Genomic DNA, 230,686 nt, shown 5'->3' on the forward strand with positions numbered 1-230,686 from the left:
AAAAAGGATGCCGTCTGAAACTCAGACGGCATCCTTTTTTAATCAAGAGACTTATGAAACAACTTCACCTTGTTTACGCTGTTTCTCAATACTGGTATTGATATACCATTGTTGGAAAATAGTCAAAATATTATTAACTACCCAATACAACACTAAACCTGCTGGGAAAAAGAAGAACATTACCGAGAAAACCAAAGGCATAATCTTCATAATTTTTGCCTGCATAGGATCTGTCGGCGGCGGGTTCAAATAAGTTTGGATAAACATGGTTACTGCCATAACAATCGGCAGAATAAACCAAGGATCTGGACGGCTCAAGTCGGCAATCCAACCGAACCAAGGAGCCTGGCGCAATTCTACTGATGAGAAAATCGCCCAATATAAGCCGATAAATACCGGAATTTGCAACAGCATCGGCAAACAACCGCCCAAAGGATTAATTTTCTCATCCTTATACATCTTCATCATGGCCTGCTGCATTGCCATGCGGTCATCACCATATTTTTCCTTCAATGCCTGCAAGCGGGGAGCCACAGCACGCATCTTTGCCATCGAGCGGTAAGAAGCATTAGTTAACGGATAGAGAATCGCTTTCACAATAATCGTTAGCAAAACAATTGCCCAACCCCAGTTGCCGACCACATCATGCAATTTGTTTAGCAACCAGAACAATGGTGACGCAAAAATATGTACTTTGCCATAGTCTTTCGCCAATTGCAGATTGTCCGCTACTTGGCTGATAACGCTGGTCGTTTGCGGGCCGGCATACAAACCGGCCGCGAAACTTTCAGTTGCACCGGCAGCCACTACTTTCAAAGGCGCACGCACACCCGCCGCATAAAGATTATCGGTACGGCGGATATCCAGCTGGCAGGTACCCTCGGCACAAATACTGGCACCATCTTTAGGCTGCATAATCCAAGTTGCCATAAAATAGTGTTGGACCATACCCACCCAACCTGAAGTACTTCGACGCACATAATCAGCCTGATCCTTACCCGACTTGAAATCATCATCCAAGGTATCAAAAGCCACTTTTTCAAACTTACCCTCGGGCGTATAAACCACAGGGCCAGTGTAAGTATGGTTGAAGTAACCCTCCCCCTCCGGCTTGCTGTTATCACGCAACAAACGATAGGCAGCATCAAGTTTAACCGGCTGACCGCTTTGGTTATTAACATCAAAACGGACATTAATAAGATAGCTACCCTTTGTAAAGGTATAAACCTTGTCAACTTTCAAACCATTGGTTTCCGGAGCACTCAAACGAACTTCCAGCGTATCACCATTGAGCGTATATTGTTTTTGCGGAGCTTGGAAAGATAAATTTTGCAGAACATTTCTACCTGCCGCATCCAAAAGCTCAGACTGAGCTACATAGGTATACGCATTGCTGTCGTTGAATAAAACAAAATCTTTGCTCTCATCACTGCTCGAATTATATTTCAGCAGAGTCAGCTGACGCAGATCCCCACTTTTTTCATCAATCACCGCCTTAACGGTATCCGTAATAACCGTTACCGGCACAGCAGGAGATAAGGCTGCAATTTGCGCAGGTTGCGTACCGGCTGCTTGTTGCTGTGTTCCCGCCTGCTTTTGCGTAACAGGCTGCTTGGGCGTGGGAAACATCTGCTCCCACCCCAGCAAAATCAACAGCGCCACGCTGAAGAAGATCATTAATCTTTTGAAATCCATATTTTTTCCTGGTATTTTTTTTAGATGCCGCCTGAAAGGCCAAAGCACCGTTATAGTAAGCTAAACCGCAACAAAATAACAGATAAATACAAGTTACGAAACCTTAATTAAAGCTTTATCCATATCCTTTTATTCTATGGAAGGGGATCATAACCACAGCCACCGAACGGGTGGCACCGGGCAATACGCTTTAACGCCAACCATCCACCCTTGAAAGCGCCATATTTTTTTACCGCCTCCAACGCATATTGAGAACAAGTCGGCGTATAACGGCAACGGGGAGGAATTAGCGGGCTAATCGCATACTGATAGAAGCGAATCAATCCAAGCAGCAATTTAGCAACCATTCTCAAAGTCTTCGCATCAATTGGCTAAGCTGCAAACGAACTTGTGCAGATTCTGATTGATCAAACCGCTGGCGCACCCGTACAATAAAATCATAACTTTGCAATTCACAGCAATTCAAACGAAACCATTCACGAATCACCCGCTTCATATAATTACGCTCATGCGCGCGCTTGGCTACTTTCTTGCTCACCACCAAACCCAATCTGGCATGTCCCAAGCGGTTGTCTGGAGAATGCAAAACCTGTACAAAACTCAAGCTACTCTGCCTTCTCAATGCAAAAACGGATGAAAAATCATCCGTTTTTAAAAGGCGGTATTGCTTACCGAAATACTGTCCCACATTACACAGCCAAACGTTTACGGCCTTTAGCGCGACGTGCAGCCAAAACAGCACGGCCACCGCGGGTTTTAGAGCGAACCAAGAAACCATGGGTGCGTTTGCGGCGAGTAACTGAAGGTTGATAAGTGCGTTTCATGTTATTTCCTAAAATTATCTGAAAATCAAACCGAGAATTACACCGCAATTTACCAGTTTTGTCAATCAAAATAAGCGGATTACGTTCGGTTACCGATACAGCCCAACGATTCGCCAATCAATAATCCGCTCCAAAGTGCAGATAGTCGTAAAAGATTAAATTCTGTATAATCACCTAATATTTACAGAAAATCTGCAACCCGATCTCCACAGGGCGGCAGAGTATTCCTCATCATATTGATTTAAAAAATATAACGGCTATAGCCGTTAATTTATTTGGAAAATGGCTGCCACACTATGACGCTAGCAGAATTTTGGCCACAATGCCTCCGTCGGCTTCACGAGACATTGTCCCCCCAACAATACGATACTTGGATTTCGCCACTAACTGTAGGCGAAGAGGATGGCGCATGGGTGATATATGGCAAGAGCCAATTTGCTTGCAATATGTTGCGAAACCAATTTGCCAAATATATCGAAGCTGCACGGGCCGAATATGCTCCGCAACAATCTGCCATCACGTTCAAACCGGGTAGGGGGCAAGCATATCCTATGGCAAAAGAGCCCTCCTCCGAACAAGCTGCCGGCACTACAGAAGAAAATATCCCAACCGAACAACCTATAACAAACAGCAGAAGAACAACTCTTTCCGAAAATATAACCGACCTAAATACCGACATCCAAACTAATACCCATATACCGACTCCCCCCCAAAAAAGCGTGGGTAAAAAAAGTGCCCAAGATATTTTGGCCGAGCGCATGAAACAACTTCCGGAAGAATCCAAACGCTCCGCCGGCAGTACCAAAACTGTAAAAAGTCCAGCAACCGATGAAATAGCCGACACTACCGGCAAAGAAGCCTTGCGCTACAACCAAACCAACCTATCTCGAGACTATACTTTCGAAACATTGGTAGAAGGAAAAGGCAACCGTATGGCTGCCACTGCAGCCAAATCCATTGCTGAAAACCCCGGAGGTAACTACAACCCGTTTTTCTTATATGGCAGCACGGGCTTGGGCAAAACCCATCTAGTGCAAGCTATAGGCAATGAATTATTGAAGCAACGCCCAAACGCACGGGTACGTTATATGCATGCCGATGACTATATCCGCAGCTTCATGCATGCCGTACGCAACCAGTCATATGATGTATTCAAACAACAATACAAACAATACGATCTACTGATTATTGATGACGTACAATTTATCAAAGGCAAAGACCGTACCATGGAAGAGTTTTTCTACCTATACAATCACTTCCATAACGAGAAAAAGCAACTGATCCTTACCTGTGATGTGTTACCTGCCAAAATTGAAGACATGGACGAGCGTTTGAAATCGCGCTTTTCCTGGGGCCTCACACTGGAGTTGGAACCGCCCGAATTAGAGATGCGTGTGGCTATTTTGCAGCAAAAAGCAGAATCGGCAAATGTGGAGCTAGACGAACAAGCTGCATTCTTTATTGCAAAACACATCCGCTCCAACGTCAGAGAGCTTGAAGGCGCATTCAAACGTGTAGAAGCCCTTAGCCGCTTTCAGAAAAAACCGATTGATATAGACTTGGCCAGCGAAGCCTTACAGGATATTGTAGCCAGTGCCTATAAAGTTATTACCGCCGAACTAATTATTACCGAAACTGCCAAATATTACCGCATAAAAAACAGTGATATACTCGGCAAAAAACGCACACGTAATATTGCCCGGCCACGTCAGATAGCCATGAGTCTTACCAAAGAGTTAACCAACTTAAGCCTGCCTTCCATAGGTGATGCGTTCGGTGGTCGTGACCACACCACGGTAATGCACGGTGTAAAAGCTGTTGCCAAGCTTCGGGCAGAAGATCCGGAACTTGCCCAAGATTATGAAAAACTACTGCTGATTATTCAAAACTGATTAGCCCGAAGGGAATTTTTTATGTTGATTTTACAAGCAGAACGCGATGCTTTGTTAAAACCCCTGCAAGCCGTTACAGGCATTGTCGAACGCCGCCACACATTACCCATTCTAAGCAACGTATTGCTGGAAAATGTACACGGCCAAACTAACATTTTGGCAACAGATTTAGAAATCCAAGTAAATACCGCAGGCCCGCACAGCGAAGCGGAAGATTTCCGTGTTACAACCAATGCTAAAAAGTTACAAGACATCTTACGCGCTCTCCCCGAGGGTTCCATGGTTGCATTAGATTGGGCGCAAAACCGCCTGACCTTAAAAGCCGGCAAATCACGCTTCAACCTGCAAACCCTGCCTGCAGAAGATTTTCCGCTGATGAGCGTAGGCGAGGAAGTTACCGCCGCCTTTTCACTGCCTCAAGAAGCTTTAAAAAACATGCTGTCACAGGTGCAATACAGTATGGCAGTACAAGATATCCGCTATTACCTAAACGGCTTACTAATGCAAGTAGAGGGTGATCAGCTCCGTTTGGTGGCCACGGATGGTCACCGTCTTGCTTACACCAGCACTACAGTTGATACCAACCTACCCAAAACAGAAGTTATTTTGCCCCGCAAAACGGTATTAGAGCTGTTTAAACTGATCAACCAACCTAGCGAGCCGGTAACGATAGAACTCCTAAACAACCAGGTTCGTTTCCGCTGTAACGATACCGTAATCGTCAGCAAAGTAGTTGATGGCAAATTCCCAGATTTTAATCGAGTTATCCCTTTGGATAACGATAAAATATTCCTTGTAGGACGTACTCATCTACTGGGCGCATTAGAACGGGCCGCCATCTTGGCAAATGAAAAATTCCGCGGTGCACGCCTACATATCAAACCCGGCCTACTCAGTGTAGTATGTAGCAATAACGAACAAGAAGAGGCCCGTGAAGAATTAGAAATTGCCTATCAAGGTGGCGAACTCGAAGTAGGCTTTAATATCGGTTACTTGATGGACGTATTACGTAATGTGCACGCCGAAGATATGCAGTTGGCTTTTGGAGATGCAAACCGCTCTACCTTATTCACCATCCCGAATAACCCCAATTTTAAATATATCGTGATGCCGATGCGCATTTAAACTTTCAATTTAATTTAAAGAACAGGCCGTCTGAAAACATTGTCAGACGGCCTGTTTGAATTTAAAAACTATTTCAAACAACTACTATCACAGCTCAAAAAGAATTAATTAAATATTAAAACCAAATAAATCCAAACACCTTTAATACGATAATCCTCATTTCTTTACTGCTTTTTCTAAAAACTAAAATCCCCCGAATAACCCTATAGATTTCATTCGGAGGACTTTACAACATAAAAAATAAGATATGCCGCTTAATTAGGCTGTAGTGGAAAAAAATATACAATAAATTATTATTTTTTCGCCGCAGCTAATTTAGCAGTAGCAACCTTATCCAGTTTGCAATAACGGGCTACAATTTGTGATACTTGAACTTGTTTGCCATTTACAGTTTGTACCGCTTGCTGAGTCAGCATATTACCATCTACTTGATCTACATTAGCAGCAGTAGCCTGATCTGCAGTCCAAGTAATACCATTACTGCTAAATACATTGCTATTACTATCAGTTTCATCAGCAACACGTGGCAATACCGGAGAAGCTTTGCCTTGGAACAAGGCTTGAGCCACCACTACCTCATTACCACTCATACCATAGGTTACGCGCAGCTTATCGGCACCTTTAGCGCCACACGCATAGGCTACCTCTTTCACCGAATCTACTTTAGTAGCCACAGGAGCAGACTGGGTTTGCGTAGCCGGAGCCTGAACTGTAGCAGTAGGTTGGGCGGCAGAGGCTTTTTCCGCCGATGAACCACCCATGCTACTACAAGCAGACAATAAGGCCACAATCGCAGCAGGTACAACAAATTTTAATTGTTTCATCTTTATCACTCCGTTTCTTACAGATTTAGTAAAAATATCATTTAGTTTAGTAGGCTGCCTGAGTCGCTTCTAATAACAACGTACCGCCTCAATTTTTTCGAGGCATCCGCCAAAAGTAGCAAAACACAAACACTATTTCTTCTCAAAACACCCAGTATTGAATAAGTGATTTGTACTATGAGTTACCATAACAAAGAAAAAGTTCCTTGTCTGTACCAAACTGCGTACTTAATGTCACATCACAAGAAAAACCAACACCAATAAAATCTCAACAGTATGATTTATAAAATATTTAAAAAAAATATACTGATGTAAATTCAGGAAAACTTATGTATATGCTATAAAATACACACATAATAAAAAACACCACCTAGCTCAGGTGGTGTTTTAAAATTTGGCACGCCTACGGGGAATCGAACCCCGGTTACCGCCGTGAAAGGGCGATGTCCTAACCGCTAGACGATAGGCGCGTATTTTTGGCGCACCCGGAGCGATTCGAACGCCCGACCCTCTGGTTCGTAGCCAGATACTCTATCCAACTGAGCTACGGGTGCGAGAAAGATTTGAATTATATGCATCACTTGAAAATCTGTCAACCACTTTATCGAATTTTTTTTGATTTCCATGTAAAATAGCGACTTATTACTTGAATAATCTTAGGATTTATTTATATGCTATCCGCCTGCAAATGGCCGCTATTAGGGGATTTTTCCAAAAAGATTGGGCTGCCTGTTGCCATTATTGACCTAGAGTCTACAGGTGGTGATATGTATCAAGACCGCATCACCGAAATCGCCATCCTCCGTTTCAACAAAGGAAAAATCAGCCGTTACGAGTGGTTGGTAAATCCTCAAAAAAATATTCCTCCCTTTATTACTTCACTTACCGGCATCAGCAATGAAATGGTTGCCGACGCTCCTCATTTTGCCGACTTAGTCCATGATTTACTGCCGTTACTGAGGGGGACTCTGTTGATTGCACACAACAGCCGCTTCGACTATACCTTTCTCCGTCATGAGTTCCAGCGTGCAGGCATCCATTTTGCCTCTCCTGCATTATGCAGTGTGCAACTATCCCGAAAACTTTACCCTCAGTATTTCAAACATAATTTAGATAGTATTATTGAGCGATTCGGTATCCAAACCGAAAGCAGGCACCGCGCTATGACTGACGTAACTGCTTTGGCAGATTTTCTAGAAATCAGCCTCAAAGAAAAAGGCTGTGATGAATGGCTCAAACACGTCCACACTCTTACCAATCCTCACCCGTTACCTCACCTATTCTCCGAACAGCTGGCAAATGAGATTTACAAACTATCGGACAGTCATGGAGTGATTGTCTGGCTAGATGCCGAAAACCGCGCCATTTCCTTATCCGTACATAAAAAAGCATTTTCTGAAGTTTCTGCTTTACTAAGGCGTAACAGTTACCCTTCCGAGATCAGAAATGCCGAAAAGATCATTTTTCATGAAGCACTCGGCAGCCTTCACGCTTTACAAAAAAGAGTAGAGCTTCAGAAACATTACCAACTCCCTGCCTCACAAGCTACCCAAACATTTTTTAGTGTAGAGTTTACCCACGATGAGAAACAGCGTTTAAGGGCACATATCCGAAACTTAGAAAACGGCAGTTACAACAATCCTCCCAATGGATTGTTTCTACATAAAAAAAAGGCCAAGCAAATATTGTCGGAATGGGCACAACAACAACAATTATGCCCCGACTCTTTAGGTTTGCTGCCTACCACCTACCCTGCCGGGCAGCCCTGTCCGAAAATAGTAGCCGGCCAATGCAATGGCAGTTGCCAGCACCAAAACGGCATTGAGCGGCAAAACGAAATTATTACTGCATCCGGCCGCTTATTACCCATTGCCGACTGGGGTAATGCCCACGCATTGGAAATCACCGAAACAGATATGCTATCCAAGCGTTCCGTGACTATACGTTGTATAAACGGAGTCCTTAACTTACCTGATGGCAGCTATTATTTTGATTCGACACTACCGGCAATCGTGAAAGATATTTGGAAGCGGTCAAAGCATAATATACGTATATTGTATTGACATATTATTGGCATCTGCCAAATTCACGTATATTTGAAAATAAAATATGCTCAAAAACCCGCTCCATCTCCAGCTATGATGAGCCCTGTGCCTGCATGCGAACAGTAAAGGCCGTCTGAAAATATTTTCAGACGGCCTTTCATCCTCTTTTAGACATATAGCGACATCTTAAATTAATAAAATTTCACCTCACATGTCTACAACTACTTCATATATCAGTAGATTTTAAATACTAATATTTTGGCTTCAACCCTTATTCCCAATCAAATATTTCACTGTTTTCATCCCAAGCATTTTTCATGGCAGTCTGAATCATATCCATACTAAATCCGCGATAAGCTAAAAAGCGTACCTGTTTTTGCTTCTCTTTCAAATCTAATCCGGGCCGCTTGAATTTTTTATGTAACAGATCGACCGCCGTAGCCAACTCCCCCGCCTTATCCGGCATTAATTCCCGCACGGTTGCCTCATCCACGCCTTTGGCCGATAGTGCCTGCTTTATCCGCAAACTACCATAACGATTGCGCTTACTATGCACATAAGCTTCGGCATAACGTTCGTCAGACTGCCAGCGACGCTCAGCAAATTCGTTTAATACAGCCTCCAATTCTTCCTCACTTTGCGCATACGGCATTAATTTTCGCTTCAACTCAAGGCGGCTGACTTCACGACGAGAAAGAATATCCATCGCACGACTACGTAGTGATTTTTCGGATTTCATATTTGACTACAACAGGGCTGAGATCGTTTAATCAGTATTTTGCGTTTTTTGGGGACGCAGGTTTTCATAAATTTCAGGCAGACTGCCGATTAGCCAGTCCGGTTTGGTTTCAGGGCTTTGTACCAACTCCTGCATATCACCGTAACCGAATGTTACAGCAACAGAAAGGCAACCTGCCGCTTTGGCTGCCAAAATATCGTTTTTAGAGTCGCCCACCATCATCATATTCTCAGGATCGATATTCAACACTTCAGCGGCATGTAGCAACGGTAGCGGACTGGGCTTCTTCTCCGGCAAGCTGTCACCGCCGAGAATCAAGCTGAAATAATCTGCCAATCCGAGCTGCTGCAAAAGCTCTACCGCGAATACCTCATTTTTATTGGTGACCACTATCAGAGGAATACCCAAAGATTTCAAGAGCCCCAAACCCGCTTCTGTTTCAGGATAGGGGCGGGTAAAATCGCTCAGATGCTCACGGTAGTAGCGGACAAAAAACGTAAAACCTTCTTCCCAACGCGATACATCTGCCTCGCCATCCGCATTATCGGTCAAAACACGATGTACCAACTTGGCTATCCCATCCCCCACATAACCGGCCACTACCTCTTGCGGTAGTGGTGCTTGTCCCAAATGTACGCGCATGGCATTAGCAGCTGCCGCCAAATCCGGAATAGAATCACAGAGGGTACCGTCTAAATCAAAAGCAACGGCTTGAACGTGTTCGATAGTGGTTTGCGTAGTCATAATCCCCCGGCCGGAAACAGTTACAAAGGGGCTATTGTAGCACTTTTCAACATGCCAAAAGGCCGTCTGAAAGATTATCCTTTCAGACGGCCTCGGTTATAGCAATAAAATCATGTATAAAGATTATGCCAAATCGAACGCTTTATGCAAAACGCGTGTAGCCAATTCCATATATTTTTCGTTAATCAATACGGAAACTTTGATCTCAGAAGTAGAAATCATCTCGATATTGATATTTTCTTCAGCCAAAGTGCGGAACATTTTTGAAGCCACGCCTACATGCGAACGCATACCCAAACCTACAATCGATACTTTGCATACGGCATCGTCGCCATCAATATCGGTTGCACCCAAGCTATCTTTCAACTGCTCCATCAAAGCCAAAGTCGGCTTGTAATCGGCACGCGGCACAGTGAATGAAAAGTCGGTAGTACCGTTTTCGCCCACGTTTTGGATAATCATATCCACTTCGATATTGGCATCTGCAACGGCACCTAGAATCTGGTAAGCCACGCCCGGCTTGTCGGGCACTCCGCGCACGTTGACACGGGCTTGGTTTTTATCGAATGCGATACCGGAAACGGCTGCTCGTTCCATATTATTGTCCTCTTCAAAGGTAATCAGAGTGCCCTCGCCGCCCTCTTGCAGGCTGCTTAATACGCGTAGGCGCACCTTATATTTGCCGGCGAATTCCACCGAGCGGATTTGCAAAACTTTAGAGCCCAAGCTGGCCAGCTCAAGCATTTCTTCAAATGTAACGGTATCTAGGCGGCGTGCTTCGGGTACGACACGCGGATCGGTTGTATATACGCCGTCTACGTCTGTATAAATTTGGCATTCGTCAGCCTTCAATGCCGCAGCCAGTGCGACGGCCGAAGTATCCGAACCGCCCCGTCCTAGTGTAGAAATATCGCCATTGGGATTGATACCCTGAAAGCCCGCGACAATCACGACACGGCCGGCCTTCAGATCGGCCCGCATAGCTTCGTCATCTATTTCTTCAATACGCGCTTTGGTGTGGGCGGCATCGGTTTTCACAGCTACTTGCCAACCGGTATAGCTTTTCGCATCAACACCGATGTTTTTCAAAGCCATCGCCAACAGGCCGATCGTCACCTGTTCGCCGGTAGCCAATACTACATCGAGTTCACGCGGATCAGGGAACTCTTGCATCTCATGCGCCAATGCCACCAAACGGTTGGTTTCGCCGCTCATGGCGGAAACCACCACCACCACGTCGTGACCTTCGGCGCGGGTTTTGGCAACACGTTTGGCGACGTTTTTAATGCGTTCGGCGGAGCCTACGGAAGTACCGCCGTATTTTTGTACGATTAACGCCATTTGATTCGTGCTTTCTTTAACTTAGCTGGGATGATGAAGTGGATACAACAAGAAAGTTGTTGCTGTCCGTGAAACGCTTGTAAAGCTTGGCATTTTACTATTTTTTTCACTTAAAGACAAAATACCTTCTTTATGTTTGCGCCAAGTTATAACGAGTGTTACGGGCAATATGCCTAATAAGCGGTATTGCCCGCAGTTCGGGAATCTTCATCAAAATGTTTTCAGACGGCCTTTACATACCGGAAATACTCGCCTAAACCCCATTTGGATCAACGACTTGAAAATGCAACTTGTTGATGAGCGATCAAGCTGAAAATACCCTTTTGTGCCAAGCTTATCAGACTGCCTAATTCTTCCACTGAAAAAGGCGCGCCTTCAGCCGTACCCTGTATTTCGATAATTTTCCCCGAAGCAGTCATCACAATGTTTACATCGCTATCGCAACCTGAGTCTTCCGGGTAATCCAAATCCAGCAATGGAACGCCGCCCACTACACCCGCCGATACTGCGGCCACTGCCTCACGGATAGGATTGGCGGTTAGCAATCCTACTTCGGTGAGCTTATTTACGGCAAACTGCAAAGCGACAAATGCACCGGTAATACTTGCGGTACGCGTACCGCCGTCGGCCTGTATGACATCACAATCAATTAAAATCTGACGCTCGCCAAGTTTTTCCAAATCGACCACCGCACGCAACGAACGTCCGATCAGGCGCTGGATTTCTTGAGTACGCCCGCTTTGTTTGCCGGCAGCCGCCTCTCGGCGCATACGACTGGCGGTAGAGGCCGGCAGCATACCGTATTCCGCCGTTACCCAACCTTTGCCCTGCCCGCGTAAAAACGGCGGCACACTCTCTTCAATCGATGCAGTACAAATCACTTTGGTATTACCTGCTTCAATTAAGCACGAACCGTCTGCATGCGGCAAAAAATGGGGCGTGATTTTAATCTCACGCAATTCATCGGGTTGACGGGAGGTACGGATATAGTTGCTCATGATTTTTCCTGCTGAATAAAATAGCGGTAATTATAACATGCCGCATTATGGTATATTGACGGCATAATAACCGCCTGCCCGGTACCGTCTTTACGATACCGGCAATATTACGCGGTCTGACGGTTTTTCATTCTTTATTAATCGGAGTTCTTTTAATTATGAGCATTCACAGCATGACCGGTTTTGCTAACGCCTCAGGCGAATGCGGCAACAAACGTATCAATCTGGAGTTGCGGGCGGTCAATCACCGCTATTTAGACGTACAGTTCAAAATGCCGGATGATCTCCGCCATTTGGAAAGCATTATGCGTGAAGCCGTAGCCGCCAAAGCCGCACGAGGTAAAGTTGAGTGCCGTATCCAAGTGCAAACACTGGAAGCAGGCTCGGTCGGCAAGCTTTCCATCAATCAAGAGCTGGTACACCAGCTGGCCTACCTTAATAAAAAATGGCGCAAACAGCACAGCGATTTAGGCAAACTCTCCGTTGCCGATATACTAAAATTTCCGGGCGTACTGACCACGCAAGGCGAAGATGAAGAGGCTTTTGCACAAACCGTACAAAAATTACTCAGTAAAGCCCTGCAAGATTTTGGGGCCGCCCGTGCGCGCGAAGGCGAGAAGCTGCAACAACACCTGCTTGAACGCTTGGATGCAATGGAAAAAATTATAGCTTCATTGCAAGAAGTGTTTCCTAATCTGGTAGAAGCCCACCTGGAGAAAGTACGCACCCGCCTGAAAGAAGCCGTGGACAATATCGATGACAACCGTTTGCAACAGGAATTTGCACTATTCATGCAAAAAGCCGACGTAGACGAAGAATTCAGCCGCCTACGCACCCATATTACCGAAGTCCGCCGTATCGTACGCGAAAGTAAAAATGCCGCCGGCAAGCGTTTGGATTTCCTGATGCAGGAGCTTAACCGCGAAGCCAACACTTTGGGCAGTAAAGCCATAGCGGCAGAATGTACGCAAGCTTCCGTAGAATTGAAAGTATTAATCGAACAAATGCGCGAACAAGTCCAAAACATCGAATAATCGGTTCTTCGGTTATATTTTTCAGACGGCCTCTATTTACTTGCAGAGGCCGTCTGAATTTTTAACGCCGGCTCTATTTCACATGGAGCATTTGCTTTACTTTAGTTTGGCAAACAAATAAAAAAGCGTGTTACATTCAGCGTTTTACGGCGGATAAATATACCGTTACCAACAAACCGCCGGAAAACTCAAAAGTTTATTTACTATAAACCCAAATAAAGCTGTTAAAACAATAATTCGGGAGAGGAACATGAGAAAGCTGGCCGAACCTTTGGTTCTCAAACACCACACCTTGCGCAACCGCATCATTATGGGCTCGATGCATACGGGCTTTGAAGAACATGCCGAAGGTGCCGAACACCTTGCCGCTTTCTATGTAGAACGCGCCCGTAACGGTGTAGCACTGATCATCACCGGCGGGATCGGCCCGAATGCCGAAGGTGCGGTAACCGAAGGCGGGGCCAAGCTGACCACTGCCGAAGAAATCGCATGGCATCGTACAGTTACCGAAGCCGTTCACCTTCACGATACAAAAATCTGCATGCAGATTCTGCATACCGGCCGCTATGCGATGAGCCGTCAACCGGTTGCCCCCAGCGCAATCCAAGCCCCAATTAATCCCGCAAAACCCCGTGCACTTTCAACCGAAGAGGTGCGTCAAACTATAGCCGACTATATCCGCTGCGCCCGATTGGCCCAAGAAGCAGGTTATGACGGTGTTGAGGTCATGGGCAGCGAAGGCTATCTGATCAACCAGTTTCTGGCTCCCTGCACCAACACCCGTGAAGACGACTATGGCGGCAACGCAAGTAACCGGCGCCGCTTCGCCCGTGAAATCGTCTCCGGTATCCGTGCAGCCTGCGGCGACGACTTTCTGATTATTTTCCGTATTTCCCTACTCGATTTAGTAGAAAACGGCAGTACATGGGAGGAAAACCAAGCTCTGGCTGCCGAAATCGAAGCAGCAGGAGCGGATATGTTCAATACCGGCATAGGCTGGCATGAGGCGCGTATTCCCACCATCGCCACCTCTGTACCGCGTGCCGCCTTTGCCGAATTCACAGGCAAGCTGAAACAAATCAGCAGTATTCCGGTTATCGCAACCAACCGCCTAAATATGCCCGCTATTGCAGAAGCGGTGCTTGAACAAGGGCTTGCCGATGCAGTATGTTTGGCGCGTCCGTTTTTAGCCGATGCGGCCTGGACGTCCAAAGCACTGGCCGGAGACGATCACCGTATTAATACCTGCATCGCCTGCAACCAAGCCTGCCTTGACCATATTTTTGCCGGCAAACTCACCACTTGCCTAGTCAACCCTTTTGCCTGCCACGAACTCCAACTTGAAGTAACCACACCAAAGGTTTTGAAAAATATTGCTGTCGTCGGTGCGGGCCCTGCGGGTATGGCATTTGCCAAAACTGCAGCCAGCCGCGGCCACCAAGTTACCCTATTCGATTCACAAAACCAAATCGGCGGTCAGCTGAATATCGCCAAACAAATTCCCGGCAAACCCGAATTCCGCGAAACCGTGCGCTATTTCGACCAAATTCTCGGCGACTTAGGTGTTACCCGAATCCTTGGACGAACCGTTACTGCCAGCGATTTACAGGAGTTTGACGAGATCGTATTGGCCACTGGTATCACTCCGCGCACAGTCAATATTCCCGGCACCGACCGCCCCGAAGTCTTAAGCTACTTAGACGTGTTGCGCGATAAAAAAGGGGTTGGTCGTCGGGTAGCTATTATCGGTGCGGGCGGTATCGGTTTCGACACCGCCGAATATCTCAGCGAAGAAGGCGGCGACAGTGCTATTTCACCACCGCTTTTCCATAAAGAATGGCAAATCGACACCAGCCTGCAAGCCCGCGGCGCATTATTGTCACCAACACCCCAAATCACGCCCTCACCGCGTGAAATATGGCTGCTTCAGCGTAAAGAAGGCTTAGTCGGTAGAAATCTAGGCAAAACGACGGGCTGGATACACCGCAGCGTACTCAAGCATAAGGGCGTCAATATGTGGAACAATGTGGAGTATGTCAAAATCGATTCAGACGGCCTGCATATCCGCCGTAATGGCGAAGAAATAGTTTTAGAAGTTGATAATGTCGTGATTTGTGCCGGCCAAGAACCTAACCGCAGCCTTGAAGCTGCCTGCCGTGCGCTGGGCAAACCCGTCCATATAATCGGTGGCGCAAGTGAAGCTGCCGAACTGGATGCCAAACGCGCTATCAAAGCCGGCACGGAACTGGGTTTAACCGTATAAGGCGGAGCTAGCCAACTTCAATACAGCCCGTTCATATTTTTCAGACGGCCTGAATCTGCAAATTATACTGATTAAACGAGGCCTAAATAGCACCCCTCTGTAATTTTTGTGAAAGCAAAGAAAATCAGAGGGGCTTATTTTAAAGATTGGTCGGCAATAAAATTTGCGCAATACGCTTAAATCATTATTTATAGTTCCGACAAAGTAACGGATAACAGTTGCCATACTTAATCTCAAAAGGTCACAACAAAATTCTGCCGGCACCCAGGGTTACTTTCATATGCGCTATCTTTTTAAGGTATAGTAAGGCCGTCTGAAAACGGTTTGCGAAAGGAATATAATGTCAAAATGGGATGAGCGCTATCTTACCGAGGAATATGTATTCGGAACCGAACCCAATGCCTTCATTGCAGAAATCCTCCCCCTGCTGCCCAAAGGAGGCCGTGCACTTGATTTAGCCACCGGCGAAGGACGCAACGGTATTTTTCTAGCCGAGAACGGCTTCGAAGCCGAAGGTGTGGATATGTCGGCCGTTGGTCTACAAAAGGCTCAGCGGTTGGCTGAAAGCAAAGGCGTGCCATTCCAAACACGGCAAGCCGATCTTTCTACGATGCCTTGGCCGTCTGAATACTATGCCGTTATTACTAGTGTCTTTTGTCATTTCACCGAACCTCAGCGCACCGAAATCATGCAAAAAATGCTATCTTCATTACAATCAGGCGGCATGTTTGCGGGTGTGTTTTACCATCCAGAACAAATCGCTTTGGGTACCGGCGGTCCCAGCGATCCTGCCATGCTTGGTACATTAGAAGACATGCAAAAAGCCCTCAACGGACTGCAATGGCTTATCGCCAAACACCGCGTACATGATTTAGCTGAAGGCTGCCGCCACCAAGGCAAAAGCTCCGTCATTTACCTTCTTGGGCAGAAGCCGCAAGCATGAAGCTAAAACTGTTTAACGGCTAATTCATCAGCCGACTATGCCGTCTGAACCCGCACACTCAGAATGGTTTCAGACGGCATAACCCGTTTAAATCATCAGGCACATCTACAACGACATTTGAAACACAAAGGAAATATCATGACACAAGAACAACTCAACCCACTGGTCTTACCCGACGCACAAGGCAATTTCGGCAAGCACGGCGGTAAAATCAACCATCCTGATCTTGCCGAGGCATTGGCCGAAATCGAAGCAGGCTTTCGCAGCATTATCGCCGATGCCGAATTTATTGCCGAAATGAAACGCCTGCAAGCCACTTATGTCGGCCGCCCCAGTCCGATTTACCATGCCCGCAGCCTATCCGCACGGGGAGCTCAGATTTACCTGAAACGCGAAGACCTCAACCATACGGGGGCGCATAAAATCAATCACTGTATCGGCGAAGTTTTACTGGCAAAAAAGCTAGGAAAACGCAAAGTCATCGCTGAAACCGGTGCCGGCCAACACGGCGTTGCCTTAGCCACCGCCGCAGCTTTATTAGGTTTGAAATGCGAAATCCACATGGGCGTAGTCGATATTGCCAAAGAACATCCCAATGTATCCCGAATGAAAATCCTCGGTGCCAAGCTGGTACCGGTATCCGAAGGCGCCGGCACTCTGAAAGAAGCAGTAGACAGTGCATTCCGTGCCTATATGGCTGATTTTAAAAATACTATGTTTGCAATCGGTTCGGTAGTCGGCCCGGCACCTTATCCCGAAATGGTCGCCTATTTCCAAAGTATCGTCGGCCATGAAGCACGCGAACAGTTTCACAACGCTTACGGCGGCCTGCCCGACGAAGTGATTGCCTGTGTTGGCGGTGGTTCCAACGCTTTGGGGTTATTCAATGCCTTTTTGGATGACAACAAAGTAGAATTAGTCGGCGTAGAGCCCGCCGGAGAAGGCCTCGACAAGCCTGGTCGTCACGCTGCAACCATGACTTTAGGCACTTACGGCAATATTCAGGGCTTCAACTGTTACTACTTACAAAATGAAGACGGCACGCCTGCTGCCGTACATTCGATTGCTTCGGGTTTAGACTATCCCGGTGTCGGGCCACAGCACTGCCACTTAAAAGATATCCGACGCGCCCGTTACGAAACCGCCACCGATCAAGAGTGTCTGAATGCGTTTCTCACTCTTTCACGGGAAGAAGGCATTATTCCCGCACTCGAATCGGCGCACGCCTTAGCATATGCCCTACGCCGTGCCCAAGAACTACCTGCCGACAAACGCTTATTAGTTAACCTGTCCGGACGCGGTGATAAAGATATTGACTTTGTATTGGAAAAAATCAAGGGGCTGTATTAGATTAGCCTTAAATATCACACCAAATTCGCAAGATTTTAAGTTGCTCTTTTGGTGTACCAAAGTTAAAACGAAATTCGCATTCTTTCAAGAATAAAGGGAAAGATTTTCGGTCAATTCCATTGTACTTTCGTAGAACGCGCTTTGCCTGATTCCAGAAGTTTTCAATACCGTTGATATGGTTTTGACGGTCGACAAAAAGCTCTGAATGATTGATTCTGTGATGCGTAAATTCACTCACATCTAGCACATCATAGCTTTTGTAATAGTCCGTATAAACAATGCTATCAGGCATTATTTTTCGTTTAATAACAGGTAGTAAAGTATCTTGTTTGGTATTTTTAACGACAACAGTATAAACCTTGCCTTGACGTTTCAAAATACCAAATACCGCTACTTTCCCAGCCGCTCCGCGACCGCGTTTGCCTTTTCGTTGTCCACCAAAATAACTCTCATCAAGCTCGATTGAACCATCAAAGATTTCATCAGCTTGAAGCTCTAAATGATAGGCAATGACTTGGCGAATTTTACGGTAAAACAGAGCTGCTGAATTGGGGTTAATATCCAATAAATTGGCAGCAGAACGGGCGGTTACCTCAAGTACAAAAAATTCAAGCAACTTTTTTTGTACTTTTTTAGATAGTTTACAGTATGTTATCTTCATTTTTAAAGGGTAACATAACTGCCAATCTAATACAGCCCCAAAATCAATTTGTAATTGAAACTTCTATTTTCATATATTTGTTTTACTAAACAAAAGGCCGTCTGAAACTTTCAAACGGCCTTTTGAATTATGCAATCCCCATTATTTGTTTGCTATCTCATTAAATTAGCAGTCATTGTTATCCTAATATTTTGATGTTTGGATACTTAAAATACGAAAGCCGCATTTTCTCCATACTTTATGCAACAGGTTCATTTCACTTTTCCAACTAAAACCGTACTAGCACTACACAATAACTGCTACCCTCATTCAATGTAATGATTGCTTAACCCTTTCTTATTAGGCCTTCATACTCATAATCTTGTTTTAGTATTCGAAACAGTACCTAACTCCAATTAACGTTTTTACCAATTTCAAACTGTTTCAGATCAACATGCTCCAATTGTTTAGCCAGTTCCCGTAGTACCAAAATTACTTTTGGAAATAGCGGCATACTCACTAGATGCCGTTACCATGGGCGAAGTGAAAGTAAGACCTTTAAATTTAGGAAATATTATGGTTTCGCCACTACCACGCTACCGTTAGCAGCCATTCTTTATCATGCAGTAAAATTAAACTGCCACGTTCTTCTAGAGAAACTCGGGGAACAATGCCTTTGAAGATAACTTATGATAGAACTGCGAACATTTTCTCTTATGTCGCTTCCATAAAGCAAGTGTTAAAATTCTGTTCCTTAGGTAAACTGCACACCTAAGGCAAGATAGCATATATTCTTTCCCTTAAAAGAAATCAGGCTAGATAAATAGGATACAGCCAATTAATATAGTTATGCATATCACAAACTGAGCGGTTATCATCTTATATAACTATATTAAGTGCGGTACCTTAAAATATAAGTTGTGAAGAATAAAAAACACGCATAACAATTAAAAATAAAAAAGCCTAAACAAATGTTTAGGCTTAGAATATTTGGCTCCCCGACCTGGGCTCGAACCAGGGACCTGCGGATTAACAGTCCGTCGCTCTACCGACTGAGCTATCGGGGAATTAGACGAGAATTATATAAATCTTATTTAAACTTGTCAAGCTTTTTTATAAAATATCTGCAATATGCTTTGCCGAACGCTTGGCATCCAACAAAATCAAACCAAGTTTGCCGCCTTCCTTAGCCATTAAAGCCAACACGGCATTATTACCTGCTTGGCTCAACAAAATATAACCTGTTTTACCCTTCACCATTACTTGATCAAGTTCACCGCAAGCCAACTCTTGTACAGCACGGTTACCCAATGCTAATAAAGTTGCAGACATTGCACCCACGCGATCAGCGTCCAAATGGCTAGGCATTAAGGTGGCAATGGGTAAGCCGTCAGTAGAAATCACGGCAGAAGCCACAATATCAGTTGTAGTGCTATTTAAATCACTTAATACAGAAATTAAAAGTTGTTCACGCATTTTTATTCCAATTCATTTTTTGCAAGCCATTTTATTTGCTTTGCAGATTAATTGCTTCCATAACGGTTATATAGAACTTTTATCAACGTTACAAAAGCCTCTTTATTAAGATCGGGTGCACCACCTATAACTAAGGTTAATTTGGTCTGCCCAATATACAATGGATAAAAAGTTAGTTCACTTTGACCGGTTGGATCACAAATACCCCAAGTATTGTGATGGATATTCAGATTATTTTTTACCAGCAACCGATGCTTTTCTCCCAAAGCAGCGACCTCACTAGACAATACACCTACTTCTTCGGCTGTTTCATGATGAAAGCCTGCATTAGCAAAATATAATCCATTCTCATCTGCTAATAAAGCCTTACCTACACTTGATAATTCGGCCAACAGATCAGGTAATCTATCGTCCGACATATGGATATCATCGCTACCTGGATTTTCATCTCCGTAGATAAATTCCAGACGCTGTAAGCGATAAAGCAAATTTAATGCGGAACCCATATCACTGGTATCTGCCCATGCCAGTAATTTCTCACTGCTAATTGTCTCGGCATTCCCAGCTTTCAGCAAGCCATATAACAAAGTTCTACTGGCGCTCCCTATATCACTAGATACTGCATAATATGCGCCGGCCGGAGTGATTTTAGGATATAGATTTGATTGTAGAGAAAGTGTTGAATCCATTCTTATACCTCTAAGCCCGGGTCTATAGAAAACAACATTGCGCTTATCAATTGTTTTACATCATCTTCCCTACGGGCATCAATTTCAAAGACAGGCACATTAAAATTATGCTGAGCCAAATATTTTTGATATACATCAACTCCCGGAAGTGAACGGATATCCATTTTGGTAATACCCACTACCAAGGGTGCTGTTTTTAATAATTCTTGAAATGCATCCAAAAAAAACTTTAAGTCTTTGAGTGGATTAGTACGGGTATTATCCAGTAACAAAATTAACCCCATACTCCCTTTACTCAAAATTTCCCACATAAAATTAAAGCGCTCCTGACCAGGTGTGCCGTAAAGATGTACTTTAATTTCCTCATCTAAACGAATCACACCATAATCCATAGCAACAGTCGTATAGCCTTTACGAACCAATGTCATATCAGAAGCGCTGGCGTCAGTCTGTACTGGCGGATCATCAGAAAGTGCAGCAATGGCCGTCGTTTTCCCAACACCGACCGGACCTGTAAAGATAATTTTATTTTCTTTCATGTATCGCCCCTTGCTTATTTGCCAAATAACTTACGCATTAAGCGCTGCAGCAACCCGCGTGGTTGCTCTACTGACGGGCTTACCACCCTTTCCGCATCTTGTGACATTTGATTATCGGGCACATTGCTGCTAACGTCTACGCTACCGCCAATATTATTATCAGTAGCTTCTTTACCTGCAATTTGATCATCTGTTACCAAAAATCCGGTTACTGATGTTGCGGCTAAATAATTAAGAATATCAGTCATTTCAACCGGCATTACTTTATAAAGAATATTCAGATTCACCGATGTTTTGGTTAAAAATGCCGATAAACGCATTGATTCGGGAACTGGAGCCAAACGTGTTAAATTCGGCCAACGTTTAAGCGTAAATACCGTACTCGGCGTCATAGGGTAAATCAATCGGCCTTGTGCCGTCCAAATCGCCATTTGCCACAAACACGACATAATAGTCACTTTTGCTTTTTCTTTCCATTGCGGATTATCAGGCACTGCCTTGCACACAACATGTAATTTATCATCTTGGCTAAGTTTTTCCAGATCAGTCGCACTAACGGTTAGTAATACACGCTGAATGCTGGGAAATACAATCAGCACCGGTTTACCCTCATGCAGAATAGCAACATCCTGATGACCTTGGCTTGCTGCTTTCAATGCACCTAAAAGACCTCTTTGTGGATTAAAGCGACGGATAGCCGTCTTACGTACCCCCGCACCTTCAGCAGCAGCCTGCCGATCCCGTGCATGCTGTTCGACATCAAATATGTTCCCACCTTGAGCCAAACTACGTAAGATAGGAAATAATGTTTCAAATTTAATTGGCTTTGGTAAGTAAGGAGCCGTAACTTTCGGCTCTTTTTCAGAGAACATTACTACAGGAATATCGGTATATTCACTGCGAAGAGATTCCCAACGCTGCATACCGTTATCAGTATCAGTATCCACTAGGATCATATCGGGCTTATTCTCAGACTCTGAGCTGACTACTTCATAATTGGTAGTATTATGCATCTTAAACGCCATCCGGAAGACAGCGTCCTGTTGCTCACCCATTTCTTGTAACATTACCCGTATGGTTTTTACTTTTGGTAATTGATTTTCCATTTATTCAGCACTCTTTTATTATTTATTTCTCTGGTTTACACGCTGCAACAGCTGGCTCATAGCCAAAACCACTTCCTCAGGCAGGCTGTCAACCCGCTCTTTGAGAATACGTAAAAACTGCTCCAAGCGCACCCAATCTTCAGAGCGCTCATACAAATCAAACAACATAATATAAAGCTGAGACTCTTGAGAATACTGCAATACCGCCTGCTCCAACATGCCAATCGCTTGATCTAATTGACCATACATCAAAAGCGACTCAACTTCCTTCACGGCTTGTTCCGCTGGCGTTGCATTTTCACTGATCAAAGAAGTATCTTTTTGAACCAAGTCACGATAATGAGCTTTCATTTGTCTGGCTGAAGGCTGTAAATAGCCTTTTGCCAAGCCTATTTCACGTACTTGCTGTTCATTGGGACCTTTTTCCAAATCATCAAATACTTCATGATAACCGAGACTATAACCCCAACCGAGCATACGCTCTTTTACTTGACGACCGTATTGACCCAACGAATAGTACAATCGCCACAAATGTTTGGCGAATTGGCCTACTTCTTCATGCTGGTAATCCAAACGTAATGCATCAATAATGAGGCTGGCAGGCTTCTCAGACTTCTGAATGGCACGGTTGTATTGCTGCAAGGCTGTTTCATAGTCTACTTTATTTTTGAGAATCTTAGCGCTCTTATCTGGGCGGACAAAACCCATTACGGCACCTAACTCTTCTTCACTTACATTGCCCACATCCAAATTACCGGTAACGATCGGTATGCGTTTGCTATACCCCTCAGTCGCCTGCTTATTCACACCTATTGTTAATGCAGGCTGAGTAATCTCCTCCAAACCGGTTTGTTCACCAATCTGACGCGATACCTCCTGCATACCCCAACCTAACTCTCGCTCGGCCAAAACACGCAAAGGTAAGTGGGTAGACTCCGCAATCAAACCCGCTTTGATATATTCGGCCATGCTATCCTGAGACAGAGCATTACGGTGACGGCCTAATGTTTCCGCTAGCAAGTCAAAATTGCCTGCGCGCAAACTCAAGCCAACCAACTCATGCACCAGCTTTTCAGGTGCTTCTTCATCAAGATGGTTAAGATAGCCCGCTAAAGAAGCCGCCGCCTTATCCTCATAGCCGAATTGCTTGTAAACCTGATATTCAGTTAACGGATCTACCTCTTGAGCCGAAACCGATGTTGTTAATCCTTCAGCGCTGCTACCTTCCCATTCCCACTCTTGCTCATTGGTTTCTTCAACCGTTTGATGAATGGTTTCCAGCCACTCGTCCCCCGTTTCTTTTGACTGTGGCTGTATTGATTGACGTTTAGGCGCTGCCCCTTTGGCTGACTTTACTCCTCCATTAGCCGCTTTGTTTTGTTTGTGGCGCACAAACAACAAAACCAGCAATAGAAGTGCCAGCAGAATAATTAAAAGTGAATAATCCAAAAGTATCTCCCGATACAAATTATAGTCATCTAAACATCCTGCGCCGCTTTAAGGCCTCTGTATCACTGCGAATGATTGTTAGAGTTTACACCCCCAATGAGCATATTCCGAAATAAATTTTACAGATAACACACTTTAAAGGCATAAAGCACCAACATATATAAAATACTAAATTTTCCACACCCTTACAAAACTGCCTTAATATGAAATATCCTGCCTAAAAACCAGTGCAATGGCATATAGCTTTTCCAGCTAGCATATTAGCATAGCACAGTCGATCACAAAACCTTCACAACCCAATTACATATAGCTTTATATGGCTTCATACTCAAACAAGGCAACTGCTTCAATATGGGCTGTTTGGGAAAACATATTCATCACCCCCGCAGCCTCAAAACGATACCCCTTTGCAACTAAAATACCCGCATCACGAGCTAAAGTCGAAGGGTTACAAGAAACATAAACAATTCTGCGTGGCAAGTAAGGCTTGCACAAAGCAGATACGACAGCCTGAGCACCACTTCGGGGCGGATCGAGTAAAATTTTATCAAAATATCCCCACCCAGCTAAGCTTGCCGCATTCGTCTTAAACAAATCTTCCGTATAAAATTTAATATTACTTAAAAAACCATTAATTTTAGCATTATACCTTGCCTGACGAACTAAGCAATCCAAGCCTTCAATTCCCACCACCTCTACTCCCGAAGCAGCAATCGGTAATGTAAAATTCCCCATTCCACAAAATAAATCTGCAATGCGCTCGCCGGGGCGGGGATCAAGCAGAGTGATCGCACGCGATACCATCAAAGCATTCATCACCGGATTTACTTGAGTAAAATTTTCAGGATCATAAGGCATAACAACCCCGAAATCCGGCAAGCCGTATGAAAGAGACGGAGCATTTTCGGGATAACATATTTCACCCTCCCTACCCTTTATTCGAATACGGAATTGCCACGGGTAACCGGTTTCAGGTAACTTGTTTAGCCATTGCTCCAAATTCTCCAGTAAAGCCCGTATAGGTTCCCTAAGTGAATAAATAGTAAAAATATTTACCCCTTCGCCTACTGAAAAACCTACTCCCTCCGTTTGAACACCATAAGACATCCAATTCTGCAACAATGCTTGTAACACGGGTAGCGCTTCGGAAATATGTTTAGGCAAGACCAAACACCCATCTATATTAACGATTTGATGCGAACGCCGCGCCTTAAAGCCCAAGATTACTTTACCCTCATCATCCAACCCAACAGATAACCTGCCCCGATGACGGTAATGCCAAGACTGTCCGTATATAGGAGGCAATAGTTTCTTCGGACGAACTTTACCAAGGCGCCATAATTGATCTTCCAACAAACGCTGTTTATAAGCGACCTGGGCATTAAAATCAGCATGCTGCAACACGCATCCGCCACATGTATCAAAATGACGACACTGCGGAACCACTCTTGCCGGTGCAGCTTTTAACACCTTTACTACTCGCGCCTCATCAAATTGCTTTTTGCTGCGAACCACATGAAATGCAACCACCTCATGAGGTAACGCACCTTCTATAAAAACAGCTTTACCGCCAACTTTTGCAACACCTCTTCCCTCATAATCTAAAGCATGAACATGTGCAACCTGAAGCGCACAATCTGTTGATGATTGTTCCATAGTAATAATGATCCGAACTATAAAAATGCCTCAGACATTTAACCTATGCTGCGGCCGAAACTGATATTTTCTCACAAAAAAAATTTTTTTACGGTATGATTTCAAACTGTTTATAACATTAAAACTTAGTTTCGAAACAATGAAAAGATTAGGATTCGGCTTACTTTCCGCCGTACTTGGCGCAAGCGCATTAGCCAATACAGACACCCCACTCCCAGACGTTTCTCCAATTAACCAAGGCCAACATGTAGTCATCAACATACCGCAGCTGCGTCTGTTCCTCTATACAGATGGCAAGCTGACTAAAATCTATCCGATTGCGGTAGGCAAAGCTGCCACACAAACCGTATTAGGCGAACATAAAATCGGCCCCAAAGCATTCAACCCTACTTGGTATATCCCTCAAAGTATCCAAAAAACGCGCAATGACGGTGTTAAAACTATCCCTCCGGGGCCAAATAATCCCCTTGGCCCGGTATTTGTCCGCATGGGAGATCCAAAACTAGGTTTGGGTATCCACGGAACCAATGCCCCCAGCAGCGTTCCCGGGGTGCGCAGCCACGGTTGCGTACGCATGAAATCTCCCGACGCCTTGGAGTTTGCCAAAACCATTACCAGCGGAAGCCCTGCTTCGGTAATCTACCAAATGGCATCGCTCAACAGCGATGATAACAATAATCTTTGGTTAGCCGCTTACCGCGATCCATACAATAAAAAGAATTTAGATAATGCTGCCCTACGCAAGAGTATCAATGCGTGGGCGAAAAAATACGGTAAAACCGTAAATACTAAAAGAGTAGAAGCCGTTCTACGCAACCGCACAGGCATGATCAACTGTTTAACCTGTGTCCCCGGTGCTTCAAAAGTAAAAGGACAATTACGTTCACTAGCATGGACTAGCGGCAGCAATTCGCTCAGCCAACCGAAAGCAGCCCCCAAACCCGCACCGGTAAAAGATGAAGTATTGCCTTCGGGCAGTGCTATTGAAGTAGACGAGGAAGCTACAGTTCCCGAGACACCTGCTTCTACTCCGGCTAATCCTACCCCGGCGGCAACGCCCGTATCCTCTACAGCCAAATCCGCAGAATCCGGCCAGCCTGAATCGGTAACACCCGAAGAATCTCAGGATACCAAGCCTGAAACCTCGCCCCAGCCGGATATCGAACCGACTGAAAATCTGTTTTAATCTGTACCTCCGCAAAATGCCGTCTGAAAATTCAGACGGCATTTTTATTGATAAACCAAGGCATGAATTTCAAAAAATTTATTTTCATTGCCCGCGCATCTGAGCCACAATTAATCATTGTGCTTCTGGATACACCGGTATTAAAAGCAGAGAATAGTTAAAAGTACGATTTTGCACAGCCGCTATTTCAGACGGCCTCAATCACCCGGCCACCCAGCCAAAACAAACCTTGTACTATGTTTCCCTTCCGCGGCTCTACCTCTAATAGCGCCGTATCGGCAACCGCATCAAGCAAACCGTTTTCAACTTCAAGAACCAAATGATAAAACGGCTTTCCACCGAATTCATTCAACCACTTTTCTACCGATTCCACTACGCCCGTAAGCAATATATAGGCTTCACCCCCATTTTGCTCAGCCTGCCGCCAGCTTCCTACAAGGTGGTTAAGCTTCCCTGAAGCGCTTTGATAGGTTTGGTCATCTGCAAATACTCGAACATCTTCGGCAAATGCCGCCAGCAGCACTTGTGCGGCTTTACCGATTTGGTTTTCGTTCAGAGCATCGCCATCAGGCACACTAAAAACTATATTTCCTTGCTGAGCCGTTTCAGACGGCCACGCACTAATCAGAGCCGTACCATTTTCCGCAGGATAAATACTATCAAGATACAAACACCGCTGCATTTTTCCTTGAAAAAACGGTTCGAAGCTCACAATGCCTTTATCATCTGCACCCAACCAAAGCTGCGCCATACTTGAGTCCGTATACACATAATAAGTGAGGCTGCTGCCGTTGACCAAAGTTTGGGCCTCTTCCAACACACGCGGCAGAACTTCTTCGAAATGCACTTGCTCTGCAAGGGGCAAGCCGATACTGGTGTAGTGGTTCATCAATATACCTTTCCTATTGAAAATCTTGGCCTTACATTTCGGCTATCCGCCATATCCATTAATCATATTTTATAAAAAGCTTTGATTTAAAAGGCCGTCTGAAAACTTTCAGACGGCCTTTCATCAGACAAAACGGAATTATGCCCACACCAACAAAGCATGGTTGCGTTTACCGCGACGCACAATCGTATATTTGCCGAAACGTTTGTCGCTATCAACCAAAATATAGCTGTCTTCAGTAACCTTGGCACCATTTACCACTGCAGCACCTTGCGCTACAAAACCGCGAGCCTCGTTGTTGGATTTTGCCAATTCACTTTGTACCAGAGCCTGCACGATACTCAGCTCTCCGCTCACTTCGTAAGCAGGCAAACCGTCCAATGCCAACTGTTCGAAATCAGCTTCGGTCAGATTACTTTGATCTTCGGCAAACAAACTTGCAGAAATACGCTGTGCGGCTTCCAGTGCAGCTTCACCGTGAATCAAACGGGTCATTTCTTCGGCCAAAATACGCTGAGCTTCAGGCTTGGTGCCGCTGGTTTTATCGGCCGCCTCAATGGCATCAATGTCTTCAACACTCAAGAAAGTAAAGTATTTTAAGAATTTATATACATCGGCATCTGCTACTTTCAGCCAAAATTGGTAAAACTGGTAAGGCGAGGTTTTCTTAGCATTGAGCCATACCGCACCGCCTTCGGTTTTACCGAATTTCGTGCCGTCTGATTTGGTTACCAGCGGCAACGTTAAGCCGAATACTTGTTTTTGATTCAGACGGCGTGTGGTATCGATACCCCAAGTAATGTTACCCCATTGGTCTGAGCCGCCGATTTGCAATACCACATCATGGCGTTTGTTCAACTCGGCAAAATCATAGCCTTGCAAAAGGGCATAGGAAAATTCGGTAAACGAAATACCGACATCATCGCGTTCGATACGTTGCTTCACCGACTCTTTCGCCAACATGGCATTCACTGAAAAATGCTTGCCGATATCGCGCAAAAAGTCCAAACAACCCATACCGCCGAACCAATCGTAGTTATTCGCCATAATGGCGGCATTATCGCCCTCAAAACTCAAAAACGGCTTAAGCTGGCTACGGATACTTTCCACCCAGCTTTGAACGGTTTCCAAAGTATTCAAACTGCGCTCCACAGCCTTAAAACTCGGATCGCCGATCATACCGGTGGCACCACCCACCAAAGCTACGGGCGTATGCCCTGCCAATTGAAAGCGGCGCAAAGCCAATACAGGTAATAAATGGCCGATATGCAGGCTGTCGGCCGTCGGGTCAAAACCGCAATAAAGGGAGATTTTTTGTTCGTTCAACAGCGCTTCCAGCGCTTCAATATCGGTAGTTTGCGCGATCAAACCACGCGCTTGGAGATCTTGGATTACAGACATTTTTAATCCTTTTGTATTTTAATCCCTATTTAATTTATATATTATCAATATAGGCGGACCAAAATAAATATTTTGAAAAAATTACTTAATGCCAGTCAGTAATTAATCAATTTACCCTACACATTAAACAAGAAGTGGATTACATCCCCGTCTTGCACCACATATTCCTTGCCCTCGGCACGCATTTTGCCGGCTTCTTTGGCTTTAGCCTCGCCGCCGAGCGATACAAAATCATCGTATGCAATCACTTGGGCACGGATAAAACCGCGTTCGAAATCAGTATGGATAACACCGGCGGCCTGCGGTGCGGTATCGCCTTTACGGATGGTCCAAGCGCGAACTTCTTTTACGCCGGCAGTGAAATAAGTTTGCAAACCGAGCAAATCGTATCCGGCGCGGATCAAGCGGTTCAAACCCGGCTCTTCCAAGCCCATTTCTGCAAGGAATTCGGCTTTTTCTTCGTCTTCCAACTCGGCGATTTCACTTTCCATTGCAGCACACACGGCCACAACAGGGGCGTTTTCTTTGGCAGCCAGCTCTTTGAGGCGATCCAAATGCGGATTGTTTTCAAAACCGTCTTCCGATACATTGCCGACATACATGGCGGGCTTGGCCGTCAGCAAAAACAGCGGGCGCAACATGGCCAGTTCTTCGGCATCCAAACCAAACGAACGAACCGGCTTACCCTCATTGAGATGGGGGAGTAATTTTTCACATAGTGCTACTAGCTTTTGCGCGTCTTTATCGCCCGACTTGGCGCGCTTGCCTTCACGCACGATAGCTTTTTCCACACTGGACAAATCCGCCAATGCCAACTCGGTACCGATGGTTTCGATATCGGCAATCGGATCAACTTTGCCCGACACGTGCACGATGTTGTCATCATCAAAACAGCGTACCACGTTTACGATGGCATCCGTTTCGCGGATATTGGCCAAAAACTGGTTGCCCAAACCTTCGCCTTTACTTGCTCCGGCAACGAGGCCTGCGATATCCACAAACTCTACAATGGCCGGCTGCATTTTCTGCGGATTAACGATTTTCGCCAGCTCGTTCATGCGCGGATCGGGCACTTCGACAATCCCTACATTTGGTTCGATGGTACAAAAAGGATAGTTGGCCGCCTCGATACCTGATTGGGTTAAGGCATTGAATAAGGTAGATTTGCCGACATTAGGCAAGCCGACGATACCGCATTTTAAGCTCATATTGATTCCTGAAATTAGGCAGATAAATTAACTCGCAATTATATCATATTTAGCGTAACTGCTATTTAAGGGCAAATCCCAAGCTATAAAACACTACCTCCTCCATTTATCCGTTTTCTTTCCTCTTGCCACAACCATGGATCGAAAACGTAAAAGAGAGCCGAAGCTCTCTTTTGTAGTCCTAACACCGGTGGAAATATCAATGACGGTGACCGTTATGTCCGTGTTTTCCTGAAAAACGTGCTTTATGATGCCCTTTACCGTTTTTCCATTGTTGCTTGCTATATGCACTGTTACCGCGATTTTTTACTTTTTGGGAACGGTAAGTGCGATATTCCTGATAACGGTCGGCCTCTTTTCCGCTCAACATATCGCGGCGTACCGCCTCGCGATAAGCCTCATAATCTTTACGGTTTTTAAACTCACGGCCTCCGTAGTAGTAGCGGTCATTATAGCGGCCTTCACGGGTATAGTTACTGTTGTTTTTTGCCAGCAGGTTACCCAATAATCCTCCCGCTGCCGCACCGATTAGAGTCGACTGCATATCTCCGCCGATAGTACTGCCTGCCACACCGCCTACGGCCGCACCGACAATCGTTGCTTGGGTACGGTTCATTTCCGCCATGGCCAGCGGAGCAGCAGCCATTGTTGCAGCTGTAAATAAAGCGGTTAACCGGGTATGCAATTTCATGTGTTTCTCCTGTTTGAAAGGTCTTTTTGCACCTTGATCGGCGCCAACGTCGGCATTATGCACACAAAACACACTCATACAAACAATCTTAGCAAAGTTTTAATACCGCTTTACCGAAAAGTATAAACCGAATGTTACAACTTACTATTTTTTAAAAATCTCAGATAACTCGCTCACTGAAAATCACATGAAATTGTTTTCATAAACTTTCCAGCCTCCGTCGACTACCTCTTTTTCTATCTTATTTTTTCCCGTTATTTTCAAAACATAGAAGCTGCACCTCCCTCAAATTGGGTAAATATTTTTATGCTTTGTTTTTCATTACCATTTATACTCAATAGAGTAGTTCACCTAATGAATATTTTTGATTATGCTTAGTTTCACAAGACCAAAATAAAGTCTTGTCTTAAAAGGAGAAGTTATGAAGAAATTAATTATTTTGTCTGCCCTTGTCAGCCCGCTGGCATTTGCCCAAAGCATCGAGGGAAAGTGGCGCACCATCGACGACACTACCGGCAAACCCAAAGCCGTTGTCCAAATCAGCAACAACGGCAACACATTTAACGGCCGCATTGTTTCACTGGCCGACGGGGTAAAGAATGAGTGCCCGGGTTGCAGTAAACCCCAACCGCTCATCGGAATGACTGTATTACGCGGTTTAAAAGCCAGCGGCAACAGCTATGAAGACGGCAAAATTTTCGATCCTAAAAGCGGTAAAACCTATAGCGCGAAAGCCGAATTAACTAATGGCGGGAACTCCCTAAAAGTACGCGGTTATCTGGGTATCTCCGCGCTGGGTCGTACTCAAACTTGGCAGCGGGTGGAATAAAGTTTTTTCATTCAAAATTAAAAGCCGTCTGAAAATTTTCAGACGGCTTTATCATACTTTTAAAGCTTCATAGCTTATCGTTTACCGGCAATACCGATTTCAAATTCCTGCTCTTCGGTTTCCAATTTGGGATCACCTGGGCGAGTTAATGTTGTAACTCCAACAATTTCTTCAGCCTTCGGGCCAAAGAAATATAAGTCGTATGTACCGCTTCCGACTTTTTCCGCTACCGCAACACCATCCTCAACACCCACACCCTTGAAATCCTCCTCTTGATCTTCTACCTGTGTAATTTCAGCAGATTTAAGCGTCACTTTACCAAAAGTAGGCATTCCGGTAATGCTGCCACTACCACGCATCGCATCAAAGTCCGCAGTATAAGTGAGCTTGCCCACTTCATCTTTATGAAAAGCCTCTCCATTATATGTATAGCGGCCTTTAGTAGGCAGCGCCTCTATAGGAGTCTCTTCACCTTGCAATGAATCAATGGTAAACCCTTCTTCTGGTGCTTTTTGATTACCATCAGCTGAGCTTTTATAAACATATTGGTCATCAGCACCCAATATCACTGAATAATTTTGCTTATATAAATAGGCTTTTCCCGTGTGAGATTCCTTGTAGTTTTTTTTACCATTAGAACCTTCGATATTCATGCTAGATTCAAAATCAAATCGATGCAATCCTTTAGAATATCCTGAAATATCAATTACTCTATTTACTTCATTATCAAGATGATAGGTTTTACCATCAATCTTTATATATGCACTACTAGCATCAAATTTCGGTAAAACAATACTTGAAATATAACCTTTACTTGTAGGTGTAGCTTCCGTAGAAACACCTCCGCCATTACCACTACCACCTCCACACGCAGACAACATAAACAGTGTGGCTACCGTTCCCGCAACAAATGACTTTCTCATATATCATCCTTTTTTCATCAAAAAAATAAATCAAACACATATCACTTTGAAAATTATAGCATTGCACATTTAAAATTGCATAACCACAATACATAAAGTCATACTTTCCTCCCCACCGTAACCCTATCCAATCCCGCCAAATCAGATAAAGTCTGTACCTCTTGAAATCCTGCCTGAGAAAAAATTGCCCGGCCTGCTTCCCCTTGGTCGAAGCCGTGTTCTATCAACAACCAACCGCCGGGCTTCAAATAATCCGGTGCACCTTCTGTCAATATGCGGATACAGCTGAGGCCGTCTGAAAAATCGGTTAAGGCATGCTGTGGTTCAAACCGCAAATCACCTTGTTGTAAATGCCGATCACCCGCTTCGATATAAGGCGGGTTAGACACAATCACATCATAACCAAATTTTTCAGACGGCCTATCGGTTTGGAACCACGAACCATGGGCGAACTCGACTTTCGCTCCAAGTGTTGCGGCATTCTGTGCAGCGACTACTAATGCCCTCTCACTAATATCGGATGCGCGTACCGAAACGTCTGAGCGCTCCAAAGCCACCGTAACAGCAATTGCGCCGCTGCCCGTCCCCAAATCCCATACATATCCGTTTTCAGGCAACCGTGCCAAAACGGCCTCAACCAAATGTTCCGTTTCCGGGCGGGGAATCAATACATCGGGGCAAACGGCAAACATTCTGCCGTAAAATTCACGCACCCCTAAAATATAAGCCATCGGCTCACCATTCAAACGACGCTCTACCCATACGGATAAATTTTGCAATACCTGCCCGCCCAACACTTCTTGATCACGGGTAATTAATTGAGCCGGCGTATAACTAGTTTGATGCTGCAACAGCATGCGGGCTTCGAGCTTAGGCAAAGGGCAATTTCGCAGCCATTGGGAGATAGTTATAGAATTTTCTGCCATAAATATACTTTCAGACGGCCTCCATATTCCTCTCAACCGGATACGGGACACTGATTGGTAAAATTGTTTATCCCTCTAAAACGCATGAAAATTCAGATAATTTTCTGAGCAAAGTAAACTATTTTCCATAAACCGCATAACCTTGCGTATAAATGCGATCAGAATACTGATGTTTTCGCATCATCGGGATTAAAGCTTTAAACAATGCCGTCTGAAATAATTTTCAGACGGCATCATAATATTTTAAATACCGAACCTCTCTATTTTGAGATCGTACCAAAATAAAAAACATCATTCAAAGTACGCGGATAAAAGCCTGAATCTCCCGCTTAAAGCATACCTATAATAAAAATATTGTAGCCAATCCTAAGAAGATTAAGAAACCGCCTGAGTCGGTTACCGCCGTAATCAACACCGAGCTGCCTAATGCCGGATCCCTGCCAAATTTATCCATCAATACGGGAATCAACACGCCAACCGTAGCTGCCAACAACAAGTTAAGCGTCATCGCCGATACCATTACAAAACCGATACCCGGGCTGTCATACAGCAACCACGCCACCACGCCCATTACACTTCCCCAAATTAAGCCGTTTACTAATGCCACCCCGACTTCTTTTCTCAACAACCGCCCTGCGCGCATACCTGAAAGCTGTCCCATCGCCATAGCGCGAACAATCATGGTAATGGTTTGGTTACCTGAATTACCACCGATACCGGCTACAATCGGCATCAGTGCAGCTAAGGCAACAATTTTCGAAATCGACCCTTCAAATGCGCCGATCACTCTACTGGCTACAAAGGCAGTACACAAATTAATTGCCAGCCACATCCAGCGGTTGCGCACCGAATCAAGCACGGGCGCGAACAAGTCTTCTTCTTCCTGCAAACCGGCCATGTTTAACATATCGGCTTCGGTTTCTTCGCGGATAACGTCTACCATTTCATCAATGGTGATGCGGCCGATTAGTTTTTTGTTTTCATCTACCACCGGCGCGGTAATCAAGTCGTAACGCTCAAATGCCTGTGCGGCTTCTTCAACATCATCTTCAGGGCGAAAACGTACTACCTCGGTAGCCATAACGTTTTCAACCAATTCTTCCGGATCAGCCACCAATAATTTACGAATCGGCAATACACCTTGCAAAACATCATGATCGTCGACTACGAAAATTTTATCAGTATGATCGGGTAAACTTTCAAACCGGCGCAGATAACGCAATACCACTTCGCACGTTACATCAGCGCGGATGCTGACCAATTCGAAATCCATTAATGCGCCGACTTGGTCATCTTCATACGACATCGCTGCCTGAACTTGCGCCCGCTCTTCTTCGTCACGGGTTTTCAAGGCTTCGTAAACAACCTGGTTGGGCAGATCATCGGCCAACTCAGCCAGCTCATCGGCATCCAAATCTTCAACCGCCGCTAACAACTCTTCCTTATCCATGGTTTCGATAAGGGTTTCGCGCACGGCATCGGATACTTCCAACAATACTTCGCCATCTTCTTCGGGAGCGGCCAAGTGCCACACCAGCATCCGCTCTTTTTGCGGCAGTGATTCAAGCACCGTAGCGACGTCGGCCGGATGCAGCTCGTGCATCAACTCTATCAGCTCTACCAAAGCCTGATTCATAGCCTCATCCGGCAGCGGCAGGTTTTCTTCTATCTGGCTGTAAACGGGCAATAAAGATTCCGCCAGCTCATGGATACGGGCAATATCCAATGGCAAGCGTTCGAGATCGATTTCTGATACAGGTGTGTTTTGCGGCTCGATGCTCATAAATACTCCTCCCGCCAACGCGCTGCGGGGGCGTATTTAGGCGGGGATTTACATGGTTGTTCTGTTAGGTATAGGTAATAAACCAGGAAGGTCCATAGTGAATGCCTGCACCATTATCGCAGGTCTTGGTAATGGAAACGGCGCATATTCTACACCTTTCAGACGGCCTAACCAAGGTTTATCTAAACGTTATACACTCCCAAGTTTAATTTCAATATGACAATTTTAAAAAATACAGTTTAGATACAGGCACCCAGATCAACGTAATCTTTTTTGTTAGACATATCAAATATCCATTTGATACTTAATTTATTTTCTACATTCAAATAATATGAAATCGGATAAGCCGCCTAAATAATTTTTATATTCGATTTTAGAACGCCCGGCTTTTATCAAAAAAGCCTTCCGAAAATGCGGAAGGCTTTTTTTAAAAACTAAAGGCTAAATCAATAACGCCCGGAACCATCTACTTCAACCTCTACTCGGCGGTTAGGTTGCAGACAGCTGACCAATTCTGTACGACCCAAAGCATTACTGCAATTCTCTACCGGACGGCGTTCTCCTTCACCTTGGGCGCTCATAATTCCGGCCGGTACACCACGCTGGATCAGATAGCGGCGTACGGTTTCAGCACGGCGTTCCGACAAAATTTGATTATAGCCTGCATCACCCAAACGATCGGTATGCCCTGTAATACGTATGGCTTTCAAACGGTCAAACTGTTTGATTTTTTCCGCAAGCTCATCCAATCGCGCTTTCCCTTCAGCATTCATATCACCGGCACCGCTTTTATCGAATACAAATAAAGCGTCGGCAGACAAACTGAAGCGCTCGGTATTTTGATTGCCGACACTAGGAGGACAAACGGCATCCACCGGATCTACGGCTTTCCAGAAAAAACTGCGGGCAAATTTTTTGTTGTCATAAATTACTTTAAACTGACAAGTCGTTACATTGTCAGTACCCTGACCGGGCGTATGGAAATGGAACAAATAATCCCACTCCCGCACATCAAACATACCTTCGTCATAGTGCGGACGCCCTAATAGTTTGTATAGCTGGTCTTTAGTCATACCTGCTTTAACGTTGGATAACTCATCTGTAGTAGGGAACGTACCGCGGTCTTTATTGAAAGTGACTGAGTATGGTTTGGGGAACACCGGCTCATCAGTAGTACCATCCGGCTTCACATCACTTTTGGTGGCACATGCCGCCAACATGGCAAGGGTTAACAATACCGCTGTTTTTTTCATCATTTGTTTCATTTTTTGTTTTCCTTATTGTTTTTCAGACGGCCTCTTTATAGATACGAGGCCGTCTGAAAAGCAGTTTTACCACTGATAGCCTACACCGGCGGTTGCGCCGTAATGACCGCGGGAGTTGCCTGAAGCCGTACCTTTAATGATCCAGTTACCGCCGTCGGAAATGCTTGAGAAACCGATTGCATAACCGCTCTCACCACGATAGGTACTGCCTGCCACCGCCATCATGCTCTTACCCGGCAAATAAGCTTGCGGCAAACCGGCAACAGCCATTGCAGAAGCCGTACCGGCTTTAGCATCGGTATCTACATCGTCAATACGCTTGGCCAAGGCATTACCTACACCCAGCAACTGATTTACATTGACCGCATCGGTACCGTTTACCCCGGGAGCCACATTGGTAATAGTGTTATTGCCGTTATCCAATCCGTTGGCTGTCAGCTTCACGGTATCATTGTTACCACCGCTCACGCTCACGCCGTCATTGTTTACGGTAGTGTTACCGGCTTTTAATTCATTGGCGGATACACTGTTAAGGCCGCTCAAATCCTTCGCCAGTTTCACATTTAAAGTACCTTGGCCGTCCGAAACCACACCAATATTGTTATCGGTAAGGCTGCCTGTCGCCCCGCCTTTCACATTCAGGGTATCACCCAATTTACGGTTAATGCTGCTGCCGCTGTCACCTGCAAAGTTCAAACCTTTGTTCAACTCTGCGGTATTGGCCGCAACATTTTGGTTAGTCGCATATAACTGGCTACCATTTACGGCATCTTTGCTTGTTGCGCTCAGATCACCGGCCGCAACATTGCTAACTTTGGTATCCGCCGCGTCAATACCTGCTTTGGTAACACTCGGGCCATTGGCAATGTTTAAACCATTGTTATTAACTGTTGCGTCGCCGGCTTTCAAGCTGTCAACATTCAAATCTTTAGCGGTTGCCACTTCATAAGTGGTACTACCGTCCGCATTTGTCGTTGGCGTCACTTCAATGTTATTTCCGGCTGTTACCTTAGTTGTCGAAGCTGCTTGGGCAGCCTTCAACTGGCTTACATTCACTGCATCAGTATCATTTACACCTGCGGCAACATTGGTAATGGTATTACCGCCGTTATTCAAGCCTTTATCGGTTACGCTAACATCACCTACTTTCAAACCGTCTTTACTTAACGCCACATTATCGCCTACGCTGACACCGTCTTGATTCAAAACGGTATCACCGGCAGTAACGCTATCCACCTTCAAATCTTTAGCGGTTGAAACGGTATAAGTCGTACTTCCATCCGCATTGGTAGCTGGTTGTACTTCAACATTGTCACCGGCAACCACTTTAGTGGTAGAAGCTGCTTGTGCGGCTTTCAGCTGGCTTACATTAACCGCATCAGTGTCATCCGTACCGGCAGCAATGTTGCTAATCTTATTACCGCCGTTATTCAAGCCTTGATCCGTGAGGCTGACGGCTTGGCCGTTAGCAGGTGTAATCGTAACGCCGTTAGCTGCTGTCGTAGTCGTATTGCCCGCAGCATCACTTACGGTTGTACCCGCACCATTGACAACAGTTTTACCGCCCGTGGCATTGTTAAATGTTGCACTGTTTAAATCAGCCAAATCTTTCGCTAATTTAACAGTCAACTTGTCGGTACCGTCTGCCACAACACCAATATTGTTATCGCTCAAGCTACCCGTTGCCCCGCCCACTACATTCACTTTGCTACCCAAAGTACGCGTAAATTCCGTTCCCGTATCTCCGGCAAAAGTCAGCGGGCTATTGGCTTTGTCATTAGCTGTTTTGATCGCATCATTGATGTTATCAGCACCCGTACCGCCGATATCGGTAATAGTGACATTGCCTTTATCATTAGCAGCATTAACGCCTAAAACTTTTACGAAATTGTTTTGAACCTCATTGAGTTGTTCTTCAGTTGCTGCCCGTCCTGCCGTAGCAAAATCAGCTCCACCCAAAGTCGTATTCGATAAGCCGGCTACAGTATTGGTTGCTTTATCCAACACAACATTGCCCACCGTTACCTTGTCAAATGCTACTTCTTTAGCAGTTGCTACGGTATAGATGGTTTGTCCATCAGCGCCGATTTCACTGGTCACTTCGATATTGTCGCCTTGAACTACTTCAGTTTTCGCTGCTGAGGCAGCTTTCTTAACATCACCGACATTAGCGGCGTTGGTTTCAACGTCACCACCGCTGGCTACATTAATGATTTGGTTGCCGCCGTTATCCAAACCGGATGCAGTCAGGCTTACCGGAGTACCTTGTGCACCATTACTGATGGTAACACCATTATCATTTACTTTAGTATTACCGGCAGTTAAGCTGCCATCAGAACCCAAATTAATGTCTTTGGCCAATTTAACTGTCAACTTATCAGCCCCATTCGCAACAACACCGATATTATTGTCGGTCAAACTTGCCTCATTGGTGATTCCGCCAACAACATTAACCGTTTCACCCAATTCACGAGACACATTAGCACCCGTATCTCCGGCAAAAGTCAGCGGGCTATTGGCTTTGTCATTAGCTGCTTTGATGGCATCGTTGATGTTATTCGCACCCGTACCGCCAATATCTGTCATAGTGACATTGCCTTTATCATTAGCAGCATTGCCGCCCAAAATAGTTGCTAAATTATTTTGAGTAGTATTTAGCTGTTCTTCAGTTGCTGCTCGTCCTTCCGTAGCAAAATCAGCTCCGCCTAAAGTCGTATTCGATAAGCCGGCTACAGTATTGGTCGTTTTATCCAACACAACATTGCCCACCGTTACCTTGTCAAATGCCACTTCTTTAGCAGTTGCTACGGTATAGATGGTTTGTCCATCAGAACCGGTTTTACTGGTCACTTCGATATTGTCGCCTTGAACTACTTCGGTTTTCGCTGCCGCTGCGGCTTTCTTAACATCACCGACATTAGCGGCGTTGGTTTCAACGTCACCACCGCTGGCTACATTAGTGATTTGGTTACCGCCGTTATCCAAACCGGACGAAGTCAGGCTAACGGGATTACCAGCCGTTGGGGTAATATTAATGCCATCACCGCTCACATTGGTTACATTGCCTGCCGCATCGGTAAATTGCGCTGAAGTCAAACCGGTTAATTCTTTAGCCAGTTTTACATCCAAAGTACCACTGCCGTTCGACACCACACCAATATTGTTATCAGCTAACTTAGCAGTATCCGCACCACCTTTAACCGTAACGGTAGAACCCAATTTTTGTACTGAGTTGGAGCCACTGTCACCCGCAAAGGTAAGCGGTTGGTTTACTGCTGTATTTAAGCCATCAAGCGCATCTCCTACATTGTTATAAACAGTAGTTGCACCATTTGCCGGATTACCGGAAGTTAGCGTGTAAGTAGGAGCAGTAACATTACCCGAACCATCCACTGTACTACCACCACCAAGATATTGTGCTGTGTTAGCTGCAGTTTGGTACAACTGGCTGCCGTTTACCGCATCTGTAGAAGACGCACTAACCACACCACTGGTAACATTGGTAATTTTTTGATTAGCCGCATCAATACCGCCTTTAGTCACGCTCGGACCGCCTGTGATGGTTAGACCATTCGTATCCAAAACGCTATCACCCGTAGTGACACTATCTACGTTCAGTGCTTTAGCCAAATCGTAAGTTACATCGTTACTATCTGCGGTTTTACTAATCACGATATTACCGTCTGCATTCTTCATATCAACGGTTTCACCGGGATTCACCACGCTACCATTACTACCCGATGCAGTGAGTGTAAAGCCGGTGTTGCTGATAGCATTTGCCAAACTACCTGCTGTTACCAAACCATCGGGGTTGGTTGGGGCCGTAATCTTACCGTCGGCACCAACTACCGGTTCAGCTGTTACTACGCCCACCGTATAAGTTTTGCTTCCATCCTGATTATCAGTAGGTGTAACAGTAATTTGATTGCTATTGCCACTCTCTACCTTACCAGAAGCCGCATTTTGCGCAGCCTGCAATTGGCTGAAGTTCACCGCATCACCTGCTTCAGTACCAGCTGCAATGTTAGTAATCTTATTACCACCGTTATCCAAACCTGTACTGGTTAGGCTCACCGTTTTACCGCCTTGAGGTGTAATCGTGAGTCCGTTGGCAGTTGTGGCCGTTGAGTTACCCGATGCATCAGTAACAGTCGTACCTGCAGCATTCACTACAGTCTGACTACCGTCTGCATTAGTAAAGGTCGCACTATTCAGACCTACCAAGTCTTTAGCCAGCTTGGCAGTCAATGTGCTGCTGCCATCCGCCACAATACCGATATTACCGTCGGATAATTTTGCAGTATCAGTGACCCCACCAACAACATTAATGGTTTCACCCAATTTTCGTGTTACCGTATTACCAGTATCTCCGGCAAATGTCAGGGGATTATTTGCTACAGAAGCCAATTGGTCTTCAGTTGCAGCTCTGCCGCTAGTAAAACTATTTGGATCAAATGTAGACGTATTTGACAAACCATCAATAATGCCTGTCGCACCATTAATGGTAATAGGCGAGCCTGTATTCTGGCTACCAACCATAATGCTATTGGCTAACCCAAAAGTGATATTGTTATCATTTTTTGTCAAAACAATATTGCCGTCTTGATTATTCAAATCTACTATTCCGCCCGGAGCAACATTACTGCTGTTATTCCCGTTTGCCGTCAGATTCCAACCTTTATTGGCCGTTTCTGAAACAGCATACAGCTGACTGCCGTTCACAGCATCAGTGCTATTCTCAGCTACCTCACCAGCCTGAACATTGGTAATTTTATTTCCACCATTATTCAAGCCATTTTGCGTTAGGCTCACCGGATTAGTTCCATTAGTGATCTGAATACCATCGTTATTCAATAATGTATTACCTGCTGTAACACTACCGGTAGCGCCAAGATTAATGTCTTTCGCTAATTTCACTGTTAATTTATCAGTGCCGTCAGCTACTACGCCGATATTATTTTCCGTTAACTTAGTTTCATCAGAAGCGCCGCCGACCACTTTTACAGTTTCACCCAGTTTACGTTGAACATCTGTACCAGTATCACCTGAGAATGTTAAAGGTGTGAACGCTTGCTTTCCTGCTGCATTAATAGCATCACTGACATTGGTATAAGATTGGCCGTTAACATTGATTGCCGTACCATCTAAAACATTTCCACCAGCCGTAACGCTATCAACAGTGATCTTTTTAGCTAACGAGAAATCTATGTTGTTATCAGATACAGTGGTAACAATATTCTTATCTGCACTTGCATAAGTAACGGTATCACCAAGCTGTACATTATCTGCCATACCATTATCAGCAGCGATATTGAAACCTTTGGCAATATTTTGATTAGTTGTATAAAGTTGGCCGGCATTTACCGCATCCGTACCACCTTCCACCAAATTACCCGCAGCAAGATTAGTAATGGTATTACCACCATTATTTAAACCGCTTTGGGTAAGAGTAACAGGGTTTGCCGCATTACCATTTGTGATAGTAATGCCGTCTGAATTCATAGTGGTATTACCAGTAGTCACATTTTGTGCAGTAACACTATTTACCGAGATATCATCCTTCAAAGCAATGGCGATATTACTACCTGAAGCTGTAGTAGTAATGTTTTTATCACCCGTTACACTAATAGTGCTGCCAAGCAATTGTTCAGTAGTAGTTGTACCGCTATCACCTGTAAAGGTTAAACCTTTAGTCGCTACCGTAGTATTGGCATCAACACCTTTCTGAATATCAGCTTTTGTATCCGATGAAAGATCAATAGCATAATCAGTTACATTGCTGCTATCTTTAGCACCCGGAGTTACGGTTAACGCTGTTGAAGCTGTGCTGACTTTTGCACCATCAGCATTAACGGTATATACGGTTTGGCCTTTATCACCAATAGTACTACTTACCTCTGCAATATTAGTACCTGCTTTTACCTCGGTTTTGGCTGCTGCAGCTGCTTGATTAATAGCCGTGGCAGTATCACCTGCAGTTACAAAAGCATTTGGAGTTCCAGGAGTTTCAACAACACCATCGGTTACCGTTAGAGAGGTTGTAGGAATACTGAGATCATAAGTTGTCGCTAATCCATTAGTGCTTGCACTTACATTTATAGATTTATCAGCAGAAGTCACAACTGTTGCCGCATTTTTCACATCAGCAATATTAGCCGCATTCGTTTCCGTAGTTCCGCCACTACCGACATTAGTAATCGCCAAATTACCGGCATTAATACCTGTGCTGGTAATACTTGGACCATTACTAACAGCAATGCCATCTGATGTAATAGATGTATTTCCAACCGTAACCGTATCCGCTGATAAGCTTGTTACTGCAATAGTATCGTTCAACTTCACCGAAATAGTATTACCATCAGCTGATGTTGTAATATTTTTACTGTCACCTTTTACAGCAACTGTATTACCGAGCAACTGTGTATCAGTCGTACCACTATCGCCTGTAAAAGTTAACCCTTTTGTAGTAACCGCGGTATTAGCTTCCACACCTTTTTGGATATCCGCTTTAGTGGTATCTGCTAAATCAATAACATAATCGGTGGTAACAGCCTTATTGCCATCAGTAGAACTCTGCTCGGTTTTAGTTAAAGCAGTACCCACACTAACTGTTGTTTTATCTGCGCTAACAGTATATTGAGCATTATTACCTTGCTCTTCCAAAGCAACGTGAGTATTACTACCTTGTACAACAGTGGTTGTCTTTTCCGTAGCCGTAGCAGCCTTATTAATAGCAGCCGCTACTTGATCTGCAGTGGCAAAACTATCGCCTGATGTATTGGCAGTTACATTGCCGGCTGTATCAGTTGTTAAATCAGACTGTTTAACAGAATAAGAAATATTTCCATTACTTCCAGATGCGGTTGTACCTGAGCCATTAACAAAATTAATTGTATTGTTAGTTTGATCAATTGTTTGTGCAAACGCACCATTAACATTTGCCGTCCAGCTTTGTAGTGCCGTATCAGCCTTAGCTAATGACTGCACAGCAGCATCACTTAAATCAACAGTGTAAGTTGTGTCATTAGTTGTATTATCAGTAGCGTTAGAAACAACAAGCTTTCCACTATTTCCTTGAGCAACAACCGTACCTTCCGCATTCACAGTGTAAATTGCCTGTCCATTACCACCAGTACTTTTCTCAATGCTAGCAATATTGGTACCTTTGGTAACTTCGGTTTTTGCTGCTTTAATAGCTTCATCTACTGTATTTTTTCCAGTATCACCAATATTAGTCATGGTAATTGAACCATTTGAACCAACAGCAGCAGTGCCTCCTAGAACTGTTTTAACAGAATCTGCAACATTGCCAATAACATTATTTGTCGCATATAGCTGGCTACCATTAATAGCATCAGTTGAGGAGGAAGAAATTTGTCCGGCAGCAACATTTTTGATTTGACGCTCTAACCCTACCTTACCAACAGAAACTATTTGTCCATCCGTTAACGTACCACTCCCTGCAAAAGTACCATACGTTATATTATTCACAGTCGCTTGCGTTGTTGGTACATAAGGGGCTGCGCCACTAGAAGACGCACCTAATATGACGGAATTACTTAAAGTAGCATCAGCAACACCACTTCCTAACACCATAATATTCTTGCCACTAACCGTATTACCATTACCCAAAGTAACATTATCACTTCCGGAAATATTATTCCCAGAGCCCATAACCATATTACCGGTAGCATTGGTATTCACAGTATTACTGTTACCAACAATACGGCTTTCATTACCTTGCAAAGTATTATTGTTACCAAAAACACCTGCATTATTCGCACTAATCGTACCGTTATTATTACCCACGCTATAAGTACCGGCACCTGTAATATTAGTCGGATCACCAATGGCACCTGAACCTTCGCCGCTTACCACATTACCCGTGCCAATAGAAATCGTCTTATCAGCCGTGGCCTGCGCACCTTCGCCAATAGCAATAGCACTCACTCCATCTGTTTTTGCATTTAAGCCGATGGCAACTGCATTATTCTTTTTAGAAACCGCACTATCACCGATATTCACAGTATGTGATGCGACAATACGAGTAACACTACTACCTGAACCCGCATTCACACCGATATTGACATTCTTATCACCATCCTGATAAGCACCGGCAAAATATCCACCGTTATAATTGAAATTACCATGCTGACCAACACCAGAAAACGATCCTAAATGGGTATTACTGCTACCTTGCTGCCAACGACCAGCGCGCAAACCTACTGCTGTATTATTTTCCCCCCAACTGGCATTGGCACTACTGGCAGAAGCATCACCCTGCAAGGTATCCATACCGATACCGATATTTTGACCTCTTAAGAAAGGGGAACCAATATTAGCAGTTTGGCTATCTTGACGAATATACTGACCCGCACGCTGCCCCAAATAAATACTGTTACTGCCTTCAGAGCCTTGACCAGCAGCCTGCCCCATTAAAATATTGGTATACCCTTTCACACCGGTACCAGCTCCACGCCCCACAGCAATCGTGTCATTACCCAGTGCCTTTGCTTGCTCCCCGATTGCAATCGCATACTGGCCTACCGTTACTGCAGTCGTATCCGTAGCAAGCGGGGTATTCATATTTGCTGCTTGGTTTGCTCCGGCAGTAGCACCAGATCCAATTGCTACAGAATTAGCTGCTCCGGCTTCTGTAGACGTACTCGGACCAAGTGCTACTGATTCAGCACCTTGCGCTCCATCATTATCCCTGTTTCCCAAAACAGTTGACTTCACACTCGTATAGTTTTGCGATGCAGCACGCAATTGTGCAACGTTTACAGCATCAGTATCTCTCGCCCCAGCTGCTACGCCTGTAATTTGGCGTGTAACCTTGGCGGTGCCTGTCGTAATACCGGTTGCTTCGTCAAACGCCGTTCCCGTATCATCACCGATTGCCAAAGCAGCGTGTGTTGACTTCCATGTAGATATCGTTTTATCCACACTTGAGCTACTTGCTTTACCGTTTGGCACATAGCCTGTAGAACCAAGAGGGCGTGTAGTTAAAGCATCACTACCCAAAGCAACACTCTTATCACGTGTCGCTTGCGCACCGGAACCAATCGCTACCGACTCACTGGATGATGCCAGCGTCTTAACATTGGTTGCCGATGCTCCGCCGATTGCAATAGAGCGAGCACCTGTTACATCAACATCTATACCTACAGCAACCGAATTAGTTGCAATCGATGACGTGCTTGAGTTCACGCCAATCACAACCGACTTATCACCTTGTGAAGTAGCACTACCACCAACAGCCAAACTATTTGCAGCACTAGCAGTTGAATTAGAACCAATCGCCAATGCGTTAGTATTCGATGCCAAAGATTTATAACCCAGCGCTGTAGACTGAGAACCAACAGCTGTCGCCAGCGCACCAACAGCCGTACCTTCAATAATAGTAGTTGAGGGTGTCCAAGCATACAACGCGATGCCAGCTTCCGTGGAAGTTACAGCACCTAAAGTACCTCCACCCGCAGTAGCCCCTACACCGATAGCTGTAGAACCTTTTGATAAAGCTTGCGCATGGGGGGCAATTGCAGTCGAACCATCACCACCGCTGAATGTTTTTCGATAGGGAGCGCTGACTGAAGTATTGTATCCAACAATGGGATATGTAGCACTACTATAACCAGTTGTTCCTGAATCATCGCCACCAATAGACACCGCCCCCGCTCCGATCGCACGCGTATCATTACCAATCGCAATAGATTGCCCTATTTCTGCTCTTGCTCTGGAACCTACAGCTACCGCTTGAGCCCCCTTGGCATACGAATACCCACCCAATGCAGTAGCAGAACTTGTCACACTATTAATGCCTTCAGCATATGAAGAGAAGCCAAATGCAGCATCTGCCGCATTTTTTGCTGTTGCTTTGGCACCAACGGCAACCGAGTTGCTTCCTGACGCTGTTGCATCCTGCCCGCAGGCAAGGGCATCTGTGCCCGTAGCGGCTTGGTTTGTTGCTCCTACACAAGTAGCCACTGCTGCTGCCACCGGATTAGGCATAAATAGTGCTCCTGCCACTAAAGCAGATACAGCAACACCATAAACATATGCTGAATGCTTGGCGCCTTCACCGGAAGATGTCGTGCTCTTACCATGTGCTTTAGTAATTTCAGAGGCCACTACCCATGCGTTACGGGCATGGCTCCAAATAATTCTATAAATTGCGTTCATTATTTAATTTCCTTTTGCAATAATATTTATACAAATATTACTGAAGCTGATTGATATACAAATAAAATGTAATTATCGTCACGAAATGACAAAATTTGTCACAAGTAAATTCGTTTTTATTTTTCGGCTTGCGCCAAGTTTTCAAGAGTTGAAATAATTTCAATTAAAATCATGCGGTTAATAAAATAGACTTTACAACCTAGTTGTAACTCTTCTGAAAAATAAAATAGTTCCTTTTATTCAAGCAAAAACCGAACCAAATTCCATTAATACTTGTAAAGATATTTTCAATATTCTTAATAAGAATTAATAATTTAAGTTATATTTAGCTTGTGAAATTAAATAAGTAATGCCAATTTCAAGAAAAACCCTTAATAAAACCGTATTTTATCTATAAAAACCAGTGAATTCTAAAAATAAATATTTGATAATTTTTATTTATTTAAGCAATAAGTCATTGCTGGCAACTATTTTAATAATATAAAAAATTAATCTGACTAACTAAAATTAAAAGAACCAAACCAAATATTCTGACCGGCTTCCAATTAGGCCAAGCCTTATAAACAGCATATTTTGATATGCATTTGATATATAAAGGATATAAATCCAACTCACTATATTTTGTAATATGAAACAGCCAAAATAAAATGCCGTCTGAAAAACAGAACGGCATCTTTAACATTTCAACACAATCAAAATACAGTGAATCTTTCAGACGGCATCAAGTCATCTGAACAAACGGCAAGCAAGCGTACCTGCCACCACATACCCCCCAATTGCTATTTAAAAACCAAAATTAACACTAATGCAATTGCCATGACAGCCAGCCAAAAACTTTGGCGCTGCTGGATTTTAACAAGATGCACATAAGCATCCCGCATCTCTTTCTGGCGGGTTTCATCAACCAGCATATTCAGTTTGCGCGGCAGACTGGGGAGAATCTGCGCCCAATCAGGCGCTTCATCTTTAATATTGCGCCACAACGCCTGAGGGCCTACTTGCTCTTTCATCCAACTGACTAAAAAAGGCTTGGCAGTTGCCCATAAATCAAGATCAGGATCCAGCTGGCGGCCTAAGCCTTCAATATTGAGAAGTGTTTTTTGTAACAAAACCAATTGCGGCTGTATTTCGACATTAAAGCGGCGACTGGTTTCAAAGAGCCTCATCAGTACGACACCAAAAGATATTTGCGACAAAGGTTTGTTGAAAATCGGTTCACACACGGCACGCACTGCGGCTTCCAACTCTTCCGCACGGGTATCCACAGGCACCCAACCTGACTCTATATGGGCGGTAGCGACACGGTGATAATCGCGGTTGAAAAAAGCCAAAAAGTTGATAGCGAGATAACGCTTATCATATTCTGTTAAACTGCCAACAATACCGAAATCTAAGGCAATATAGCGGTTGTCGTCGGCTACCAGAATATTTCCCGGATGCATATCGGCATGGAAAAAACCATTTTTGAATACTTGGGTAAAGAAAATCTCTACCCCGTATCGAGCCAGTTTCTTCAAATCAATGCCTTTTACTTTCAAAGTGGCAATATCGGAAATCGGCGTTCCTTCCATCCACTCGATGGTTAATACGTCTTGGCTGCAATAATCAAAATAAACCTGAGGCACAATCAACATATCACTATCGGCAAAATGTCTGCGCAACTGGCTGGCATTAGCGGCTTCGCGCATTAGATCTAATTCGTCATGCAGATATTTGTCGAATTCGGCCACCACTTCCTGAGGTTTTAGACGCTTGCCATCCGCAAACAAACGTTCAATCCATTTTGCCCCAAAGCGCATTAAAGCCAAATCCTGCTCAATTACCGGTTTCAGTCCCGGCCGCAAAATTTTTACCGCCACCTGCTCGCCACTGTATAGCCGTGCCTTATGCACTTGGGCAATTGATGCGCTGGCTACCGGTTCAATATCAAATTCCGCGTAAAGCTCAAAAATAGGCTTGCCTAAAGCACGTTCAATGCGCTCTTGTGCCAAATGCCCCGGGAAAGGCGGTACCTTGTCCTGTAATTTTGCCAATTCGGCAGCATAATCATCAGGTAACAAATCAGGCCGCGTAGACAATACCTGCCCGAGTTTGACAAAAATTGGACCTAAACTTTCCAATGCCAAACGCAAGCGTACAGGTGCTGCTTCTTGATCAAAACTGCTATTTTTCGGCAATCTATCCAATAAAGCCCGCAGCCAAAGCGGGTGGATTCGGTCGACAAAGATATCACTCAGATTGTAGTGGTAAATTGTTTTTGAAATTACAACAAAGCGTTTGAGCCATTTCATGAGCAGGTCTTTTTGCAAAAGGCCGTCTGAAACTTTCAGACGGCAACAAAATAATTAATCATTATAAAACATCCATCCGATACCGAAAATAAAACAGTCGGCAGTAACCCACATTACAACATGATTTGATTTATTTCAAAAAATAACCAACACAAATTTTATTCATAACCAGCCGAATATTTTTCAGGCAAAAATCTGTATAAAAGCATTGATTTAACAAGATTTAGATACTAACCTAAAACCATCCTAACAGATTAGACATAGACATTACGACATGACCTCAAACCAAAAAAAGCTAAGTTTTGAATTTTTCCCCACCCGTACACCTGAAGGCCGTGCCAAACAGGTTATCACCCGTAAGCAACTGAGCCAGTACAACCCTGAATTCTTCTCTTGTACCTCAGGTGCCGGAGGTTCGACCAAAGAGGGAACGATGCAGGCAATTAAAGACATCTTAAGCGAAGGCGTTCCCGCTGCTCCACACCTGCCCTGTGTAGGTATGCAACCCGGCGAAGTCATCAACCTGCTCAATGAATATAAAGATTTGGGCGTACGCCATGTGGTCGCATTGCGCGGCGATATCCCATCGGGTGTCGGTGCGGGCATGAGCGGTTTACGCTATGCCAATGAATTGGTCGAGTTGGTCAAAAACGAATTCGGCAACCATTTTCATATCGAAGTCGCGGCTTATCCCGAATACCATCCGCAAGCACGCAGTGCCGAAGACGACATCAATAATTTCGTCCGCAAGGCTAAAGCAGGAGCCGATTCCGCCATTACCCAATATTTCTATAATGCCGATGCCTATTTCCGTTTCGTGGACGATGTACATGGGCGCGGTGTGGATATTCCGATCATCCCGGGCATTATGCCGATTGCAAGTTTTTCCAAGCTGGCGCGCTTTTCCGATACCTGCGGTGCAGAAATCCCCCGCTGGCTGCGCCTGAAACTGCAATCGTATGCCGATGATACCGCCGCAATCAAAGCACTGGCATTAGACGTGGTAACGGAAATGTGCGAACGGTTGCTGCGGGAAGGTGCACCCAGCCTGCATTTTTATACATTAAATCAAGCAGGTTTGGTTTCGACTATTTGCCAACGTTTGGGCTATTAAACAAAAAAATGTAATATCTCAAGCAATTTTTTTTATGACGTGGTAATATAACGATTATGCAAATATACTTTTCTTTTATTTTCCTTCTTTTCTTGTCAAAAGGCAGGAAAATTCGGCGGGCTACATAGCCCGCTTTTTTTCAAGCAGTAAAAAACCGCCTAAACATACTATTTATCCTTACCCTAATTTAATATAGGCTTTTTCCAACCCTCAAAAAAGGCCGTCTGAAAGTTTGCAGACGGCCTTTTCGAATTGCTAAACAATCTTGCCTGATTACAAGTTCCCTAATTACGGCAAGACCTGATAAAACAATTACGCACCTTACTGAACAATCTCAGCCAAAGGCCAGCGCGGTTTGACGGTAAACGCGCCCGCTTCACGGCAGTTTTGCAAACGCATAGCACCGGCAAAAGCAATCATCGCCCCATTATCCGTACAATAGACCAAAGGAGGAAAAAATACGGCCACTTTTTCAGACGGCATAGGCTTACCGCCTTTATCTTTCCGCGGGCGTACACTCAACTTACCCAACTCTTCACGCAGTTTCCAGTTAGCACCCACACCGCCGGCAACCACCAGCGTACGGAAGCCGGTATCCAGTAAAGCCTGTTTGGACTTTGCCACCAACACATCCACTACGGCATCTTGAAATGCTCTGCAAATATCGTTGCGCGTCTGCTCGGGCAAACTACCACCGTTTTCTTCGCGCACTTTTTGCACCGTAGTCAATACCGATGTTTTCAATCCGGAAAAACTCATTTGCAAATCATGCGAATGCAGCATAGGGCGCGGGAAGGTAAAGGCATCGGCATTGCCTAACTTCGCCAGTTCGGAAAGTTTGGCACCGCCCGGATAAGGCAAATCCAACAGTTTGGCGGTTTTATCAAACGCCTCGCCGGCCGCATCATCAACACTCTCTCCCAACAGCGTATAGTCGCCGATACCGCGTACCGCCATAAATTGTGTATGTCCGCCCGACACCAACAAGGCTACAAATGGGAATTGCGGCTTTTCATTCGCTAATAAAGGCGAGAGCAGATGCCCTTCCAGATGGTGAACCGGAATCACGGGTTTGCCTAAGGCAAACGCCAGAGCATTGGCATAGCCCGAACCTGCCAGCAAAGCGCCGCCCAACCCCGGTCCCTGAGTAAATGCCACCGCATCAATATCGGTATAATCTTTGCCTGCCGCTTTCAAACAGGCTTCGGTCAAAGGCACAAGGCGGCGAATATGGTCGCGGCTGGCCAACTCGGGTACCACGCCGCCGTATTCGGCGTGCATCGCCATTTGCGTATGCAATTCATGCGCCAACAGGCCTTCCCGGGTGTCGTACAGCGCGACTCCGGTCTCATCGCAAGAAGATTCGATTCCCAATACCAACATGGTTAGGCAGACTCCTGCACAATGCTGAAACATCATGCGTATTCAATAATCGGGCTTTCAAACGGCATTTATGCCGTCTGAAAGGTAAAACGCGATATTTTAACGGATTTTCCGATTGATTTGGCTTATAATCGCGTTTCGATTTTTGCCGCGGTTCGCAACCATCCCGCGAAGAACAATGTTCTAAACCAAAACTAGGAAACCGTTATGACAACTGAAAAAGCCTTGGTCATCTTTTCAGGCGGCCAAGATTCCACTACCTGCCTGATTCAGGCTATCCGACAATACGGTCGGGAAAATGTCGAAGCCATTACTTTCCAATACGGCCAACGCCACAACATCGAACTGGAAAAAGCGCGCAGTATCGCAGCCGATTTGGGTATCCCCCAAACACTGCTTGACCTGACTCTGATGCAACAGGTTACCCGCAATGCGCTGATGGACGAAACCGCCGCGATTCAAACAGGCGAAAACGGCCTGCCCAATACCTTTGTAGACGGACGCAACGCCCTATTCCTACTCTATGCCGCTATCTATGCCAAAAGCCGCGGTATCCGCCATATTATCACCGGCGTATGTGAAACCGACTTTTCAGGCTATCCCGACTGCCGCGACGTTTTCATCAAATCGATGAACGTTACCCTCAATCTCGCTATGGACTACGCCTTTCAAATCCATACTCCGCTGATGTATCTCACCAAAGCGCAAACTTGGGCATTGGCCGATGAAATGGGCGTGCTCGATTATATCCGCACCCACACCCACACCTGCTATCTCGGCACAGAGGGCGGCTGCGGCGAATGCCCAAGCTGCGTATTACGCGAGCGCGGTCTAGCCGAGTATTTGGCCGGAAAATCCAGATAAACCCTATTTGATACAGCTGTTTCCGCCACACAGCCCAACATCTGCAATACGGTATAAAGAATCGTATTGCACGGCGTTTCCGGCCGTCTGAACGCGGCAACAGCAAACCTTGATGATGATGAAAATTACCAAAACCTTTTCGTTCGACATGGCCCACATGCTCGATAACCACGACGGCAAATGCAAAAACCTGCACGGCCACACCTACAAACTCGAAGTCGAAGTATGCGGCAACCTGATTGAAGGCGGAGCCAAAGACGGCATGGTGATTGATTTTTCCGATCTGAAACAATCCGTTAAAGCTTTAGTGGTCGAACCTTTCGACCATGCCTTCATCTACCACACCGGCAGCGAGCGCGAACGGCAAATCGCCCGTATGCTCGAGGGTTGGGGCTTGAAAACATTGGCTATGGACAAACGCACCACTGCCGAAAACATGGCGCAATATATGTTCGACCTGCTCCGGCGCAAAGGCCGTCTGAACATCTCGACCCTGCGACTATGGGAAACCCCTACGTCTTATTGCGAATGCAGCCTGTGAGGTCGTCTGAAATGCAAACAATCCAACCTGCCGATCCCATATTCCGTATTGTTGAAATTTTCGAAAGTCTGCAAGGCGAAGGCTACAATACCGGTATGCCTGCGGTTTTTATCCGCTTGGGCAAATGCAACCTAGCCTGCCGGTGGTGCGATACCGACTACCTTACATTCCAACAAATGCCGCTCAGCGAAATCTTAGGCCGTCTGAAAAACTATACCGCCCGCAACATCATCATTACCGGCGGCGAACCAACCATTCAACCACACCTCGAAACCTTATTGAACGCCTTAAAAAAAGAAGGTTATTACCTGTGTATCGAAACCAACGGGCTTAACCCCGTTCCGCCGCAGATTGATTACATTGCCACCAGCCCCAAAGCCTGCTATGCCGAAAAATACCAAACGCAATATATCAAGCGTGCCGATGAAGTGCGTATCGTTGTCGACGGCGATATCATCGCATTCTGCACCGCCATCGAACAAAAAATCCGCGCCCGACACTATTATCTTTCTCCGTGCGAGCAAAACGGCGTTATGAATATTTACGAAACCATCCGCCAAATCGGGCTGCTCAACAGCCGTCCCGATGCCGCCGTGCATTGGCAGTTGAGCGTACAAACACACAAATGGGCAGGTATCGAATAATAAAACCACCATTTTTCAGTATAGTTACCCGCCCGAAATTAAAAGGCCGTCTGAAAACTTTTTCAGACGGCCTTTTATGTGCCGATAAAGCCAACCTGCCTTCACCCGCACGCACCCAATATTCCGACTATTTTAGATAAACAAAGCAAATAAAACCTTCACCAAATCCGACAACGAATACGCGCTTTAGAATAACAACCTACATTTTCAGCATTTTTTTTAAATCTATTTCATCACAATACCACCCATATAAAAACAAGCCGTCTGAAAATTTCAGACGGCTTCTGCATACTACCTCTATCCGCTTTAGTGGCGGAAATGGCGTACGCCGGTTAATACCATAGCGATACCGTGTTCGTCTGCCGCATCGAATACTTCCTGATCACGCACAGAACCGCCCGGGTGGATAATCGCCTTAATGCCTTGCTCAGCAATCACATCCACGCCGTCGCGGAAGGGGAAAAACGCATCCGAAGCCGCGCAAGCGCCGTTGAGATCGAATCCGCCGTCTTGCGCTTTACGGGCGGCAATACGGGTAGAATCCACACGGCTCATCTGCCCGGCACCGATACCGAACGTTTGCCCGCCTTTGCCGAATACAATCGCATTCGACTTCACGTATTTGGCCACATTCCACACAAACATCAGATCTTTCCATTCCTGCTCGGTAGGCTCGCGCTTGCTTACCACAGTCAAATCCGCACGACGGATACGGTGGAGATCAGGCGTTTGCACCAACAGGCCGCCGCCGACACGTTTTAATTCGAAACGGTTCGCACCGGCCATTAAAGGCACTTCCAATACACGAACGTTTTTCTTAGCTGCAATCACTTCTTTGGCTTTGTCGGTAAACTTCGGCGCCATCAATACTTCGAGGAATTGCCCGGTCACCGCTTCTACGGTTTCCGCATCCACTTCGCGGTTAAAGGCAATAATCCCACCAAATGCGCTGGTGGTATCGGTAGCAAATGCCAAACGGTAAGCCGTCAGCGTATCCGCAGCGACCGCCACACCGCACGGGTTGGCATGCTTCACGATAACGCAAGTAGGCTCGTCAAACGCCTTAACGGCTTCCCAAGCAGCATCTGCATCGGCAATATTGTTGTACGACAACTCTTTGCCCTGCAACTGTGTATAACCAGAAAGACTGCCCGCCGCCGGATAAACATCACGGTAAAACGCAGCTTGTTGGTGCGGATTCTCACCATAGCGCAAATCCTGAACTTTCAACCAATTACCGTTAATTTGTTCCGGAAACTCATTAACTTCAGGTTCACCGCCTAATTTTTCATCATTAATGCTGGTGAGATAATTGGAAATCATACCGTCATATTGGGCTGTATGGCTGAAGGCTTTGCGTGATAAATTGAAGCGGGTTTTATCGCACAGCGTACCGCCGTTAGCGCGCAACTCCTCTACAACCTTATCGAAATCGGTATTATCCGTAATGATAGCAACGTGCTTCCAGTTTTTCGCTGCCGAACGCACCATAGTTGGGCCGCCGATATCAATATTTTCGATTGCATCTTCCAGCGTGCAACCGGGTTTGGCAATAGTAGCGGCAAAAGGATACAGGTTCACGCATACTAAATCGATATTACCGATATCGTGTTCGGCCATTTTAGCCACATGCTCGCTCAAATCGCGACGCCCCAAAATACCGCCGTGAATTTTCGGATGCAGGGTTTTCACACGCCCGTCCAGCATTTCGGGAAAACCGGTGTAATCGGCTACTTCGATCACTGGGATTTCCGCATCAGCCAGTAATTTCGCCGTACCGCCGGTAGAAAGGATTTCCACCCCCAAATCGTGTAAAGCACGGGCAAACTCAACCGCACCTTGTTTATCGGACAAACTGATTAACGCTCGTTTCACTGCTGCCATTATCGTTCCTTATACAGATAGGTTTTAACTGCTCAAGCCAAACAAATTACGCGATCAAATCATATTGCAAAAGTTTCTTACGTAGGGTATTACGATTCAGCCCCAATACAGCGGCAGCCTTCGACTGGTTACCTCCGCATTCGGCCATAACGGTGGCCAGCAACGGCTTTTCAACCTGCTGTAATACCATATCGTATACCGCACAAGGGGTTTCGCCGTCCAAATCACGGAAATATTGTTTTAAGTTATGCTCCACACAGTGGGCGATATCAGGGATTTTATTCGGCATAATATATTCTTTTTAATAAAAAAACAGAAAATCGGCTCTATTCTCAAATAGCCGTCTGAAACATTAGGGTTGTAAAGCCGCAGCCAATTCGGGAGCCATTTTATATACCAAAACCTCCGCCCCTGCTTTCGACAGATGGTCCGCATCTATATAGGCCATTTTCTCCCGACTGCCATCTAACGACAACAAACATTTGCGGTACTCATATCCGCCCAACTCGCAAAGATACGCCGAAGGTGCGATAAAAATAGCCTGGTTAGCCTCGGCAGTATGTTTCAAAGTCTTTTCAAGCTGTGGCAACACGATTGCCCTTGCCAGTAACCGCTCACTGCCGACATGCTCGGAAGCACTCCCCAACACTTGGGTATAAGCACGTTCGGCGGATATGTACCAACGCGGTACATTACCAATAACTACCACTTTGGTTTTTGGAGAAACCTTTCTGATGGCTTGGATGGTTTCTGCCAAATGGGTGCTGATTTCCTGATTATCCGCAGGTGCTTTTTCAAAAAACCAAATACTGTGCAAAATAACCGCATTGTAACGGTAACGGCCTATATCCGCGATAATTCTACGGTTAATTTTTCCACAGTTTGTCCGATTAGCATCCGCCTGAGGCAAACCCAGCAGAGGCGGGCAAGCCGATTGGTTTAACTGTGTCAATGCAATATCGTGCCTACGCGCAAAACCTGATAACCCTTGGTAAAGCGAAGCAGCATGGCTGTCCCCCCAAAGCAAGACATTATTCTTACCCTGCTCATAACATTCGGATTGTTGCTGATCCTGATGATAATCCTGAATCAAACAAATGTTCTGGCGGGTATTTTTACTCCATTCGTAATCTATTTTCGGCTCTTTGGCATGAAAATAAAAATGCCCTACCAAACCTGCCGCCAACAGTATAAAACTACCTGCAAAACTCATCTCGAAAATTCGACGCCGACTAAAATGATCACGCCGCCGGAAAGGCGCTTCGACATAACGCCACGTCAGATAAGCCAAAATCAACGACAAAACCGACAAACCGAGCATGATTGGCACGGATTCCAAGTGAAACTCCGACCTTACCCGCGCAAAAGCAAACAAAGGATTATGCCAAAGGTAAGCGCTATAACTGATCAAACCGATTTGTACCATCGGTTTGCTGCACAACAACCGTCCGGCCCAAGTTTTCGGTGTGGTAAAAATAATAACCAAAGCGCTGCCCAATACGGGCAATAATGCGCTGAATCCCGGGAAAGGCATATTGCGGTGATAACCAAAAATAGCCGCCAATATCAGCAGTAAACCCAACAAGCTACCCCATTGGTTTAATGCTTCGCTTTGTCGGCTACGGTCATACCTTGCAAAATAAAAAGCGATAAAACTACCAGCCAGCAGCTCCCATGCACGAAAAGGCAGCAGGTAAAAAGCTGCCGAAGGGTATTTCTGAACAGCCCATTGTGCAGAAATCAGGCTGGCTGCGGCAACCGCTACCAGCAAGGGTAACAACCAACGCTGCCCCCGCTTCCATAATAATAACAATAAGATAGGAAAAAACAGATAGAACTGCTCTTCCACCCCCAAGCTCCAAGTGTGCAGAAGGGGTTTTAACTCTGCGGCGGTTTCAAAATAACCGCTGGTAAACCAAAATAAAATATTAGAAGAAAAAAGCGATACCGCCGCCCAACTTTGCGCATATGCTTTCAATTCAGACGGCATAAGCCACATCAATGCGAGAGGCAAGGTTGCCAACATCACAAAAAATAAAGCGGGCAAAATACGGCGGAAGCGGCGTTCGTAAAAGTCCACCAGGGAAAAACGCCCTGCCCGAACATCTTCAAGCAAAATAGTGGTAATCAAATAACCACTGATAACAAAAAATATATCCACCCCGACAAAGCCGCCTTGAAAGGCGGAAAAGCCTGCGTGAAAAAGAATCACCGGTAATACTGCCAGAGCTCTCAAACCGTCGATTTCACTACGATATTTCATTTTTTTCCTTCTTATCCGTCTAACTTTTACACATTTTCCCAATACAAACAGATATTTAAATGAAACCGTATTGAAGCTTCCCTGAAAATTATTCAAGTCGGAACCGGCCATGAACCGACATTCCTTCAATCAAACAAATTTGAAGAGCAACAATATTATTTTTTACTTTTCTAAATATTCTGCCGATAAACAGCGGTTACCGTCTTAAATATAATCTGCTTTTCCGTTAATTTTCGTGCTGTTCTTCGCAATTTTATACCAATATCATGATCGGTAAAATATTTATCCACACCACGACATAGCTAAAATTTTTTAAATACAAAAGGTTGATATATATCAACGATAACTGCATACCCAAATATCAGTTTCATTCGGCAGATTATCTAAGAATGCTGCAACCGCATCATATTGTGCGGCCGCGCTTTCCAAACCATTGATTTCACGCCGAACAACCTCACCCCCGGGGAGAGAAGCGATATACCAGCCTATATGTTTGCGCGCAATACGCAAACCGGCCTGCTCACCGTAAAAAGCATACATGGCTTGTAAGTGGCTCAATACGGTTTGGCTGCACTGTGCCAAAGTTAACGGCGGCGGCAGTCTACCTGTTTCGGCGTAATGTTTCAAATCTCGGAAGATCCAAGGCTGGCCTTGTGCGCCACGGCCTATCATCACACCGTCGGCAGCAGTCTGACGCAAAACCGAAGCGGCTTTCTGATGATCGGTAATATCACCGTTCGCCCATACCGGTATACGGCTGCGGCTTTTCACTTCGGCAATCAATTCGTAACTGGCTTGTCCTTTATACATTTGCGTGCGTGTACGTCCATGAATAGCGAGAGCGGCAATACCTGCATCTTCGGCAATACGGGCAATGGTAAGAATATTTTTATGTTCGTCATGCCAGCCCAAACGGGTTTTCAAAGTAACTGGAACATCAACGGCACGCACAACTTCATTTAAGATTTCAGCTACTAAAGGTTCGTTTTGCAGAAGGGCGCTACCTGCCAAAACATTGCATACTTTTTTGGCCGGGCATCCCATATTGATATCAATTACTTCCGCGCCCATCTCAACGTTATAGCGTGCGGCTTCAGCCAATTGCTGCGGATTACTGCCCGCAATTTGAACAACCCGAACACCCTCCTCACCTCTGTAATCGCTGCGGCGTAGTGTTTTTCGGGTATTTCTGAGAGAGGGGTCGCTGGTAAGCATCTCTCCGACCACCCAACCTGCACCGAACCCCCGACACAATTGTCGGAAAGGCTTGTCGGTAATTCCGGCCATCGGCGCCAATGCAATAGGGGTATTAAAGGTATAAGCACCAATCCGCATATTGAAATTCGGGTCAAATAAATCGCTCATTGTACATTTTTTAAGCAATCATTCCAATAACGATTTTATTTATTAAAATAAAACAATAAACTAACAAATTCCCCCACTGTATTCCGTGTAAAACCGACTACGGTTTATTCAACCTATATCCTTACCCGCAAAGAAAAAAAGCAGATTGTCTGAAAACAACCTGCTGAAATTTAAAATCCCACTGATAAAAAACGGAAGTTCAAATAAATTGACTATAAACTCATTTGCCTTGTTTGATGCCGCCTGAAACGTTGTTCCAGGAAGGTTGGCCGCGTAAATACAAACTTCATTACTTTAAATGACTTTTTATATCAACTTAAACGACTTTTCTTATTTTGCCATCCTAGAATATTTCAGTTATCAAGGCCAGCCTATATCCGACAATAGTTAATGGTGGTGGTGTTCGCCGCCGTGCGGAGCTGCCGTACCAACAGGTAAGTAAGGTGCCGGATAGGCGCCGCTTGGCATATCCCATTTGATTTCTTTATCACCACAAATTTGAGTTACCGGAAAAACAAGTTTACCGTTTTGTTTTGGTGCCGCCTCCGACAAATAAGCACTGAACGTAAAAGTATCGAATTCATCATCTGCCAAGCTGCCGCCATGCCAAACCAATGTCTTGATACCGCTGCTATGCGTCTTTCCACGATAATCGTAACTATGCGTATAAGCACCGTGCTCTTTATCAATACGCCATCCCGCTTTGGCTTGAGGCTTAACAGCCAACACACCTTCAGGCATACTGATACGGATTGCGGTTGTTGCCGCACCACCGCATCCATGAGGCACTTTAAATACGGCAGTAAAATTTTGCTTTGGATCGGCCTGCTTAGGTTCGGTAAAACTAATATGTGCAGATGCAAACTGCACGCAGAACCCCGTACAAGCGGCAAAGAAAAATTTCTTCATTATCGCTCCCTTATTGCATTGAAAATAATCATAAAAACATCTTTATATTTTAAACAATCCATCTACAAAGAAAATGCGGCAAATTGCCGCACCGGAAAACAGGCCGTCTGAAAATAAGTTTTCAGACGGCCTTATATACCATATTTGGTTTTAATAACATCAAATACCAAACACTTTTACCCGCTCATTTACCGGTGTGAAACTCTTTTCAGCGGCAGGAGCAGCAATACCGCCAAATACCATCTGTGCCACCAGTTTCCAATCTTTTGGGATTTCCCACTCTCTCGCCACGGCATCGTCAATCAGCGGATTGTAATGCTGCAGATTGGCACCAATATCGGCGGAAGCCAAAGTCGTCCATACGGCATATTGGTTCATTGCATTTGCATGTTCGCCCCACACCGGGAAATTATCGGCATATGAAGGGAACTGCTCTTGTAAACCGCGGATAACCTTTTGGTCTTCAAAAAACAAAACCGTACCTGCAGCTGCTTTGAACATTGCCATTTTTTGTGCGGTCGGCTCAAAACGTTCGGCCGGTACAACCTCACGCAAAGCGCCTTCGGTCAATTCCCATAACTTTTCATGCTCCGCACCGAACAACACCACCATACGGGTAGATTGCGAATTAAACGAAGAAGGCGTATGCAATACCGCATGCTCCACAATATCCGTTACCCCTTGATTGGTTAACGGTAGATTTTTATTCAAAGCATAAACCGAACGGCGGCTTTCAGCAGCCTGTTGCAAATCTTTGTAAGTCATTTTCCATTTCCTTTATTCCGGTATCGCCCATCGGCAACAATTAACCACCGAAAAGCAGTTGTACTGCAAACAATATGATTCAAAACTTAGCCAAACGACAACAAGTACGACAAGTATAAACATCTAAAATACAACGGTATTATTACTATTCGGCTTTACTCAATCACACTTTGCCTTCTTGCCGGCGGAATTTATTATCCACTGCCCAAGCGCCACCACCCGCTGCGGCGATATAGATAAAGATAAAACTGAATAAAGCAGCAGCCTCACCACCGTTAAGCAGTGGCAGTAAAGCATTTCCTCCCGCAGCATGCGCCATAAAATAAGCTACCGCCATCTGGCCGGACAACACGAATGCAACCGGACGGGTAAATAAACCGATCAGCAATAATACCCCGCCCACCAGCTCCAAAATGCCCGCAAAGCCGTATAAGGAAAAAATCTGCAAACCGTCAAACATTTCCACATGCGGCAAGGCAAAAAGTTTGGCCGTGCCGTGCAGCATAAACATATATGCGGCACTAATGCGTAAAATCGACAGTAATACGGGTTGGAAGCGGTTTAAAAAATTCATAATTTATACCCTGATTTAAATAAAAATAGTTATCGAATGCCTGCAGTATAGGCATATACCAGCAATCAATATATACTGCTTTTATTGAAACATTTTTTCCTAATGAGAAATCATGGATACATTATTCAGCCTGAAAGTTTTCCGGGAAGTGGTACAAAGCGGCAGCTTTACCCGTGCCGCCGACAAATTAGATATTTCCATCGCCATGGCCAGCAAACATGTCAGCCATTTGGAAAATACCATTCAAGCCAAACTGCTTCACCGCAACAGCCGCAATCTGCACCTCACCGAAGCCGGCGAAGAATATTACCGCCAATGCAGTTATGCGCTTGAAACCTTGCAATCTGCCGCCGATAAAGCTGCGGGCGGGGCTGATAAACCGCAGGGATTACTACGCATGACCATGCCGCTTTGGTTTGCTACATCTTATGTAAGCCAGTGGTTTGCCGAATACCGCCGTCTCTATCCTGAAGTATCACTCGACCTTCATCTGGATAACCGCCGTGTCGATTTGATTGCAGACGGCGTCGATTTAGCCTTGCGCGTATCCAACGAACCGCATCCCTCGCTAATCGTCAAACCTTTGGCAAAAATAGAGTTTTTCCTGGTAGCATCACCCGCCTACCTAGATTTGCACGGCACCCCCGAAACACCTGCCGAAGTACAACGGCACGAAGCCGTATTGCCCAGCTATGTCGATTTGAGCGATGTTGCCATTACCGCCAAAGATGGTAGCCAGGAAACCTTGACACTGAAATCATCTATCCTCAGCGACAATACGCTGATGTGCCGCAAACTGATTCAGGCCGGCTGCGGTATCGGTTATCTACCCTTATGGGCCATTGCCGAAGATTTGCAGCAAGGTTCACTGGTACGCCTGCTGCCTGATTACAGCATGCTGACCACCCAACTTTATGCCGCATACGTTGATAGGGCGTTTCTCAGTGCCAAAGTCAGAAGTATGATTGACTTTCTCAGCAACAAAATCAATCACTGCCCGATTTCGTTATTACCTTAACAATGGATAAAAAGTAACGAGGCCGTCTGAAAATATTCAGACGGCCTCGTATCATGCCAAATACAAACGGCAGCTTAATCAGCTCTCAACCGGAATAATACCGATTTTGGCCTGCCACTCTTTCGGCGCGATGGCATGCACGGATTTACCGCTGCTGTCTACGGCTACGGTAACCGGCATATCTTTTACTTCAAATTCATAAATCGCCTCCATACCCAACTCGGGGAACGCCACCACTTTGGCTTCTTTAATGGCTTTCGCTACCAGATAAGCCGCACCGCCGGTCGCCATCAGGTAAACCGCTTTGTTGTCTGCAATCGCTTCGCAAGCCGCAGCACCGCGCTCTGATTTGCCAATCATACCCAACAGACCGGTTTGTTCCAGCATTTGACGGGTGAATTTGTCCATGCGGGTAGCGGTCGTTGGCCCGGCCGGGCCAACCACTTCATCGCGCACGGGATCCACTGGGCCGACGTAGTAAATCAGTTTGTCGGTAAAATCAACCGGCAGTTTTTCGCCTTTGTTGAGCATATCGACCATACGTTTATGTGCGGCATCGCGGCCCGTGTAAATTTTACCGTTCAACAGCAGCACATCACCGGTTTTCCATTGGGCGACATCGGCTTTGGTGAGCTCGTCCACATTCACGCGGATACCGTTATCGGGGCTGTAAGTCAGATCCGGCCAGTCTTCGAGTGAAGGCGGCACCAGCTTGGCCGGACCGGAACCGTCGAGCTCAAATTCGACATGACGGGTAGCCGCACAGTTCGGAATCATGGCAACCGGCTTAGACGCGGCATGAGTCGGATAATCAAGGATTTTCACATCCAAAACAGTTGTAAGACCACCCAAACCTTGGGCACCGATACCCAACGCATTTACTTTTTCATACAGCTCCAAACGCAAAGCTTCCACAGTGCTCAGTTCCGCACCGGAAGCAGCCTTTTCCTGCAACTCCTGAATATCAATATGGCTCATCAGGGATTCTTTGGCCAACAATGCTGCTTTTTCGGGCGTACCACCGATACCGATACCCAAAATACCGGGCGGACACCAGCCCGCACCCATAGTCGGTACAGTTTTCAGTACCCAATCGACAATCGAATCCGAGGGGTTGAGCATAGCCAGTTTGGATTTGTTTTCAGAGCCGCCGCCTTTGGCCGCACACGTTACTTCGATTTTATCCCCCGCTACGATTTCCATGTGTACGACTGCGGGCGTATTGTCTTTAGTGTTTTGACGCTTGCCTGCTGGATCGGCCAATACCGAAGCGCGCAATATGTTATCGGGGTTGGTATAGGCGCGGCGCACACCCTCATTCACCATTTCCTGAACGCTCATTTGGGCATCCCACTGCACGTTCATACCGACTTTTAGGAAAACGGTAGCAATACCGGTATCTTGGCAAATAGGACGGTGGCCTTCGGCACACATGCGGCTGTTTACCAGAATTTGCGCCATAGCATCTTTGGCGGCAGGATTGGCTTCTTTTTCCCAAGCCTTTGTTAAGGCTTTAATATAATCGGCGGGATGATAATAGCTGATAAACTGAAATGCATCAGCGATACTTTGGATAAAATCTTCTTGTTTGATGACGGTCATGTTTGGCTCCTTTGGGTCATGATTGCGGCACGTTCAGACGGCCTTTATTGCTATAAACAGGGTGTCTGATATTACAACATGTTATTGGAAAGGTGTAGACAAAAGAAATAGTTTTTCCCGATTGGCCTGATGCAGCATAGATAAACTTGTCAAAAGTTTGATTTCGGCACGGCTGGCATTACAATAAACCATTCTTTTTTGCATGATTGTTTAGATATTATGAAAATCCTGATTCTCGGCAGCGGCCAAGTCGGCTCGACTATCGCTCAGAATTTGTCGGCGATGCCGGATAACGATGTCACCATTATTGATATCGACGAAACCGCATTGCATACCCTAGGCAGCCGCTTGGATGTCCAAACCATGTTGGGTAATGCCGCTTCACCCAAAGTACTGGAACAAGCCGGAGCTGCCGATACTGACTTACTATTGGCCGTAACCCGCAGCGACGAAACCAACTTAGTCGCCTGCAAAATCGCCGCAGATTTGTTTAATATTCCAAACCGCATCGCCCGCGTGCGCTCCAGCGAATATTTGGAATACCGCCCGGATAACGAAGAAATAGAAAACAGCTTATCGCTGTTTGAAGTGACCGACTCCATCAGCCCAGAGCAATTAGTAACCGAGAGGCTTGCATCATTATTGAGCTACACCAGCACCTTACAAGTACTGAAGTTTGCCGAAGATAAAGCCAAGATGGTTATCGTACAAGCTCATAAAGGCGGCCTGCTGGTCAATAAGGAAATCGCCCAAATCAACAGCCACCTGCCCGACGGCGTGGATTGCCAGATTTGCGCCATCTACCGCAACAACCAATTAATCGTCCCTTCCGCCCGCACTGTGATTATCGAAGGAGACGAAGTTTGCTTCGTAGCCGCATCGTCAGACGTCAAAGCAATTATGCGCGAACTCAGGCCACTGGAACAAAGCACCCGCCGCGTGATGATTGCTGGCGGCGGCAATATCGGCTTCCGCTTGGCCAAGCAGCTGGAAAGCAAGTTGGATATCAAAATTATCGAATATAACCATTCCCGCGCCCTGTGGCTGGCGGAAAACCTCGACCAAACCTTGGTCTTGCACGGCAGCGCAACCGATGAAAGCCTGCTTACCGAAGAATATATCGACGAAGTGGATATATTCTGTGCCGTCACCAATGACGATGAAAATAATATTATGTCGGGCTTGCTGGCGAAAAACTTCGGAGCCAAACGGGTTATTGCGATTGTAAACCGTTCCAGTTATGTGGATTTGCTGGAGGGTAACAAAATCGATATCGTGGTTTCACCGCATTTGGTTACCATCGGTTCGATTCTGGCGCACATCCGCCGCGGCGATGTAGTAGCGGTACACCCGTTACGTCGCGGCACGGCGGAAGCAATCGAAGTAGTGGTACACGGTGATGAAAAAACATCTGCCTTGGTAGGCCGCCGCGTTTCGGAAGTGAAATGGCCCCAAGGTTGCCACTTTGCCGCTTTGGTTCGTGAAGACCAAGTCATTATGGGGCACAAAGAAGATGCGGTAATGGCCGAGGGCGACCATCTGATTTTCTTCGTTTCCCGCCGCCGCGTATTGCGCGAATTGGAAAAACTGATTCAGGTTAAAATGGGCTTTTTCGGTTAAATCTCAAAAGGCCGTCTGAAAAACATATTTCAGACGGCCTTTTACCAATGAAACCAAATACAACCTTGAATATGCAGAGCAGCTGTTTTCAATGTGATTTCAGGGTTGTCAATATTTTGTCATGAAACTGTTTTATCATGCGGCATAAAACTATTTTTAGGGAGAGCAAACAGCATGGCAGAACGTATTTCGTCTCACTTCAACCAAGAGCTTGAAAGTGTACGCAGCGAAGTAATGCGTATGGGCGGCTTGATTGAAGAACAGCTAAAAGCCGTATTAACCGCATTATCCAGCACCAATGCTTCGGGGCTGACTGCCGTGATTGACGGCGACAGCATCATCAACGAACTCGAAGTCGGTATTGATGACGCTTGTCAAAACATTATCGCCCGCCGCCAACCGGCCGCCAGCGATTTACGATTTGTGCTTACCGTCAGCAGAATTATTGTTGACTTGGAACGCATGGGCGATGAACTGAAAAAAATCGCTTTATCCGCCCATGAATTGTTCATGCACAACAAAGTTACTTCCACCCAACTTTACGATACCCACCGTTTGGCAGCCATGACCGCACCCATGATACGCCGCAGCTTGGATGCTTTTGCCCGCTTGGATTCGAAAGCCATCTTGGATTTGAACGAAGCCGACAACAAACTCGACACCGACTACCGCAACCAGTCGCGCATGTTGATCAGCTTTATGATCGAAGATCCGCGCAATATCACCACCTGCATGGAAGTAATGATGATGAATAAGGCCATCGAGCGTATCGGCGACCATGCCAAGAATATTGCCGAGCATGTGGTTTACTTGGTACGCGGTGTTGATGTGCGTCATACGCCGCTGGAAAAAGTAAAGGCCGATTTGGAAGATTAAATCAACGGATGCAGCAAATTCACGGCAGCCTACGGGCTGCTTTTTTTATACCTTCGCACACCTTGTCGGTTATTCAAATAAAAAATTTCCCAATCATCTTGTGCAACCTTATTGGTACAAACCCGTATTTACCGTGCGGTTCAGGCAATGCCGTCTGAAACAAACGCTGCTAAAAACCCCACTCCAATGTTACAAAACCACCCACACCATCAGATCCGAATCAGCACCAACCTTACCCCATCAAAAAAGTTCTAATTAAAATCAAAAGGTTAATAAACAAGCTGTCAAGTATGTAAGCTTTTGTAACCTCTGTCACACATCTGAAACAATGCTTGCTTAAACTTAGCAGCGTTTCCAAACACCCTTGATACAAGAGAGAAAACACCATGAAAATCCGCACTCTTACCGCTGCTCTTATCGCCACTTTTGCTTTGGCTGCTTGCGGCGGCTCAGAAAACACTGCTCCGGCAGCCAAACCTGAAGCAGGCGCATCTACCGCTCCGGCAGGCAATGCTGAAAAAGTTACCTTGGATGTCACCGGTGCAGGCGCATCATTCCCACAACCGATTTATGTCCAATGGGCGCAAGCTTACCAAACTGCTGTTGGTGGCCGCATCAACTACCAATCTATCGGCTCTTCGGGCGGTGTCAAACAAATTACAGCCAAAACCGTGGATTTCGGCGCATCTGATTCTCCTCTAAAAGCTGAAGATTTGGAAAAAGAAGGCCTGATCCAATTCCCGACCGTTATCGGCGGCGTTGTACCGGTAGTCAACGTGGAAGGTATCAAACCGGGCGAATTGAAACTAAGCGGCGAAGTATTAGCCGAAATCTACTTGGGCAAAATCACCAAGTGGAACGATCCGAAAATCACAGCCCTCAACGAAGGCTTGGCGTTGCCCGACGCACCGATTACCACCGTATTCCGTTCCGACGGTTCTGGCACCAGCTTCATCTTTACCACTTACCTGAGCCAAGTTTCCAACGAATGGAAAGACAGCGTAGGCGCAGCCAATACTGTTAAATGGCCGACTTCAAGTTCCGGTGCGGCAGGCAAAGGCAACGAAGGCGTATCAACTTATGTTAACCGCGTGAAAAACTCTATTGGTTACGTTGAATACGCTTACGCCAAGCAAAACAATATGTCGCACGTTCAAATGCAGAACAAAGCGGGCAACTATGTACAACCCTCTCAAGAAACCTTCGCCGCTGCCGCCGATGTTGATTGGAAGAGCGTTCCCGGCTTCAGCCTGGTGCTGACTAACCAACCTGCCGAAAAAGCTTGGCCGCTGGCTGCCGCTACTTTCATTTTGGTACACAAAAAAGCGGATGATGCCGCCAAAGCCAAGGCTGTCTTGAGCTTCTTCGACTGGGCTTACCAAAACGGTGACGAAGCTTCTGCAAAACTTGATTATGTACCGCTGCCTGCCTCTGTAAAAGACTTGGTACGCGAAGAATGGAAAAAAATTACCGATGCTAACGGTACGGCGGTTTATTAATCCGCTTTAATAACCAAAGGCCGTCTGAAAGCCCTAAAGGCGGTATTTCAGACGGCCTTTGGTTATATCTGATCCGTTCGGTTAACTCAAAAGAAAAATCCTCATGAGCACACTTCAACAAAAACTCAAACGAGAACGGTTGCTTGACATGTTATTCGTCGGCACTACCCGTATGTTTGCCTTTCTGCTACTAGCCAGCTTGGTCGGCATCATGCTTTCTTTGGTGATTGGTGCCTTACCGAGCATGCGAGAATTCGGTTTAGGTTTCTTCACTTCTGCCAACTGGGATACGGTACAAGGACAATACGGCGCACTGGCACCAATTTACGGCACACTGGTTACCTCGGTAATCGCTCTGCTGATTGCCGTACCGGTGAGTTTCGGTATTGCTATTTTCCTGACCGAGCTATGTCCGACAACTCTGCGCCGCCCACTTGGCATCTGTATCGAACTACTGGCGGGTATTCCTTCGATTATTTACGGTATGTGGGGCTTATTCGTATTCGCACCTGTATTTTCAGAATATATCCAACCTTTTTTTATTGAATATCTCGGCCCGATACCTTTTATCGGTTCACTATTTCACGGCGCACCGATGGGTATCGGCCTCTTTGCCGCCGGCCTCATTCTGGCGATTATGATTATTCCATTTATCGCTTCAGTAATGCGCGATGTGTTTGAAGTTACCCCACCGATGTTGAAAGAATCCGCCTACGGTTTGGGTTCGACTACTTGGGAAGTCGTACGTTATGTGGTATTACCCTACACCAAAACCGGCGTGGTGGGTGGCATCATTTTGGGCTTGGGGCGTGCCTTGGGCGAAACTATGGCCGTTACTTTCGTTATCGGCAATACCTTCAATATTAGTGCCAGCCTCTATAACTCGGGCGTATCAATTACCTCTGCATTGGCTAACGAATTTGCCGAAGCAGTCGACCCGTTACACCTATCGTCATTGCTCTATCTGGGCTTGATCCTGTTTGTGATTACCTTCGTGGTCCTGTGTATTTCCAAACTGATGCTGTTGCGCATGCAGCGTAACGAAGGCCGCGCGCATTAAGGAATCTTGTTTATGCAAACCAATATGAATAATTCTGTTTACCGCCGCCGACGCTTAATCAGCCGTTTCAATCTGGCTATGTCATGGCTAACCATGGCTTTCGGCCTCTTTTGGCTGGGTTGGATTTTCTATACGCTGTTTTATGAAGGATTCAACGGTTTGGGTACCCATATTTTCACTATGGATACCCCTCCCCCAGGTATGGAAGGCGGTTTGCGCAACGCCATACTCGGCAGTCTGCTGATTACTTTTTTCGGCTTACTGGTAGGTACCCCGGTAGGTATTTTGTGCGGTATTTTTTTGGCCGAATTCGGACAACGCAGCAAACTGGCTGCCGCTACCCGTTTTATGAACGATATTTTGCTCTCCGCACCATCTATCGTTATCGGTCTGTTTATTTACGAACTGGTTGTGGTGCAGCAAGGACATTTCTCGGGCTGGGCCGGTGCGCTGGCTTTATCACTGCTGGTTATCCCTGTAGTAGTGCGCACCACTGAAAACATGCTGAAGCTGGTACCAAACAGCCTGCGCGAAGCCGCCTATGCACTGGGTACACCCAAATGGAAACTGGTCAGCATGGTAACTTTACGCGCCGCTAAAACAGGCGTTTTAACCGGCGTACTACTGGCTTTTGCCCGTATTTCAGGCGAAACTGCTCCGCTGCTGTTTACTGCGCTGAACAATCAGTTCTTCAGCACCAACATGAACCAACCAATTGCCAACCTGCCCAACGTGATCTACCAGTTTGCCATGAGCCCTTACGGTGATTGGCATGAATTGGCATGGGCAGCAGCTTTGCTGATTGCGCTGACGGTTTTAGCCGCCAATATCGGCGCCCGCATTCTTAGCAGCAAAAAACACTGATTCAGGCCGTCTGAACACACATAAAAAAGTAACGACAAATATTCAAAGGAAACCTCTAATGGAAACCAAAATCGCGGTACGCAATTTCAACTTTTATTACGGCTCGTTCCACGCCTTGAAAAATATCAATCTGGACATTCCGGCCAACAAAGTTACCGCTTTCATCGGCCCTTCCGGCTGCGGCAAATCAACCCTGCTGCGTACCTTCAACCGTATGTACGATCTTTATCCCGGTATGAAAGCAGAAGGCGAACTGCTTTTAGACGATAAAAATATCCTAAGCAAAGATATCGACTTAAACCTGCTGCGCGCCAAAGTGGGGATGGTGTTCCAAAAACCGACACCTTTTCCCATGTCGATTTACGACAACGTTACTTTCGGCGTAAAGCTGTATGAAAAGCTGAGTAAAAGCGATATGGATGATCGTGTCGAGTGGGCGTTACGCAAAGCAGCACTGTGGGGCGAAGTAAAAGACAAATTGAAACAAAGCGGCAATTCACTTTCAGGCGGCCAGCAGCAACGCTTATGCATCGCCCGTGCCGTTGCCAGCAAACCCGAAGTGGTACTGTTGGACGAACCGACCTCCGCCCTAGATCCGATCTCAACCGCCCATATCGAAGAACTGGTTACCGAACTGAAAAACGATTACACCATCGCCATTGTTACCCACAATATGCAGCAGGCAGCACGGGTATCGGATTTCACCGCCTATATGTATCTGGGCGAGCTGATCGAAGTCGGCGACACCAAACAAGTATTCACCAAGCCGCAACGCAAAGAAACCGAAGACTACATTACGGGCAAATTCGGTTGATATTACTATTTTGACACCGCATATCGTCTATGCCGTCTGAAAATTTCAGACGGCATTTTTTGATTGTGCCTATTGCCAAAATCAAACATATCAAGCTTATAAACTCCCACCTTCTTTTTATTTTCGGCTGTGGCATATTAAAATGCTAAAATCACCGTTTTGCCCGAAATACCAACTGTGACCGGCATCTTTGCATACACCCGCGATCACAAAACACAACCAGCCAATCTTTCAGACGGCATACTTACCGGTATTTTTAGGGTTGCTTGTCTCATACCATGAAAATATGAGGCCGTGCAAATTAAAACTTTGCGATACCGTACCCGTATTGCTTGATATTGTTTTATCTGTGAAATAGACACATGCCGTCTGAAAAAACTATCCGATATGTATAAAATCATTCCCATCATCCATATACTTTCCAAGCTCGGCGTTTTGTTTTCTTTTATGTTGCTGATACCGACATTCGTATCCTATCTGTATCTGGATGATGCCTTGTCTTCTTTCGGTTATACCGCCCTAGTAACCATCACCGTTTCCACTACCATCTGGCTGCTGACTTTGCAACATAACCGCGAATTGCGTCCGCGCGACGGCTTTACTTTGGTCTTTATGCTGTGGGTAGGGTTTGCAATGATTGCGGCCATGCCCTTTTATCTTTATTTCCCGCACCTGAGTTTCACCGACTCTTTTTTTGAAGCCATGTCGGGGCTGACAACCACAGGTGCGACGGTAATGACCAGCTTGGATACGCTGGCCCCTTCCATCAACTTTTGGCGGCATATGCTCAATTGGCTGGGCGGCATGGGCATTATCGTATTAGCCGTTGCCATTCTGCCTATGCTCGGCGTCGGTGGTACGCAACTTTTCAAAGCGGAAATTCCGGGTATCGACAAAGACAGCAAAATGGCACCGAGAATCTCCCAAACCGCCAAAAAACTATGGATGCTGTATGCCGTGTTTACAATTGCCGCGTTATTAGGGTTGCACTGGGCCGGCATGAGCTGGTTCGATGCGGTGTGCCATGCGATGGCGGCCGTTTCCCTCGGCGGTTTTTCCACCCACGACAACAGTATCGCCTATTTCAATTCTGTAGCCGTAGAAGCCGTATTAGTCGCCGCCACCATATTCGGTGCCATCAGTTTCGCTAGCCATTTCACCGTATTGCGCGAACGCTCACCTCTTCCTTATTGGCGGGACGAAGAATGCCGCACCATGCTCGGTGTTTTACTGGTCAGTATTATCGTGATGAGCGTCTACCTATGGCAAAACCAATTTTATTCTTCTTTTGAAGAAGCATTGCGCTTTGTCGGCTTCAATTTTGTTTCCATCGGGTTGGCCAGCGGTTTTACCAATACCGATTTCAACCAGTGGCCGCTACTGGTTTCATTATGGATGTTTTTCTTAGCCAACGTACTGGCCAGTTCCGGCTCGACCGGTGGCGGTATCAAAAACGTACGGGCTCTGGTGTTGGCAAAGTTCAGCTTGCGCGAAATCACTTTCCTGCTGCATCCGCGCGCAGTATCCAACGTTAAAGTAAACGGGCGCAGTATCCCCGAACGCACCGCCCTGACCATTTTGGCCTTCATTTTCATTTACTTCATGACCATCGTTTTATTCACCTTTCTAATGATGGCTTCAGGCTTGGATTTTATGTCCGCTTTTACGGCTATGGTCGCGTGCATTACCAACGCCGGCCCAGGTTTGGGCAGTATCGGCCCGGCTTCCAACTATGCCGGCTTAAACGATATACAAAAATGGTTGTGCGCCGTCGTGATGATGCTAGGACGATTAGAAATTTTCACCGTCCTGATTCTTTTCACGCCCGCTTATTGGAAAAAATAAAAAGATACCGCCTGGGCGGCTGCATAATGTAAATCTTTGTAGCAGACGGCAAAACCGCCCGGCAAATCGCTTAGAATCGGGGCTTGGGTCTTCTTCGATGCGGCCGGCCCTCTCAGCCCGTTTACAAACGGCCTCCTGTTTTTTATAAGCTGCCGGCCGCACCATATCCCTCAATTCCAAAACACAATACAAAAACGACAAAGGCCATAAAATGACCGTATCACGCCATTTCAAACTCACGCTAATGACTTCTGCCGTGTTGGTTCTGGCAGCCTGCTCTTCACCGGAACAACCGCTGGAGCCGATTAACCGCGGCGAACATGCAAGCGGCGGCGTTTCCCTTCCGCGCACCCAAGCTACCGAATCACCCTCAAAAATATTGAGTGATTACAACCTTTACCGTAGCACGCTTGACGCTATCAAGCGCGATGACGATATTCTGCCCGCACAGTTTTTAAGCCAAATAGGCGATAGTGCCATGGCTGAAAACGTACGCAACGAATGGCTGAAAAGTTTGGTCAAACGCGGCCAGTGGTCGCAGTTTGACCAACAATACGCCCGATTGGAAGCAGACGGCCGCTCTCAAGAAGTAGAATGCTATGCCGCCTACCGCAGCGGCCAATATGGCAAGTTGGCTGCCGATTTGGTGAAGGAGTTGGGCCGTTTGCCGCAAGGCTGTACCACATTAATAGAAACCGCAGCAGCATCCGGGAACCTAAACCAAGCAGACGCTTGGCGTCGCGTACGCGGTTTAATCAGCAACAACCAGCTTACTGATGCGCGTAATCTTGCCGCTGCTCTAGGCAGCCCCGTTGATGCCGGCGGCGTAGGCGCTCAAGAATACAGTCTTAATACCATCATCGGCCGCAACGCAAAATCCACACCCGATGCAGCCAACCGCCTGCAAACGCAAAGCGGCGCCTACACCCGCGAACAATCAGGATTCGCTTGGGGTGTGTTAGGGCATGCCCAAGCACTCAGCCAAAACATGGAAACTGCACTGAGCTACTATAGCCAAGCCGACCGCTCACAACTTTCCGAAGACCAGTTCGAGTGGTATGCCCGTGCCGCTCTGCGTTTGCAACGTTGGAACGAATTGGCCGATATTATCCAAAGCATGCCGGCTTCTTTAAAAAACAAGCCCGACTGGCAATATTGGCTAGGACGCGCTTATGCTGCCCGCGGCGATCAAAACCGTGCCCGCAACCTGTATGAGCAAGCAGCAAAAAGCGGCCGTAATTTCTATGCGGTACTGGCTACCGAAGAACTCGGCCGCCGCATCAATACCCGCAACAATGTCGGCGAAGCATCCAAGCGCGATATCGATACCTTGGCACGCAACGGCACTGTCGACCGCGCACTCACCCTGTTCCGCGCCAGCCAAAATAGCGGTGATTGGACCATGCGCCGCCAAGCACAAGCGGAATGGCGTTATGCTACCCGCGGAGTAAATGAAGATACCTTATTAGCCGCTGCCCAATTGGCACACGATAATGAGTTTTACGAAATGGCGATTAATAGCGCCGAACGCACTGACCACAAGCTGAATTACAACTTGCGCTACATTTCTCCCTTCCGCAGCATCACCGAACCTTACGCTTTGCAGGCCGGCGTTGACCCGGCATGGGTATATGGCTTAATCCGCCAAGAAAGCCGCTTTATGATCGGAGCGCGTTCCAATGTGGGCGCAACCGGCCTAATGCAGGTGATGCCTGCCACCGCGCGTGACATCGCCTCAAAAATCGGTATCAGCGCCGATGAGCTACACACTATGGACGGTAATATCCGCATGGGCACTTGGTATCTCGGCGATGCCAAACGCCGCCTCAGCAATGATGAAGTGATGGCTACCGCAGGTTACAACGCCGGCCCGGCACGCGCGCGCCGCTGGCAGGCTTCCGTACCGTTGGAAGGTGCCATTTATGCCGAAACGATTCCTTTCAACGAAACCCGCGACTATGTGAAAAAAGTCATGACCAACGCCACTTATTATGCTTCGTTGTTCAATGAACCCCAAACTTCACTAAAGCAACGCATGGGTACGGTACCAGCCCGTTAATCAACAAAAAAGCTTTTTCCGATTATTGTTGATAACCCTCACACCTTTTGATAAAGGCCGTCTGAAACTTTCAGACGGCCTTTGGCATTACATTAGGTACGATACTGTATATGGTTCGCTTATTTCATCTGGCGCGGTTTTTTAGGGCTATCGTTTCTGATACGCACATATGTGGCGAAACGCGGCGTGCCTGTTTTGGTAAACCCCCGATAACGGTAAGTAACCAAACTGCCGACAGGAGGCGGATTCTGGCGGTCTGCATCTGTAAAGCCGCTACCGATTCTAAATTCGCCAAGATGGTTTTTACAGCCAAGGGCACCCAGCATCCCCGCATATTTGCCTCGGCCTTCATGGTGACGGGTAACGGTACATTCCGCATCATGTGCGGATTTTAGTTTGAGTAGGTTACTACTGCGTCCGCCTTGGTAAGGCAGATTGGGATTTCGCAACATCACACCTTCACCGCCAAGCGATTCGACTTCTTTTAAATAGGCTTGGGCATGAGCGTTATTGCGAACAGGAATTTGACGAATCACTACAATCGGTGCCTTCGGGTTTCGATCAAGCCAACGTTGCAGCACTGCCAACCGCTGATAAAGATTACCCTCCGCTTTGGGTACATCAAATACATGAAGTTTGATATCGTGCCAATCTGCATGTGCGGAGCGCACGGTCGCCGAAATCTGCTCAAAACGCTCGCGGCCGCTGTAAAGTTCGCCATCCAGCGGGTAAGGAGGAAAATGACGGGTAAAACCTGTCGGCGGAGAAAAAGAATAACCTCCCCTGCTGATAAGACGTTTGCCATCCCAATAAGCACGCACGCCGTCAAGCTTTTCACTCATTGCCCAACCTTGTACATTCTGCCCTTTGAATTCTTGTGCCAACAGCAAATTGGGGGAAGGTCCCAAGGGAAAACAGATGAAAGCCAAAGCATAAGCAGGTAAGATATAACGCACTATTTATCCCCTTAAATAATAATATAAGTAATTATTCTAATATAAACCAATTGAAAATGTAATATGCATAATCGATTGGAATTATCTCATCGGTCTAAAACACAAAAGGCTGTCTGAAAATATAAGAATTTAAAGGAATCAACACTATGTCGTTACAGATAGAAATCATGCCGGTTACCCCATTCAGGCAAAATTGCTGTTTGATTTGGGATGATGAAACCAAAGAGGCGGTATTAACCGACGTTGGCGGAGACGTACCGTTCATACGGGAAAAAATTGCCAAACGCGGATTGGATTTACGTGCGATTTGGCTAACCCACGGACATCTTGACCATGCGGGCGGTGTAGTGGCTTTTTTGCAAGAACATGAAGTACCGGTACTGGGGCCGCATCAAGACGATTTGTTTTTGTTGGAACAACTGCCCCAACGCACGGCCGAATTCGGCTTTCCTGTTTCGCCTTCATTCACTCCGACTCGCTGGTTGAGCGAAGGCGAAATATTAAAAGTAGGTGCATATTGTTTCACCGTACTGCATGTTCCCGGCCATACACCCGGTCATGTTGTTTTTTACTGCGAGCAAGCCGGCCTGCTGATAGCCGGAGACGTGTTGTTTTATGAAAGCATAGGCAGAACCGATTTTCCTCGCGGCAACCATACGGATCTCATTACCAATATCCGTGAAAAACTATTTGTCTTACCGGAAAACACCAACGTCATCCCCGGACACGGAAGAACAACTACTATCGGACATGAAAAACGACACAATCCGTATTTATAAGTATGCAAACTGTAAAAAAAAATTAAGTTTACCTTTCATCTACTATACAACCGATGCGCTGATATAGTATGCAAGTTGTACATGTGTGTACAAAGCCTGCCAAAGCAGGCTGTTTGAAAATAGTAAAAAAAATAATTTAAGGAGCAAGTATGTCTCTCGATTTGGGTAATTTGTTGCAAAGCCAATTAGGTAATGTATTAAGTCAATTTTTAGGCAACAACGGCGAAGCCGCCGACAGCAGCAGCAAAGCCGCAAGCTTAGCGATTCCCGCCATCGTAGCCGGTTTGATTAAAAATATCAGCGGCAACCCTTCCAATGCCTCCGGCTTGTTCGACCTGATTAAAGGCGATGCTGGCAAACAACTCACCGGAGCGGTTTCCCAAGCAGCCGAAGGTAGTAATCTCGGCTCACTGATTGACTTGGGCAAAAGCCTGCTGCCCAACCTTTTAGGCGGCAATGCTGCCGATGTGGCAGATCAGATTTCTCAAGAAAGCGGCGTATCAAAAGCCTCTGCAGGCTCGCTTCTTTCTTTGGCACTACCTTTGGTATTATCCGCACTACGCGGCCACGTTCAAACCAACGGTTTAAATTCAAACCAAATTTTAGGCTTACTCGGCCAACAGCAAGGCTGGTTGTCTCAAGCATTAAGCAGCAACATGCTGTCTGCTTTGGGAATCAGCAGCCTGAGCGGTTTGTTCGGCGGCTTATCCAATATGGCCGGAAGCTTGGGCGGCATCAGTGCTGCTGCAACCGCAACCACTGCGGCGGCAGCTAAAAGTTCCGGTATCGGCAAATGGATTATCTTGGGCATAGCAGCAGTTTTAGCCGCATTTGCCCTGAAAAATTGCAGTGCCAATAACGAACAGCCCTCTGCGCCGACAACTCTGCCGGCAGCCTCTGAAGCAGCTGCTTCAAGCGCATCAGAAGCTCCTGCCGCTTCTGAGCCGGCTGTTGCATCAGAGCCCGTTACCGCTGCTCCTATTGCAGACCATGCACGCGTTACTTATGAAGAAGGCGTAGCTAAGTTCTTCTTTGCTACCGGCAAAACTGATATCGCAGAAGGGGCCGAAACCATCGTAGCTGATGTTATCAATGCCGGTAAAGAAGGCAAAAAACTGGTTATTAGTGGCTTTGCCGATAGCACTGGTGATGCCGCCGCTAATGAAGAATTGTCGAAAAACCGTGCCGCTGCAGTCAAAGCTTTCTTTGAAGCCCAAGGTGTAAGTGCCGATAAGATTGAGCTGCGTAAACCTGAAAATACAACCGGTGCGATTGGCAATGATGTAGAAGGCCGTCGCGTAGAAGTAACGGTAGAAGGTTAATAAAAAAGTCTGAAAAACCGACTGCATATATGCAGTCGGTTTTTTTTATTTATTTTTGATAAGGTTTTTTAAACAACAGACTAGGGCGGCTGACGTAAAAAATGAATTCGATATCTCGGCTGTTAACCTCATCAAAAAACCACATCATCCGCCAAATCCGGTTTTCAAACTTATTTTTAATTTTAGCTTGAACAACTCACACAAATTCCACCGGCCCAATCCGGCGGCAACTCGGCAAAATCGGCAAATTCTTTTTGCTCAGTGAACGGATGGCGCATGCAACGGTATAACCGTTCGATTTCACGAAAATCACCATTTTTTGCCTGCACTATCGCCTGCTCCAATAAATAATTCCGCAATACATACAATGGATTCACAGCATCCATTTGCACTTTACGCACTTTCGGCTCACTGTTTTCCGCACGCAACCGCCCCCGATAACGCCCTATCCAAGCAATAAACGATTCGGTCGAGCCGTGAAACAACTCCATTAACCCGGCCGGCAACGGCTCTCCATGCACATTGCCTACATCTGCCAAACGGCGGAAATAAAGTGTGAAATCAACTTTACGGCTCTGTAAGGCATTAAACATATCCGATACCAGCTCTTCATCACCTTTTTGCTCTGTTTGCAAGCCGAGTTTAGCGCGCATTCTTTTCAAATAAGCGGCACGGTATATATCGGGGAAATGTTCCAATTCGTCTATCAATGCACTTTCCGACACCAACGGTAACAGGCATGAAGCCAAACGCGACAAGTTCCAATGTACTACATAAGGCTGCTCGTTGTAGGCGTAACGCCCGCTATGATCGGAATGGTTGCAGATATGACGACGGTCATAAGCATCTAAAAAGCCAAACGGCCCGTAATCAATAGTCAACCCTAAAGCCGACATATTATCGGTATTCAATACGCCATGACAAAACCCCACACTTTGCCAAGCTGCTACCAATTCAGCGGTTCGACGGCTGATTATTTGGAACAAGGCGAAATAAGGATTATCTGCTTCACGGCATTCCGGGAAGTGGTTATCAATCAGAAAATCAGCCAAAGGTTGCAGGTTTTCATGGCGGCCGCTGTGATACATATATTCGAAATGACCAAAGCGGATAAAACTGGGAGCCACACGCGTCACCACGGCTGCGGTTTCCTCCTCTTCACGGTACACGGGGTCGGGGCTGCCAATGAGTGCAAGAGCGCGCGTTGTGGGAATACCCAAACCGTGCATGGCTTCAGAACACAAATATTCACGGATTGACGACCGTAAAACCGCCCTACCGTCTGCAAAGCGGGAATATGGTGTTCTCCCGGCGCCTTTGAGCTGCCACTCCCAACGTTTGCCGCTCCCATCTATCCAGTCGCCCAGCAACATGGCGCGGCCGTCTCCCAATTGACGCACATAAACACCAAACTGGTGGCCGCTGTATACAGAAGCCAAAGGAACTGGCCGGTAAACATCCGCACTACCGCTTAAATATGCCAACATGCCGTCTGAAAACATTTCAGACGGCATGTTGATTTCCTCTGCCAAGCCCTCATTACGGGCAATCCAATAGGGCGAGGTCAACAGTTCGGAGCGGACACGGGTATAGAAACCCGAAGGCAAGCGGGCAAACTCAGGTTCTTGTAAAAACGGCATATGGGAAAGCATATGGTTTCCTGTGCGCAAATATCACCGGTAAAAGACAGCAAAATGCAGCCCCAATCCAAGCGAAGTGATCATAAATAGGTATGCTCATCAGCTTAGCACAACTTACTGCCGCCTACCGAAAAAACAGACAAATTATCCGAACCACTAAAACAAGAGTTTGATGCAAATATAGCGAACTCTTTTATGCCCTCCCCAACACCATGGCATCACCGTAGCTGAAAAAGCGGTACTCCTGCTCAATCGCATGGCGATACACATTACGGATATGCTCCGTTCCTGAAAATGCGCTCACCAACATCAATAAGGTCGACTTAGGAAGATGAAAATTGGTTACCAAACAATCTACGACATTAAAACGGTAACCGGGCGTGATAAAAATATCGGTATCGCCCCGCCCGGCCTGTAAACAGCCTGTCGCTCTGGCGGCAGATTCAAGGGCACGCATAGAAGTCGTTCCTACCGCCCACACCCTCTTTCCTGCCGCTTTGGCAGCCTCTATCGCAGCCACCGTTTCAGACGGCACTTCAAACCACTCGCTGTGCATTTTATGTTCAGCTATGTTTTCGACCCGAACCGGCTGAAATGTACCCGCCCCTACATGCAGCGTAACTTCTCCAATATTCACGCCTTTGTTCTTCAATCCATCTAATAAAGCCTCAGTAAAATGCAGGCCTGCAGTCGGTGCGGCAACCGCACCCTGATATTTGGCATAAACCGTTTGATAACGGCTGTCGTCATTATCATCGGCTGCCCGCTCAATATAGGGAGGTAGCGGCAAACGGCCGTTTTTCTCCAAAAGCTCGTAAATATCTGCATCACCATCAAAGCGCAAACAAAACAATTCTCCCTCTCGAGCCAGCATAGTGGCGGTAATTCCACCTTCAAACTGCAACTCCGTACCCGGCTTAGGCGATTTTGAAGAGCGGATATGGGCCAAAGCCGTGTGCCCGTCTATCACCCGCTCAACCAGAGCCTCGATTTTACCGCCGCTGGCTTTTTGCCCGAACAGACGCGCTTTCATCACCTTGGTGTTATTAAATACCAAAACATCCCCAGCCGATACCAAAGATGCCAGATCTGCAAAACGCAAGTCTCTCAGAGGTTGCCCGGGAAAAGCCTCCAACAAGCGGCTGCTGCCGCGCACCTCCGGCGGATGCTGGGCAATCAGGGCATCGGGCAAATCGAAGTCGAAATCATTGATATGCATGGATGAACCGTTTTATCAGAAAATAAATTAGATAATTATAGCGGAATTTAAACAATACACCGAATCACTACATTTATCCCAACCGACAACCGGATAGCCGCCAAAAGCCTTTAGAATAAAAGCTCTTAACGTTTCCGTCATATTTTACACACTCTCGACAACCGTCATTTTATCGACCAAAACTCCCTTTTTTTGACAATTTACTGGACATTTAACGGTAAGTTAGCGAAAATGCCGCATCAGAATACACATAAAAACTCATCTGCTACTCAGAGGATTTCTTAAAAGCACTCCGCTCGGACAGCCAAGCTGCCGCCCACGGACCTGCTATATATCACGACCCAAGCGCCCAGACGCTTCCGTCTTTTTCAAAGGATCACAACATGGACTTACGCAAACTGAAAAAACTGATCGATTTGGTGGAAGAATCAGGTATTGCCGAAATCGAAGTTACCGAAGGTGAAGAAAAAGTACGCATCACCCGCTCTTTAGCCGCCCAACAGCCCGTTTACGCTGCTCCTGCGCCCGTACAGGCCGCCCCGGTAGCCGTTTCTGTACCTGCCGTACCCGCCGCGACTGCCTCATCAGCTGCTCCTGCCGCCGATTTGAGTGCAGCACAAAAATCACCGATGGTCGGCACTTTCTATCGCGCTCCAAGCCCAACGTCACCCGCTTTTGTTGAAGTAGGACAAAGCGTGAAAGCCGGCGACACCTTGTGCATCATCGAAGCCATGAAACTGATGAACGAAATCGAAGCCGAAAAATCCGGCGTTATCAAAGAAATTTTGGTGGAAAACGGTCAACCCGTGGAATACGGCGAACCGCTGTTCATCATCGAATAACCACCTTTCAGACGGCCTATGCCCGGAATAATCCGTACATTGAAAGGCCGTCTGAAAAACTGTTCGGAACCTTTTCTGAAAAGAAACCGCTATGTTGAAAAAAGTTTTGATTGCCAACCGTGGCGAAATCGCCTTACGCGTATTGCGTGCGTGCCGCGAGATGGGCATCGCCACCGTGGCCGTGCATTCCGAAGCCGATAAAGACAGCCTGCATGTCAAACTGGCCGATGAATCAGTATGTATCGGCCCTGCACCCTCACCGCAAAGCTATCTGAATATTCCCGCTCTGATTTCCGCCGCAGAAGTTACCGGCGCGGATGCCATCCACCCGGGTTATGGCTTTTTGGCTGAGAATGCCAGCTTTGCCGAACAAGTTGAAGAATCCGGCTTTGTCTTCATCGGCCCCCGTGCCGACACCATTCGTTTGATGGGCGATAAAGTTTCGGCCAAACATGCCATGATTGAAGCCGGCGTGCCTTGCGTCCCCGGTTCGGATGGTGCTTTGCCCGACAACGATGCAGAAATCCTAAAAATCGCTGATAAAGTCGGCTTTCCCGTCATTATCAAAGCCTCGGGCGGCGGTGGCGGCCGCGGTATGCGTGTTGTCGAAAAGAAAGAAGATCTGCTCAAATCGGTTGAGATGACAAAAACCGAAGCTGGCGCTGCCTTTGGCAACCCCATGGTTTATATGGAACGCTACCTGCAAAAGCCCCGCCACGTTGAAATTCAAGTGCTGGCCGACGAACACGGCAATGCCATCTATTTGGGTGAGCGTGACTGCTCAATGCAACGCCGCCACCAAAAAGTAATCGAAGAAGCTCCTGCTCCGGGTATCACCCAAGCAGAACGCGAAAAAATCGGCGAAGCCTGCGTAGCCGCTTGTAAGCGCATCGGCTACCGCGGTGCGGGTACTTTCGAATTTCTGTATGAAGACGGCGAGTTTTTCTTTATCGAGATGAACACCCGCGTACAGGTAGAGCATCCGGTAACCGAGCTAATCAGCGGCGTAGACATTGTGCAAGAGCAAATCCGCGTTGCCAGCGGCCTGCCCCTACAATACACACAAAGCGACATCGTATTGGAAGGTCATGCTTTCGAATGCCGTATTAATGCCGAAGATCCCTATAACTTCATCCCGAGTCCTGGCTTAATCGAAAGCTGCCATCTGCCCGGCGGCCTTGGTGTCCGTGTTGACAGTCATATCTATCAAGGCTACCGTATCCCGCCGAATTATGACAGCCTAATTGGAAAGATCTGTGTACATGGCAAAACCCGTGAGCAAGCAATGGCTAAAATGCGTGTTGCTATGGCGGAACTGGCCATTACGGGCATTAAAACCAATGCTGCCTTACATCGTGATCTTTTTGCCGATCCCGGCTTTCAAAAAGGCGGTGTAAGCATCCACTATTTGGAAAAATGGTTGGAAGCGCGTGCAGCGAAACTTGCTGAAAAAGCATAAGCTTTTTTAACATCGATAATAAATACCGTCTGAATTTTATTTCAGACGGTATTTCCATATACAGAAGTAGGTTCGTCAAGCGGCAGCCCACAAAGCAAGCAGCAGGATAAAATCAACACGAATCAAACCTGCACCAATTCAATCAAACCTTCAAGATATTGGAACTATATCCGGCGACTCTTCCACCATGCACCCCATACCAGCAGCAACACAAAAGCAAAATACAATATGCTCCATACCGGTAACGGAACACCTAAAAAGTAATCAGGTACGGCACAATCTCCAAAACCACGTACAACCGGTTCCCAAATATCGAATAAAGGCCAATCACGTAAACGGAACGTCCACGGTGCACCGCAAGCAGGAGCAGTACCCGGCGGGAGGCTTTGCAGCCACATCTGATAAACAGCTACACCAGCCCCATATACCGCCGGAATACTTACAAATAATGCACTCAATGTACGCGCCATCGGTTTGCGTTGTGCAGAACAGGCCGCCAATAAAGTAACTATGCCGACAGCCAGCACAGATACGCGCTGCAAAATGCATAGTACACACGGATTCAAGCCGAGTACATATTGGGAAAAAAATGATCCTACAGCCGTTAACAACGAAAGTAAAACGATCCCCCAAAGGGTTTTACGAAATATATTCATAGGAACTCAAAGCAAAATAGATAATATCTGATCAAACAAAAGCCATCTGAAATGATACGAATAAGAATTCTTTCCAGTATAAATCGGTTAACGATATCCAAGCTAGCGATTTTACAGCAACATACAACTACCTTGCCTACTGCCAACCACCCCACTTTTACCCGAGCGATATAAAACAGAAAAACCACACATTATCAAATCCCTATAGAAATTGTTGACACTTCTCGGAAAACTCGGCATAAAACCGCTATAATAGCGCGGCTCATTTACTTAACTTCACGAATGTTATCATGGAAAACCCAAATACCAGTCTTCTTGAGAAATGGTTCAAGATAAAGGCAAACGGCAGCACCGTACGCACGGAACTGCTTGCCGGTTTAACCACATTCTTGACCATGTGCTACATCATCATCATCAACCCTCTAATTTTATCGGATGCGGGTATGGATATGGGTGCGGTATTCGTTGCCACCTGTATTGCCTCTGCCATCGGCTGTTTTGTGATGGGCGGCCTGGCCAACTATCCGATTGCATTGGCACCCGGCATGGGCTTGAATGCTTATTTCACCTACGCCGTCGTAAAAGGTATGGGAGTACCTTGGCAAATCGCCCTAGGAGCTGTTTTCGTATCCGGTATCATTTTTATTTTCTTCAGTCTGTTTAAGATCCGCGAAGCCTTGGTAAATGCTTTACCAATGTCGCTGAAAATGTCTATCGCTGCCGGTATCGGCCTCTTTTTGGCATTGATCGCACTAAAAAGCGCAGGCATTATTGTCGACAACCCTGCCACATTGGTAGGTATGGGCGATATTCATAACCCTGCCGCCCTCTTGGCCATGCTTGGTTTTCTAATGATTATCGTGTTAGAACACTACCGTGTACGCGGCGCTATTATTCTCTCTATTCTCGCCATCACCGCAATCGCTATCTTTTTGGATTTAAGTGAATTCAAAGGTATCATTGGCAGTGTACCCAGTATCGCACCTACTTTCATGCAGATGGATTTCAACGGTTTATTTACCGTCAGCATGCTCAGCGTGATTTTTGTTTTCTTTTTGGTTGACTTGTTCGACAGTACCGGTACTTTAGTAGGTGTTTCCCATCGTGCCGGCTTGTTGAAAGACGGTAAGCTGCCTCGTTTAAAACGAGCTTTGCTGGCTGACTCGACAGCTATTGTTTCCGGCGCCGCACTGGGTACCTCTTCTACTACACCCTATATCGAAAGTGCATCCGGTGTAGCCGCAGGTGGCCGTACGGGGCTAACCGCCATTACCGTTGGCATTCTGATGCTTGCCTGCTTGTGGTTTTCTCCGCTGGCGCAAAGTGTTCCCGCCTTTGCTACCGCACCAGCCTTACTCTATGTAGGCGTACATATGCTGCGCAGTGCTACCGAAATCAATTGGGATGATATGACAGAAGCCGCTCCGGCGTTTCTCACGATCGTATTTATGCCCTTTTCTTACTCGATTGCAGACGGTATCGCCATGGGCTTTATCAGCTATGCAGCCATTAAATTATTGTGCGGACGCGCCAAAGAAGTACCACCGATGGTTTGGATCGTAGCCGTATTATGGGCTGCCAAATTCTGGTTTTTAGGTGCATAACTGTCTTCCCCTAAACATTTTGTGTACTGTTTAGGGGATTGTTCTTTTACTGCTCAATGCATGGTATTCGCACCTAGAAATAAATCAATGCCGTCTGATAAATGTTTCAGACGGCATTGATTTATGTATTAAAAATCATAATGCCCCAATTCCTCAACAAACAATATATCCAATTTGATAAAGGCCGTCTGAAAACAGGCTTATTGTAAGTGACGAATACCGTACAATAGCAAACATGCTTCCAAAATATTCTTTGCTAAAAAATAAAACCGAACCTTCATCTGCAGGTTCGGTTTTATTTTTCTATCTTAGTAAATGACCATCATCAAATATAGCTGTCATTATTTAATGATCTGAGCCAATTCGCCTTTAGCATACTTTTCGGCCATTTTTTCCAATGAAATCGGCTTAATCTTACTTGCCTGTCCTTCACAACCGAAAGCAACATAACGATCAATACACACTTGTTTCATTGCTTCAACCGATTTGGCCAAATACTTACGGGGATCGAATTCCGCAGGGTTTTCAGCCATAAATTTACGGATAGCACCCGTAGAGGCCAACCGCAAATCAGTATCAATATTTACTTTACGAACACCGTGTTTAATGCCTTCTACGATTTCCTCTACCGGAACGCCATAGGTTTCGCCAATCGCACCACCATATTGGTTGATAATTTGCAGCCATTCTTGCGGCACAGAGCTTGAGCCGTGCATTACCAAATGCGTATTAGGCAAACGTTCGTGAATTTCTTTAATACGGTCAATACGCAAAACATCTCCGGTAGGTTTGCGGCTGAATTTATACGCACCATGGCTGGTACCGATAGCGATAGCCAGAGCATCCACACCGGTGTCTTTCACAAATTGCGCCGCTTCTTCCACGCTGGTCAACATTTGGCTGTGATCCAATACGCCTTCAGCACCGATACCGTCTTCTTCACCAGCCTTACCGGTTTCCAAATTGCCGAGTACACCGATTTCACCTTCTACCGACACGCCGCAAGCATGAGAAAACTCAACTACCTTGCGGGTTACTTCAACATTATATTCATAAGATGCCGGTGTTTTTCCATCGCTCTTAAGCGAACCGTCCATCATCACCGAACTGAATCCCAGCTGGATAGAACGTTGACACACATCCGGAGAAGTACCGTGGTCTTGGTGCATAACCACCGGAATATGTGGAAATTCTTCGACTGCCGCCAAAATCAAATGGCGTAAAAAAGGAGCGCCGGCATATTTACGCGCTCCTGCACTAGCCTGAACGATTACCGGAGCATTAACCGCATCTGCCGCTTCCATAATGGCACGCATCTGCTCTAGGTTATTAACATTGAATGCCGGTAAACCGTAATGGTTTTCTGCCGCATGATCCAAAAGTTGGCGCATTGATACAAGTGCCATAATAGAAGCTCCTCAAACTGTAATCAGATGTAATTGAAAACCAGTGGCGATTATAGCAGCTTCTGTCATCTTTTTTGAAGCATATTCACTGCAAGGTCATTAACATTGACCAAACGGTTTTATCCCTATTTCCAGCATAATTTTGCCTAAAAACCATCTTTTCAAGATAATTAGAGCCATAAATAAAAACTTTATGGATACCAAGGTTGAGGATTTTCTTTCTTCAGCACCACTTTGATATTAAAAAAGCCGTCTGAATTTTCAGACGGCCCTTTGGCAATACCAATGTATTCCATCAATCTGTAATATTACCCGTACTACTTTTTAGGCAACTGTACCACGACCGTACCGGCCACATAATCCTGCAAAGTACGGCGGTCTTTGTCTTTATTAAACAACATCACAAAACAAGCTACGGACGCGGCAAAAGAAATCAGGTTGCCCACACTCTCAGCTTCTCCCATATCGGCACCTAACACCAAAACAATTAAAAACGCAAAAACCAGCGCAACTACAGCCAGCAAAAGATTGTAGACTACTTCGCGCATCAAAACCGTACCGATAAAACCGGGGTTACTGCCGTCTTTTTTTAATACGCGAATATTCATTACCCGCTTGCCCAATGACTGACCATGTTTGCCCATCATCCAAAGCTGCCAGACACCATAGATAAGCAATATAGCAAAACCTCCCAAAACACCGGGACTCAACCAATTAATATCTACATTTTCCGTAGCATTCCAATCATTGGTCATCAAAGGCCACAAAACAAAAAATAATAATGGCAAATAAGCCACGATAGAAAACAACAAATTCAATAAATAAGCGGCAATACGGCTACCTGGCGAAGCAATAACAACTTCAACCTCATCACTATGCCACATAGTGTTTGATTGCATATCCGTATTCATTGTTACCCCCACATACAATTAAAATATAAAAAATATACCCATATGATTTACAACATTTTATTATCAATAGCAATAAATCACTTTACATTTTACCCTATAGGGTTAAAAATCTTTCCTTAATATCGTATTATTCTATCATCAAATCTTTTTTAAGGAGAAAATACATGAAAGTAGGTTTCGTAGGCTGGCGCGGCATGGTAGGTTCCGTGCTGATGCAGCGTATGCAAGAAGAAAACGACTTCGCCCATATTCCCGAGGCCGTATTCTTTACTACTTCAAATGTCGGCGGCGATGCTCCCGACTTTGGACAAACAGAGAAAAAACTCCTTGATGCCAACAATATTTCCGAACTGGCTAAAATGGATATTATCGTAACCTGCCAAGGCGGCGATTACACTAAATCTGTTTTCCAACCCCTACGTGATAGCGGCTGGCACGGTTATTGGATTGATGCCGCATCATCATTACGAATGAATGACGATGCAGTGATTATTCTCGACCCTGTCAACCGCAACGTCATTGACGAAGCATTGAAAAATGGTGTGAAAAACTATATCGGCGGCAATTGTACCGTTTCCCTGATGCTGATGGCTTTAGGCGGGCTCTTCCAAAACGATTTGGTAGAATGGGCTACCAGCATGACTTATCAAGCCGCATCCGGAGCCGGTGCTAAAAACATGCGCGAGCTGATTGAAGGCATGGGCGCGATTAACAGCGAAGTATCTAAAGAGCTGGCTGACCCCGCCAGCGCCATCCTTAATATCGACCGAAAAGTCAGCGACTTTTTGCGTAGCGAAAATTATCCGAAAACCAATTTCGGCGTACCTCTGGCCGGCAGCCTGATTCCTTGGATTGATGCGGATTTAGGCAATGGCCAATCTAAGGAAGAATGGAAAGGCGGTGTAGAAACCAACAAAATCCTTGGCCGCAGTGCCAATCCTATAGTGATTGACGGGTTATGTGTCCGCGTTGGTGCCATGCGTTGCCACAGCCAAGCCATCACTTTAAAATTGAAAAAAGATTTGCCAGTTGAAGAAATCGAAAAACTGCTTGCTTCAGCCAATGACTGGGTAAAAGTCATCCCCAACCAAAAAGAAGCCAGTATGAATGAACTTACCCCTGCAAAAGTAACCGGTACTTTGAGCGTTCCGGTAGGCCGTATCCGAAAAATGGGAATGGGCGGTGAATATATCAGCGCATTTACCGTAGGCGATCAATTGCTGTGGGGTGCTGCAGAACCTCTCCGCCGCATGTTACGAATCGTATTGGGTAATTTAAACTAAAATCAACCTCTCAAATAAGAGGCCGTCTGAAAAGCAACGGGCATCTAACCGTTGCTTTTTTATTTTCCCCACATAAAACTTTTGCTATGTAAAACAAAAAGCCCGTAATTATTCTATTACGGGCCTTTTTACTGGAACCAATTGATTTAGATTTAATCGGCTTGTCGGCGTAATACGGCTGGAATTTCAAAATCATCCAATACAGACTGATTTGAAAAGTCCGATGCTGCCAGATTCATACTACGCGCCTTGCGGCCGGAAACAATCACGCTGTCAATATTGGGGAAACCATCGTCCGTACCGGTTGCGTGCTGGTTTTTCACCATGCGCAAATTATTGGTATTGGAAGCAGACTGGTGTTCTTTCAAACCGGTAGCGATAATGGTAACTCGGATATCGCCTTCTTCCATGGCTTCATCTTCAGCAGTACCATATTTACGCTCTGCTTCGGGGTGGGCGTATTCATCGACCACCTGCATAATTTCACGATACTCAGACATTTTCAAACAGCCCGGAGCGGTCGTAATATTCACCAATACACCGCGTGCGCCGTCGAGAGTCACATCATCCAACAACGGGCTGGAAATGGCTTGCTCCGTTGCCAAACGTGCACGGTCAATACCTTGTGCAAAACCCGATCCCATCATAGCCATACCCATAATGCTCATCACGTTTTTCACGTCGGCAAAGTCAAGGTTGATGAAGCCCGGGCGGGTTACCACCTCGGAAATACCGGCAACCGCATCACGTAATACGTTATCGGCCGCACGGAATGCTTCACGCACAGTAACATCCTCACCCAAAGCAGTCATAAGCTTATCGTTCGGAATCACAATCAGTGAATCCACCTGGCTCTTAAGATGATCCAAACCCTCTTGGGCGATATTGATGCGCTTGCCTTCATGGCCGAAAGGACGGGTTACTACCGCCACAGTCAAAATACCCAGTTCTTTGGCAATTTCCGCAACGACCGGTGCCGCACCGGTACCGGTACCGCCGCCCATACCGGTAGTGATAAACAACATATTGGCACCGCGAATGGCATCAGCAATCGCTTCACGGTCTTCTTGGGCTGCCGCACGGCCGATTTCGGGATTGGCACCGGCACCCAAGCCGCGGGTCAAATTTACACCCAACTGGATGCGCTTAGCGGCATTGTTCTTGCCCAACGCTTGAGCATCTGTATTCGCACTGATAAATTCGACACCTTGAACGGTGTTCTCAATCATATTATTGATTGCATTACAACCGCCGCCGCCGATACCGATTACTTTGATGACCGCAGGGCTCGCTGCAGACTCTACTACATCGTAAACCAATTCCATGTTAAAGCTCCTCTGCGCCCTGCTTCAGGACAACATTTCAAACATATATTAATCTCTTTCATTATAGAGGATTTTTTTGTAAAAAAGTAAAAGCTGATTTATTTTTACCTTTTTCCTCGAGCCATTTGATTTCAGACGGCCTATGAAATCCCAGAAATGAAAGATTAAAAGTTATTGCGCAACCATTCTTTGATTTTGACCAACAGGCTTTCACCCGGTTCCTTCACCGCTACGCTACCGCTGACAGTGCTGCCGTAAACATCACCACGTGCTGCTTGAAGCAAGCCGATAGCCGTCGCATAGCGCGGGTTACGGATGCGCTCGGACACCCCGCCCATTTCTTGAGGTACGCCGATACGTGCAGGCAAATTAAACACATCTTCGGCCAAATCAACTATGCCGGTCAGCAAAGATGCCCCGCCCGTCAGAACAACACCTGAAGTTAACACCTCTTCAGGGAATCCGCTGCGGCGCAACTCATTTAAAGTTAACTCCAGAATTTCCTCTACACGCGGTCCGATAACACTGGCGAGTACACGGCGTGAAATTTGGCGCGGCTGGCGGTCTCCTACGCTCGGCACTTCGATCATTTCATCCAAACCATCCATCGTGGCAATTGCTACGCCGTGATGGATTTTTATGTATTCAGCCGCATTGTGCGGGGTGCGGAGCGCCTGAGCCAAATCTTTGGTAATCAAATCACCCGCTACCGGAATCACCGCTGTATGACGGATAGCACCGTTGGTATAAACCGCAATATCGGTTGTGCCGCCGCCGATATCAATCACGCAGACACCCAAATCTTTTTCGTCTTCCGTCAAAACCGCCTGGCCGCTAGCCAGCGGTTGCAACATAATCTGATCCATGTGCAGGCCGCAACGGTTAACACACTTTTGAATGTTTTGCAATGCGGTAATCGCACCCGTAATGATGTGTACTCGGGTATCCAAGCGTACGCCGCTCATACCGATGGGTTCTTTGACACCGGGTTGGTTATCAATAATATACTCTTGTACAACAGTATGGAGAATATTATGGTCCGGCGGAATATTAACAGCCTTAGCGGTTTCGATAGCACGGTCGATATCGGCTTGGGTTACTTCGCCGTCTTTAATTTTCACTACGCCTTGGGAGTTCAAACTGCGAATATGGTTTCCTGCAATACCCGTAGTAACGCTGTCAACCTTACAGTCTGCCATCAATTCGGCCTCATTCATGGCTTGCTTAATGGCTTGGGCGGTAGCATCGATATTGGTCACCATACCGGCTTTCAGACCGCGTGAAGGCGCTTGTCCCAAGCCGACGATGTGGATTTCGTTGTCATCTTGAACTTCACCGATAAGTGCGATAACTTTTGATGTTCCGATATCAAGTGCGCTGATATATTTGCCTTTTACCATGATATTCCATTCATTATTTGTTTACTGTTGATCTTCCGCAGCAGTTTCAGACGGCATATCTTCTTCTGCTTCACGCATGCGTACGGCAAAGCCGTCTTTGTAACGCATGTCTACATAATCCAATCTGTTTTGCTGGCTTTTCAGCAAATCCGGCCACAACCGGGCAAAACGCTGCAATCTCTCGTTTTCATTTTCACGTCCCAAACGTATGCTGATACCATTATCCAACACCAACGACCACGCCGAGCGCGCCGTATATTCGAGCTTGGTAATCTTAAGATTTAAGGGAGCCAGCAATGATTTGAAGTGTTGATAATGGGTAACCATATCTTTAGCATGACCGGGCTGCCCGTCAAACTCGGGAAATACTTCATCACTGGGTGCTTTAAAAATATTACCTTCGGAATCTACCAAAGCCGAATCTTTCCAGCGTGCTACGGGCACACGTTCTACTAAGGATATTTCCACCGTATCGGGTATTTTCCGGCGAACCTGTGCCGATGCTATCCATGGTAATTTTTCAAAAGCCTCACGCGCTCCGTTTAAATCGGCTTTCAAAATATTGCCGCGGATATATTGTTGGGCAATAGTCTGTAATTCTTTACCGCCGGTATACTTGAGCTCCCCCTCTATCTTTACTTGCTTAATCGGCAGATAGGGCGAGTTGTAAAGCCACACGCCGCCGGCACCCAACAACATCAGTACGACAAGTGTGAGTAGCCAGCGGGTGATACGCCGCATGGCGCTTGCATTATCCCACATGAGCAGTCTTTAAAATTTCAACACATAAATCGGCAAAGCTCAAGCCGCTTTGAGCCGCTGCTTTCGGCACTAAACTATGGCTGGTCATTCCCGGCAAGGTATTGATTTCTAAAAGATATAACTTTCCATCAGTATCTCTTAGAAAATCCACGCGCCCCCATCCTTGGCCGCCTATCGCATCGAAGGCACGCACAGCCAAATTTCTCATCAGGGTTTCGTCTTTTTCGCTTAAATCAGAAGGGCATTGGTAAACGGTATCGTCACGATTGTATTTGGCTTCATAATCGTAAAATTCGGTAGCCGGAATAATACGGATACTCGGTAATGCGGTACGACCCAATACACCGCAAGTGTATTCCCCGCCACCGATAAAACGCTCGGCCAAAATTTCGCCATGTAAGTGTTTTACTGATTCATATGCACTTTTGAGAGCACCGGCTTCCTTAACTTTGACAACTCCGATGCTACTACCTTCTACGGCGGGTTTGACAAACAAAGGCAAACCCAGCTCGCTCTCTATGGCTTCGAAATCACTGTCATCATGCAAAACAGCGAACTCAGGTACAGGCAATCCTAATGCCTTCCAAATCAGTTTGGTACGGTATTTGTCCATCCCGATAGATGAAGCGGCAACGCCGCAACCGGTATAAGGCACCCCTAGCGCCTCCAAAACGCCTTGTACCGTACCATCCTCACCGTAGGTACCGTGCAGCGTATTAAAGGCCGTCTGAAAACCCAAGGCTTTCAACTGCATAATATCTTCATGTTTGGGATCAAACGGATGGGCGTCTATTCCTTTGCTTTGCAAGGCTTTGACAATTGCCGCACCACTGTTCAGCGACACTTCGCGCTCAGCCGAAAATCCGCCCATCAATACGGCTACTTTACCGAAATTTTGCATCTATGTTTCTTTCCTGCTGTTTTGCAGACGGCCTCACTGTTGGACAACCGCCTTCTCAATTTTATAACTACCACGACGTTATTTGGTTTGATCTACCAAAGCCTGTGCGGTTTTATTGATACTGCCAGCGCCCATGGTCAGTACGACATCGCCGTCTTGTAGAACATTCAGCAATGTTTGCGGCAACATGTTGAGGTCTTCACAGTAAATCGGTTCCAATTTCCCCAAAACCCGTATGGCCCGCGCCAAGGCACGGCTGTCGGCAGCGACAATCGGTTCTTCGCCCGCCGAATAGACTTCGGTCAATACCAAACTATCAACCGTGCTCAATACGTTTACGAAGTCTTCAAACAAATCACGGGTACGGGTATAGCGGTGCGGTTGGAATACCAGCACCAACCTTTTGTCAGGATAAGCTCCTCTGGCAGCAGCTAAAGTAGCAGCCATTTCAACGGGATGATGACCGTAGTCATCAATAATCAACGCCTGCCCGCCTTTGGGTAAATTAATGTTACCGTAACTTTGGAAGCGGCGGCCTACACCGGCAAAACCGAGCAAACCCTGCTGAATAGCCTCGACCGGCGCACCAACTTCCAAAGCCACACCGATGGCCGCCAAGGCATTTAATACATTATGGCGGCCGGGCATATTCAACACCACTTCAAACGGCTCGATGCCTTCACTGTTCACATGCACGGTAAACCGCATTTGCGCACCGTCGGTGCAGACATCGGTTGCATAAATATCAGCACTGCTATCCAAACCATAAGTAGCGAAAGGTTTGCTGACATGAGGCAAAATAGCGCGTACATGTTCACTGTCTATACATAAAAATGCCTTACCGTAAAAAGGCATGCGATGGATAAAAGTGATGAATGCCTGATGCAACTTATCGACACTATGGTCGTAAGTATCCATATGGTCGGTATCGATATTGGTCACTACCGACATCACGGGGGTCAGGTGTAGGAATGAAGCATCGGATTCATCCGCTTCTGCAACAATGTACTCACCCTTTCCCAAACGGGCATTACTGCCTGCGGCGGTCAGTTTGCCGCCGATAACGAATGTAGGGTCTAATCCTGCAGCAGCCAAAATCGAAGCAGTCAAACTGGTGGTTGTGGTTTTACCGTGCGTACCGGCAATAGCGATACCATCACGAAAACGCATGAGCTCTGCCAACATCAATGCACGCGGAATGACAGGAATTTTGCGTTCGTGAGCCGATACCACTTCAGGATTATCGTTTTTTACCGCAGTAGAAGTGACGACTACATCGGCATTGGCAACATGCTCTGCAGTATGACCGGGGTATACTTGGATACCGAGGCTGCTCAAATGACGGGTTACCGCACTTTGAGCTTGGTCTGAACCTGAAACGTTAAATCCGAGATTATGCAGTACTTCGGCAATACCGCTCATACCTGATCCGCCGATGCCGACAAAATGGATATTTTTTACTCTGTTTTTCATCATACTCTATCTTCTGTGCAGCAAACCGCTGCGTTTTCTTTCTTACTAAACAACAGCCGCTTTTTGTTGTGTTCAGACGGCCTTCAGGTACATATAATCAAACCGTTTATTGTAAAGGCGACCGGTAAGATGCGCCATGCCCGTATATGTAAATTCTTTTCTGTTTCCGAAGTCTTATAATGTAGTTGAAATGGCAATATCAGCCACATCATCCGCACTATTCGGCAAAGCCAGCGTACGGGCATTTTCTGCCCATACCAAGCATTTCTCACGGCTCAAACTATCGATTACTTCAGCCAAACCCGCTGCAGTCAGCTGCGATTGGGGCAAAAGTAATCCGGCTTCAGCCTGCACCATAAACCGCGCATTTGCGGTTTGATGATCATCTACCGCGTGCGGATACGGTACCAATAAAGCACCGACTCCGGCAGCAGTAAGCTCTGCAATCGTTAGTGCTCCCGAACGGCAAATCACCAAATCGGCATCACGATAGGCAGCTACCATATCATCGATGAATTCGATACATTCGGCATCCACGCCTAATTTATCATACTCGGCTTGTAAGTTTCCAAGCTTGTTGCGTCCCGACTGATGATACATTTGCGGGCGGCGTTCCTCCGGCAGCAATGCCAAGGCTTGGGGCAGCATTTGATTGAGGATATCGGCACCCAAGCTACCGCCCATCACCAATATTTTCAGACGGCCTTGTCGGCCTGCGAAGCGTTCGGCGGGTGCGGAAAGGTTAGCAATATCGGCGCGCACCGGGTTACCAACCAGACCGTCGGCATTATCAAAAGCTTTAGGAAAAGCATACAATACACGCCGCGCCCAACGTGAAAGCTGCTTATTGGCCATGCCTGCTATAGCGTTTTGCTCGTGAATCACAATCGGAATCCCCGCCAGCTTGGCGGCTACTCCACCGGGAAAGGTAACAAAACCACCAAAACCGATCACTGCATCTACACGGTGTTTTTTTAAAATTTTGGTAGCTGCTTGAACAGTTTTCAACAAGGTAAACGGCAACATCAGCTTACGTTTCCAACCATTACCGCGCACGCCTTTAATCGCCAATGTCTCCAACAGAATATCATGCTTGGGTACGATATGTGTTTCCATTGCACCTTCGCTGCCCAGCCAAACCACATGATGCCCGCGTTCGCGTAAAGCCTCGGCTACGGCCAATGCCGGGAAAATATGCCCGCCCGTGCCGCCGGCCATCAACAGAAAAGTTTTTCCGACCATGTTTTTTTTACCCTTGTACTTTATAGCCGCGCATTTTCAAGCGGTTTTCATAATCTACCCGCAAAACCAAAGTCATGCTGACAAGCATCACAATCACCGCCGAACCGCCGTATGACATCAACGGCAATGTCAAACCTTTGGTCGGTAGTAATCCGATATTCACACCTATATTAAAAAAACTTTGTATCCCTAACCAGATACCGACACCTTTTGCCACAAATGCGCCGAAATACAAATCCAAATCACGCGCCTGCTTTCCTATCGAAAATGCGCGCCATACCAACCAAGCGTAGCAGAAAATCAGCACACAAATACCGACCATACCGAACTCTTCGCCGATAACGGCCAAAATAAAATCAGTATGCGCCTCCGGCAAATAAAAGCGTTTTTCCAAGCTCGAACCGAGTCCGACACCGAACCACTCGCCCCGTGCAATTGCCATCAGCGAATGAGTCAGCTGATAACCTTTGCCCAACGGGTCTTCCCATGGATTCAAAAAAGCCGTCACCCTCGCCACACGATAAGGAGCCACCATAATCAAACCGGCCATACTCACCAAACCGGTTCCAACCATCATCGAAAACCATTTCCACGGCAAACCGGCCAAGAACAACAGTCCCAAAGATACTACGGTAACCACCACAACCGAACCGAAGTCCGGTTCCAACAAAATTAAGCCCAAACCCAAACCTACCGGCACACCCGCAAAAATTACTTTACGGAATTGTTTGAGTATTTCCGCCTTACGGGTAAAAAAGCTCGCCAAATAAAGAATAATTGCCAGCTTAAAAATTTCGGTAGGTTGTAAATTAATGGGGCCTAAATGTATCCACCGTTTGGCACCGTTGATTTCCCGTCCTAAAAATAGCACCAGCAACAGCAAAAACAAACTAAATACCAAAATCCACGGTGTCCATTTTTTCCACCTTGCCATGGAAACCTTAGCCGCCATTAAGCTGCACAGCGTACCAAAACCCAAAAAGATGGCTTGGCGCGAGAGATAAAACCATTGGCTGCCGCCGTCATGCTCCGCATAGGCAACAGATGCGGAATAAATCATCAGCAAGCTGAAAGACAGCATCAACACCAGCATCCAAAGTAGGGACTGATCGATTTTATGACCGTTTTTCAGTAATTTCCGGTCGAGTAATTTGGATTCGGTAATCATGTTTAATAGTATCGTGTTTCTATTCAGACGGCCTTGCATTTGGTCAAAAGGCCGTCTGAAAAAAGCTTAGGCCAGCGATTTGAACGCTTCAATGAATACTTGGGCACGGTGTGCGTAGCCTTTAAACATATCAAAGCTCGCACAGGCCGGGCTGAGTAAAACGATATCGCCTTGCTCAGCCAACCCGTAAGCACGGGAAGTAGCTTCTTCCAATGTTTGGCAATGCAATAAAGGCATTCCGCAACCTTGTAAATCGGCTTCGATACGCGGAGCATCCTCACCAATCAACAAAACCGCACGCGCCTTATTTTTCAAAGCATTGCGCAAGGGAGTGAAATCCTGCCCTTTCCCCTGTCCGCCGGCAATTAATACGATAGGACTCTGCAAGCCTTCAATCGCCGCACAAGTAGCGCCGACATTCGTACCTTTACTATCGTCTATAAACGTAATACCGTTTTTTTCACCAACTTTTTCAACACGATGGGGTAGCCCTTGAAAGGTTCGGACATGTTGTAACAATTGTTCGCGCGGTAAGCCGATAGCCTCGCACAAGGCCAGAGCCGCAAGTACGTTGGCGGCATTATGCAAGCCCTGTAATGGAATCTCGGCAGACGGTAGCAGATCCTCATCTCCTGCTTTCAGACGGCCTGCATCTACCCAATAATCCGTACGGCATGACAATGAAAACCAACGTACATCGCGCCCTTGCCGGCGCATAGCCCGGCACATCGCATCATCTGCGTTCAATACCTGTACGCCGCTGCCGCGGAAAATTTTGTCTTTGACATGGGCATAGTCAAGCAAATCATCGTAACGGTCGAGATGGTCTTCAGAAATATTCAAAACCACAGCGGCATCCGCATCCAGATGATCGGTATTTTCCAGTTGGAAACTCGAAAGCTCCAACACCCACACATCAGCGGGGCGGCCTTCGCGCTCCACATACGCTTCCAGCACAGGAGTACCGATATTTCCCGCCACTACCGTATCCAAGCCGCATTTACTGCAAAGATACCCCACCAAGCTGGTAACGGTTGTTTTACCATTACTGCCTGTAATAGCGATTACTTTGTCGCTACGCCCTTGCAACAAGCCAGATAAAATTTCCACATCACCCAATACATGCCCGCCCGCTTGTTTGAAAGCATCTATTTCAGGGCGCCGCTCACTAATGCCCGGGCTAAGCGCCAACACATCGAAACCATACGCCAAGGCATCTTTCAAGCTGCCGCTATAACACACTAAGTTGGGAAAACGCGCTTTGAGTTGCGCCTCACGCTCGGCACTCAAATCCGCATCATAAGCAGCTACCTGAGCACCTGCCTTTTGCAGAAACGCCAACATGGAAACACCTGAACCGCCCATACCGGCGACCAATACTTTTTTATCTTGCCAATTCATCATTTCTTGCCAATAGTCACGGCCTTTATCAGCGGGCCGTTTGAAAATAGTTACGGACACCGTATGCATGCAAAACCCCAACCAACTCCGGCAATCTTGCACGGACATCGGCTGCCATAGGGGGCTGCGGCGGTGCATATTGAGGTTCGTTTTGATTGCGCATCCAATCGCCCAGCACAAACAAATTCAACAACAACGGCTCGGCCAGCCTTTCGGCAACGGCCAACTCTTGCAAAGCCTGTGCGAAACAAGCTATCCATTCGTTACGCAATCGAAGGGTAACGGCAAAAGGAAAGTGCCGCTGCCGCAAACGCGGATGGCCATACTGCTGCTGATACAGATCGGGACCGCCCAACCAACCACTTAAAAACTTGAACAAACGATCACGTGCATAATCCAGTGTTTCAGCATGAATATCGCGTAAATCCCGATATTGGGGTTCCAAATCCATCAAGTCGTAGAAGCGTTCGACAATAGCCCCCACACCGGCTTCACCGCCCAATGCTTCATACATACCGCCCTCTGCCATCTATATTTCCTTTAGCGGATTTTAAGCGTACTCAAACCTACCAACACCAAAATCATGGTAATAATCCAAAAACGCACCACTACTTGGGTTTCTTTCCAACCCTTTTGCTCATAGTGGTGATGGATCGGCGCCATCAGGAAAATACGTTTTTTACGGGTTTTATACGATCCCACCTGCAGCATGACCGACAACGCTTCTACCACAAACAAACCGCCCATGATAAACAATACGATTTCCTGCCGCACAATCACGGCCACCGTACCGAGTGCCGCACCTAATGCCAAAGCACCGACATCACCCATAAATACTTGCGCAGGATAAGCGTTGAACCACAAGAAACCCAAACATGCACCGCACATCGCTGCACAGAATATCACTACTTCATTGGCACCAACCACATGCGGCAATTGCAGGTATTGGGCAAATTGAGCATGGCCGGAAGCATAAGCAAAAATAGCCAGCCCGGCAGCCACTAACACTACGGGGAAGGCGGCCAAACCGTCCAAGCCATCGGTTAGATTAACCGCATTAGAAGTGCCAACAATCACAAAATAAGTCAGCACCACAAAACCGATACCGCCTAACGGATAAGCAATTTGTTTGAAAAAAGGCACAATAAACGCACTGCTGGCACTTAACTCGGCGAAATAAAACAGAAAAATACCCGCCGCCAACGCAACAACAGACTGCCATACCATTTTGAATCTGCCCGATACGCCGTTGGGATCTTTATAAACGACTTTGCGCCAGTCGTCATAAAAACCCAATGCGCCTGTGGAAAGCAACACCACCAGCAAAATCCAAATATAAGGATTTGCCCAATTGCCCCACAACAGGGTTGATACGGTGATGGCGGTTAATATCAAAGAACCGCCCATAGTAGGCGTACCGTTTTTAACCAAATGGGTTTGCGGCCCGTCGGTTCGCACAGCTTGGCCCACTTTCAACGCCGTTAGCTTACGGATTGTCCACGGCCCCAGCAGCAAAGAAAAAACCAAAGAGGTTAATGCTGCCATCACCGCACGGAATGTGGTGTATTGGAATACATTCAGCGCTGAAAACCAATCGCTGAAATGCGCTAACCATAAAAACATCAGGACTTCCTTTTCATGAAACTTACGGTTCGTACGAACCTGTTTTCGTAATGATTGCCGACAGCAGTTTGCCGGCCGCCGCACTTTTTCGGTTTGCTATTGCTGCGCAAACCCAGCGGCTAAAAATACCTCTTTGACCACAGCTTTCCAACCAAAGAGGCTTTCTGAAAACTGTTAAATATCGGCCAACAATGCCGATACCACTTCTTCCATTTTCATAAAGCGCGAACCTTTTACTAATACATTCGCTTCTTGAGGCAAGTCATGCACCAAAACTTGAATCAAAGGATCTTTTGCGGCAAACCACAAACCGTTGGCTCCGAATGCCTCCGCAGCATGCGCACTCTCATTACCTAAGAAATAAGCGGTCTCAATACCTTTGGCTGATGCGTACTCTCCTACTTCACGATGCATACGGGCGGCTTCGCTTTCCCCCAGTTCGCCCATATCGCCCATTACGAAAATACGCGGAGCCGGCAAGCCCGCCAACACATCCAGCGCAGCTTTCATACTATCGGGATTAGCATTATAGGTGTCGTCTAAAACCGTAGCCTGCCGGATACCGGCTTTGATTTGTAAGCGCCCTTTGATATTGGCAAAACCTGCCAAACCTTCGGCAATCTGAGCCAGCTCCAAGCCGGCGGAGGCCGCTAACGCAGCAGCGGCCACAGCGTTATGTACATTATGAAGACCCGGCACCGGCAATTTTACCGCTGCCCGCTGCTCATCGCGCACCAAGTCGAACTCGCACGACAAAGGCATGATTTTAATATTTTCGGCATGTATTTCACCTTTTTTCACACCGAAAGTTTGTTTTCTCAAACAGGCGGCAGCCTCTGCAAATACTTCCGCATTAGCGTCTTCACAAGGAATCAGTGCCAGCCCATCAGCCGCCACGCCTTGGTAAATCTCGCTTTTAGCCTTGGCAATATCCCCCACACCGTTAAAACCGCAACCAACATGCGCACGCAGGGCGTTATTTACCAATGCGGTATCCGGTTCGGCAATGCGCGTGAGCAGAGCCAGTTCTCCGAAATGGTTCATTCCCATTTCAATAACGGCGTAGCGGTGCTGTTCAGTTAGCTTTAGCAGCGTTAGCGGCAAGCCGATATGGTTGTTGAAATTACCGGCGGTCGCCAATACTGCATCCTCGCCGAACGCGTGTCGCAACACCGAAGCCAGCATCTCTTTGACCGTGGTTTTACCGCTTGATCCCGTAATACCGAATACAAACGGATCAACATACACGCGCCAAGCATGCGCTAACGTTTGCAGTGCCTGCAAAGTGTCGGTAACTTTCAGCGTTTGAGGTAATGCGGCACAATCTTCACGTGACACCACTGCCGCCAGCGCACCTTTGGCCAATACGTCGGCTACAAAATCATGCGCATCAAAACGCTCGCCCGCCAAGGCAAAAAACACATCGCCGCTTTGAATATCGCGGCTGTCGGTAACGATACGTTTTACCTGCTTGTTTTCAACGGTAAGCGGCAAATCCAACGCCTTACAAATAAAATGCAAATCTAGCGATTTCATACTCTTCTAACTTTTATAATTTTTCAGACGGCCTTTGAAAATAAAGGAAGGCTGTATTGAAGATATCATTTCAATTTCACAGTATTTATTTCTCAATAAGATCATTCACCCATAACGCCAGCACAACATCCATTTGCCCGTTTTCCTTTTTCGCTTCACCTACCGACTTAGACCATAAGGCTTTCTTGTCACCTACTAAATTCGGATTTTGCTTTAATAATTCGACTGCCTTAATAGCATATAAGCTATTTTTATATTTCGGCTTATATCCTGGCTCTCCTTCAATACCTTTAATCAACCCTGCTTTACATAAGCCGAAAAATGCACACCTCGGGCAGCTTTTCTTTTGCACAGAATTTTTATCGCTAAATTTTTTTGCTGCCCTCTTCCATGCTTCTTCACAAGACTTCCCATCAGAAATAATCAACTCAACTGCTTCTAAAGCAATTTTCCCATACAGGTTAATTTTAGTTCCATTCATTATGGCCAATTTTCCGCCTCAAAATTATCCGAAATAATCTTTTTTATATCACCCATCTAACAAAAAACATTATGTGCAATATCTAGAATACCGCCCTACTGGCGGATAAACGGATAAGGATTCGCTGCACCTGAAGCAGTATAAATACCATAATGCAAATGCGGAGGTGTTCCTTTTGCATTTCCACTATAGCCGACATAACCGATAATTGTGCATGCCTTAATCCACTGATGACTCAGCTTCAACTAATGCTTCACCCGCCACTTCAAAATCTGAAAAATGATGCTTTTGGCCCTGAATATCCTGATAAGTTTCATGCCCTTTGCCGGCAATCAGAATAATGTCTTGCGGTGCGGCATTTGATACCGCATATTCAATGGCGCGGCGACGGTCTGGCTCTATCAAAACGGGGGCTGCTACGGCCGGTAAAATATCGTTGATAATATCTTGCGGCTCTTCCATTCTCGGATTGTCGCTGGTTACCACCACACAATCGCTTCCTGCCGCAGCGGCAGCGCCCATCAACGGGCGTTTGCCGCGGTCTCGATTGCCTCCGCAGCCGAACACGCACCAAAGTTTGGCATCTTGCGTTTTGATTTCATTCAACGTAGCCAATGCTTTTTCGAGTGCATCAGGTGTATGGGCATAATCCACTACTACCAAAGGCTTGCCCGGCTGCATGATGCAGTCCATACGGCCAGTAGCGGGTCGGATTTGTGCCAATACCTGCAATACTTTTTCAAGCGGGTAACCGTTGGCACACAACAGGCCGACACAAGCTGCCAGATTCTGCGCATTAAAACGCCCTAAAAGCCGGGTGCTAATCGCTCCGCTACCCCACGGTGTTTCCAAACCAACCGACATGCCGTCTGAAGAAGCGGTAAAGCTGCTGATACGGATATCGGCTTGAGAATTAAAACCGTAACTGTAAACAGCTAAATCAGGACAGTCTTTTTTCAGACGGCCTACTAATTGCGCACCGTATTCATCGTCAATATTGATAATGGCATGCTGCAAGCCCTGCCAATAAAACAAGCGGGCTTTGGTTTCTCCGTATTCGGCCATTGAACCGTGGTAATCCAAATGGTCGCGCGTAAGATTGGTAAAGATAGCGGTTTTAAACGGTACGCCATTAACACGGAATTGGTCTAAGCCATGGCTGGATACTTCCATAGCCACGTTTTTAGCCCCTTGACCAATAAAACGGTGCAATAGGGCTTGCACGGATACGGGATCGGGTGTGGTATGGGTGGTCTCTTCAAGCTCGCCCCAAAAACCGTTACCGACCGTACCGATAACGGCTGTCGGTTCGCCCAGCAAACTGCCCGCTTGTGCCAACCACTGGCTGATAGAGGTTTTGCCGTTAGTACCGGTAACGCCCCACGCACAAAGGCCGTCTGAAAAATTATCGTAAACCGTGGCGGCCAATATGCCTGCACGATTTTTCAAATCTTTAATACCTTGGTTGGAAACGGCATATTCAGACGGCCATGCAAACGTACCGTCATCATCCCAAAAAACAAAAGCTGCTCCATTGGCAATAGCCGCCGGAATAAATTGGCGTCCGTCGGTATATTCACCTTGGCAGGCAACAAAGATATCACCCGGCTTGATTTTACGGCTGTCTGAATGCAACAAACGCCCTGCTGCGTTTTCACACAGCAGGGGCGGTAAGTCGGCTTCAGCAAGAGGAGTAAGTCGACTGAACATAAAATTTCCTACATTAAGGTTTTACGGCAGCCTGCACCACCGGTATTTCTTTTAAAGGCTTGGTGGGCGGTACGCCGAGAATATTCAAGCTACCTGCCATTATGTTTTTAAATACGGGGCCAGCAACCACACCGCCGTAGTAGCCGTTTACACTTGGTTCGTCAATATTTACGGCTACAATGACACGAGGATTCATAGCCGGAGCAAAACCGATAAACGTACCCATATGTTTATTGTCGACATAACGGCCATTTACCAGTTTACGTGCCGTACCGGTTTTAGCTGCAACATCAAAGCCGTCAACCGCACCGGCAGTACCCGTGCCACCTTTTTCAGTGACCGATACCATAATTTTACGAACAGCAGCGGCGGTTTCCGGTTTGATAATTTGCTCGCCTTTCGGAGGCGCGACCTGTTTTTCAAAGCTTACGGGCAATAATTTTCCGTCACTGGTCAATACGGTATACGCACGAGCCAGCTGCAACAAACTTAATTGCAAACCGTAACCGAACGACATCGTCGCCTGTTCGATAGGACGCCAGTTTTGCCATTTCCTCAGCAAACCCGCAGTTTCTCCCGGGAAACCCGAGTGCATACGCTGACCAATGCCCAGACTACTGTAAAACGCATGCATTTCCTCAGGCTTGAACATGGCCGACAATTTGCTGGTACCCACGTTTGAAGATTTCTGCATGATTCCTCGCACATCAAGCGACGGATAAACATGCGTATCGCGTACAGTGGCCGGGCCAATCTTATACGGACTGGTATTAAACCAAGTATTGACACTTACCTTGCCCGAGTCCAACGCTTTAGCTATTGGGAAAGGTTTCATAGCCGAGCCCGGCTCAATCATATCTGTAACAGCACGGTTGCGGCGTTGTTCGCTATCTGCCTGACCGGGCTGGTTGGGATCGTAAGCAGGGCTGTTAACCAAAGCGAGAATTTCGCCTGTTTGGGCATCCAAAACCACAACACTGCCGGCTTTGGCACGATGGTAGGCAATAGCTTTATTTAATTCGTCATAAGCTAAAGTTTGAATACGTTGGTCCAGCGACATAACCATATCATGGCCATTTTTCGGCTCACGGTTACGGGGGGAATCAAGGCTATCGACAATATTGCCTTTATTGTCACGCAAAACCACCTTTGCGCCATCTTCACCGCGCAAGTCGTCTTCACGCGCCAATTCCAAACCTTCTTGGCCCTTGCCGTCGATATTGGTAAAACCGATCACATGGGCGAACAAGTTACCCATCGGATAATGGCGTTTTGATTCTTTTTGGAAAGCTAAACCTTTGATACCCAAAGCGGCAACTTTATCCGCAGTTTCCTTGCTGAGCTGGCGTTTCAAATAGATAAAATCTTTGTCTTTACGTGAAAGGCGCTCTTCAATAGTTGCAACAGGCATATCAATTAATGCCGCCAACGCTTCTAATTTATCGTGCTCCGGCATAGCATCCATACCGGAAGGCACTGCGTAAAGTGATTCGGTCGGGGCACTCAATGCTAAAGTGGCGCCATTACGGTCACTAATCGTCCCGCGAGAAGCAGGCAATGACAAAGTACGCACAAACCGCTGATCTCCCTGATTTTTTAGGAAATCATGCTGACTGGTTTGCAGATAAATCCCCCGTCCGATCAAGGCCGTAAAAGCTAAACCCAAGCCAAGCAGTACAATGGCAATCCGCCCGTTGGTCGTAACAGGCTTATTACCTTTCTGCTGTTTGGGCAGCATTTTCGGCTTGTATTCGTTTTTAATCAACATAACAACTTCTCGTTTTTGAATCTTATGGTTTTATTTCAATGATCTTAGTATCTGCTACACCGGGCGGATGTAAATTCTGCCGCTCGGCAGCCCCCTTGATCAGCTGATGGTTGGACAGCTTGGCCTGTTTCAACTTCAGCCGTGCAAATTCCTGCTCCAACTGAATTTCCTGTTTTTGAGCCTTATCCAAAGCAATAAAATGCCGGCGTGAATAATCCTGTACCGTCACCGCACCAATCCCGGACAATAAAGTTATTACCAGCAACACAACATTCAATTTATTCATATATTTATTTTCAGACGGCCTACTAACGATACATCTTCATCCATGTCTGTTTCGTAATCTGTATTGTTCAGCTATCTTTCAAAAGCATTCCCGAAGATACCGCCCGTTCTTTCTGCTACACGCAAAACCGCCGAACGCGAACGTGGATTAACCGTAATCTCCTCATTACCCGGTTTGATCGCTTTACCAACTAAAGCTAGCGGCGGAACGGGAAGATCCGCCTCCCTAACAGCCGCCCATTTAGGCAGAGGAGCATGCTGGGCATGCTGCTTCATAAATTGTTTGACGATACGGTCTTCCAAGGAATGGAAGGCAATTACTGCCAACCGCCCTCCTTCGTTCAACCTGGATACGACTTGTGGTAAAACTTCTTTTACTTCTTCAAGCTCACGGTTGATGAAAATCCGAACGGCTTGAAATGTCCGCGTCGCCGGGTCTTGTCCACGCTCACGAGTACGGACGTTTTGCGCCACGAGCTGCGCCAACTTACGGGTTGTATCGATAGGCTCTTCTTCGCGCTGCGACACAATGGCACGCGCGATCTGACGACTAAACCGCTCTTCACCATAATTTTTAATTACCTCGTGTATTTCCTGCTCAGTCGCAACTGCCAACCATTGAGCAGCCGACATACCCCGCGTGGGATCCATACGCATATCCAAAGGCGCATCAAAACGGAAGCTAAAACCGCGCCCACCATCATCAATCTGTGGAGACGATATACCCAGATCAAACAACGCCCCGTCGATTTTCTCTATACCTAAAGCATCCAAGGCCGTCTGAAACGTTGCAAAACCGTCGTGCACCACACTAACGCGTTTATCTTCGGCCGCCAGTGCATGGGCTACCGCAATCGCCTGGGGATCTTTATCAAACACCACCAAGCGCCCGCCCTCACCAAGCTTCGACAAAATCAACTTGGAGTGTCCTCCCCTGCCGAATGTTCCGTCGACATATACACCATTTTCACGGATCGCCAGCGCATCAACCGCTTCGTGCAACAATACGGTGATATGGCAATACGGCTCTGTTTTGCTCATAGCTGTAAATCCGTTGTACTCAATTCAAAAGCCAGCTCGTCGGGATCAATATCCAAAGCCTGATTCATCTCAGCTTCCCAATGTGCACGCCCCCACAACTCCATACGGTTGGCACGGCCGACCAAAGTTACCTCTTTATCAAAATCCACACGACGGCGCAGATTAGCCGGCAGCAGCACACGACCCGCACCGTCCAACTCCAGCGTATCGGCATTATGCAACAATAAATTCTGATACAGCTGCAATGTCGGTTTTCCGGCCACTTTCATATTTAGCAGCTGGCGGGCAACGCTTTCCCACTCCTGCTCGGGATACATCAACAAGCGGTATCGCGAATCTAAAGTGGCCACTATAGCCGGAGTGTAGCGGCGCAGCAGCAGCTCGCGGAATTTGGCAGGAATCGCCAACCGCCCTTTGCTATCTATGCTCAACTCATGAACGCCGCCAAACACTTTAATAAATTTCTCCGTTTAATTTGGGAAAAAGATGCACTTTGACACACTACACCCCACATAGCGACACTATATGAAATTTCCACAATACGGTCAAATTACCAATTTACAAAAAACAAACGGCCAGACAAGCACTTACCCCGATAAAAAAAGGGCCGCTCCTACTCAAAGAGCTTGACCTATAATAAATAAATACAATATTTAGTATTGCAAACTTATATTTAGCACTACATAAGCTTTATCCCTACTACTACACCACACCATTTCAAGCAAGATATAATATATCCGCCACTTTTAAAATTTTACATATTCTAACAAATGTCAAATACACTTCCTCCCGCATCTGCAACAGCCCTTGCCGCCAGCCAAGCCCTCACTACCCATATCCGTGAAGACATCTGCCGCAATCAAGGTTGGATTCCATTTTCCCGCTTTATGGAAATGGCACTCTACACGCCTCTATATGGCTATTACACAGGCGGTGCCCATAAAATCGGCCCGGCCGGCGACTTCATTACCGCGCCCACACTCTCCCCGCTCTTCGGGCAAGCCATAGCAAAACAGTTGCAGGCTTTATTGCCTCAAACCGACGGTAACATTTATGAATTCGGCGCGGGGACAGGTGCTTTAGCCGCTACATTGCTGCAAAACCTTTCAGACGGCCTGAAAAATTATTACATTATTGAAGTCTCACCTGAGCTGGCCGATCGTCAGCGCCAATACATCACTGAAACCGTTCCTCCCGAAGCTGCGGCCAAAGTCTACCATCTAAGCACCTTACCCGAACAATTCAACGGTATCATTATCGGAAACGAAGTACTGGATGCCATACCGTGCGAAGTCGTACGACATGACCCGGATGGCTTCAAACAAATGGGGGTTTCTTGCGAAAACGATCATTTCGAATGGCACCCCCGCCCGCTACCCGAATTCTTGCGCGCAGCGGCCGCCAATTATTTTCCCGAACAAATATATCCGTACACCAGCGAATTGCATCCAGCCCAATACGCATTCACCCACACTATTGGTCAAAAGCTCAAGCGGGGAGCGGTGATTTTTATCGACTATGGCTTCGATGCCGCCCAGTATTACCACCCTCAAAGACAACAAGGCACCTTGATCGGTCACTACCGACATCACACCATACATGACCCTTTCTTTCACATAGGCCTGACCGACCTGACCGCCCATGTCAACTTTACCGATATCGCCCAAGCAGGAACCGACGCAGGTATGGACTTAATCGGCTACACCACCCAAGCAAACTTTCTACTCAACCTCAACATCACCGGCTTACTAGAAAATACCGATCCTTCCTCCGCCGACTATATCCGCCATGCGGCAACCCTCCATAAGCTAATAGGCCAACATGAAATGGGAGAATTATTTAAAGTTATCGCTTTCGGGCGTGATATTGATCCTGACTGGCAAGGATTTTCCCACGGAGATATCTGCCACAAGCTTTAGCTCCTCATAAGCCCCACTATTCAGCAATATTGCAAGTCACAACATTAAAATGAATTTATTCTGATAAAAATCAAATACAAAAGATTTACCTTAAAAAAATATTTTGACAAAAAAACCGTGCAACAGTATATTATGCGCTTCATCAGTCGGCGAATTAGCTCAGTCGGTTAGAGCAGAGGAATCATAATCCTTGTGTCCGGGGTTCGAGTCCCTGATTCGCCACCAAAATTTCGGGGGTATAGCTCAGTTGGTAGAGCGCTTGCATGGCATGCAAGAGGTCAGCGGTTCGATCCCGCTTACCTCCACCATGAAATAAAAAATCCGACTATTTTAAAGTCGGATTTTTTATTTCATGGAGTTTTTAGATTCATCCAAATAAAGAAAAACACCACAGCCATATTCTTTAATTCATAATCCCTAAAAAATCCTTCTTAAAAAATTTATACAATAAAACCGTATCCGAAAAATTAATCATTAATGGCTGCAAATAATCAACCATTTCATGTACTTGCCAACGATCCGAGATCCTTTCCGCCATTATTCCATCCAAACCTAAATAATGCCGTCTGAAATATTCAGACGGCATTATTTGTTCTTCCACCAATCAAGAAAAGCTGTATTTGCCGTATTTAATTTATAACCTAACGAACCCATCCTGTTTCTAACATCAAGCTCATTGCACTGTAATATTTAGGTAAATTTTCCGGTATATGCAAATTATTACGGTAAATAACCCTATGTTGTCTACTGTACCAATTGGGTACCAAAATATATTGATGACGAATAACCCTATCAAGAGCCTTTGCGGCCGCCGTTAACTCTTCCCGGCTAGTAAAGCCGGTAAACTTCGGCAGCAAAGCCTCAATAGCCGGATCACACACACCTGCCCAATTGCGGCTGCCCGGTGTTTTGGCTGCCTCACAACTAAAGTAATTAAATTGTTCGTTGCCCGGACTCTCACTATTAGAATAGACCACAATCGTCATATCGTAATCAAAATCATCCAATCTTTTTTGATAAACAGCCGAATCAACTACACGCACATTCAAACGTATACCAATTTTTGCCAAGTCCCGCTGCCACTTAGCAGTGATACGCTCATATGTTTTACTGGGCGTCAGAAACTCGATAACCAAAGGGTTGCCCGCATCATCCACCAACACACCATTAAGGTAACGGTAACCCGCCTTATTCAATAAAGCACGGGCCTTTAGTAAGTTAGGACGAACACCCAATACAGGGTCGGCTACAGGCGGCTGCGGTACATCTTCCTCAAATACGGTTGCGGGTAGTTTGCCGCGTATTTCGTCAAGCAAAGCAAGCTCCCTACCCTGCGGCCTACCGTCCGCCGCCATTACGCTATTGGTAAACAAACTATTGCTTCGCTGATAGAGACCGTAAAAAAGACGTGTATTGATACTTTCAAAATCAAAACTCTCTACCAATGCCTGCCTTACCAAAAGATTATCAAACGGCTTTCGGCGTTGATTCATGACAAAACCCTGCATTCCGGCAGTATTATTATGTATCCACTCATATTTCTGAAGATGACGTTTGGCCAACAGATTTTCAGGATAGGTACGAGCCCAATTCCTAGCCACAGTTTCCTGCACAAAGTCATAACGTCCGCCTTTGATGCCTTCAATACGCACACTGTCATCACGGTAATAACGCAAACGCACAGTATCAAAATTAAACATACCTTTGCGTGTTGGCAAATCTTTGGCCCAATAATCGGCATCACGCCTGAACTCACTCATACGACCGGCATCCGTACGGGCCAGGCGGTAAGGCCCCGAACCGATCGGCACAGTATTCGGTGCTGCGGCCAATCCTTTCGGATAGCTTTTATGAGAAAATACCGGCAATTCGCCCAATATCATATGCAGCTCGGCATTGCGCCGCTTAAAACGGAAAACTACCGTGCGCAGTGCAGGCGTTTCAACAGAAGCCACATCCGCCCAATAAAATTTATATATCGGCACGGCAGCCTTGTCACGGGTAAGCGTATTAAAAGAAAATGCTACATCTTTAGCTAATACATGGTCGCCGTTATGAAAACGGGCTTTAGGATTGATTTTGAAAGTAACCGAAAGGCCGTCTGAAGCCAGACGCATATCCTCTGCCAACAAACCATACATTGCAAACGGCTCGTCATAACTTTTTACCATCAGCTGATCCAACGTCAGCATAGCCACCCCGGCTTCCCTATCTCCTTTTAAAGCAAAAGGATTCAAGGTATCGAACCCACCAGGCATCGGCAAGGTCAGCGCACCTCCCTTAGGTGCCGCAGGGTTAACATATGCAAAATGGCGGAAACCTTCCGGATACGCCGCAGGCTCTCCCAAACCTACACCGTTTAAGGCATGGGCGACAACAGGCCAAAGCAACAATAAAGCGCAAAATTTTTTCATACTCACACCACCGTCTTCAGACGGCCTTATTGTAACCACAATACCTTTGATATGCGCACACTTCCTATACCTTTCGCTTTCAACCTACCTTCGCCAACCTTACGTTCGAAATGTACAAAACAAATAGTACTGCTGTTACAAGAAGGCCCCGCATCGGTGAAAAACTTTTGTTTTCTATACTGAAACCGCGGCTTTTGCTATAATGCCGCGTTTAACGTAATAGCAAAACCACTATCTAAGGACAAAAACATGGGCTTTTTGCAAGGTAAAAAAATCCTGATTACCGGCATGATCTCTGAGCGTTCCATTGCCTACGGCATTGCCAAAGCATGCTACGACCAAGGCGCAGAGCTTGCCTTTACTTACGTTGTAGACAAACTCGAAGAGCGCGTGCGCAAACTGGCAGCAGAGCTGGGTTCTGAGCTGGTATTCCGTTGCGACGTACAAAGCGATGAAGAAATCGCCCAAACCTTCACCGATTTAGCCAAAGTATGGGACGGCCTCGACGGCTTGGTACACTCTATCGGCTTTGCTCCGCGCGAGGCACTCAACGGCGATTTTCTCGACAGCATCAGCCGTGAAGCATTCAATATCGCCCACGAAGTATCCGCCTACAGTCTGCCCGCTTTAGCTAAAGCCGCACGCCCGATGATGCAAGGCCGAAACGGTTCGATTGTGGCCCTCTCCTATTTGGGCGCCGTTCGTGCTATTCCGAACTACAACGTTATGGGCATGGCAAAAGCCAGCCTAGAAGCAGGCATCCGCTTTACCGCTGCCTGTTTGGGTAAAGAAGGCATCCGCTGCAACGGTATTTCTGCCGGCCCGATCAAAACACTGGCAGCATCCGGCATTGCCGACTTTAGCAAACTGCTGGCTCATGTTGCCTCTCATAATCCGCTCGGCCGAAATGTTACCATCGAAGAGGTCGGCAATACGGCTGCCTTCCTGTTATCGGATCTTTCTTCCGGCATTACCGGCGAAATCACCTATGTAGACGGCGGCTACAGCATCAATGCGCTGAACGACGACGATACCGAATAATCCTTTCTATCAACGGAAAATCTTCGCAATACCATAAAGGCCGTCTGAACAATATTTTGCAAAGTGCAACTTTTTTGCATCATAGTATTTTCAGACGGCTGATTTTTATGCCCGAGCGGAACAAAATAATGTTTTATGCATCAAACATACAAATTTTAACCCACTGTTTACAGTAAAACCGTTAAGATGAGAACTGAAAGATAGTTACAGTCGGCATCTACACGCCGCACTGAAAAGCTTTTACCTAATTAAAATCCAAGATTATTTTATTCAATGTGAGGAAATACCATGTCTTTAAAACAAGAATTTAAAGAATTCATTATGCGCGGTAACGTTATCGACTTGGCAGTCGGTATGGTTATCGGTACCGCTTTCAGCGGCATCGTAAAATCATTAGTAGACGATGTTATTATGCCCCCGATCGGCTTACTTTTGGGCGGCGTAGACTTTTCCAACCTGTTCGTTACGCTGAAAGACGGTGCCAATGCACCCGAAGCCGGCTATGCAACTCTAGAAGCCGCCAAAGCCGCCGGCGCGGTAACTATGAATATCGGCTTGTTCATCAATACCATCATCAGCTTCCTGATTGTTGCCGCAGCCATCTTCATGGTTATTAAAGCCATCAACAAAATGAAAAAACCTGCTGTTGTGGAAGAAGCTCCGGCTGAACCAAGCGAAGATATCGTTCTGTTGCGCGAAATCCGCGACTCTCTGAAAAAATAATTCTTTTCAGCGACTATAATCAAACCGCTTGGTTAAACCCAAGCGGTTTTTTATTTTTGCAGGCTTCGTTTGATATCCCAATCAGCCCCAAAATCAGCAATAACAACTACATAACCTGGAACCCAATTTTTCTCAGGTTCAAAGCTAGAATCTTTCCCTTTCCATAAAAACAAACCGTTGGGGCTAATTACCTTCGTAATCACTTTTTAAACGGAAGCAATACAACTATAAAGAAAACGCCCCGAAATAAAGGGGCGTTTATATCCTTAAATATGCTTAAATATAAATTATTTCTTCAGACGGCCATGTAATTCCTGCACACTATATACACCCAGTGTATTCAGGCTTTTCACCCCTTCGCTCATCGCCTCACCGCCCGCCACGGTAGTATATTGGGGAACACGCGCTGTCAGCGCAGTGCGACGGATACTATGGCTGTCAGCTACCGATTGCGCATCACTGCCTACGGTATTCACTACCAAAGCGATTTCACCGTTTTTAATCGCATCGACAATGTGTGGACGGCCTTCCAATACTTTGTTCACCACCTGCACAGTGATACCGTGCTCGGCCAGATAAGCAGCAGTACCGCGGGTGGCGCATACGCCGTAACCCAAAGCTTGGAAGTTTTTCGCTGTTTTGACGATATACGGTTTATCTTCGTCGCGCACGGCCAAAAATACCTTACCAGTGGCGGGCATACGCTCGCCCGCCCCCAATTGGGATTTCAAATAGGCTTCGCCAAAGGTCGCCCCCACACCCATGACCTCACCGGTAGAGCGCATTTCCGGCCCTAAAATGGTATCGACACCGGGGAATTTGATAAATGGGAATACGGCTTCTTTAACGGCATAAAAATCAGGAATGACTTCTTTTTCCACGCCTTGTTCTTTCAAGCTGATACCTGCCATAGCACGCGCTCCAACTTTAGCCAAGGGAACTGAAGTGGCTTTCGATACGAATGGTACGGTACGCGAAGCACGCGGATTCACTTCTAATACAAATACCACACCGTCTTGCACCGCAAACTGCACATTCATCAACCCGACCACATTGAGAGCCTCGGCCATAGCTTTGGTTTGACGGCGGATTTCGTCTTGAATTTCTTGGGACAGCGAATACGGCGGCAGCGAACAGCCCGAATCGCCCGAATGGATACCCGCCTGCTCAACGTGCTGCATAATTCCACCAATTACAACTTCTTGGCCGTCTGAAACGCAGTCCACATCCACTTCAATCGCATTATTCAAGAAAAAGTCTAACAATACCGGACTATCCTCCGACACCTGCACAGCCTCACGCATATAGGTTTTCAGCTGCTCTTGCGAATGCACTACTTGCATAGCGCGACCGCCCAATACGTAAGACGGGCGTACCACCAGCGGATAGCCGATTTCTTCGGCCAACACCAATGCTTCTTCTTCATTATGGGCAATACGGTTAGGCGGTTGGCGCAAACCCAAATCGTTCAATACTTTTTGGAAGCGCTCGCGGTCTTCGGCGGCATCAATACTGTCGGCCGACGTACCGATAATATTCACACCGTTTTCGACCAAAGCATTGGCCAGTTTCAGCGGGGTTTGGCCGCCGTAATGCACGATTACGCCCCACGGGTTTTCTTTTTTAACGATTTCCAATACGTCTTCCAAGGTCAACGGTTCGAAATAAAGACGGTCTGAAGTATCGAAATCGGTGGATACGGTTTCGGGGTTACAGTTCACCATAATGGTTTCAAAACCCGACTCGCGCAAAGCCAGTGCCGCATGCACGCAGCAATAATCGAACTCGATACCCTGGCCGATACGGTTGGGGCCGCCGCCGAGAATCATCACCTTCCGTTTTTCAGACGGCCTCGCTTCGCATTCTTCCTCATAGGTAGAATACAGATATGCCGTATCCGATTGGAATTCTGCCGCGCAGGTATCCACGCGCTTATATACCGGATGCAGGTTCAAACCATAGCGGTGCTCGCGTACTTCTTTCTCGCTCACGCCCAACAATTGTGCCAAACGCTTGTCGGCAAAGCCTTTACGTTTCAGACGGCGTAAGACGGCATAATCCAAATCTTGCAGGCTACCCGAAGCCACTTTTTGCTCTTCGGCTACAATGTCTTCGATTTGCGCTAAAAACCATGGATCAATAGCACAAATTTCATGGATTTCTTCTTTGCTGAAACCAACACGGAACGCATCGGCTACATACAAGATACGCTCGGGGCCGGGGTTAGCCAGCTCGCGGCGGATTTCAGCTTTGTCTTCGGTTTTCGGGTTAAAGCCGCACAAGCCGGTTTCCAAACCACGCAAGGCTTTCTGCATGGACTCCTGCAAGGTACGCCCCATTGCCATCACCTCGCCCACCGATTTCATTTGCGTAGTCAGGCGATCGTCGGCGGCAGGGAATTTTTCAAAGGCAAAACGTGGGATTTTGGTTACCACATAATCAATGCTCGGCTCAAACGATGCCGGCGTACGTCCGCCAGTGATGTCGTTACGCAACTCATCCAGCGTAAAACCTACCGCCAATTTAGCCGCCACCTTCGCAATTGGGAAGCCCGTGGCTTTGGAAGCCAACGCGGAAGAACGGCTCACGCGCGGATTCATCTCAATCACAATCATTTCACCATTAGCCGGATTCACCGCAAACTGTACGTTCGAACCGCCGGTATCCACACCGATTTCACGCAATACTGCCAAAGATGCATTACGCATGATTTGGTATTCTTTGTCGGTCAGCGTTTGTGCAGGCGCAACGGTGATGCTGTCGCCGGTATGTACGCCCATCGGGTCAAAGTTTTCAATCGAACAGATGATGATGCAGTTGTCGTTTTTGTCGCGCACCACCTCCATTTCATATTCTTTCCAACCCAAAACCGATTGCTCAATCAGCAATTCATGGGTAGGCGACGCATCGAAACCGCGTTCGCAAATTGCCAAAAACTCATCGCGGTTATAGGCAATACCACCACCTGAACCACCCATGGTGAAAGACGGACGGATCAGCGTAGGAAAACCCACCTGCTCTTGCGCCGCCAACGCTTCATTCATGGTGTGGCAGACAAAAGATTTCGGGCAAGACAGGCCGATTTTTTCCATAGCTTCTTTAAAACGGCCACGGTCTTCCGCTTTATCAATCGCGTCTTCCGTTGCACCGATCAGCTCAACATTGTATTTGGCCAATACACCGTTACGCGCCAAATCTAACGCGCAATTGAGCGCAGTCTGTCCACCCATAGTCGGCAGTACCGCATCAGGACGTTCTTTCGCAATGATTTTTTCAACGGTTTGCCACATAATCGGCTCGATGTAAGTAACATCGGCCATATCGGGGTCGGTCATAATTGTGGCGGGGTTGGAATTGACGAGAATGACTTTGTAGCCCTCCTCGCGCAAAGCCTTGCACGCTTGCGCACCGGAATAGTCGAATTCACAGGCCTGGCCAATCACGATGGGGCCGGCGCCGATAATGAGGATGGATTTTAGGTCGGTTCTTTTTGGCATGTTTACTTCTCTTTAACTAGGATTAATTTCTTTCACGGAATGCATCTATTTCGTAAACATATACAGGGACATCTTTTTCATCTGGTGTGATGGTATCAATCATTTTGCGAGCTTTTTCTATCCCAATATCATTTTTATTTCTTATGTTTAGAGTTATACCTTTTGGTAATAAAACTTCTTTTTCATGCCCCATCTTAGTTCCTTTTATTCTATAGATAAATGCGGGAATATTATTACTTGTTATAGTAATAACCCATAAACCAATTTCTCCACTATCATATGCTTTCCCGCGCCACGTACATTCACGCAAAGCAACTTGAGGGCAGAAAGTAGTAGATAAAGGTTTTTCCAATAACATAGTATCATTTTGATTAAGCCATTTCCCCCCATGGAATAAAACTTGTCCTAGTGGCAGGTGGAAATTTATCCTATTAATACATGCATTTACTTCTTCTAGCTGTTCCTCTGATACTGGATAAGATTGTTGATAGTCTGTAAAACATTTTGGTGTTCTTGATGGCATATGATTTTGCCATTTTTTAAATTCGCTACTTTTTTCTAGAAAGTTAGCAATATGATTTTCTAAATCATGATCAACTTTTTTATTAGATATATATAATGCTGCCTCCAATGGAGAAGTTATTTCTTCAGTTAATTGATCTCTAATATTAGATATAAGTACACTATTTCTATTTAATCTAAAGTGCTCAAATATTTCATCATGAGTTGCTAGTCGATTTTCCCAAACTTCATAAGTATTTCTATAAAAAGGATCAATAACTGAAATCATGTTTAATATCCTAAATATACAATTACTCAAAATACTTTTCAGCAAGTGTAGCACGGACTTTTGTATCCGACATTTTGCTAATTTGATAATTTGTCAGATTCAAAAATCTAATCCACAAATTTTCAAGCAGCCTGAAACCATTAAATATTCTCTCCCCTATGGGAGAATGCAAAATCACTGCTCTATATAAATGTTTGTGTAAACTGTTATGTTTACTCTCTCTAGCGTTTTCTCGAATAGAGAACTGGGCTACCACACTAAATCAAAATTACCGTATTTCTAAAATTTCCAGCACATCAAAAATTATTTTTCAGCCTACCTAAAATCAAATCACAGCCGTCCACATTCTCACAGCAAAACCAATAAACATCATTCCCACCAATCCCATGCCCCATGCAGAAATCTTGCTATGCTGCCTGAAAACTTGCACCAATTGGCTGCCTGCCAATATCAATACGCTCAAATAGGTAAAACTCACGATTTGCAAAACGATAGCCAAAATCAAAAAGGTCAGTGCCGGATACGGATAGACAGGGTCGACAAATTGTACGAAAAACGATAAGAAAAACAGTATTGCCTTCGGGTTGGTCAGGCTCAGCAGTAAAGCACGGCGGAAAACACTTTGCACGGCAACGGTATTCGGCACGGCAGCCGAAATGTTTTCAGACGGCCTGAAACGCCATTTCTTCGCTGCCGCACGCAATAAATTCCACCCTATGTAGGCCAAATAGATACCGCCCAACAATTTAATCCCGTGAAACAGAGCAGGATACAACTTCAGTACCGTACCTGCCCCTAATATGGTGGCAAGCATCAAAATGATATCGCCCAGTAAAATGGCGGCAACAGCACGGTACGCGGCCTTGATACCTTGCTGTGCAGAGATAGCAAGACAATACATGGAATTGGGGCCGGGCAAAGTGATAATGGCTATGGTGCCGATCAGATAAGTGCCCACGTCGGTAATACCGTACATTTTCGCTTCACTTGTTTTCAGACGGCCTCGAAGCCGCTTTTTTATGCCCGATCTATTTTCGCTACAAAAGTCAGGCGTTAAACGGTTTTCAGACGGCATAGGTTAAATGCCATGCCGTCTGAAAATATCATCCGCGCGCTGCTTGCATGCTGTCGATAAATTTATCAAACAGGTAGGCTACATCGTGCGGGCCGGGACTGGCTTCGGGGTGACCTTGAAAGCTGAATGCCGCTTGGTCGGTCAACTCGATACCCTGCACAGTGCCATCAAACAATGAGCGGTGGGTCACGCGCACATTGGCAGGCAGGCTGGTTTCATCTACTTGGAAGCCGTGGTTTTGGCTTGTAATCATCACGCGACCGCTGTCCAAATCCTGTACGGGATGGTTAGCACCATGATGACCGAAAGGCATCTTGCTGGTTTTGGCTCCGCAAGCCAAGCCTAAAAGCTGATGCCCTAAGCAAATGCCGAATACGGGCTTTTTCGCCTGCAAAATACTTTGGATGGCGGCAATGGCGTAATCACACGGTTCGGGATCACCTGGGCCGTTGGATAAAAACACGCCATCGGGGTTCATATCCAATACAGTTTGCGCAGGCGTTTGCGCAGGCACAACCGTCAAACGACAACCTCGATCAGCCAGCATACGCAAGATATTGGTTTTAACACCGAAGTCGTAAGCAACAACATGGTAAGGTTGATTGGTGGGCTGTTTGAAACCTTCGCCCAATTTCCATTCGCCTTCCGTCCATTCGTATTGACTTTGGCAGGTTACTTCTTTAGCCAAATCTTTGCCGACCATACTACCAAATGCAGTGATCAATTCGCTCGCCTTTTCTTCAGTAGCATCCGCTCCCGTTAGAATAGCACCCGCTTGTGCACCCTTGTCGCGCAAGATACGGGTAAGACGGCGGGTATCAATATCGGCAATCGCAACGGTTTGGTTACGCACTAAGTAGTCTTGCAGACTTTCCTCGGCACGGAAGTTACTATGCAGCAGCGGAAGATCGCGGATAATCAAACCGGCGGCATAAACAGCGCGGCTTTCTACGTCTTCTCCGTTGGTGCCGGTATTGCCGATGTGCGGATAAGTCAGAGTAACGATTTGTTTACAGTAAGAAGGATCGGTCAGAATTTCCTGATAGCCGGTCATGGATGTATTGAAAACCACCTCGCCTGAAGTGGTGCCGTGATAGCCGACAGAGGTGCCGTGAAACACGCTGCCGTCTGCCAAAACGAGAATTGCGGGCGTTGTCATGATAATTCCTGTTACCTGATTGATAAATGGATTGTATGCTTTATAGCAGCCGCCTGAAATACGGGCGTTTGAAATATAATTTGCCGTATCAGCTCGCCCAGTATTAATCTTATTTTTATTCGGCGACAATGATTGTCGACCATTTTTCAGACGGCCTCAAAATACCGGCTAAAAAAAAACACGCCGCACAGCTTGCAAAAACTGTGTTACGTGCTTTTCGAGACATGCGATACATGCCGCAGAAGCAATGTATTTTAAGCGAAAATGATGTTTTCCTCAAGCACCCAGCCCGATACTGCATGCAAATTTCTAAAAAATGCCGTCTGAAAATATTTTCAGACGGCATGATTATTTAGAAAATCTCACGCCAAGAAATACGCCGCACACTGGTATTACACAACGGGGCCTCGATATTAAAGGTCCGCACGCCACTTTGGTCTACCATCACGGCTTTATAATCATTAGTAGCCACACAACTGTTTCTAATGGCCGGTGCTTCTGCAATAAGGCCGTCTTCGCCTGACTGACCCTGTCCGTTTACATTAATTGACGGCTGCTTGGTACTAGAAGGCGACAACAAATTGATATCAGAGGCCGCTCCGTCTAGCCTTAAAGAAGCGGGGTAGTAACCATTCAACAAACCTGTATCCAACAACTGGATCCGTGATGACTCACCCGTAGGCGCCGATCCCGTCAGCACATTGAGCTGTAACGCTCTAGCCGCACCGCTGGTTTCGGTAGTTTCTACATAACCACACGTATAAGGAGCAGAAACCGTTGGTGTATTGCTTTTAATTACCCGCGGCCGGTAGCTTCGAGTAGTAACGAAAACCGTGTGGGTATGTACGCTCGGCGAGGTAACGATCCGCTCCGCACTCGTTTCATCCAGCATCAACACCCATCCTTTAGCTTTATCCGGCACGGCATTGTTGCTGACATAATCATACTGGTTGGCTCCGGTAGTAGCCGTCGTAAAGATTTGCTTCACCAGCTGGGACTGCCGCACGGCCGGTACTTCAGATGCTGCCGGGTCATCAAATATTCCCAACATAACCTGCTGGTAGGTATTGGTCAAATCCGATGGGAAAATATCCGAACCACTACCCACCATCACGACATAAGTGCCATCTGCCTTGCGGAAAACTGCCGGTGCGGTAGTAATCGGTTGAGTGGCAACTTGCTTGCCGCCTGCACCTATGGTTGTTTCACCACTGTAAATTTTGACTGCTTTCCAATCTTTTGTATTTCCTTTGAGCGTAAAACGGTAAATATTGCCGCCGCTATCGCCTGCATATGCCGTATCAAAAATATTATCGGCATTGGTATCGACCAAAGTCGGTGTAGACAGTGCCGTATAATTCCGATCAAAACCATTGGCAATCGTATAAGCACCGCTAACCGGAATGGTTTTAATCAACTTGCCGCTACTGCTGTCACTTACTGTCGAGAAACCACTGCTACCGAATTCTTGAGCTAAGATGTCATAAATATATAAAGTTGGCGTTCCATCATGCGGAACAGCCGTATTTTTTGCCTCATAACCATTGGCTAAAAATAAATAATTGCGTACGCCTTTTGTAATATCAGGTTTATTATTGACCACATCCAACCATTCGGTAGCTACTAAGCCAATACGAGGCGTACTGATGGTATAACCCAGTTTATTCGACGCACTCTTATTCGTTTCAAAAACCGGCACAGAAGTCTGCCAAGCAGCATTATCAGCATCTAATCCGACATTTACCAAGCTATTTCTACGGTCTTTCCCCGCGATATTAACCACATATGCCCCACGCGCTCCCTGCCCCAATGCCGCGGCTAAGAAAGTTTGCTGTGCAGCTCCTGCTGTAGCCGAAGTAGTACGGTATTCCATACCGCCGTTATGCAGGTACAAATGCGGTTGCGCGGTTGAGCTTCCGTAGCCTGTAGTTGCAATTTCCGGCAAGGCTTTGGCAATAGTATCGCTGCCGTCGGTACTTTCCCGCTGCATAGCTGCAGGCATATAGTTTAAGGCTAATTGATAAGGGTAATCCGTATTACCGGTATATTTAAATGCATAGAGCATACCATCGTTAGCAGCGGTTACCATATAACGCTTTTGACCCTGGCCATTATCAAGCATATTCAATATCGGCGCACCGATCACGTCAGCCATCATGCGGGCATTATCCCCCGGCAAATCAGTACGCACACGGTAAGAGGCAACCGTTCGCTGTGCCGGATCAGGCAAACGAGCCGTTACCGCACTCTCAATCGCCGTATCAGATTGATTAACCGGTCTCTTCAACCAAGGAATCAATCCCACTGTAGTCTCTATATCGGTTTTCAGCCCATAAAGCTGCCGGTTGGTTTGGTCAATATTAACTACATTGTTACCGTCATTGACCAAAATAGTTCGTGCTGAATAATCCGGCACTTTTTCTTCATCGGAGCCCGTCTGCAAACTACGGAAAAGCAACCTGCTGCTCCATAACCCGCTATCGAGCGTGAGATAAGCAGCATAATTGCTCAAAGGGCTATCCTGCATTGACATTGAGGCGGTCGGTGAAGAAGTAGATATGCTTTGGCCGCTGGCATTGACCCTTGGTTCCTGCTTCTTAATCTCCGCCATAATATTATCAAATGCCTGTGTCAGTGCAGCCTGCGAAGAAGCATTGTAATAACCCGGCACGCCCATCTTTTCAGATGCGGTCACTTGCGTAGACAATGGAGTAGTGTTTATATCTCGCTCATAGCCCGCTGGAGACAATGCCGAAGAAGTTGCCAAGAAATAATGGGCATTACCGCTCAATGTGGACGGGTCAGCAAATGAAATCGAATAAGTTTGAATAACCTGCTTGGGAAAAAGAGTATTGTTCCAAGAGCGCCCCTCTCTATCCACGCCTTGAGTTTTCGCATCCTTAACTGCCAAGATATGACTGAAATAAGAAACTCCATCCTTATAGTTCAACGCATAGGTGTTATTATCAGTTACAGAATAACCAGTATTTTTGGTAAAGAAGCGCCCATCCTTATTGATTCGCAAACTATCATTTGTATTCAAAGGGCTTGTAATATCATAGCCATTACTGGCCGTTCCTACATTATCATAAGTAGAAGCCGACCAAGTTTGCGTTAACACTGGCGTAGGCCATGGCCTCAAGGAATTTTGTATGATGCTGGCAGCATTCGCAGCACCAAAAGAATAATTAGATCTTTGAATAGCCGTCTGATCACCACAAAAGTGACGTGCCCGCCACGGATAACCATTCTCCCAACTCGCACAATAATTACTTGGCAAGCCTCCAAAATAAGTACTTAAAGTACGCCCATCCCTCAAACGATAATCATTCAGCTTGTTGCGAATAGCTTGCCAAGTGTTCTGACCGGTTTCACCATCAGACATCAAAACGATATAGCTCCGCTGGCAGCTGTATTCAATACCATCAATCGCTATTTTTGCCGCATCTAAATAACGGCTCGTCATGGGAGTACCATAGTTAGTCGTATTGATACTACCCAACAAACTGCTGATACGCGCCCCGGTTGTATAACCGCCATTAATCGCACTGTCTATACTACTGACTCCGGGCACCGTCACCATCGACCAGTTAAAATCATTGTTATAACGAGAAATAATAGACTGTAAAGAGGATTTTGCCGCTGCCAACCGAGTCTCTCCGGTAGGCATGGCCTGCCCCATCGTATTAGAGGTATCGAAAATAAAGAGGAAATTTGGTTTTGGCGGATTTTCATTAACGAACCGCGCAACACTACCATCTACACTAAACGGCCGTTCGGCAAAAGGTGATACTGGTGCGGCCGCCCAAGTAGGCAAAGCAGCCCCTATCCCCAACACCAACCAATATAATTTTTTCAACGGTAGTGCTGGCTTTAAATCCATAGATTGACGGTTCATCTCAAGCTTCTTCCCTGGTAATGTGTAACGCCGTTATTCAAAATATTTATACCCTGTATCACTATCACAGTCTTCTCCGGCATCACATCATTTTAAGCATTATGATTAGCTTTCGGATTATACCGCATCCTTAAACATTCCAATCAGCCCCAAATGATAAAAACCAATATAAATTACAACAGCATATAATCTAAATATTATTCAATTTGACTATTTTTGTTAAAAAAAAGCATCAATTACAATAACCTTTCATCTAAAATTAATACCGTCTATCTAACACAAAATGAAACTATACGTATACTTATTGTATCGTTACATAATAGAGACAAAAAAATTAATAATATTAACAATTGGCTGCCTCACTCAACCCGCAGCCAGGAAACATTACGTATGAAAATCCTATCTCCCCCTCTTGCACTCAAGCCGCAAGTTCTTTTCTGCTGCTTAGCTTTCTGTTCATTCTACCAATATAGTAAAGCCGCAGATTCATTTGCAGAAACTCCGTTACATCTACAAAATCAAAGTACGACCAGCTATAACAACTACCCAAAGCCTAAAGTCATGTTCTTAATTGATGACTCAGGCAGTATGGCGTGGATTCCAGGTGAAAATCGAACCCCTAGGTATGCAAACGAAAAGTCTCGCCTAACTATTGTTCAATCAGCCTTGTCTGCTGTATTAGGCCAATATCAAAATAATGTACAGTGGGGAATGCAAACACTTAATAAAAGCACGAACCCAAATGCAAACTTAAGTGGGTATACGACTAATTACCAAACGGTAACCTCTCTTATTCAAAATATCCAGCCTTCTGGAGGAACACCCACAACATCACGTTATTACGAAGTATCAAAAATTGTACGAGATGCTACCCAATATCGTTGCGACAAAAACTTTATTGTTTTGCTATCTGATGGTGATGCAAATGGTAGTTGGATCACAAACACTTGGAATTCCAATGGCTATGGGGAATATTATCCAGTCTCTCCTTATCCTTACTTTCCAAACAATAAAGTTAGCGATAACTATTTTGGTTCAAGGACAGGCGGTAGCCTCAAATATAGCTATACATATTTAGGTAATTCAAGATTAAGCACGGAAATCTGGGATACTATTTTTGACCGTAATGATGGCTTAAGCTGGTTTAGCAAGACATTAGCTACCAAGGATTACAAGACTACCGGCGTAGATGCCACAGGGAAAAACTGGAACGGGGCTCCGAATGACCCCAAAGATAGCTCCGGGAATAGTATTTTTGCCAAACAACTTGTTCAAACTTTTACGGTTGGCTTTGGTTCAGGCATTAGTGCCGCCGGTAAGCAATATCTGCAAAAAGGTGCCAGCAAAAATGAATACTATTTTGCAGCGGACAATGCCGAAAGTTTAACGGCCTCTTTCAAAAACATTTTTGACACCATTGCCAACGAAAGTATTGTTAACCCAGTATCCGCTTATGGCACAGTGGCACCGGCGGTTATTGGTAATGCCGTACCCGATATGGCAGCTTTAGTGCAACTTGATACTGGTTCTTGGAGTAGCCAACTGTTCTTTTATGATACTGATACATCCGGAAACGTCAATACGAGTACAGCACCTAAACAACCGTCTTACACCAACCGCCGTGTCATCATGAACACGGGTTCAGCTAATGTTTGGGCGGACCAACCCAATAACATATCTGGCCTAGATAACCGCTTTTTCGATCTCTCCGGTGGCACGCCCGTAGATCAAGATGAATGGAAATCAACCCTACTCCCTTGGACAGTTCGCAGTAGCGATGACAACCTTATTAAATCCAATGCTGCATCAAAAAAATATACTGTTCCTTACCGCTTACGGGAAACTACCCGTCGTAATTTAGGGGATATTCTTGATAGCCCCGTATTAACCATCGGCCCTCAAACAGGCGGACGGCAGAAATTTTTAGTTACCTCTGCCAATGATGGTATGGTACACCTGTTTAAAAGTGATAATAATACAGCCGCCACTAATCCGTACGACTTAAAACTCAGTTATATCCCCGCAGCAATGGAGCGCGATAGCAACAATGGAGGTAGCACCTTAGGCAAAACATTAAAAGAGCTGGCACATGAAGAATATGGTAAAAATGACCAGCACCCACACCGTTATATGGTTAACGGCGGTTTTGTATTACGCCAAACTCCCGAAGGCAACAAATCCAAGGGGCAACAAATCTTTATGGCTGGTGCTTTGGGACAAGGCGGTCGCGGTGCATATGCCTTAAATATAGGTGGTATAAACCGAACCAATGGCCAACCTCTTGCATTAGATACAAATCAAAGTACATGGCTAAACGATGTACCCTTATTTGAAACCCCTAAAGGTACAAATAATACCTTGGGTTATACCATTGGTACACCACAAATTGGTCGCGTATCAATTTCACGTACAAACAATACCGTAGACTTTGAAAAAAATATACGTTATGCAACCTTCTTAGCCAGCGGCTACCGAAGTAGGAATGCTGCAACTGATAATAATGAAACCGCACTATACGTATACGACACCTTAGGACAAGAGGCATCAAGCGGTACAAAAGCCAATGATAGTGTACCCGGTAAGTTGTTAGCGAAAATCAATGTGCCAAATGGCAAAGGTGGTTTATCTTCTCCAACTCTGGTAGACATTGATTTCGACGGTATTATTGATATTGCCTATGCAGGTGACTACGGTGGCAATATGTATCGGTTTGACCTACGCAATGCTACACCTAGCGAATGGAATGTAACCCGTATTTATGAGGGGTCCCCCACTCAACCGATTGTTGCTGCACCAGCCGTATCACGCCGCTCACAAGGCAACTATGTCGTTATTTTCGGAACTGGTAGCGATATATACAGTAGTGACTTAAGCAATACGGCACAGCAAGCGGTATATGGTATTTTTGATGATGTCAGTACTTACCCCGCTACTGACATCACAGAAGTGGCTAAATATTCAGATGACACTTCAAAAATCCAAGTTCAAACCATTACAACTGCACAACAAAATAATGCAGACTACCGCTTCCTGAGCAATAATCCGGTTAATGATACCCATAAAGGTTGGAAAATAGCGTTGCCTGAAACTGGGGAACGAGTAGTAATAAAACCAACTATGATTTTGCGGACTGCCATGATCAGCACGCGTATCTATAAAACTGGACCATCTATTTCTTCGAATAGCGGCTCGATGGATGTTTGCCAACCTACAACCACGTCGGTTTCTACACAAAGTGCAAGCTGGATTATGGGTATCAATGCTGCTACTGGTGGTGCACTTACTTCTAAAGATGCCCGCTTGGATTTCCGCTTCATCCAAAAAGATGCTAAAAGCGGTATCGAATATTATGCCAACGGTCTTCGTCAAAATGGTATTCTGAGCTTCAGCTATATTGATATGGCTAAAGCACAAAAAGGATTAGCTGTAACCGATGATGGAGATAGCGGCGGTAGTGGCACTGATTTGGAACTGGGCGAACGTTCAAAAATACCTAAAAACTCCTGCTTTACCGGTAATGCCACCCGTTTCATTAGTGGCCTAACAAGTAAACAAGAAAACTCTTCCGATGCTCCGGAAACCTCTACTCTCGGTATCAGCGGTCCCCTTTGCAGTGCAAAAATTAAACGCTTAAGCTGGAGGGAAATTTTTTAACGATAAACCTACATAAATATGCCGTCTGAATTTTTCAGACGGCATATTTTATATTTTGGCAAAAAGAGTTAACTACAAAGATTCTTCCAAACTTAAATACGAACTTTGTTTCAAACCACGGCAAAACTCTGCAAAATAACGGTTATGTTCCACTTTATTCAAACCCGCCAAGCGTGACTTTTCCTCAATCCGGTTCAACACTTCCTCCGGAGACAAATGTACATAACGCAACATATCTTCAATAGTATCATGCTCCTCCATACCGCCAAATTCAACTTGCCCATTATCGCGTACATACACATTTACCGAATCAGTATCGCCAAACAGATTATGCATATCTCCTAAAATTTCCTGATATGCTCCTACCATGAACACCCCTAAAAGGTAAGGCTCACCATCTTTAAGTTTGTGAACAGGCATACTGGACTCAATACTCTGCTGATCAACATACTGGCTAACTTTGCCATCTGAATCACAAGTCAAATCTTGGAGAACAGCTCTTCTTAATGGTTTTTCGTCCAATCTGTGGATAGGCATAATTGGTAAAACTTGGCCAATGGCCCAGGTATCAGGTAAGCTTTGAAATACTGAAAAATTACAGAAATATTTATCTGCTAACTTATCAGTTAAATCATCATATACTTGCCTCTGAGAACGTTGGCTAGCTTGGAGCTGACTCTTCAGACGGCGGCATAACACAGAATGTAGCTGCTCGGCTAAAGCTTTCTCTTTCAGTGAAACTTTACCTTCAAGATATTGCTCTGTTACCTCAGTCAGATAATGGCTAATACGATAATAGGTTTCAGTTACCATTTCACTGTCAGTGATATCCAAATAGCCAATCAATTTTTTAGTAGCAAAAGACAAATTCTCTTCATCATCGATTACCGGAATTTGATCAGGCAAGCTTTCAACATCCGTTACATTCATCACTAAAACAGCGTGATGAGCTGTCATTGCACGTCCAGATTCTGAAAAAATATGTGGGTGAGGAATCCCTGCCTCATTACAATATTCGGCCAACATAGAAACAATTACATGAGAATATTCGCCCATATCATAATTGATCGAGCTGGCATTACGTGAATGCGTACCATCGTAATCAACACCTAGCCCCCCACCAACATCAACATATTCGATAGACAAACCCAAAGCACGCAGTTCAGCAAAATAACGTACAGCCTCCTTAAATCCCATCCGATAATCAGCAATATTGGAAATTTGCGATCCCATATGGAAATGCATTAATTTAACCGTATCCGCTAAACCTGCTTGATTTAATTTCTCAACTGCGGAAATCAATTGAGCTGCAGAAAGTCCGAATTTCCCCTTATCACCACCAGTATCGGCCCATTTACTGGATGCTAATGATGACAACCGTACTCTTAGACCTAAATTTGCTTTGATACCCAAGTTCTTAGACTCTTCGATGACCAAATCTACTTCAGACTCTTTTTCAATAACAATAAACACTTGGTGACCCAAGCGCTGCCCCATTAATGCCAATCGAATAAAATCACGATCTTTGTAGCCGTTACAAACAACCACTCCGCCTTTAGGTGCAAAAGCCAGCACAATCATCAATTCAGGCTTCGAACCCGCCTCTAAACCTATCGAAACTTGATCATCCTTTGGAACGATAATGTTCTTAACTACCGATTCTTGTTGATTTACCTTAATTGGATAAATAGCAGTATAAGTACCTGTATATTCATTTTTACGGATAGAACGATTAAAAGCTGCACACAAACGTGCTACACGATCTTGCAAAATATCAGGAAAGCGAAACAACATTGGTAAGTCCTGCCCACGGACACTCAGACTACCTACCAAATCATACAAGCTTACTTCTACCTCACTATTGTCATTTGGTCGAACCATTACTTTTCCGTCTTCACTTACAGAAAAATAACGATCCCCCCAGTGACGGATTCCATACAAACCTGCACTGTCTGCTGCTGTCCAAGTCATTTCACTTACCTCATTAAGTTACTATTTAGCGAGCTTATCATAACATAGGATTTTGCCTAAATTAGGTCCTCTTTCCATCAATATGATTAATGCTCCTTAAAATAAAAGTTAATTTTCTCTTTAATAAATTAACCATATTTTTAATTTAGTAACTATCCTAGATAACTAAAGTTATTTAAAAAATTTAAAATAATCCTGATAAAAAGCCAATTAAGCCGATACAAGCAAACCAAATTGATTGAACTGTTCATTGCAAGAACAACAGCCCAAATCTTCGCAGAATTAGTAGGTGTAAACCGCAATACTGCTACTTATTACTTTCTCCATCTAAGACTACTATTTTGTCAAAACAGCCTGCATTTGGAAATACTTAACAAAGAAATCAAAGCTATTTCGGCAGCCGACGTAAAAGAAAACACGGACGCGGTACAAGCAGGGAAAATCCCAGTATTCGGACTGTTGAAAAGTAATAGTAAATTTATACCGTCTAGGTCTGACAGCATTATCCATACTGACTACTATAAAAGTTATGATGTTTTAGATGTCAGTGAGTTTAGTCACTACCGTATCAACCACCATACACATTATTCCGAAAGCAAAGCCACATCAACAGAATTGAGAGCCTTTGGAATCAAGCAAAGTACTATTTTCGGAAGTTTAACAGTATGCCGAAGAGTCATTTCGAGCTATATTTAAAGGAGTAAGAATGAAGCTTACAGTGAAATAAAATCTCAATTATCCATTCTAGAAAAATGAGCAATAGATTGTTTATCTTAGTTATCTAGAACATCCCTTAATTTAATATCTTATAAAATCTTTATTAATTTGTCTAAAAAATTTATATACTAATAAATATATCTATTATTTTTAATAGTCTTAGATCAAAATCAGTCTACCTGTTGCATTAAATTTTGTTTAATAGCCTTATTTCTATAAAAAATTAAATATCTAAAAAATTATTAAAATTCATATAAAAATTAATAGCAACTCTCAATATTTTACTATCTATGCTTTAAAAAATTTCAATATAACTCAAGTAAAAGAATAAAATAATAATATCTTTAAATCTATTTATATACAAATCAATCAAGTAAACTAAATTTACTTAAAAAATTTGTATCTTTCAATAGTAATATTCTATCAATTTTTAAAAATTATTTACAGTATGAAATTTTTTTATTCGAAATTTTAGACTAAATCTATTTTACTTTGAAAATATATAGTTTTTATAAAATTTTCTAACTATTCTAAAAAAATAGAGGTGTATTAAAAGCTTAATATATTTCATTACTACGATTAAAGAAATGCCATATGATAAATCATATGGCATAAAAGTATATTTGACAGCAAAATTTTAACCAACCTATTTATTTTTAATAGCAGGTACAGCCTTTTTCCCTGCAGAAGTAGCAGCCCCAACTGTTGCCTCATCCCGCAAGCGATTTACGATACTATCGCCGATCCCCTTCACATTCTTCAAGTCATCTACTGTTTTGAAGTTTCCATTTTGTTGACGATATTCAACAATCGCTGCTGCTTTTGCCGCACCTATACCTGGTAAGGCCTTTAATTCTTCTGCTGTTGCACTATTAATATTTACCGCGGCCATTGCCCATCCTATATTAAAAAATGACAATACCACAAAAATGATTTTTTTCATATTATATTCTCCGTAATGATGTTTAGCTTACTACTCATAAGTAGCAAGCCAATAATAACAAATTATAACAATAACTTCAATTACTTTTTATGCAAATATCCTAAATTATTATTTTAAATACATATTTAATCTGACATAAAATGGCTTTTTCTAATAAAAAAATTTTATTTATATAATAAAATCTATATCTAAATACAATTATTTATATAATTTTTTATATTTAAAGATCAATTTATACTCAATGCTATTGTTATTTATTAATTTGATATAGGCTATCAGTAAATAGTATTGTAAATACAATATGTAAATGCGTTTACCGTCAAATGGCTAATATCGGGTATATGGGAGAACAAAAGGCATTTTCTTGGTGGGGAAATATGCGTAAGAATGGCGTAAAAATAACCAAAAGCTGGAGCGATGCCTACTACACTGAATTTACCCAAAACGGTGGTAGTCGTCCATTGATAGTCAGCTACACCACCAGTCCTGCGGCGGAGGTTTTCTTCAGCAAGGGCCGATACAGGGTTCCGCCGACAGGGAACCTGCTACTCAAAGGAGGCGTTTACCGTCAGGTAGAAGGCGCGGCGGTATTAAGAGGAGCGGCCCAACCGGCACTGGCCGGCAAGCTGGTGGCCTTTCTACAGGACCCCGAGGCGCAACAGGCGCTACCCGCCGAAATGTGGGTCTACCCAGCCATCAAAGGCACCCGCCTTCCTCTCGCCTTTAGCTTTGCAGAGCCGCCGCCGGAGCACAGTACGCCCGGTTACAGCACCATCACCCGCAAACAACAGCAGTGGGTCAACCGCTGGATACGCACGGTTTTGCGCTAAAGCTAAGTATGCAGGACCGAAGCAAAGCCAAACAGCCGTACAATCCCCATAGATTGTACGGCTGTTTTTAGAAATCAGTATTTTTTAGTTTGTTTACTTGTTAGTTTGCTTTTCAAGAAGCAAATTAAAAGCCCCGGCTTTACCGGGGCTTTTAGGAATGGGTGTCTGGCAGTGACCTACTTTCACATGGGAATCCACACTATCATCGGCGCTGAGTCGTTTCACGGTCCTGTTCGGGATGGGAAGGCGTGGGACCAACTCGCTATGGCCGCCAGACTTAAACTGTCAAATTGATAAAGCCGTTATGGAAGGTTTATTCCACTTATTTATTATTTAATCAACGGTGATGGTATCTTTATAATCAAGACTTACATAAGCTTTTTCATTTCGGGCAAAGCCCTTCAAATGATAGAGTCAAGCCTCACGAGCAATTAGTATCGGTTAGCTCCATGCATTGCTGCACTTCCACACCCGACCTATCAACGTCCTGGTCTCGAACGACTCTTTAGGGTGGTTAAACCACCAGGGAAGTCTCATCTTCAGGCGAGTTTCACGCTTAGATGCTTTCAGCGTTTATCTCTTCCGAACTTAGCTACCCGGCTATGCCACTGGCGTGACAACCGGTACACCAGAGGTTCGTCCACTCCGGTCCTCTCGTACTAGGAGCAGCCCCCGTCAAACTTCCAACGCCCACTGCAGATAGGGACCAAACTGTCTCACGACGTTTTAAACCCAGCTCACGTACCACTTTAAATGGCGAACAGCCATACCCTTGGGACCGACTACAGCCCCAGGATGTGATGAGCCGACATCGAGGTGCCAAACTCCGCCGTCGATATGAACTCTTGGGCGGAATCAGCCTGTTATCCCCGGAGTACCTTTTATCCGTTGAGCGATGGCCCTTCCATACAGAACCACCGGATCACTATGTCCTGCTTTCGCACCTGCTCGACTTGTCGGTCTCGCAGTTAAGCTACCTTTTGCCATTGCACTATCAGTCCGATTTCCGACCGGACCTAGGTAACCTTCGAACTCCTCCGTTACTCTTTGGGAGGAGACCGCCCCAGTCAAACTGCCTACCATGCACGGTCCCCGACCCGGATAACGGGTCTGGGTTAGAACCTCAAAGACACCAGGGTGGTATTTCAAGGACGGCTCCACAGAAACTGGCGTCTCTGCTTCAAAGCCTCCCACCTATCCTACACAAGTGCCTTCAAAGTCCAATGCAAAGCTACAGTAAAGGTTCACGGGGTCTTTCCGTCTAGCAGCGGGGAGATTGCATCTTCACAACCATTTCAACTTCGCTGAGTCTCAGGAGGAGACAGTGTGGCCATCGTTACGCCATTCGTGCGGGTCGGAACTTACCCGACAAGGAATTTCGCTACCTTAGGACCGTTATAGTTACGGCCGCCGTTTACTGGGGCTTCGATCCGATGCTTGCACATCTTCAATTAACCTTCCAGCACCGGGCAGGCGTCACACCCTATACGTCCACTTTCGTGTTAGCAGAGTGCTGTGTTTTTAATAAACAGTCGCAGCCACCTATTCTCTGCGACCCTCCGATGCTTACGCAGCAAGTGCTTCACATTAGAGGGCATACCTTCTCCCGAAGTTACGGTATCAATTTGCCGAGTTCCTTCTCCTGAGTTCTCTCAAGCGCCTTAGAATTCTCATCCTACCCACCTGTGTCGGTTTGCGGTACGGTTCTGATTTAGCTGAAGCTTAGTGGCTTTTCCTGGAAGCGTGGTATCTGTCACTTCAACTCCGTAGAGTCTCGTTATCACTTCTCGGTGTTATGAAAGTCCGGATTTGCCTAAACTTTCCACCTACCGGCTTGAACGACCTATTCCAACAGGCCGCTGACATAACCTTCTCCGTCCCCACATCGCACTAAATCAAAGTACGGGAATATTAACCCGTTTCCCATCGACTACGCATTTCTGCCTCGCCTTAGGGGCCGACTCACCCTACGCCGATGAACGTTGCGTAGGAAACCTTGGGTTTTCGGCGAGCGGGCTTTTCACCCGCTTTATCGCTACTCATGTCAACATTCGCACTTCTGATACCTCCAGCAACCTTCTCAAGTTACCTTCTTCGGCCTACAGAACGCTCCCCTACCATGCTAATAAATTAGCATCCGCAGCTTCGGTTATAGATTTGAGCCCCGTTACATCTTCCGCGCAGGACGACTCGACCAGTGAGCTATTACGCTTTCTTTAAATGATGGCTGCTTCTAAGCCAACATCCTGGCTGTCTGGGCCTTCCCACTTCGTTTACCACTTAATCTATCATTTGGGACCTTAGCTGGCGGTCTGGGTTGTTTCCCTTTTGACAACGGACGTTAGCACCCGCTGTCTGTCTCCCGAGGAACAACTTGATGGTATTCTTAGTTTGCCATGGGTTGGTAAGTTGCAATAACCCCCTAGCCATAACAGTGCTTTACCCCCATCAGTCTCTTACTCGAGGCACTACCTAAATAGTTTTCGGGGAGAACCAGCTATCTCCGAGTTTGTTTAGCCTTTCACCCCTATCCACAGCTCATCCCCGCATTTTGCAACATGCGTGGGTTCGGACCTCCAGTACCTGTTACGGCACCTTCATCCTGGCCATGGATAGATCACTCGGTTTCGGGTCTACACCCAGCAACTCATCGCCCTATTAAGACTCGGTTTCCCTACGCCTCCCCTATCCGGTTAAGCTCGCTACTGAATGTAAGTCGTTGACCCATTATACAAAAGGTACGCAGTCACGGAACAAGTCCGCTCCCACTGTTTGTATGCATCAGGTTTCAGGTTCTATTTCACTCCCCTCCCGGGGTTCTTTTCGCCTTTCCCTCACGGTACTGGTTCACTATCGGTCGATGATGAGTATTTAGCCTTGGAGGATGGTCCCCCCATATTCAGACAGGATTTCACGTGTCCCGCCCTACTTGTCGTATACCTAGTACCATCATTGCAATTTCGAATACGGGGCTATCACCCACTATGGCCAAGCTTCCCAGCTTGTTCTTCTATCGCAACAATTATCATATACAGGCTCCTCCGCGTTCGCTCGCCACTACTTACGGAATCTCGGTTGATTTCTTTTCCTCCGGGTACTTAGATGGTTCAGTTCTCCGGGTTCGCTTCGCTTATCCTATGTATTCAGATAAGGATACTCAGCAAGCTGAGTGGGTTTCCCCATTCGGACATCGCGGGATCATAGCTTTATTGCCAGCTCCCCCACGCTTTTCGCAGGCTTACACGTCCTTCGTCGCCTATCATCGCCAAGGCATCCACCTGATGCACTTATTCACTTGACTCTATCATTTCAAGAACCTTTTTGACTTCGCCTTCATCCCGTTGACTAGGCAATCCGGCTTAAGGCACTTACTTTGATAAAGCTTACTGCTTGTTGTGTACCGATCCTGCCTTTTGTTTTTCAGGACCGGTTGATACAATCATCACCCAAATACTGTGATCGAATTGCTTATTAAATACTCAGCAAGGCTTTTCTTTAAAGTTTGAAAAAAAGCAGTTGCAACCGCTTCTTTCCCAATCCGACCAACATTGTCTTTGTTTGTTGATTTCGGCTTTCCAATTTGTTAAAGATCGATGCGCTTTCCAAGCAACTTCTTACATATGCAATACAACATATGCCAGCCGCTGGCTTACTTCGCAAATCAAAATGAGCTGGCCATTATAACAGCCAACTTCTGAAAGTCAACTAAAAAGAAGCTTTTTCGCGCTTCTTCACTTCAACTTTCTTTCGCTTTGATTTGCAAAGTATGGTGGAGGCAAACGGGATCGAACCGATGACCCCCTGCTTGCAAAGCAGGTGCTCTACCAACTGAGCTATGCCCCCAGTATCGGGTATCCTGGCCCTTCGCTTTCCAAATCCGCTACCGGACTCTTCTGCTTCATGCGTTTGGTGGGTCTGGGAGGACTTGAACCTCCGACCCCACGCTTATCAAGCGTGTGCTCTAACCAGCTGAGCTACAAACCCAAGGCCTTGTTTACTTCCTTTGCATCTCTAATTCCACAGCTTACCGATAAGTGTGAATGCCTTAAACCTCTTCTTCTCTAGAAAGGAGGTGATCCAGCCGCAGGTTCCCCTACGGCTACCTTGTTACGACTTCACCCCAGTCATGAAGCATACCGTGTTAAGCGGGCTCCCGAAGGTTACCCTACCCAATTCTGGTATCCCCCACTCCCATGGTGTGACGGGCGGTGTGTACAAGACCCGGGAACGTATTCACCGCAGTATGCTGACCTGCGATTACTAGCGATTCCGACTTCATGCACTCGAGTTGCAGAGTGCAATCCGGACTACGATCGGTTTTCTGGGATTGGCTCCGCCTCGCGGCTTGGCTACCCTCTGTACCGACCATTGTATGACGTGTGAAGCCCTGGTCATAAGGGCCATGAGGACTTGACGTCATCCCCACCTTCCTCCGGCTTGTCACCGGCAGTCTCATTAGAGTGCCCAACTAAATGATGGCAACTAATGACAAGGGTTGCGCTCGTTGCGGGACTTAACCCAACATCTCACGACACGAGCTGACGACAGCCATGCAGCACCTGTGTTACGGTTCCCGAAGGCACCCCTCCGTCTCTGGAGGGTTCCGTACATGTCAAGACCAGGTAAGGTTCTTCGCGTTGCATCGAATTAATCCACATCATCCACCGCTTGTGCGGGTCCCCGTCAATTCCTTTGAGTTTTAATCTTGCGACCGTACTCCCCAGGCGGTCAATTTCACGCGTTAGCTACGCTACTAAGGTATCAAGTACCCCAACAGCTAATTGACATCGTTTAGGGCGTGGACTACCAGGGTATCTAATCCTGTTTGCTACCCACGCTTTCGAGCATGAACGTCAGTGTTATCCCAGGGGGCTGCCTTCGCCATCGGTATTCCTCCACATCTCTACGCATTTCACTGCTACACGTGGAATTCTACCCCCCTCTGACACACTCTAGTCACCCAGTTCAAAACGCAGTTCCCAGGTTGAGCCCGGGGCTTTCACATCTTGCTTAAGTAACCGTCTGCGCTCGCTTTACGCCCAGTAATTCCGATTAACGCTCGCACCCTACGTATTACCGCGGCTGCTGGCACGTAGTTAGCCGGTGCTTATTCTTCAGGTACCGTCATAAGCTCAGGGTATTAACCCAAACCCTTTCTTCCCTGACAAAAGTCCTTTACAACCCGAAGGCCTTCTTCAGACACGCGGCATGGCTGGATCAGGCTTTCGCCCATTGTCCAAAATTCCCCACTGCTGCCTCCCGTAGGAGTCTGGGCCGTGTCTCAGTCCCAGTGTGGCGGATCATCCTCTCAGACCCACTACTGATCGTCGCCTTGGTAGGCCTTTACCCCACCAACTAGCTAATCAGACATTGGCCGCTCGAATAACGCGAGGCCCGAAGGTCCCCCGCTTTCCTCCTCAGAGCGTATGCGGTATTAGCCATCCTTTCGGACAGTTATCCCCCATTACTCGGTACGTTCCAATGTATTACTCACCCGTTCGCCACTCGCCACCAAAAGAGCAAGCTCTTTCGTGCTGCCGTTCGACTTGCATGTGTAAAGCATGCCGCCAGCGTTCAATCTGAGCCAGGATCAAACTCTTATGTTCAATCTCTAACTTTTTAACTTCTGGTCTGCTTCAAAGAAACTGACAAAGCGTAGATAATCTACATCTTGTCTGTTTTTGTCGCAGTGTGAGGCCCAAGGCACTCACACTTATCGGTAATCTGTTTGTTAAAGAGCAAGACCGAAATTATAAACCACCAAAATTTTATCTGTCAAGACTAAAAGCAACCAATCCGTTTACTCAAAATCCCAACCGTGGTACAATCTACAGTCAGTTTTATTCACCGCCTCAGCAGCGAAGAACCGAACTATACACAACCCAAACAAAATCCGTCAACCCCCAAAACAAAAAATCCCCCAGAAAAAATTGCACCCATCTGTTTTACAACAGAATTTTTTATAACTAAAAATAGACAAAACAGAGGATGCCGCCCATCGGAAACTTCATACCTCTTCGACACCCAAACTCACCCGCACCGCTACCCATTCACCTTCAGCCCCCTAGCAAAAACACTACAGTTACCCTCTCTTCCTCTTCCATGAATAAGGATTTAAGCTCTTCTCTGGTATTGGCTTGTTTGTTTTTTTTGGCGGAGTAGCTCTTTGGCGGCGGAAATAGCTGCCAAACAATTTTAATTATTTAATATCAGCTAATTTAGATAACCGTCCACCTAAAATAAATGCCGTCTGAAATTCTTCAGACGGCATTTATTTTGATATACAAAGTACTACAACACAGCTAAATAATATTTATTATGTTATGGCAAAATGACTTCAAGCACAAATTTGGAACCGACATATGCCAGCATCAAACTAACAAAACCTGCAATTGTCCACAATGCCGCCTGTTTACCTCTCCAAGAAGTCATATTTCTTTTTAGCAGAAGTCCGCCATAAATCAACCAAGATAATATACCGAAGACAGTTTTATGTGATAATTCTACAGGTTTGCCAAATACAACCTCAGCAAAAAATGTGCCACTAATAACGGAAAATGTTAGCAGTAAAAAGCCAACCGCCATTCCTTGAAACATAAGTTTTTCCAGACTTAGCAAAGGAGGCAGAAATTTGGTAAAGGGGGAGAAGCGGTGTTTGTGCAGATTTCTGTTTAACAATAAAATCAACACGGCCAATAACGTAACAATTCCAAACAAACCATATGCAAGCAATGACCCGCTAACATGCAGTATAAAAGGCCAATTACTAATTTTATAGCCCACGTAATGGCCAGGGAAAATGACTGCTATCAATAATGAAAAAGCGGCGCAAGGATATAAAAGAAGCTGCAACCCCTTTAAGCGGTAAAAAAAACTACCTGCCCAATACATCGTCAACATCAACCAGACAATAAGACTGACGGCATAACCAAACCCCATGACCAAAACTTGATCTCTCAATACCGGCAATACCAATACTGCTCCGTGTACAAGCAAAATAGGGGCCAATATAGCAAGCTCGGTTTTTAAAGGATAGTGTTGCCGAACACCTTCTTTTTTATATTGAAGCCATGCAAAAACGGCCAATCCGGCATACACCAGTATCAGACAAATCAATATAATAGGCATGACAAACTTTCTACGCGCGCATATTCAGAAGCGCACTCGTGGTGTAAAATACGGTAATTTTATCAAATAACGCCAAACTCGTGGCGGCCATTCTCAATAAGTAAGGAAGTACATGTTAGATAATTTAACAAGCCGCTTTAGTAATGTATTTAAAAACATTCGCGGACAATCAAAACTCACAGAAGATAATATCAAAGAAGCATTGCGTGAGGTACGTTTGGCATTATTAGAAGCTGATGTTGCCCTACCTATAGTTAAAGATTTTGTAAACAGTGTAAAAGAAAAAGCCCTCGGCCATGAAATCGCCGATAGCCTCACGCCTGACCAAGCATTTATCGGAGTCGTAAATGAAGCGCTGGTCGAGTTGATGGGTAAGGAAAACCACAGCCTGAATTTAGCCGTTTCGCCACCTGCCGTCGTGTTAATGGCAGGCCTGCAGGGGGCGGGTAAGACAACTACGGTAGGCAAACTCTCCCGCCTATTGAAAAATGACCACAAGAAAAAAATCCTTGTGGTCTCCGCCGACGTTTACCGCCCTGCTGCAATCGAGCAGCTAAAACTCCTCGCAAACCAAGTAGGCGTTGACTTCTTCCCCTCCAGCACAGAACAAAAACCAGTAGAGATTGCCCGTGCAGCAGTCGATTATGCAAAGAAACATTTCTATGATGTTCTTATGGTCGATACAGCCGGTCGCTTAGCTATTGATGAAGAAATGATGGCCGAGATTAAAGCACTACATGCAGCCGTCAACCCGGTCGAAACTTTATTTGTCGTAGACGCCATGCTTGGGCAGGATGCCGTAAACACAGCAAAAGCTTTCAATGAGGCCTTACCGTTAACGGGCGTAATCCTAACCAAAATGGATGGTGATTCACGCGGCGGTGCGGCTCTGTCTGTCCGCCAAACTACTGGCAAACCGATTAAATTTATCGGTACGGGCGAAAAAGTTACCGGTTTGGAACCCTTCCACCCGGATCGTATTGCCAGCCGTATTTTAGGTATGGGCGATGTATTAACGCTGATTGAAGACGTACAAAAAGGAATTGATGAGGAAGTCGCTGCCAAAATGGCTAAAAAGCTGCATAAAGGCAAAGGCTTCGACTTAAATGACTTCAAAGAGCAAATTCAACAGATGCGCAATATGGGCGGCCTGGAAAGCATCATGTCTAAAATGCCCGGAGAGATAGGGCAGCTTTCCAAGCAGATTCCAGAAGGCACGGCAGAAAAGGCCATGAGCCATGTAGAAGCGATTATCAACTCTATGACAGCCAAAGAGCGGGCCAATCCCTCAATTATTAAGGCCAGCAGAAAACGCCGTATCGCCGCCGGTTCAGGAACCAGCGTGCAAGAAGTAAATAAAATGCTGAAACAATTTGAGCAGTCTCAGCAGATGATGAAAATGTTTAGTGGCAAAGGCATGAGCAAACTTATGAATCTTGCCAAAGGAATGAAAGGCCGCTTCCCCGGTTTATAAATTCCTATCTTACCATTTAGGCCTTGATCATAATTAATACGGATCAAGGCCTAATTTTATAACAACCGCTTTTCCATACATATTCCTATGGAATCACGATTTAGGGAATAAGGGAAACCGTGCACCACTTAATTTAGAAAATAATCTTACTTTTCACAAATAAGTCAGTGCAATAAACTTTTTGCCAAGCTGAACCAAAATTTAATCATTTTATATTCAGCCACACTTAACTCATACTAAAACGGCTATTAAAAATAACTGCCTCTGCTATTTATATATTCAAAAATATGCCGTCTGAACCATGATTTTCAGACGGCATATTCCGAGAATTACCTAAAACTAACAATATTCACTAACAATCTACTCAATCAGCAAACCAGGTTTATTTGTTTCAACCTGAATTAAAGATTGCTCCTCATGAATCGTTTCAATTGTTTTTGGCAGATCCGAACGGCGCAAGCCTTTAGGTAATTCTAAAGCCGGCATCTGTTTAGCTGCTTCCAAAGCTTCAATACTGGTTTGCACCAAAATCAAACCACCCAAATCAGACTCTTGCACGACACTACTCGACGCTGAATTTGTTAAAGCACTGCTTGAAGATTCTTGCGTAAATTGCTCTTTCATCAACTCTTCAGATGGTTTCTTGTCATCTTCGGCTTCAATACCTATCAATTGAGCTACAGCTTTTTGTACTTTCGCCGCTGCTTCATTGACTATGGTTTCTTCTGGAATGTTTTCTTCCGTTTCTACAGAAATATCATCCTCAATTGCAAACAACCCAACGGCCACATTATCAGCTTCATCCGATACTGCTGGCAAAACAATGGTTACCGGCTTATCAATAGGTGTATCTGCTTGCGGAACAACCACATCAACAGCCATCGGAACAGGCACGGCAACAGGCACGGCAACAGGCTCTTCTGCCGCACCGCCTAACACGTGGGCAACAGCATTTCGCACTTTATCCCCCACCTCCTCAATCATCAAGTATTGCTCGATTTTGGCAGCCGAAGGGATATTACGTTTTTTACTGTTATTGCGACGGTCTCTTTGATTACGGTTGTTACGCTCGTTGCGCTCCGTATTACGGTTACGCTTATGCGCACTATTCTTACCGTCGGCATCACCGCTCAAATTCACCACTACAGGTTCTTGTTCTTGCACATCAGCGGTACTTGCCGCAACAGATGCTACTTTCTCATTTACCTCTAATGCGGCTACCGGAGCAACAATTTCTTCCTGACGACGCGGCTCATTACGGTTATTGCGGCGGCGGTTATTAGTATTAACCGATTCATTAGCACCGGTGTCTTCTACTGCTACTGAATTCTTTCCGCGTCGCTCCTCTGCGTTACCGTTTGACGCTCCGTTGTTACGGTCACGACCAGTATTGTTTTCACTTTGCTGATCACGTCGGCCACGCTGGTTACCGCGAGTATCGGCTGCTTCTACAACCTCCGCTTTTTCCTTATCGGTATCGTACTCATTACGTCGACTTTGATTACCGTTGTTTCGGCGGGGATTATGGCGGCGATTCTGCTGTCGACGGCTTTTACCATTCGTCTGCCGTTGGCTTGGACGGGGATTAGCCGCTTGTTTTTCAGGCTCCGCTTTAGTTTCTTCCGAATTGCCAAATACACGGCCAAACCAAGCCTTAATACTATCCCACCATGAACCGCCGGTTGAAGTCTCGCTTACTGTGGGAGCAGGCTGGGTATGCTTCACCCCCTTAACAGCCGGCTCAGGGCGTGCCGCTTTGACTTTATCGCCATTAAAAGGCAGATTATCTTGTTTTTCAGGCTCGGCCACACGCTGGTAGCTAGGTGCCGCATTTTCATCCACATCATCATTACGCACGCGACTAACGTCATAATGCGGATTCTCCAAATGAATATTCGGAATCAGGAAAACCGATACGTCCAAACGCTCTTCTAATCCGAACAGCTCGGCCCGTTTCTCATTCAACAAAAAGGTTGCCACATCCACCGGTACTTGTGCATGTACCTCAGCGGTATTGTCTTTCATCGCTTCTTCTTGAATGATGCGCAATACATGCAATGCCGTTGACTCGATGCCACGGATCACACCGGTGCCGGCACAACGTGGACAGGCAACATGACTGCTCTCTCCCAAAGCCGGCTTCAGGCGCTGACGGCTAAGCTCCAACAAGCCAAAGCGGGAAAGCTTACCCATTTGCACACGGGCACGGTCTTTTTTCAGAGCATCACGCAGGGTATTTTCCACATCGCGTTGATGCTTAGGGTTTTCCATATCAATAAAATCAATAACTACCAAACCGCCTAAGTCGCGCAAACGCATTTGGCGCGCTACTTCTTCGGCTGCTTCCATATTGGTTTTAAAAGCAGTATCTTCGATATCAGCACCACGGGTTGCGCGGGCGGAGTTGACATCTACCGACACCAGCGCTTCGGTATGGTCAATGACAATGGCACCGCCTGACGGCAGACTGACACTGCGTGAGAAAGCACTTTCGATTTGGTGTTCGATTTGAAAACGTGAAAACAGGGGCGTATGATCTTCATAAAGTTTCAGACGGCCGATATTATTCGGCATCACATAACTCATGAATTCGGAAACCTGAGCATAAACCTCTTGGTTATCAATCAGAATTTCACCGATATCGGGACGGAAATAATCGCGTACGGCACGGATCACCAGAGAGCTTTCCATAAAGAGCAAGTAAGGTTCGTGATGTGCCTTACCCGCCTCTTCGATGGCGTGCCAAAGCTGTAGCAGGTAGTTGAAATCCCACTGCAACTCTTCCACACTGCGGCCTATGCCCGCCGTACGGGCAATCAGACTCATACCGCGGGGCACATCCAATTCGGCCATCGCACTTTTGAGCTCTTGGCGTTCTTCGCCTTCGATACGGCGCGACACGCCGCCGCCCCTCGGATTATTCGGCATCAAAACCAAGTAACGCCCGGCCAAGCTGATAAAGGTGGTCAACGCCGCGCCTTTATTTCCGCGCTCGTCTTTTTCCACCTGCACGATAACCTCCATGCCTTCTTTAAGCACATCTTGGATACGTGCACGACCGCCTTCGTAATCTTGGAAATACGAACGGGACACTTCCTTAAAAGGTAAAAAGCCGTGGCGGTCGGTTCCGTAATCAACGAAACACGCTTCCAGCGACGGCTCAATACGGGTGATCACACCCTTATAAATATTACCTTTACGCTGTTCTTTTCCCAGCGTTTCGATATCCAAATCCAACAGGGTTTGTCCATCGACAATAGCTACGCGCAACTCTTCGGCTTGCGTAGCATTAAATAACATACGTTTCATAAAAACGACCTCGTTCTTTATTTTTAGCACTCACGAGGCGCGTAATCAGTTTTCGACACTTGCTTTGCCGCCAATGGTCAGGCCGTCTGAAAACGGCGTGTGGGGCAGGATTCCGGATATAAGAAGGTTAATGTAAAGAACAAGGCACATATCAAAATATGCCGAAAGCCGATGCCGTACTTTCAAAATGCGCATCAGGCCGAAAATCTGAGCCGTATCTTCTTTATCATCGTTCGACGGCATCGCTGCCCGAAAACTGCGCCGTGCGTCTTATGCGCGGGCGGACTTCCGTCGAAAAGGTCAAACTTAACTACCACTCTGCCCTGCTGGCTTGCGCATGACAAAGGAAAATGCTTTGTGGAGTGCGTTTTTAATATAAAATATTTCTATTCGCAATTTTTCAGCTTGCGGCCAAATACTACCGCATAAACTCTCGGGTAGGCTGTGATTTTTTATACTTTCAGACGGCCTCAAAATTAGATTGGTATACTGCATGTCTGAACAGCCGAACCGTTATCGGATTATAGAGAAAATGCCAACAATTAGCAAAGACTTGGTGAACCATCTCACCATTCCCGAAGAAGATGCCGGACAACGTTTGGACAACTTTTTGATCAAAATTTTGAAAGGTGTTCCTAAAAGCCATATCCAACGCATCATTCGCGCCGGAGAAGTGCGTCTGAACAAAAAACGTTGCAAGCCGACCGATCGTATTTCGACAGGCGACCTCCTGCGCATTCCGCCTATACGTATCGCCGAAAAAATCAAGCCTGTCGCGTCGCACAACGCCCCTGCCCGTGAATTTGATATCGTATATGAAGATGATGCCCTGCTGGTAGTCAACAAACCCAGCGGTATAGCCGTACACGGAGGCAGCGGTGTCAGTTTCGGAGTTATCGAGCAACTCCGGCGTGCCCGCCCCGAGGCGCGCTATCTCGAATTGGTACACCGTTTGGACAAAGATACCAGCGGCCTGCTGATGATTGCTAAAAAGCGCAGTGCCTTAGTGAAGCTCCACGAAGCCATCCGAAACGATCATCCGAAAAAAATCTACCTTGCCCTTGGCATCGGAAAACTGGTTCAAGATAAAACCCACGTCAAGCTCCCACTATTCAAATATACCGGCGCACAAGGCGAAAAAATGGTGCGCGTAAGCGAAGAAGGCCAGTCTGCCCATACTATATTCCGCGTATTGCAAAGATATAACGGCGATATCTTGCACCAAATAGGCCTCTCAAACCTTACTTATGTGGAAGCCACCCTAAAAACCGGCCGCACCCACCAAATCCGCGTTCACATGCAATCGCAAAACTGCCCGATTGCCGGTGATGAGCGCTACGGCGACTACCAAGCCAACAAACGCCTGCAAAAAATCGGGCTGAAACGTATGTTTCTGCACGCCGCCGAGCTGCATTTAAATCACCCGCTTACCAACGAACCTTTAAAGTTGATTGCACCGCTACCGCCCGAATTAGAGCAATGCTTGCTGATATTCTCAAACGAAAAAAAAGCCTAAAAGATTCTATAATTTTTCAGACGGCCTCAGATTCGTATGCAAATACCATCAAAGCATCTAAAAAACCGCCAAGGCACAACCATACACTTCTATACCTCCACGCCTACTAGGAAATTACCTTCTTCTTTTTAGATAGGCCCATACCAATCAAAAAGCCGCGGACAAGGAAACCCTTATGCCTCCAAAACTCATTATCTTCGACTGGGACGGCACGCTTGCCGATACCACCGCACCGATTACCGCCGCCATGCAGGCCGCCTTTCTAGAACACGGCTTGCCCGCGCCACCGGCCGAAAGCATACGCAAACTAATCGGATACGATTTGCGCACCATCATATCCATACTGCATCCCGATATTGACAAAACCCAACTGACGGCACTGGTACGGACTTACACCACTCATTATCTCAATCCCAACAATCAGAATATGCGCCTTTTCGAGCATGCCTTACCTTGCTTGAATACGCTCAAAGAGCAAGGTTATTGGCTGGCAGTGGCCACAGGCAAGGGGAGAAGCGGCCTAGACAGTGCCATTAGCCAAACCGGTACGGCACATTTTTGGTACGCGACGCGCTGCGCCAGCGAATGCCCTTCAAAGCCTGCGCCCGACATGGTGCTTGAAATCTGTGACGAGCTGGGTGTTTTACCTACTGAAGCTCTGGTTGTCGGCGACACTACTTTTGATTTGGATATGGCCGCCAATGCCCGTGCCTATGCCGTAGCCGTCAGCACAGGAGCACATACGTCAGAACAACTGCAAACCTCACCCCATTTGGCCATATTGGAAAATTTAGGCGGCCTGCCGTCTCTACTGCAAACTCTATAGCGGTTTTCAAAGCCCCTCGATGCGCCTAAAATAGAGCACTTAATTGATTTTGGAATACTACGATGCAATACCGTATCCGCCGTGAAGGCGAACCTGAAAACGGCCAACAACCGGCCGCCACAGAAAGTTGGGAGCGCAATACGTTGCGCGAAGCCCTACTGGAAACTTATAAAGAACAACGCCGCAACCGCATATGGCGCAACATTTGGCGTGTTATATGGCTCCTGGTTTTTCTTTCTCTAATTGTCGGCCTGCGCGGCGGTGCAAGCTCCAATGCGCCAAGCGGCGATCATACGGCAGTTATCCGCTTAAGCGGCGCGATTTCCAACGAATACCAAGACCAAGTCGCCACTCTGCGTGACAGCCTTCAAGCGGCATACTCGAACAGCTCGGTTAAAGGCATCATCATTAGGGCAAACAGCCCCGGCGGCTCCCCTGTTATTTCCAATATTGCATTTGAAGAAATACGCCGTCTGAAAAAAGAGCATCCCGATACACCGCTTTATGTAGTAGCCGAAGACGTATGCGCTTCCGGTTGTTACTACATTGCTGCCGCCGCAGATAAAATTTATGCCGACCCTTCAAGTGTAGTCGGCAGTATCGGTGTAATCGGAGGCGGCTTTGATTTTACAGGCCTGATGGACACATTAGGCATTAAACGCCGTCTGAAAACAGCAGGCAGCAATAAAGGCATGGGCGATCCGTTCAGCCCCGAAACGCCCGAACAAGCCAAAATTTGGGAACAAATGCTGACGGATATCCATCAGGAATTCATCAAAGCCGTTAAATTGGGACGCGGCAACCGTTTGAAAGAAAAAGAATACCCCGATATGTTCAGCGGTCGTATTTATACAGGCTCCGAAGCCAAAGCCGCCGGCCTGATTGATGATTTCGGTAATGTATACAGCATTTCACGCGATGTTATCGGCGCACCCGAGTTGGTGGATTACACCGAAGAAGATCCTTTAGGCATGCTGCTGGGCCGCCGTATCGGCATGGCCGCGGAAGAAAAAGCCCAAAGTATCATCAATCGTTTGTGGTAACCCATACACTGAAAATTTAAAAAGATAATTGCCTTAATATTCGGGAAGCTTTGTTTATCCAACTACACTTCCTTCATTTGTAAAATAATAATGCCGTCTGAAAAGTTTTTCAGACGGCATTATTATTTACAGGCTGTAGCGCAAGCAATAGCCAAGTAAGCTTCATCAAATGATACGAAGTAACACAGGCCAAAAAGTTTACCGTTACTACACTGCTATGCCCCTAGCTATTTCCTTAACGCACGTAACGCTTGGCAGCTTTCTTCACTTGTGCCAGCCAACGGCGGCGTACCGCACCAGACGGAGGCTCAACGCCCGCATACAGCCAGTTTTCATATTGGATCAGCAACCGGTCGATTTCGTCATCAGCCATATCATGCGCAGCCATCAAATGACGCAGCTCGGTCGCACTGGTAGCGGCCAATTTTTCATCTTCGCTACCCAATAATACTGTTTTTAACAGCATAAAACCTTCGGCCAGCTCATCAGTATCGGCCCGTCTGCCGTTCTTCCACCAATACCAAACCGGCAAAAATGCCAACAACAACCCAGGCAACAAGACAATCCATAGGGTCTTAAAGTTGAATCCGCCCAACCCTAAGGCGGCAAACAAACTATTTTGTTTATTTTGATCGTAATTTACCACCCATTGCTGCCAATAATACTGGCCCGTATCCGCCCAATTTGCCCATGTACCGCTTCGCTCCACCTGCGCACGTTCGCTTTCAGGCAATGCCTCGGCAACACCGCTTTGCGTGCGCACGGCCGAAACAGCAGCTGTCGGATCAACCCTCAACCACCGCTGTTCATCCGGCAGCCAAACTTCGGCCCACGCATGGGCATCACGGCTGCGCAACTGCCAAAAACCGGCTTGTTCATTAAAAGTACCTCCCTGATAACCGGTCACCACCCGTGCCGGCAATCCGCCCGCCCTCATCATAACGACAAAACTCTGGGCGTAATGCTCACAAAAACCACGACGGGTGCGAAACATAAATTCATCAATACCGTTTCGACCTTCGGTCTTCGGCGGCTGCAGGGTATAAACAAACGAACTGCTGCGGTAATGATGCAATACTTGATCGACAAATTGACGCGGTGACACCGACTGATCCCGCAATTTTTGAGCCAAGGCGCGTGTTTGCGGGTTACCTTCGCGAGGCAGGCGGGTATAAAACGCCTGTTCGGCGGCATTCAACCGTTGAACCAAGATATCGCCTACCGAAGCTTGCAAAGTCAGCCTGCGCAAACCTTCACGGCTTTGTTCCGCCCTCAACACCTGCCCCAAGCGCGCACCTATTCCCCGCGGCAGAGATGTGCCGGGATAATCCAATGCGGGCAGCACGCCGTTTTGATCACGCACAATCATTTGGTAAGTGGTTCTGCCTACTGTTGCGGCTTCGGCGTCATCTTCATAACGATTGTCCACCGCATGCCAGCGTATACCGTCAAAATCAGCCATGATGATGGCGCGCCAGTACATATCCTGAATTTCCGGTTGTTGCCCGCTAAAGGTAATATTGGCCACCCATTCATTGCTCTGTACCAGATTGCTGATACTGCCCGGTTCCATCGTATCCGACAAACCCGTTTTAGCTTGCGCACTTTGTTGCGGGATACGCCACAAAGGCTCGCTGCTTCTCGGCACCGCCACAAACAACAATACCATCAACGGTAAAGTCAGCAGTAACGCCTGTCCGCCCCGCTTGGCTGCCTGTTTGAAAGGCAAACCACCCAACAACGCCATACACACCGCCAACAGTAATAAAGTCAGCAACAGCCAAACACCCGTCAGCAGGCTTTGGTTAAGCAAAACACTTGATCCGCTGAGAAAAAGCATCGCCAACACCAGCACCTGCCAATCGCGCCTGCCCGTACTTTCAAACGACTTAAGCATCACCAGCAGCAATAAAAATGCAATCCCGCCCTCACGGCCAAACACCGTTCCCAATTGTTGCCAAACCAAACCGGCTACCATCAGCAACATTAATACCAAAGCCAAACCGTGCACACGGCCGATATGCAAACGCAACAAGGCCAAGCGGAGAAGCCATAAGCCGCCGAACAAAGCCGTTACCACCACAGGCAAAGCACCGGCAAGAGGCAATGCAGTCCACAGCAAAGTGCATAGCAATGCAAACTGCACAGGTGGCGGGGGTGCCTGTTTTAAAAAAACGGGATTTAATATCAACATATCAACTAGAAAATTATTCAAACCTTTTCAGACGGCCTTTACCTGAAAAATAACAGGCCGTCTGAAAATACAGTTATCCGATACCGTTGCATCGGGTGTTTTTAAGCAAATTTTTGGTTTCGCATCTCTCGAAGCACTATTTTCCAAATTTTCAGACGGCCTCAGGTAACCAAAACACCAGCAAGCCCCGTCGATCAAAAATACTTGTTTAACGCTGCAACCAAACATACCAATGCCGCCTGAATAGTTTCAGACGGCATTTGTCGTTTTCTCCTACCCAATGATACAAAACAGCAACAGCGTAAGCTTTATATTTTCCATTCTTACGCCTCGCAACAAATTGCCGCACTACCATAAAGCCAGTGCCGTCAAACACCTTTCCCGCTGTGCGGTTTGGGGAGCAATGGTTTGGTTCGGTAATTCCAACGTATATGCCAAGCCTGCTCTTTCGGCCTCCAACACACGAAAACACAATAATCCGGCCAAACGCTCCTTCGGCGTACCCGCCGGATAATCACGGTAGGACAAAACCTTTTGATTTGCCGCAGGCGGAATATCCTCAAAACGTTTATCCAGCAGCTCTCCCGTTTTGGCAAAAGTTTTCCAGGCAACATGCTGCAAAGAAGCGCCTTCACGGTGTTCTTGCAAATAAGCCAGATCTTCGCCGCCTTCTTGCATACTGCTTTTTGCAGCAGCGTCATCACCGTTTGCCGCAGCTTCCGGAATGTCATGCGGCATAGGTGCGGGATACACCACGGCATCACTCGGCCAATGCCACACGCATTGCACCATACACAAACCGAAAGGAGCCACACTGGCGGTACGCAGCGACGGTACGCACAAGTAGCCCCGCCGACTCGCCGGTACATGCCATTCGAAACGGCAATCCCCTGCCGCATCTACCTGCCAAGTTTGCCAAATAGCACTTTCAGACGGCCTCTGTTGCCATTCTTCCTCATTACACAGCCACAGCCAACGGGCACGGCGGTTGTCTTCGGCGGTCAATAATAAGTGTGCCTGATCGCCGGCAAAAACCTCTTTGGGCATTTCCACGTCAATCTTCATACCCAAGAGCTGGCGCATATTCATCAACACCGCCACCACTGCGAAACCGGCCAACCAAAAGGCTGCCGCATAAGCAAGGTTCACTTGGTAATTCACGCCCACCAACCACAACAGTATAACCATTACGGCCAAGCCGACACCCATACGGGTAGGTCGCCATAACAAATCGCGAACAGCGGGAGAACGCCCCGATACGGCAGGCAGGCTACGGTCAGGCAACGGCCACATGATTCAAAATATCCGTCAAAGCCTGCTCGCTATTGTAGCCGGCCTGTAAGGTTTGTACGCGGTGGTTGGTTACCGGCACCCACACTGCCTTGATATCATCGGGAAGCACATGAGCCCTGTCCTGCATAAATGCCCACGCTTTGGCAGCGCGAACCACCGCCAATCCCGCACGCGGGCTTAAACCCAATACAAAACGCCCCGGCTGGCGGCTGGCGGCTACCAAACGGTAAACATAATCCGCGGCTGCCGGTGCGAAACGAACCTCTGCCGCCTGCTGCTGCCATTGCGCCAACACAGCGGCATCACATACCGGCTGCAAACTCGGCAAACTTTGACGGCGGTCGCCTTCTGCATATAGTTGTCTCTCTGCTTCAGCAGCAGGATAGCCCATGCTCAAGCGCATCATAAAGCGGTCGAGCTGTGATTCGGGCAATGGAAATGTTCCCAACTGCTCCGTCGGATTCTGCGTAGCAACCACAATAAAAGGCTCGGGCAAACGATAGGTTTGACCATCCACCGATACCTGCCGCTCTTCCATTGCCTCCAATAAGGCAGATTGCAGTTTCGGGGATGCTCGGTTGATTTCATCGGCCAACAAGAAACGATGGAACACCGGTCCGGGGTGGAATTCGAAACGTCCTTCGTTCGGACGGTATACATTTACACCCAACAAATCGGCCGGCAGCATATCGTTGGTAAACTGCACGCGACGAAAATCCAAACCCAACACAGCAGCCAAACCATGTGCCAAGGTGGTTTTGCCGACACCCGGAACATCCTCCAATAAAACATGCCCTCCGGCCAACACACAAGTTAAAAGCTGCTGTAAAACATTTTTTTTGCCTAAAATCAGCGTATCAAGTTGGCGCAAAGCCTCTTGGATGGAAGGGTTCATATAATTATCGAATTAAAGTGAAAGTTAATAGAAATAATAATGAGGCCGTCTGAAAAATAAATGCTTGGTCGTTCAGTACTTGCCTGGCATGAAGATACCGTTTGAAAATCAGGTTTCAACCGGTGCTGATCATGCCGCTATAATAATCTATACGCCCCGCATTCTCACCATAATCCCCCAGCTTAATTATTTTTTCACATAATTATTATCACGATTACAACAATCGCTGCAAAAACCGATAAAAAAACGCCGTTTGAAATATTTTCAGACGGCATTTGATTTGGCTGCTACATATCCGGCAACCTATATAACATTTATGTAAAAAACATTATTAAAATACGGCCAAAGATACTGGCAACGCCTTTAAATCTCACTACCGCCAACCGTTAATCCCGCATCAATACGCAACGTAGGCTGACCAACGCCGACAGGCACGCTTTGCCCGTCTTTACCGCATACGCCCACACCACTATCGAGCTGGCTATCATTGCCGATCATGCTCACATGTTTCAATACTTCGGGGCCGCTGCCGATGATCGTTGCACCTTTAACGGGATATTGAAGCTTGCCGTTTTCCACCCACCAAGCTTCCGATGCACTAAAAACAAACTTACCGCTGGTGATGTCTACTTGTCCGCCACCGAAATTGACAGCATACAAACCTTTGTCGATCGAAGCGATAATTTCCTGAGGGTCGTGGCTGCCGTTTTCCATAAACGTGTTGGTCATGCGGGGCATCGGCACGGCAGAATAACTTTCCCGGCGCCCGTTACCGGTACTGCGGGTATTCATTAAGCGGGCATTGGTTTCGTCTTGCAGATAGCCGGTGAGAATACCGTCTTCAATCAGCACCGTCCGCCCGGTTTCATTGCCTTCATCATCAATATTGAGTGACCCTCGGCGGTCGGCAATATCGCCCTGATCCACCACAGTAACGCCTTTTGCTGCAACACGCTCGCCAATACGCCCTGAAAACACACTGGTCTGCTTGCGGTTGAAGTCACCTTCCAATCCATGGCCGACTGCTTCATGCAATAGTACACCCGGCCAACCGTTACCCAATACAACTTTCATCGCTCCCGCCGGTGCAGGCCGCGATTCCAAATTTATCAGCGCCTGTCCCACGGCTTTTTGCACATAACCGCTGATTACCGCATCATCAAAATACGTCAGATCAAAGCGGCCTCCACCACCCGCACTGCCCTGTTCCCGACGCTCACCTTGCTTGGCAATTACAGTCACAGACAGGCGCACCAACGGGCGGATATCGGCACTGTGTTTTCCATCCAAACGGGCGATATATATCAAGTCGTATTCGCAGGTTAAGCCCGCCATCACTTGTACTATCCGCGGATCAGCCGCTTTAGCCAACGCCTCCACTTTGTTGAGCAAAGCGACTTTCGCCGCAGAATCAAGGCTGGCAATCGGATTGGCAAGCGCATGTACGCTTTTACCATATACAGGCACGGGAATACATGTTGAGTACTCCTGCCCTGCATCAGCAATCACCCGTACAGCCTCCGCACTTCGACGCATAGAATCCGGATGCAGGCTGTCGGCGTAAGCAAAAGCTGTTTTTTCCCCGGCTACCGCACGCACACCTACACCTTGATCAATCTGGAAACTACCTGATTTCACAATCCCTTCTTCCAAATGCCAACTCTCAAACGCAGTACGTTGGCAATATATATCGGCGTAATCCACTTTTCTGTTGCCGATTAAACCAAGACTTTGCTCCAAAATTTCAGGAGCCAAGCCATTGGCGGCAAGCAGGTCTTGTGAAACGGTATGGTAAATTTGCTGCATAGCGGACATAATTATTCTTTAAATAAATCGGAATATACGGATTATACGGTATTCACTACCCGGCAGTCTTACCATTTAATTTACTTATCGAAATAACTGATAACATTTATATATATTAATTAAAAGTTAGCTCTTATATTTGCCTATTGAATAATAGCTACCCATAAGCAAGTTAGTAAGGAAATCATCTTTTAAAATATTTTCACACTCTCCGGCCTAACCATTAACCCACAAAAATAGAACCGTCTGAGAATTTTCAGACGGCCAGCATCACAATATTTCAAACTATTTTATTTTTTCAAATACTTATTTAAAAATTTTAAAAATAATAACAATAAATATTGATAATTATTATCATTTATGTATAATAATTAAAACCAACAAGTCATTCGACTTCGAGGCCGTTAAACATTTTATTCCTCTTTCCCCATATCCGAATTACACGGAGGTTGTATCTAAAGTAATTTAGTGTTCCATTTTTCCTACTCAAAACCGAAAACACCAAACCCGCTATTTTTCATAGCGGGTTTGGTGTTTTTCAGAATACAGTCCGATCTGCCACTGCAAACGATACAGTTTTTCTTCTTATGAAGAAATTAAACAAACTTTTGAGTTTTCCTGCCTAATATCGATTTATTTGCATTTGCTGCGATTGAGTTTACCGTAATTACCCACTACCGCATTAATTCCTTGGGCAGCCTTGTCATCAACCGACATAAATAATACGCGCATCCGTGCCACGCTCAGGCTGCTATCTGCAACAGTGCTGCTTTTATCCTCCTGCTCCACGACATTTGCACCACCGAACCCAGCAGCCGCTACACGCGATACCAACACTTGGGCAGCCGATTTACTACGCACCACGCCGATACTGATGTCACCGTTATGCAAAGTACCGGAAAAACCTTTAGCATTCAAGCTATCCAACCTTGCCAAAGCATCTCCCCCGGTAGGCACCAAAACCCGATAGCTCTTGGCCGGAGCAGATGTCTTGGCTCGTGTGCTACTGCGTTGCTCTACCGTACGGGTAGCTGCATGCGGCCATTGGGTCAACAATCCTTTAATGCGGTGGTAATCATCTTCGTCTAAAGTAATACTGGCACTGCATTGTTGCACAGGTTTGGCCTGCACTTGCTCTGGTTGCTTTTCCTGCTCCGCTTCACGGCGGGCGCGCTCTTCACGAGCTTTACGCTCTTGTTCGCGCCTTTGCTGCTCTTTTTGCTTTTCTTCATTCAATAGTTTTTGGCGCTCCCCCTCCGGTATATCGGCGGCGGCAATGATTTCCGCCAAAGGACGCTCTTCGGTAGCAGTAATCCAAGCATCACGCCCATCATCGGAAGCCATCACTTCAGGTGCTGTTTTCAAATCCGGCACCGCCAGTTCCTGACGGCCTGAAGCAACGGGTACTGTCGGCGCGACTACGGCTTTTTGCTTTTCCGCTACGCGTCCCGCCACCATTCCCCCGAAAACGATAATATTGAGTGCAACCAGTACGGCAAAGAGCCATTTCATTGTTGTTCAATCCAGTTGAGTAATCCGTAAATGACGAGATTATCTACAATTTTAATATGATTGTCCAAGCTAAAAGATTCCGGTAAAGCTTGTGCCACCTTGGCCGCACCACCTCCGGTAATCACCACATCCACCACTTTATCTGCATTAGTTTTTCCACGCAACCGACTATGCATCAGCATTACCGAACCGCAAACCGCATCCATCATACCGCTGGCCAATGCGTTAGAAGTAGTCGTGGGAAACGGGTAAACCTTCCCGATCGGACGATTAAGATTAGCCGTTTTCAGCGCCATAGCCTCCTTCATCAAATGAAAGCCCGGCATAATCGTACCGCCGAGATAATGGTCATCTTCAGTTAACGCATCTACCGTTACTGCCGTACCACAGCTCACTACCACACAAGCATTACTGCTAAAACGGCGGCTGCCAAGCACGTTAAACCAGCGGTCGGCGCCATGTTCGGCAACATTGCGGTAATGGTTTCGTATACCTAAAGCATGTTGCATCGAAGAGAGCCATTCGATTTGCTCAGGCAACTGGGCTGCTACCTGTTCTTTTTTCTGCGTACTGCATACGGCACAACCTATAATCTTTTCTACACCGCCCCCCCGCTCTTGCCATTCTTGCCCCAACTTCGACAAATCACGATAAGGCGCACGACCAACGGAAACAATCTGCCCCTCTTCCACCCATGCCCACTTCAACTGACTGTTGCCGCCATCCAATAATAACAAGCGCCTAGGCTTTACCAATGATAGTTTGGGTAAGTCTTCATTCGGCCGCAAACTGATTTCGCCGCTCACTACCTGTTTATTACCCTGCGAAGTTTCCAAGAGCAAAGCCCCGTGTTCCGACACACCTGTCATCACACCCTCTTCTACCACTTCTCCATCCTTGAGCAAGCGTACGGACCGTCCCATATCACGGCTAGCGGCCTCATAGTCCCCCTTCATCGACATAAAACCTGTCTTTTCAAAACGGGAAAAACCATCTGCCAATTGAGCCAATAAAGCATCCAAAATATTATTTGCAGACAATAGCTGGGATGCCGAAGCTGCCTGTACCGATGTGGCCTGCTCCACCGTTTTTGGCAAAACAAAATTCACTCCTACACCCACAACAGCAATACTTTTACCGCCACTGCGTACAGTTTCAATTAAAATACCGCCCAATTTATCGCGACCGATAACCAAATCATTAGGCCATTTGATTTGTACCGCTACACCCAAGCTGTCTAAAGCACGACGACAAGCCAAAGCCGCCACCAATGCCAACGCACCCAGCTCGTGTTGCGGCTTATCAAATACCCATCCGAAGCTGAACATCAGACATTCACCCAACCGATGTTGCCAACGGCGCCCTTGCCGCCCGCGGCCATGCGTCTGTTGATGCGCCAACACCAACGCCTGATGCACCCGCTGCGGATTTTGCCTCGCCATTTCTAATAAAAGATCATTGCTGGAAGTGCATTCATTTTTTAATGCCGCCCGAAAACCGTAACGGGCAGCAACATTCTTGACTTTGATTTCATCAAACACAGCCAATGGTCTGACCAAACGCCATTGCCCGTCTTGTTGCCGCAACAACCCCCGGATATGCGGCGGCATCTGCTGCCAGACTACATTAATATGTTGGGGCTGTACCCCTGCAATCTGGCTCAATTCGAAAATATGGCAGGCATTACCTTCTGCCAAAGCCGCCAAAAGCTTCCAATGGCGGGGTTTTAGTACAGTCATGCCTGCTGACCCTCTACCCCACGGATTTTAGCCAAGGTTTGCGTAGTTGAGGTTTGGTATAAAAACGGAATCGAATACACTTTTCCACCTCGAGCCAAGGTTTCCTCCGCACCAACTATTTTTTCGGGTGCCCAATCCCCCCCTTTAATCAAAATATCTGGTTTAATTAACTCAATCAATGCAGCCGGCGTATCATCATCGAACCAAGTAACGATATCCACACTTTCCAATGCTGCCGCAACATCTACACGATTTTCCAAGGGATTCACCGGCCTATCACTACCCTTGCCCAAACGGCGTACCGACGCATCAGTGTTTAAAGCCAATATCATAGCCGCCCCCATAGCACGCGCTTGAGCAAGATAAGTTACATGGCCTCGATGCAGAATATCAAAGCAGCCGTTGGTAAATACCAGTGGTCGGGGCAAGCCAGCCAATCTCTGCGCCAATTGTTCCGGCGGGCAGATTTTGCGAATAAAGTCGGGTTGAGGCCAATTTTTCATGATTCGGCTTCCTGTCGGCAAAGGGATTTAAAATTAAAGAATAAGCCCGAATCATACCGAAGCCGCTTTATTTAGACAATTAAAGCCGTCTGAATGATTGCAGCCGGCACTCTATAAGAAATATTATGACATATAGACAAAATCTATACCTATAAACCTTAGTTTAAACGGTATAAATTTAAGTGGTGATAAAGATAAAGTAAAACCCGCTTCAAGTTGAAGCGGGTTTTGATATGAATTGGGGTGGCTGATGGGGCTCGAACCCACGACAACTGGAATCACAATCCAGGGCTCTACCAACTGAGCTACAGCCACCGCAAAATAAACTTTTTGGCACGCCCGACAGGAATCGAACCTGTAACCGCCCGCTTAGAAGGCGGGTGCTCTATCCGGTTGAGCTACGGGCGCTCTACCTTGTCGTATCGTGCTTACTCTCACGGTGCTAAAACTGGTCGGGGCGGTGGGATTCGAACTCACGACCCCCTGTTCCCAAAACAGGTGCGCTAACCAGACTGCGCTACGCCCCGACGAGAGATGCGAACTATACCCCATAGTCAAAAAAACGTCAAGCAATCGTACTTAAATAAATTACAAAAAATTTTATATCATTAAATTTTAAAGATATTTAGGTAAAATATACCACTTCAAAGATATAGCACCCCCAATATACTTATCTTTACAAAAAGGTGAAATTGCAAACAAAAAATGCGATAATTACGCCTGTTTTTTCTTTCCTGCCAACCCAATACATAGAGATCGCCTACGATGACCGCCCAATTGATTAACGGTAAAGAAGTATCCCAACAACGCCTGCAAATAGTAGCCGAAAAAGTAACCGAACGCCAAGCCAAGGGGCTGCGCACACCAGCCTTAGCCGTGATACTGGTCGGCAACGATCCCGCCAGTGCGGTATATGTACGCAATAAAAAAATCGCCTGCGAGAAAGTCGGCTTCAAATCACTTTCATATGAGCTGCCCGCCGACACCTCGCAAGAAACCCTTTTGAAACTGGTAGATGAATTGAATGCCAATCCGGAAGTAGACGGTATTCTTGTACAGCTGCCGTTACCGAAACAAATTGACAGCCAAGTAATCTTGGAGCGGATTTTGCCACACAAAGACGTCGACGGCTTCCACCCTTATAATGTCGGCAGGCTGGTTGTCAAAATGCCCCTGATGCGGCCTTGCACCCCCAAAGGTGTCATGACGCTACTGGAAACCTACGGCATCAATCCCGAAGGAAAAAAAGCAGTGGTAGTGGGGGCTTCGAATATTGTCGGCCGCCCTCAGATGCTTGAGTTGCTGCTGGCGCGTGCTACGGTTACCATCTGCCATAGCAAAACAAAAAATTTGGCCGAAGAGGTTTCAGCCGCAGATATCGTAGTGGTAGGAGTTGGTATTCCGAATTTCGTCAAAGGCGAATGGATCAAACCCGGAGCGGTTGTGATTGATGTCGGCATCAACCGTTTACCAGATGGCAAACTCTGCGGTGACGTAGAATTTGATGTTGCCAAAGAGCGTGCGTCTATGATTACCCCCGTTCCGGGCGGTGTGGGTCCGATGACTATTGCTACTTTGCTTGAAAATACCCTCCATGCCGCAGAGTTACACGATCATGTTTAACCGATCTTGGCGTAGGAATATCTCAACTATGGTCTGAAACATATAAGCCCTAGGTATTCCAAATCCACATCTAAATTAGTAATGGCCGTCTGAAAATACTTTTATAAGTTTTCAGACGGCCTTGTCGTATATACTGCGAAAAAAAACCGTTTTAAGCTACAATAACCGTTTTTTCGGGAAAAATCCCGAGCAGACAGTATTGCATAAAGATAACAATATGACCGACTCCTCAAAACAAACCGCTACACTCCTGATTACCGCTCCCGACCGTAAAGGCTTGGTACATGCGATTTCCTTATTTCTTTTGGAACACAACGGCAATATTATCCACGCCGACCAACATGAAGATGCTATTGAGAAATTATTCCTGATGCGCGTAGAGTGGGATATGCAAGGTTTTACTCTGCAAACCCGCGAAGCCATCGCAAGGGCCTTCGCTCCTGTAGCCGACGCTTTCGGCATGAGTTGGCAACTACATTTCTCGCACACCCGCCGCCGTATCGCTTTGTTTACCTCACAATACGAACACTGCCTTTCCGATTTGCTACACCGCCACCGTATCGGCGAATTAAACTGCGATATTCCTCTGGTAATCGGCAATCATGATTCAGTACGCGATTTGGTCGAACGCCACGGTATTCCCTTCTATCATATCGTTACGACACGGGAAAATAAGGCGGAGGCCGAAGCATGCCAATTGGCCCTCTTGGAAAAAGCTAATATTGATACTATAGTATTGGCACGCTATATGCAGATTTTATCGCCCGTATTCGTACAAAAATACCCGAACCAAGTGATTAATATCCACCATAGCTTCTTACCCGCCTTTGATGGTGCAAAACCTTACCATCGTGCCCATGCCCGCGGCGTAAAGCTGATCGGAGCAACCAGCCATTATGTAACCGACGAGCTGGATGAAGGCCCGATTATCGAACAGGAAGTTACTCGCGTTTCACACCGCGACGATATTCCCGACTTAATCGAAAAAGGCCGTGATTTAGAAAAAATCGTACTCGCCCGCGCGGTAAAATGGCATTTGCAAAGCCGCGTACTTTCTTACAACAACAAAACAGTGGTATTCGACTGATGCTTTATCATTTATTACGCGATATGTGGGATGTACTACGGTTACGCTACCGTGAGCCCGAACATTACCGCTACACACCGCCCGCCATTTTCGGCATTCTGCTGCTCACAGGAGCAGTTAACGCGGCCGGTATGTCGCCCCTTTTCGGTAACAGCAACGGCGCCATTGGCTTCACTCTCTTGCTAAGCGTATCCAAATGGCTAGTGTTGGCACGCGTTATGAGCCGCCTGCTGCACTATTACGGTAGTCCGAAGCTGCCGCTGCTCGGGTTTATTCTGATTACCGAGGCTTTGGTTATCCCCTCTTTGGTAGTCATGTATGTTCCGGCACTCGCCTTTGCAGGATTGTTTTGGCAGGTTTGGATTTTTTGGGTGCAGATTATCGGCTTATCAAGAATGAGCGGACAATCCGGCCTTAAAATCTTAATCGGCTATATCGTTTATCTGATGGTCATGCTGGTGGTGGGTATGTTGATACTTACTCTATTCAACCAAATGGGCTGGCTTGACCTTCATGCACTCTCGGAGCAAGTCAATAGCATGATGCAAAAGCCCAAACCTTAAATATATATGTAAATTATTCAAAATGCCGTCTGAAAATATTTTCAGACGGCATTGTTTATTATTTGGATTTTACGAGCTGGGGAACATTGATAATTCCTAACCGTTGTTTGGTTCCGACACTCAAATATTCAAGACTCTCATCAATCCAGTCGACCAATGCTTTACCATTCATCACGCGGATTTGGTTGGCTTCAGCCAATTGCTTGGATGCATCGCTCAAGTCGGCTGTGGTTATCAGCCACTTTTGAGCATCCGTCTCATCATTATCATCATAAGCAATCAACTGCTTCAAACCATGGCTATTTGTTTCTCCTTTATGATGTTTCACTTGAATCAACAGGCGACACTGGTTAAAACGGTCGATTTTTTCCGCACTGATATCAATATCGGCAATTCCTGACGATTGGTTTTTAGATTCTATTTTGGCTGAATAGCCTTCAATTTCCAACAATTCTTTAACCAATCTCTCCAAACCATTCCCGCCCGCAGCCAACCAAGTATTGCCGCAGACCATAGCATCTAACAGCTCTTTTTTGAACTTCTCTTTTGCATAGGCCTCTTACTTCAATAAATAGCTGCTCTGCTGATAACTGCCATTTTCTTTTAAACTTCGGATAAGCTTTTCAATTTCATCCAGAAAACCATTTAAACGCGCAATAGTCATCCTGATTTTTAAACGGCTTTCCAATCCATGTGATAAAACACTTCTCGGGAGTTGTATAACTTTCCCGTTTTGATCACAAAAAAACTCAACGGCAACTTGATTGCAAGCATCATGTTTAACCTCTTCCTCAACAAACCTTTTGGCCCCAGATACTTTGCCAATCGTAATAGAACGATATAAGGGAACAACAACAATATCTCCTTGAGCCAAGTTGAAAAATCGTTTGACGGTATTCTGCCTTTTACCGATATCACCTAATGCCCGAATAACATCCCGGCTGAAGAATAAGTTGAAAAATCCACCCTACGCCAACCAATACCTACATAACCTTGCTTCACAACGTGAAGCGGCGTACGAATCAATAAAATCTGCATTTCTATCCCTTTGTAAAAATCTAGTTAAAACATCAGTCAAAAACAAACCTTAATAAATCAGCTTGAATACAAATAATCTATTTTATTCCAATCAAATAACAATCCATCATTCTGACAAAGTTAGAATAAATAAAAAATGCCGTCTAAAAATATTTTTCAGACGGCATTCTTAGCCGCCAAAATTTGCATATTGCTGATATTCGGTTTCAGGCTACCTTCTACATTGGAAACAATGTGCATCACATGCGAATATTTTTCAATGACCATTTTATCGGTAACCACCACCGAACCTGTTTGGCTAATGCGCCCCACATCGTTGCGCCCCAAATCAATCAGCATGGTGTGTTCGGCAATTTCTTTTGGGTCGTTTAATAAATCTTGTGCATTTTCAGCATCTTGCTCTGGCGTCATACCACGCAAACGCGTACCTGCAATCGGGCGCACCACCACTTTTTCACGTTCACGGCGCACCAAAATTTCAGGCGATGAACCCACAATATGAAAATCGCCAAAGTCATAATAAAACATTTACGGCGAAGGATTGAGCGTGCGCAATGCGCGATACAAATGCAACGGCTTGTCTTGAAAGGCTAATTTCATGCCTTGTGCTGGAACGACCTGCATACAATCGCCGTCCAAAATATACTCGCGTATTTTTCGCACATAGGATTTAAACGCGGTCTCGCCTGTGATGTGTTCAGGCTGCGTTATTGGGCTGCCCAGCGACAAGGGAATGGCGACACTTTGGCGCAATTTTTCACGCACGTTTTCTAATTTTTCGCGTGCCAATTCATAACCTTGCGGATTGCTTGGGTCGGCATACACAATCAAATAAATCTTGCCGCTGAGATTATCAATCACGGCTAATTCTTGCGACAACATCAACAAAATATCAGGCGTCTCCAAAGGGTCGGCTTTTTCAGGATAGATGCCCTTTGTGATGCTGCTTTAAACGATGCGCGATGTGTTCAAAATAATAGATGCTTTCGTAACCAAAATAGCCAACTAAACCACCCGTAAATCGTGGTAATTGGGCAATATCAGGCGTTTTAAACCGTGCATGAAATTGCTCAATAACTTGAAGCGGATTATCATGATGCGTTTCGCTAAGCTGATGATTTTGATAAATTTCGGTTGTGCTGCCTGAAACTTTGAGATAAGTATCACACGGCAAACCGATAAATGAATAGCGTCCAAATCGCTCACCCCCCACTACGGATTCCAATAGATAACTAAACGGCTGATTGGCGAGTTTCAAATACAGCGACAAAGGCGTATCCAAATCCGCCAACAATTCTTGGACAAGCGGAATGCGGTTGTAGCCTTGCGCGGCTTGGTTTAGGTATTCTTGTTTGGTTATCATAGAGTTAGCACTTATTTAAAATTTGGTTATAAATGTTTTCGTATTCTTTTGCCATGCGCACACTAGAAAAATCATGTTGTTGCCAATATTGTTTAGTTTGTTGTGTAAGTTGTGATAATAGCGGCAAATTAGGTTGAAGTTGTTGAATATAATATTGATAATTTTCCACTTGATTTTGTTCAATTAAAAAACCTGTTTGACCATGTTCTACAATCTCAGGAATACCACCAACAGCATGTGCCAAAACAGGGACAGCATATTGATAGCCTTCCAAAATCACACTTGGTAATCCTTCTGAATGCGAAGGTAAAATCTGTACATCTATGTGTTGAAAAATGCTGCCTATATATGGTGTAAATGGAATAAAGAAAACATTATTTAATCCTGTAGCTTGTTTTTTTAATTGCTCTTCCAACACGCCTGAACCAATCAAATAAAAATCTGTTTCTGGACATTTTTTTGCTAATTCAATCGTTAGAGGAAAATTTTTTACTTCTTGAAAATTTCCAACTTGCCCTACTTTCAAACGATGTAATGCAAAAGAATATTGAGAAAGTATTTCCTCATTTTCCGCTAACTTATCTACGCTCCCATAAATTGTTGTGGCATTAATGCTAACTAACCGCAAATTTTCAGAAGCCCTTTTACTCACACCAACAACAGCATTAGCTTGCTGGTAACTCCAACGCGATAGAAAGCGTTTTAATGGGAAAACCACATGGCGCGTAATAACCATAGGTTTAGCAAACAGCCATTTCAATAATGCAACAAAATGAACAGAACGCCCATCACATGCATGAATAATCATTGTTTTTTTTTGACATAAAAAGCAAAACAACGCCATGAGATTAGGCAATACTTGAATATTTTTGGGGCTGTATTAGATTAGCCTTAAATATCACACCAAATTCGCAAGATTTTAAGTTGCTCTTTTGGTGTACCAAAGTTAAAACGAAATTCGCATTCTTTCAAGAATAAAGGGAAAGATTTTCGGTCAATTCCATTGTACTTTCGTAGAACGCGCTTTGCCTGATTCCAGAAGTTTTCAATACCGTTGATATGGTTTTGACGGTCGACAAAAAGCTCTGAATGATTGATTCTGTGATGCGTAAATTCACTCACATCTAGCACATCATAGCTTTTGTAATAGTCCGTATAAACAATGCTATCAGGCATTATTTTTCGTTTAATAACAGGTAGTAAAGTATCTTGTTTGGTATTTTTAACGACAACAGTATAAACCTTGCCTTGACGTTTCAAAATACCAAATACCGCTACTTTCCCAGCCGCTCCGCGACCGCGTTTGCCTTTTCGTTGTCCACCAAAATAACTCTCATCAAGCTCGATTGAACCATCAAAGATTTCATCAGCTTGAAGCTCTAAATGATAGGCAATGACTTGGCGAATTTTACGGTAAAACAGAGCTGCTGAATTGGGGTTAATATCCAATAAATTGGCAGCAGAACGGGCGGTTACCTCAAGTACAAAAAATTCAAGCAACTTTTTTTGTACTTTTTTAGATAGTTTACAGTGTGTTATCTTCATTTTTAAAGGGTAACATAACTGCCAATCTAATACAGCCCCATATTTTTTTGTTTTAACCGTTTACCTAATAAACTATTTTTTCGTCCATAAAATACGGGTTGAAAATGAGACAAAGCACAAATTAACCTTTCAGTTTGTACTTCGCCACCACCAAAATGCCGCGCCATATTCACAAATAAAATAATCGGTTTATTTTCGCTCATGATTCAAAACCCATAATTGTGCATATTTGCAAAATACTGAATACGCAGATAATGTAGCCAGTAAAAAACCTTGTTTACCATCCAGAAAGCCTGCTTTCAAAACATAAGTTTTAAGAAAATTCATTGCTCCATGTATCACCGCGGTATGTAAATGAACTTTTTTCCCTTGCTGCTTCTTTTGTTGTGCCCATAATTGCGCATATTGTGCCGATTTACGCATAAATTGAGCAATGTCTGCATAAGTGTAATGCAACACATCACCTTTTAATTCCACCACTTTCGCGCCATTGGGAACAACAACGGATTCATGCACCAAATCATCGCTGTATTGCGTATATTTCACAGGATAACAACGCACAACGCGGTCAGGATACCAGCCACTATGGCGGATTTCACGTCCATAAACCATGCTTAAACGATTGATAGAAAAAAGCGTTTTGCCATCGGGTTGGATTTGACTGATTTGCTGAATGATATCTTGACGCGTGGTGGCACTTAATCGCTCGTCTGCATCTAGCCATAACACCCATGGCGTTTGAATAAATTGATGAGCGCGGTTGCGTTGTCTGCCAAAACCTTGCCAATCGGGAAACACATGAAATTCCGCCCCAAATTGCCTCGCAATTTCAGGCGTCTCATCGGTGCTGCCTGAATCAATGATGACCATCGAACCCCCCAAGTCTTGCACGCTTTTGAGACACTCGGGCAAATGGTGGGCTTCATTTTTGGTAATCAGGGCAATAGTTAGCTGCTCGGACAAATTAGACATGGGCGGTTACCACTCATTGATAGTGAATTAAAATAAGCAATCTACTGCGTTGCCAACAACCTTATGTACCATTTTTGTACACGGCTCTTGTTGCCGCCTTGTCTCTTTCTTATTTTATCCACTGTATTCAAAAAAATTTCAGGCAGCCTGAATGGCTAAAAACGGTGTTGGCAGGTTCGTAATGCGAGAAATAGCAAACTAACAAGCAAAATCCGCTCACTTTCCAATTGCTTGCACCTGCCATTTATTCAAATAATTTGCCTTGCGCCAAAACAGCACGCACAGGGGCGAAATCTTTACGGTGCTCGGCTAAAGCGCCGAACTCGGCCAAAGCAGCCAAATGTGCGGCCGTACCGTAACCTTTATGCTTTTCAAAGCCATACTGGGGATAACGTTCGGCTAATGCATACATTTCTGCATCACGCGCTGTTTTAGCCAAAACCGACGCCGCAGAAATCTGCGCTACTTTACTGTCTCCTTGAACAACGGCTTCCGCATTAGCGGCCAAATCCTGCGGCACACGGTTACCATCAATACGGATAAGCTGGGGTTCAATCGCCAATCCTTTAACAGCCCGCGTCATTGCCAGCATGGTAGCGTGCAGGATATTCAACTGTGCGATCTCGCCGACACTTGCTGATGCCACGCACCAAGCCAATGCTTGTTCTTTAATGGCCAAAGCCAGCATATCACGCTTTTTTTCACTGAGTTTTTTAGAATCGGTCAGCCCCGGCAAATCATAATCAGAGGACAGGATAACGGCGGCGGCAAATACGCTGCCTACCAAAGGCCCCCGCCCTGCTTCATCCACTCCTGCAATCAAAATCTGTTCCATTAATTTTCCAGAAACTATTTCGGATTACACCTACCCGTTATTGAAGTAAGCACTAAACTTACTTGCCTTATACGGTAATTATCAGACTAGGCTCTCTGAAAGATGATGATTTTTTCAGACGGCATCTTTCAAGCACCAAATATCAATTTAAGCAAAAGTTATTTTATTAACTATCCACGCCAGTAGGCCTGAAAATATGTTATACCCGCGCTTCAGCCAAAACAGCGGCTGCGGCCAATGCAGCCGTGTCTTTTTTCAATAACCGGTGCAGCTGATAGAAATCCTGTTTCAATTCGACCACATCTTGCGGTGATTCATACCATTCGGCAACTGCTGCCGCTAATTTTTTCGGTTTGGCTTGTCTCTGTAACAACTCGGGAACGGCTCTCTTACCCAAAAGAATATTAGGCAGCCCTACATACGGTACTTTTATTTTCCGTTTCACATAAGCATAAGTTAACGGCGAAATCTTGTAACTGATCACCATCGGGCGCTTGCACAAAGCCACTTCAAGCGTTGCCGTACCGCTGGTAACCAATACCACATCAGCGGCCGTACACGCCAAATCTGCATGTGCGCTCATCAACTGTACCGGCAAGCCGATAAACTCATCCTGCCCTAAAATTTCCAACAGACGCTGGCGGGTTGCCGAGGTAGCAACCGGCAACAAAAAGCGTGCGCTCGGATAGCGCTGCAGCAACAATTTGGCGGTTCGAAAAAACAGCGGTGCCATATAGTCAATCTCACTCACCCGGCTACCCGGCATCAATGTAAATACCGTTTCCCATAAATCAATACGCATTTGTAGCCGCGCCGCAGTTTGATCTGCATCTAACGGCAAGGTTTGTGCCATCGGATGTCCAACAAATTCGGCCCTCCCGCCCGCAACCTGATACAGCTGGGGTTCCATCGGGAAAAGGCATAATACGCGATTCACCTGATGCACAATGGTCTGTACACGCTCACGCCGCCATGCCCATACGGAGGGGCTGACATAGTGCACTGTTGCAATACCTGCTTTTTTCAGTTTCGCCTCTACCCCCAGATTAAAATCAGGGGCATCGATACCGACAAACACATCAGGGCGGATTTTTTTGAGCTCGCTTACCAAACCTTTGCGGATTTTTAAAATCTCAGGCAGCCGCTTCACCACTTCGGCAAAACCGCGAACCGCTAATTTTTCTTGGTCATACAAGCTTTCGATTCCCTGTGCCTGCATGCGCGGCCCACCGATACCGATAAAACGGACATTCGGACACCGCTCTTTAATCGCTGCCATCAAATGGGCCCCGAGCAAATCCCCTGAAGCCTCGCCAGCACATAAAGCAATTGTAATCAATCGGTTGACTGTCGTATGTGTTTGATTCATAAATTTTCATATTTCTTCGGTAGGCGATATTGTACCGAAATTCCATCCGCCTAGTCGGGGTTTATTTATGCTAGTCGTCCAAGTATGCTATGTCCAAGCCTTTATGGCAAACTGTCCGACTTACAGTTTATGCCTTAGAAAAATAATGTGTTTTAGTACATCCATAAAGAGGCCGTCTGAAATTTTCAGACGGCCTCAATCAAGTAGAAATATTTTTTAATTACATTAACTCAATATCTCTGTTAAACCTTATGCGCGCTTTTCTAAAACTGCCACAGCAGGCAATTCTTTACCTTCTAAAAACTCCAAGAAAGCACCACCACCTGTTGAGATATAACTAATTTGGTCGGTAACGCCGAATTTGGCAATGGCAGCCAGCGTGTCTCCGCCGCCTGCTATAGAGAATGCCGAACTATCCGCAATAGCTTTGGCCAACGCTTCGGTACCTCCGGCAAACTGATCAAACTCAAATACACCTACCGGGCCGTTCCAAACAATAGTACCCGCTGCTTTCAACATATCTGCCAAAGCTTCCGCCGATTTGGGACCAATATCCAAAATCATATCATCTGCACCAACATCTTCTACCGCTTTCACCGTAGCGGGTGCATCTGCTGCAAACTCAGAGGCAACAACAACATCTACCGGCAAAGGAACAACTCCGCCTTTGGCAGCCATTTTAGCCATAATTTGTTTAGACTCTTCTACCAAATCATGTTCTGCCAAAGATTTACCGATGGGCTTACCTTGCGCAAGTAAAAAAGTATTGGCAATACCGCCGCCGACAATCAATTGATCGACTTTATCAGCCAAACTTTCCAAAATAGTCAGTTTAGTAGAAACTTTACTACCCGCTACAATAGCTACCAACGGGCGAGCCGGATCTTTTAAAGCCTTACCTAAGGCATCCAATTCACTAGCCATCAACACACCGGCGCAGGCAAGCGGTGCAGCTTGTGCAACCGCTTCTGTAGATGCTTGGGCGCGGTGAGCCGTTCCAAAGGCATCATTTACAAATATGTCGCACAGAGCGGCGTAAGCCTGACCCAACTCCAAATCGTTTTTTTTCTCACCTTTATTGATGCGGACATTTTGTAACATTGCCACTTCACCGGCTTGTAAGGCAGGCTTCTCGGTACGCCAATCATTCCAAACTGCGACATCTTTCTCCAAGAGCTTGCCCAGATGCGACGCTACAGGTGCCACATCGTCTTCAGGCTGGAACTCACCCTCGGTAGGACGTCCTAAATGGGTCATTACAATCACAGCCGCACCATTATCCAAACAATAACGGATAGAGGCCAATGAAGCACGGATACGGGTATCATCACTGATCTCTCCGTCTTTAAAAGGGACATTCATATCAGCACGGATTAAAACTGTTTTACCCTGCACATTTTGCTCGGTAAGTTTTAAAAAAGCCATGTCGGTTTCCTTATCGGTAAGTTTGCTTAAATTGAACCAATTACGCTGGATGAGCACATTATGGTAAAGCCTATCAAGAAAACCGCTTTACCCAAGGCGAAAGCGGTTTATCCATATAGCTCTTAAGATTCAGAAGTTACAATTTCGCCACGCAATGAGAAAGTAAAGGCCTCTTTAATTTCAATATCCACCATTTGATTAATCAAGCGGTGGTGGCCGGTAAAATTGACTACGCGGTTATTAGCCGTCCGCGCCTGTAATTGTTCTGGATCTTTTTTTGACACCCCTTCAACTAAACAACGCTGTACTGTACCAACCATAGTTTGATTGATGCGCGCTGTTTCAGCCTCAATCACTTCATTCAAAGCTTCCAAACGGCGTACTTTCTCTTCGTGCGGAGTATCATCCGGCAAATTGGCCGCCGGTGTTCCCGGGCGAGGGCTATAAATAAAGACAAAGCTTAAGTCAAACGCAATATCTTTTACCAACTTCAAAGTTTGCTCAAATTCATGTTCGGTTTCTCCAGGAAAGCCAACAATAAAATCAGAACTCAAACATAAATCCGGCCGGATAGCACGAAGTTTTCGAATAATCGATTTATATTCCAAAGCTGTATATCCGCGCTTCATTGCAGATAATACACGATCGGACCCACTCTGAATCGGCAAATGCAAATGCGATACTAATTTCGGTAAATCCCGGTAACACTCAATAATGCGATCACTAAACTCACGTGGGTGGCTCGTAGTGAAACGTATACGCTCTATACCCGGAATTTCATGCACAACTCTCAGGAGCATAGCAAAATCACATACTTCACCATCATCCATTAAACCTCTGTAGGCATTTACATTTTGCCCGAGCAAATTAATTTCTTTTACCCCTTGCTGAGCCAAATTGGCAATTTCAGTAAGCACATCATTTAACGGCCGGGAAAACTCTTCTCCACGAGTATAAGGTACTACACAGAAGCTACAATATTTAGAGCACCCCTCCATAATAGATACAAAGGCACTTCCGCCCTCTACTCTAGCCGGAGGCAAATGATCAAATTTTTCGATCTCCGGAAATGAAATATCTACTTGGGCCCGGCCTGTTTCCTTCTTCTCCTGAATCATACCCGGCAAACGGTGTAAAGTTTGAGGACCGAACACTACATCAACAAACGGAGCTCGCTTAACAATTGCCTCCCCTTCTTGGGAAGCAACGCACCCACCAACACCAATAATTAAATTAGGATTTTTAGCTTTTAATGGCTTAACTCTTCCTAAGTCTGAAAATACCTTTTCCTGTGCCTTCTCTCGCACAGAACATGTGTTAAACAGAATAATATCGGCTTCTTCAGCTTCACTAACTTGAACCAAATCATCTCCTTCGGCCAATACGGACAGCATCTTTTCACTGTCATATTCATTCATCTGACAACCAAAGGTACGAATAAATACTTTTTTCATCTTAAAATAATTCCACTACTGTTGCTGAGCCGCACGCTGTTGAAAAACATAATGTTCAGGCTCAGTTAAAATCCAAATTTCATTAATATTATTGCTACCGTCTCGACGTATGGCTACTGCTTTTCCCGTATAGGCAGCCAGCTTTCCCCGTATAATAAAACGATTTCGCTCATCTCGGATGCGCACATCTTGTGTGACCTGTAATACTTTACTATTATCCAGCCAGCCTAAAGTCAAAAGCTGAATCCATGAGATACCATTATGCCCTAAAGCAATATTTGGATAATCGACCTGTTTTAAAACAGCAATATCCATGTCTTCTGGAATAACCCTTTGCGCCCACGTCACCGATGATAAAAACAATATTACCAAGGTCAACCAACGAAACATAAGTCTCCCCTTTACTATCTATTATTGATCTAGCAATAGCTTGAATTTTATCATAAAGCATATACACTCTCGGATAAAATATCAGTCAATTTGGAAAAGACACTATTAAATACAAATTAAGTACTTACATAATGTTTGTTTAGATTCAATGCTTTCTTTATGAACCAGATTCTTTTTCTACAAAGAAAGAAAACCAGCCTTACGGCTGGTTTTTTAACTGAAACATGAATTAGGCTTGTTCCGTTACTTCAATTTCAACGGCTTTATCAACAAGCTCTACTAATGCCAAGGGAGCATTGTCACCTTTACGGAAGCCATATTTTAAAATACGAACATAACCACCATTACGGGCTTCAAATCGCGGGCCCAACTCGTCAAATAATTTCACCACAACATCACGATCACGAGTGCGGTTAAAAGCCAAACGACGGTTAGCCAAAGATGGCTTCTTACCTAAAGTAATCAATGGTTCTACTACACGACGCAACTCTTTTGCTTTAGGCAAAGTAGTTACGATAGTTTCATGGGTCAACAAAGAGTTTGCCATGTTACGCAGCATAGCAGCACGATGGCTGCTGGTGCGGTTTAATTTACGATTACCATTACGATGACGCATGTCATTATCCTTTAATCTACAAACTTATGGCTTTTCTAAGCCTACAGGCGGCCAAGCTTCCAGCTTCGATCCCAACGTCAAACCTTTAGACGCTAGTACCTCTTTAATTTCATTTAAAGATTTACGGCCTAAATTCGGTGTTTTTAACAACTCGGTCTCAGTACGTTGGATCAAATCACCAATATAATAAATATCTTCAGCTTTCAGGCAGTTGGCTGAACGCACTGTCAGTTCCAAATCATCAACCGGGCGCAGCAAAATAGGATCAATCGGAGGTGCTTTCTCTTCAACCTCTTCAACAGGTGTGCCTTGTAAATCCGCGAAAATCGACATTTGGTCGATTAAAATCCGAGCGGCACTACGCACGGCCTCTTCAGGATCGATAGACCCATCTGTTTCGATATCCAGTACCAAGCGATCCAAGTCTGTACGCTGCTCAACGCGTGCAGGTTCTACCTCAAAGCTAACACGGCTGATGGGCGAAAAGCTCGCATCCAATTGAATAGCACCAATTTGCTTATTATCATCGCGTACTGCACGGCGACCTGAAACAGATTGATAACCACGGCCTTGCTCAACTTTGATTTCCATCTCAATGCTGCCATTATCTGATAAATGGCAAATCACATGACTAGGATTGATGATTTCCACATCATGTGGCAAATCAATATCAGAAGCAAGCACGGGACCCGCTCCTGACTTCTTCAAAGTTAACAATACTTGTTCCCGACCATGTAGCTTGAAAACCACTCCTTTCAAGTTCAGTAAAATATCTACGACATCTTCCTGAACACCGTCTAAGGTGGAATATTCATGCAGCACACCCGCAATGACTACTTCAGTCGGAGCAAAACCATTCATGGATGACAGTAAGATACGGCGCAAAGCATTACCCAAAGTATGGCCAAAGCCACGCTCAAAAGGTTGCATAGATACCTTGGCACGACTTGCAGACAAGGTATCCACATCAATCTGGCGGGGTTTCAAAAATTCAGAAGCGCTGTTTTGCATTTAACTGTCCCTCACTGAGCTAGCGTTATTTAGAGTAGAACTCAACCACCAGCTGTTCATTAATATCGCCAGTTAACTCTGAGCGATCAGGCATATTTTTGAATACACCTTCCATTTTGTTCGCATCAACAGCAACCCAAGAAGGCATACCGATTTGAGCAGCCAAGCCCAAAGCTTCTTGAATACGAACTTGTTTTTTTGCTTTTTCGCGAACGGCAACCACATCGCCTGCCTTCACCTGGAAAGAAGGGATATTTACAACCTGACCGTTTACGGTAATAGCTTTGTGGGATACCAATTGACGAGCTTCTGCACGGGTAGAACCAAAACCCATTCGATATACCACATTATCCAAACGTGACTCTAACAATTGCAGCAGCAACTCACCCGTAGAACCTTTGCGGCGAGAAGCCTCTGCAAAATAACGACGGAATTGGCGCTCCAACACTCCGTAAATACGGCGAATTTTTTGTTTCTCACGCAATTGTAAACCATAATCAGACAAGCGGGGCTTACGTGCACCATGCTGCCCAGGGGCAGAATCTAATTTACATTTAGATTCTAAAGAGCGACGTGCACTCTTCAAAAATAAATCTGTGCCTTCACGGCGGGATAATTTACATTTTGGGCCGATATAACGTGCCATATCTCAATCACTCCAATATTAAATACGACGTTTTTTAGGCGGACGGCAACCGTTATGAGGCAACGGGGTAACGTCGGTAATGCTGGTAATCTTGAAGCCAAGAGCGTTGAGCGCACGAACAGAAGATTCACGACCGGGGCCAGGGCCTTTAATGCGAACTTCTAAATTTTTAACGCCATACTCTTGGGCAACTTTACCAGCGGCTTCCGCAGCTACTTGAGCTGCAAATGGTGTACTTTTACGCGAACCTTTAAAACCAGCGCCGCCAGAGGTAGCCCAAGACAATGCATTGCCTTGACGGTCAGTGATAGTAATGATGGTATTGTTAAAAGATGCATGTACATGCACAATACCTTCACTTACGGTTTTGCGTACTTTTTTACGTACACGCGAGGCTGTGTTTGCTTTAGCCATTAATCAAATCCTTAAAAATTATTTCTTACCGGCAATCGCTTTGCGCGGACCTTTACGGGTACGGGCATTGGTACGGGTGCGTTGGCCACGGCACGGCAAGCCGCGGCGATGACGAAAGCCACGATAGCATCCCATATCCATCAAGCGCTTGATACTCATAGTCACTTCGCGGCGCAAATCACCTTCTACTTCATACTTGGCAACTTGTTCACGTAAAGCATCTAACTGGTTCTCGTCCAAGTCTTTTACTTTAGTGCTAGCCACTATACCAGCAGCCTCACAAATCAACTTAGCACGAGTAGCACCAATACCATAAATGGCTTGCAAACCAATTACGATATGGGCGTTATTAGGGATATTTACCCCTGCAATACGAGCCATATTTTTTCCTTTAGGGCAAAAAGTCTTTTACTATACCACGATTTTATTGCCAAAGCAAAATTAGCCTTGACGTTGTTTGTGGCGAGGGTCAGTACAAATTACACGTACTACACGATTACGGCGAATAATCTTGCAATTACGGCAAATTTTCTTAACGGAAGGTTGTACACGCATTACTTAATCCTTTCTTTATGTAATTACCGGGCCCGGAATACAATACGAGCACGAGTTAAGTCATAAGGTGTTAGCTCAACAGTAACCTTATCACCTGGAGAGATTCGGATATAGTGCATCCGCATTTTTCCCGATATATGACCAAGTACTACATGATCATTCTCAAGTTTTACCTTGAATGTTGCATTTGGCAAGGTTTCTAAAATCTCACCCTGCATTTGTATGGTATCTTCTTTAGCCATAGTTTTATTTACGAGACAATGATTTCATATCTGAGCGCTTCATCAAATGCTCATATTGCTGAGTCATCCGATAAGATGCAATTTGTGTACTAAAATCCATAGTCACAACCACTAAGATCAGCAAAGAGGTTCCACCTAAATAAAAAGGAACATTTACCGCAGTAGTTAAGAACTCAGGAATCAAACAGATAATTGTGATATATAAAGCACCAAAAAAAGTTAACCGAAGTACTACTTTTTCCAAATATTTTGAAGTTTGCTCGCCGGGGCGAATACCTGGCACAAATGCTCCGCTTTTTTTCAAATTCTCAGCCATTTCTCTCGGACTAAAAACCAATGCCGTATAAAAATAACAAAAGAAAATAATTGTTGCAGCAAATAGCAAAATATATATAGGTTGGCCATGCTGCAATACAGCAGCAGTTTTATGTAACCAACTATCTGTGTTAGCCGCCCCAAACAATCCCAAAATAGTTGCCGGAAACATAATGATGCTAGAAGCAAAAATAGGTGGAATAACCCCTGCCATATTTAATTTAAATGGCATATGCGTAGCTTGGCCTTGAACAAAACGGCTACTACCAACTTGCCTCTTAGCGTAATGTACAGGAATCTTTCTTTGGGCACTTTCAAAAACTACAACTATATATACCAGCAATAAAGCACCTATTACAATTGCCACAGCCGCCAACATGCTCATAGAACCTTGGCTAGTTAGCGTCAAAAGCTTAGAAATGCCTGCTGGGATACCTGCTGCAATGCCTGCCGCAATGATCAATGAAATACCATTGCCTATACCACGTTCAGTAATTTGCTCACCTAACCACATCAAAAACATGGTTCCTGTTACCAAACAAATAATAGTTGATGCAAAAAATTCAAATTGAGGAGCAACAACAATATTTTGCTGATATACAAATGTAGCAACACCAAAACTTTGGAAAACAGCCAGCAATACAGTGCCATATCGGGTATATTTCGTAATAACTCGGCGACCTGCTTCACCTTCTTTTTTCAAAGCTTTTAAGGAGGGAAAGATTTCAGAGGCCAGTTGTACGATAATAGAAGCCGAGATATATGGCATTATGCCGATAGCAAAGATACTAAAGCGCTCTAGCGACCCGCCGGAAAACATGTTCAACATGCCCAACATGCCGCTACTTGCGCTTTCATATAGCTTAGCCAACGCGACTGCATCTACACCCGGAACAGGAATGTGGGCTCCAATACGAAATACAATGAGCGCCCCCAACAAAAATAATAACCGGTTTTTCAGCTCACCAAACTTAGATAGCTCTGATGAAGATTGTCGATTAGCCACGTTCGATCCTAGCTTTACTCTTCTACTTTACCACCAGCAGCTTCAATTGCAGCTTTGGCACCTTTAGTTGCTTTAATGCCTTTCAAAGTCACTGCCTTATTAATTTCACCAGAAGCAATAACTTTAACACTCAATGCATTAGCTGAAACCAAACCAGCCTGCTTAAGTGATAGAACATCAATTTCTTCTACAGCAACCAATGCAAGCTCACCTAAACGAACTTCCGCAGCTGAAGATGCTGTCAAAGATTTAAAGCCACGCTTAGGCAAACGGCGTTGTAAAGGCATTTGACCGCCTTCAAATCCTACTTTATGAAAACCGCCTGCACGACTTTTTTGGCCCTTATGACCACGGCCCGCAGTTTTACCTAAACCGCTACCAATACCACGACCAACGCGGCGCTTTGCATGAGTAGCACCTTCTGCAGGCTGAATAGTATTTAAAAACATGTTATGACTCCACTTTCAAAAGGTAGCTGATCTTATTGATCATGCCACGATTTTCGGGGGTATCCAATACTTCAACAGTATGTTCACGACGGCGTAGACCCAAACCACGAGCACAAGCACGATGTGACTCAATAGTACCAATCAAGCTTTTAGCCAAAGTCACTTTAATCTTTTTTTGCTCACTCATGCTCAGCTCCCAAAATTTGTTCTACGGTCAAGCCGCGTTTTGCTGCAATATCAGCAGGAGTATATAGTTTTGACAAGCCATCCAAAGTTGCACGTACAATATTATATGGATTAGTAGAGCCGTGTACTTTTGCGGAAATATTATGAATACCCATTGCATCAAATACCAAACGCATTGGTCCACCAGCCTTTACACCACTACCTTCTTTGGCAGGTTGCATAAAGACACGAGTCGCACCATGGCGGCCAATTACTTCATGGTGAATAGTGCCATTTTTCAACGGTACTTTGATCATATTACGGCGTGCTTGATCCATAGCTTTTTGTACGGCTACAGGAACCTCTTTCGATTTACCTTTACCCATACCAATACGACCATCGCCATCACCAACTACTGTCAAGGCAGAAAAAGCCATAATACGGCCACCTTTTACTACCTTAGTGACACGGTTAACGGCAACCATTTTTTCTACCAAGCCGTCACCGCGTTCTTCAATTTCATGTTTTGCCATCTCAAGGTCTCCAAAATCTTTATTAGAAGCTCAAACCGTTTTCACGTGCAGCTTCAGCCAAAGCTTTTACACGACCGTGATATTGAAAACCAGAGCGATCAAATGCAACTTTTTCCACACCGGCAGCTTTTGCTTTTTCAGCAATACGCTTACCAATTAAAGCTGCAGCTTCAACGTTACCACCGGACTTCAGGCTATCACGCACCTCTGCTTCCAAAGTAGAAGCCTGAGCCAATACTTTATCACCCTCAGCACTGATGATTTGGGCATAAATATGGCTATTTGTACGGAACACGCACAATCTTACCATTTTTAAATCCGCAATACGGGCACGGGTTTTGCGTGCACGGCGGAGTCTTGTCGCATGTTTATTCATTAGTAAGGCCTCAATTATTTCTTCTTAGCTTCTTTCATCACTACGACTTCACCGACATAGCGAACACCTTTACCTTTATAAGGCTCAGGCGGACGGAAGTTGCGAATCTCAGCTGCAACCTGACCGACAACTTGTTTATCTGCACCAGTCAGCACAATCTCTGTCTGTGAAGGAGTTTGCACGGCGACACCTTCCGGCATCTCATAAACAATAGGATGAGAAAAGCCCAAAGACAAATTTAATGTGGTTCCTTGCGCCTGTGCACGATAGCCCACGCCAATCAGCTGAAGTTTCTTTTCAAAACCTTCTGATACACCTTTCACCATATTGGCTACTAAAGCACGGATCGTACCAGACATGGCACCTGCATGTTTACTGTTGTTAGCAGCTGAAAAAGTTAACTGACCTTCATTCAGCTCAATAGATACATCGGCAGTCAAGGGTAATGACAACTCGCCATTTTTGCCTTTTACTGTCAATTTATCTGTTCCAAATTTTACTTCTACGCCAGCAGGAACAGTTACTGGATTTTTCGCTACGCGAGACATCTAAAACTCTCCCTTATTAGGCAACCACGCACAATAACTCACCGCCAATACCCGCAGCACGAGCTTTACGATCAGTCATCACACCTTTAGAAGTGCTAACAATCGCAACCCCTAAACCATTCATCACAGTTGGGATTTCATCTGAGCCTTTGTATACACGCAGACCAGGGCGAGATACACGTTTGATTTGCTCAATGACAGGGCGACCTGCATAGTATTTCAAGTGAATTTCTAGTACCGGCTTCACATCTGTAGAAACAGCAAAATCTTCGATATAACCTTCCTCTTTCAATACCTTAGCGATAGCACATTTCAGTTTCGAAGAGGGCATTGCTACAGCAACTTTATTCGCACGCTGAGCATTGCGAATACGGGTCAACATATCGGAAATAGGATCATGCATACTCATTTATTTTAACTCCTATTACCAGCTGGCTTTAATAACGCCCGGAATTTCGCCACGCATAGCGATTTCACGGATTTTAGTACGGCCCAAGCCAAATTTACGGAATGTGCCACGAGGACGACCTGTTAGAGCGCAACGACGACGCTGACGAACCGGAGCGGCATTTCGGGGAATTGCTTGCAATTTCAAACGAGCTTCAAAACGCTCTTCAGGAGTAGCGCTAGAATCATTGATTACAGCAAAAATAGCCTCACGTTTAGCGGCATATTTTTTTGCCAATGCAGCACGCTTCAATTCACGATTTATAAGTGCTTTCTTAGCCATGTTTATCCTTTAAACGGAAACTTAAATAGTGACAGCAATGCTTTTGCTTCTTCATCGGTCTTAGCCGTAGTAGTGATGGTAATATTCAAACCGCGCAAAGCATCAATTTTATCGTATTCAATTTCTGGAAAAATGATTTGCTCACGAACACCCATGTTGTAATTACCACGACCATCAAATGATTTACCGCTTACACCACGAAAATCACGTACACGAGGCAGAGCAATAGTCACCAAGCGATCCAAAAATTCAAACATTTGGTCACGACGTAGAGTTACTTTACATCCAACTGGATAGTTATCACGGATTTTGAAGCCTGCAATTGATTTGCGAGCAACAGTTACTACTGGCTTCTGACCTGCAATTTTTTCCAAATCAGAAACGGCATGCTCCATTACTTTTTTATCTGTAACCGCCTCACCAACACCCATATTTAAGGTGATTTTTTCAATACGAGGCACTTCCATAATTGATTTATAGCCAAACTGCTTAATCAATTCAGGTACAACAGTGCTTGTATAAAATTCTTTCAAACGTGCCATGTTAGTTCAACTCCCTTACGCACCGATTTCCGCACCATTGGATTTGAATACACGAATGCGTTTTACTTTGCCTTCGCTTTCAACCAATTTAATGCCAACACGATCCGCTTTTTTAGTTTCAGGATTAAAGATGGCCACATTCGAAATTGCCAAAGGCATATCTTTAGCAACAATACCACCTTCAACACCACGCATAGGATTAGGCTTTTGATGACGTTTAACAGTGTTTACACCCTGAACCACCACTTTCTCACCTAAAACACGGACAACTTGACCTTGCTTGCCTTTATTTTTACCGGCAATCACGACAACTTGATCACCTTTAATAATCTTATTCATTGCTAGCCTCTCTTATAAAACTTCGGGTGCCAATGAAACGATTTTCATGAATCGCTCAGTACGCAATTCACGGGTAACCGGGCCAAAAATACGTGTACCCAAAGGCTCCAACTTATTGTTCAACAATACTGCAGCATTGTTGTCAAATTTAATTAACGCCCCATCAGGACGACGAACACCTTTTGCAGTACGAACAACTACAGCATTGTACACATCGCCTTTTTTAACACGGCCACGTGGCGCCGCATCCTTTACGGCCACTTTAATAATGTCGCCAACCGAAGCATAGCGACGCTTAGATCCGCCTAACACCTTAATGCACATAACGCGACGCGCACCAGAGTTGTCAGCCACATCCAAGATGGTCTGCATCTGAATCATGTTAATACCTTTAAATAAACCAACTTAATTTACCACTTTCAATTAGAGCAACCCAAAGAAAATTTGAACGCTCCGACTGAAACCATTAATGGTTCAAGTAAACCAGTCTTGGGCCCCGAAGGGAAGAAACTTTCAGAAGAAAACTGAAAGATAAGAAACGAAGTTTACAGGCAAATTAAAATTCCTGCAATACTTCGTTTCTTACTACACACTAAACTGTCGTAAAATTTAAACAGTACGTGCTTTTTCTACCAATTCGGTAACAACCCACGATTTGGTCTTTGACAACGGGCGAGTTTCAGAAATAACCACCACATCACCAATACCATATTGATTCTGCTCATCATGAGCATGAATTTTGGTAGAACGACGGATAATTTTACCATATAAGGGATGCTTCACTTTACGCTCCACCAATACAGTTACTGTTTTATCCATCTTATCGCTAACCACTTTGCCTTGCAAAGTACGAACATTCTTAACTTCGCTCATTACTTGGCACCTTTTTCAGTTAAAACGGTTTTAATACGAGCAATGTTACGGCGTACTTTTTTCAACTCGCTGGTTTTTGCCAACTGGCCAGTTGCATGCTGCATACGCAGGCCAAACTGTGCTTTCAGCAAGTCAAGCAGATCAGCATTCAATTGCTCAACAGATTTGTCTTTCAATTCATTGGCTTTCATTATTGACCTACCTGTCTTACTACAAATACAGTCGGAATCGGCAACTTGGCAGCCGCTAGCTCAAAAGCTTCACGAGCCAACGCTTCCGGCACGCCATCCATTTCGTATAATACTTTGCCTGGTTTAATTTCAGCAACATAATACTCAACGGAACCTTTACCGCCACCCATACGGACCTGGATTGGTTTTTCAGTAATTGGCTTGTCTGGGAAAACACGAATCCAAATACGGCCACCACGTTTAATGTGGCGCGTCATAGTACGACGTGCAGCTTCAATCTGACGTGCAGTCAAACGACCACGACCAACAGCCTTCAGACCAAATTCACCAAAGCTAACTTTATTACCGCGTGTAGCAACACCTGTATTACGGCCTTTATGCTGCTTGCGGTATTTCATTCTAGTTGGCTGCAGCATGACGACCACCTGCCTTTCTTTGTTTCTTCTCTTGCTCAGGCTTAGCTTGGGCTTTCTCATTACCTTCGCCAGTATAAACCCAAACTTTCAAACCCAAAACACCGTAAGTAGTATGCGCTTCGCTAGTTGCATAATCCACGTTTGCACGCAAAGTATGCAACGGCACACGTCCTTCACGATACCACTCACTACGAGCAATATCAGCACCATTCAGACGACCAGAGGTCATAATCTTGATACCTTTAGCACCAACACGCATTGCATTTTGCATTGCACGTTTCATAGCACGGCGGAATTGAACACGTTTTTCCAGTTGCTGGGCAATGCCATCTGCAATAATTTGAGCATCTAACTCAGGTTTACGAATCTCTTCAATGTTTACGTGAACAGGAACACCCATAAGTGCCTGCAGATCACGCTTCAACACTTCAATATCCTCACCTTTTTTACCAATTACTACACCCGGGCGAGCTGAATGGATGGTAATACGAGCCGACTTAGCAGGGCGCTCAATTACAACACGACCAACGGATGCATTAGCCAGACGCTTGCGCAAATAATTGCGAACATCAATGTCTTGCTTCAAGACAGTAGAAAATTCGTTACTTTTGGCAAACCACTTAGAAGACCAGTCTTTTGTTACCGCCAAGCGAAAACCGGTAGGGTTAATCTTTTGTCCCATAGCTTTTCCTTAGTTGCCAACTGTCACATTGATATGACAAGTTTGTTTTTCAATGCGGTTACCGCGACCTTTGGCACGAGCTTGGAAGCGTTTCAGACTGGGACCCTTGTCCACAAATACTGTTACAACTTTCAATTCGTCAATATCAGCACCTTCATTATGTTCGGCATTTGCAATAGCCGATTCCAGCACTTTTTTAACTAACTCAGCGCCTTTTTTCGGGCTGAATGCCAAGATATTCAAGGCTTGGGCAACATCTTTACCGCGAATTAAATCTGCAACCAAGCGTGCTTTTTGTGCAGAAATGCGGGCGTTTTTATGTTGTGCACTTACTCTCATGATTCACCTTATTTCTTTTTAGCCTTTTTATCAGCCAAGTGGCCTTTAAAGGTACGGGTCAATGAGAACTCACCCAACTTATGACCAACCATATTGTCGCTGATAAATACAGGCACATGTGTACGGCCATTGTGAACAGCGATGGTCAAGCCGATAAAATCGGGCAAAATGGTAGAACGGCGCGACCAAGTTTTAATTGGACGCTTGTCGTTGCTTGCACGAGCAGCATCTACTTTTTTCAGCAAATGCAGGTCTACATATGGGCCTTTTTTTAATGAACGAGCCATATCAATTAACCTTTATTTGAATAACGGCGGCGGACAATCATATTATCCGTGCGTTTATTGTTACGAGTACGGTAACCTTTAGAAGGCGTACCCCATGGGCTAACCGGTTCACGAGCTTCGCCAGTACGACCCTCACCACCACCATGCGGGTGATCAACCGGGTTCATTACAACACCGCGAACAGTCGGGCGAATACCACGCCAACGGTTGGCACCAGCCTTACCGATTTTCTTCAGGCTTTGCTCTTCATTACCTACTTCACCAATAGTGGCACGGCAATCAACGTGGATTTTACGCACTTCGCCAGAACGCAAACGCACTTGTGCATACACACCTTCTTTAGCCAACAATACGGCAGACGCACCAGCAGAACGCGCGATTTGCGCACCTTTACCAGGCTTCATTTCAATACAGTGGATGGTGGTACCAACCGGGATATTGCGAATCGGCAAAGTATTACCTGATTTGATAGCAGCCTCAGAACCTGAGAGCAATACTGCACCAGCCTGAATGCCGCGAGGCGCAATAATGTAACGGCGTTCACCATCGGCATAGCACAGCAGAGCGATGAATGCAGTGCGGTTTGGATCATATTCAATACGTTCAACTTTAGCCGGGATACCGTCTTTGTTACGTTTGAAATCCACTACGCGGTAATGGTGTTTATGGCCACCACCTTTATGACGAGTTGTGATATGACCGTTATTGTTGCGGCCGGCAGTTGAATTTTTCTTTTCAACCAGTGGTGCATAAGGTGCACCTTTGTGCAAACCTTCCGCAGTAACGCGAACCATGCCGCGACGACCAGCAGAGGTAGGCTTCATTTTTACAATAGCCATTTTACTTATTCCTTATCTGCAGCTGCAGCAGCGGCTTCCAAGTCCAGCGATTGGCCGGCAGCCAAGCTCACATAAGCTTTTTTCACATCGCTGCGACGACCAATAGTACGGCCGAAGCGTTTTACCTTACCTTTTGTAGTAACGGTAGTAACGGCAGCAACTTCAACACCAAACAACAATTCAACAGCAGCTTTAATTTCTTGCTTAGTTGCATTAGGCAACACTTTGAAAGTCATTTGGTTACGTTTCTCGGCCAGCAGGTTGCTCTTTTCAGAAACAACAGGAGCCAAAATTACTTGCATCAGGCGTTGTTGGTTCATACCCATTGCTCCTCCAGTTGTGCAACCGCTTCTTTAGTGATCACAACTTTTTTGTAGCGCAACAGGCTGTAAGGATCAGCTTGCTGAGCTTCCAAAACCAATACATTCGGCAAATTGCGTGAAGACAGGTATACGTTTTCATCCAATTGCTTGGTAATGAACAATACTTGCTCCAAACCCAAATTTTTCACTTGTTCGGCAAACTCTTTGGTTTTAGGGGTTGCGGCAGACAATTCGTCAATCACAAATAAACGCTCGTCACGTACCAGCTGAGACAAAATAGCAGCCATACCGGCACGGTACATTTTACGGTTTACTTTTTGAGTGAAGTTTTCAGACGGCTTATTCGGGAACGCACGACCACCACTACGCCACAGCGGAGAAGAAGTCATACCGGAACGTGCACGACCAGTACCTTTTTGGCGCCATGGTTTTTTAGTAGAGTGTTTTACTTCTGCACGTGTTTTTTGGGCACGGTTACCTGAGCGAGCATTTGCCAAAAAAGCAGTTACCAGCTGATGAACCAATGCTTCGTTGTATTCACGGGCAAACAAAGCATCAGAAGCAGTCAGACTGCCTGACACTTGGCCTTTTGCATCAATTACTTTCAATTCCATTACGCACCTACTTTCACGCTAGGACGCACTACTACGTCACTATTAACGGAACCGGGTACCGCACCTTTAACCAAAAGCAGCTGACGCTCTACATCAACGCGGATAACTTCCAAGCATTGAACGGTAGCTTTGGTGTTGCCGTACTGACCGGCCATACGCTTACCCGGGAATACACGACCCGGATCTTGTGCCTGGCCGATAGAACCAGGAACACGGTGAGAGCGTGAGTTACCGTGTGAAGTACGTTGTGAACCGAAGTTATGGCGTTTGATAGTACCGGGAAAAACCTTTACCTTTAGAGGTACCGGTAACATCAACCAATTGGCCTGCCTCAAACATAGCGACAGTGATTTCATCGCCGGCTTTCAGCTCACCCAATTTTTCCTCAGTCAAAGCAAACTCAACCAAACCACGACCGGCTTCTACGCCGGCTTTGGCAAAATGGCCTGCTTCGGCCTTGGTTACGCGGTTAGCTTTTTTCTGACCAAAGGTAACTTGAACGGCAACATAACCGTCAGCATCTTTGGATTTTACTTGTGTAACGCGATTAGCAGACATATCCAACACGGTTACCGGAACAGATGCACCTTGTTCGTTAAACACGCGGGTCATGCCCACTTTGCGTCCAACCAGACCTAAAGTCATGATTATTTTCCTTTTAAAATAAAGGGATCAGCTACGATTGGCTGACCAATTCGGACAAAATAAATACTTGGTAAAAATACCAAGCATCGAAATATATCATAAAAACAAATCAATTTTCAAGTAAAATCTTGTCTTTACATATCATGGAACAGCTATAAACCAACACTTTATTTATCTGAAGAAGCCTATGCGCTTCATTAATCAAAATTGCACTTATCCGCACATGACATAGCCATTTCAAAGCATGAAAAACTCTCAATCTGATATAAACACCATAATAAACATAATAAAACCTCTGCTGCCTCCATGCATTAATAAAAATAAAATTATTGACTCGTAAAAAGTTGTCGTCATATCACTCTTCGTGTATTTCGCCCGTTTAGAATTTATCCTCTAATAAACTTAACGAGTTACTTTACGATATATATACAAGCCGTCTGAAAAGATAATTTTTATATAAATTCCGAAGGATGTTTTGCTATGAAAAAGCTTTTCTTACTACTGCCGCTTTTAAGCGGCTGCGTCATCCCGATTATAGCCCCGGTTCCCCAAAGCACATTTGCCAATCCTCTCTTAGCTAACCAATGGCAGATTACCGAAGCCAACGGTGAACGCATTGAAAACACATCCGCAACTTTATTATTAAGAAAAGACCGCTACTTCTCCGCCGAAACCGATTGTAATAATTTAATGGGAAGCTATAGCTTATCGGGTAATTACGAACTGAATTTTGCGATGCCTGCATCCACGCGTATGTCTTGTCGTGATATGCGCAATGAAGTGCTGATATCTGCCGCACTACCTAAAGTAAACAGTTACCGCTTAATTGGAACCGGTATTGAAATGCTGGACAAAAACCGTCAACCCGTATTACGCGCCATACCGAAACAATAAACTATCCGTGCCTCAACCGCTACACAATGCTGGTGAAATACTCATGCAACATGGTTTTTAACAGTATGAGAGTCGGCATAGTCAGTACCATTCAAAACGGTATTGCTTTATTTAAAGTTTAATTATCGAATATCGATAAAAGTGAAAAACACAGGCCGTCTGAAAATTTTCATACGGCCTGTGTTTTTCAGTAAGTGACTTTATCAGAATACGTCCCTGACCAGCATATTCTTTTAGCCAACTTACAAACAACGGTGGCCCAATGCAGGCAGACGGTTACGTACACTCAACAAACGCGCTTCATCCAAAGTAGCACTAACCACGCCCTCACCTTCAGGCAGAACAGCCAATACTTCCCCCCACGGATCAATAATCATGCTATGCCCAAACGTACGCCGCCCGCTTTCATGTTTGCCGCCCTGCCCCGAAGCAATCAAATAACATTGGTTTTCAACCGCACGGGTTTTCAACAACAATTCCCAATGCGCCTTACCCGTCGTATAGGTAAATGCGGCCGGCAGCAACATGATATCAAAAGGCAGTTGGGCACGGAAAAATTCAGGAAAGCGTAAATCATAGCAAACACCCGCAGCCACCCTTATTCCTTCAATCTCCCATGAGGGTACGCGATTACCGTTTGCAATGGTATCCGATTCTGCGTAACGCTCTCCTAAACCCGAATAGCCAAAAAGATGCATTTTATCGTAACTGCCAATACACTGCCCGTCTCGTCCGTATACCAGCATCGTATTCAAAACCTTACCCGGCTCACTACTTTTTAAAGGCACTGTACCGCCGAATAAAACAATACCGTGCTCACCCGCCGCCTCGCTCATGGCCGTCTGAAAATCACCGTTCCCCAAAGGCTCGGCAAAAGCCAATTTATCAGTATCACTCGCCCCCATAATCGGCCAATATTCAGGCAGCAATACCCAATCGGCTCCACCTTCCGCAGCCTCGGCAACCAAGCGGCGCATGGCAGCGATATTATCCGACGGGCGGGTGGAGGATACCATTTGTACTGCAGCGGCCCGGATATTTTTCATGGTGATTTCCTTGTCGTTGATTTGCACTTAGTTAGGGTATTTTGACAGGTGTTCTGTTACACTTTTAAAAGCATATATATATCCATCTTAGCTTAATTGATAGGGAATACCTTCCCTTGCATATAAATGCTGCTTTTTCCATCGTACAAGAAAACCGCTATGAAAAAAACCGCTTTTGTTGTTACCGCCCTTTTACCGGCACTGGCATTAGCCGATATCAATCTCTACGGTACTATCCGCAGCGGGCTAAGCGTCTCCCAAACCCAAATCGGCAACACGCACTTCAACCGCAGCTCCGTGGATGATTTAGGCAGCTATATCGGGATACGCGGCAACCATCCTATTGGCAGCAGCAACATGATTTGGCAGTTCGAGCAAAACACACCAATCGGTCAAAACGGTTCATTACGCGAGCATTTCCGCAATCGTAAAGAACGTAACGGCGATAGCGGATGGTTTGTCGGCATTTCCGATTAAGAGTTTTACAAAACAATTTGGATTTTTAAATCCCAGGCCTAACTTTACTCGAACCTCTAGGCCATGCCGGCTACAAAGCCGACTTAGCGTTCCCTATAAATAAAATGCCGTCTGAAATTTTCAGACGGCATTTATTACTTTGTTTCAACAACAGAATATTAATCTGCGGCGAGATACTTCACACATGCTGCACGGTGTGCCGGCCCGCCTTTTAATTGCGGTTTTTCTTTGGCACACAGTTCTATAGCTTCAGGGCAGCGTGTACGGAAAACACAGCCCGAAGGCGGGTTAAGGGGGCTGGGCAAATCACCCGGCAACAATTCTATATGTTTGCCCCGCTCAATCTTCGGATCAGGAATCGGTACCGCACTCATCAAAGCACGCGTATACGGATGTGCGGGGGCGCCATATACAGCCTGGTCTTCGCCCAATTCGACGGCATTCCCCAGATACATCACCAATACACGGTCGGAAATATGCTTCACCACTGATAAATCGTGGGCGATAAAAATCATCGCCAAGCCCATTTCGCGTTGAATCTGCTTAAGCAAATTTACCACTTGCGCCTGAATTGATACGTCCAATGCCGAAACCGGCTCATCACAAATCAAGAGCTTGGGTTTCAAAATCAAGGCACGAGCAATACCGATACGCTGGCATTGGCCGCCCGAAAACTCATGCGGGTAGCGGTTAATCTGATTAGGCAGCAAGCCGACTTTACCCATCATTTCCTTCACCCGCGCCATCACTTCGGCTTTGCCAAGTTCGGGGTAAAACGTTCGCAGCGGCTCGGCAATAATATCGCCGACGGTCATACGCGGATTCAGCGATGCTAACGGATCTTGGAAGATCATTTGGATATCCCGCCGCTTCAACCGCAGTGTTTTTGCATCCAGCTTGGTCAAATCCTGCCCCTGCCACAAAACACTGCCCGACTCGGCTTTCACCAAACCGATAATCGCCCGCGCCAAAGTGGATTTGCCGCAACCCGACTCACCCACCACACCAAGCGTTTCTCCCGGTTGCAAATCAAACGACACACCGTTCACAGCCTGCAACAAAGCGGTTTTTTGCCAAGGCCAGCTTTTGGCTTCGCGAACACGGAATACAACGCGTAAATCGCGTACCTGTAATAAAGGCTGAGTCTGCTTCATACATCCGCTCCTTCCATCTGCCAAAAACAGGCGCGTCGGCTGCCGTCTGCTTGTTGCGTTAATAGCGGCTCACTGTGCCGACACACATCGGTTACATAATTACAGCGCGCTTGAAACGGACATCCCGGCGGCAATGCCGCCAAATTGGGCGGGTTACCCACGATGGTTGGCAATTCGGCTTCCTCTCCATCCAACCGCGGCACAGCCCCCAACAAACCGATGGTGTAAGGATGGGTCGGCCGGTAGAAAATCTGCTCGATACCACCATACTCCATCGTTCTGCCGGCATACATCACCAAAACATGATCACAAATACCCGCTACAACACCCAAATCATGGGTAATCATAATAATGGTCGTGCCAAAATCACGTTTCAAATCGTTCAGCAAAGCCATAATCTGCGCCTGTACGGTCACATCCAAAGCAGTAGTCGGCTCATCGGCAATCAACAGCTTCGGACGGCACAGCAAAGCCATGGCAATCATCACCCGTTGGCGCATGCCGCCTGAAAACTCATGCGGATACATATCGATACGCTTTTTTGCCTCGGGGATTTTTACCGCTTCAAGCATACGGATGGCTTCGGCCCGCGCCTCGGCCTTACCCATACCTTTGTGCAGCATCAGCACTTCGGTAAGCTGCGCACCTACTTTCATATATGGGTTAAGCGAAGTCATCGGATCTTGAAAAATCATCGAAATTTCGCTGGCACGGATTTTATTCAATTCTTTTTCGGGCAAACCGACCAATTCCCGCCCGTTAAATTTTACCGAACCTTTTACCTTACCGTTTTTCGCCAACAAACCCATCACGGCAAAAGCGGTTTGCGATTTGCCCGAGCCGGACTCGCCGACTATCCCCAACGTTTCGCCTTCGTGCAAATCGAAATTGAGTTTGTTGACGGCGGTTACATCGCCGTCTTCGGTGCGGAACACCACCTGTAAATCTTTTACGCTCAACAAGGCCATTGTGTTTTCCTACCTGTCTTTCGGGTCGAGCGCATCGCGCAAACCGTCACCGATAAAGTTAAAGCAAAATAGGGTGACTACCAAAAACACGCTCGGGATCAGAATCTGCCACGGTGCCACCTGCATGGTTTGTGCGCCCTCTTGCAACAAGGCACCCCAACTGGTCATCGGTTCCTGAACGCCCAAGCCCAAAAAGCTCAAGAACGATTCAAACAAAATCATGCCCGGCACCAGCAAAGAAGCATAAACCACTACCACACCCAAAACATTGGGAACGATATGGCGGAATACGATCGCCGTTTTCGATACGCCGCCCACTTCCGCGGCTTCGACAAACTCTTTACGCTTAAGACTCAGCGTTTGACCGCGCACGATACGCGCCACGTCCAGCCATGACACCAAACCGATGGCTACGAAAATCAGCACCAAATTACGGCCGAAAAAGGTAACCAGCAAAATCACGAAAAACATGAACGGAAAGGCGTTGAGAATTTCCAAAAAGCGCATCATCAGCATATCGGTTTTACCGCCGAAAAAGCCCGATACCGCGCCGTATACCGTGCCGAACAATACGGCCACCAACGCGCCCGCCAAACCCACCATCAGCGAAATACGACCACCCATGGCCACACGCACCAACAAATCGCGCCCGAGCGAATCGGTACCGAAATAGTGTCCGCCCTCCATCTGCGGCGCCTGCTGCATCGCCCCCCAATCGGTATAATCATATGCAAACGGTGAAAACAAAGGAGCCAGTAGCACGAATGCCGTTACCAATATCAATACCGCCATACTGGCCAAGGCGGCACGGTTTCGCTTAAACCGCCGCCAAGCATCCTGCCAAAGGCTACGTCCTTTCACTTCAGCTGCTTCTGCCAATGTTTCCACGGCGGCAAGCTGGTTTTGGGTTAGTTTCATAATGTGTTCTTAATCGTTATCTATCGAGGCCGTCTGAAAATATTTCAGACGGCCTGATGGTTATCAATAGCGTATTTTCGGATCTATGACCGCATACAGAATATCTACCACCGCATTGAATGCAATGGTTAATACGCCTACCAAGATAGTCAAACCCAACACCATACCGTAATCACGGTTGAGTGCACCGTTCACGAACAATTGGCCGATACCGGGCAAACCGAAAATGGTTTCAATCACAATCGAGCCGGTAATGATGCCGACAAATGCCGGGCCAAGATAGGAAATCACCGGCAACATGGCGGGGCGTAAGGCATGTTTCAAAACGATTCTGTGTAAAGGCAGCCCTTTGGCGCGCGCCGTGCGGATAAATTGGCTGTTCATCACTTCAATCATCGAACTGCGCATAATGCGGGCGATACCGGCTACATAAGCCAATGCCAAAGCTGCTACCGGTAATACCAAATTAGCCGCCGCCCCACCGTTCCAGCCGCCTGCGGGCAACCATTTAAGGCCGATGGCGAAAATCAACACCAGCAAAGGTGCTTTTACAAAATTGGGAATCACCACACCCGTCATGGCCAAGCTCATCAGCAGATAATCCAACCATGAATTTTGCTTCAGCGCGGCAATCACGCCCAATACAACACCCAACACCAAAGCAATTAAGAACGCATAAATGCCCAACTCCAACGAAACCGGAAACGCTTGGGCAAGCAGCTCGTTAACCGAATAATCTTTGTATTTGAACGACGGGCCGAAATCACCCTGTGCCAGTTGTTTGAGATAATTGACATACTGTATGTGCAAAGGGGCGTTCAAATTGTATTTGGCTTCGATATTCGCCAACACCTCGGGCGGCAGGTTGCGTTCACCCGTAAACGGGCTGCCCGGCGCCAGCCGCATCATAAAAAACGATACGGTAATCAAGACCAAAAGCGTGGGAATCGCCTCAAGCCCCCTGCGGAAAATCAGTTTCAGCATAACTTTCTTTCATACTCCATTACCAAAGACGGAATATCCGTATGGCCAATGATAAGTAAACTTTCAGACGGCCTATGCCGTCTGAAAGTATGCCGCGGATACATTAATGCTTGGCAACCGACATATATTTCAAATGGAAATTATCCATCGGATCTTTGACAGAATATCCCTCTACATAAGGTTTAACCAAGCGCACATTGGCATAGTGGTAAACATTGATATTGGGCATATCCTTATCCAATACAGCCTCCGCCTGACGGTAAAGATCCGCACGCTGCTCCGTGCTGATACCCGGCTTGAGGGTTTCGGCCATCAAACGATCGAACTCGGCGCTACTGTATTTGCCGTGGTTGTTGCTGTTGCCCGTTTTCAGAATATTCAAGAAAGACGAAGGCTCGTTATAGTCGGCACACCAACCTGCGCGCGCCATTTGGTATTTACCGCTGCGGCGGCTTTCCAAGTAAGTTTTCCATTCTTGGTTGGCCAAATTCACATTTACAAAACCCAAAGTCTGCTTCCACAATGCAGCGGCAGCTACGGCGTTTTTCTTGTGGTTTTCATTGGTGTTGTAAAGCAAATCAAACGAAAGCGGTTTGGCTTCGCTGTAACCGGCCTCTGTCAAGAGTTTTTTCGCTTCGGCAACGCGCTGTTCTTGGCTCCATCCTGCCCATTCGGGTTTGTTGGGGACAATGCCTTGTGTAGCCGTGGGTGTAAATTGGTAAGCCGCCGTTTCGCCGCGTCCGACCACTTTTTCGGCAAAAGTATCGCGGTCTAAGGCCAATGCCAAAGCACGGCGCACACGGACATCGTCAAACGGCGGTTTCACCGTATTTGTTTCATAGTAATACACGCACAAAAGCGGACTGGTTTTCATTTCCTCTCCCATTTCTTTTTTCAGGGTTTGGAATTGATCGCTGGGCAAGTCGTTATAGGTGAAATCCACCTCACCCGCTTTATAACGGTTTACATCAGTAGGCGGCGAAGAAATCGGCAGGAAAACGGCACGGTCGATTTTCGTATTGGCATTATCGTAATACCCAGGATTGCGCTCGAGCACGATTTGGCTGTTTACTTCCCAGCTCTTGAGTTTATACGGGCCGTTGCTGACAAAATTTTCAGGCGAAGTCCATTTGTCGCCATGTTGTTCAACCGCTTTTTTATTCACCGGCTTCACCGAAGTATGTACCAACATATCGGGGAAATAAGGTACCGGCTGGCTGAGGGTGATTTCCAAAGTGCGCTCGTCTACCGCTTTCACGCCCAACGTATCGGGAGCTTTTTTACCGTTCATCACATCGCCGGCATTCAATACGTGCGCATCATCCAAATAGCTGGCATAAGGCGAACCGGTTTTCGGATCAACCAAACGGCGCAAGCTGTAAACAAAATCTTCGGCGGTAACGGGTGAACCGTCGCTCCATTTTGCATCACGCAGTTTGAATATCCACACTTGGTTATCGGCACTTTCCCAAGATTCGGCCATACCCGGCGCGGTATTTCCGTCTTTATCGGTCGAAGTCAGCCCTTCGAGCAGCTGGGTCAGCAAATGTGATTCCGGCACGCCTGAAACTTTATGCGGGTCAAGAGACTCAGGCTCCGCACCGTTGTTTATGGTAATGCTCTGTGATCCCTCAGAAGCACCGCCTGCCGAACCGGAAGCCGCCGGCGCAGCAGTTTGCGCATTATCTTTATTACACGCACTCAAGCCAAAAGCCATACCCAAAGCCAGCAACAGCGCGCCCGGCCGTACGATAGAAGAATTCATTCTCACCACTCCTTATTGATTGCTCCGGCAAGCCCGGATTCTTGTTCAAACTTACAATGGTTTACATTTTTGTGGCAATTTATTTCAATCGTCAAGCATTTTTTCACTCAGTCATACGAGTAAAAGGCACGGTAATACTGGCTATATTTCATTATTTTTTGCTATAACGGCAAGGCCGTCTGAAACTTTCAGACGGCATTAAAGATTAATATGATAAGATTTTATTGTCTACAAACGTAAAGCCCCTCCGCCATGACAGCCACCGAATCCGCCCGCCGATATTCACAATATCTTGCCCGCCACCTCGATAACGGCAATCTCCAACCCGAAATACTCTCCCCCTGGCTCGACAAAGTACTCAGCCTTGAAGACTTTCAAAATTTCACCGATTGGCAGGCCTTAAAAGAGGCGGAAAACGAAGCAGAAATCGCCGCACAACTCCGAATCCTGCGGCGTTATGTGATGGCCCAGATTATCACCCGCGACCTCAACCGCAACAGCGATTTGGCAGAAGTTACCCGAACCATCACCCTCTTTGCCGACTTCGCCGTCAATACCGTCCTCGACTACGCTTATGCTTATTATCAAAGCATGTACGGTACGCCGATAGGCCGGCACAGCGGACAACCCCAATATCTCAGCGTGGTAGCGATGGGCAAGGCGGGGGGATACGAATTAAATGTTTCTTCCGACATTGATTTGATTTTCATCTACCCCGAATCCGGCGATACCGACGGCAAACGTGAACGGAGCAATCAGGAATTCTTCACCAAAGTCGGCCAAAAGCTGATTTCTCTGCTCAACGACATTACCGGCGACGGCCAAGTTTTCCGCGTTGATATGCGTCTGCGTCCTGACGGCGACTCCGGGGCATTGGTTCTCAACGAAACTGCCCTCGAACAATATTTGATTACCCAAGGGCGCGAATGGGAACGCTATGCTTGGTGCAAAGGCCGTATCGTCACCCCCTATCCCAACGATATCAATGCGTTGGTACGTCCGTTTGTTTTCCGAAAATATCTCGACTTCAACGCCTACGAAGCCATGCGCGGGCTGCACAAGCAAATCCGCCAAGAAGTGAACCGCAAAGGCATGGCCGATAATGTCAAACTCGGAGCGGGCGGCATACGCGAAGTCGAATTTATCGCCCAAATTTTCCAACTTATCCGCGGCGGACAAGTACGCGCCCTGCAACTGAAAGGCACACAGGAAACCCTGCTCAAACTGCAAGAATTGGAAATGCTTGATGCCGAAACCGTCCAAACCTTACTCTCAGCCTACCGCTTCCTGCGCGATGTAGAACACCGCCTGCAATATTGGGACGACCAACAAACCCAAATGCTGCCCGACAACCCCGAACAGCAGCAATTGCTCGCCGAAAGCATGGGCTTTGCCGACTATGCCGCTTTTTCAGACGGCCTCAACACCCACCGCAGCCGCGTTAACGCCATATTCAACCAAATCCTCGCCGACCCTGCCGAACAAAGCCATACACTAGACGACTGCTGGCATTGCATTTGGCAGGAAAACCCTGATCCAGAGGAACGCTTCAACCAACTGTCCGCCCACGGCTTCGAAGCCGGCTTGATTGCCAAACGGCTCGACCAAATCCGCTCCGGCCACAAATACCGTCAGCTATCGAGCACCGCACAGCCGCGCTTCGATACGATTATCCCGCTATTGGTACAAGCCTCAGCCGCACAAGCTAACCCGACCGATACCCTGTTGCGTCTGCTCGATTTTCTCGAAAACATCAGCCGCCGCTCGTCGTATCTCGCTCTTTTACACGAACATCCGCAGGCATTAAACCAATTGGCCGCCCTAATGAGCCAAAGTTCATGGGTTGCTTCTTACCTGATGCGCCATCCGATTCTGCTCGACGAATTACTCAGCGCCCAACTGATGGACACCGTTTACGATTGGCCCAAACTTGCCGCCGAACTTTCAGACGGCCTGCACAACGCCGCCGGCGACACCGAAGCCCAAATGGACGTTTTGCGCCATTTCCAACATACCCAAGTTTTCCGCCTCGCCGTACAAGACCTGGCCGGTCTGTGGACGGTAGAAGCATTGTCCGACCAACTCTCCGCACTGGCCGATACCATTTTGGCTGCTGCCATACCCTGCGTATGGGCAGACACACCCAAAACCCACACCGACACACCCAACATCGGCATCATCGGCTACGGCAAACTCGGCGGAAAAGAGCTTGGCTATACCTCCGATCTCGATTTGGTTTATGTGTATGACGACCCACACCCCGACGCCCCCGATATTTACGGACGCTTCGCCCGGCGCCTCACCAACTGGCTATCCGCCGCCACCGGCGCAGGCTCGCTCTACGATGTTGATTTGCGTCTGCGCCCCAACGGCGACTCGGGCTTTCTTGCCTGCACTGTCGCCGCTTTTGAAAAATACCAACGCGAAAGCGCGTGGACATGGGAGCACCAATCACTTACCCGTGCCCGCTTTATCTGTGGCAAAGCCGAAATCGGCCAAGCATTCGATGCCTTGCGTCAAGAAATCCTTACCCGTCCGCGCAATCGCAGCGAACTGGCTGCCGAAATCATTGAGATGCGCGAAAAAATGTTCGCCACTCATCCGCCGCAAGAGTACAACGTCAAATACGCCCGCGGCGGTGTGGTTGATGTCGAGTTTATCGTGCAATACCTGATTCTCGCCTATTCGGGCGAACACCCTCTGCTGCTCGACAACTACGGTAACATCGCCCTGCTCAATATCGCCGCCGATGCCGGATTAATCAGCCACACACTGGCCGAACAAGCCCGTACCGCCTACCGTTTTTACCGCCAACAGCAGCACAACACCAAACTGCGCGATGCGGAAAAAGTAGAAGTTACCGAAGAAGTGCAAGCCTATTACCAAAGCGTACGCGACTTATGGCAGCAGGTATTCGGCGAAGAAGTGAGGTTTGAAAAGGCCCGATAACCCCCTTACTTAAAAATAATATGCCTATGCCGTCTGAAAATTTTCAAACGGCATAGGCATATTGTTGGATATTCCATCTACAACCTTCCTATTATGCCAAACGCAAATAAAATGCCACGATTGCCGCCGCATCTAAACAAATTTTTTACAATTTCCAACCCAACCTACTAATTTTAAAATAGAATCCTCCCACCCGTTACCATACGGATATGCTACAATCCTGCACATCTATTTTTTATTAAAATGCAGAAAGACACACATGGTTTCAGAAGCCTCGGTCGGATCGCCGTTATTTTACGGCGTCTTTTTTATTGCTGTTTTGGTGATGATCGGCATCGACATGCTGACATTGAAAAAAAGCGGCGCCCACAAAGTCAGCCCTAAAGAAGCACTGGTATGGTCGGTAGTTTGGATAGCGGTTTCGATGGCTTTCGCCGGCTGGCTGTATTGGGAACTCGGCCACAACCAGGATTACGGCCATGCCGTTGCCTCGGCCAAAGTAATGGAATTTTTAACCGGTTATATTCTGGAAAAATCCTTAGCGGTGGACAATCTTTTTGTTTTCCTGATGATATTCAGCTACTTCAAAGTACCACCGCAATACCAGCACCGCGTGCTGCTTTACGGCGTGTTGGGTGCGATTATTCTGCGTGCGATTATGGTATTTGTGGGTGCCGCACTGGTACGTGAATTCGAATGGGTTCTGTATCTATTTGGCGCATTCCTGCTCTATACCGGTATCAAGATGATTAAACACGATGACGAGGAAGAACAAGATCTGTCTGACAACCGCATCTTAAAATGGCTGACCAAACACATCCGTGTGAGCAAAGAATTGGACGGTGAGAAATTCTTTACCGTTGAGAACGGCAAGCGCATTGCCACGCCCTTGTTTTTGGTTTTAATCATGGTGGAAATCAGCGATGTTGTGTTTGCAGTCGACAGCATTCCCGCTATTTTCGCCGTTACCAAAGATCCGTTTATCGTACTAACCTCCAATATTTTTGCCATTTTGGGTTTGCGCGCCATGTATTTCTTGCTGGCCGATATCGCCGACCGCTTCATCTTCTTAAAATACGGTTTGGCTTTCGTGCTCAGCTTTATCGGTATCAAAATGCTGATTATCAAATGGGTACACGTCCCGGTGGGTATTTCGTTGTCAGTCGTATTCGGCGCTCTGGGAGCATCCATCCTCACTTCGCTGGTGTATAACCGCAAAACCAAAGGATAATCCTTAATATAAAGAAAATGCCGTCTGAAAATTTTCAGACGGCATTTTTATATTATGCGGTACAAAGTATACGCTTATTTTTACAAATAAAACTTCTCAATCACTTTCAGATTTTCATCCAACTTATATACCAACGGTTGGCCGGTCGGAATTTCCAAAGCCATAATGTCTTCGTCTGAAATGCCTTCAATATGTTTGGCCAAAGCACGCAAGCTGTTACCGTGCGCCGCCACCAATACACGCTTGCCGCTGATGATGGCGGGAGCGATTTGGTCTTCCCAAAACGGCAGCACGCGATCCAAAGTGACTTTCAAGTTTTCACCGTCGGGTACTACATCGCTGGGCAGGTGTTCGTAACGGCGGTCGTTATGGGCAGAAAATTCATCGGCCGGATCCAAAAGCGGCGGTAACGTATCGTAGCTCCGACGCCAAATATGTACTTGCTCGTCACCGTATTTTTCTGCCGTCTGCTTTTTATCCAAACCTTGCAGTTGGCCGTAGTGGCGCTCGTTCAAACGCCAAGTTTTGATTTGCGGCACCCACAGCTGGTCGCTTTCTTCCAAAACGATATTACAGGTTTTAATAGCGCGGGTCAGTACGGAGGTGAAAGCAATATCAAACAGATAACCTTTTTCTTTCAGCTTGCGGCCGGCGGCAGCGGCTTCGGCCAAACCTTGTTCGCTCAATTTTACATCACGCCAGCCGGTGAAAAGGTTTTTAGCGTTCCATTCGCTTTGGCCGTGGCGGATAAATACTAGTTCCATGCAATTGCTCCGGGGTTGGGTTAGAGGGATTGTCATGCGCTTTATATCATAAAATAGCGCATTTGTTGACTGTACAGCAGGCATATCTTGATATGAAACAATCATATCCCTTGCCGCCAACCGTATGATGCCGCAGATACCAATAGGAAAAAGCCGCCCGCATCATAATATTGTACGGACGGCTTTGAATTAAGGCGGCATATGGGCTAAACGATAAGCCGGGTTCTGTCGCGGACAGTCATTCCTCTAGGCGTACCATTGCTGATACGCTCCAGCAACCTACCCGAACACTCGGCGAGCAGCGTCATCGTGTTCTGTTTGGTCTTGCTCCGAATGGGGTTTAGCCTGCTGCGCCTTGTTACCAAGTGCACGGTGCGCTCTTACCGCACCTTTTCACCCTTACCTGTGCTGCCTAAAAGCAGCCATCGGCGGTATTGCTTTCTGTTCCACTTTCCGTCGCGTTACCGCGCCCGGCCGTTAGCCGGCATTCTGCTCTGCGGAGCCCGGACTTTCCTCCCCGCACGCTTTACGCAATGCGCGGCGACTGTCTGTTTTGCCCATATGCGCGAGGATTATAACACGGGCAAATGTTACAACGCTTTTTTTATTGGGCAGTACCGCTTGCACGGGCGGCTGCCCATGCGGCATTCAAACGCGCGCCGGCTTCCTGAAGCGCATTGTCATTTTGTGCTTTGGCTGCCGTAGCTGCCTGCAGCTCACCTTCCAAACGCGTGATTTCGGCTTGGGTTTGCTGCAAACGTGCCTGTGCCGCAGCCAGATCGCGTTGCAATGAAACGATTTTGCCGCCGTTACTGTTTTGCGCGCTCAAGGCTTGGCGAAAAGCCGCTTGCGCACCCAACAAATCATTGGCCGCATCCGCCCAAGCTGGCAAACTGACCGCTAAAAGAGTGATACACAGCAATTTTTTCATGGTGTGCTCCTATAGTTTAAAAAATCTTACCAACCGCAACTGCCGTCAGCGGCATACGGTTTCGTATTGTTTTTCGGTAATCGAACCGTCCATCACCGACATCGGGCGCAAGTCGGTGGCTGTATAGCGCTGGTTCATCAATACTTGGCCGCGCTCATCCAATAATTGCAGGGCGGTGAGACGGTAAGTTTTGTTTCGGCAGTTGATTTCCCACTCGCCTACCGCCGTTTTATAGCGCGGCGTATTCACATAACGCTCTTCCGACGGCTTCAATACGGTTTTCTTATCACGGAAAGTCGCCAAATTTCCGCTGCGGCGGACGCTGGCAGTATCTATGCTGGCCTGGATATTACCGTTACTGGTAACCCCGATTTCCTTCCAACTGCCCGACACATTCGGTCCGGTAGAGGCACAAGAAGCAAGCAAAACGGCCAGCAGCGGCGCAACCGCGGGGCTAAGGATACGGATATTCATGGCTTTCCTTTCAGACGGCCTTTAAAAAAGATAAAATGTCAGCTTTGTATCATATAACGGATTTCGCTTTATGACCAACCCGCCCGCCGCACGGCAGATTTTGCACGATGTATTCGGCTACCCCGAATTTCGGGGCAAGCAGGAGCAAATCGTCAACACGCTGGCCCGCGGCGAAAGCCTGTTGGTATTGATGCCTACGGGCGGCGGCAAAAGCCTGTGCTACCAGATTCCGGCCTTGATGCGCGAAGGAGTGGCGGTAGTGGTATCGCCGCTGATTGCATTAATGAACGACCAAGTAGCCGCCCTGCATGCGGCGGGCGTCGCTGCCGCCAGCGTGCATAGCGGAACTTCGAGCGAGGAAGTGCGCCGTATTGCCGAAGAGATTGCAGCAGGCCGTCTGAAACTGTTGTATGTTGCGCCCGAACGCTTGGTGAGCGAGCGTTTTTTACGTTTTCTCGATTACAACACCATCAGCCTGTTTGCCATCGACGAGGCACATTGCGTGAGCCAATGGGGACATGATTTCCGCCCCGAATACCAGCAGCTCGGTATCTTGGCCGACCGTTATCCCGACATTCCGCGCATCGCCCTCACCGCGACGGCCGACGCCGAAACCCGCGCCGATATCAAACACTATCTCAAACTGGAAAACAGCCCCGAATTTATCGCCAGTTTCGACCGCCCCAACATCTACTACCAAGTCATTGAGAAAAACAACGGCAAACGCCAGTTGCTCGAATTTATCCGCAAACAGGCGGCAGGGCAAAGCGGTATCGTATATTGCCTGAGCCGCAAAAAGGTAGATGACATCACCGGTTTTTTATGTGAAAACGGCCTCGACGCCATCGCTTACCATGCCGGTATGAGTATGGAAATGCGCGAAGCCCACCAACGCCGATTTACTCACGAAGACGGTGTCATCGTGGTGGCTACCGTGGCCTTCGGTATGGGTATCGACAAGCCGGATGTCCGCTTTGTCGCCCACCTTGATATGCCGCAAAGTATCGAGCATTTTTATCAGGAGTCCGGCCGCGCCGGGCGCGACGGCCTGCCGGCTGTCAGCTGGTTATGCTACGGTCTTAACGACTGGGTAATTCTGCGCGAACGCATCCAGCAGGGCAACGGTAGCGATATACAAAAACAAATCGAGCAGCAAAAACTCGATGCTATGTTGGGTGTATGTGAAACCGCTGACTGCCGCCGCACGGCGTTACTGCAACATTTCGGTGAAACTACCCAAGCCTGCGGGCATTGCGACAACTGCCTCCACCCGCCTGTACGCTTTGACGGCACAGTATTGGTGCAAAAACTACTCAGCTGTGTATACCGTGTAGGACAGAACTTTGCAGCAGGCTACGTTATCAATGTATTACGCAGCAAAACAGATGATTGGATCAAAAGCAACGGCCACGACAAACTCTCTACCTTCGGCATCGGCGACACGCTGTCCGACAAAGAATGGCGCGGCGTAGTTCGGCAATGTATCGGCTTGGGCTTGCTCAACGTCAATGTGATGCAACATCAAGCCTTGCAGCTCACCGAAGCCGCCAAGGCCGTACTCAAAGGCAGCACACCCGTTTGGCTGCGCCCGCTCAAACGCGACAAGACCGCCATCGAAAAACCGAAAGACGAATGGCTGCGTACCGAACGCGAAGAACGCATTTGGCAAGCCTTACGCCAATGGCGAATCGGCAAAGCCAAAGCCGAAGAAGTACCCGCTTATGTAATTTGCGGCGACAAAACCCTACGCGACATCGTTGAAAAAATGCCGCAAACCGTGGCCGAGCTACATGATATTTACGGACTGGGCGAAGCGAAAATCCAAAAATTCGGTTTAGAAATCCTCGAGATTTGCTCCTTAACACATCACATGCCGTCTGAAAACGTACCACCCGTATCCGATACACTCGAAGACAACCGAAGTCGTGCCCTTCGTACCTCCCTGCTGGAATGGCGCACCCGTCAGGCGCAAACAGAAGGCTGCGCCCCGAGTAAAATCTGTGCCGACGAAAGCATTGAAGACATGCTTAATTACACGCCCGCCAATACCCTCGACCTACAAGGCATTTACGGCTTGGGCGAAGTACGCGCCGGGAAATACGGTACGGATATTTTAGCCGTTTGCGCTCCTTTTTCAGACGGCCTTTCCGAAGAGGCTGCACGGCGACGCCGGCTGATGCGCTCCCTGCTGCAATGGTGTTCGGAAACAGCAGCAACAGAAGGCATAGAAGAATATCAGGTATTCAGCAAAATCACTTTGCGCGCAATCGCCGCCAAACAACCGCAAACCTTAGCCGAATTGCAAGCCGTACACGGAGTGGATGAAACGAAAGCTGTCCGATACGGAATGGAAGTTTTACAAATTTGCAAGCGCAAAGAGTAAAATAGTAGCACTCCAAATACACAGGCCGTCTGAAACTATTTTCAGACGGCCTGTGTGCTTTGAACCCTATCGGGCAAAGCAATATCTTATCTTACCAAGCTCAGCACCAGCGATACCAAAGGATGCATAATCGCACCAAGTACGCCGGTAAACATCATAATGACCAAAATCCACATACCGTAAGGTTCGATTTTTTGAAAAGCCATCGAAGCCTTAGGCGGCAGGAAAGTATCGACAAAACGCCCGCCGTCCAAAGGCAGAATCGGCAGCATATTCAATACGAACAACAAGGCATTGATGGTAACGCCGAAATTGGCCATCTGAGTCAAAGGATACTGGAAACTGGCCGGCACCCAAGGTGCCAACATCATCACGAATGCCCAACCAAACATCATCACCAGATTGGAGAGCGGACCCGCAATCGCCACCATCCGCATACCGATACGGACATTGCGTAAATTTCTCGAAACCACAGGCACGGGTTTGGCCCAGCCGAACATAAAGCCGGTAGTAAAAAACAGCAAGGCAGGCACAACCACTGTACCAATCGGATCAATATGTGCCAACGGGTTCAGCGTCAGCCGACCCAATTGCTCGGCCGTACGGTCGCCGTAATAACGCGCGGCGTAACCGTGTGCGGCTTCGTGTACGGTTATCGCCAGCAATACCGGCAACACCGCCAATAAAAAGATACCTAAATCAAAATTACCACCCATGCGGGATTTCCTTTCTTATTTTCAGACGGCCTGCCATATACAAGGCCGTCTGAAATATATTTCCACCAACAAAAACCAGTGTGCCTACAAACCGAATAAAGCCTTATCGCCCTTGCCCTCGCGCACCAGCTCCACACCGTCGGTCATATCGATTACGGTTGTCGGATCAGTACCGCACCAGCCACCGTCTATCACCAAATCAACGCTGTGTTCGAGACGGTCGCGGATTTCGTATGGATCAGACAACGGCTCGGCATCTTCGGGCAGCATCAAGGTACAACTCAACATCGGTTCACCCAATTCCTGCAACAATGCCAAAGCGATTTTATTGTCGGGCACGCGCAATCCGATGGTTTTGCGTTTGGGGTGCAGCGTGCGGTTAGGCACTTCTTTGGTCGCCTGCATAATAAAGGTATAGCTACCGGGAGTAGCCGCTTTCAGCTGGCGGAATTGGCTGTTATCGACTTTGGCATAAGTACCGAGTTCGCTCAAATCGGCGCACATCAAAGTGAGATGATGTTTTTGATCGATTTTGCGGATATTTAAAATACGTTCCATCGCATCTTTATCGCCAAGCTGGCAGCCCAACGCATAGCAAGAGTCGGTCGGGTACACCACCACTCCGCCTTGTTTCACGATTTCCGCCGCCTGCTTAATCAGGCGTTCTTGCGGATTATCGGGATGAATGGCAAAAAATTGCGCCATAGTTTATGTTCCTTTATTCAATATTATCTGTTATGGGTATATTTGTAGTGGGATAAGGTTAACCATGCGAAAGCAAAGACATGAATCAGATTGTGTTATTTAAGCACGCTTTCACACCCACACTACTTTTTGCATTAGCAGGCCGTCTGAAAATATCCGACTACGGATGCTTATCATCAATTAGGTATCTCTAAAACATGTCCATACCGGCGTACAATTTTCCGGCAACGGCGGGCAAACGCCCAATACACCGCCGCTGTAATCGCCTTTACGGTGAAAATCGCTGCCTACGCTGGCCATCAAGCCGAAACGTTCAGCCAGCAAAGCATAATTGAGACGGTCATTTTTATCGCAATTGCCGCTATGTATTTCGATACCGTGTCCACCCAATGATTTAAATTCTTCAAATAAATTGCGTTTGGCCGTTGCCGAAAAACCGTAACGCATCGGATGGGCAATCACCGCCAAGCCGCCGGCCGCTTTAATCGCTTCTACGCAATCGGCCAAACTTGCCCATTCGTGCTTTACGCCGGCCGGTTTGCCGTCCCCCAGATAGCGGGTGAACGCCTGCTGCTTGTTACGCACCACGCCTTGTGCAATCAAGAATTCCGCCACATGGGTACGCGATACCATCTCGGGATTGGCCGCCAACGCCAATGCACCGTCATATGCCCCTGTTATGCCTTTTTTTTCAAGCTTTTCGGCAATCTGTTCCAACCGTTTCAAACGGCCTTTACGCACTTCGGCCAAAAGGTGCTGCAATCCGCTATGATTGTCATCAAAATCCAAACCAACGATATGCACGCTACGATGCCGCCAAGTTACCGACACTTCTACGCCGTTGATAAAACGCATACCAAGAGCATTTGCTTGTGCGCGGGCTTCAGCCAAGCCGCCGGTATGGTCGTGATCGGTTAAAGCCAACATAGTACAGCCGTTGGCATGCGCCGAACGTACTACCTCGAACGGGGGCAAAGTGCCATCCGAAATATTAGAATGGCAATGCAAATCAATCATGATCGGCCTCTTTTTCGGCCTGCTGCTCCTTCAAAAGGCGTTGCTGCGCATCGTACTGGGCCTTTTCTTTCCAATAAATGGTTTGGATACACGCATCGCCGCACTCGCTACCGCAACATTCCCAATCCTCGGGACGTATCGGCTCAGGCAACAGGTCTTCCGGTTTAAGCGTCCGTGTCATAGCCGTTTTCCACTTCCAACACCGCTCCGGCAAATTCAATTACTTCGCCACCACGTATTTTGGCTGTTTTTCGGGTTTCCACTTCGCCGTTACGCAACACCTGCCCTTCGGCAATCACAGCCTTGGCCTGCCCACCGCTCTCGGTCAGCCCGGCAAGCTTTAAGAGGTCGCACAAGGCTATATATTCGTGGTCTTCAAGGTATACGGTGGCATGCATGTTTTAAGTTCCGCAAAAATATATTTTAAGTTTCTGCCTGCGGGCGGCGCCCTAAGCAGAGATCGGGATATTGTATTTGTGTGCATTTTACGCGAAAACAAGGGAAGCGGCAGAATTGTGGGAATGTTTTCGAGACAACCTGGTATTCTATCAAGCCGCATCCAGAAGTTGCCGCCCACCCTCAAAACCAAACTTCATCTAACCCAACACAGTCTGCCTGCCGATACCCTTTTCAAACAAATAACGGTACAATTCACGCTGACCAAACGATTGCATGAAGACATAATGATATGAGCGCAAAAATCATCGCCGTTGCCAACCAAAAAGGCGGCGTCGGCAAAACCACTACTGTGGTCAACCTTGCCGCTTCGCTGGCCGATAAAAAACAACGTGTTCTCGTGATCGATCTCGACCCGCAGGGCAATGCCACTACAGGCAGCGGGATCAACAAAGGCAGTCTCGACGCCGGCGTCTATCAAGTGCTGCTTGGTGAAACCGGTGTTAAAGAAGCCGTTGTCAGAAGTGAGGCGGGCGGTTATGACGTATTGGCCGCCAACCGTGCTTTAGCCGGTGCCGAGATAGAATTGGTTCAGGAAATCGCCCGCGAGATGCGTCTGAAAAACGCATTGGCCGATATCAGCGCTGATTATGACTACATCCTCATCGACTGCCCGCCAACGCTAACCTTGCTGACACTTAACGGCTTGGTTGCCGCACAAGGCGTTATCGTGCCGATGGTTTGCGAATACTATGCGCTTGAAGGTATTTCCGACTTAGTCGCTACCGTCCGTAAAATCCGCCAAGCAATCAATCCCCAACTGGATATTCTCGGCATTGTACGTACCCTTTATGACAGCCGCAGCCGCTTGGCGCAGGAGGTAACCGAACAGCTGCAATCGCACTTCGGTAAACAGCTTTTTACCACTACGATTCCGCGAAACGTGCGTTTGGCAGAGGCTCCCAGCCACGGCCTCCCAGCTCTTGCCTATGATGCCAAGGCCAAAGGAACGCTTGCCTATCTCAACCTAGCCGATGAATTATTGGCGCGTACCCGCTAACCAAAAATCCGGAATATCAGGCAAACCAACATTCAGGCCGTCTGAAATCTTCAGACGGCCTGAATATTCCCCGCAACATATTGCAGCCACACTCCATAACCCAACCTGTCGCAAATCCACCTACGATATTTCGGCTTAGCCTGCTATTTTCAAACGCTTTTTATGCAGACTATTGAAAACAACAAAATATAATATTAACCTATCGAATTATTTCAATAAAATAACGGCAGCCAAACAAATAAGCCACAAAGGCCGCTGCTCCGACGTCACATTACGAAAATATAAAATGGGAAAAATATGCTGAAACTCCACGCCTTAGCGCAATCGCGCTCTTTACGTATCGTATGGCTGCTTGAACTCCTCGGTCTCGAATACACCCTTTGCCAACACGCACGCCACCCCGGCACCCTCTTAGCGCCAGATGCGCTTAAAAAAGTACATCCTTTAGGTAAAGCGCCGATTCTGCAAGACGGTGATATGATCTTGGCCGAAAGCGGTGCAATTACCGACTACCTTATCCAAACATACGGCAATGGCCGTTTCATGCCCGAGCGCGACCATCCCGATTATTGGCAATACCAACGTTGGCTGCATTATGCCGAAGCATCATTAATGCCGCTGATGCTGATGTCGCTGGTATTCCGAAAAATCGAAACTGCACCGATGCCTTTTTTAATTAGGCCGGCGGCTAAAAAAATCAACGAGGAGGCGCAGTCTCGCTTTTTGCGCCCGCAAACTACCCAGCATCTACGCCATGTCGAACAAGCTTTAGAAGGAAAAAACTGGCTTATGGGGGACTTTATCAGCGGTGCCGATATCATGATGAGCTACCCTCTTCAGGCCGCAGCTGCCCGCTCCAGCCTCGGTATGTATCCCAACATCCGCAGCTATTTGGCACGCATTGAAGCCAATCCAACCTACCAACAAGCTGTCGGCAAAGCCGGAAAGCCCATTCTGCAACTGGCTTGATCGATATACTGCCAATCTGATACGGCATGGCTCTGCATGAATTAGTGTAAGATATTCGACTTACTACCTGGTTCCGTATCAACATAACAGACACTAAACAAAGATGCCGCCTGTATTTTCAGACGGCATCTTTAATCAATATTTTTGTTTCAAAAATAAATTCATCCGACCCTACTCAAAAATTATTCAAAAAACAAAGCCCGCTAAGCACGAGAGGGAGGAGCGGCTTGCTTAAATATCACTGAAAACTCACTGCCTACACCCACCTCACTAGTAATTTGTAATGCAGTACCATGCTCTGCCAAGGCATGCTTGGTAATCGCCAAGCCTAAGCCTGTTCCCCCACTGGAGCGGCTTCGTCCTTTATCGACCCGATAAAAACGTTCGGTCAAACGGGGCAGATGTTCGGCTGCAATACCAGGGCCGTTATCTTTCACAGAAAAGCGAATCGGCTGCAAGGTAAAAAGGTTCTCCGACGGAACCAGCTCTAAGCTGATTCGTATGTGCCCGCCTTCCGGTGTATAACGTACGGCATTGAATACCAAATTGCTCAGACCGTTATACAAATCGGTATAAATACCGCCTATCCACAAATCAGGGGTAATATCGGTCTCAATAGTATGCTTGCCTGCCGACAGTGTCTTACCGTCCTCTGCCAACAAACCCACCAATGCGGATAAATCGATAGGAGTATGTTCGCCTTTTATGCCCGATTCCAAACGCGATAAAGTCAGCAGATCTGCCAATAGCGTTTGCATTCTGGTACCCTCTTTTTGCATCAAACCGATAAATTGCCGGGCTTGCTCACGGGGCAAATCAGGCATATCCGCCATGGTTTCTAAAAAACCGTTTATTACTGTTAAAGGTGTACGCAATTCATGAGATACGTTGGCGACAAAAGCTGTGCGTGTGGCATTAAGCTGCTCTGCCTCACTGATATCGCGGGTAATAAATAATTCTTCGTCTCCCTCGAATTCGACACGAGATACTAATAAAGTCCGCTCAGTTAACCCGCCGTTTTTCGGCATAGTGATTTTGATATCCGGCATTTCCTGAGGCGTATGCTGTAAATAATCCAAAAATGCGGGGGTACGCACCAAATTTTTCAAGATTCCCCCCCAATCGGAATGAGGGTTAAGATTCAAATGCTGCACGGCAAGCGAATTCATCCAAGTAATTCGCCCTTGTTTGTTAAGAATCAAAATACCGTTGGGAATGGTTTCTACCGCTCGATTAAAACGTTGCAAAGCCGAACCCAACTTTTGTTTGCGTTTTTTACGGCTTTTCGCTTGGCGCAGAAGCGTATTGAAAACTTGCGCCCACATGCCGTTTACTTGGGGAATACTGCTTATTTTTGGAGATGCCAGCCAGCCTACCAATTTGAAAATATAGTAAAACTGCCATATCAGCCACAAAGTTAACCAACAACAACAAAGCAGCAAAAGACCAGCTAGACCTTTTGCTGCATAACCTATCAATGCCAATACGGATAACCAAAACAAACCGTTAGCGATGTGTTTCCAAACAAATCCCACGTTCAGGCGGCCTCTTTATGTGAGAACCGATAACCGGCACCGCGTACTGTTTGTACAAACCGATCAAATCCCGTCGGTTCTAAAGCACGCCGCAAACGGCGTATATGTACATCTACTGTCCGCTCTTCAACAAATACATGATCGCCCCACACCAAGTCCAACAATTGGCGGCGACTGTACACGCGCTCAGGGTGCGTCATAAAAAAATGTAACAGCTTGAATTCCGTAGGTCCGAAGCTGACAGGCTGTTCATTCCCATACACCCTCTGCTCGGCAGGGTCTAACTTCAAACCTTTAATCTCGATTATTTCACTGGTTTTTTGTGGTGCACGGCGACGCAACAAAGCATTGATGCGCGCAATCAATTCTCGTGGTGAAAACGGCTTGGTCAGATAATCATCCGCACCTTGGTTCAAGCCCTGCTCCTTATCAATATCTTCGCTACGGGCCGTCAGTAAAATAATTGGCAAATCTTTACTGCGCTCATCTTGCCGGAGCTGCTTGGCTAACTGAACTCCCGATTGTCCCGGCAGCATCCAATCCAATAAGGCAACATCCGGCAATGCTTGGTCCAGCTTTTGTCGGGCTGCTTCCGCGCTGGATGCAACTTCCACTTCAAAACCTGCCTGTTCTAAAGTAAACCGTATCAATGCTTGGATAGATTCTTCATCTTCAACTGCCAACACACGAACTTTAGCCATGCTTTTCTCCAATTATTTTAGGCAACCTAAAAGGTAGCGATCCAAATTCATTATGATGACAAGCATAACGCACTCAAATGACGCTAATGTGACAAGCAAGCAAACTATGACATTTTATTGAATATTTTATGACACTGCCGCTGCTACTTAATACAATCCTTTAATCTTAATATCACACACATAAAATAGTCAGAATGATTCAACCGGCTGATACCTAAATGGCTCTGAAAATAATCTATGGCCGTCTGAAAACCAATTTACCACGGTCTGGCCATATTATCTCGGTGTATCAACTCGTCTTCCATGATATAGCCGATTTTAGCTTCAATCTGATCCGAAGGCGTACGCAGTATTTTTTGTGTTTCCGAGCTGCTGTAATTACACAAACCTCGGGCGATTTCCTTACCTTCTGCATTCACCACGGCAACTAATTCGCCGCGATAAAAATGTCCCTCCACCCGAATACATCCTACCGGCAGCAAACTGGCATGCTTTTCTACAATTGCCCGCTCTGCACCTATATCTACGGTTAGTCTGCCGCAAAGTTGTACATGACCAAGCAACCATTGCTTACGGGCATTAATACGGTTATGTTCACTGGTAAACAACGTACCGATTGACTCTCCTCTAGCCAAACGTTCCAACACGGCCGGAACTCTCCCGCCAGCAACCACTGTAGCCGCACCGCTTAATGCGGCACGCTTGGCTGCCATAACTTTGGTATACATACCGCCGGTACCAACCGCACTGCCGGCTCCGCCTGCCATACGCTCTAAGTCGGGGTGTTCCGCCGCAATACGCCCAATCAATTTCGCCTGTGAATTTTTACGCGGATCACTATCATACAACCCTTGCTGATCAGTCAGAATCACCAAAGCGTCGGCTTCCACCAAATTAGTGACCAAAGCTCCAAGCGTATCGTTATCCCCCAATTTGATTTCATCAATTGTAACCGTATCGTTTTCATTGATAATCGGTACAATCCCTTTTTCCAACAAAGTGCGTAATGTACTACGGGCATTCAAATAGCGGGTACGATTACTTAAATCTTCGTGCGTCAGCAAAACCTGGGCTGTCATGATACCGTGAGGAGCAAAAGCTTCTTCATAAGCTTGGGCAATCCCCATCTGACCAACTGCCGCAGCTGCCTGTAATTCATTGACCGCTTTCGGACGCTTGTCCCAACCCAAACGCTTGATTCCCTCTGCAATTGCACCACTGGATACAAAAATCACCTGTATACCTTGCGCTTTTAAGCCGGCAATTTGTACAGCCCAATTACTCAATGCCTGTTTGTCCACTCCCTTACCTTCGGCAGTTACCAAACTGGACCCTACTTTGACAACAATCAAGCGGGCTTGGGAAAGATTTTTAATTGATTTTTGCATCATGCTATTCCGTGTGATTTCCGTAAAATCGATCAACAACCACCTTCAAGGCAATATTTTCAGACGGCCTATCCTATTCTTTGTGTTTACTATGCCAAAAATAGCGCCATACAAATGCAGGAAAGGCGCAAACCAAATATAGACAGGCTACCGTTACATAAAACTCCCAATCTTGGGGGTGTACACTGCCGGCACGAGATTCCAATAAGCGGGCTAATAAGCCCATAATAACAAAACCTACGGCCAATTCCGGCAGGTGATGGATAAAGCGTTTTTTTACCAATTTAAAAATACCGAAAAACCGGCTGGTCAAAAAAGGAGCATTAGCAAAAATCAATGCCAATATCAAAAGGGTATACATGGAAGCGGTCATCTTACAATTATCCTGAAATTTAAAACCGTGGCTTTATCAGTGTTACAGAACCAGATCAAACAGCTATCAAAAGATTCAAACAGATCAATCATTATTGGTTATTAAGATGTCCAATAACATTCAGACGGCCTGTTACACAAACTGTATCTTAGCAAAAACGGCAACCTTCGTGGGTTGCCGTTATCCAATATAGAAAATATTACAATGTGCTTTTCAATGCCTGAACACACCAATTCATCACACTTTGCGGCATTACGCCCCATACCAACAGCAATAATGCATTTACGGATAACAAAGCTTTGGCAAAAAAGTTACTACCCAAAGGCTCTTCATGTGTATTTTTATCGAAATACATCACTTTTACTACACGCAGATAATAGAAGGCACCAATCAGAGACATGACAACAGCAAATACTGATAGCCATACATAGCCTTGCTCCAACAGCGTTTTAATCACTGCAAATTTGGCATAGAACCCCATCAATGGCGGGATACCGGCCATTGAGAACATCGTCAGCAGCATCAAAAATGCATACCAGGCATTGCGTTGGTTCAAACCGGCTAAATCGCTGACTTCTTCGCATTCCAATGCCTCATTCGACAACAACATCAATACACCGAAACCTACCAATCCCATAACCACATAGGCAATCGCATAATACAGACCGGCAGTAAAGCCAACGGCACCAGCCATAAATGCCAACAAAATAAAACCCATATGAGAAATCGTTGAGTAAGCCAGCATCCTTTTGATATTGGTCTGCATGATAGCGGCCAAATTACCCACCAACAATGAAACCACTGCTAAGATGGCCAACATTGGAGCCCAATCTTGAGAGACAGTACCCAAACCGGTTTCTAAAATTCGGAAAGCGAATACAACTGCTGCAACTTTAGGTGCTGTACCGACAAAAGTCGCAACCGAAGTAGGCGCGCCCTGGTATACATCGGGTACCCACATATGAAAAGGTACGGCACCCAGTTTGAATGCAACAGCCACTACGATGAAAACTAATCCCAAGCGTAACAACCAAATATTAGATTGCCCTTCGTGTGCTGAAGCAAGTACAGAAGCGAACTCAAGTGAGCCGGTTGCACCGTATACCATAGAGATACCGTACAACAATAGACCTGAAGCCAAAGCACCCAGTACGAAATACTTCAGTGCTGCTTCCGCAGCATTTCCGGAATCCCGGCGCAAAGCAATCATAGCGTACAGAGAAAGTGACAACAATTCCAAGCCAATATATGCCGTAAGGAAATGCCCCGCACTCACCATTACGCTCATGCCAGTTAAAGCGAACAAGGCTAAGATATAAAATTCGCCATTAAAGATTTTTCGGCTTTGATTATATGGTTTGGCATAGATAAACATAGCAAACATTGCCGCATACATCACCATTTTGGAAAGCTGCGACATTCCGTCTGCAATATACATTCCACTAAACGTAGAAACGCTTTGCGGCATCCATACCATCCACTGGGTAGCGGCAGTTACAACCAGAGTAAGCAAGCTGAGAATATGAGTCAGATTACGATTCTTATCACTCGTCCACAAATCCACCAGTAATACGATACCCAATGCCGAAAGCAAAACAATTTCAGGCATGGCCGGGATTAAATTCAAATCAGTCCAGTTCATTCACACACCTCAAATCTTGCTTTTTGCTACTTGTACGATCAAGTCGTTAGCCGCTTGATGTACGACTTCAATAAAGGCTTGCGGATACAAACCCATACCCAAAACCGCCACAGCCAAAATCGCCAATACGGCAAATTCGCGGCAGTTGATATCTTTCATTTCTTTCACTTCGGGATTCGTAATCGGGCCAAAAATAACACGTTTATACATCCACAAAGTATAAGAAGCACCATAAATAAGTGTCAAAGCTGCCAAAGCACCAATCCAGAAATTTACTTCGACGGCACCCATAATTACCATAAACTCACCTACAAAGCCGGAAGTTGCAGGCAGGCCCGCATTTGCCATACCGAAAAGCATCATAAAGGCAGCAAATTTAGGCATAACATTTACTACACCGCCATAATCCGCAATATTACGAGTGTGTAACCGATCATACATTACACCGATACACATAAACATTGCTGCAGATACAAAGCCATGCGAAATCATCTGGATAATGGCGCCTTTGAGTGCCCAATCATTCAGATAGCCGCCACTAAATAAAAACATACCCAGCGTTACAAAACCCATATGGCTAATAGAAGAGTAAGCCACCAGCTTTTTCATATCTGTTTGCACCAGTGCCACCATACCGATATAAATCACCGCAATCAATGACAGTACAATAATTACCGGTGCAAAATACCGTGAGGCATCCGGCAATATCGGCAAAACAAAGCGAAGAAAGCCATAAGCACCAACTTTCAAAGTAATGGCAGCCAAAACCATCGAGCCACCTGTCGGTGCTTCAACGTGAGCATCCGGTAACCAAGTATGCACAGGCCACATCGGTACTTTGACAGCAAAAGATAAGAAGAAAGCAACAAACAACAACTGTTGGATGGTAAACGGAATTTGTTTCAAGTTTTGCAAATCAGTAATTGCAAAGCTGCCCCCGGCCTTGAAAGAAAGATAAATCAAAGCTACCAGCATTAAGAGCGAGCCCAATAAGGTATATAGAAACAGTTTTACGGATGCATATACACGACGTGGGCCACCCCACATACCAACGATTAGGTATAGAGGAATCAACATACCCTCAAAGAACACATAAAATAAAATCGCATCCTGAGAGGAAAAAGCACCATTAATCAAGCCCGACATAATCAGAAATGCCGCCATATACTGTGCTGGGCGCTTTTGAATAACCTCCCAGCCGGCAAGTACAACCATCAAAGTAATGAAGCTATTGAGAATAACAAACAATACCGAAATACCGTCCGCACCTAAGGCATAATTGATATTAAGCGCAGGAATCCAGCTATGGAACTCTGTAAATTGGTAACCGCCGTTTAAACGATCAAAGCCTGTAAATAGAGGCAGCGTTATCAGAAAACCGGACAAAGCACCAATAAGGGCCAGAACCCGAGCGATGCCTGCACGGCTATCGGAACCAGTAGCCAATACCAGCACACCCGCTGCTATCGGCACCCAAATGGCCAAACTGAGTAAGTTATCAAACATATTCATAACCTGTTTATTCTAAGATTGATTCCTACATTACCCGGCAAACAAACGCCAGAACGTCATACCTACCAACACCAGCACACCGAAAACCATAGCTGCTGCATATGTGTAGATAAAACCGCTTTGCATTTTGCGGATTTGTGCGGCAATAGCACCCACAAATTTGGCCGAACCGTTCACAATACCATTGTCAATAATAGCGGTATCACCAACTTTCCAGAAAAAGTTACCTAATGCACGCGAACCCTTGGCAAAAACATTGAAATAAATAGCATCTAAGAAATATTTATTTTCCAAAATTTTATAAATAGGGCTAAATGCCGAGGCAATCTTCGCAGGTAAATGCGGAGCTTTCACATATAGAACCCACGCTAACAAGACACCGGCAATTGCCAAGTACAGAACCGGAGTATGCAAGCTGTGCGCTACCATTGCTAACGGTCCGTGGAACTCTTCTTTCAAAATAGCCATTGTAGGATGTAATTCGGTATTCACATAAATAGCATCTTTGAAGAAATCACCATACAACATAGGTTCGATAGCGAGATAACCGATAATGACGGAAGGAATGGCCAATAAGATTAGAGGTAAAGTAACTACCCACGGACTTTCATGGGGGTTATCGTTTTTACCTAAACCGTGGTGATGCCCATCGTCATGATGTGCATCATGATGCTCAGGCAAATCACGCCATTTTTCTTTACCGTGAAAAACCATAAAGTATTGGCGGAAAGCATAAAAAGCAGTTACGAATACACTAGCCAATACAGCAAAGTACGCAAAAGTGCTACCTGGCAATGTGCTAGCATGAGCCGCTTCAATAATTGAATCTTTTGAATAAAAGCCTGAGAAGAAAGGAGTGCCAATCAAGGCAAGATTACCCAACAGCATAGTAATCCAAGTAATCGGCATATATTTCTTCAGATTACCCATGTGGCGCATGTCTTGATCATGGTGCATTCCAATAATGGCGCTACCGGCTGCCAAGAACAATAGAGCCTTAAAGAAGGCATGCGTCATCACATGAAACATAGCAATCGAGTATGCCGAAGCTCCTAAAGCAACAGTCATATAACCGAGCTGCGATAGCGTAGAATAAGCCACCACACGCTTGATATCGTTTTGAATGGTGCCCAAAAAACCCATAAACAAAGCAGTAATCGCACCGATCACCATAATTACGCTTAGTGCCGTCGTGCTTAATTCATACATCGGCGACATGCGCGATACCATGAACAAACCTGCTGTTACCATTGTAGCTGCGTGAATCAATGCGGAAATCGGTGTCGGGCCCTCCATGGAATCTGGCAGCCAAACATGTAAGGGAAATTGAGCTGACTTGCCCATAGCACCTACGAAAAGCAACAGGCAGGTTACCGTCATCAACGACCACTCGACACCAGGAAACAACTGAATAGTTGCATTTTGAAGATTAGGCAAATAAGCAAATACATCGGCATAACGCAGACTACCCCCGAAGTAAGCTAATACTAAGCCAATACCCAACAAGAAACCAAAGTCGCCAACGCGGTTTACTAAAAATGCTTTTAAGTTAGCAAAAATGGCACTCTCTCGCTTGAAATAAAAGCCGATCAGTAAATAAGACACTAAGCCGACAGCTTCCCAGCCGAAAAACAGCTGAATGAAGTTATTACTCATCACCAGCATCAGCATTGAGAAAGTGAATAAGGAGATATAGCTGAAAAAGCGTTGATAACCAACTTCTTCATCATGCATATAGCCGATAGTGTAGATATGTACCATTAGTGACACGCTGGTTACTACCACCATCATCATGGCAGTCAAACTATCTACTAAGAAACCGACTGAGAAATCCAAACCACCCATTGTCAGCCAGGTATAAACATTTTCATCGTATTTAGCACGGCTACCGTCAATAAAACCATACAACACATAAGCCGACAACACCGCAGAAACAGCTACGCCCAGAATGGTAACTGTATGTGCACCGGAACGACCGATTTTGTTGCCAAACAAACCTGCTATCAGCGAACCGACTAACGGTGCTAAGGCAATGGTCAGATATAAGCTCATATTATCCATTATTCTTATTCTCCCGATTAACCTTTAAGGCGGTTTAAGTCGGCTACATTGATGGTATTACGATTACGGAATACCAATACCATAATAGCTAAACCGATTGCTGATTCCGCAGCGGCCACCGTCAATACGAAAAATACAAAAATCTGGCCGGCGGTATCGCCCAAATACTGTGAAAATGCGATGAAATTGAAATTGACGGCCAAAAGCATCAACTCAATCGACATTAACAAAACCAAAACATTTTTACGGTTCATAAAAATGCCCATAGCACTAATGCCGAACAATAATGCAGCCAAAACTAAATAATGGGTTAAGGTAATCATGCTTTGCCCTCACCTTCTGGTTGGCCGTCTGAAACAGCTGTAGTATTTGCAGGCTCAGCTACTTCGGCTTTCATTTTCACCATACGTAAACGACCTTCTTTTGCATTTACTTTAACTTGGTCAGCGGGATTAATATATTTGGGTTGGTAGGTTTTGCGATGTACCAAAGCAATTGCCGCAACCATACCTAACACCAGTAATACAGCGGCCAATTCAAACGGTAACAGATATGTTGTATAAATTTGGCTACCTAAATCACGAATGTTACTGTAATCGGCCGGAATATCCTGCATTGATCCAAAAGCAGCCAGATTCGTTTTTGGATTAATCAGAATCATGATAAGCACCACTGCCATTAACACACCAACCGTGCCTGCTACTGGAGCATGACGCCAGAATCCTGCACGCATTTCTTCGATATCAATATTCAGCATCATTACAACGAACAGGAACAACACCATCACTGCACCAACATATACCAGCACCAATACAATCCCAAGGAACTCAGCTTGCATCAGCATCCAAATCATGGCACTCGTACAGAAAGTAAGTACAAGATAGAGAGCTGCATGTACTGGGTTTTTAGCAGTAACAGTTTTCAGCGCACCAAATAATACGATGGCAGCAAATACATAAAATAAAATAAGGGAAAACGTCATTTCACGGCTCCTTAGCGATACGGCGCATCAGCTGCTTTACGCTTGGCGATTTCGCTTTCGTAGCGGTCACCAATGGCCAGCAGCATCGGTTTTGTATAGTAAAGGTCACCACGCTTCTCACCGTGATACTCTAAAATATGTGTTTCCACGATAGCATCTACCGGACACGCTTCCTCACAGAATCCGCAGAAAATACACTTAGTCAAATCAATATCATAACGGGTGGTACGACGCGTGCCGTCTTCTCGCTGTTCAGATTCAATATTGATTGCCATCGCAGGACAAACGGCTTCACACAATTTGCAGGCAATGCAGCGTTCCTCTCCATTCGGGTAACGGCGCTGTGCATGCAAGCCTCTGAAACGAACTGATTGAGGTGTTTTTTCCTCAGGAAACATAATGGTTTCTTTACGGGCGAAAAAGTTTTTAAGCGTTACGCCCATTCCTTTTACAAGCTCACCCAGTAAGAAAGTTTTTACTAAATTAGTCATCTTACTTCTCCTCCCTTACTTCCACAAAGACAAGGGCGAAATCATCCACAGGCCAAGTACTACAATACCGAGGAAACCTATCGGGATCAGTACTTTCCAACCTAAACGCATAATTTGGTCATACCGGTAACGTGGGAAAGTCGCGCGAATCCAAAGATAACCATATAGAATCATGGCCATCTTAATAAACATCCAAATCACACTAGGTGTACCGATAATGCCCCAACTTTGAGGGAAAGGTGATAACCAACCACCGAGGAACATTAATGAAGTCAACGCAGCGATCAAAATCATAAAAATGTACTCGGCAAGGAAAAACAAGGCAAAGGCAAAACCTGAATACTCTACGTGGAAACCCGCTACAATTTCAGACTCACCCTCTGCCACATCAAAAGGCGCACGGTTGGTTTCTGCCACAGCTGAAATCAAATAAACAATAAACAGCGGGAAAAGAGGCAACCAATTCCAAGAGAAAATCGAACCGCCTGCTATACCTTTACTTTGCGACTCCACGATATCGGCAAAATTCATACTACCCGATACCATTACTACCCCTACTAACGCAGCACTCATAGCAATTTCATATGAAATCGTTTGTGCTGAAGAACGCATTGCCCCCAAAAAGGCATACTTTGAGTTAGAAGCCCATCCAGCAATGATTACGCCATATACAGATAAAGAAGTAATCATCAAAATAAACAGCAGGCCTGCATTTACATTCGTCAATACCCACTCACTGCTGAAAGGAATCACAGCCCATGCTGCAAATGCCGGAGCAAGCGATAGCATCGGGCCGATATAAAATAGAGCTTTATTTGAGGTAGACGGACGAGTTACCTCTTTAAACAAGAGCTTCAATACATCGGCAAACGGCTGAATCAAACCGAAAGGGCCCGTTACATTCGGCCCTACTCGCAGCTGCATATAACCAATTACTTTACGCTCAAAATAAGTCAGATAAGCAACTGTCAGAATCAGCGGAATCAGGATAATCACAATTTTCAGCACAATTGAAACAATCAGGCCGATTTCGTTACCCAACAAGGTTTGAAAAAATTCTTGCATGATTAACCCCGTACCAACTCGATGGTATTCATCAACGCACCCAACGCAGCATTTTCAGTATGAAGCGGGAGGTACACAACATTTTCAGGCAAGCCTGTATCAGATAAAACAGTAACTTTAATACGATTACCGTTTTGCATTGCATAAACCCGTTCACCTTCTTGCAAACCCAAAACCGATAAAGTAACGGGGTTCACTCGAGCAGCCGGCACTTGAGCATGGCTGGTTGCTTGCAACGGTGCAGAACGGCGTACCAAAGCATCAGTATGATAAATACCGACTCCTCCGACACGTACCAACAACTGATTACTATTTTGGCGGGAACTATCCTGCCAACTGCTTTGATTACTCAACTTTTCGGATAAATTTGCTTTATCGACTGCAACTTGCAACACTTTCTCACTACTGTCGAATTCAAAGCCGGCCAATTCGAATACATTGCCTAGTACACGCAGTACTTTCCATAAAGGGCGTGAGTCGGCAAAACCTTTTACCACTCCATGGAATGATTGCAAACGGCCTTCCATGTTTACAAAACTACCAGAAGTCTCGGTAAAAGGTGCAATGGGCAGCATTACGTCACAAACTTCACGTAATGTTTCGCTTTCAAACGGTGTAAATGCCATCACACTTTGTGCCTGCTTTAATGCAGCAACGGCTTGTACACCATCAGCGACATCAATTTCAGGTTCCACATTCAAAAGCAATACGGCTTTTTTCGGCTCTTGCAACATTTGTTGAATGCTGTGCCCGATATTCAAACCCAACACATCAGCACCTACGCTATTGGCAGCTTGAGGCAAAATACCCAAAACTGCTCCAGTAACAGCAGCAAGCTTCTGAGCAGCTACATAAATAGCCGCATAATCAGGATGGTTTTGAACTTCCGCTCCCAATAAAATGGTTGCTTTTTCAGCTTGCTTCAGATTATCGGTGATAGCACTTTGCGTATCATCAGCCAAGTTACCTAACAAATCTGCCCAATCATTCGGATGAGTGACCTTACGGGCAAATAACGGCATATGCAATTCTTCATGACTGGAAGCCACCAAGCTCAATGCCATACCGTTTTTGGCTGCACGGCGCAAACGAGCGGTCAACAATGGCTGCTCTTTACGCAGATTAGCACCAACAATCAGTACGGCATCGTTGGCTGCCAAATCTTGGATACTTTGTCCCAACCACTGCGCACCCTTGAGGCCATCTGAAAGACGATTGTCCTGTTGCTGCAAGCGTGTGCTGATATGTTTGATACCCAAACCTTCGGCAAGCTTTTTGGTCAGGTATAATTCTTCGACCGTATTCATCGGATTAGCCCAAATACCGATTTGGTCTTTACCATCCTCTTTTGCAATACAATCTAATGTTTTACGAACATATTCCAATGCAGTCGGCCAATCCACTTCATGCCATTCCCCGCCGTGTTTGATTTTCGGCGTTTTCAAACGGCTTTCATGATACAGGCTTTCGTAAGAGAAACGATCACGATCCGAAATCCAACATTCGTTAACCGCCTCATTCTCCAACGGCAACACTCGGCGGACGGTGTGATCCTTAGTTTGCACAATCAGGTTGCTACCCAAAGCATCATGTGCAGAAATGGTCTTACGACGGCTTAGCTCCCAAGAGCGGGCATCATAACGGAATGGTTTGCTAGTCAGCGCACCAACCGGACATAAGTCAATGACATTACCCGATAATTCGGTTTCCACGGCTTTACCGATAAACGGCATAATTTCAGAAAACTCACCGCGATTTGCCATTGCGATTTCCTGCATACCGGCAATTTCTTCTGTAAAACGTACGCAACGGGTACAGTGAATACAACGGCTCATTTCGGCTGCCGACACCAATGGGCCCATATCTTTGCCGACTACCGAGCGTTTCTCTTCCTGATAGCGGCTTGAAGACTGACCATATCCGACTGCTAAATCCTGTAATTGACACTCGCCACCTTGGTCACAAATCGGACAATCAAGCGGATGGTTAATCAACAAAAATTCCATTACCCCTTCTTGTGCCTGTTTGGCTTTAGGAGAATGGGTATGAACTACCATACCATCTGTTACCGGCGTGGCACAGGCGGGTAACGGCTTGGGGGCTTTTTCAACTTCCACCAAGCACATACGGCAGTTCGCGGCAATAGATAACTTTTTATGGTAGCAGAAGTGCGGAATATAAGTGCCGAGCTTGTGCGCCGCTTCCATTACGGTGGTGCCTTGCTCTACTGATACCTGCTTACCATCAATTTCGATTTGTAACATGGTGTGTTTCCTACGTTACGGTTTCTTTATAAATAAAATTTATTTAACTGCTGTCAAGCTGACGTTTTCAGACGGCCTCTTAGCACCATTTATGTTCTTTGGCTGGCTTGCCGTATTCAATATAATGCTCGAACTCATGGCGGAAATGTTTGGTAAAGCTCCGTACCGGGAAAACCGCTGCATCCGCCAAGGCGCAAATAGTTCTACCCGCCATATTGTTACCGATAGAATCAAGCAACTCTAAATCTTCCGGACGTCCTTTACCTTCAGCAATACGGTGTACGATGCGGTAAAGCCAACCAGTACCTTCCCGACAAGGGGTACACTGACCGCAAGACTCTTCATGGTAAAAATAGCTTAATCGCTCCAGCGCGCGAACCATACATACATCTTCATCCATTACGATCACGGCACCCGAACCAAGCATGGAACCGGCCTTAGCGATGGAATCATAATCCATATTCAAGGTCATCATAATCTCACCGGGCAACACGGGAGCAGAAGAACCACCAGGGATCACGGCTTTAAGCTTTTTGCCGTCTTTCATACCGCCGGCCATTTCTAACAATTTGGCAAAGGGCGTTCCCAAAGGAACCTCGTAATTGCCCGGACGGTTCACATGACCGGAAATAGAGAACAACTTTGTACCACCCGCATTCTCAATACCTTGGTCGGCAAAATTTTTGCCACCATCGCGAATAATAAAAGGTACCGAAGCAAATGTTTCGGTGTTGTTAATAGTAGTCGGTTTACCATACAGACCGTATGAAGCCGGGAAAGGCGGTTTGAAACGCGGTTGGCCTTTTTTACCCTCCAGCGATTCTAGCAAAGCTGTTTCCTCACCACAGATATATGCGCCATAACCATGTGCAGCAAAGAGTTCGAAATCAAACCCCAAACCCATAATATTTTTACCCAAAAAGCCCGCTCTGCGAGCCTCGGCTAATGCCTCTTCAAACCGCTGATACCCTTCAAAAATCTCACCGTGGATATAGTTATAACCAGCCTCTGCACCCATCGCATAGCCGGCAATAATCATACCTTCAATCAATGCGTGCGGATTGAACATAATGATGTCGCGATCTTTAAATGTACCTGGTTCGCCTTCATCAGTATTACAAACTACATATTTTGCACCTGGAAAAGAACGGGGCATAAAGCTCCATTTTAAGCCGGTAGGAAAGCCAGCACCGCCCCGACCACGTAAACCAGAAGTTTTCACTTCGGCAATCACATCATCTTGTGAGATTTTCTCACTCAAAATTTTACGTAAAGCTTGGTAACCGCCGCGCGCTTCATAAGCAGCCAACGTCCAACAGTCAGACTGTAGGGTGTCGACTTGATCAAAAATAACACCGGATTGATAAATAGCCATTTTTTCTACCTACTTTTATATTCATACAGCATCATTATTAATGCCGACATGGATGTCCTACCGGGTATCAGGGCTTAAAACCAAATTCTTTAATTTCCTACAAATATTTGGTTCTGCTCTTTTCAAAATCTTTAGCAGCCTAGCCTAAATACTACCTTCCTTTTCAACCACCAATATCCGTGCTTCGCCTTGCGGGTGGGCAACGTGTTCGGTACCGATACCGGCGAAAAAGATATCTCCGGTTTGCAAACGAACAATATGTTCTTGTCCACCTTCACGATAGTGCATATCTACCGTACCGCTCATCACAACAAATACTTCTTCACCATCATTGATATGCCATTTGTAGGGCTGATCTGTCCAATGTAGGCGTACCGTGATTCCGCTCATGTTCGCGATATCTAAAGCGGCCCAGGCACGGTCACCATTAAACTCAGCAGAACGTATTATCCGATGGTTCATGAGGTTATATCCCAAATTATTCAACAATATCTTTTAAAACTACTTATCTGGGTTCTAGGCGTGAGTCCGTGTAAAATTGCGGCTTACTGCAACTCCGACAGTTTTGCCTCAATGGCCTCTTCAGTCATGAAGCTACACATTTTATGATTGTTTACCAACATTACAGGTGCATCACCACAAGCACCCATACACTCACCTTCTATTAGAGTATAAAGGCCGTCTGAAGTAGTTTCACCAAAACCGATACCCAATTTCTGCTTGAGGTATTCTGCAGCATTTACCCCCCCGCGCAGCGCACATGGCAAGTTTGTGCAAACGGTAAGCTTATACTTACCTACGGGATGGAGATCGTACATATTGTAAAAAGTAGCCACTTCATAAGCTGCTGCCGGTGCAATACCAACATAATCAGCCACATATTCAATCGTTTCAGGGCTCAGATAGCCCTTCTCCACTTGGGCAATACGCAATGCACCCATAATGGCTGAACGACGTTGGTCGGCCGGATACTTCGCCAGCTCGGTATCGATTTGTTTTAAAGATTCTGTGGATAACATTATCGGTCTACCTCTCCGAATACGATGTCTTGCGTACCGATGATAGCAACCACGTCTGCCAACATATGGCCGCGTGCCATTTCATCCATACCTTGCAAATGAGCGAAACCAGGCGCACGGATTTTCAAGCGATATGGTTTATTAGCGCCGTCTGAAATCATATAAATACCAAACTCGCCTTTGGGATGCTCGACGGCAGTATATGTTTCACCTTCTGGTACGTGCATACCTTCAGTAAAGAGTTTGAAATGGTGGATCAAATCTTCCATCCCCATCTTCATATCAGTGCGCTTGGGCGGAGCGATTTTGTGGTTATCAACAATCACTGGCCCGGGGTTGGCTTTCAGCCACTGTACGCATTGTTTGATAATACGGTTAGACTCGCGCATTTCATTAATACGGCAGAGATAACGGTCATAACAGTCACCGTTCACGCCCACCGGAATATCGAAATCAACTTTGGCATAGGCATCATACGGAGCTTTTTTACGGATATCCCACTCCACCCCAGAACCACGCAACATCACACCGGTAAAACCTTTTTGCAATGCGCGCTCAGGGCTGACTACACCGATGCCGACAGTACGTTGTTTCCAAATACGGTTATCAGTCAGCAAGCTTTCATATTCATCTACGCAGGCAGGGAAACGTTCGGTAAATGCTTCGATAAAATCAAGCATTGTTCCTTCACGCGCTTCATTTAGCTTTTTCAACACCTTCGCATTGCGGAATTTGCTAGACTCATACTTAGGCATAAAATCCGGTAAATCACGATATACTCCGCCCGGACGGAAATAAGCAGCATGCATGCGTGCTCCTGAAACCGCCTCGTATAAGTCCATCAACTCTTCACGCTCACGGAAAGCATACAGAAACACAGTCATTGCGCCGATATCCAACGCATGTGAACCGATACCCATTAAATGGTTCAGAATACGGGTGACCTCCGCAAACATAACCCGGATATATTGTGCGCGCTCCGGCACCTGAATACCTGCCAGTTTTTCAATTGCCAAACAGTAAGCCTGCTCGTTGACCATCATCGACACATAATCGAGGCGATCCATATAAGGTAAAGCTTGCAGATAAGTACGGGTTTCGGCCAGTTTCTCGGTGCCACGATGCAGCAAACCGATATGCGGGTCGGCACGAACAATGGTTTCTCCATCCAGCTCAAGAACCATACGTAATACGCCATGAGCTGCAGGGTGTTGTGGGCCGAAGTTGATGGTGTAATTTCTTAATTTGTTAGCCACCGTAATTCTCCTCGCGGACGATGCGCGGGGTGATCTCGCGCGGCTCGATGGTTACAGGTTGGTAAATAACGCGTTTTTCGGTTTCGTCGTAACGCATTTCTACATAACCGGAAATAGGGAAATCTTTACGGAAAGGATGACCGACAAAACCGTAATCGGTCAGGATTCGGCGTAAATCAGGGTGATTATTAAACATAATACCGTATAAGTCGAAGGCCTCCCGCTCATACCAGTCGGCACTGTTGTAGATTTCGGTTACGGAATCCACAACAGGAAAGGCATCGTCTTGCGCCCATACTCGTACGCGAATACGTTGATTGTTACGAACCGACAACAATTGGCTGACAACAGCGAAACGTTTACCCTCCCAAGGCTCATTTTTATAGGTACTGTAATCAACGCCACATAAATCCACTAACGACTCAAAGCCTAAATCAGCATGATCACGGAGCGTAGTCATAATTTCAAGGTAATGCTCAGGACGGCACTCAACGGTTACTTCCTGCAATGCCAGCACCACTTTATCAGCTTTATTGCCCAATACATTTTGGACAACCTGATACAAATCATTCACATGCATCGTGCTCTCCTAGTTACGGGCAATGGTATAAGTGCGCTTAATTTTGCCCTGAAGTTGGATCAAGCCGTAAATCAAGGCTTCCGCAGTGGGTGGGCAACCAGGTACATAAACATCTACAGGCACAATACGGTCACAACCCCGCACTACCGAGTAAGAATAATGGTAATAACCGCCGCCGTTAGCACACGACCCCATAGACAATACCCAGCGCGGCTCTGCCATTTGGTCATACACACGACGCAATGCAGGCGCCATTTTGTTGCATAGAGTGCCCGCCACAATCATTAGGTCGGATTGGCGCGGAGAAGGACGGAAAATAATACCGAAGCGGTCTAAGTCGTAACGCGAGGCCCCTGCCTGCATCATTTCTACGGCACAGCAGGCCAAACCGAACGTTACCGGCCACAAAGAGCCGGTACGGACATAATTGAGCACCGTATCCGCACTGGCGGTTACGAAACCCTTATTCAAAACGCCTTCTATTCCCATTCCAAAGCGCCTTTCTTCCATTCATAGATAAAGCCTACCGTCAGAATAACGATAAACACAAACATCGACCAGAAACCGAATGCGCCCAAATCCTTAAAGACTACGGCCCACGGAAACATAAATGCAATTTCCAAATCAAACAGAATAAACAAAATCGCCACCAGATAATAGCGTACGTCGAATTTCATACGCGCATTTTCGAATGCTTCGAAACCACATTCGAAAGGTGCGTCTTTTTCAGCGTAATGGCGTTTCGGACCGAGCAGATTACCTAGGGTCAGAAATACAATACCGGCAATCAAACCGATAATGATGAAAATAAATACGGGAAAGTAGTTAGCCAACATGTTGGATACACCTGATTCGTTAACGTAAATAATGCTGGTAAAACGCCTTTCATTGTAGCTAATTTCAAACGGCTTTTAAAGTTACTATGTAATTTTTTCCTAAAATTCCTTAATATTTTTATTTATTTTAAGATAATGGTTATCATTTAATTAAAAATATTGCCACAAGCCACCATGTTTATTAACAATATAAATCAGATTTTACTTTTACATAATATTTTTGTAATGAAATTTTAATAGCACTACATGGCTTTACCTTGAGGTAACTCATTTCAAAAAGAATAATTTCCCATAATACTATTTCAATATTTAAAAATTTAATTTTAAAAATCAGTTTTTTACAACTTAAAAAAACTTAAGGCTTAATATTCGCTTCACCTCAAATCCAACAGTATCACTTTTACAGAAAGACAGATCCTGGAAATAACTATATCAATTAAATATTTATCCATACCCTCAATGAATAAAGTACAAAGACTTAGAGTGTATATCCTACAAAATATCAGGCCGTCTGAAAATATTTTCAGACGGCCTGATATATTTAAACTACTCACATATTATGTTGTTCTTCACTTAGAAAACCACCGCTTTGATGGGTCCATAATTTCGCATACAAGCCGTTTTTCTCAAGCAATTCGAGGTGGCTGCCTTGCTCAACAATGCGCCCTTTATCAAGAACAATCAATCTATCCATCGCAGCAATAGTTGATAAGCGATGGGCAATCGCAATAACCGTTTTATTTTCCATAAGCTTATCCAAACTTTCTTGGATAGCCGCTTCTACTTCAGAATCTAAAGCACTGGTCGCCTCATCCAGCAATAAAATAGGTGCATCTTTCAACATCACACGGGCGATTGCAATCCGTTGGCGCTGCCCTCCCGACAGTTTAACGCCCCGCTCTCCTACATGCGCATCATAGCCTCTGCAGCCCTTTGCATCCGACAAGGTAGGAATAAAATCTGCTGCTTCGGCTAATTCTGCAGCACGGTAAACATCTTCGTCAGTTGCGTCCGGGCGGCCGTAAACGATATTGTCACGTACAGAACGATGCAACAACGATGTATCTTGCGTTACCAAGCCGATACTGCTGCGCAAACTTTCTTGGGTAACCGAGTGAATATTCTGTCCGTCAATTTTGATGCTACCGCTATTGGTTTCATAGAATCGCAACAGTAAATTAACGATTGTCGATTTGCCAGCTCCCGACCGCCCGATCAAACCGACTTTCTCACCAGGCTTGATGACCAAGTTGAAATCATTCAACAATAATTTGCCTGGTTCGTATGAAAAATCCACATGATCAAAACGTATTTCACCGGCAGTTACCTGCAACACCTGGGCATCGGGCGCATCAAGAATGGTTTGCGGTTTAGATAAAGTGTTCATTCCGTCTTGTACGGTACCGAGATTTTCAAACAATCTGGCCGACTCCCACATAATCCATTGCGACATGCTGTTCAATCGTAATGCCATTGCTGTAGCCGTAGCTACGGCTCCTACACCTACTGAGCCAAGATACCACAACCACAATCCGAGAGCTGCCGTTCCTAATGTTAATATGACATTTAAGGCATAGCTGACTGTATCCAAACCTGTAGCCAAGCGCATCTGTGCGTGTACCGTCACCATAAACTCACGCATAGAGGCTTTGGCATAAGCAGCCTCGCGTGCACCGTGGGAAAACAGTTTGACTGTGGCGATATTGGAATATGCATCAGTGATGCGCCCGGTCATCAACGAGCGTGCATCAGCTTGACGCTGTGCGGTTTGTGCCAAACGCGGAATCATCAGATACATCATCAGGATAAACAATACTATCCAAACGATAAAAGGCAGCAGCAACCAACCGTCCAGTGCAACCAAAATCACACCCGAGGTAATAAAATACACCAGCACATATACCACCATATCGGCACAAGTCATCACTGTATCGCGCACAGCCAAGGCCGTTTGCATAACCTTGGCCGACACCCGTCCGGCAAATTCGTCTTGATAAAAACCGAGGCTCTGATTCAGCATTAAGCGGTGAAAATTCCAACGCAGACGCATCGGAAATACACCTTGCAAAGTTTGTAAGCGTACATTCGATGCCACAAACGACCAAACGATGCTCAAAAGCAGCACTGCCGCCATTGCAACCAATGCCGTTCCTTTTTCAGCCCAGAGCTCAGAAGGGGTGTAGTTGCCAAGCCAATCCACCAACTTACCCATAAATTGAAACAACACGGCCGATAAAACACCCAACCCTGCCGACAATAACATCAATACAAACAACCAAATACGCAAACCTTCAAGGTTAGACCAAATAAAAGCCGACACACTTTGCCCTTGCGGCGTTTTCGGTTCGGCATCGGGGTAAGGATCGACACGGGATTCAAACCAATGGAAAATTTTTTGCAACATATCATGCTTACCTTTAAAAAGGTTTCAGACGGCCTTTTCCAAACTCGGAATCAGGCCGTCTGAAAAAAGACTTATACTTTAACTTTCACACCCTTTTAATACTGGGTCAAATCATTTCAACAGGTTTCTCAATGCCAAGCGCACACCTTCGCTAACATCGGTACCGGCTGCGATACCTTTAACGGCGGCACGCGCCTCACGCTCGTTATAGCCCAAAGCCAGTAATGTGCTGACGATATCATCCGTTTCATCTGCTACCGTATCAGGTGCAAACAAACCTCCGGCTACGCTTTCACCTGCCAGTTTACCGCGCAGCTCCAATACCATACGTTCTGCAGTTTTTTTACCGATACCGGGAGCAGACGACAAGCGTTTCACATCTTCTTGCGCTACGGCCTGCGCCAACTCATCCGCGCTCATAGCCGACAAAATGCCCAAAGCCGTTTTGGCACCAATACCGCTAACTTTCACTAATTGGCGGAATGTAGCCCGCTCATTTTGACTGGCAAAGCCAAACAACAAATGGGCATCTTCACGAACGACCAACTGCGTATACAGTTGAACGGTTTCATTTAAAGGCGGCAATTGGTAAAAAGTCTGCATCGATACGTCCACCTCATAGCCGACCCCCCCGACATCAATCACAATCTGCGGCGGGTGTTTCTCAGTCAATTTCCCGGTTAGTCTGCTAATCATAGGGCGGCACTTTCTATCGTAGGTTTGATACAAGCATTATAGCGCAATACAAATAAATTCAGACGGCCTGAAGATTAAACACAGGCCGTCTGAAACATAAGGGATACTTCCGGATTAAATAGCAGTTTGTACCTGGCGTTTTACCGTATCTGCATGCTCTTGGCGGGCAAATGGCCCCATACGCACCACATACTGGTTGTTTTGCTTCACCATAATGACTTTTTGACCACCCTCTACGCTTTTAAGCTGGCGGTTGGTTTTGGTGAGGTAACTCTTCGCATCTGCTTCTTTATTGAAACTCTTGAGGTTGACATAAATATTACGGCCGCTGCGTTGTAAAGCTGAAGAAGCAAGGGTTTCACTACCCGGAACAATCTGCTCCACACGCACATTGGCCGTACCTTTACTCATAAAACCCAACTTTTGCGCCGCTGCTTTGGATACGTCAATCACACGGCTACCGTGGAAAGGCCCCCGGTCATTGATGCGTACCACAACGCTTTTCCCGTTAGAAAGATTGGTAACACGCGCGTAACTTGGAATTGGCAGGGTTTTATGGGCGGCAGTCATAATGTTCATATCATAACGCTCACCACTGGAGGTTTTCCGACCATGGAACTGGCTGCCGTACCAAGATGCTTTACCGGTCTGACTAAACTCTGCTACTTTTCTCAACGGTTGGTAGCGTTTTCCGGCTACCTTATAGCTTAAATTTGCACTTCGGTGCAATTTTTCCGCTTTTACTACGGCATTAGGCTGCAAACTCGCACTGGTGCCCACCGCACTTATATTACGGGCAGGCTCGGCTGCAGCCGGCTTCATAAATACCGTGCCCACAGCCATAGCCGCAAACACGCCGACAAAAAAAGTATTCTTCGCTTTAGTCAAAACAGAGTCCAATTCTTGAGTTGATAATGTTTGTTGCCGATAAAGCTTTCAGCAGCCCTATCCGGCAGCAGATAAGCACTGCAAATCAGCTGCCTCCTGCAAAATCAAGCTGCCGCCATGCCTCGAACAGCATAACGGCAACGGTATTCGACAGATTCATACTCCTGCTGCCTTCTTTCATCGGTAGACGTAATTTCTGCTCTACCGGCAAGGCATCTAATATTTCAGACGGCAAACCCCGGGTTTCCGGGCCGAATAGAAAAACGTCACCACTCTGAAATGCAACCTTATCCGGCCGCTGGCTGCCTTTAGTGGTTAAAGCAAAAATCCGCCTGCCGGCCAAAGCCGTCATACAATCTTCAAAATTTTCATGTACTGTCAGGCTGGCAAACTCATGATAATCCAATCCGGCCCGCTTCATTTTGCTCGAATCCAGAGGAAAACCAAGCGGTTTTACCAAATGCAAATCTACTCCAGTATTAGCACATAGGCGGATGATATTACCGGTATTCGGGGGGATTTCAGGCTGGTATAAAACTACAGTAAACATATAAATCAGTCACTTAATCAGAGGTACTATGCCGCAAAGCAGCAATTGCGTCAAAATTTTTTCATTTGTGCACGTGCCAAACTCCAGCAAAAAATACTCTGGGCGCCCGCCCGTTTAAGTATTCGCGATAATTCTGCCAATGTTGCGCCTGTGGTCACAACATCATCGATTAACAGCAGCTTACGGTTTTTAACCAAAGATTTTTCCACTTCAAAAGCATGGCGGACATTTCGCTGGCGATCAGCACGTTTCAGCGTACTCTGGGGCGCATGAGGATGCCTAAAAACCGTATTCGGATGCAGCACCTGCCATCCGTAGATACCGGCCAACCGTACAGCCAGCTCATCGGCTTGATTGAAGCCTCGGTAAATCCGACGGCTCTTGCTTAAAGGCATCGCCAACACCGCATCGACCTCCACCTCATCCAGCCAATACGGCGGATGCTGTCGCATGATTTCCACCAATGCCGGCAAAACGCTCATATCTCCCTGATGCTTAAATGCATGCAAAAGGCTGCTCAGCGGCGGCTCATAATACACAGAGGCCCAAATTTTCTCAAACGGGGGAGGCCTCTTCTGACATGCGCCACATATTGAGGCTGTTACGCTAAATTGCAAACAAAGCGGACAAGAGCGTTCGCTATCGAGACTCAAATTTTTCAAATCACCCGAACATGCTTCACATAAGCCGTCTGCCGCTGAAACATGGCATAATACGCAGCGCTTCATATCGAAAAATCTGCGCCACCAAGAGAATCCCTTCATGCATCAACCTACAAAAAAAATTTACCTGATTCACGGCTGGGCAGCCAACCGCCATATTTTTGATGACTTGATTCCACGTCTGCCAACCTCATGGGAGGTCCATGCGCTTGACTTACCCGGCCACGGCAGCGCGCCCTTCAAGGGCTATTTCGATGTAGCTGAAACGGCCGAAAAATTCGCTGCCGAAATTACAGAGCCCGGCTATTGGCTCGGTTGGTCTCTCGGCAGTCAAATCGTGCTGCATCTGGCCGCACGCTATCCTGAGAAAGTACATGCGTTATGCCTAACCGCCGGATTTGCCAAATTCCAAGCGGCTCCCGATTATCCGGAAGGGCTAACTAATCCGGCACTGGCCAAAATGGTGGATTTATTCCAGCAGGATTATCGCAAATACATGAAACAATTTCTAGAGTTACAGTTTCTATACTCAAAAGAACAGCATCCGATATTGGAAAAGGTTTTACCTGATATAGTAAAACATGGTGCGCCGGCCGCCTTACAATCGGCTCTAGATGCGGTAGCCGTAAGTGATGCACGACCGCTGCTTCCCGATTTAAAGATTCCGACCTTAC

199 protein-coding genes, 10 tRNA genes, 3 rRNA genes, 1 other RNA gene and 5 pseudogenes (1 of these 218 only partly in view) are annotated in these 230,686 nt (G+C 46.1%); 51 read left to right on the plus strand and 167 right to left on the minus strand.

Going from position 1 to position 230,686, the window contains the following annotated elements:
• Positions 1-51: 51 nt before the first annotated feature.
• The 4 genes from yidC to rpmH form a co-directional block, all read right to left on the minus strand.
• Positions 52-1,695 carry a membrane protein insertase YidC gene (gene yidC, locus LVJ86_RS09340; RefSeq protein WP_047761428.1) on the minus strand — a complete coding sequence of 548 codons (1,644 nt, stop codon included), beginning with the start codon at positions 1,693-1,695 and terminating at the stop codon, positions 52-54.
• 134 nt (positions 1,696-1,829) lie between these two features.
• The gene (gene yidD / locus LVJ86_RS09345) at positions 1,830-2,042 is read right to left on the minus strand and encodes a membrane protein insertion efficiency factor YidD (protein ID WP_075968088.1); all 213 of its coding nucleotides are present in this window, start codon (positions 2,040-2,042) and stop codon (positions 1,830-1,832) included.
• 2 nt (positions 2,043-2,044) lie between these two features.
• On the minus strand, positions 2,045-2,383 hold the full coding sequence (rnpA, locus tag LVJ86_RS09350) for a ribonuclease P protein component (protein WP_152667063.1): 339 nt from the start codon (positions 2,381-2,383) through the stop codon (positions 2,045-2,047).
• 1 nt (position 2,384) lies between these two features.
• Complete coding sequence (gene rpmH / locus LVJ86_RS09355; RefSeq protein WP_004283944.1) at positions 2,385-2,519, minus strand: 50S ribosomal protein L34; 135 nt, start codon at positions 2,517-2,519, stop codon at positions 2,385-2,387.
• A 296-nt stretch (positions 2,520-2,815) separates the two neighbouring features.
• Between rpmH and dnaA the strand changes: the two genes are divergently transcribed.
• Both dnaA and dnaN read left to right on the plus strand, forming a co-directional pair.
• Complete coding sequence (dnaA, locus tag LVJ86_RS09360; RefSeq protein WP_047761429.1) at positions 2,816-4,411, plus strand: chromosomal replication initiator protein DnaA; 1,596 nt, start codon at positions 2,816-2,818, stop codon at positions 4,409-4,411.
• Positions 4,412-4,432: 21 nt separating this feature from the next.
• Positions 4,433-5,536, plus strand: coding sequence for a DNA polymerase III subunit beta (gene dnaN, locus LVJ86_RS09365; RefSeq protein ID WP_047761430.1), 1,104 nt, complete (start codon positions 4,433-4,435; stop codon positions 5,534-5,536).
• Positions 5,537-5,829: 293 nt separating this feature from the next.
• On the opposite strand, the gene LVJ86_RS09370 is transcribed toward dnaN, so the two are convergent.
• From LVJ86_RS09370 to LVJ86_RS09380, 3 genes are all read right to left on the minus strand, one after another.
• Positions 5,830-6,360, minus strand: a complete 531-nt coding sequence (locus LVJ86_RS09370) for a hypothetical protein (protein ID WP_047761431.1) — start codon at positions 6,358-6,360, stop codon at positions 5,830-5,832.
• 395 nt (positions 6,361-6,755) lie between these two features.
• Positions 6,756-6,830, minus strand: a tRNA-Glu gene (locus LVJ86_RS09375).
• A 7-nt stretch (positions 6,831-6,837) separates the two neighbouring features.
• A tRNA-Arg gene (locus tag LVJ86_RS09380) sits at positions 6,838-6,914 on the minus strand.
• Positions 6,915-7,031: 117 nt separating this feature from the next.
• On the opposite strand from LVJ86_RS09380, the gene LVJ86_RS09385 reads away from it, so the two are divergent.
• On the plus strand, positions 7,032-8,423 hold the full coding sequence (locus tag LVJ86_RS09385; protein WP_047761432.1) for a 3'-5' exonuclease: 1,392 nt from the start codon (positions 7,032-7,034) through the stop codon (positions 8,421-8,423).
• 253 nt (positions 8,424-8,676) lie between these two features.
• Here the strand turns inward: LVJ86_RS09385 and recX are convergent, their stop codons facing one another.
• The 4 genes from recX to rph all read right to left on the minus strand — a co-directional run bounded on the left by recX (position 8,677) and on the right by rph (position 12,227).
• Complete coding sequence (recX, locus tag LVJ86_RS09390) at positions 8,677-9,144, minus strand: recombination regulator RecX (protein ID WP_047761433.1); 468 nt, start codon at positions 9,142-9,144, stop codon at positions 8,677-8,679.
• Positions 9,145-9,171: 27 nt separating this feature from the next.
• Entirely contained in the window at positions 9,172-9,888 is a 717-nt protein-coding gene (locus LVJ86_RS09395) for a phosphoglycolate phosphatase (protein WP_047761434.1), read from the minus strand.
• A 123-nt stretch (positions 9,889-10,011) separates the two neighbouring features.
• Entirely contained in the window at positions 10,012-11,229 is a 1,218-nt protein-coding gene (locus LVJ86_RS09400; RefSeq protein ID WP_047761435.1) for an aspartate kinase, read from the minus strand.
• Between the two features lie 269 nt (positions 11,230-11,498).
• Positions 11,499-12,227, minus strand: coding sequence for a ribonuclease PH (rph, locus tag LVJ86_RS09405; RefSeq protein WP_047761436.1), 729 nt, complete (start codon positions 12,225-12,227; stop codon positions 11,499-11,501).
• A 158-nt stretch (positions 12,228-12,385) separates the two neighbouring features.
• Between rph and LVJ86_RS09410 the strand changes: the two genes are divergently transcribed.
• The 4 genes from LVJ86_RS09410 to trpB all read left to right on the plus strand — a co-directional run bounded on the left by LVJ86_RS09410 (position 12,386) and on the right by trpB (position 17,817).
• Complete coding sequence (locus tag LVJ86_RS09410) at positions 12,386-13,261, plus strand: YicC/YloC family endoribonuclease (RefSeq protein WP_235284615.1); 876 nt, start codon at positions 12,386-12,388, stop codon at positions 13,259-13,261.
• 250 nt (positions 13,262-13,511) lie between these two features.
• The gene (locus tag LVJ86_RS09415; protein ID WP_047761438.1) at positions 13,512-15,524 is read left to right on the plus strand and encodes an NADPH-dependent 2,4-dienoyl-CoA reductase; all 2,013 of its coding nucleotides are present in this window, start codon (positions 13,512-13,514) and stop codon (positions 15,522-15,524) included.
• Between the two features lie 340 nt (positions 15,525-15,864).
• Complete coding sequence (locus LVJ86_RS09420; RefSeq protein ID WP_047761439.1) at positions 15,865-16,467, plus strand: class I SAM-dependent methyltransferase; 603 nt, start codon at positions 15,865-15,867, stop codon at positions 16,465-16,467.
• Positions 16,468-16,605: 138 nt separating this feature from the next.
• Complete coding sequence (gene trpB / locus LVJ86_RS09425) at positions 16,606-17,817, plus strand: tryptophan synthase subunit beta (protein ID WP_047761440.1); 1,212 nt, start codon at positions 16,606-16,608, stop codon at positions 17,815-17,817.
• A 7-nt stretch (positions 17,818-17,824) separates the two neighbouring features.
• On the opposite strand, the gene LVJ86_RS09430 is transcribed toward trpB, so the two are convergent.
• The 8 genes from LVJ86_RS09430 to rlmD all read right to left on the minus strand — a co-directional run bounded on the left by LVJ86_RS09430 (position 17,825) and on the right by rlmD (position 25,372).
• Positions 17,825-18,478, minus strand: a complete 654-nt coding sequence (locus LVJ86_RS09430) for an IS1595 family transposase (RefSeq protein WP_244702549.1) — start codon at positions 18,476-18,478, stop codon at positions 17,825-17,827.
• A 970-nt stretch (positions 18,479-19,448) separates the two neighbouring features.
• Positions 19,449-19,524: transfer RNA gene (locus LVJ86_RS09435), tRNA-Asn, on the minus strand.
• A 46-nt stretch (positions 19,525-19,570) separates the two neighbouring features.
• Entirely contained in the window at positions 19,571-19,933 is a 363-nt protein-coding gene (locus tag LVJ86_RS09440) for a roadblock/LC7 domain-containing protein (protein WP_047760890.1), read from the minus strand.
• Positions 19,934-19,980: 47 nt separating this feature from the next.
• Positions 19,981-20,622, minus strand: a complete 642-nt coding sequence (locus LVJ86_RS09445; protein ID WP_047760891.1) for a hypothetical protein — start codon at positions 20,620-20,622, stop codon at positions 19,981-19,983.
• A 2-nt stretch (positions 20,623-20,624) separates the two neighbouring features.
• Complete coding sequence (locus LVJ86_RS09450) at positions 20,625-21,161, minus strand: GTP-binding protein (RefSeq protein ID WP_047760892.1); 537 nt, start codon at positions 21,159-21,161, stop codon at positions 20,625-20,627.
• A gap of 14 nt (positions 21,162-21,175) precedes the next feature.
• Positions 21,176-22,267: a response regulator gene (locus tag LVJ86_RS09455; protein WP_047760893.1), complete on the minus strand. Its 1,092-nt coding sequence runs from the start codon at positions 22,265-22,267 to the stop codon at positions 21,176-21,178.
• An 18-nt stretch (positions 22,268-22,285) separates the two neighbouring features.
• The gene (locus tag LVJ86_RS09460; protein WP_152667044.1) at positions 22,286-23,716 is read right to left on the minus strand and encodes a 23S rRNA methyltransferase; all 1,431 of its coding nucleotides are present in this window, start codon (positions 23,714-23,716) and stop codon (positions 22,286-22,288) included.
• 312 nt (positions 23,717-24,028) lie between these two features.
• Entirely contained in the window at positions 24,029-25,372 is a 1,344-nt protein-coding gene (gene rlmD, locus LVJ86_RS09465; RefSeq protein ID WP_047760894.1) for a 23S rRNA (uracil(1939)-C(5))-methyltransferase RlmD, read from the minus strand.
• Between the two features lie 139 nt (positions 25,373-25,511).
• Here rlmD and LVJ86_RS09470 point away from each other — a divergent pair, with 139 nt between their 5' ends.
• A complete protein-coding gene (locus LVJ86_RS09470; protein WP_047760895.1) occupies positions 25,512-26,558 on the plus strand; it encodes a L,D-transpeptidase family protein in 1,047 nt (348 codons plus the stop codon).
• 187 nt (positions 26,559-26,745) lie between these two features.
• Here the strand turns inward: LVJ86_RS09470 and LVJ86_RS09475 are convergent, their stop codons facing one another.
• From LVJ86_RS09475 to LVJ86_RS09490, 4 genes are all read right to left on the minus strand, one after another.
• Positions 26,746-27,447, minus strand: coding sequence for a hypothetical protein (locus LVJ86_RS09475; protein WP_047760896.1), 702 nt, complete (start codon positions 27,445-27,447; stop codon positions 26,746-26,748).
• Positions 27,448-27,585: 138 nt separating this feature from the next.
• The gene (tyrS, locus tag LVJ86_RS09480) at positions 27,586-28,848 is read right to left on the minus strand and encodes a tyrosine--tRNA ligase (RefSeq protein WP_047760897.1); all 1,263 of its coding nucleotides are present in this window, start codon (positions 28,846-28,848) and stop codon (positions 27,586-27,588) included.
• A 116-nt stretch (positions 28,849-28,964) separates the two neighbouring features.
• On the minus strand, positions 28,965-30,056 hold the full coding sequence (gene ychF, locus LVJ86_RS09485) for a redox-regulated ATPase YchF (RefSeq protein WP_047760898.1): 1,092 nt from the start codon (positions 30,054-30,056) through the stop codon (positions 28,965-28,967).
• A 199-nt stretch (positions 30,057-30,255) separates the two neighbouring features.
• Positions 30,256-30,747 carry a glycine zipper 2TM domain-containing protein gene (locus LVJ86_RS09490; RefSeq protein WP_161796054.1) on the minus strand — a complete coding sequence of 164 codons (492 nt, stop codon included), beginning with the start codon at positions 30,745-30,747 and terminating at the stop codon, positions 30,256-30,258.
• 421 nt (positions 30,748-31,168) lie between these two features.
• On the opposite strand from LVJ86_RS09490, the gene LVJ86_RS09495 reads away from it, so the two are divergent.
• Positions 31,169-31,576 carry a DUF2147 domain-containing protein gene (locus tag LVJ86_RS09495; RefSeq protein WP_047760900.1) on the plus strand — a complete coding sequence of 136 codons (408 nt, stop codon included), beginning with the start codon at positions 31,169-31,171 and terminating at the stop codon, positions 31,574-31,576.
• A 74-nt stretch (positions 31,577-31,650) separates the two neighbouring features.
• Here the strand turns inward: LVJ86_RS09495 and LVJ86_RS09500 are convergent, their stop codons facing one another.
• From LVJ86_RS09500 to ubiB, 7 genes and pseudogenes are all read right to left on the minus strand, one after another.
• Positions 31,651-32,499: a factor H binding protein domain-containing protein gene (locus tag LVJ86_RS09500; protein ID WP_047760901.1), complete on the minus strand. Its 849-nt coding sequence runs from the start codon at positions 32,497-32,499 to the stop codon at positions 31,651-31,653.
• A gap of 98 nt (positions 32,500-32,597) precedes the next feature.
• Positions 32,598-33,425 carry a peptide chain release factor N(5)-glutamine methyltransferase gene (gene prmC / locus LVJ86_RS09505; RefSeq protein ID WP_047760902.1) on the minus strand — a complete coding sequence of 276 codons (828 nt, stop codon included), beginning with the start codon at positions 33,423-33,425 and terminating at the stop codon, positions 32,598-32,600.
• Between the two features lie 340 nt (positions 33,426-33,765).
• Entirely contained in the window at positions 33,766-35,208 is a 1,443-nt protein-coding gene (gene mgtE / locus LVJ86_RS09510) for a magnesium transporter (protein WP_047760903.1), read from the minus strand.
• 446 nt (positions 35,209-35,654) lie between these two features.
• Complete coding sequence (locus tag LVJ86_RS09515; RefSeq protein ID WP_235284598.1) at positions 35,655-35,981, minus strand: OmpA family protein; 327 nt, start codon at positions 35,979-35,981, stop codon at positions 35,655-35,657.
• Between the two features lie 81 nt (positions 35,982-36,062).
• Positions 36,063-36,473 (minus strand): annotated as a pseudogene (locus tag LVJ86_RS09520) (outer membrane protein assembly factor BamE); the annotation flags it as partial.
• A 66-nt stretch (positions 36,474-36,539) separates the two neighbouring features.
• Entirely contained in the window at positions 36,540-46,655 is a 10,116-nt protein-coding gene (locus tag LVJ86_RS09525) for a YadA-like family protein (RefSeq protein ID WP_047760905.1), read from the minus strand.
• Between the two features lie 779 nt (positions 46,656-47,434).
• A complete protein-coding gene (gene ubiB, locus LVJ86_RS09530) occupies positions 47,435-48,946 on the minus strand; it encodes a ubiquinone biosynthesis regulatory protein kinase UbiB (RefSeq protein ID WP_047760906.1) in 1,512 nt (503 codons plus the stop codon).
• A gap of 274 nt (positions 48,947-49,220) precedes the next feature.
• Here ubiB and metF point away from each other — a divergent pair, with 274 nt between their 5' ends.
• Complete coding sequence (gene metF, locus LVJ86_RS09535) at positions 49,221-50,060, plus strand: methylenetetrahydrofolate reductase [NAD(P)H] (protein WP_047760907.1); 840 nt, start codon at positions 49,221-49,223, stop codon at positions 50,058-50,060.
• A 321-nt stretch (positions 50,061-50,381) separates the two neighbouring features.
• Here the strand turns inward: metF and tsaD are convergent, their stop codons facing one another.
• The gene (gene tsaD / locus LVJ86_RS09540) at positions 50,382-51,443 is read right to left on the minus strand and encodes a tRNA (adenosine(37)-N6)-threonylcarbamoyltransferase complex transferase subunit TsaD (RefSeq protein ID WP_047760908.1); all 1,062 of its coding nucleotides are present in this window, start codon (positions 51,441-51,443) and stop codon (positions 50,382-50,384) included.
• Between the two features lie 207 nt (positions 51,444-51,650).
• On the opposite strand from tsaD, the gene queC reads away from it, so the two are divergent.
• From queC to LVJ86_RS09555, 3 genes are all read left to right on the plus strand, one after another.
• The gene (gene queC / locus LVJ86_RS09545; protein WP_047760909.1) at positions 51,651-52,307 is read left to right on the plus strand and encodes a 7-cyano-7-deazaguanine synthase QueC; all 657 of its coding nucleotides are present in this window, start codon (positions 51,651-51,653) and stop codon (positions 52,305-52,307) included.
• A 118-nt stretch (positions 52,308-52,425) separates the two neighbouring features.
• Positions 52,426-52,848, plus strand: coding sequence for a 6-carboxytetrahydropterin synthase QueD (gene queD, locus LVJ86_RS09550; RefSeq protein WP_047760966.1), 423 nt, complete (start codon positions 52,426-52,428; stop codon positions 52,846-52,848).
• 11 nt (positions 52,849-52,859) lie between these two features.
• Positions 52,860-53,492 carry a 7-carboxy-7-deazaguanine synthase QueE gene (locus tag LVJ86_RS09555; protein WP_047760910.1) on the plus strand — a complete coding sequence of 211 codons (633 nt, stop codon included), beginning with the start codon at positions 52,860-52,862 and terminating at the stop codon, positions 53,490-53,492.
• A 306-nt stretch (positions 53,493-53,798) separates the two neighbouring features.
• Here LVJ86_RS09555 and purH read toward each other — a convergent pair whose 3' ends face one another.
• From purH to LVJ86_RS09590, 7 genes are all read right to left on the minus strand, one after another.
• Positions 53,799-55,376 carry a bifunctional phosphoribosylaminoimidazolecarboxamide formyltransferase/IMP cyclohydrolase gene (gene purH / locus LVJ86_RS09560; protein ID WP_047760911.1) on the minus strand — a complete coding sequence of 526 codons (1,578 nt, stop codon included), beginning with the start codon at positions 55,374-55,376 and terminating at the stop codon, positions 53,799-53,801.
• Positions 55,377-55,422: 46 nt separating this feature from the next.
• Positions 55,423-55,665: a Fis family transcriptional regulator gene (locus LVJ86_RS09565; RefSeq protein WP_047760912.1), complete on the minus strand. Its 243-nt coding sequence runs from the start codon at positions 55,663-55,665 to the stop codon at positions 55,423-55,425.
• A gap of 63 nt (positions 55,666-55,728) precedes the next feature.
• Positions 55,729-57,639 carry an acyltransferase family protein gene (locus LVJ86_RS09570; RefSeq protein ID WP_047760913.1) on the minus strand — a complete coding sequence of 637 codons (1,911 nt, stop codon included), beginning with the start codon at positions 57,637-57,639 and terminating at the stop codon, positions 55,729-55,731.
• A 336-nt stretch (positions 57,640-57,975) separates the two neighbouring features.
• Entirely contained in the window at positions 57,976-58,974 is a 999-nt protein-coding gene (gene dusB, locus LVJ86_RS09575; RefSeq protein ID WP_047760967.1) for a tRNA dihydrouridine synthase DusB, read from the minus strand.
• 417 nt (positions 58,975-59,391) lie between these two features.
• Entirely contained in the window at positions 59,392-59,913 is a 522-nt protein-coding gene (locus LVJ86_RS09580) for a YcnI family copper-binding membrane protein (protein WP_047760914.1), read from the minus strand.
• Positions 59,914-60,072: 159 nt separating this feature from the next.
• A complete protein-coding gene (locus LVJ86_RS09585; protein ID WP_047760915.1) occupies positions 60,073-60,678 on the minus strand; it encodes a nitroreductase family protein in 606 nt (201 codons plus the stop codon).
• A gap of 163 nt (positions 60,679-60,841) precedes the next feature.
• Positions 60,842-61,255 carry a DoxX family protein gene (locus LVJ86_RS09590; RefSeq protein WP_047760916.1) on the minus strand — a complete coding sequence of 138 codons (414 nt, stop codon included), beginning with the start codon at positions 61,253-61,255 and terminating at the stop codon, positions 60,842-60,844.
• 109 nt (positions 61,256-61,364) lie between these two features.
• On the opposite strand from LVJ86_RS09590, the gene LVJ86_RS09595 reads away from it, so the two are divergent.
• The gene (locus LVJ86_RS09595) at positions 61,365-62,270 is read left to right on the plus strand and encodes a LysR family transcriptional regulator (protein ID WP_047760917.1); all 906 of its coding nucleotides are present in this window, start codon (positions 61,365-61,367) and stop codon (positions 62,268-62,270) included.
• A gap of 78 nt (positions 62,271-62,348) precedes the next feature.
• On the opposite strand, the gene LVJ86_RS09600 is transcribed toward LVJ86_RS09595, so the two are convergent.
• Complete coding sequence (locus LVJ86_RS09600; RefSeq protein ID WP_047760918.1) at positions 62,349-63,872, minus strand: fumarate hydratase; 1,524 nt, start codon at positions 63,870-63,872, stop codon at positions 62,349-62,351.
• 219 nt (positions 63,873-64,091) lie between these two features.
• Here LVJ86_RS09600 and trkA point away from each other — a divergent pair, with 219 nt between their 5' ends.
• From trkA to LVJ86_RS09640, 8 genes are all read left to right on the plus strand, one after another.
• Positions 64,092-65,492 carry a Trk system potassium transporter TrkA gene (trkA, locus tag LVJ86_RS09605; protein ID WP_047760919.1) on the plus strand — a complete coding sequence of 467 codons (1,401 nt, stop codon included), beginning with the start codon at positions 64,092-64,094 and terminating at the stop codon, positions 65,490-65,492.
• A 174-nt stretch (positions 65,493-65,666) separates the two neighbouring features.
• Positions 65,667-66,368 carry a phosphate signaling complex protein PhoU gene (gene phoU, locus LVJ86_RS09610; RefSeq protein ID WP_047760920.1) on the plus strand — a complete coding sequence of 234 codons (702 nt, stop codon included), beginning with the start codon at positions 65,667-65,669 and terminating at the stop codon, positions 66,366-66,368.
• Positions 66,369-66,754: 386 nt separating this feature from the next.
• Positions 66,755-67,867 (plus strand): phosphate ABC transporter substrate-binding protein PstS, encoded by a 1,113-nt coding sequence (pstS, locus tag LVJ86_RS09615; RefSeq protein ID WP_047760921.1) that lies wholly within the window; start codon positions 66,755-66,757, stop codon positions 67,865-67,867.
• Positions 67,868-67,970: 103 nt separating this feature from the next.
• Complete coding sequence (gene pstC, locus LVJ86_RS09620; protein ID WP_047760922.1) at positions 67,971-68,927, plus strand: phosphate ABC transporter permease subunit PstC; 957 nt, start codon at positions 67,971-67,973, stop codon at positions 68,925-68,927.
• Positions 68,928-68,939: 12 nt separating this feature from the next.
• Positions 68,940-69,791, plus strand: coding sequence for a phosphate ABC transporter permease PstA (gene pstA / locus LVJ86_RS09625; protein WP_047760923.1), 852 nt, complete (start codon positions 68,940-68,942; stop codon positions 69,789-69,791).
• Between the two features lie 58 nt (positions 69,792-69,849).
• Positions 69,850-70,605, plus strand: a complete 756-nt coding sequence (gene pstB, locus LVJ86_RS09630; protein ID WP_047760924.1) for a phosphate ABC transporter ATP-binding protein PstB — start codon at positions 69,850-69,852, stop codon at positions 70,603-70,605.
• 387 nt (positions 70,606-70,992) lie between these two features.
• Complete coding sequence (locus LVJ86_RS09635) at positions 70,993-72,450, plus strand: TrkH family potassium uptake protein (protein ID WP_047760925.1); 1,458 nt, start codon at positions 70,993-70,995, stop codon at positions 72,448-72,450.
• A 211-nt stretch (positions 72,451-72,661) separates the two neighbouring features.
• Positions 72,662-74,509 (plus strand): lytic transglycosylase domain-containing protein, encoded by a 1,848-nt coding sequence (locus LVJ86_RS09640; protein WP_047760926.1) that lies wholly within the window; start codon positions 72,662-72,664, stop codon positions 74,507-74,509.
• Between the two features lie 119 nt (positions 74,510-74,628).
• On the opposite strand, the gene LVJ86_RS09645 is transcribed toward LVJ86_RS09640, so the two are convergent.
• Positions 74,629-75,468 carry a DNA ligase gene (locus LVJ86_RS09645; protein WP_414629257.1) on the minus strand — a complete coding sequence of 280 codons (840 nt, stop codon included), beginning with the start codon at positions 75,466-75,468 and terminating at the stop codon, positions 74,629-74,631.
• Between the two features lie 143 nt (positions 75,469-75,611).
• Here LVJ86_RS09645 and LVJ86_RS09650 point away from each other — a divergent pair, with 143 nt between their 5' ends.
• Positions 75,612-76,244 carry an MBL fold metallo-hydrolase gene (locus tag LVJ86_RS09650; protein WP_047760928.1) on the plus strand — a complete coding sequence of 211 codons (633 nt, stop codon included), beginning with the start codon at positions 75,612-75,614 and terminating at the stop codon, positions 76,242-76,244.
• Between the two features lie 149 nt (positions 76,245-76,393).
• Positions 76,394-77,566 carry an OmpA family protein gene (locus LVJ86_RS09655; protein WP_047760929.1) on the plus strand — a complete coding sequence of 391 codons (1,173 nt, stop codon included), beginning with the start codon at positions 76,394-76,396 and terminating at the stop codon, positions 77,564-77,566.
• A 182-nt stretch (positions 77,567-77,748) separates the two neighbouring features.
• On the opposite strand, the gene LVJ86_RS09660 is transcribed toward LVJ86_RS09655, so the two are convergent.
• Both LVJ86_RS09660 and queA read right to left on the minus strand, forming a co-directional pair.
• Positions 77,749-79,218, minus strand: a complete 1,470-nt coding sequence (locus LVJ86_RS09660; RefSeq protein ID WP_047760930.1) for a protein adenylyltransferase SelO — start codon at positions 79,216-79,218, stop codon at positions 77,749-77,751.
• Between the two features lie 181 nt (positions 79,219-79,399).
• Positions 79,400-80,425 carry a tRNA preQ1(34) S-adenosylmethionine ribosyltransferase-isomerase QueA gene (gene queA, locus LVJ86_RS09665; RefSeq protein WP_047760931.1) on the minus strand — a complete coding sequence of 342 codons (1,026 nt, stop codon included), beginning with the start codon at positions 80,423-80,425 and terminating at the stop codon, positions 79,400-79,402.
• A gap of 383 nt (positions 80,426-80,808) precedes the next feature.
• Here queA and accB point away from each other — a divergent pair, with 383 nt between their 5' ends.
• A complete protein-coding gene (accB, locus tag LVJ86_RS09670; RefSeq protein WP_047760932.1) occupies positions 80,809-81,267 on the plus strand; it encodes an acetyl-CoA carboxylase biotin carboxyl carrier protein in 459 nt (152 codons plus the stop codon).
• Positions 81,268-81,358: 91 nt separating this feature from the next.
• Positions 81,359-82,726 carry an acetyl-CoA carboxylase biotin carboxylase subunit gene (gene accC / locus LVJ86_RS09675; RefSeq protein WP_047760933.1) on the plus strand — a complete coding sequence of 456 codons (1,368 nt, stop codon included), beginning with the start codon at positions 81,359-81,361 and terminating at the stop codon, positions 82,724-82,726.
• A 164-nt stretch (positions 82,727-82,890) separates the two neighbouring features.
• Here the strand turns inward: accC and LVJ86_RS09680 are convergent, their stop codons facing one another.
• Entirely contained in the window at positions 82,891-83,382 is a 492-nt protein-coding gene (locus tag LVJ86_RS09680; RefSeq protein ID WP_047760934.1) for a disulfide bond formation protein B, read from the minus strand.
• Positions 83,383-83,672: 290 nt separating this feature from the next.
• On the opposite strand from LVJ86_RS09680, the gene LVJ86_RS09685 reads away from it, so the two are divergent.
• Complete coding sequence (locus LVJ86_RS09685; RefSeq protein WP_047760935.1) at positions 83,673-84,986, plus strand: NCS2 family permease; 1,314 nt, start codon at positions 83,673-83,675, stop codon at positions 84,984-84,986.
• A gap of 341 nt (positions 84,987-85,327) precedes the next feature.
• Here LVJ86_RS09685 and fba read toward each other — a convergent pair whose 3' ends face one another.
• Together fba and LVJ86_RS09695 are read right to left on the minus strand one after the other, a co-directional pair.
• Positions 85,328-86,392 carry a class II fructose-bisphosphate aldolase gene (gene fba, locus LVJ86_RS09690; protein WP_047760936.1) on the minus strand — a complete coding sequence of 355 codons (1,065 nt, stop codon included), beginning with the start codon at positions 86,390-86,392 and terminating at the stop codon, positions 85,328-85,330.
• 317 nt (positions 86,393-86,709) lie between these two features.
• Complete coding sequence (locus LVJ86_RS09695) at positions 86,710-87,291, minus strand: RDD family protein (protein ID WP_161796055.1); 582 nt, start codon at positions 87,289-87,291, stop codon at positions 86,710-86,712.
• A 176-nt stretch (positions 87,292-87,467) separates the two neighbouring features.
• Between LVJ86_RS09695 and asd the strand changes: the two genes are divergently transcribed.
• Positions 87,468-88,586, plus strand: coding sequence for an aspartate-semialdehyde dehydrogenase (gene asd / locus LVJ86_RS09700; protein ID WP_047760938.1), 1,119 nt, complete (start codon positions 87,468-87,470; stop codon positions 88,584-88,586).
• 152 nt (positions 88,587-88,738) lie between these two features.
• Here the strand turns inward: asd and ftsZ are convergent, their stop codons facing one another.
• The 17 genes from ftsZ to mraZ form a co-directional block, all read right to left on the minus strand.
• Positions 88,739-89,911 carry a cell division protein FtsZ gene (ftsZ, locus tag LVJ86_RS09705; protein ID WP_047760939.1) on the minus strand — a complete coding sequence of 391 codons (1,173 nt, stop codon included), beginning with the start codon at positions 89,909-89,911 and terminating at the stop codon, positions 88,739-88,741.
• A 164-nt stretch (positions 89,912-90,075) separates the two neighbouring features.
• Positions 90,076-91,311, minus strand: coding sequence for a cell division protein FtsA (gene ftsA / locus LVJ86_RS09710; protein ID WP_047760940.1), 1,236 nt, complete (start codon positions 91,309-91,311; stop codon positions 90,076-90,078).
• 21 nt (positions 91,312-91,332) lie between these two features.
• Positions 91,333-92,073 carry a cell division protein FtsQ/DivIB gene (locus LVJ86_RS09715; RefSeq protein WP_047760941.1) on the minus strand — a complete coding sequence of 247 codons (741 nt, stop codon included), beginning with the start codon at positions 92,071-92,073 and terminating at the stop codon, positions 91,333-91,335.
• Positions 92,063-92,974 carry a D-alanine--D-alanine ligase gene (locus tag LVJ86_RS09720; RefSeq protein WP_047760942.1) on the minus strand — a complete coding sequence of 304 codons (912 nt, stop codon included), beginning with the start codon at positions 92,972-92,974 and terminating at the stop codon, positions 92,063-92,065. Before LVJ86_RS09720 ends, LVJ86_RS09715 begins: the two co-directional genes overlap by 11 nt.
• A gap of 78 nt (positions 92,975-93,052) precedes the next feature.
• Positions 93,053-94,450, minus strand: a complete 1,398-nt coding sequence (gene murC / locus LVJ86_RS09725) for a UDP-N-acetylmuramate--L-alanine ligase (protein WP_047760943.1) — start codon at positions 94,448-94,450, stop codon at positions 93,053-93,055.
• Between the two features lie 171 nt (positions 94,451-94,621).
• Complete coding sequence (gene murG, locus LVJ86_RS09730) at positions 94,622-95,689, minus strand: undecaprenyldiphospho-muramoylpentapeptide beta-N-acetylglucosaminyltransferase (RefSeq protein ID WP_047760944.1); 1,068 nt, start codon at positions 95,687-95,689, stop codon at positions 94,622-94,624.
• Between the two features lie 7 nt (positions 95,690-95,696).
• A complete protein-coding gene (gene ftsW, locus LVJ86_RS09735) occupies positions 95,697-96,857 on the minus strand; it encodes a putative lipid II flippase FtsW (RefSeq protein ID WP_047760945.1) in 1,161 nt (386 codons plus the stop codon).
• Positions 96,858-96,923: 66 nt separating this feature from the next.
• The gene (gene murD / locus LVJ86_RS09740; RefSeq protein WP_047760968.1) at positions 96,924-98,258 is read right to left on the minus strand and encodes a UDP-N-acetylmuramoyl-L-alanine--D-glutamate ligase; all 1,335 of its coding nucleotides are present in this window, start codon (positions 98,256-98,258) and stop codon (positions 96,924-96,926) included.
• 28 nt (positions 98,259-98,286) lie between these two features.
• Positions 98,287-98,772, minus strand: a complete 486-nt coding sequence (locus LVJ86_RS09745) for a group II truncated hemoglobin (protein WP_047760969.1) — start codon at positions 98,770-98,772, stop codon at positions 98,287-98,289.
• Between the two features lie 26 nt (positions 98,773-98,798).
• On the minus strand, positions 98,799-99,881 hold the full coding sequence (mraY, locus tag LVJ86_RS09750; protein ID WP_047760946.1) for a phospho-N-acetylmuramoyl-pentapeptide-transferase: 1,083 nt from the start codon (positions 99,879-99,881) through the stop codon (positions 98,799-98,801).
• A gap of 174 nt (positions 99,882-100,055) precedes the next feature.
• Entirely contained in the window at positions 100,056-101,417 is a 1,362-nt protein-coding gene (locus LVJ86_RS09755) for a UDP-N-acetylmuramoyl-tripeptide--D-alanyl-D-alanine ligase (RefSeq protein ID WP_047760947.1), read from the minus strand.
• Between the two features lie 85 nt (positions 101,418-101,502).
• Positions 101,503-101,898 carry a DUF6979 family protein gene (locus tag LVJ86_RS09760; RefSeq protein ID WP_053008331.1) on the minus strand — a complete coding sequence of 132 codons (396 nt, stop codon included), beginning with the start codon at positions 101,896-101,898 and terminating at the stop codon, positions 101,503-101,505.
• 219 nt (positions 101,899-102,117) lie between these two features.
• Entirely contained in the window at positions 102,118-103,608 is a 1,491-nt protein-coding gene (locus tag LVJ86_RS09765) for a UDP-N-acetylmuramoyl-L-alanyl-D-glutamate--2,6-diaminopimelate ligase (RefSeq protein ID WP_047760948.1), read from the minus strand.
• Between the two features lie 13 nt (positions 103,609-103,621).
• The gene (penA, locus tag LVJ86_RS09770) at positions 103,622-105,376 is read right to left on the minus strand and encodes a peptidoglycan D,D-transpeptidase PBP2 (RefSeq protein WP_047760949.1); all 1,755 of its coding nucleotides are present in this window, start codon (positions 105,374-105,376) and stop codon (positions 103,622-103,624) included.
• A 22-nt stretch (positions 105,377-105,398) separates the two neighbouring features.
• Positions 105,399-105,662, minus strand: coding sequence for a cell division protein FtsL (ftsL, locus tag LVJ86_RS09775; protein ID WP_047760950.1), 264 nt, complete (start codon positions 105,660-105,662; stop codon positions 105,399-105,401).
• A 71-nt stretch (positions 105,663-105,733) separates the two neighbouring features.
• Positions 105,734-106,702, minus strand: coding sequence for a 16S rRNA (cytosine(1402)-N(4))-methyltransferase RsmH (rsmH, locus tag LVJ86_RS09780; protein WP_047760951.1), 969 nt, complete (start codon positions 106,700-106,702; stop codon positions 105,734-105,736).
• Positions 106,699-107,154, minus strand: a complete 456-nt coding sequence (gene mraZ / locus LVJ86_RS09785) for a division/cell wall cluster transcriptional repressor MraZ (RefSeq protein WP_047760952.1) — start codon at positions 107,152-107,154, stop codon at positions 106,699-106,701. Before mraZ ends, rsmH begins: the two co-directional genes overlap by 4 nt.
• A gap of 318 nt (positions 107,155-107,472) precedes the next feature.
• On the opposite strand from mraZ, the gene LVJ86_RS09790 reads away from it, so the two are divergent.
• From LVJ86_RS09790 to LVJ86_RS09800, 3 genes are all read left to right on the plus strand, one after another.
• Positions 107,473-108,621 (plus strand): class I SAM-dependent methyltransferase, encoded by a 1,149-nt coding sequence (locus LVJ86_RS09790; protein WP_047760953.1) that lies wholly within the window; start codon positions 107,473-107,475, stop codon positions 108,619-108,621.
• A gap of 148 nt (positions 108,622-108,769) precedes the next feature.
• Positions 108,770-108,846, plus strand: a tRNA-Met gene (locus LVJ86_RS09795).
• Between the two features lie 7 nt (positions 108,847-108,853).
• Positions 108,854-108,929 (plus strand) — tRNA-Ala (locus LVJ86_RS09800).
• Between the two features lie 333 nt (positions 108,930-109,262).
• On the opposite strand, the gene LVJ86_RS09805 is transcribed toward LVJ86_RS09800, so the two are convergent.
• Positions 109,263-111,035: an extracellular solute-binding protein gene (locus tag LVJ86_RS09805; protein ID WP_047760954.1), complete on the minus strand. Its 1,773-nt coding sequence runs from the start codon at positions 111,033-111,035 to the stop codon at positions 109,263-109,265.
• A 249-nt stretch (positions 111,036-111,284) separates the two neighbouring features.
• On the opposite strand from LVJ86_RS09805, the gene fabI reads away from it, so the two are divergent.
• Positions 111,285-112,076 (plus strand): enoyl-ACP reductase FabI, encoded by a 792-nt coding sequence (fabI, locus tag LVJ86_RS09810; RefSeq protein ID WP_047760955.1) that lies wholly within the window; start codon positions 111,285-111,287, stop codon positions 112,074-112,076.
• Between the two features lie 288 nt (positions 112,077-112,364).
• Positions 112,365-112,799, plus strand: coding sequence for a large conductance mechanosensitive channel protein MscL (gene mscL, locus LVJ86_RS09815; RefSeq protein WP_047760956.1), 435 nt, complete (start codon positions 112,365-112,367; stop codon positions 112,797-112,799).
• Positions 112,800-113,086: 287 nt separating this feature from the next.
• Here the strand turns inward: mscL and carB are convergent, their stop codons facing one another.
• From carB to LVJ86_RS09840, 5 genes are all read right to left on the minus strand, one after another.
• Complete coding sequence (gene carB, locus LVJ86_RS09820) at positions 113,087-116,296, minus strand: carbamoyl-phosphate synthase large subunit (RefSeq protein WP_047760957.1); 3,210 nt, start codon at positions 116,294-116,296, stop codon at positions 113,087-113,089.
• A 22-nt stretch (positions 116,297-116,318) separates the two neighbouring features.
• Positions 116,319-117,086 (minus strand): hypothetical protein, encoded by a 768-nt coding sequence (locus LVJ86_RS09825; RefSeq protein ID WP_047760958.1) that lies wholly within the window; start codon positions 117,084-117,086, stop codon positions 116,319-116,321.
• A 325-nt stretch (positions 117,087-117,411) separates the two neighbouring features.
• Entirely contained in the window at positions 117,412-118,161 is a 750-nt protein-coding gene (leuE, locus tag LVJ86_RS09830; RefSeq protein ID WP_327134255.1) for a leucine efflux protein LeuE, read from the minus strand.
• Positions 118,162-118,189: 28 nt separating this feature from the next.
• Entirely contained in the window at positions 118,190-119,320 is a 1,131-nt protein-coding gene (gene carA, locus LVJ86_RS09835) for a glutamine-hydrolyzing carbamoyl-phosphate synthase small subunit (RefSeq protein ID WP_047760959.1), read from the minus strand.
• A 352-nt stretch (positions 119,321-119,672) separates the two neighbouring features.
• The gene (locus LVJ86_RS09840) at positions 119,673-123,218 is read right to left on the minus strand and encodes a PilC/PilY family type IV pilus protein (protein WP_047760961.1); all 3,546 of its coding nucleotides are present in this window, start codon (positions 123,216-123,218) and stop codon (positions 119,673-119,675) included.
• Positions 123,219-123,608: 390 nt separating this feature from the next.
• Here LVJ86_RS09840 and pilC point away from each other — a divergent pair, with 390 nt between their 5' ends.
• Positions 123,609-126,872 carry a PilC family type IV pilus tip adhesin gene (pilC, locus tag LVJ86_RS09845; RefSeq protein ID WP_047760962.1) on the plus strand — a complete coding sequence of 1,088 codons (3,264 nt, stop codon included), beginning with the start codon at positions 123,609-123,611 and terminating at the stop codon, positions 126,870-126,872.
• Between the two features lie 72 nt (positions 126,873-126,944).
• Here the strand turns inward: pilC and speA are convergent, their stop codons facing one another.
• Positions 126,945-128,843: an arginine decarboxylase gene (gene speA, locus LVJ86_RS09850; protein WP_047760963.1), complete on the minus strand. Its 1,899-nt coding sequence runs from the start codon at positions 128,841-128,843 to the stop codon at positions 126,945-126,947.
• Between the two features lie 195 nt (positions 128,844-129,038).
• Between speA and LVJ86_RS09855 the strand changes: the two are divergent.
• Positions 129,039-129,599 (plus strand): annotated as a pseudogene (locus LVJ86_RS09855) (transposase).
• Positions 129,600-130,206: 607 nt separating this feature from the next.
• Here the strand turns inward: LVJ86_RS09855 and LVJ86_RS09860 are convergent.
• On the minus strand, positions 130,207-130,503 hold the full coding sequence (locus tag LVJ86_RS09860; protein ID WP_047760964.1) for a ComEA family DNA-binding protein: 297 nt from the start codon (positions 130,501-130,503) through the stop codon (positions 130,207-130,209).
• A 323-nt stretch (positions 130,504-130,826) separates the two neighbouring features.
• Between LVJ86_RS09860 and LVJ86_RS09865 the strand changes: the two are divergent.
• Positions 130,827-131,333: pseudogene (locus tag LVJ86_RS09865) on the plus strand (thiamine ABC transporter substrate-binding protein); the annotation flags it as partial.
• Positions 131,334-131,496: 163 nt separating this feature from the next.
• On the opposite strand, the gene rrf reads toward LVJ86_RS09865, so the two are convergent.
• From rrf to LVJ86_RS09895, 6 genes are all read right to left on the minus strand, one after another.
• Positions 131,497-131,609 (minus strand): 5S ribosomal RNA (gene rrf, locus LVJ86_RS09870).
• A gap of 134 nt (positions 131,610-131,743) precedes the next feature.
• A 23S ribosomal RNA gene (locus tag LVJ86_RS09875) occupies positions 131,744-134,634 on the minus strand.
• Between the two features lie 466 nt (positions 134,635-135,100).
• Positions 135,101-135,176, minus strand: a tRNA-Ala gene (locus LVJ86_RS09880).
• Between the two features lie 64 nt (positions 135,177-135,240).
• Positions 135,241-135,317 (minus strand) — tRNA-Ile (locus LVJ86_RS09885).
• An 81-nt stretch (positions 135,318-135,398) separates the two neighbouring features.
• Positions 135,399-136,939, minus strand: a 16S ribosomal RNA gene (locus LVJ86_RS09890).
• The 16S, 23S and 5S rRNA genes sit together here with 2 tRNA genes alongside, the layout of an rRNA operon.
• Before the next feature lie 715 nt (positions 136,940-137,654).
• Entirely contained in the window at positions 137,655-138,461 is an 807-nt protein-coding gene (locus LVJ86_RS09895; RefSeq protein WP_047761882.1) for a cytochrome C assembly family protein, read from the minus strand.
• Between the two features lie 112 nt (positions 138,462-138,573).
• Here LVJ86_RS09895 and ffh point away from each other — a divergent pair, with 112 nt between their 5' ends.
• Positions 138,574-139,935, plus strand: a complete 1,362-nt coding sequence (ffh, locus tag LVJ86_RS09900; RefSeq protein ID WP_047761883.1) for a signal recognition particle protein — start codon at positions 138,574-138,576, stop codon at positions 139,933-139,935.
• A 360-nt stretch (positions 139,936-140,295) separates the two neighbouring features.
• Here ffh and LVJ86_RS09905 read toward each other — a convergent pair whose 3' ends face one another.
• Both LVJ86_RS09905 and LVJ86_RS09910 read right to left on the minus strand, forming a co-directional pair.
• Positions 140,296-143,235: an Rne/Rng family ribonuclease gene (locus tag LVJ86_RS09905; protein ID WP_047761896.1), complete on the minus strand. Its 2,940-nt coding sequence runs from the start codon at positions 143,233-143,235 to the stop codon at positions 140,296-140,298.
• Between the two features lie 54 nt (positions 143,236-143,289).
• Positions 143,290-143,487 carry a hypothetical protein gene (locus LVJ86_RS09910; protein WP_047761884.1) on the minus strand — a complete coding sequence of 66 codons (198 nt, stop codon included), beginning with the start codon at positions 143,485-143,487 and terminating at the stop codon, positions 143,290-143,292.
• A 289-nt stretch (positions 143,488-143,776) separates the two neighbouring features.
• Here LVJ86_RS09910 and LVJ86_RS09915 point away from each other — a divergent pair, with 289 nt between their 5' ends.
• From LVJ86_RS09915 to LVJ86_RS09925, 3 genes are all read left to right on the plus strand, one after another.
• Positions 143,777-144,760 (plus strand): RluA family pseudouridine synthase, encoded by a 984-nt coding sequence (locus LVJ86_RS09915; protein ID WP_047761897.1) that lies wholly within the window; start codon positions 143,777-143,779, stop codon positions 144,758-144,760.
• Positions 144,761-144,935: 175 nt separating this feature from the next.
• The gene (locus LVJ86_RS09920) at positions 144,936-145,586 is read left to right on the plus strand and encodes an HAD-IA family hydrolase (protein ID WP_047761886.1); all 651 of its coding nucleotides are present in this window, start codon (positions 144,936-144,938) and stop codon (positions 145,584-145,586) included.
• A 62-nt stretch (positions 145,587-145,648) separates the two neighbouring features.
• On the plus strand, positions 145,649-146,629 hold the full coding sequence (locus tag LVJ86_RS09925) for a S49 family peptidase (RefSeq protein WP_047761887.1): 981 nt from the start codon (positions 145,649-145,651) through the stop codon (positions 146,627-146,629).
• Positions 146,630-146,864: 235 nt separating this feature from the next.
• Here the strand turns inward: LVJ86_RS09925 and LVJ86_RS09930 are convergent, their stop codons facing one another.
• The 10 genes from LVJ86_RS09930 to LVJ86_RS09975 all read right to left on the minus strand — a co-directional run bounded on the left by LVJ86_RS09930 (position 146,865) and on the right by LVJ86_RS09975 (position 157,098).
• A complete protein-coding gene (locus LVJ86_RS09930) occupies positions 146,865-148,775 on the minus strand; it encodes a transglutaminase TgpA family protein (RefSeq protein ID WP_235284631.1) in 1,911 nt (636 codons plus the stop codon).
• A gap of 396 nt (positions 148,776-149,171) precedes the next feature.
• Positions 149,172-150,116, minus strand: coding sequence for a DUF58 domain-containing protein (locus LVJ86_RS09935; RefSeq protein ID WP_047761889.1), 945 nt, complete (start codon positions 150,114-150,116; stop codon positions 149,172-149,174).
• The gene (locus tag LVJ86_RS09940; RefSeq protein WP_047761890.1) at positions 150,100-151,011 is read right to left on the minus strand and encodes an AAA family ATPase; all 912 of its coding nucleotides are present in this window, start codon (positions 151,009-151,011) and stop codon (positions 150,100-150,102) included. The genes LVJ86_RS09935 and LVJ86_RS09940 overlap by 17 nt, the downstream gene beginning before the upstream one ends.
• A gap of 363 nt (positions 151,012-151,374) precedes the next feature.
• Positions 151,375-152,817 carry a metalloprotease TldD gene (tldD, locus tag LVJ86_RS09945; protein WP_047761898.1) on the minus strand — a complete coding sequence of 481 codons (1,443 nt, stop codon included), beginning with the start codon at positions 152,815-152,817 and terminating at the stop codon, positions 151,375-151,377.
• Positions 152,818-153,450: 633 nt separating this feature from the next.
• Positions 153,451-154,329, minus strand: coding sequence for a hypothetical protein (locus tag LVJ86_RS09950; protein ID WP_047761891.1), 879 nt, complete (start codon positions 154,327-154,329; stop codon positions 153,451-153,453).
• Positions 154,326-156,068 (minus strand): bifunctional biotin--[acetyl-CoA-carboxylase] ligase/type III pantothenate kinase, encoded by a 1,743-nt coding sequence (locus LVJ86_RS09955; protein WP_047761892.1) that lies wholly within the window; start codon positions 156,066-156,068, stop codon positions 154,326-154,328. The genes LVJ86_RS09950 and LVJ86_RS09955 overlap by 4 nt, the downstream gene beginning before the upstream one ends.
• On the minus strand, positions 156,065-156,571 hold the full coding sequence (locus LVJ86_RS09960; protein WP_047761893.1) for an adenylyltransferase/cytidyltransferase family protein: 507 nt from the start codon (positions 156,569-156,571) through the stop codon (positions 156,065-156,067). Before LVJ86_RS09960 ends, LVJ86_RS09955 begins: the two co-directional genes overlap by 4 nt.
• Positions 156,572-156,810: 239 nt before the next feature.
• A tRNA-His gene (locus LVJ86_RS09965) sits at positions 156,811-156,886 on the minus strand.
• Positions 156,887-156,902: 16 nt separating this feature from the next.
• Positions 156,903-156,979 (minus strand) — tRNA-Arg (locus LVJ86_RS09970).
• Positions 156,980-157,020: 41 nt separating this feature from the next.
• Positions 157,021-157,098 (minus strand) — tRNA-Pro (locus tag LVJ86_RS09975).
• Positions 157,099-157,336: 238 nt separating this feature from the next.
• On the opposite strand from LVJ86_RS09975, the gene folD reads away from it, so the two are divergent.
• The 3 genes from folD (at position 157,337) to LVJ86_RS09990 (ending at position 159,844) form a co-directional block, all read left to right on the plus strand.
• Positions 157,337-158,194 (plus strand): bifunctional methylenetetrahydrofolate dehydrogenase/methenyltetrahydrofolate cyclohydrolase FolD, encoded by an 858-nt coding sequence (gene folD, locus LVJ86_RS09980; RefSeq protein WP_047761894.1) that lies wholly within the window; start codon positions 157,337-157,339, stop codon positions 158,192-158,194.
• 217 nt (positions 158,195-158,411) lie between these two features.
• Complete coding sequence (purU, locus tag LVJ86_RS09985) at positions 158,412-159,281, plus strand: formyltetrahydrofolate deformylase (RefSeq protein WP_047761899.1); 870 nt, start codon at positions 158,412-158,414, stop codon at positions 159,279-159,281.
• Entirely contained in the window at positions 159,281-159,844 is a 564-nt protein-coding gene (locus tag LVJ86_RS09990) for a hypothetical protein (RefSeq protein WP_047761895.1), read from the plus strand. The genes purU and LVJ86_RS09990 overlap by 1 nt, the downstream gene beginning before the upstream one ends.
• A gap of 58 nt (positions 159,845-159,902) precedes the next feature.
• Here the strand turns inward: LVJ86_RS09990 and LVJ86_RS09995 are convergent, their stop codons facing one another.
• The 40 genes and pseudogenes from LVJ86_RS09995 to rplC all read right to left on the minus strand — a co-directional run bounded on the left by LVJ86_RS09995 (position 159,903) and on the right by rplC (position 183,931).
• On the minus strand, positions 159,903-160,358 hold the full coding sequence (locus LVJ86_RS09995; RefSeq protein ID WP_200900185.1) for a restriction endonuclease: 456 nt from the start codon (positions 160,356-160,358) through the stop codon (positions 159,903-159,905).
• A gap of 45 nt (positions 160,359-160,403) precedes the next feature.
• The gene (locus LVJ86_RS10000; RefSeq protein WP_200900186.1) at positions 160,404-160,718 is read right to left on the minus strand and encodes a hypothetical protein; all 315 of its coding nucleotides are present in this window, start codon (positions 160,716-160,718) and stop codon (positions 160,404-160,406) included.
• Positions 160,719-161,053: 335 nt separating this feature from the next.
• A pseudogene (locus LVJ86_RS10005) lies at positions 161,054-162,245 on the minus strand (anthranilate synthase component I family protein); the annotation flags it as partial.
• Positions 162,246-162,249: 4 nt separating this feature from the next.
• Positions 162,250-163,053, minus strand: a complete 804-nt coding sequence (locus LVJ86_RS10010; RefSeq protein WP_161796065.1) for a glycosyltransferase family 4 protein — start codon at positions 163,051-163,053, stop codon at positions 162,250-162,252.
• A gap of 83 nt (positions 163,054-163,136) precedes the next feature.
• Positions 163,137-163,790, minus strand: a complete 654-nt coding sequence (locus LVJ86_RS10015; RefSeq protein WP_244702571.1) for an IS1595 family transposase — start codon at positions 163,788-163,790, stop codon at positions 163,137-163,139.
• Between the two features lie 26 nt (positions 163,791-163,816).
• A complete protein-coding gene (locus LVJ86_RS10020; protein WP_161796056.1) occupies positions 163,817-163,993 on the minus strand; it encodes a hypothetical protein in 177 nt (58 codons plus the stop codon).
• Complete coding sequence (locus LVJ86_RS10025; RefSeq protein WP_047760972.1) at positions 163,980-164,762, minus strand: glycosyltransferase family 2 protein; 783 nt, start codon at positions 164,760-164,762, stop codon at positions 163,980-163,982. The genes LVJ86_RS10020 and LVJ86_RS10025 overlap by 14 nt, the downstream gene beginning before the upstream one ends.
• 244 nt (positions 164,763-165,006) lie before the next feature.
• Positions 165,007-165,597 carry a ribonuclease HII gene (rnhB, locus tag LVJ86_RS10030; RefSeq protein ID WP_047760973.1) on the minus strand — a complete coding sequence of 197 codons (591 nt, stop codon included), beginning with the start codon at positions 165,595-165,597 and terminating at the stop codon, positions 165,007-165,009.
• A 199-nt stretch (positions 165,598-165,796) separates the two neighbouring features.
• Positions 165,797-166,966 carry a lipid-A-disaccharide synthase gene (lpxB, locus tag LVJ86_RS10035; protein WP_047760974.1) on the minus strand — a complete coding sequence of 390 codons (1,170 nt, stop codon included), beginning with the start codon at positions 166,964-166,966 and terminating at the stop codon, positions 165,797-165,799.
• A gap of 249 nt (positions 166,967-167,215) precedes the next feature.
• Positions 167,216-168,391, minus strand: coding sequence for a phosphoglycerate kinase (locus LVJ86_RS10040; protein ID WP_047760975.1), 1,176 nt, complete (start codon positions 168,389-168,391; stop codon positions 167,216-167,218).
• A gap of 122 nt (positions 168,392-168,513) precedes the next feature.
• Complete coding sequence (gene miaB / locus LVJ86_RS10045) at positions 168,514-169,845, minus strand: tRNA (N6-isopentenyl adenosine(37)-C2)-methylthiotransferase MiaB (protein ID WP_047760976.1); 1,332 nt, start codon at positions 169,843-169,845, stop codon at positions 168,514-168,516.
• A 15-nt stretch (positions 169,846-169,860) separates the two neighbouring features.
• Positions 169,861-170,235, minus strand: coding sequence for a hypothetical protein (locus tag LVJ86_RS10050; protein ID WP_047760977.1), 375 nt, complete (start codon positions 170,233-170,235; stop codon positions 169,861-169,863).
• A 229-nt stretch (positions 170,236-170,464) separates the two neighbouring features.
• Positions 170,465-170,851: a 50S ribosomal protein L17 gene (gene rplQ, locus LVJ86_RS10055; protein ID WP_047760978.1), complete on the minus strand. Its 387-nt coding sequence runs from the start codon at positions 170,849-170,851 to the stop codon at positions 170,465-170,467.
• Between the two features lie 24 nt (positions 170,852-170,875).
• Positions 170,876-171,862 (minus strand): DNA-directed RNA polymerase subunit alpha, encoded by a 987-nt coding sequence (locus tag LVJ86_RS10060; protein WP_047760979.1) that lies wholly within the window; start codon positions 171,860-171,862, stop codon positions 170,876-170,878.
• A gap of 25 nt (positions 171,863-171,887) precedes the next feature.
• The gene (rpsD, locus tag LVJ86_RS10065) at positions 171,888-172,508 is read right to left on the minus strand and encodes a 30S ribosomal protein S4 (protein ID WP_047760980.1); all 621 of its coding nucleotides are present in this window, start codon (positions 172,506-172,508) and stop codon (positions 171,888-171,890) included.
• Positions 172,509-172,526: 18 nt separating this feature from the next.
• Positions 172,527-172,922, minus strand: coding sequence for a 30S ribosomal protein S11 (rpsK, locus tag LVJ86_RS10070; RefSeq protein WP_002216249.1), 396 nt, complete (start codon positions 172,920-172,922; stop codon positions 172,527-172,529).
• 18 nt (positions 172,923-172,940) lie between these two features.
• Positions 172,941-173,303, minus strand: a complete 363-nt coding sequence (gene rpsM, locus LVJ86_RS10075; RefSeq protein WP_047760981.1) for a 30S ribosomal protein S13 — start codon at positions 173,301-173,303, stop codon at positions 172,941-172,943.
• 60 nt (positions 173,304-173,363) lie between these two features.
• Positions 173,364-173,477, minus strand: coding sequence for a 50S ribosomal protein L36 (rpmJ, locus tag LVJ86_RS10080; RefSeq protein ID WP_003697674.1), 114 nt, complete (start codon positions 173,475-173,477; stop codon positions 173,364-173,366).
• A gap of 23 nt (positions 173,478-173,500) precedes the next feature.
• Positions 173,501-173,719: a translation initiation factor IF-1 gene (gene infA / locus LVJ86_RS10085; protein WP_003684714.1), complete on the minus strand. Its 219-nt coding sequence runs from the start codon at positions 173,717-173,719 to the stop codon at positions 173,501-173,503.
• Positions 173,720-173,723: 4 nt separating this feature from the next.
• Complete coding sequence (gene secY, locus LVJ86_RS10090; protein WP_047760982.1) at positions 173,724-175,040, minus strand: preprotein translocase subunit SecY; 1,317 nt, start codon at positions 175,038-175,040, stop codon at positions 173,724-173,726.
• A 14-nt stretch (positions 175,041-175,054) separates the two neighbouring features.
• A complete protein-coding gene (rplO, locus tag LVJ86_RS10095; protein ID WP_047760983.1) occupies positions 175,055-175,489 on the minus strand; it encodes a 50S ribosomal protein L15 in 435 nt (144 codons plus the stop codon).
• A 1-nt stretch (position 175,490) separates the two neighbouring features.
• Positions 175,491-175,676: a 50S ribosomal protein L30 gene (gene rpmD, locus LVJ86_RS10100; protein ID WP_047760984.1), complete on the minus strand. Its 186-nt coding sequence runs from the start codon at positions 175,674-175,676 to the stop codon at positions 175,491-175,493.
• On the minus strand, positions 175,669-176,187 hold the full coding sequence (gene rpsE, locus LVJ86_RS10105) for a 30S ribosomal protein S5 (protein WP_047760985.1): 519 nt from the start codon (positions 176,185-176,187) through the stop codon (positions 175,669-175,671). The genes rpmD and rpsE overlap by 8 nt, the downstream gene beginning before the upstream one ends.
• 22 nt (positions 176,188-176,209) lie before the next feature.
• Complete coding sequence (gene rplR, locus LVJ86_RS10110) at positions 176,210-176,563, minus strand: 50S ribosomal protein L18 (protein ID WP_047760986.1); 354 nt, start codon at positions 176,561-176,563, stop codon at positions 176,210-176,212.
• 14 nt (positions 176,564-176,577) lie between these two features.
• Positions 176,578-177,111, minus strand: coding sequence for a 50S ribosomal protein L6 (rplF, locus tag LVJ86_RS10115; protein ID WP_047760987.1), 534 nt, complete (start codon positions 177,109-177,111; stop codon positions 176,578-176,580).
• 16 nt (positions 177,112-177,127) lie between these two features.
• Positions 177,128-177,520, minus strand: coding sequence for a 30S ribosomal protein S8 (gene rpsH, locus LVJ86_RS10120; RefSeq protein ID WP_047760988.1), 393 nt, complete (start codon positions 177,518-177,520; stop codon positions 177,128-177,130).
• 15 nt (positions 177,521-177,535) lie between these two features.
• The gene (gene rpsN / locus LVJ86_RS10125; protein WP_047760989.1) at positions 177,536-177,841 is read right to left on the minus strand and encodes a 30S ribosomal protein S14; all 306 of its coding nucleotides are present in this window, start codon (positions 177,839-177,841) and stop codon (positions 177,536-177,538) included.
• Between the two features lie 2 nt (positions 177,842-177,843).
• On the minus strand, positions 177,844-178,383 hold the full coding sequence (gene rplE / locus LVJ86_RS10130) for a 50S ribosomal protein L5 (protein ID WP_047760990.1): 540 nt from the start codon (positions 178,381-178,383) through the stop codon (positions 177,844-177,846).
• Positions 178,384-178,398: 15 nt separating this feature from the next.
• Entirely contained in the window at positions 178,399-178,722 is a 324-nt protein-coding gene (gene rplX, locus LVJ86_RS10135; RefSeq protein WP_047760991.1) for a 50S ribosomal protein L24, read from the minus strand.
• Positions 178,723-178,734: 12 nt separating this feature from the next.
• Positions 178,735-179,103: a 50S ribosomal protein L14 gene (gene rplN / locus LVJ86_RS10140; protein WP_002215434.1), complete on the minus strand. Its 369-nt coding sequence runs from the start codon at positions 179,101-179,103 to the stop codon at positions 178,735-178,737.
• Between the two features lie 228 nt (positions 179,104-179,331).
• Complete coding sequence (gene rpsQ / locus LVJ86_RS10145; protein WP_047760992.1) at positions 179,332-179,595, minus strand: 30S ribosomal protein S17; 264 nt, start codon at positions 179,593-179,595, stop codon at positions 179,332-179,334.
• Positions 179,595-179,786, minus strand: coding sequence for a 50S ribosomal protein L29 (gene rpmC / locus LVJ86_RS10150; protein ID WP_047760993.1), 192 nt, complete (start codon positions 179,784-179,786; stop codon positions 179,595-179,597). Before rpmC ends, rpsQ begins: the two co-directional genes overlap by 1 nt.
• Positions 179,786-180,202 carry a 50S ribosomal protein L16 gene (gene rplP, locus LVJ86_RS10155; RefSeq protein ID WP_047760994.1) on the minus strand — a complete coding sequence of 139 codons (417 nt, stop codon included), beginning with the start codon at positions 180,200-180,202 and terminating at the stop codon, positions 179,786-179,788. The genes rpmC and rplP overlap by 1 nt, the downstream gene beginning before the upstream one ends.
• The gene (gene rpsC / locus LVJ86_RS10160) at positions 180,186-180,884 is read right to left on the minus strand and encodes a 30S ribosomal protein S3 (protein ID WP_047760995.1); all 699 of its coding nucleotides are present in this window, start codon (positions 180,882-180,884) and stop codon (positions 180,186-180,188) included. Before rpsC ends, rplP begins: the two co-directional genes overlap by 17 nt.
• A gap of 9 nt (positions 180,885-180,893) precedes the next feature.
• The gene (rplV, locus tag LVJ86_RS10165) at positions 180,894-181,223 is read right to left on the minus strand and encodes a 50S ribosomal protein L22 (RefSeq protein WP_047760996.1); all 330 of its coding nucleotides are present in this window, start codon (positions 181,221-181,223) and stop codon (positions 180,894-180,896) included.
• A gap of 8 nt (positions 181,224-181,231) precedes the next feature.
• Positions 181,232-181,510: a 30S ribosomal protein S19 gene (gene rpsS / locus LVJ86_RS10170; protein WP_002215422.1), complete on the minus strand. Its 279-nt coding sequence runs from the start codon at positions 181,508-181,510 to the stop codon at positions 181,232-181,234.
• Between the two features lie 5 nt (positions 181,511-181,515).
• Entirely contained in the window at positions 181,516-182,349 is an 834-nt protein-coding gene (rplB, locus tag LVJ86_RS10175) for a 50S ribosomal protein L2 (RefSeq protein WP_047760997.1), read from the minus strand.
• 5 nt (positions 182,350-182,354) lie between these two features.
• The gene (rplW, locus tag LVJ86_RS10180) at positions 182,355-182,669 is read right to left on the minus strand and encodes a 50S ribosomal protein L23 (protein ID WP_200900171.1); all 315 of its coding nucleotides are present in this window, start codon (positions 182,667-182,669) and stop codon (positions 182,355-182,357) included.
• Entirely contained in the window at positions 182,666-183,286 is a 621-nt protein-coding gene (gene rplD, locus LVJ86_RS10185) for a 50S ribosomal protein L4 (protein ID WP_047760999.1), read from the minus strand. Before rplD ends, rplW begins: the two co-directional genes overlap by 4 nt.
• Positions 183,286-183,931 (minus strand): annotated as a pseudogene (rplC, locus tag LVJ86_RS10190) (50S ribosomal protein L3). The gene rplD and the pseudogene rplC overlap by 1 nt, the downstream one beginning before the upstream one ends.
• A 480-nt stretch (positions 183,932-184,411) precedes the next feature.
• Here rplC and LVJ86_RS10195 point away from each other — a divergent pair.
• Positions 184,412-184,825, plus strand: coding sequence for an META domain-containing protein (locus tag LVJ86_RS10195; protein ID WP_053008333.1), 414 nt, complete (start codon positions 184,412-184,414; stop codon positions 184,823-184,825).
• A 242-nt stretch (positions 184,826-185,067) separates the two neighbouring features.
• Here the strand turns inward: LVJ86_RS10195 and LVJ86_RS10200 are convergent, their stop codons facing one another.
• Positions 185,068-185,871, minus strand: a complete 804-nt coding sequence (locus tag LVJ86_RS10200; protein WP_047761001.1) for a carbon-nitrogen hydrolase family protein — start codon at positions 185,869-185,871, stop codon at positions 185,068-185,070.
• 159 nt (positions 185,872-186,030) lie between these two features.
• Between LVJ86_RS10200 and LVJ86_RS10205 the strand changes: the two genes are divergently transcribed.
• Entirely contained in the window at positions 186,031-186,348 is a 318-nt protein-coding gene (locus LVJ86_RS10205) for a hypothetical protein (protein WP_047761002.1), read from the plus strand.
• A 158-nt stretch (positions 186,349-186,506) separates the two neighbouring features.
• On the opposite strand, the gene oppF is transcribed toward LVJ86_RS10205, so the two are convergent.
• The 5 genes from oppF to LVJ86_RS10230 all read right to left on the minus strand — a co-directional run bounded on the left by oppF (position 186,507) and on the right by LVJ86_RS10230 (position 192,137).
• The gene (gene oppF, locus LVJ86_RS10210; protein ID WP_047761003.1) at positions 186,507-187,502 is read right to left on the minus strand and encodes a murein tripeptide/oligopeptide ABC transporter ATP binding protein OppF; all 996 of its coding nucleotides are present in this window, start codon (positions 187,500-187,502) and stop codon (positions 186,507-186,509) included.
• Positions 187,499-188,470: an oligopeptide ABC transporter ATP-binding protein OppD gene (gene oppD, locus LVJ86_RS10215; protein WP_047761004.1), complete on the minus strand. Its 972-nt coding sequence runs from the start codon at positions 188,468-188,470 to the stop codon at positions 187,499-187,501. The genes oppF and oppD overlap by 4 nt, the downstream gene beginning before the upstream one ends.
• A 9-nt stretch (positions 188,471-188,479) precedes the next feature.
• Positions 188,480-189,388: an oligopeptide ABC transporter permease OppC gene (gene oppC / locus LVJ86_RS10220; RefSeq protein ID WP_047761005.1), complete on the minus strand. Its 909-nt coding sequence runs from the start codon at positions 189,386-189,388 to the stop codon at positions 188,480-188,482.
• Positions 189,389-189,451: 63 nt separating this feature from the next.
• Entirely contained in the window at positions 189,452-190,372 is a 921-nt protein-coding gene (gene oppB, locus LVJ86_RS10225; RefSeq protein WP_047761006.1) for an oligopeptide ABC transporter permease OppB, read from the minus strand.
• Positions 190,373-190,475: 103 nt separating this feature from the next.
• Entirely contained in the window at positions 190,476-192,137 is a 1,662-nt protein-coding gene (locus LVJ86_RS10230; RefSeq protein ID WP_047761007.1) for an ABC transporter substrate-binding protein, read from the minus strand.
• A 252-nt stretch (positions 192,138-192,389) separates the two neighbouring features.
• On the opposite strand from LVJ86_RS10230, the gene glnE reads away from it, so the two are divergent.
• Together glnE and LVJ86_RS10240 are read left to right on the plus strand one after the other, a co-directional pair.
• Positions 192,390-195,086 (plus strand): bifunctional [glutamate--ammonia ligase]-adenylyl-L-tyrosine phosphorylase/[glutamate--ammonia-ligase] adenylyltransferase, encoded by a 2,697-nt coding sequence (gene glnE / locus LVJ86_RS10235; protein ID WP_047761008.1) that lies wholly within the window; start codon positions 192,390-192,392, stop codon positions 195,084-195,086.
• Positions 195,087-195,345: 259 nt separating this feature from the next.
• Entirely contained in the window at positions 195,346-196,317 is a 972-nt protein-coding gene (locus tag LVJ86_RS10240) for a TerC family protein (protein ID WP_047761009.1), read from the plus strand.
• An 80-nt stretch (positions 196,318-196,397) separates the two neighbouring features.
• Here the strand turns inward: LVJ86_RS10240 and LVJ86_RS10245 are convergent, their stop codons facing one another.
• The 4 genes from LVJ86_RS10245 to LVJ86_RS10260 form a co-directional block, all read right to left on the minus strand.
• Positions 196,398-197,081, minus strand: a complete 684-nt coding sequence (locus tag LVJ86_RS10245; protein ID WP_047761010.1) for a 2,3-diphosphoglycerate-dependent phosphoglycerate mutase — start codon at positions 197,079-197,081, stop codon at positions 196,398-196,400.
• A 198-nt stretch (positions 197,082-197,279) separates the two neighbouring features.
• An RNA gene (gene rnpB, locus LVJ86_RS10250) (RNase P RNA component class A) lies at positions 197,280-197,641 on the minus strand.
• A gap of 44 nt (positions 197,642-197,685) precedes the next feature.
• Entirely contained in the window at positions 197,686-198,012 is a 327-nt protein-coding gene (locus LVJ86_RS10255; RefSeq protein ID WP_047761011.1) for a hypothetical protein, read from the minus strand.
• A gap of 45 nt (positions 198,013-198,057) precedes the next feature.
• A complete protein-coding gene (locus tag LVJ86_RS10260; RefSeq protein WP_047761012.1) occupies positions 198,058-198,486 on the minus strand; it encodes a surface-adhesin E family protein in 429 nt (142 codons plus the stop codon).
• Positions 198,487-198,556: 70 nt separating this feature from the next.
• Here LVJ86_RS10260 and recQ point away from each other — a divergent pair, with 70 nt between their 5' ends.
• The gene (gene recQ, locus LVJ86_RS10265; protein WP_047761013.1) at positions 198,557-200,869 is read left to right on the plus strand and encodes a DNA helicase RecQ; all 2,313 of its coding nucleotides are present in this window, start codon (positions 198,557-198,559) and stop codon (positions 200,867-200,869) included.
• Between the two features lie 86 nt (positions 200,870-200,955).
• On the opposite strand, the gene LVJ86_RS10270 is transcribed toward recQ, so the two are convergent.
• The 5 genes from LVJ86_RS10270 to LVJ86_RS10290 all read right to left on the minus strand — a co-directional run bounded on the left by LVJ86_RS10270 (position 200,956) and on the right by LVJ86_RS10290 (position 203,705).
• Complete coding sequence (locus tag LVJ86_RS10270; protein ID WP_047761014.1) at positions 200,956-201,585, minus strand: site-2 protease family protein; 630 nt, start codon at positions 201,583-201,585, stop codon at positions 200,956-200,958.
• Positions 201,586-201,669: 84 nt separating this feature from the next.
• On the minus strand, positions 201,670-202,290 hold the full coding sequence (locus LVJ86_RS10275) for an L-threonylcarbamoyladenylate synthase (RefSeq protein WP_047761015.1): 621 nt from the start codon (positions 202,288-202,290) through the stop codon (positions 201,670-201,672).
• A gap of 180 nt (positions 202,291-202,470) precedes the next feature.
• Positions 202,471-203,307 carry a PHP domain-containing protein gene (locus LVJ86_RS10280; RefSeq protein ID WP_047761016.1) on the minus strand — a complete coding sequence of 279 codons (837 nt, stop codon included), beginning with the start codon at positions 203,305-203,307 and terminating at the stop codon, positions 202,471-202,473.
• Complete coding sequence (locus LVJ86_RS10285) at positions 203,300-203,488, minus strand: hypothetical protein (protein WP_047761017.1); 189 nt, start codon at positions 203,486-203,488, stop codon at positions 203,300-203,302. Before LVJ86_RS10285 ends, LVJ86_RS10280 begins: the two co-directional genes overlap by 8 nt.
• Entirely contained in the window at positions 203,472-203,705 is a 234-nt protein-coding gene (locus LVJ86_RS10290; protein WP_047761018.1) for an RNA-binding S4 domain-containing protein, read from the minus strand. Before LVJ86_RS10290 ends, LVJ86_RS10285 begins: the two co-directional genes overlap by 17 nt.
• A gap of 290 nt (positions 203,706-203,995) precedes the next feature.
• On the opposite strand from LVJ86_RS10290, the gene LVJ86_RS10295 reads away from it, so the two are divergent.
• Together LVJ86_RS10295 and LVJ86_RS10300 are read left to right on the plus strand one after the other, a co-directional pair.
• Positions 203,996-204,763, plus strand: a complete 768-nt coding sequence (locus LVJ86_RS10295; protein ID WP_047761020.1) for a ParA family protein — start codon at positions 203,996-203,998, stop codon at positions 204,761-204,763.
• A 297-nt stretch (positions 204,764-205,060) separates the two neighbouring features.
• The gene (locus tag LVJ86_RS10300; protein ID WP_047761021.1) at positions 205,061-205,732 is read left to right on the plus strand and encodes a glutathione S-transferase family protein; all 672 of its coding nucleotides are present in this window, start codon (positions 205,061-205,063) and stop codon (positions 205,730-205,732) included.
• 203 nt (positions 205,733-205,935) lie between these two features.
• Here LVJ86_RS10300 and phoR read toward each other — a convergent pair whose 3' ends face one another.
• The 24 genes from phoR to LVJ86_RS10420 form a co-directional block, all read right to left on the minus strand.
• The gene (phoR, locus tag LVJ86_RS10305) at positions 205,936-207,267 is read right to left on the minus strand and encodes a phosphate regulon sensor histidine kinase PhoR (RefSeq protein WP_053008334.1); all 1,332 of its coding nucleotides are present in this window, start codon (positions 207,265-207,267) and stop codon (positions 205,936-205,938) included.
• A gap of 2 nt (positions 207,268-207,269) precedes the next feature.
• Entirely contained in the window at positions 207,270-207,968 is a 699-nt protein-coding gene (gene phoB, locus LVJ86_RS10310) for a phosphate regulon transcriptional regulator PhoB (RefSeq protein ID WP_047761022.1), read from the minus strand.
• Positions 207,969-208,225: 257 nt separating this feature from the next.
• Positions 208,226-209,356, minus strand: a complete 1,131-nt coding sequence (gene proB / locus LVJ86_RS10315; protein ID WP_047761023.1) for a glutamate 5-kinase — start codon at positions 209,354-209,356, stop codon at positions 208,226-208,228.
• A 73-nt stretch (positions 209,357-209,429) separates the two neighbouring features.
• Positions 209,430-209,729: a DUF2818 family protein gene (locus LVJ86_RS10320; RefSeq protein ID WP_047761024.1), complete on the minus strand. Its 300-nt coding sequence runs from the start codon at positions 209,727-209,729 to the stop codon at positions 209,430-209,432.
• 199 nt (positions 209,730-209,928) lie between these two features.
• Positions 209,929-211,371 (minus strand): NADH-quinone oxidoreductase subunit NuoN, encoded by a 1,443-nt coding sequence (nuoN, locus tag LVJ86_RS10325; RefSeq protein WP_047761025.1) that lies wholly within the window; start codon positions 211,369-211,371, stop codon positions 209,929-209,931.
• 9 nt (positions 211,372-211,380) lie between these two features.
• On the minus strand, positions 211,381-212,877 hold the full coding sequence (locus tag LVJ86_RS10330; protein ID WP_047761080.1) for an NADH-quinone oxidoreductase subunit M: 1,497 nt from the start codon (positions 212,875-212,877) through the stop codon (positions 211,381-211,383).
• 36 nt (positions 212,878-212,913) lie between these two features.
• Positions 212,914-214,944, minus strand: a complete 2,031-nt coding sequence (gene nuoL, locus LVJ86_RS10335) for an NADH-quinone oxidoreductase subunit L (RefSeq protein ID WP_047761026.1) — start codon at positions 214,942-214,944, stop codon at positions 212,914-212,916.
• A 17-nt stretch (positions 214,945-214,961) separates the two neighbouring features.
• A complete protein-coding gene (gene nuoK, locus LVJ86_RS10340; RefSeq protein ID WP_047761027.1) occupies positions 214,962-215,267 on the minus strand; it encodes an NADH-quinone oxidoreductase subunit NuoK in 306 nt (101 codons plus the stop codon).
• A complete protein-coding gene (locus LVJ86_RS10345; protein ID WP_047761028.1) occupies positions 215,264-215,926 on the minus strand; it encodes an NADH-quinone oxidoreductase subunit J in 663 nt (220 codons plus the stop codon). Before LVJ86_RS10345 ends, nuoK begins: the two co-directional genes overlap by 4 nt.
• Before the next feature lie 11 nt (positions 215,927-215,937).
• Positions 215,938-216,417, minus strand: coding sequence for an NADH-quinone oxidoreductase subunit NuoI (gene nuoI, locus LVJ86_RS10350; protein ID WP_047761029.1), 480 nt, complete (start codon positions 216,415-216,417; stop codon positions 215,938-215,940).
• A 15-nt stretch (positions 216,418-216,432) separates the two neighbouring features.
• Positions 216,433-217,482, minus strand: coding sequence for an NADH-quinone oxidoreductase subunit NuoH (gene nuoH / locus LVJ86_RS10355; protein WP_047761030.1), 1,050 nt, complete (start codon positions 217,480-217,482; stop codon positions 216,433-216,435).
• 2 nt (positions 217,483-217,484) lie between these two features.
• Positions 217,485-219,746, minus strand: coding sequence for an NADH-quinone oxidoreductase subunit NuoG (gene nuoG, locus LVJ86_RS10360; RefSeq protein ID WP_047761031.1), 2,262 nt, complete (start codon positions 219,744-219,746; stop codon positions 217,485-217,487).
• A 79-nt stretch (positions 219,747-219,825) separates the two neighbouring features.
• Positions 219,826-221,121 carry an NADH-quinone oxidoreductase subunit NuoF gene (nuoF, locus tag LVJ86_RS10365; protein WP_047761032.1) on the minus strand — a complete coding sequence of 432 codons (1,296 nt, stop codon included), beginning with the start codon at positions 221,119-221,121 and terminating at the stop codon, positions 219,826-219,828.
• Between the two features lie 144 nt (positions 221,122-221,265).
• On the minus strand, positions 221,266-221,583 hold the full coding sequence (locus tag LVJ86_RS10370) for a cupin domain-containing protein (protein ID WP_047761033.1): 318 nt from the start codon (positions 221,581-221,583) through the stop codon (positions 221,266-221,268).
• A gap of 83 nt (positions 221,584-221,666) precedes the next feature.
• The gene (nuoE, locus tag LVJ86_RS10375; RefSeq protein ID WP_047761034.1) at positions 221,667-222,140 is read right to left on the minus strand and encodes an NADH-quinone oxidoreductase subunit NuoE; all 474 of its coding nucleotides are present in this window, start codon (positions 222,138-222,140) and stop codon (positions 221,667-221,669) included.
• Complete coding sequence (locus tag LVJ86_RS10380) at positions 222,140-223,396, minus strand: NADH-quinone oxidoreductase subunit D (RefSeq protein ID WP_047761035.1); 1,257 nt, start codon at positions 223,394-223,396, stop codon at positions 222,140-222,142. The genes nuoE and LVJ86_RS10380 overlap by 1 nt, the downstream gene beginning before the upstream one ends.
• On the minus strand, positions 223,389-223,976 hold the full coding sequence (locus LVJ86_RS10385) for an NADH-quinone oxidoreductase subunit C (protein ID WP_047761036.1): 588 nt from the start codon (positions 223,974-223,976) through the stop codon (positions 223,389-223,391). Before LVJ86_RS10385 ends, LVJ86_RS10380 begins: the two co-directional genes overlap by 8 nt.
• Before the next feature lie 9 nt (positions 223,977-223,985).
• Positions 223,986-224,465, minus strand: a complete 480-nt coding sequence (locus LVJ86_RS10390; protein WP_009115715.1) for a NuoB/complex I 20 kDa subunit family protein — start codon at positions 224,463-224,465, stop codon at positions 223,986-223,988.
• Positions 224,456-224,812, minus strand: a complete 357-nt coding sequence (locus LVJ86_RS10395) for an NADH-quinone oxidoreductase subunit A (RefSeq protein WP_047761037.1) — start codon at positions 224,810-224,812, stop codon at positions 224,456-224,458. The genes LVJ86_RS10390 and LVJ86_RS10395 overlap by 10 nt, the downstream gene beginning before the upstream one ends.
• A 550-nt stretch (positions 224,813-225,362) precedes the next feature.
• Positions 225,363-227,216 carry an ABC transporter ATP-binding protein gene (locus tag LVJ86_RS10400; protein WP_047761038.1) on the minus strand — a complete coding sequence of 618 codons (1,854 nt, stop codon included), beginning with the start codon at positions 227,214-227,216 and terminating at the stop codon, positions 225,363-225,365.
• Between the two features lie 111 nt (positions 227,217-227,327).
• Positions 227,328-227,912 (minus strand): Holliday junction branch migration protein RuvA, encoded by a 585-nt coding sequence (gene ruvA, locus LVJ86_RS10405; RefSeq protein ID WP_047761039.1) that lies wholly within the window; start codon positions 227,910-227,912, stop codon positions 227,328-227,330.
• A 114-nt stretch (positions 227,913-228,026) separates the two neighbouring features.
• Entirely contained in the window at positions 228,027-228,734 is a 708-nt protein-coding gene (locus LVJ86_RS10410; RefSeq protein WP_235284600.1) for a septal ring lytic transglycosylase RlpA family protein, read from the minus strand.
• Between the two features lie 151 nt (positions 228,735-228,885).
• Complete coding sequence (gene trmL, locus LVJ86_RS10415) at positions 228,886-229,350, minus strand: tRNA (uridine(34)/cytosine(34)/5-carboxymethylaminomethyluridine(34)-2'-O)-methyltransferase TrmL (protein ID WP_047761040.1); 465 nt, start codon at positions 229,348-229,350, stop codon at positions 228,886-228,888.
• Between the two features lie 50 nt (positions 229,351-229,400).
• Complete coding sequence (locus LVJ86_RS10420) at positions 229,401-230,114, minus strand: ComF family protein (RefSeq protein WP_075968084.1); 714 nt, start codon at positions 230,112-230,114, stop codon at positions 229,401-229,403.
• On the opposite strand from LVJ86_RS10420, the gene bioH reads away from it, so the two are divergent.
• Positions 230,113-230,686, plus strand: partial view of a pimeloyl-ACP methyl ester esterase BioH gene (gene bioH, locus LVJ86_RS10425; protein ID WP_047761041.1) — the 5' portion only. 170 nt of this gene lie beyond the right edge of the window; only the first 574 of its 744 coding nucleotides appear in the window; it begins with the start codon at positions 230,113-230,115; the stop codon falls past the right edge of the window. The two genes, LVJ86_RS10420 and bioH, sit on opposite strands and share 2 nt — an antisense overlap.

The sequence above is a fragment of the Neisseria arctica genome (genome assembly GCF_022870905.1).
GTDB classification, from domain to species: domain Bacteria; phylum Pseudomonadota; class Gammaproteobacteria; order Burkholderiales; family Neisseriaceae; genus Neisseria; species Neisseria arctica.

Coding starts and splice junctions, on each gene's coding strand:
- tyrS (WP_047760897.1), bottom strand. CDS start 28,848: ATGTCTGTAATCCAAGATCTCCAAGCGCGTGGTTTGATCGCGCAAACT.
- pstC (WP_047760922.1), top strand. CDS start 67,971: ATGAGCACACTTCAACAAAAACTCAAACGAGAACGGTTGCTTGACATG.
- ftsW (WP_047760945.1), bottom strand. CDS start 96,857: ATGATTACCGAATCCAAATTACTCGACCGGAAATTACTGAAAAACGGT.
- pstS (WP_047760921.1), top strand. CDS start 66,755: ATGAAAATCCGCACTCTTACCGCTGCTCTTATCGCCACTTTTGCTTTG.
- LVJ86_RS10060 (WP_047760979.1), bottom strand. CDS start 171,862: ATGCAAAACAGCGCTTCTGAATTTTTGAAACCCCGCCAGATTGATGTG.
- LVJ86_RS09595 (WP_047760917.1), top strand. CDS start 61,365: ATGGATACATTATTCAGCCTGAAAGTTTTCCGGGAAGTGGTACAAAGC.
- ftsZ (WP_047760939.1), bottom strand. CDS start 89,911: ATGGAATTGGTTTACGATGTAGTAGAGTCTGCAGCGAGCCCTGCGGTC.
- LVJ86_RS10020 (WP_161796056.1), bottom strand. CDS start 163,993: ATGAGCGAAAATAAACCGATTATTTTATTTGTGAATATGGCGCGGCAT.
- proB (WP_047761023.1), bottom strand. CDS start 209,356: ATGCAAAAATCAATTAAAAATCTTTCCCAAGCCCGCTTGATTGTTGTC.
- LVJ86_RS10290 (WP_047761018.1), bottom strand. CDS start 203,705: ATGCATGCCACCGTATACCTTGAAGACCACGAATATATAGCCTTGTGC.
- infA (WP_003684714.1), bottom strand. CDS start 173,719: ATGGCTAAAGAAGATACCATACAAATGCAGGGTGAGATTTTAGAAACC.
- mraY (WP_047760946.1), bottom strand. CDS start 99,881: ATGTTTTTATGGTTAGCGCATTTCAGCGATTGGTTTTCAGCGCTGAAT.
- LVJ86_RS10245 (WP_047761010.1), bottom strand. CDS start 197,081: ATGGAACTAGTATTTATCCGCCACGGCCAAAGCGAATGGAACGCTAAA.
- LVJ86_RS09895 (WP_047761882.1), bottom strand. CDS start 138,461: ATGCCTATTATATTGATTTGTCTGATACTGGTGTATGCCGGATTGGCC.
- LVJ86_RS09430 (WP_244702549.1), bottom strand. CDS start 18,478: ATGAAGATAACATACTGTAAACTATCTAAAAAAGTACAAAAAAAGTTG.
- LVJ86_RS09385 (WP_047761432.1), top strand. CDS start 7,032: ATGCTATCCGCCTGCAAATGGCCGCTATTAGGGGATTTTTCCAAAAAG.
- rplR (WP_047760986.1), bottom strand. CDS start 176,563: ATGAATAAACATGCGACAAGACTCCGCCGTGCACGCAAAACCCGTGCC.
- tldD (WP_047761898.1), bottom strand. CDS start 152,817: ATGCAGCAAATTTACCATACCGTTTCACAAGACCTGCTTGCCGCCAAT.
- LVJ86_RS09440 (WP_047760890.1), bottom strand. CDS start 19,933: ATGCGTGAACAACTTTTAATTTCTGTATTAAGTGATTTAAATAGCACT.
- LVJ86_RS10300 (WP_047761021.1), top strand. CDS start 205,061: ATGCTGAAACTCCACGCCTTAGCGCAATCGCGCTCTTTACGTATCGTA.
- LVJ86_RS09720 (WP_047760942.1), bottom strand. CDS start 92,974: ATGCAAAATTTCGGTAAAGTAGCCGTATTGATGGGCGGATTTTCGGCT.
- LVJ86_RS09840 (WP_047760961.1), bottom strand. CDS start 123,218: ATGAACCGTCAATCTATGGATTTAAAGCCAGCACTACCGTTGAAAAAA.
- LVJ86_RS10410 (WP_235284600.1), bottom strand. CDS start 228,734: ATGAAGCCGGCTGCAGCCGAGCCTGCCCGTAATATAAGTGCGGTGGGC.
- rplO (WP_047760983.1), bottom strand. CDS start 175,489: ATGTTTTTAAATACTATTCAGCCTGCAGAAGGTGCTACTCATGCAAAG.
- LVJ86_RS09950 (WP_047761891.1), bottom strand. CDS start 154,329: ATGAAATGGCTCTTTGCCGTACTGGTTGCACTCAATATTATCGTTTTC.
- mgtE (WP_047760903.1), bottom strand. CDS start 35,208: ATGAGCATCGAGCCGCAAAACACACCTGTATCAGAAATCGATCTCGAA.
- penA (WP_047760949.1), bottom strand. CDS start 105,376: ATGTTGATTAAAAACGAATACAAGCCGAAAATGCTGCCCAAACAGCAG.
- trpB (WP_047761440.1), top strand. CDS start 16,606: ATGACACAAGAACAACTCAACCCACTGGTCTTACCCGACGCACAAGGC.
- LVJ86_RS09695 (WP_161796055.1), bottom strand. CDS start 87,291: ATGCAATCAAACACTATGTGGCATAGTGATGAGGTTGAAGTTGTTATT.
- LVJ86_RS09525 (WP_047760905.1), bottom strand. CDS start 46,655: ATGAACGCAATTTATAGAATTATTTGGAGCCATGCCCGTAACGCATGG.
- LVJ86_RS10420 (WP_075968084.1), bottom strand. CDS start 230,114: ATGAAGGGATTCTCTTGGTGGCGCAGATTTTTCGATATGAAGCGCTGC.
- rnhB (WP_047760973.1), bottom strand. CDS start 165,597: ATGGAACAGATTTTGATTGCAGGAGTGGATGAAGCAGGGCGGGGGCCT.
- rpmH (WP_004283944.1), bottom strand. CDS start 2,519: ATGAAACGCACTTATCAACCTTCAGTTACTCGCCGCAAACGCACCCAT.
- LVJ86_RS10385 (WP_047761036.1), bottom strand. CDS start 223,976: ATGCATGTGAATGATTTGTATCAGGTTGTCCAAAATGTATTGGGCAAT.
- nuoF (WP_047761032.1), bottom strand. CDS start 221,121: ATGGCTATTTATCAATCCGGTGTTATTTTTGATCAAGTCGACACCCTA.
- LVJ86_RS09565 (WP_047760912.1), bottom strand. CDS start 55,665: ATGCCGAATAAAATCCCTGATATCGCCCACTGTGTGGAGCATAACTTA.
- prmC (WP_047760902.1), bottom strand. CDS start 33,425: ATGGCAGAAAATTCTATAACTATCTCCCAATGGCTGCGAAATTGCCCT.
- dnaN (WP_047761430.1), top strand. CDS start 4,433: ATGTTGATTTTACAAGCAGAACGCGATGCTTTGTTAAAACCCCTGCAA.
- rpmD (WP_047760984.1), bottom strand. CDS start 175,676: ATGAGTGAGCAAAAAAAGATTAAAGTGACTTTGGCTAAAAGCTTGATT.
- purU (WP_047761899.1), top strand. CDS start 158,412: ATGACCGACTCCTCAAAACAAACCGCTACACTCCTGATTACCGCTCCC.
- phoU (WP_047760920.1), top strand. CDS start 65,667: ATGGCAGAACGTATTTCGTCTCACTTCAACCAAGAGCTTGAAAGTGTA.
- recQ (WP_047761013.1), top strand. CDS start 198,557: ATGACCAACCCGCCCGCCGCACGGCAGATTTTGCACGATGTATTCGGC.
- LVJ86_RS10205 (WP_047761002.1), top strand. CDS start 186,031: ATGAAAAAAACCGCTTTTGTTGTTACCGCCCTTTTACCGGCACTGGCA.
- LVJ86_RS10275 (WP_047761015.1), bottom strand. CDS start 202,290: ATGGCGCAATTTTTTGCCATTCATCCCGATAATCCGCAAGAACGCCTG.
- LVJ86_RS10050 (WP_047760977.1), bottom strand. CDS start 170,235: ATGTTTCGTTGGTTGACCTTGGTAATATTGTTTTTATCATCGGTGACG.
- LVJ86_RS10010 (WP_161796065.1), bottom strand. CDS start 163,053: ATGATTATTCATGCATGTGATGGGCGTTCTGTTCATTTTGTTGCATTA.
- LVJ86_RS10230 (WP_047761007.1), bottom strand. CDS start 192,137: ATGAATTCTTCTATCGTACGGCCGGGCGCGCTGTTGCTGGCTTTGGGT.
- LVJ86_RS10240 (WP_047761009.1), top strand. CDS start 195,346: ATGGTTTCAGAAGCCTCGGTCGGATCGCCGTTATTTTACGGCGTCTTT.
- LVJ86_RS10395 (WP_047761037.1), bottom strand. CDS start 224,812: ATGTTGGCTAACTACTTTCCCGTATTTATTTTCATCATTATCGGTTTG.
- fabI (WP_047760955.1), top strand. CDS start 111,285: ATGGGCTTTTTGCAAGGTAAAAAAATCCTGATTACCGGCATGATCTCT.
- rplF (WP_047760987.1), bottom strand. CDS start 177,111: ATGTCTCGCGTAGCGAAAAATCCAGTAACTGTTCCTGCTGGCGTAGAA.
- LVJ86_RS09370 (WP_047761431.1), bottom strand. CDS start 6,360: ATGAAACAATTAAAATTTGTTGTACCTGCTGCGATTGTGGCCTTATTG.
- LVJ86_RS10195 (WP_053008333.1), top strand. CDS start 184,412: ATGAAAAAGCTTTTCTTACTACTGCCGCTTTTAAGCGGCTGCGTCATC.
- oppC (WP_047761005.1), bottom strand. CDS start 189,388: ATGAAACTAACCCAAAACCAGCTTGCCGCCGTGGAAACATTGGCAGAA.
- LVJ86_RS09685 (WP_047760935.1), top strand. CDS start 83,673: ATGGAAAACCCAAATACCAGTCTTCTTGAGAAATGGTTCAAGATAAAG.
- murD (WP_047760968.1), bottom strand. CDS start 98,258: ATGAATTGGCAAGATAAAAAAGTATTGGTCGCCGGTATGGGCGGTTCA.
- LVJ86_RS09825 (WP_047760958.1), bottom strand. CDS start 117,086: ATGATTTCAGTTATTGATCCTTTTTATAGAAATACTTATGAAGTTTGG.
- LVJ86_RS10270 (WP_047761014.1), bottom strand. CDS start 201,585: ATGGGTGGTAATTTTGATTTAGGTATCTTTTTATTGGCGGTGTTGCCG.
- LVJ86_RS09935 (WP_047761889.1), bottom strand. CDS start 150,116: ATGTGGCCGTTGCCTGACCGTAGCCTGCCTGCCGTATCGGGGCGTTCT.
- nuoG (WP_047761031.1), bottom strand. CDS start 219,746: ATGTTACAAATCGAAATTGATGGTAAGCAGGTATCAGTAGAGCAAGGC.
- LVJ86_RS09500 (WP_047760901.1), bottom strand. CDS start 32,499: ATGAGAAAGTCATTTGTTGCGGGAACGGTAGCCACACTGTTTATGTTG.
- LVJ86_RS09660 (WP_047760930.1), bottom strand. CDS start 79,218: ATGCTTTCCCATATGCCGTTTTTACAAGAACCTGAGTTTGCCCGCTTG.
- rpmJ (WP_003697674.1), bottom strand. CDS start 173,477: ATGCGTGTACAACCTTCCGTTAAGAAAATTTGCCGTAATTGCAAGATT.
- rpsM (WP_047760981.1), bottom strand. CDS start 173,303: ATGGCTCGTATTGCAGGGGTAAATATCCCTAATAACGCCCATATCGTA.
- pstA (WP_047760923.1), top strand. CDS start 68,940: ATGCAAACCAATATGAATAATTCTGTTTACCGCCGCCGACGCTTAATC.
- LVJ86_RS09455 (WP_047760893.1), bottom strand. CDS start 22,267: ATGGAAAATCAATTACCAAAAGTAAAAACCATACGGGTAATGTTACAA.
- LVJ86_RS09420 (WP_047761439.1), top strand. CDS start 15,865: ATGTCAAAATGGGATGAGCGCTATCTTACCGAGGAATATGTATTCGGA.
- LVJ86_RS09790 (WP_047760953.1), top strand. CDS start 107,473: ATGTCAAATACACTTCCTCCCGCATCTGCAACAGCCCTTGCCGCCAGC.
- yidD (WP_075968088.1), bottom strand. CDS start 2,042: ATGGTTGCTAAATTGCTGCTTGGATTGATTCGCTTCTATCAGTATGCG.
- LVJ86_RS10200 (WP_047761001.1), bottom strand. CDS start 185,871: ATGAAAAATATCCGGGCCGCTGCAGTACAAATGGTATCCTCCACCCGC.
- nuoK (WP_047761027.1), bottom strand. CDS start 215,267: ATGATTACCTTAACCCATTATTTAGTTTTGGCTGCATTATTGTTCGGC.
- LVJ86_RS09640 (WP_047760926.1), top strand. CDS start 72,662: ATGACCGTATCACGCCATTTCAAACTCACGCTAATGACTTCTGCCGTG.
- rpsS (WP_002215422.1), bottom strand. CDS start 181,510: ATGGCTCGTTCATTAAAAAAAGGCCCATATGTAGACCTGCATTTGCTG.
- nuoL (WP_047761026.1), bottom strand. CDS start 214,944: ATGGATAATATGAGCTTATATCTGACCATTGCCTTAGCACCGTTAGTC.
- LVJ86_RS09655 (WP_047760929.1), top strand. CDS start 76,394: ATGTCTCTCGATTTGGGTAATTTGTTGCAAAGCCAATTAGGTAATGTA.
- LVJ86_RS10015 (WP_244702571.1), bottom strand. CDS start 163,790: ATGAAGATAACACACTGTAAACTATCTAAAAAAGTACAAAAAAAGTTG.
- rplX (WP_047760991.1), bottom strand. CDS start 178,722: ATGAATAAGATTATTAAAGGTGATCAAGTTGTCGTGATTGCCGGTAAA.
- speA (WP_047760963.1), bottom strand. CDS start 128,843: ATGACTTGGACAGCAGCAGACAGTGCAGGTTTGTATGGAATCCGTCAC.
- dnaA (WP_047761429.1), top strand. CDS start 2,816: ATGACGCTAGCAGAATTTTGGCCACAATGCCTCCGTCGGCTTCACGAG.
- rpsC (WP_047760995.1), bottom strand. CDS start 180,884: ATGGGACAAAAGATTAACCCTACCGGTTTTCGCTTGGCGGTAACAAAA.
- LVJ86_RS09955 (WP_047761892.1), bottom strand. CDS start 156,068: ATGACTGTACTAAAACCCCGCCATTGGAAGCTTTTGGCGGCTTTGGCA.
- ubiB (WP_047760906.1), bottom strand. CDS start 48,946: ATGAAATGGCTCAAACGCTTTGTTGTAATTTCAAAAACAATTTACCAC.
- carA (WP_047760959.1), bottom strand. CDS start 119,320: ATGACAACGCCCGCAATTCTCGTTTTGGCAGACGGCAGCGTGTTTCAC.
- LVJ86_RS10040 (WP_047760975.1), bottom strand. CDS start 168,391: ATGGCTTTTTTAAAACTTACCGAGCAAAATGTGCAGGGTAAAACAGTT.
- LVJ86_RS09600 (WP_047760918.1), bottom strand. CDS start 63,872: ATGACCGTCATCAAACAAGAAGATTTTATCCAAAGTATCGCTGATGCA.
- lpxB (WP_047760974.1), bottom strand. CDS start 166,966: ATGAATCAAACACATACGACAGTCAACCGATTGATTACAATTGCTTTA.
- dusB (WP_047760967.1), bottom strand. CDS start 58,974: ATGCGGATTGGTGCTTATACCTTTAATACCCCTATTGCATTGGCGCCG.
- pilC (WP_047760962.1), top strand. CDS start 123,609: ATGAAAATCCTATCTCCCCCTCTTGCACTCAAGCCGCAAGTTCTTTTC.
- pstB (WP_047760924.1), top strand. CDS start 69,850: ATGGAAACCAAAATCGCGGTACGCAATTTCAACTTTTATTACGGCTCG.
- LVJ86_RS09925 (WP_047761887.1), top strand. CDS start 145,649: ATGCAATACCGTATCCGCCGTGAAGGCGAACCTGAAAACGGCCAACAA.
- rplN (WP_002215434.1), bottom strand. CDS start 179,103: ATGATTCAGATGCAGACCATCTTGGATGTGGCTGACAACTCTGGTGCG.
- rpsQ (WP_047760992.1), bottom strand. CDS start 179,595: ATGAGCGAAGTTAAGAATGTTCGTACTTTGCAAGGCAAAGTGGTTAGC.
- LVJ86_RS09745 (WP_047760969.1), bottom strand. CDS start 98,772: ATGTATGAAGCATTGGGCGGTGAAGCCGGTGTGGGGGCTATTGTCGAA.
- queD (WP_047760966.1), top strand. CDS start 52,426: ATGAAAATTACCAAAACCTTTTCGTTCGACATGGCCCACATGCTCGAT.
- nuoE (WP_047761034.1), bottom strand. CDS start 222,140: ATGTTATCCACAGAATCTTTAAAACAAATCGATACCGAGCTGGCGAAG.
- LVJ86_RS09495 (WP_047760900.1), top strand. CDS start 31,169: ATGAAGAAATTAATTATTTTGTCTGCCCTTGTCAGCCCGCTGGCATTT.
- LVJ86_RS09765 (WP_047760948.1), bottom strand. CDS start 103,608: ATGTTCAGTCGACTTACTCCTCTTGCTGAAGCCGACTTACCGCCCCTG.
- oppF (WP_047761003.1), bottom strand. CDS start 187,502: ATGAAGCAGACTCAGCCTTTATTACAGGTACGCGATTTACGCGTTGTA.
- LVJ86_RS10330 (WP_047761080.1), bottom strand. CDS start 212,877: ATGTTTGATAACTTACTCAGTTTGGCCATTTGGGTGCCGATAGCAGCG.
- leuE (WP_327134255.1), bottom strand. CDS start 118,161: ATGCCGTCTGAAAACCGTTTAACGCCTGACTTTTGTAGCGAAAATAGA.
- LVJ86_RS09990 (WP_047761895.1), top strand. CDS start 159,281: ATGCTTTATCATTTATTACGCGATATGTGGGATGTACTACGGTTACGC.
- rpsH (WP_047760988.1), bottom strand. CDS start 177,520: ATGAGTATGCATGATCCTATTTCCGATATGTTGACCCGTATTCGCAAT.
- LVJ86_RS09915 (WP_047761897.1), top strand. CDS start 143,777: ATGCCAACAATTAGCAAAGACTTGGTGAACCATCTCACCATTCCCGAA.
- folD (WP_047761894.1), top strand. CDS start 157,337: ATGACCGCCCAATTGATTAACGGTAAAGAAGTATCCCAACAACGCCTG.
- oppB (WP_047761006.1), bottom strand. CDS start 190,372: ATGCTGAAACTGATTTTCCGCAGGGGGCTTGAGGCGATTCCCACGCTT.
- LVJ86_RS10295 (WP_047761020.1), top strand. CDS start 203,996: ATGAGCGCAAAAATCATCGCCGTTGCCAACCAAAAAGGCGGCGTCGGC.
- LVJ86_RS09515 (WP_235284598.1), bottom strand. CDS start 35,981: ATGAATGCTGAAGGGAAAGCGCGATTGGATGAGCTTGCGGAAAAAATC.
- LVJ86_RS09585 (WP_047760915.1), bottom strand. CDS start 60,678: ATGACTTACAAAGATTTGCAACAGGCTGCTGAAAGCCGCCGTTCGGTT.
- LVJ86_RS09415 (WP_047761438.1), top strand. CDS start 13,512: ATGAGAAAGCTGGCCGAACCTTTGGTTCTCAAACACCACACCTTGCGC.
- trkA (WP_047760919.1), top strand. CDS start 64,092: ATGAAAATCCTGATTCTCGGCAGCGGCCAAGTCGGCTCGACTATCGCT.
- LVJ86_RS10320 (WP_047761024.1), bottom strand. CDS start 209,729: ATGACCGCTTCCATGTATACCCTTTTGATATTGGCATTGATTTTTGCT.
- mscL (WP_047760956.1), top strand. CDS start 112,365: ATGTCTTTAAAACAAGAATTTAAAGAATTCATTATGCGCGGTAACGTT.
- murG (WP_047760944.1), bottom strand. CDS start 95,689: ATGGTCGGAAAAACTTTTCTGTTGATGGCCGGCGGCACGGGCGGGCAT.
- queA (WP_047760931.1), bottom strand. CDS start 80,425: ATGCATATCAATGATTTCGACTTCGATTTGCCCGATGCCCTGATTGCC.
- LVJ86_RS09410 (WP_235284615.1), top strand. CDS start 12,386: ATGAGCATTCACAGCATGACCGGTTTTGCTAACGCCTCAGGCGAATGC.
- rplB (WP_047760997.1), bottom strand. CDS start 182,349: ATGGCTATTGTAAAAATGAAGCCTACCTCTGCTGGTCGTCGCGGCATG.
- LVJ86_RS10345 (WP_047761028.1), bottom strand. CDS start 215,926: ATGACGTTTTCCCTTATTTTATTTTATGTATTTGCTGCCATCGTATTA.
- LVJ86_RS09475 (WP_047760896.1), bottom strand. CDS start 27,447: ATGAACCACTACACCAGTATCGGCTTGCCCCTTGCAGAGCAAGTGCAT.
- LVJ86_RS09450 (WP_047760892.1), bottom strand. CDS start 21,161: ATGAAAGAAAATAAAATTATCTTTACAGGTCCGGTCGGTGTTGGGAAA.
- LVJ86_RS09400 (WP_047761435.1), bottom strand. CDS start 11,229: ATGGCGTTAATCGTACAAAAATACGGCGGTACTTCCGTAGGCTCCGCC.
- ruvA (WP_047761039.1), bottom strand. CDS start 227,912: ATGATTAGCAGACTAACCGGGAAATTGACTGAGAAACACCCGCCGCAG.
- nuoN (WP_047761025.1), bottom strand. CDS start 211,371: ATGAACTGGACTGATTTGAATTTAATCCCGGCCATGCCTGAAATTGTT.
- yidC (WP_047761428.1), bottom strand. CDS start 1,695: ATGGATTTCAAAAGATTAATGATCTTCTTCAGCGTGGCGCTGTTGATT.
- accC (WP_047760933.1), top strand. CDS start 81,359: ATGTTGAAAAAAGTTTTGATTGCCAACCGTGGCGAAATCGCCTTACGC.
- queC (WP_047760909.1), top strand. CDS start 51,651: ATGACAACTGAAAAAGCCTTGGTCATCTTTTCAGGCGGCCAAGATTCC.
- LVJ86_RS10285 (WP_047761017.1), bottom strand. CDS start 203,488: ATGACACGGACGCTTAAACCGGAAGACCTGTTGCCTGAGCCGATACGT.
- rplV (WP_047760996.1), bottom strand. CDS start 181,223: ATGAGAGTAAGTGCACAACATAAAAACGCCCGCATTTCTGCACAAAAA.
- rplD (WP_047760999.1), bottom strand. CDS start 183,286: ATGGAATTGAAAGTAATTGATGCAAAAGGCCAAGTGTCAGGCAGTCTG.
- ftsL (WP_047760950.1), bottom strand. CDS start 105,662: ATGAATAAATTGAATGTTGTGTTGCTGGTAATAACTTTATTGTCCGGG.
- LVJ86_RS09910 (WP_047761884.1), bottom strand. CDS start 143,487: ATGCCGTCGAACGATGATAAAGAAGATACGGCTCAGATTTTCGGCCTG.
- LVJ86_RS09860 (WP_047760964.1), bottom strand. CDS start 130,503: ATGAAAAAAATCATTTTTGTGGTATTGTCATTTTTTAATATAGGATGG.
- LVJ86_RS09755 (WP_047760947.1), bottom strand. CDS start 101,417: ATGAAATCGCTAGATTTGCATTTTATTTGTAAGGCGTTGGATTTGCCG.
- LVJ86_RS09805 (WP_047760954.1), bottom strand. CDS start 111,035: ATGAAAAAATTTTGCGCTTTATTGTTGCTTTGGCCTGTTGTCGCCCAT.
- recX (WP_047761433.1), bottom strand. CDS start 9,144: ATGAAATCCGAAAAATCACTACGTAGTCGTGCGATGGATATTCTTTCT.
- trmL (WP_047761040.1), bottom strand. CDS start 229,350: ATGTTTACTGTAGTTTTATACCAGCCTGAAATCCCCCCGAATACCGGT.
- nuoI (WP_047761029.1), bottom strand. CDS start 216,417: ATGACTAATTTAGTAAAAACTTTCTTACTGGGTGAGCTTGTAAAAGGA.
- rplE (WP_047760990.1), bottom strand. CDS start 178,383: ATGGCACGTTTGAAAGAATTTTATACAAGCACTGTTGTACCTGAATTG.
- LVJ86_RS10025 (WP_047760972.1), bottom strand. CDS start 164,762: ATGTCTAATTTGTCCGAGCAGCTAACTATTGCCCTGATTACCAAAAAT.
- fba (WP_047760936.1), bottom strand. CDS start 86,392: ATGGCACTTGTATCAATGCGCCAACTTTTGGATCATGCGGCAGAAAAC.
- LVJ86_RS10260 (WP_047761012.1), bottom strand. CDS start 198,486: ATGAATATCCGTATCCTTAGCCCCGCGGTTGCGCCGCTGCTGGCCGTT.
- LVJ86_RS09580 (WP_047760914.1), bottom strand. CDS start 59,913: ATGAAGAAATTTTTCTTTGCCGCTTGTACGGGGTTCTGCGTGCAGTTT.
- rsmH (WP_047760951.1), bottom strand. CDS start 106,702: ATGAGCAAAACAGAGCCGTATTGCCATATCACCGTATTGTTGCACGAA.
- rplQ (WP_047760978.1), bottom strand. CDS start 170,851: ATGCGTCATCGTAATGGTAATCGTAAATTAAACCGCACCAGCAGCCAT.
- tsaD (WP_047760908.1), bottom strand. CDS start 51,443: ATGTTGGTATTGGGAATCGAATCTTCTTGCGATGAGACCGGAGTCGCG.
- LVJ86_RS09650 (WP_047760928.1), top strand. CDS start 75,612: ATGTCGTTACAGATAGAAATCATGCCGGTTACCCCATTCAGGCAAAAT.
- LVJ86_RS09905 (WP_047761896.1), bottom strand. CDS start 143,235: ATGTTATTTAATGCTACGCAAGCCGAAGAGTTGCGCGTAGCTATTGTC.
- purH (WP_047760911.1), bottom strand. CDS start 55,376: ATGGCAGCAGTGAAACGAGCGTTAATCAGTTTGTCCGATAAACAAGGT.
- LVJ86_RS09920 (WP_047761886.1), top strand. CDS start 144,936: ATGCCTCCAAAACTCATTATCTTCGACTGGGACGGCACGCTTGCCGAT.
- ftsA (WP_047760940.1), bottom strand. CDS start 91,311: ATGGTAAAAGGCAAATATATCAGCGCACTTGATATCGGAACATCAAAA.
- rpsK (WP_002216249.1), bottom strand. CDS start 172,922: ATGGCTAAAGCAAACACAGCCTCGCGTGTACGTAAAAAAGTACGCAAA.
- murC (WP_047760943.1), bottom strand. CDS start 94,450: ATGATGAAAAACAGAGTAAAAAATATCCATTTTGTCGGCATCGGCGGA.
- LVJ86_RS09490 (WP_161796054.1), bottom strand. CDS start 30,747: ATGAAATTGCATACCCGGTTAACCGCTTTATTTACAGCTGCAACAATG.
- LVJ86_RS09395 (WP_047761434.1), bottom strand. CDS start 9,888: ATGACTACGCAAACCACTATCGAACACGTTCAAGCCGTTGCTTTTGAT.
- LVJ86_RS09760 (WP_053008331.1), bottom strand. CDS start 101,898: ATGAATGGAACTAAAATTAACCTGTATGGGAAAATTGCTTTAGAAGCA.
- accB (WP_047760932.1), top strand. CDS start 80,809: ATGGACTTACGCAAACTGAAAAAACTGATCGATTTGGTGGAAGAATCA.
- LVJ86_RS09940 (WP_047761890.1), bottom strand. CDS start 151,011: ATGAACCCTTCCATCCAAGAGGCTTTGCGCCAACTTGATACGCTGATT.
- LVJ86_RS10390 (WP_009115715.1), bottom strand. CDS start 224,465: ATGGGAATAGAAGGCGTTTTGAATAAGGGTTTCGTAACCGCCAGTGCG.
- nuoH (WP_047761030.1), bottom strand. CDS start 217,482: ATGCAAGAATTTTTTCAAACCTTGTTGGGTAACGAAATCGGCCTGATT.
- asd (WP_047760938.1), top strand. CDS start 87,468: ATGAAAGTAGGTTTCGTAGGCTGGCGCGGCATGGTAGGTTCCGTGCTG.
- LVJ86_RS09680 (WP_047760934.1), bottom strand. CDS start 83,382: ATGAATATATTTCGTAAAACCCTTTGGGGGATCGTTTTACTTTCGTTG.
- LVJ86_RS10280 (WP_047761016.1), bottom strand. CDS start 203,307: ATGATTGATTTGCATTGCCATTCTAATATTTCGGATGGCACTTTGCCC.
- LVJ86_RS09995 (WP_200900185.1), bottom strand. CDS start 160,358: ATGGTCTGCGGCAATACTTGGTTGGCTGCGGGCGGGAATGGTTTGGAG.
- rph (WP_047761436.1), bottom strand. CDS start 12,227: ATGAGCAACTATATCCGTACCTCCCGTCAACCCGATGAATTGCGTGAG.
- oppD (WP_047761004.1), bottom strand. CDS start 188,470: ATGGCCTTGTTGAGCGTAAAAGATTTACAGGTGGTGTTCCGCACCGAA.
- ychF (WP_047760898.1), bottom strand. CDS start 30,056: ATGAGCTTAAAATGCGGTATCGTCGGCTTGCCTAATGTCGGCAAATCT.
- ffh (WP_047761883.1), top strand. CDS start 138,574: ATGTTAGATAATTTAACAAGCCGCTTTAGTAATGTATTTAAAAACATT.
- metF (WP_047760907.1), top strand. CDS start 49,221: ATGACCTCAAACCAAAAAAAGCTAAGTTTTGAATTTTTCCCCACCCGT.
- LVJ86_RS09635 (WP_047760925.1), top strand. CDS start 70,993: ATGTATAAAATCATTCCCATCATCCATATACTTTCCAAGCTCGGCGTT.
- carB (WP_047760957.1), bottom strand. CDS start 116,296: ATGCCAAAAAGAACCGACCTAAAATCCATCCTCATTATCGGCGCCGGC.
- rpsD (WP_047760980.1), bottom strand. CDS start 172,508: ATGGCACGTTATATCGGCCCAAAATGTAAATTATCCCGCCGTGAAGGC.
- rlmD (WP_047760894.1), bottom strand. CDS start 25,372: ATGGAACAATCATCAACAGATTGTGCGCTTCAGGTTGCACATGTTCAT.
- rpsE (WP_047760985.1), bottom strand. CDS start 176,187: ATGGCAAAACATGAAATTGAAGAACGCGGTGACGGCTTGGTAGAAAAA.
- LVJ86_RS09570 (WP_047760913.1), bottom strand. CDS start 57,639: ATGAAATATCGTAGTGAAATCGACGGTTTGAGAGCTCTGGCAGTATTA.
- LVJ86_RS10400 (WP_047761038.1), bottom strand. CDS start 227,216: ATGTTGCAAAAAATTTTCCATTGGTTTGAATCCCGTGTCGATCCTTAC.
- LVJ86_RS09960 (WP_047761893.1), bottom strand. CDS start 156,571: ATGAAAAATTGGCCTCAACCCGACTTTATTCGCAAAATCTGCCCGCCG.
- LVJ86_RS09445 (WP_047760891.1), bottom strand. CDS start 20,622: ATGGATTCAACACTTTCTCTACAATCAAATCTATATCCTAAAATCACT.
- LVJ86_RS09555 (WP_047760910.1), top strand. CDS start 52,860: ATGCAAACAATCCAACCTGCCGATCCCATATTCCGTATTGTTGAAATT.
- LVJ86_RS09715 (WP_047760941.1), bottom strand. CDS start 92,073: ATGTGGGATAATGCAAGCGCCATGCGGCGTATCACCCGCTGGCTACTC.
- rpsN (WP_047760989.1), bottom strand. CDS start 177,841: ATGGCTAAGAAAGCACTTATAAATCGTGAATTGAAGCGTGCTGCATTG.
- LVJ86_RS10255 (WP_047761011.1), bottom strand. CDS start 198,012: ATGAAAAAATTGCTGTGTATCACTCTTTTAGCGGTCAGTTTGCCAGCT.
- miaB (WP_047760976.1), bottom strand. CDS start 169,845: ATGAAAAAAGTATTTATTCGTACCTTTGGTTGTCAGATGAATGAATAT.
- rplP (WP_047760994.1), bottom strand. CDS start 180,202: ATGCTGCAGCCAACTAGAATGAAATACCGCAAGCAGCATAAAGGCCGT.
- rplW (WP_200900171.1), bottom strand. CDS start 182,669: ATGAACCAACAACGCCTGATGCAAGTAATTTTGGCTCCTGTTGTTTCT.
- glnE (WP_047761008.1), top strand. CDS start 192,390: ATGACAGCCACCGAATCCGCCCGCCGATATTCACAATATCTTGCCCGC.
- phoB (WP_047761022.1), bottom strand. CDS start 207,968: ATGGCTAAAGTTCGTGTGTTGGCAGTTGAAGATGAAGAATCTATCCAA.
- LVJ86_RS09470 (WP_047760895.1), top strand. CDS start 25,512: ATGAAAAGATTAGGATTCGGCTTACTTTCCGCCGTACTTGGCGCAAGC.
- rpmC (WP_047760993.1), bottom strand. CDS start 179,786: ATGAAAGCCAATGAATTGAAAGACAAATCTGTTGAGCAATTGAATGCT.
- LVJ86_RS10370 (WP_047761033.1), bottom strand. CDS start 221,583: ATGAACCATCGGATAATACGTTCTGCTGAGTTTAATGGTGACCGTGCC.